Below are 230686 nucleotides of genomic sequence, written 5' to 3'. Positions count from 1 at the left end.
GTGTCCGATTTTGAAACAGATGAAACCATATTCCTGCAACAACTTTTCAGATTTACCGACTCTATTTCTGCCCAGGTTTCCATCTTAAATATTAACAACAGTTCCCACCAAAATGGGGAGGCTAATGAACAAACTCTGCAAAATTTAACTAAAGAACTCTTAAATGTTAACCTCATTCAGGTAAATGAAGCTGATACTGTTACCAGTATTCATAAACTTGTGCAGGATAATCAGGTAAATGTGTTAGCAGTGCCGATTCATAAAAAGGATTTTTTTGAAGTTTTTTTTCAAAGCAGCATTAGTAAAGAACTGGTTTATAATTCTACTTTGCCCCTTCTGGCCTTACCTGAAGGTTAATAAACCTTGTAGGATAGTAAACTGGTAACGTATTTACTAAAAAGTTGAGTTATATAAAGGGTAATTTTCATAGAAAGAAACAAGCCTTAACTAAAAAAGAATTTATTCGAATGAATATTAAAGGATCACTGCCTCTCTGGGCTATTATAGCCCCTATTTTTGCCTGGTTAGCTTATGCCGGAATAGCCCTTGAGTGGGGAGCCATTTATACTGTAATTCTTGCTATAGCTTTAGTGGGAGGCGTATTAGCAGCCGTGTATCATGCAGAAGTAGTGGCGCACCGGGTAGGTGAACCTTTTGGTACCTTAGTACTTGCTATTGCGGTTACCTTTATCGAAGTATCCCTAATTGTTTCTTTAATGCTGGCAGGTGGCCCCGAAACTACCGCTCTTGCCCGAGACACGGTATTTGCTGCTGTTATGATTATTCTGACCGGAATTGTTGGTTTATGCCTGTTATCAGGAGGAGCGCGGTTTAAGGAACAGGTATTTGGCGTGCAGGGGGTAAGTGCCGCGCTGGTTACGTTAATGGCTATTTTAACTCTAACCTTAATTTTGCCTAATTACACTACCAGTATTGCTGGTCCGGTATTCAATTACCTGCAACAAGGATTCATTGCAATAGTTTCTTTGATTCTGTACGGCACTTTTGTGCTTGTGCAAACCGTCAGGCACCGAGATTTCTTTTTGCCGCCGGATGCGGCCAGTGACGAAGACGCTCACGCGGCTCCTCCAACTAATAAAGTTGCTGCTATAAGTTTTACATTTCTAATAGCTTGTTTAGGTGCAGTGGTATTACTCGCAAAAGCATTGGCTCCCACTATCGAAGCAGGGGTTGTTAGTATTGGGGCACCTAATTCTTTGGTGGGTGTTATAATAGCAGGGGTAGTATTATTGCCCGAAGCTTTGGCCGCTTGGCGGGCAGCCAAGAATAATCGTTTGCAAACGAGCCTTAACTTAGCCCTTGGCTCAGCCTTAGCCAGCATTGGACTAACTATTCCGGCGGTAGCGGTTCTATCAGCATTTACGGGCTTAACTATTACCTTGGGCATCGACGTGAAATCAACGGTACTCTTATTTCTCTCCTTATTTACTATTATTATATCGCTTTCTACTGGACGCACTAATATTTTGCATGGTATTGTGCTTTTAGTCATTTTTGCGGTCTACCTGTTTACCACTATTGTTCCTTAAGTAAGGTATGTTGGATTGCCTTTTGGGTTTTCTATTTAAAACCAAATGCCGGGATAAGCTTGATCGACGGGAAAACAGGATGGCAGCTTTGCCGCCACCTTGCTCAACAAAAACAAACAATAGAAAACGAATTCCTATTAACTGCATCTGAGTTTTACTATAGTGCAGGGAGAGGAGTATAACTTATTGGCCTAAAATTTTGTGAGTAAACGGGCCCTGTCTATTAAGAAAATAGTAATATATTTTTCGATAATTTATTTAAGTTGCCCAACAACTCAGGTGAGCAAGCCAGCTGCTTCCGGTTGATACAGTACTTCTTCAATCCGGTAAATAAATTTGCAATAGGGTGCTGTCCATATTACTTCATCGCCTTCCCGACGGCCTAAAATAGCCGTACCTAAGGGAGAAAGAATTGATATTTTACCAGCATTAAAATCAGCCTGCTCCGGATAAACAATGGTTATTGTCATTTCACTGCTACTTTTTAGCTCTATTACCCGCACCCGCGAGTTCATCGTTACAATTTCTGGTGGAATGGTTTCAACTGGCTGAACCAGCGCACGCTTTAATTCTTGTTTTAACCGATTAATAGAGGGTGAAAAATCCTGTTGGTGCTTTTTCACCTGAGTCAGTTTAATTAATTGCCGATAATCTTCTTCTGTTAAATATATAGAATCCATAAGAGCATAGTTTATATGGTGGTTAAGCTTCAAATATTTATATTACTGTTAAAACAGTTATTAATTTAAAAGCTGGCGTGCTAACCTTAATTTAGGCTGCACTTACTTGGAAAAGGATTAATTTCTAAAAATTTATATAGATAAAAGCAAAAGTTTTCAAGATCTTATTCCAACAAAAATGATAACAGGACAAGTTAGAAAAAACCAGGTGCTACTTATTTGCCGGATACTTCCGGCTTATCTATAAAAGTCTTCAGGAACAGAGAATAAAGAAAGACAATTGCCATTATGCGTATCAGTTATAAAATCCTATATTGGTTTTTTAGCAGTGGCTTTATTGTTAAATTCCTTAGTACTGTTGGGTATAAGTTATTCAGGAAAAACATTATAAGTAAATCAATGCAGTAGTAAACAAAGGTTTCCGGATATAAATATCCTCTTTCTTAGATAAGCAACTGCCTAACAAATCAAATAATGCTACCTTACAAAAAGTTGCTGTAGATATAAAAAGTATCCTAAACTATAGGAGGACCACGTAAGTCGCAATTATTGGGAAAAGCATATTTCCAGACGAAGGAACAATTAGTGGCGTAAGCATCAGTAAAAGTAGGAGTTATTACTTTTATAGCAATGGTTTGCGCTGGCGCAAAAGGGGCATTAAAAAGATCATGAATATGGCAGTGTTGGTGTTTTTTTTCAAATTTACAGCCAAGCCCCTGCGAATCTTCGGTATGCTCGTGCGAATGAAACGCCAATACGGTTGTTTCCGGAGCTAATACCCGCACAAACAACAGCAAGAGAAAAAAGGCGATATAGTTTTTAAACCGAAGCACTTAAAATAAAAACGAAGCAAATAGAAAATTATTATTTAATATGCTTCTTGTGGACATAAATTTATAATAATTTAAATGGATAAGTCTTATTATTTAAATTATTATAATATAGTTTTTAAACTAACTATCCATTTCAATGAAAATTTTAATTGACTATAACCGGATAAAAATTCAAGATTTATAGCCATAATCGTATTATACGGACTAGTTCTTAGGAGTGGAATTTCTTTCCTTATTAGAAATTATAGTAATAAAGGATTTAACTCCAGAAAAATATAGGGCAGAATTGTATAACCCTATGGGCTCTAAAATAAAAGCATACATTGTTCCATTTGAGGATTCAAATAAACAAATCTGATTAGCCCAAAAGCAGCTAGATTAAAAAGGTGGAAAATGAAAAATCATCAGGCAACGTTCTTGGCTTCACGGCAGCTAAGCCATCGCAAAGCCAAGAACGTTTCCTGAAAGTGTAAGTACACATCTACCAAATAAATCTTAATAGTTGAGAATTGATGTATTAGGCTTATTTTACTAAATACTTATTGGTATATCTAACTAGAATTAATTGTTAACTTAGAATTAGTAAAAATGAAATACGTATTAATCATCCACGAAGTAAAAAACTATCAAGAATGGAAAAAAATATTTGATGACGCCTCTGTTATCAGAAAAGAGGCAGGTGAAATTTCTTATCAGGTTTTGAAATATGATAATAATGCAGAAAAAATTGTACACTTTTCAGAGTGGAATTCTTTGGATAATGCCAAACAATTTTTTGAATCACCAAAATTGGTGCAAATAAGAATAGACGCAGGCGTGCAATCACCCGATTTTATTTATTTGGAAGAAATTGAAAAAGGGACGTTATAGTAATAAAAACCTTCCTGCAACAAGGTATAAATATCTGGAAGGCTAGAATTCAGGAGAATATAGCAGGAATAATTCTCGGAGGTGGGCACTACTCTGGTAATAATCCAGCAACGAAAAAAGGCCTAACTGTTTCTGCTTCTTAATTGTACAAAACCATAATATAGCCCAAATTTAACATATTACCTTAATTTTAAAAAACTGCTTTTCCAGTCTTTGGAGCGGAACTATTCTAAACGCCTATTCTGGTACATTTATAAGAAACAGAGTAAGCTATTACCTTTCCTTCTGCCCGCTTATGCAAATAAATATTCAATCTATTACTATTTATCAACGTCGGGTGAACTACATTTTACGCATTCTACCCCGAAGCTTGTCGCATCTACCCCACCATTATTTCATTTTTGTTGCCGAGATTTGTACCGTGCATAATCAATTTGAAAAATCTTTTTAGAAACTTTTTAGTTTAATAAACTATTCCGAGATGAAGCAACAGGTACTATTTATTCAAGGTGGCGGGGACGAAGGATATGAAGAAGATGCCCTGTTAGTAGTGTCTTTACAAACAGCATTGGGAGCAACTTACCAGGTGCACTATCCGCGGATGCCCTCCAATAAAGCGTTACCAGATTTTGGTTGGCTACAGCAAATCCATCAGGAAATAATGCTTTTACCGAACCAAATTATTCTGGTGGCGCACTCGCTGGGCGCTTCCATGCTCCTCAAATACTTGTCTGAAAAACAAGCTCCTAAAAACATTGCCGGGATTTTTCTTTTGGCCACTCCTTTTTGGAGCGGAGATGAAAATTGGGTGCAGGGCTTAAAACTACCAGATGATTTTCCCGGTAAACTACCAGATAAAATAACCGCTTTTCTTTACCATTGCCGGGATGACGATGTGGTTCCCTTTGAGCAGCTAGCCCGCTACCAGCAGCTTTTGCCGCAGGCGGCGGCGCGTTCCATTGAAAGTGGCGGGCATCAGTTTAATCATGATTTGTCGCGGGTAGCGGCTGATATTAAATCATTATAAAATAAGATGCTTGTAATAGCTTAATAATAGGCCGAACGGACCGGATAAAGTAAAATATGAGTTACCTTATCAATCTTGATTCCGGCTTACTAATTATGCGGGCTAATTTTTGCGTTTTTTTAATCTGGATCTTTGACGCTTCTCTCCTCCCTATTTTTATTCTTTTTTTAATCGGCTAATAGAGCATCCGCCTGCTTATTTTAAAGAAGCTGCCTACCAGGTTTTATTTCTATTTGTTTCATAAATCTTGGCCTTCCTTTCAGCGGAGAAACCACTAATTTATACTTCCCGTATCCTATTGCTGTAAAATCAAAACTACGCTTGTAATCTATTTCCCTGGTGATCTCCTTGTAAATGGAGTACCTATCCTGGGTGAATACCTGTATAATCACTCTTTTCTGATCAGGGTTCCGAAAATTCAACTCCACTTTATCCGTATTATAAATCTGAAAGGCGTGTACTTTTAAGCTGGCAGCTACATTCAGTGGGGAAGCACTGCTTTCATTTTCCCGCCAGCTTTGTTTTTTGTTATTTTGAAAAGCCAGTTTCCGGAAAGCAGGGGAACTGAGCGGTTCTGATTCCACTTGGGCCAGGACTATCGTTTTACTCGCAATCTGGTCAAATAGCTGATTGATTTTGGCGATGTTCCGATCCGTCAACCGAATGTATTTGCCAGTCATCTTTTCCTGGTATATCTGCTGGTTTTGACCGTCAAAAAATTGAATAACTGTCGTATTTGCAGCAGGATTCGTTTGAATTTGCCAATGTCCCTTTTCTGGTTGGAGGGGGTCGCGGTATTGGCGCTCCTGTCCCAGGACCGGAATACTTAGTATCCAAGTTATTGGCAGCATTGTAAGGATTTTAATTAGGGAAAGTGCACTTTGGATAGCCTTAGCCTTCATGATATTAGGGAGTATAATATAAGTACTGGACTGGTAAAAAGAGAAGCAGAACGGGAACGATGACGTGTAATAAGGTCTTCTTGTCCAGTGTATTCTTTACTGGTATTTTAAAATCAAAGACAATAGAAAGTCTTTCCAGTCTATTTTGCTTAGATGGAGAAGAGAGTTAAAGCACAAAGTAGGTTTACCCGAACAGGCTGAGATTCACTCTTGCCTCCATTAAGGTAAGAGGAGAATAATTAAGGGCGCTTAGCTGGTGGCCATTTTGTAGCGTTCGTAGAAGTACAGTGGTAAAAACCCCAGGTTCAGCAAGGCAATTCCCAGCACCAGCAGGATGGTGGCGCCAGGCCAGTGGTTCAACTTGAACAATAATCCGGTAGTGACTAGAGAAGCGGCAATATATCCGAATACATACATCATCTTTTTCATCATTATTTCTTTTTTAAATAGTAACTGAAGCTTGATCTCCTGTTGGATTTTCTGGATACCTTCTTTTCCAAAGGAGGTTAAGGAGTGGGCATAGGCGGTGGCAAAGTCACTTTCCGGGCCACTCTCAATGGAACAGCAGATATGGTCGAGCAAACTGTCCGCTAGTTTTTCCATAGTTATTCCTCTTTCCCGAATGTCTTGTTCAATGAATAGTATTTGGTCTTTCGTTAATTTCATTGCCCGGTTGTTTTAGGTTTTAAAAGGATATTCATGGTGGCGATAAAGTCAGTGAGTTCTTTTACTTTATGAGCCACAACCGAATCACCTTTCTGGGTTAAGGAATAATATTTACGCAATCTTTTGCCAATATATTCTTCCTCGGTCTGCAATATTCCATCGGCCTCTAGTTTGTGCAGGCTGGGATACAAAGCTCCTTCCGTGATCTCTATCTTTCCCTGGGTCAGTTCTTTGACTTTCTGGGTAATTTCATAGCCGTACATTCTTCTATTTTCTTCCAATAGTTTGAGAATAATAGGTTGCAGGGTGCCTTTCACTAAATCTTTTGAATACATAACTTAAATATGCATAAACATATTATGTATTCAAAAAAATATTTCATTTATTTTTAGGTAAGCTTTAAAGGTTGGATAAAAGTCGAGTGAAAAGATAAGGGGAATGGTAACCACAAATCTCTAAATGGATAAATCTCTAAATGAGTCTAATAATCAGTTTTATGATAAATTTACTGATCCTTACCATATATTTATAGTAGTGTGATATCGGAAATTCTATGATAATATGTGCTCTTACAGAATGATTAATCCTTTTAACTAACGAGTTGTCATTTCGACAATACCTAAATATTACGTCTAAAAGGAGTATAATATAAACTAATTGGGGTCCTAAATATATCCGAATAAAATAAAAAAGCCCCTTAGCTCATTGCTAAGAGGTTTTTCAGTGCTCCCGAAGGGATTCGAACCCCTATCATTGGTACCGGAAACCAACATTCTATCCATTGAACTACGGAAGCAGGTGAATTGGTGGCACGAAATTAGAAAATATCTTGAAAGAACAAAAATGAAATTGCCGCTTACTGGTTATTTCCTTTAAAAATATTGCTTAATTATTTTCAGGCCGTTAAAATTAGGGTAATGCCATCTTTGTCCTGCACCTGAATGCTATTTTCTGTTATTAGTTGGGGGTGAAAGGAAGCTTGCTGCATATGGGTAGTGAGTTCGGTAAGAACCGAAGCATCGGGTACTTTTATAACAAAAGAAGCTAAGCCAGTAGCTGCCGGGTTGCGGGAAGCGGCATTGCGGCTACGCCAGGTATTTAAACCAATATGGTGGTGATAGCCGCCAGCCGCTACAAATAAAGCTCCCGGGTACGACTCCTGCATGATAGCAAATCCTAATAATTGGTGGTAAAATTGCCGCGCCTGATTTAAATTACTCACCTGCAAATGAATGTGACCAATACCCGTTTCTGCCGCTATACCCGACCAGGGTTTATCCGGTACAGGTATTTCCCGTAACAAACCTTCTATATCTACTGGCTCCGTGGTCATTTGTACTTGCCCGTTTTGGATAGGCCAGGTTGACCGCGGCCGATCGGCGTAAATTTCGATGCCATTGCCATCGGGGTCGGCGAGGTAAATGGCTTCACTTACCCGATGATCGCCGAAACCTTGCACCGGCCAACCAGTTTGCGAAAAATGCTGCCACCATCGAGCCAGCTCTAGGCGGCTCGATACCAAGTAAGCCACGTGAAATAAACCTGGCTGTTGCGGATTTTGACGGGGTGCCGTATCGTCTTGTTCCAGTACCAGCAAAGCCGGATGTTGACCATTGGCTGATAAATGAATCTTATTAGACTCTTGTTCAATAACCTGCAACCCCATAACCTGCTCGTAAAAACTGGTAAGTACCGGTAACTGTTGGGTGCGCAAAGTTACCTGAGCAATGTACGTTGCAGCAGGAAGCAGGTAAGGAGTCATATTAGTAAGTTAGTTAAATGTAAAACTAAGGAATAAAAAGTAGCTTTTTCAAGCTATTAGTCGTTCACCGGAAGCCCACCTAACGAACTCAGGTATTTTACGAGCGAGCGTTTAGCAATAGGCAAAATAGAATGCTCAAACGGAAACCGTGCACGGGCCACCACGGCAAAAGTAGCTGGATTAGGAAAATTCCGGTTTTCGCGGGCTAACTGCAGTTTCAAACTCTCGTGGGTAAGAGCCAGGCCGCGTCGAACCGTATCCAGGTGTTGGGTGTGGATGCCCCGGTATTGTTCGTACGTATTCTTAAAGATAGTTATTTTATAAAAATAAATTTTGGTTTCCTGGCTCCAGAATTCTTCTAAAAATAAATAACCCTCGTTAAAATAGATTGGCGTAATACCTACCGGAGTTATGTCCAGATGGCGTTCTACTGTGTTGTATATTTCTTTGCCGGTATCTACGGCATGACTAAATAACGGAGCCGCAAATTGAATAATATCTTCCAGCTCTTTCATGGTTTCGTCGTCGTCTACTATTTTTTGGTAAACTAATTCCAGTTTCTCAAAATCAGCCCGACTAATACGCTCCGGGAATTGTTCGTATACTAATTTTTTATGCTCTTTTATCTGCATCAGGTTCTGGTAGTGCATAATTAGCTCCGAGAAAACAGGATATAAACGTTGCGCCCCAAATTCAGTTTTTACTCCCTGTAAATAATCAAGTAATAAGTATTTTTTGTATTCAAAATCAATCAAACCATCACTCAGCCAATTTACATGCAGCTTTTTCATAGTCTAGTGTTCAAAAAAATAGTAAATTAAAATACAAGGTTCCAGAAAAGTAAAGGCTAGTTTCCTTTTGTAGCAAAACGAACCCAACAACTTCAAATTTTAATGAGTAAAAAATACGAAAAATATAGCAGAAAGTACAATATAGTTGGAAAACGATTTACATAAAAAATCCTGTTCCAGGACTTGAAACAGGATTTTTTATGTACTAAAATAATTGAGGAAGTATTTAAAAATTAAAGCGCATCGGTTTTAGATTTTATCATTACTACTTGTTCGCGATGCGTATGGAGTGCGTCCAAAGTTTTGGCAGCGAAATTTTTAAGGTCAGGGTCCTGCAATTCGCGGGAAGCTTGCTCGTACAAACTTATAGCTTCGTCGTGGGCTATTATTTGGGTGTTCACAAAATCTTTATCGAAGGCAGCACCTGTTTGACTGGCCAGGCGGATCCGGTGTACGCGTTTATCTTCACTCAACGAATCGGGTATAGTAATTTTCTTTAACTCGGCTAAATTTTTAAGTTGCGTGCTGGAGTTTGTATGCTCCATTACCAGATATTGTCCTAATTCCCGTACTTCGGTTAGGTTGCTCTTAATAGAGGCCAGCCGCCCGGTTTGAATCTCAAATAAATCGCTATTGGCCGCTTTTACCACAAAGTCCGTTTCTGTCAGGCGTTGGTTATTTTCATCTAAATCATTTGTATCGCAGCTTACAACGGCAAAGGCAGAGCCTAGCAGCATAAAGAACAACCATATATTTACTTGTGCCTTTTTCATTTTTTTTACTAAATAAGATGCTGGATTTTACTAATAAACTATTAATCTTGTTTTTAAATTTTTGGAGTATTTCTATCAACGGAATACAATTAGCAAGAGTTAGGGTAAAGCGCTTCTTTTCCGTATTTCAGGCAAAGAAATACGCACTAATTCAGATAAATTAAGTTTATTAAGTAAAACTGAAAGCTTTTTAAAACCAAGTAAGGTAGGAATTGTACCAAAACTGAAGGGTTAATGTAAATAGGATTGTTTTCAAGTAAAAAGGCTAAAAAATTAACGGCTTTTACTTGGGCCCCGTTCCAGGCTATAGTTGGCGGTTCTATTTTTTCTTTAGCATTTCGAGGAAGTAACCAGGCTGGCTTGGTGTAACAGAATCTATTTTAGTAAATAAGTTAAAGAGAAGTAAACGAATGTAATGGGTAGATAAATAACAAGCGGCTTGTTTATTTTAGCCGCTTGTTATTTATCTACCCAGATGAACTACCTAATTAATCTAAAAAGTAAATTTTTATTTTATAAAAGCAATGTAGCATTACCGGATCGCATCAAGTGGTGGCGAGAGTAGTTTTTAAACCGGCAAAGTTACCTTCTTCATCTTGCCCAATAAGGTACGTTTCTGCGTTTACTTGATGAATGGTATACACCTGAATATTGTCTAGTGTTTGCTGAAGGATGCTTTTCAACTTCGTTAACAGAGGCAGGTTATTTTTAAATGGCGCTAAGATGGAAAGTTTAATAATAAAATCAGATAGTTCCTGTTGTTCTACTAGGGCTTGAGGGTTGTTGCCTGTCCAGGTGAGTAGTTCCGTTATCTTTAGATTGTTCTCCGGAGCAGTTGGATTTACGTGGTAAAATACTTCAAAAGGTGGCGCTTCGTCTGGTTGTGCTGCTAAACCAGAGATAGCGGCTTTAAGTGTTTGAATAATATCCGTCATGGTGTTGGTATAGTGTATAGAAGTGGATGTTCCCGTATTTTACTAAAAAAATAGTCTCTGGTTGAGTAAGCCAGAGACTATTTTTTTGTAAAAGAATTTCGAACCTGTATGATTACAATTCTCTCATACTTTATCCTAAGTACAGACTATAATTTAATGACGAATCAGTTATTTTTGCCAGTGTATAGTTCTTATTGCCAAATTTTATTCGACGAAAAAATAATAACCAGAATTTTACCGGTACAAAAAATCAAAGAGTAATCCTCAAATTACTGGCTTTAAAAGAACTACTCACGTTTGATTTTTTAGATTTAACCACTTTTAGCGGTTAGTATTTTGATTTCTTTTCTTTAGCTAATTCCTTTATTGTTTAAATACTGCATGGCCTCGTTTTCCGAAATTAGTATAAAAGTATCCAGTACTTTATCGGAGGTGCCGGTGTTGTAACCTTTAATATAAAAACATTGATTAGCTTTGTATACCGCAAAATTATGGGCGCCGTAAGGAGCATTTAAATTACGGGCGAATGGAAAAGCCCGCGATAAATCAAAGCGTTTGCCGCAATTAGTTTGGATGATGTTTGTTAGCTGTTGTTCCATTTCGCAAGAATAATTAAAACGGGTTAAAAGAAAGTAATGCTTTTGTTAAGTTGTGTTAAGATACTATTATTTTTTTGGATAAAAAAAATATTCAAACATTAATATAGTTTTTTAAGGCATTATTTTGAAATTTTTTTAATTTTTGAGTTTACCGCGGAGCTTTAATTAGATTTTTTTCAACTCGCAAATAGAAATTAGGTTAAATGCGCTAAATTCAGATAAGTAATCAGGTAGCTGTTGGCAAATAAATATTCAATTCGGGAACGTTCCACTACAAGGAAACCAATTAAGAAAAGACGACCATTTTACTGGCTAGGATTACTGGTACTACTTGCTATTGCATTCGTAGTATTTAAATACCCACCAGCCGGTCTGCTAAAGTATTGGCGCATAAAATCGGTGGAACGTTTGGCCAAAGAAGAAGAAAAATATTATTACGGCTTACCCGGTGAGCCGGTAAATTGGCCAACTGGTCAGGTATTGCGGGGGGTAGATGTATCAAGATACCAAACGCACGTGAAATGGCCGGAGGTAAAGAGAAATCAAATCTCTTTCGTATTTATCAAAGCAACTGAAGGCTTTTATGGCCGCGACCGCTTATTCCCGAAACATTGGAATAGAACCGGCCAGGCGGGTTTAATTAGAGGAGCCTACCACTTTTACCGGGCCAATCAACCCGCCTGGTTGCAAGCGCTCAACTTTATAACAATGGTAGAGATGGTTCCCGGCGATTTACCCCCTGTGCTGGACGTGGAGCAAATAGGTTACGCAACCGACGAAGAACTGCGCGAACGGATAAGCACCTGGTTGCACTGGGTAGAGTGGCGCTACAGCGTTAAACCTATTATCTACACCAATTATAACTTTTACAAAGATTACTTAGAAGGCTTTTTTGAAGAATATCCGTTCTGGATTGCGCATTATAAAGTTGACAAATTAAAACTATCTGATTACAGCCGCAAACAGGTAAAATTCTGGCAACACACCGACCGTGGGGCAGTTCCCGGAATAGAAGGACGCGTTGATTGTAATGTGTTCTACGGCAACAAAACCGCACTCGAGCAGCTTTGTCTGGAGTAAAATAAAAAGCAGGTTGGTCATTAAACCTGCTTTGAACACCTTGAGAAGTACGCACAACCTACAACTTAAAAACCTATTACCTATTCAACTCTGCCCAACTTTTTCGGAATATTTTGGCAAAGCAATAAACATCTTCGAAAGTGTTATACAGCGGTACCGGGGCTACCCGGATAACGTTAGGTTCGCGCCAATCCAGGATTACGCCGGCAGCTGTTAATTTCTCGAACAGTGCTCGCCCGTTTTGATGAATTAATAAGGATAACTGGCATCCCCGTGCTGCTGACTCGGATGGAGTAATAATTTGCAGGATGTTTTCCGGAATACGTAACTCCTGTATTAAAAATTCTAAATAACTGGTAAGTTGTTCGCTTTTGCGGCGTAAAGCTGGCATACCGGCCTCATCGAAAATATCTAGAGCTGCCTTATGGGCTGCCATCGTTAAAATGGCGCCATTACTAAGTTGCCAACCGGCTGCACCAATCATGGGTATAAAACCTTTCTTCATCTGAAAACGCTCTTCCTGACTGTGGCCCCACCAGCCGGCAAAACGTGGCAAGTCCGGATTACTAGCGTGCTTTTCGTGGACGAAAGCGGCTCCTACGCCACCTGGCCCTGAATTTAAATATTTATACGTGCACCATACCGCAAAATCAACGTCCCAGTCGTGCAATTGTAGTATTACATTACCGGCGGCATGCGCTAAATCAAAGCCTACCAAAGCCCCGACCGTGTGACCGGCTTTGGTGATGGCTGCTAAGTCAAACACCTGACCAGTGTAATAGTTAATTCCGCCTAATAATACCAGCGCTAATGAACCGGCATTGTCTGCAATAACAGCTTCTATGTCAGAGGTGCGCAAATTGCACTCGCCCGCTCGCGGCTTTAATTCAATAATTACATCTTCCGGGGAATAACCGTGAAATTTAACCTGGGTTTCCAAGGCATATTGATCCGATGGAAAGGCGCCGGATTCTGTAATAATGCGGTAACGTTGGGGAGTTGGCTGGTAAAAAGATACGAGCATCAAATGCAGGTTAGTTGTGAGGTTGTTCATTACTACAACTTCGCCGGGTTGCGCCCCCACAATGCGGGATTCTTTTTCACTGAATAATTCGTGGTATTTAAACCAGGGGTTTTTGCCGTGAAAATGTCCTTCAACGCCTAAATTTTGCCAATCGAGCAATTCCTGTTCCAGAGCTGCCCGCACCGTTTTTGGTTGTAAGCCTAAAGAGTTTCCGCACAAATAAATTGAATCTTTGCCGTTTACCTGCGGAATATAAAACCGATCGCGAAAAGAATGTAGGGTGTCGTTTTGGTCGCAAGTCCGGGCAAAAGTCAAAGAATTCTCGTACGTCATACAAATAAATTTAGTAAAGCAGTTATTTAGAAAGAACGGGAACAGCCGTTAACCGGTAAAATTCTCCATTTAGTAAATAAAGGTATACATTTACTTTCGTTGGTACTGCAAACAAGCAAATGGAGTTACCCAAGTTTACTTTATTTTACGGTTAGATATTATTAAATAACGGCACGTTAGAATTGTGGGTGCATAGATAAGATGGGTTAAGCTACTGTTAGCTTTTAAATAAATAAAGGTTAGAATTTAGGAATTATAAATTGTAATCTTTGTAGAATTAGAAACGTTTACCCCACTCACCTGGTTTAACACTACAAAATTTAAACATATTACCGGAAAATGTAGTAAGGGAGAATTTACTAATGCTACCGACCGGTACTTGCGTTATTGTTTAAAAATATATTTGAATTACTTTATCAACAACCGCAATGAATCAATTCATGTTTGCTACCGGGATAGAGAACTCCTATCCGAATATTATTTTACCAGATGGCAAAGTAAAACGTGTGGACGAAATGGAAAAATCTTTCCATTATGATTATTGGGAAGAAGATTTCAGACTAGTTAAAGAAACGGGTATTGATTACCTGCGCTACGGGCCGCCATTGTTCTCCACGCACGTAGGCCCCGGGCAATATCATTGGGATTTTACTGACGTTACCTTCCGCAAAATGGAGGAAATGGGTATTATTCCTTTGGTAGATTTGTGCCACTTTGGGGTGCCCGATTGGTTAGGTAATTTTCAAAATCCGGATTTCCCGCATTATTTTGCTGAGTACGCGCGGGCCTTTGCTGAGCGATTTCCAAATTTGCAGTATTATACACCCGTTAACGAAATATTTATTGCTGCTACTTTTTCGGCCCAGTACGGCTGGTGGAACGAATGTTTGAGCAGCGATAAAGCTTTTGTAACTGCCCTTAAAAACATCTGCAAAGCCAACGTTATGGCCATGCATGAAATTCTGAAAGTACGCCCCGATGCGGTGTTTATTCAAAGCGAATCGTCGGAGTATTTTCACGCCGAAGACCCGAGTTGTACGTCACTTGCTAATTTCTTAAATCAGAAGCGGTTTTTGTCGCTGGATTTAACGTACGGTTATCCAATCCGGGCGGTGATGTACGAATACTTGCTTGATAACGGCATGACCCGCGAGGAATACCATTGGTTTTTGCAGAATCAGGTAAAAGCCCACTGTATTATGGGTAACGATTATTATTTTACCAACGAGCACATGGTACACCCTAACGGCAGCACCAGTGCCTCCGGCGAAATTTTTGGTTATTACGTTATCACAACCCAGTATTACCGACGGTACCGGCTACCGGTAATGCACACCGAGACTAACATGATTGAGCCCAATTCGGTAAACTGGCTGCGGAAAGAATGGGCCAACGCCAAGCGCTTGCGCCGCGATGGTATTCCGTTAATGGGCTTTACCTGGTACAGTCTCATCGACCAGGTAGACTGGGATTCGGCGTTGCGCTTTGATGATGGCCGGGTAAATGCACTGGGGTTATACGACATGAACCGTCAAATTCGCCCGGTAGGAGAAGCCTACAAAGAGCTTATCAAGCAATGGAAAGGTGTAATGGAAGAAGAAAAATTCGGCTTACACTTTAATTATTATTAGAAAGATTTCAGGTTGTAGGTTTTACATTTATCAGTTTTCTATTATAATTAAATGCATGCACTATTGGCATAAACGAACAACCTAAGACGTACAACCTGCTACTTTGATAAAGTTTACTACCTTCGCATTCCATGGTATAACTATGTGCCGCTACTAACCCTATGATGACAGACGATAATAGTAATAATGGAGTAACTATTATGGGAGCCGGCCTCGTCGGCTCTCTTTTGTCATTGTATCTGGCTAAACATAATTATAAAGTAGATATTTACGAACGGCGCAACGACCTGCGGCAAAATTACAGGGAATACGGCCGTTCTATTAATCTGGCTTTAAGCGACCGCGGTTGGAAAGCTTTAGAAGGCGTAGGGATTGCCGACGAAATCCGGAAAGTAGCTATTCCAATGTATGGCCGCATGATGCACGATTTACAGGGGCAGCTTTCTTATCAGCCTTACGGAAAAGACAACCAGGCCATTTATTCTGTGTCGCGAGGTGGCTTAAATGTAACCCTGATGGATTTAGTAGATCAGAACCCTAACATTAATCTGCATTTTAACCAGCAATGTCTGCAAGCAGATTTAGTTGCCGGTGAACTGGAAATGCTGGATACCCAAAACCAAGAAAAGCATACAATCAAAACCCAACGTTTGTTCGGCGCCGACGGAGCTTACTCCATGGTACGTTATGCGTTGCAAAAAACAGAACGCTACGAATATTCGCAAAGCTACCTCGAGTACGGCTACAAAGAGCTGCGCATTGCACCCGGTCCAAATGGCGAATGGGCTTTAGAAAAAAACGCTTTACACATCTGGCCGCGGGGTTCTTACATGATGATTGCCCTGCCTAATTTAGATGGCTCTTTTACGGGTACTTTGTTTTTTCCTTACGAAGGCGATGTATCCTTTAACAGCTTGCAAACAGAGGCAGATTTAAAAGATTTTTTCGGTAAGATTTTCCCGGATGCTTTACCGCTCATGCCCGATTTAGTTGCTGATTTTTTTGAAAACCCGACAGGTTCGCTGGTAACAATTAAATGTTTTCCGTGGTCGCTGGGAGACAAAGCAGTGCTACTGGGGGATGCCGCCCACGCTATAGTGCCTTTTTATGGGCAAGGCATGAACGCCGGCTTCGAAGATTGCACAGTTTTAAATCAATTGATAGACGAACACCCTGACGACTGGCAAACTATATTCCGGATGTTTCAGGAACTACGCAAGCCCAATACCGATGCTATGGCTGAGTTAGCGGTTCAGAATTTTATCGAAATGCGCGATTTAGTGGCCAATCCTCGTTTTCTGCTGCGGAAGAAAATAGAAGGAAAAATAAACGCCCAATTTCCCGATAAATGGTTACCGCTTTACACCATGGTTACCTACACGCATCTACCGTATTCGGTGGCACTCGAAACCGGCCAGCATCAAGATAAAATCATGAAAAAGCTCATGAAACACATTAAGCAGGAAAGCGACTACGACAAACCGGAAGTACAGCAACTAGTGCAAAAATTGTTAGCGTAATAAAGCTAGAGTCTTACTTGTTTTAAAGTTTACTCGTTTTTAACAATTCTTCGGACGGTATACCGGCTACCTGCTTGCGAAATTTTTATTAAATACACCCCAATTGGCAAAGAGGCAAGATTTACCTGAGTTCGTTGGCGAAAAATACTTTTTAAAAGAACCCGCCCCAAATGATCGATTACTTCGTAGTTGAAGGAAGCCGGTGTTCCAGTTTCCAGTAATAAATAATTACTCGCCGGGTTGGGGTAAACGCGTACCGCTAGGGTATTTAAATTTTTTTTACTTCCTGTTATAGTTCCCGATTGCCGCACTTTTGCCGTATCCTGGTCGGTGAGGTAAAGGTTATCGAACCAGAGTTGGTTGTTGTTAAAGGCGCCGTGTTCACTGGTAATTTCCAAGCGGTCGATCTGTTGCCAATCAAATTTTCCTTCCGGATTATACCATTGGTTATTGTCCCAGGCGCCTTGCTCTATAAAATCGGTTAGCGGAATGTGGATATGCTGCCAGCTTCCGTTAAAATCTATTTTTTGATCATCAATCGTTACAGTGGCTCGCCAGGGGTGGTCATCGGGCTCAGTAGTTTTGGAGTCAATAAAACGAATATCAAATTTGACTCCGGGCCCGGTACCCCGCACGAAAAAATCGAGTGCGTAGGCTTTGTCCCGCAATTGCGATAAATCTTTATTGGGTTTAAAATCTAAACTTATGCTATTGTACTGTTTAGCATCTTTCCAGGAAATGCAATATTGTCCGTTATTAGGTTGATCAGGAACATAAAAATTTAAATTGCCGGCGCCATAACTTGCGTTGGTGAGGCCGTTGCCCAGAAAATCGTCGTAAATTAAAAAGCCAGCGGTATCGGGTTTAAGAACATAATTGGTTTGTGGGGGCAAATTAAAACCAAGAGCGGTTAACAACGGAAGATTTAAATTGTGTTCAAATAAATCATTCCCATCTGGCTCGAATAAACCAAAACTGCCGTGGTAATCCCAGGTTGTCCAGGCAATGTTTTTTTCTTCTAAATAGCTCCGTACGGTTTGGTACCAATTTACCCGGTCAGCAGGCAGACTGTTGGTTGCCAGCACGCCAAATTCTCCGCAATAAACGGGTACGCCGTGGGTGTTTTTAAAATTGGCCGCAATATCAATCAGTTCTTTTACTTTGGCTTCGGTACCTTCCGTGGAGTAGTTGTTATAGGCACTTTCTAGCCAGGTGTTTTTTAAATTAGCGGGTAAAGCGGGCATGGCATTCGAACGGTACGGAAAAGGCATTTGCTTTAAATCTACCATCGATGGTTCTATCCAACTGGCGCCTTGATGCGTAAACAAGAAAGGATCGTAAAAATGAAAGGTGTAAATCAAATTTTTATCAGCGTAAATAGGCATTTCGGCCATACTCTGGTAACTATTAAAATTAGTCGCTCCCACAATAAGCGTATGTTTAGTATCTACAGCCCGAATGGCGTTAATTATATTTTGTTGAATCGTATTCCATTGTGTAGCACTAATGCCGTGTGGCTCGTTCAGGATTTCGTAGTAAAGTAAATTAGAGCGGCTTTGATAATGCTGGGCTACTTGCGGCCATACTTTCTTCAGCGTATTTTCAATATCGGGTGGTGTATTGGCTACCGGATCAAAGGTATGATTATCTAAAATCAGGTGCAGGTTTAGTTCTTCGGCCCATTGAACCGGCAGGTCTAAGAATTGAAAAAAGAGCGGATCTACCGTATAATCGGGGGCACCGTTGGTCATGTAATGCAAATTAATCGGCAGCCGGATCACATCGATGCCCAAGCTTTTAATCTGCTCAAAATCTTTGCGGGTATATTTATTTATCTGGATTTCCCGAACATTATTGGCTTGAAACCAATTAGTAAGGTTAATGCCTTTTTTAAAAGGAACTTCCTGGGCAAAAAGCTTATCTGAACTGGCTAATAACAAAAAAGCGGTTATTAAAAATGTTTTTATTATTACACTTGATTTTTGAAAAAAGTAAATTACATGCATATTTTCACCCTGATTGTATTCCTGCAAACGAACAATTTAGTTGTAAGTTAAAAACGAAAGTTGTCTTCAAGTCAAATTCTTTTTATAATTTTTCTGGGCTTACTTAAAGGACTGACATTAGGCTAAAGGGTTCCTTTTGTAGAGACTTGAAAAGACTTTACGAATAAACAACCAGTCATTAGTAGTCTTTATAAATCAAAACTTCAAAAAAGACTTTCTTTTAAGACACCTGAATGCTTTCAGGAAGCAAATTATTTACTAAATCCGTTAGATCTTTCACTTCTCCTACAGCTAAATCATCTAAATTAATATTTCCAATCCGAACCCGGATAAGCCTTAAGGTAGGAAAACCAACAGCAGCCGTCATTTTCCGGACCTGGCGGTTTTTGCCTTCGGTGAGGGTAATGGATACCCAACTGGTAGGACCATGCCGGTCGTCGCGTACTTTGCGGGAGCGTTCGCTAAAATTGGGACTAGGATCTAACTTTCGGGCTTGGCAGGGTTTGGTTTGATACTTGGCATTCCGGATACCAATTTCTACACCTTGTTGTAGTTTTTCAATGGCTTGGGGTGTAATCAGGCCATCTACCTGGGCATAATATTCTTTTTCCATTTTACTGCTAGTAAAAAAGGTACTTACTTTCCCATCAGTAGTAAGTAAGAGTAAGCCTTCGCTGTCCTCATCTAAACGACCAATAGCCATTGTACCAACCGGAAAAGGATACAACTCGCCGAGGCGTTTTTTCTTTTGGGCTTCTCCTACAAACTGACTTAAATAGCCATAAGGTTTATGCAGAATAAAATGGTGATGCGGCATGCAGATAAAGGTAAATTATTTGTGTAAGGCAACTTGCCCCGGTAGTTTATTCCCTTGGGTAAATATAAGCAGTAGGTAGTTGCCTTTCTATTTGTTAAAAATTACTAATTACCACTTTCAGAAGCGCTGGTTATAGTTATTGCAAAAAGTTAAACGGAGCAACAAATCCTTATAGCCAAAATAAACAATAGCACGAAGAAAAATCCCCACGACGTTCGATTCATTGCCGCGGGGATTTTAGTAATTGGTATTGAAATGATGCTAAGCGTAAGGTTCGGGTACAACCATTCGGGAGTTAATCCAGGCGGTACCCAGAATGGCTCCGACTAGAAACAAAGTGGTAAAACCCGTAATAGTATTAAAGGAGTAGCTTTTTTCTTTTTTGGTCTTCTGTTTTTAGGCAGCCAACTGCCGCTTATCTGGTTATTGTGGGTTCTGGGTTCATACAAATTGCCTTGGTAAGAATCGGAATTTTCGTTGTCATAATGTTTTTACGAATCATTACTCCGTTTCGGGCAACCTCCAGGGCCGTTGCTCGTCCGATACCGCTAAATGCTCCTGTTATAATGGCTACCATAATTTATTTATTTTCCTTCTTTTTAGAGAATTTAGTTCTAAGGCTAAAGTTATGACCTAAATAGAGCGATTTGGTAAGTTTTTGTTCTTCTTCAAACTTTCCGGAAAGCCAAAGACCCGGAATTTTCCGGGTCTTTTAAGGCTTAATAAACTGTTTACTTACAAGTACTACCTAAGCTTAATCCTGGTCGCTTTGTTCGCTGCCAGATGAGCCTTCGTTGTTTTTATATCCTTTTAAAGTACTAGCATTGGGTTGGTTATTCCGGAATTCTTTATCGGTGCTGTCGGAACCGCGGGTATCCGAAGGATTGGCGTGTGAACCTTGCGGACTATTATGTTCCGGTGTATCCTTGCCTTTTTTAGCGCCGGCGCTGTGGCCTTCGTGGCTGGGTTTATTTTCACCGCGGGTATTATCGGCACCTCCGGCTACTGGTCCTTCGTGCTGGCCGGGTTGCTGGCCGCTTACACCTACTCCTTTACCAGTACTGTCGTGTTTGGCCTGGCTATTTCCTTCCTGGTTATTTACTTTATCTGACATAGCTTTCTGTTTTATGATTTGTTAAAAAATACGCATTACTCCGGCGCCTGAGCCGGGGAATACGTTGTACGAACAAACCCAGCCTTTAGGTTAAAAAAATCAGCATTCTGATGCAGATCCCTGAGTTGGGCGAAGCAAAATTTACTTTTTTCCTTCCCTGAACTTAATAAAAGGAAGAAATTATAATAAAGTAAATCCGCGTTTCCAACCTTGCCTTTTGAAAGAAACTATTTTACTAAGTAGCCAAAAAATCATGGGGAAGGACAAAATCGTTTCAATTATTTGGTTCAGTTACTTTCTTTCTTTTAGCCTTCAGGAATTAAGCATTTAGCCGGAGTTTACCTGCTCTTTTTGTCTGGGCAGGCAGAATAAAATAATTGAATAAATACTAAAAATAAACTTGGTAAAAATTGTACCGGGGAATGATAAGGCGCGTTTAATTGTTAAGATAATAAAGAAAAATAAGCCTACAGAGTAGATTAATATAGGATTATATGAATAATAGAAAACTTAGAAATGTAAAATATTTTTTGCCGGCTTTACTTCTGGTAATGCTGGGTTTTGTCAGTCCGCCGGCGGATTGGGTGCAAAAATTAAAATCAAATTTAGATACCTTCCGGACCCAATATGCCGCCGAGAAAGTGTATGTAACTTTAGACAAACCGTACTATGCTCCGGGCCAAACAATCTGGCTGAAAGGCTTTGTATTGGATGCGGCCAGTTTACACCCTTCTGCTAAAAGCAACGTGTTGTACGTGGATTTACTAAATGCCGATAACAAACCGGTAGAACAACTTACTTTAAAAGCCGAAAGAGGTAAAACCGCTGGCGATATTCAATTATCTACCGGGCTTCCCGCCGGAAATTACCGTTTGGTCGCGTATACCCAATGGATGCGTAATTTTGGCGAAGAGAATTTCTTTAACAAAGAAATTCAAATTTTAGGCGCAAATAACTCGACTACTAATGCCACGGGAGTTGCCAAAAAGTTAGAGGTTCAGTTTTTCCCGGAAGGAGGCGATTTAGTAGAAGGCCTGAGCAGCCGGGTAGCTTTTAAAGCCATAGGTGCTAACGGTACCGGAGTTGCCATTGCTGGTTCCGTTTACGACGACAGAGGCCAGAAAGTAGTAGATTTTGCCGATGCGCATTTGGGTATGGGAGCGGTTGAAATTCAACCACTGGCCGGCCAAAAGTACGTGGCAAAGATTACTGCAAAAGACGGAAAAACCACAGAATATGCGCTTCCAGCCGCAAAGCCAACTGGCTACACGATGCGAGTCGACGAAACGACCGAAGGTATTTACTGGCAAGTTTCGGTAGCTGGTAAAATAACGCAACCCGAATCTTTAGTAATAACCGGCATTAGCCGCGATGCTTTGCAATATTCCGAAGCCATTAAAATTCAACCGGGTAAAACTTTCCGGTTTACGGTAGCCAAAGCTAAATTCCCGACGGGTATTGTCCGGTTTAATTTAGCCCGCGCCAACGGAGAGCCAATAGCTGAACGTTTGCTATTTGCCGATAATCAGGACGACTTAAACGTAACTCTCACTGCCGATAAAAAAGGCTATAATGGCCGCGATAAGGTAACCATGCAGCTAGTAGCGCAAGATAAAAAAGGCAAACCGGTAGCTACTGATTTTGCTTTAGCGGTAACTGATGCTGAATTAGTAAAACAAGCTAAAAACGGATTGAACCTGAAAGCGCATTTACTGCTTACTTCTGATTTACGCGGCTACGTAGAACAGCCCGGTTATTATTTTGAACAAAGTAATCTCAACCGCAAACAAGCCTTGGATTACTTACTTTTAACCCAGGGGTGGCGCCGTTTTAACTGGCAGGAAACAGCAACGGGTAAATTCCCGGTTATTAAATACCCGAACGAAACTGACTTGTTCGTATCCGGAAAACTGGTTACGAATAAAAACAAACCCGTAGAAGGCGGTGAAGCCTTGCTGTACTTGCAAGGCCAGCACCAAGCCTTTATTACCACCGAAACCGATAAGCAAGGGGCTTTTGCCTTTAATGGTTTTGATTTTACCGGTACTATTGATGTAGTAGTACAAGGTACCGACGCCGATGGCCGTAGAGAGCGTTTACGGGTAAAAATGGATGAGTATAATTTTATTCCGCAGGCCCCGGCTTTTTCGGCTCCTTCCTGGACGGATGGATTATTGGCGAGCACCAGTAAAGATTTCTTGCTGGCGAGTAATCAGCAATTAGCAACCATAAATCAAGATCTTAACAACTATACCTTGCGCGGTATTTTGCTTTCTGCGGTAGAAGTAAAAGGCGAGAAAGACATGGTACAACCGTTTAAGCTGCACGATAAAGCCGATGTAGTTATTAACCGGAACGAGTTAACCATTGCGCCTTCGGGTAATATTATTGAAAGTTTACAGGGGCGGGTAGCGGGCTTGCAGGTGTATCGTACGGGTCAAAATCAATTCCGGGCTCGGATTCGTGGGCAGATGAGTGCGCCGTTGTACCTGCTGGATGGTATGCCGATATCTGAAAGTACTCTTTCCAGCATTAGCCAGTTTGATGTCAGCCGGGTTGAAATCTTAAAAAGTGCCGCTAACTCGGCTATTTACGGTGGTCGTGCTTCGGGGGGCGTAATTGCCTTATTCACTGACCGCAACAATGAGGAGCAGGGCGAGGTAAAACCGGGTACGTACATTATTATTCACCACGCCAAAGGTTACAGCAAAGTGCGGGAGTTTTACAGCCCGACTTACGATGGTGCCACCCCGGCCAGCAACGAGCCCGACTTACGTACCACCCTTTACTGGAACCCAAGCGTAAAAACCGATGCGCAGGGTAAGGCAACCGTTACCTTCTACACCGCTGACCGTACCACCACTTACCAGGTATTAGCCGAAGGTATTTCGGATAATGGTCAACCCGGTAGTGGCGTAACTACTTTCGGGGTGAATAGTAAAAAAGGTAATTCTTAATTCTTTAAATCCGATAAGTAAAAGCCAGTTGCTTAAGAAGCAGCTGGCTTTTTTGTTAAAATCTTTTTTGTGTTCTAAACTTTTAGTAAGTGAATAATTCTTGATGTACAAGTTACTTTACTTCTTAAAAAGTTTCTATCCTGAGCATCCATGCTCGTGATGCTTATCATCCGGCTTCTGGCCGGTTAGAATTTAACCTTAATGCTATCTAAAGAAATGTTTATCAGTTCTCCCGGACAGAGGCCTGCCAGATAAGTAACCACGAGCGAAGACGTTCGCGGCAGTAAAAAAAATTTGACAGAAGTAATTTATCATATCTGCCTACCTTAGTTTTCTCCATTTCATACAATCTAATTTAGATTTCTCAACAAGCCAAAGTAGCACGTTTTTATCAGTAGCAGCAATCACTTTTTCTTCTCATTTGCAACAAACCGCCAGAAAATGCCTATACCGGAAAAACAATGTTTATGTCTGGTAAAATAATTGTTGGTCCAATACTAGGTTTTCGCGGTTTAAAAGAAGGGCGCTGGTATACCTCGGCTTTACTGGTACTACGGGGAGAAGCTACGCCTCCTAAGCTTACAATTTCTATTAACCCTACAAATCAGTTTGAAGCAGAGGCCTTTTTACTTAAAACCTACGCCGATTATTTTGTGTGGAGATTGGATTGGTGGATAGTTCAAACAGATAAAGAGCAAAAGATAAATTATATCGTTAACAACGACCAGAATTACTATTATGTGGTTCCGGCTCAAAATTCTAATCCGCGTATTTGCTATGGTTCTTGTTTCGGGGTGTACAACCTGAAAGATTTGAATAAAGTCCGGAAAAAGAATGCCCTATGGAAAATACTGCATCGCGTACACCAGGAAAAGCCTTACCATTTATTCTTTCTCGGCGGCGATCAAATTTATTCCGATCAGGTTTGGGATGCTATTAAACCGCTGCGCGAATGGTTAAGCAAATCGTTAAAAAAGCGCCTGCAAGCTCCTTTTACCAACGACATGCAGCAACAAGTAGAGCAATTTTATTTTAAGTTGTATCTGCACATGTGGGGCCAGAAACAACCTGCGGCCATGCTCAGCCAAATTCCAACCTTAATGATGTGGGACGACCACGATATTTTTGACGGTTGGGGTTCGTATACGCCCGAACAGCAGGCTTGCGCCGTGTTTCAGGGTATTTATGCGCAAGCGCGGGAGCACTTCCGGCTTTTTCAGCTGCAAGCCAAAGACAACTACGATTTAGGCAGCGCTGCTTTATTTGGCAAAGAAGGATATACCTATGCCCACCATTTAGGCGATTTAGCTCTGGTGGCCCTGGATTTACGCTCAGAGCGAACCCAAAACCAGGTAATGAGCCCCGAAACCTGGTACCAATTGCAACTCTGGCTAAATAATTTACAGAATCCATCGGAAAGTACTCCTTGCAAGCATTTGCTGGTAATGTCAGGAATTTCAATTGTGAATGCCGATTTAACTTTGCTGGAAGCCGCTATAAATTTGGAGCCAGGGCAACAACGCATGGAAGACGATTTAAAAGACCAATGGCTCAGCCTGGCCCACCACGAAGAACGGCTCCGGTTAATTCAAAGCTTGTTTCAGTTTTCGCGGGAAGCAGGCTGCCGGGTTACCATTGTATCCGGCGATGCGCACGTGGCTTTTACGGGCTATTTAGAATCTAAGAGCAATAGCACTACCAACGAAGAAGCGAACATTATTAATCAACTTACTTCTTCGGCCATGGTAAACCTGCCACCACCTACATTGGTGCTGTACATGATGGAGAAGCTTTTAGCCGGTAAAACAGAAAAAGTAAACGCCACTATTACCGCCCGTTTGTCATATTTTCCGGGTACTAACCGACGATTACTAGGTTCCCGCAATTGGCTTTCGCTTACGATTGATGAACAATCGAGTATTAGCGCTGAGTGGTACGTGGAAGGGGAGATAAAGCCTCATGCGAAGGTTATTCCTCCATTTAAAAGCTGATACAGTTAAGTTACTGTTACTATTTTATGTCGGTAGTTTTACGTGTAAATGCTGCAAGGTAATCTTTCTGTAATTTAGTAAATGTTCTTTCCGCAAAGTGAAGTCTTAATCTCAGTTAATACTTTTTACCATTCATCAGCTCGGAAGATCTTACTAAAATTATCTGTTAATGCCTCTTTAATAACTCATTGCTCTTTATCCTTAGATATAGATCGCAAAGTATAATAGTACGTTAATGGAGATAAGTCCTTGGCGGAGAGTTCGGGAATATTAGTATGGTAAACAGTATCACAAAATTGATAAAATTGTCTTTTGTTGCCTTCGGTTGGGTAAAAAGTGAAAGAATGATTGGGGTGAAACTGAACCATTCCCTTTTTATAAATAAACGTTTTTTCCTGACCGCCATTAAAATTATTTACCGAAACCTGGTAAAATTCGCACGTGCCCTCTGGTTTAAAAGTAAAGGGCATTCCCAAATTCAAGTTTTTATTAACTTTTTTACTAATTGCTTAGTGTAGTAATGGGCGTTAATAATACTTTTCGGAATTCTACTTCGGCGCCTTCGGCCTGTAGCGCAATTTGTCCTTGGCGGGCGGTCGCATTAAAGCCATAATTTACTAAATCCTGATTTACCCACACTTTTACGGAATTGTCCAGGCATTCAATTGTTAAAGCATTCCATTGACCTAATGGTTTTTCGGAGCCATCGGTTAAGTTAGGGATGCGACGCAGCTTATCGCCATTTACGCCCCAATTTTCCTTGGGCCCACGTCGCTTTTCCATGTCGGGTACGGTTATATCTTCTTCAATGCACCAAAAGTCGCCGGCATTCTGGTGCATCATCTGCACTTCTATAGATTTCGGAAACATTTCGTAAAGTGCCCGGGGAGTAGAAACATGCACCAAAGCACCGCAATTGCCGGATTTAGCGGCAAACCGGTATTCCAGCTCAAGCCGATAGTTCTGGAAACTGGCATCCGTAATCAGGTGCCCTTCGGGCTTCCCCAAACTTACCAACAAACCATTTCGAACAATAAACGGGTTTTTAACCTTAGAATTGTTGTCCATTTGGGGCACATCAACGTGCCAGCCGGTTAAATCTTTGCCGTTGAAGAGGCTTTTAGACTGGGCTTGTAAAGAAGAAGCAATAAAAAGATTCTCCCATTGGGCGAGTCCAGTAAATGAAAGAAATCCTGCCGCCAGTATCACGAGTAAGCTAAGTTTATTCATAAATAATACAAATGTTTTAAGTTGAAACCTTAACGCAAAAGCGCCCGCTGTTTTAATTACATAAAAAACAATAGCCCCAATTTTATTGAAGCAGGAAAGCTACTAAAAACAAAAAAAAGCAGTATTAGACCAAATTATAAAGCTGATTTTATGAGTATTAAACAGGTAACTTAATTTGTAAAGGAACTTTAGGCTTATTGTAAAAGATATGTTTTCCTAAAAGTAAAATATTTAAATTAAAAAGCAATTCTGGTACAGTAAGGCAGCACGCCTTACTGTACCAGAATTGCTTTTTTCTATTTTAATTATGAATTAGAAATGCTTGGTATGGTAAGTTTATCTAAAGGCAAATTTATTACCAATTAACCACCCAGAAAGTAGTTGTGGAGGTACTATTGGGCTCCATCCGGATAATCATTTGGTCCTGGCCATTGCTGCCCTGCTCTAAAGTGTAGTAATAGGTTTCAGGTTTTAAATCCTTCTTTTCGGTTTTCTGGTCGTAGTTCCGGTAAGTAGAAGCACAGCCCCGGTAAAATCCCCGGCTGTTGCCTTCGGTGGGGTAAAAAGTAAATGATTGGTTGTCAGAATTAAACTCTACTGTACCTTTCTTGTACACAAAAGTTTCGGTGTGGCACCCGTAAGTAGTGCCACCCGCAACCAGGTAAAACGCGCATTCTCCGTCGGGTTTAAAGTCGAAAGCCAGACCAGCCTGAAAGGCGTTGCCGGAGTAGGTACCATCATAATCCCAGAATTCGGTCATGGAGAATTGGCCGGCCATCCATTTTTTAGCAAAATCGGTGGGCACTTCGGCGCGAGGGGTTGGCTTTGGATCGTCGTCATCTTCCCCAAACAAAGTACAGGAAGGCAATATAAAATTAACTACTAGCAATAAGGTAAATAATACAATTTTGTTTAATGCATTGGCAAAAAGTATTTTTTTCATGGTTTTATAAATTTTTTACTAGAGAAGTAAGTTTGCTAATTTTTATTAATATGATTTTAGAGGTATTTAGTAGCATTTAAAACACTACAAAAGTAAGAGGTACGCGAGCGGAAAGGAATAAGAGCTATTACTCATATTCATAGGTAATAGTACTCAATTTTAACAGAGAATTGTTTTTGAGAATCAGTGTTTTGCCGGTTTGCGAACGTAGTACAACGCTGTTTTGAAAGCACCAACTATTTAAGGTAAATAGCTGAATTTAAAACCTTTGTTAGTTTTTATGATAATGTAAATAGAATAAGCTTATGCAAACTGCCGCCAAGCTTTTGCAAAACAATATTCTAAATATTTCGGAAGTGGCCGATTTCGTGGGATATAGTCACATTAGCCATTTCTCTACGGCATTTAAAAAGTAATTCGGGTACTCGCCTAGTATGGGTAAAAAAGCTCCAGCTAATTGTATATGAGGTTTTAACCTAAGAGATTATCTTAATTAACAATTTCTGTAATCCTATAATTTGGTGGCTTTAAACTAGCCCAGTTATTTAATTTTTCGGATAAACTATAATCAGGGTTAATTCTGTATTCTTATCGGGGGTTAAACCGTGAGAGCTACCGGGTCGGGTAAGAATGGCATCGCCGGATTTTACCGGGAAAGTTTTGCCGTTCATTTTCATCTCGCCGGTTCCGCTAAGAATATAGTAAATTTCATCTTCCTGTTGCAGGTGGTAACCAATAGAAGAGCCTGGTTTTAAGGTTCTTTTCTTAAAAGCAGTTTTATAAGCTTTTACCCCATCAAAAAAGCTATAGCCAATGCTTTGTCCACCGCCGTCGTGCGGACCCGGTTGTTCTTTGGCTACCTGGGCATCGTGCTCTAAAATATATTTACCCGGTTCTGATGTCTGGGCTTGCGTGGTAAGGGTCACTACCAGTACAAAGAAAAAAGTAATGCAGAAGTAAAGCGTAAGATTATTTTTCATGGTATAAATCGGATCGTAAAATTCTTGAAAATATAAGTAAAAAAGTATTATATCATCAATAGCTGTTTCTTCAGATCTAATTAATATAAAAAGTCTCTATTGCTTAAGTAGGGTGAAATATTAAATTATAGATTTAGTAATCAGGTATCTAAGTAGTGGTAAATACGTATAAATGGTAAGTAAAACCACTAACAATAATCTGCGTTTCTTTTCTCAGGTTTTTACTTTATTGCTTAGCACCATTATTCCTGAAGATATACTTGCTTTCAATCGGATCGCTTAAATTTCTTTAAATATTAATTCTATGACAAAGCACTTTCCACTTCAATTTACGCTTGAAAACGGCAGTCATGTTTCGGTAAACAAAACCGGTTCTAATGCTTATGATTTTACTATTAAACCCGAGGAGGGATCCGCACGACAGTTTACGTATGTAGAAGATGGAAAAACCCGGACGGAAGCAGAAGAATCTTTAAACTTTGAGGAAGTAGATGCACTACGCCGGTTCTGGCTGGAAACGCAGGATATTGTATAACAATGTTTATATAATCAACGAGAAACAGGAAAGAAAATTTAAAATTCTAACCTTAATTGCCGGTTTTTAAGATCCTTTTCAACCACGGATTTCTAATCTCGTAAGGAGAGTAATATGTCTTCGCATTAAAACAAAATAGCAAACACACAACAGAAACTATGGCAGAAAATAAAGAAGAGAATTCCGGTCAGGGTAAGCAAAGTACCGCTGAAACCGATGTAACCTATAACCGCGACGATGAATCGCTACGTAACAGTGCTACTACCTCTATGGGGGCGGCGTCTGACCCGGAAAGCGACCAGGTTGCCGGCGGTGATAGATCAGATGATTTAGTAAGTGGAATAACAGACGATAACGAAACGGATACTGATACGAACAGCTAAAAAAATCTGTGGAGACCGGCCTTCATCAAGCTGGTCTCCGCAGGTAGGTTGTACTTAAGAATAAATAAAAATTAACCGCATTATTCTGTTTTTAAGCTTTTTACCGGATTCATGATGGCGGCTTTTATACTCTGAAAACTTACCGTAAGCAGAGCCAGTACCATGGCAACCAATCCTACTCCTACAAATACCCAAGCGCTAATTTCAATCCGGTACGAATAATTATTCAGCCATTGGTGCATCAGGAACCAGGCCAGCGGAATAGCAATTACTAAAGCTACTACCACTAATTTTACAAAATCACGCGATAGGATATAAATAATATCCGTTACGCTGGCGCCCAGTACTTTGCGAATGCCTATTTCTTTGGTGCGTTGCTCCATTACCAGCAAGGCTACCGCAAATAAACCCGAGCAAGATAAAATAATGGCAATAGCAGAAGCCAAGCTGCATATCTGAGCTAATTTTTCTTCGTTCTGATACCAGGCAGCAATATTCTCGTCCAGGAACGAGCCGGTATACTCCGAGCCCGGCGCTACTTCGCGCCATAAAGCTTTCATCTTGTCCATTGAGTATTTTAAGCTTTGTGGCGCTACCCGAATAAATATATAATTGATGGGCTCGGAATGGGAAAAGTGCATCATAACCGGTCTTTTTTCATCGGCAGCCGAGTACAAATGAAAATCCGGTACTACCCCAATAACTTCCATTTTGCTGTTAGTCGTGTCGGCATCATCTTTAATAAAAGTACCCACTGCTTGCTTTTCGCCTAGCATTTCGGCCATACTCTGGGTAATAATTACCCGGTCCACGGAATCGGAGGGATAGGATTTACTAAATTCCCGGCCGGCTAAAAGCGGAATCTGTAAAGTTTTTAAGTAATCATAATCTACCAGAAGCAAGTCAGAAGCAACTTCTTTGCCCTTGTACGTAAGGCCAATGGTGGAGCGGGAACTAACATGATCTTTGCCTTTGCCCAGATTTACGCTGGTGCCCGTTACCGCCAACACGGTTGGGTCGTTAGCCAATTTGTTTCGTAGGCGTTGTAATACTTGCCGGCCGTTGGCCTGCGTTCCTACGGGTATGCTAATTACCTGTTCTTTCTCAAAGCCAAGCGGCTTTTGCCTTAAGTGTTCTACTTGTTGCAAGGCAATAATGGTGCAGCAGGTTAATAAACATGACATTACAAACTGCGAAACCAGGAGTGAGTTACGTAAGAACCCCGGCTTTTTAAGCGATATTTTTCCTTTTAAAACCGCTACTGCATTAAATCGGGCCATTAACCAGGCCGGATACCCGCCCGCAATTAAAGTAACTAAAATAAATACGCCCAGGAGCAAGGCTAAAAAGCCGGGTTGGTGCAAATGCGCGTACTGCAGCCGGGTGTCGAAGGTGGCGTTAAATTCAGGTAAAAGTAAATGGGCCAGAATAGCACCCAAAGCTAAACCTATAAAACAGATTAAAGCCGATTCGCTCCAGATTTGTACAAAAAGCTGACTTTTTAAGGCTCCCAGGTATTTGCGTACCCCTACTTCTTTGGCCCGGGTAAAAGAGCGGGCAATGCTTAAATTAATAAAGTTGATGCAGGCAATAAATAAAATAAAACAAGCTATACCCAAGAGCGCGTAAATAATGGCAATAGGAGGGCCTTTAGAGATTTCCGTATCAAAATGAACTTTGGAAAGTTGTTGTAAACGTACCGTAAAAATGTCTCCCCGACTATCCGGTTTGGCTCCATTTTTCTGCAAATTCTGCAGGCTTTCTGCTAAGTATTTCCGGGCAAATAATTTTAGCCGTTTTTCAAAGGTTGCCTGGTTTACCTGAGGATTTAATTTTATGAATACCTGGTGAGAGTTAGATGTCCAGTTCTTTTGGTCAGGGAGATAATTGGGATAATTTTCGATGCGGACAAGAGCATCGTACCGGATAGAGGAATTAAAGGGAGCATCGGGTAGGATGCCGGTTACCATATAGCCTTTTTGTTTTCCCCCGTTGGTTATTTGCAGGACTTTCCCCATGGGATCGTCGTTGCCGAAGATTGCCTGGGCCAAATTCTGACTAATTAAAATACTGTTTTTATTCGTTAAGGCGGTTTCACGATTGCCTTGAAGCAGCTGGAAAGAGAATATTTTTAGAAAATCCGGATCAGTAAAAACAACGTCTTTGTCTAGATTCTTATCCTGGTAAGTTACTAAACTTTTCCAGCTCATTAAAACGCGGGCAGCGGCTTCTACTTCTTCGTATTCTAATTTTAAAGCCGGAGCTAGTGGCAAAGGCATGTTACCACTGCGTGTAGTTTTATCGGGATTATTTGCGAAAAAATACGTTTGAAATATCCGCTCTTTATCCTGGTGAAAAGAATCGAAGGTTAGTTGCAAATAAACCGTTAGAAACAAAAAAACGCAGATACAAAAGGCAACGGAGAGGCCGGCTACGTTAATGGTGGCGTAACCTTTGTTCCGCCAAAGGTTACGCCAGGCAAGGGTAAAGTAGTTTTTAAGCATGTTTAGTTGAAGGAAAGAGGTGGACGAATAATATAAAGATGCAGATGAATTAGCCTGGCGTTTAATTGCAAACGGACGAACAAAGCCCAGTACTTCCCGAACGTATAACCAGCGGGCTCGTCTTAATCCAATGCGGTCTACTTGGTAGTAAAATTCCTCGTGTAAATCGCCTTGCAACTCTTCTAATAAGTGCGGAGCACAAAACCATTGGAGTAATGTATCGGCCCAGCGCGGAGGTTGCGGTGGGGTAGGAGTTGTACTTTTTTTCATAGCGAAATACTGGGTTTAAGGGCACGGGGCAGTAAGCTTAATAATTGGGTGCGAACCGCCTGAATATCGAGTAAAGTTTGTTCGCCGTAGGCCGTAATAGTAAACAAGCGCTTGCGTCGGCCACCTCGTTCAGCGGTAGCCTCGCCCATTTTAGAAGCAACCATGCCTTTTTCTTCCAAGCGATGCAAAGCGGCATGTACCTGGTTCAGCCGGACCGAACGCCCGGTTTGTTCAATAATCTGGTGGGTAATGGCTACGCCGTAAGCTTGCCCTTCGAGCAGCACTACGGTTAACAGAACAATTTCTTCAAACTCGCCTAAGTACGTTCGTTTCATGCTGGAAAAATTGGGCTTTAAATAAAATCTATTTTTGCTGAGCAAATACTTTACCACTTGCCAAAAACAGCTATTCTGATTAATAGAGGCTGTTTTCTTATAAAATAGTCTTTAAAAGGTGTGCGCTACCGTACACTTTTTTGTTCGGTTTTGAGATAGGATAAAGTAGATTTCCGGCTGCTTCCCATAACGTACTGTAAAAAAAATAGCACAAGCTTTTGCTTGTGCTATCCGAAATAACGGGAGTAGGTACATCTGAATTAGTAAGTATCTTTCAAGTTAATCTAAGAAATAGATGAAAAGAGAGATACCCGCAAAATTCAAATATTGTGTTCTTACATTACTTTTAACTTAGCTTTTTTTAACGTTTAGCAACTTTGTCATCATCGTCGTCATCATCATTGCTTTTTTTTCTGGTTATATAGCCAAATACTCCGTTTGCTTCATTATCCGGACCAGCGGCATAATAAAGGCGGGTTAGGTCCACATTGGCTGCGGCAGTGCGGGGCGGAAAGCTTATCTCCCATAAACCGTCAATAGAAATTACTTTTTTATCGTCGTCCATTAATTGACCTACGTACGTACCATCGGCGGTATATACATTAATGTAGCCATCACCGAAGTTGCCGATTAAAATAGCATCTTTTAAATTACTGTATTCCGGATCGTCGTCGAAAAAGCCTTTCGGAACGCGCGCAATACCCCAGGGTGCATTTAAAGTTCCGCCGGAAGCAAAACGCTTAATTAAAGTACCATTGGGTTCATAAACACTAACGTAGCCTTTGCCCTTGCCTTTTTCGGCGCGGCCATCTTCTCCTACTTTGGCGTAGAGCACGTATAATTTATTACCTAAGTTGCGAATGTTAAAAGGAGCGTAGCCTTTAGGAAGATCGGGATCTTTAAAATTCCGGGTTTTTCCTTGTTTAAACGCGGCATCAAAAATATCAATTTTGTTAATGCTGAAGTTAGCCGCGTACAGGTAATTTTTTCCTCCGGCTACCGCTTTGCCTATACCAGTGTAAACGGCACCCTTGTAACCGTTACTCTTAGAACGATCAATTACTTCCACGGATCCTCCCTGGTTCCAGCCAGAAATAAGTCCATCTAAACCGCAGAAAATAAAACGGGCCGGGTCCCCATTTGGTAGCTTAAAGTCGGTAGTACCATTAAATACAATGCCGGTAGGCAAACCACCAGTCGATTTTGTAGGAGATGGAACATCTACGGGATCTCTTAATTCTTCGCCTTCACTGTTGAATATAAAACTTAAGCCGGTATTGGTGGCATTTACCCAGGGTACACCCCCAGCACTAAAGGCTATGCCCCAGGCATTTTGAAGTTTGGGTTCTACCCGTTTAGCATCATATTCATCGTTGTCGGTGTTAGCAACTAGGTTTACTAATTCAAAATCTTTTAGGCCTTCCGATTCATCGGCCAATTGTTTGTCTGAGCCCTGACCTTGTTTTTTAACCTGGCTATCTAACTCGTCCAGGGTGCGGTCGCAACCAGAAAAAACTAAAAAAAATGCCAGCGCCAAAGTAGCAATAGCAGTAAAAGGAGTACTTTTTAACTTTTGAATGAACTTGTTCATAAAGCCTTTAATTTTAGAAAAACTAAAAAATGCATTTTCAGAAAAGCGGCAATGCGCTGCCTGTGTTTCTCCTATATGGAAAACTGCTCTACCAGGTAAGTTCCCTCCATACCGGGGGTTTGAGCCGCCAGATGCAAATGCAACGGGTAACTTAAAACCTGAGATATAGATAAATAAGAAACTTTACCGAACAGCATATGCCTTACTGCACCAGGCAGAAACGGGAAGAAGTTTAGTAAAAAAGGGCGGAATGGTATGTAAGCCAGAGCTGCTCTGGTAACTTACAAATAGCTGAATTTGGTCTAACAGGTAACAGCTTAGGCGCACCCGGTAAAGCTAAAACTTAGCAGAATTAAGTCTTCTGTTTACGGGATAAGCTGTTGAAATAAGTATTTATTTTACGTCATGCTTTAAGTAAATAAATGTTAATGGTTAACAGTGTAATACTAAAAAAGCTGGTAAAATCTTATTGCCTGTTGCTCAATAAGCTAATAAACTACACAGAACTACGCAGTATTAGAACTATGCAGGTAATTTGTTTGGGTAAAACTAAGATATAACTAATTATTTATGAATACAAGTTAAATTTTTACTTCTATAATGCAATAAAAAACCTTATCAAATGCAGTGCTATTTTAAATTTATTTATTGCGGAGTTGGTTAATACGTTTGCAAAGCGGCGGTTTCGCCCAGGTTTTTTAATATTTGTTTTAAACCAATCAGGTTACCTTCTAATACTTGTTTTACGTCTTCGTTTTCGGTGTGGCCAATAATTCCCAACGAGCCGGTAAACCCGGAGGCTTTTAAATCTTTTAGCATTTGCTCTTCTAAGTCGCCTTTGCCCAGTGGTAAAATTTTGGGGCCGCCCGAGCGCATGCCGTTAATATTTACGGTTGTTAAATAAGGTTTCATTTGCCGAAGCAAGGCCGGAAAATTTTTTACTTGTTCGTGCGCGTGATGAAAATTATACACCATGCCTAGGTTTTTAGCGCCTATTGCTTTAATTATTTTAATTTGATTCTCCGGCTCGCCAAACCAGTCGCCGTGGTTATACAGCATTAACGTACAATTAATGGCTTGCGCTCTTTTATTAATGTAATCAACCGCAGTTACCGCCTTTTTAAGCTTTTCCTGATCCGTTAAACCAGCAAAGTATTTTTCATTAAAAGAAAGCCAGAGTTCGGTATGTGCCTTTTGTTGTTTGAGGGTTTCCAGAATAAATTCATTGGTTTTGTCAAGCACCTGGTCGGAACCGCCGTTTACCCAAAACCAAACGGATTTTAACTGAATACCTGCCTGGCGCATGGTAGTAATTTCTTGGGCCATAGTAGGTAAATGCTGGTCGCGCCAATCGTAGGCAAACTTTTTAATCCCGAGTTCCTGTAGCATTTGGGCCCGTTGTTCGGGCGTGCGTTTAACGCTATCGTATGGTACAATGCACCAGGCTACCAGGTTTTGTTTAGCAAAAAGCGGAACAGGATTTTTCTGTGCCCAGGAGGAACGAGTTACCCAACTAAGCAAAAACAAAGTACCCAGCAAACAACATGTTAATTTTTTCATATAAGGCGTTTTACCATTTGCATTTACCATTTACCATTTACCAGTTACCAGTTACCATTTACCAGAGAATCTTTAGTAGTTACTAAATGGTTTATAAGTTTAAATATAGTTAAGAGTACCGTACAAATAAAGGTAAGAAACAGAACTACTTTTTACCTGCTAATTATTTCTTAGTAAATGGTAAATGATAAAAGCAAAAGCCCTTGCCTGAATATAACAGTGCAAGGGCTTTAAAAGAAAAACAGGAAATATTTTAAGGATTCATTAATTGGCCGATAAAAAGAATGGCGTTAGAAGATTTTTCGCGAATCATAAAAATAAACGGTCGGTGAACCTGAATAATGGAAGGCATCGAAGTTAATACCACCCCGACAGAAGTAGCCGCAGACGCTTCGGTACCTTCTTCGTTTACCTCTACAAAGGCTTTATGCATTACCTCGCTTATGGCCAAACCTTGATTGGAATTACTCAGCATTCGGCTAAAATTGGCCTGCTTGGTAAAAGCTTCGCCCATACCTAATTGCGTTAGCGTTTCGCTGAGTTCTTTTTTGTATTCCAGCTTAAATTTAGGCATTTGCAATTCCAAACTACTGCTGTCGGCGCTGCTTAACCAGTTAGCTAATTGCGAGCTGCTTAAACTGCCGGCAATATCCTGCACGGTGTTTTGCGCTTTAGGTACAATTATAGTCATGCTGAACTGACGATTGCCGTAGGGAAGGTCAATTACTTGTTGCTTTGCGTCTTGGTAAAGCAGGTACCGCCCTTTTTTCATAGTCATAAAATCTACGTTAACGGTAGTGCCATCTTCTTTCTGGAAAGGACCGGGTTTAGTTAAATTTTTAGTAAAAGGGTACGTCCAGGTGCCTTTAAAGTAGATGGCATTTACCAGAAATAACACGTGTTCCGGCCGGATACTCTCCACAATACCTTCAATTTTACCCTGCGTTTTGTCTTTTACCCAATTGTTAATGGTGTTTTTTGCGGTAGTCGAAGCAAAGTCTAATCCCTGCACCGTGGCATTAAAGTAGTCTTGATTATTTTGAATGAAGGGAGCTAGCAGTTGATATTGTTGCGCGTACCAGATAGAGTTAGCCGCGTTAAAGGTTACTTTCTTATCCATGTTTACCAAGAGTTCTGATAAACTTTTATAAGCCAGATTTATTTCGGCATCGGATTGGGGTTCGAACCCGAGCGTCTGGCGCATGGCTTCTTTCGTAGAACCATCGGCCCCGTTATAAGTCATGGTAAGCGCCGAAGAAATGCTCAGAGGAGATATAAATAAATTGTTTCCGTTTTCTTCGGTACGGAGTGCGGTGAATGCCCGGAAGGCAAAATCGTTGGAACTGCTAACGGTTTTTACTTCCTGGTTGGCCAGCGGACGGAGTTTAGGCGGATTATTTTGGTCGGGGGCTACCATTTCTTTTTGGCAGGAACTTAACAGCCATCCGGCAGCTATTCCCAAAATTAAGGTATTAAAGGCAGGTAGGTTCATCGCTTATTAATTTAAATCTATCCAGAGTAAAAAAGTGTGTAAAGCAGCTTTTCTTTCTTACCTATGACCCCACCGCTTATGAAATGGTTGCAAGCTATTTGCTAATACTGATGTAGTATTTTAAAAGTAGATACTTCGTTGATGGTAGACTTTTGCCAGTTTAATAAATCATCAATTTATAAACTGGCAAAAGTCTACTATTAAATATTTAGGTACGGGTGGCTCTTTACTTAAAGATGGTAGAACGGATAGAGTAAAGTTATCACTTAAAATAGTAGATTTAAATTTAACCATCAGAGAGTTCTTGTTTGAAAAATACTTGAAATTGAGAGCCTTTGTTTACTTCACTTTCTACCACTATGCGGTCGTCGGAGTTATCCAGAATTTTTTTCACTAAGTATAAACCCAGGCCGGAGCCTTCTACGTGGGTATGAGCCCGTTTGTAAATAGCAAATATCTTATCCCGCTGGGTTTCAGAAATGCCTAATCCATTGTCGGCTACGGAAAGCACGTAATCGCCGGCGTTAGAAAAGTAAGTATTAATAATAACTTCCGGAGCTCTTTCCGGATGGGCGTATTTAATGGCATTAGATACCAGGTTGTACAAAATGCTGCGCAGGTTCTTACGGGAATACCTTAAGTTCTCGAAAGCTAAAGCCTCTATTTTTATTTCAGCTTTATGGGTGTTTATTAACTCGCGCAGGCTTTCTTTTATTTCGTCTACCAACTCTACCAGGTTTACACTTTCAGGGGGACCTTTTTCTTGCTGCAGATTTGTAATTTCAGCTAAATCTGCTATTATATTTCTTAAGGTGGTAATTGCGCCTTGTATTAAAGTTAAAATAGCCTGATGGTTATCTTTTTGGGGACCTAAATCTTCGATTAAGGCATCTAATAACCCTTCCAGGTTGCTAATGGGGGCTTTTAAATCGTGAGAGGCCGTATAAACAAAATTGTCCAGGTCATTATTAATCCGGGCTAACTCTTTGTTTTTCTGCATTAAATCTTCATTTCGGCGGCGTTCGGTTAAGTCGCGGGTAATTTTAGCAAAGCCTAGCAGCCGGTTGGTAGCATTGTAAATGGGCGTAACTAATACATTTGCCCAAAACGCCGTGCCGTCTTTCCGAATGCGCCAGCCTTCGTCTTCAAAATGACCGTGTTCTAAGGCTTTGTTTAACTCAAATTTAGGAAAGCCTGCTTTGATGAGTTCCTGCGGATAAAAAATGGAAAAATGCCGGCCAATTACTTCCTGCGCTTTGTAGCCTTTTAATCGTTCGGCCCCCGCATTCCAGCTAATAATTATACCTTCCGGGTTTAGCATTAAAATAGCGTAGTCTTTTACGCTATTAATTAACAAGCGGCTTTTTTCTTCACTTTCTTTTAATTCTTCGTTCATCCGAAATAACTGCTGTTCCAGTTTCTTCTTTTCGGTTAAATCGCGGGTAATTTTTGAAAATCCAATGAGTTCCTGTCTCGAATTGTAAATGGCCGTTAATATAGTATTGGCCCAAAAAGCCGAGCCGTCTTTCCGGTAGCGCCAGCCTTCGTCTTCAAAACGCCCTTCAGCTTTAGCGCGGCTTAGCTCGTACTCCGGATAACCTTGCTGCACCGCTTCCTGGCTGTAAAATTTAGAAAAAAACTTGCCTATAATTTCCGCCGCCTCATACCCTTTCATGCGGCGGGCGCCTTCGTTCCAGGTGGCTACGTTACCGGCCGGGTCGAGCATAAATATGGCATAATCCGTAACGCCTTCTATTAATAGCCGGAATCGCTCTTCGCTTTCTTTTAGTTCTGAGTAAGCTTTAAATAAATCGTCTTCGGCTTTTTTCCTTTCCGATAAATTGCGGGTAATTTTAGAATAACCAGTTAAGGTTTTTTGCTCATCGTAAATAGGCGTGATAATAACGTTGGCCCAAAATACCGAACCGTCTTTTCGTACGCGCCAGCCTTCGTCTTCAAATTTACCTAAACGCTGGGCTTCCCGCAGTTCCATGGCCGGGTAACCACTGGCTTTTGCTTCGGATGTATAAAAGGTGGAGAAGTGCTTGCCGATAATTTCTTCGGGTTGATATTGTTTAATTTGTTGAGCGCCGGGGTTCCAGGTAACTACATGCCCCCCGGAATCCAATAAAAAAATAGCATAATCGGTAATACTATCCACCAGCATCCGGTACTGGTCGTGCGCAATGCTTTTAGGATTTAAATAGGTAGTATGGTCTGATTCTGCATTCATGATACTCACGTAAAATATCTGATAGTATAATTTTCCTGTTTCAAATTTAAGGAAGAAAGATAAGCGCCTGGCTTGAAATAGTCAGAAATCTGATGTCAGCTAAGTTGTGCCAGCTCAGCATTAGACCATTTGCTTACTATTTTTCCTGTTTAGGCAGTAAAAAGCGTAATTCTAATTTAAAAAGTTGAGAATTCCTGCACTATGCCTCAGAAAAGCAAGAAAGAAGGATAAAAGTAAGAGTACGCTAGTAATGTTTAAACAGCAAAAATTTTTAGAACATAAATCAAATTTGGGCTTAAACCTCAACCAAGAATAGAACGATAAAAGAAAATAAAGTAAATTCTTTAAGTACGTTCCTAATTAGTGAATAGGCCTCCGATAGCCTGGTTCGCAAATTTTTATTTCTAGCGTTAAGTTTTTCATAACAATCCGATGGAATTCTGCCAGAAAATGAATAGTATTCAGGTACGAATTCTGAAACGCGTCTTCCCTACAAACTTTATTCACTTAAAACAAATTCTATGAAACACTTTATACCCTGCCGGAGTGCTTTAGTAAAATGTTTGTCTGTTACTTACTTTTTGTTACTGGCTTTAACTTTAGCGGCGCAGCCTAAAAAGGAAATTGTTAAAGTAATAGTAGCGCCCGATCACATAAACTGGGAATATAAAACCGGGGAGCCCGTAAAATTTACTATTACAGTGTTGCAGTACGACAATCCGTTGCCGAACGCCAAAATAAAGTACGAGATAATGCCCGAAAAAATGACGCCTACCAAAAAGGAAACGCTCTCTTTACCCGATGGCCGAAAAGTGGTGGAAGGGGGCACTTTAAACAAACCCGGATTTTTACGGTGTATTGCCACGGCAATGGTAGATGGCAAAGAATATGTAGGTTTAGCTACCGCCGGTATTGAACCTTTAAAAATTGATCCTACTACCAACGTACCCGCCGATTTTCAGGCATTTTGGGACAAAGCTAAAGCCGAGGCCGCTAAAATTCCGCTGGATGCCCGTATGACTTTGTTGCCCGAGCGTTGCACCGAAACCGTGAATGTATACCACGTTAACTTACAGAATTCTACTGAGAATACCCGGTTATACGGTATTTTATGCGTGCCCAAAAAAGAAGGCAAGTACCCGGCTATTTTAAAAGTGCCGGGTGCTGGTGCCCGCCCGTATTACGGCGATGTAGAAGGAGCTGAAAAAGGCTTTATCACTTTTGAAATTGGAATTCACGGGGTTCCGGTTACCATGGATGTAAGTGTATACAATAATTTAATGGCCGGCGCTTTGCGGGGTTACTGGACCAACGGTTTAGATGATAAAGATAAATATTATTACAAACGCGTGTATTTAGGGTGTGTGCGGGCAAACGATTTTATCTTTAGTTTACCGCAGTTCGATGGGCAAAATCTGGGCGTAACCGGAGGCAGTCAAGGCGGTGCTTTAAGCATAATTACTGCTGCTTTAGATAACCGGGTAAAGTTTCTGGCCGCTTTTTATCCGGCTCTGAGCGATTTAACCGGTTACTTACACGATCGGGCCGGCGGCTGGCCGCATTTGTTTAATAAAGATAATTATGCCTTTAACGCCAAAAAAGATAAAATAGAAACGTCTAAGTATTACGACGTGGTAAACTTTGCCCGTTTACTAAAAATACCGGGTTACTATTCCTGGGGCTTTAACGACGAAACCTGTCCGCCTACTTCTATGTACGCTGCCTACAACGTAATTAAAGCTCCCAAAGAATTATTTTTAGCTTTAGATACTGGCCACTGGACTTACCCGGAGCAAGGCCAAAAAGCCAACTCCTGGCTTTATTCTAAACTTCAAAAAAGTAAATAGGGAAAGATTTCAGGTGCTTAATAGGGATGTTGGCAACAACATTCCTTTTTTATTATGCTTTTGTTTTCAGAAAATTAAACCAAAGGATTTTATGGAAATAATAAGTTTATCTGGCTTTTTTAGTAGAGATTACTTGTCCGTCTTTCAGTACCATTTTCAAATCTACAATGGATTGAGGGAAGGCTTTTTCTAAATCGCCGTTGAATATAGCAATATCGGCTTTCATTCCTTTTTTTATGGTACCTACAAGGTTATGTATGCCCATAACCGTAGCAGCATTTATGGTAGCGGTCTGGAGTACGTTGGCTGAAGATAAGCCAGCTTCGTAATACGCGATTATAACATCACGGGAACCATCGCCCCGGGTAACGGTGGGCATATCGTTGTAAAAATCGGAACCGGCTACTATTATTACTCCTTTTTGCCTGGCTCTTTTCAAGCGATCGTGGGTGGCGTTTAAAAAGCTGTTCGCGTTATCTTCGGCTTCTTTTCCTTTCATGCCCATACCGGTTACCATCAGCATGGCTTTTTCGCGGGAAACATCTGTGGGAACCAGGTATACTTTTCGTTGCGCCATAATGGAAAGAGTACTATCCGATAAACTATACCCGTGTTCAATGCCGTTTACTCCCGCTAAAACCGCTAAGCGGGCGCCCTTATCAGACCCGGCGTGCGCCGTAACCGGAAGCTTTTTTTCGCGGGCAGTTTCTACAATAGCCTTTATTTCAGCGGCATTTAAATATCTGCCTTCACAATCCATGCACACTTTAATTACGTTTACGCCTTTGGCGGCATGTTCCTGTACAGCTTGCTTAGCCTGCTCCGAACCTTTTATTACCCGGTACTCCTGTTTAATAACAAAAGTATCGGCCGGAGCTAATTTACTAAACTGACCACCGGGCGGGCTAATTATAGGACCAGAAACGTACAAGCGGGGAGCGGGCGTTTTTGCTTGCTGTAAATTATTTTGTAATTGCAGATCTAGGTAAGGGCCAGAATTACCTAAATCCCGCAAGGTAGTAAAGCCTACTTGTAACAATTCTTCGGCGAACTGCTGCCCCTCCTCTAAACGTTCGGCGGCCGGAATTTTAGAACCAACTTCCATGCCGTCGGTTTGTTTTTGTTTGAATAATAAATGTGTGTGCGCATCAATTAAACCCGGTACTACGGTAGCATTACGGGCATCCAGAATTTGCGTATTTTTAGGTGTTTTTAAACGAGTACCTACTGCCTGAATAGTACTGCCAGAAATTAATATTTCCTGGTCAGTTAAAAATTGATTTTTTTCTGCGTCGTAAAATTTACCTGCTTTAATCAGATAAGAAGTAGATTGTTTTTGAGCGAAGACCGGTAAAACAGAGGTAAAAAGTAAAAGTAAGAAGGCCAGTATTTTCATGTTAGGATTTAGAAATTTTGCGGGATAAAAATAGTAAAGCGGGTGCCCAAACCAACTTTGCTGCTTACCTGAATACGCCCACCGGAATTTTCGAGCATTCGTTTTACCAGGTACAAACCAATGCCGCTTCCTTCTACGTGGTTATGAAAGCGTTTAAAAATTGTAAATAATTTGGCTTGTTGGTTTTCGGTAAGGCCTAATCCGTTATCCGTTACCTGTATTTGCACCCCTTCAGGCATTGGTTCTACGCGAATGCTTATTTCCGGTACCCGCTCGGGCGAGCGGTATTTAAGGGCATTCGAAAGTAAATTAAACAAAATGCTGCGCAAATGAATCCGGGAAAATAAAATTTCATTCGTGTACAATTGCCACTTTATCTGAGCTTCGGTAGTTGTAATTTCGCGGCTAAGTTCAACTTGAATTTCCTGAAGGAGCGGACCTATTTGAATTGGTTCCGGCATGTCGGTTTGCATTTGCTGCGACCGGATTATCTGGGTTAAATCTTCGATGGTGCGTTTTAAACGGTTTACAGATTCTTCGCCTAAAAAAAGTAATTGTTGATCGTCAGAAGATAAGGATTCCTGGGTAATTAAACGCAACTCCTGAAAAATAGCCTGTAAGTTATTAATGGGGGTTTTCAGGTCGTGGCTGGTCATGTAAACCATATCATCCAGGCCCTGATTAACAGAGATTAATTCTTGATTCCGTTTCTCCAGGGCCAAACTTTTTACTTTAATTTCCTGGGCCAAAGTGGCTAGTTCCCGGTTACCCGCTTGTACTTCTTTTAAGGCCTGGTTTAAATCGGTGTTACGGCTGGCTAAATGGGTATTCGTTTGTTTCAGGTCTTGGTTGGCTTGCTGTAATGCTGCATCTAAATTATTTAAGCGGTTCAGAAAAAAGTAAGCAATCGGAATAGTAATAGCACAAATTACTATAAAAGAACTTATAATGCCGAAAGCGGGGGTAAATTGCCATTGTTTTAACCCGTATAGGTAAACACCCATAAATACCGGCACCGTGAGCATAAAATAGCTAAAGGAAAGTCGGGCTAGTTTTCCGCCCATAAACGGGCTCGAGAAAGTTTTCATCCAGCCTGCATCCGAACGGTACAGTAACAGACTCAGGTTAATTAAAATTAAAGTAAAAGCAGTATGACCCGCAATGGTAGAGAACCTGCCAAATTGATAAAATTTAGAAATATCAAATAAATGCCCCAGAAAAGAAGCATAAGCTACAATAAACCAAAAGGTGGTAAGCAGTTGGGCCAAACTAAATTGCCGGTACGATAAAGCCGAAAGGGCCAGCCCAAGGGCAAATATATTAACTGCCGTTAAAAGAGACATGCGGCCCGGTGTTTCCAGGTTAGGATCACTGACCAGATCTAAGAAAAAGAATTGATCTACTACTAAATTTTTATTAAATACATATTCCAGTACCGTAAGTGCAGAAACCAGGAGAATACCTGTAGCCAGCAGGCGGGCAAATAAAATTTTTCTAAACCGAAGGCAGATTGAGGCCGAACCAGCCAGTAAAAGGCAAAGTCCGGTATTGAATTTCATGGTTCCGGAAGTGCCAAAACCACTGCGCAAGGCAGGTGAATGAAAGAGCCAACCCGCCAGGCCCAAACAGGCCACGCCCATGGCTACCAATGCCACAATAAATGAAAAACGCTGCCACCGATTTTGCAGAACAATATTTGACTCTTCCATGCAACGCGAACTACTTTACAAGGATTAAGATAAGGAAAATTCAACGGCTACGGTATTATTTATTTACTAAGGATAGAGTTTTAGCTATTCTAGTAGATATATGAGGAATTGTTTGTAGAACGAAAGGTTTGTGCTTAAATTCTTATAACAATATAGAATGTGGTGAAGTAGCTTAACAGATTTATCTTTATTTAATAGAGGTTGTTTACCTTTTAGCCAGCTTTTATTAAAAAAGTAAATTTATTTCTAAATTCTGCGACTTTCCCGCCACTCCCGTCTCTAATTTCAAGATACTAATGGACAACGCCTGATTTTAACGAAGTTAACCGAAAAGCCCAATAAAGATTACGGTTTTGATTTGAACGTGAAAGATAGCCCGCGCCAAACGCGCATAGAAGAGCGGATAGAACACTGCACCGAAGCCAATGGCCAAAACTTACCGGATTTTAATTCTATGACGGATGAGCAGATAAAATACTTTATTATCCAGGATCATCCGGATGTGCCGCTTACCCCGGCAGATATCAAAATTACCCGTAATGGTGGCGAAATAAACATCTCCATTATTAACCAAGCCGGCATTAAAATGAAAATGCGGGTGAAGTAGAGAATACGATAGGGCTGTTTCGGTACTGTCAACAAAGCTTTTAAGCCTCTGTAGCAACACCGAAACAGCCCTGGTTTGTAATTCTTTTGCCCCTAAAAAATACTACTACACGCCCTTTACCAGCATGGGTAATTTATACACTCCTTCAGAAGCCGTGATAAATAACATTTTGCGGTCTTTACCGCCAAAAGTAACATTGGCCGTCCAGCCGGCAGGTACGGGAATATTAGTTATTTTTTCGCCGGCAGGAGAGTATACAGTTACTCCTTTGCCCGTGAGGTAGACATTGCCCTGGCTATCTATCGTCATGCCGTCGGAGCCTTGCTCTACAAATAATTGCCGGTTGGTTAATTTACCGTCGGCGGCAATCTCGTATTTATAAGTTTTATTCGCTTTTATGTCGGCTACGTATAAAGTTTTACCATCACCGGAGCCAATAATACCATTGGGTTGCTCCAGGTTTTCATCGGCTATAATGGGCTCTGATTTTCCTTTTGGCAGGTAGTAAACTTTTTGGCCGGTTATTTCGGGCGTTTTGCGGGCCCAGTAATCGCGGGGGTAAAAAGGATCGGTAAAGTAAATAGCACCGCTTTTCGGATGCGCCCACAAATCGTTCGGGCCGTTTAGTTTCTGGCCTTTAAAATCTTTTATCAGTACTGTTACCTTACCTTTGGGACTAATCGACCATAATTGGTTATTTTCGTCGGCGCAGGAAAGTAAGTTGCCTTGTTTATCAAAGTACAAACCGTTGGAGCGCCCCGTTTTTTCCATAAACACCGACAGTTTACCATCGGTAGAGTATTTCCAGATTTTATCGTTGGGTTGGTCGGTAAAATACACGTTGCCTTGCTTATCTGCTGCTGGTCCTTCGGTAAATTTAAATTGTTTAGCAATTAGTTCTGGCTGCGCACCCTCCTCAAAAAGGTCACCTGTTTGATTCGAAATTAAATCAGGTAGTGGGTGTACGGCATTGCTCACGCTGCTAATTTTAAAGCTTAATTTCGTGGGAAAAGGTTTTATTAGTTTATCAGGAGAAGCAAAAATAAAAGAACTGATAGTAAGGGAAGTAAATAGGATGCTAACGCTTGTTTTAAGGCTATGTTTCATGTTTTAAGGCTAGTAGGCGTAATTATTAACTCTTAAGTTAGATGGCAGTTTTTACCAATGTGTTTTGATAAGAAAGCTATTGGTTTATCCCTTAATAAAAAAGCCATTAAACAATTTTCTCTTATTTCTTTCTGTTTTTTCTAGAACGGGCCTACTTATTTCCTTTCCATTTAATTTCCTCTTCAAGCTGGCTTTTAGTAGAGCGTGCAACATATCTGTCTTATTTATCCTCTATTTTGACTGGAGCAAGCTCCAGACTATCCATTTTGCTTATAAAATAAGGTAAATCGTATAAAAAATACTGAAAAATGAGTATTGCGAATGCTCTATGAGCAGTGTATTTTAGAATCAGTTATTGATCACGTAAATAGCTATTTGCCAATCAATTATTAATTAAACTGTTAGCGTTTACTATTCAAAGTTAAATTTAATACATTACTAAATGTCTGCTGGTAGGAGCCAGGCAAAGCCACTTTATATTCTTCCTTTCGCACCCTGTATTACCTGTTTTTACTGGTAAATATTTACTAAATAAAATTTAAGCGGCATGCACGATCAATATTTACAATAATATAAAAGTTTAGTTATGCCCGCTATTAGCCGACAAACGCGCCACTTTACGGTATTACTGCTTACCAGCTTGGGTATAATTGCCTTTACTTTAATTTATGTATTTGGCTATGTACCGGAAAATGAAAAGCGCATAAATGCCCGCAGCTACCGGGTACTTCAGCGAATAGGCGAAAATATGAGTACTTCGGTCAGAAACTACAATTTATACGTGGGCAGTAGTTTTGTATCAAATGCTATTTTAAAAACAGTATCTGATATGAACCTGTTTGAAGAAGCAGATAGCCTTAGTAATGAAACACTATTGACTGCTCTAAGAACAGCCGACCGAAGGGATTCTTTAACCGGAAAATTTGGTTTGCGGTTTCACTTTAAAGACTCCGGGCAAAAAGCCGAAGAACCAAATACAACCAAAAAAATCGATTACCAGGAAGAAAATGGCCAGCTCTATTTGCATTTTAAAACCAAAATAAGCGGGCGGGCCTTTCGCTTATTAGAGGATGAAATTTCAAGAAAAGGAAAGTTAAGCGGGAAGATCAGGAATAATGAATATTATATTAAAGTACCGGTAGATTCTTTGCTGAACTCGCTGATGCGCGGAGATGCATTTGATTACCTGATTGTATTAAGGCAATCCGGAACCAAAGAAGATGAAAAAAAACGGATGGTTCCTCCTTATACCCTTGTTTATAATTCCGGGCACAGTGCTGATTTAATACCATTAGATACTCTGGGGGTTTTAGCTAATAAATCCACGGAAAATGGTCCGGCGCAGGCCAGTATTGCCGGGGTGCCTTATAAGTTATTTACTCTTACGCAACGGGTAGGTTTTGACGAAAAATGGATTTTGTATGGCGCCATGCCAGCCGAAAAGTACGAAGCAGAAAGCCGGGCTATTCCTATTCACATCGTAAGCCTGGCAGCTTTAATGGTAGTGCTGGTTTTTATGGGTTTCCCATTTCTGAAATTGGCCCTCATGAACAAACAAGAGCGTTTGTACCGGCAAGATGTTCTCCTGTCTTTCCTCTCGCTGGTGCTCGGAGTGGCTCTTGTTGTATTGTTGATTTTTGATTGCTATTCTTATTATGGAGTAGACCGGTTTACCGAAAAAGAACGGTTAGAACAATTTTCGAAAGAATTACAACACAATCTTAAGAAAGAGATAAAATTCCTTTTAGCGCAAATTAAGGTTTTTGAAGAGGCTGCCTCTGCTAAAGATTCCAGGTTTAAACCTAACCCATTTTGGTTATCCGTTGACCAGAATAACCGAATAAAAAAAACATCAGAAAATTATTTTCCGGCATTTTACCGCGTGTTCTGGTCTGACAGAAATGGGATGATGACTAATTCCTGGGCACCCCTAAATCAAAATAATACCCGCGCTTATGTGGGTTACCGCCCTTATTTTAGAGTAATTCAGGCAAATGGGGGTTGGGCTTTAGGTACGGAAACGCCTAAATTTGTTTTAGAATCTATTACCTCTACCACCGATGGAGAGAAATACGCCGTCCTGAGCACAAAAAGTAATCTCACTACCGATACAGAAAATCAAATCCGGGTAGTAGCGCTCGCTACCAAGTTATCCTCGCTATATAAAACTTTATTGCCGCCGGGTTATGGCTTTTGCCTGATAGATAAATCCGGGAAAGTATTATTCCACCAAAATCAGAATCTTAATTTAAATGAAAATCTGCTGGAAGAAACCGGCAATAATCCTTACTTAAAAGCGGCACTTTACGGGCAGATTCCCGTTCATTTTGCGAGTAATTACCAAGGCAACCAGCAGCAGTTATTTGTGTCGCCTATTAAGGATCTGCCTTTTTTTCTGGTAACATTTGTGAATGATGCGTACCACCGCGCTTTTAACTTGAATTTGGTGGTACTCACGGCCATGTTTCTTTCGCTGTACCTGGTTTCTATTGCTATTTTAACGGCCTTTATTATTTATCTGAACGAAGGTTTATTTGATATTTCGTTTAAATGGTTATGGCCCAAACGAGATATTAGTTTCTATTATTTTAAAATAACAGTTGCGCTGGTTTTTATAATTTCCCTGATATTGTTAATTGCGAATATCCGTTATCAGATAAGCGTTTACTTTATTCATGTTTATGCCGCTCTTTATACTTTTGTTTTTATTTACAGTACTTTAAACTGCACTTCTTTCCGGGTAACCTTACGTAAGTCGTGGCTCATTTTAGTTGGCTTTAATGTTATTGGACTGCTGGTTAGTTTTAGTGTATTCCTTCTGGCAGGACTATTTCAGATTCTGGTAATTTTACTTTTTTTAACTATTGATCAAAATCCCAAAATAAACAAACTACTTCATTCCTGTTGTCAGTTAAAAGTAATTAAATATATTTTACCGGAAGCTCAAAAGTACTGCCGCATTTATGTGGCCATGCTGGTTTTTTGGTCTATCCTAATAAGTGGGTTACCTGCTTTTATGCTGTTTCGGGTAGCCTACAATTACGAGGCCGAGTTAGCGGTAAGATACAATCAAGCCTACTTAGCGCAAGATTTAGAAAACGTAAAAAATTACAATTACGGATATACAGCCATTACCGAGATTTTAGGCTATATTCCTCCGGCAGTAGTTTTTCGAAAACAAACAAAACCTTATTGCCCCGAATACATGAAGGTATTTTACTCATTGCGGGGAAATAAAGCTACTGTGCTAGATTCTTTGCGTAAATCGGTAGTGCCCGATTCTGTTAAAATTCTAACCAAAATGGGTTATCCTTATACTCGTTTTTTTAACCAAACTACTTATTCTACTAATTCGGTTGTATCTAAACGCATTTACTATCCGATCGCTTATATTTTTACTAAATCAAACAAGTTTACGCCAATTATTGCTTTAACGCCTGAACCTCCACAACCGCCTAATCAAAAAGTACAAGTAAGTAATATAGTAGGGCTCGCATGGCCACAGTTAAACGGAGAAACGGATTTATTAAATAATTTTATTCCTGTTTTGCAACCTATTTTTCAGAATGTGTTAGCCAATGGCTATTTTCTGAAAACCAGCTATACTGACCGTTGGGAACCAATCAATCGCCATTATTTGCAGTTCAGTTATCAGAATCAGGAGAACCATATCTGGCTTTCTTCTTATATGCCTAAGTACAAGGTTCCTTCCTTATTTAGTAAATCGGGTTGGATTTTTTGGATAGATATAAGCGTTTTACTGGTTTTGTTTTATACGTTAATTTCTTTTGTAATTAAGCGGTTGTTTAATATAGATTTGGTCGCCAATGCGCAAACAAAGCACTGGGATTTAAGTTTGTTGCAGGTAACTGATAAAAACAAAATTTTCCTGATTTCCTTGCCGCATTCGCCGGACATAAAAGAGATAATTTCTGAAGAAAATAAAGGTTATAATTGCCTGTTTAAAGAATTTAATCTGGATACAAGCGGCAATGCCGATGACCTAATTACAGCTAAAAATAAGTTTAACACTACTCTAAAAGTACTTACTTCTCTGTTAAAGAAAGAGAGAATTTACTATTCCTTAAAGTTCAAGAAGCGGCCTCCGGTTGTATTTCTGTTAATTCAGAACTTTGATTACGAATTGTTTTCTAAAACTTCGCTGGAGCTTAAAATTTATATATTACGGGCATTGCTTACATTTCCGGATGCTAAAATAATTCTGCAATCTACGCTGCATCCATCCGTTTGGGAGGATAGCTTAAAAGAGAAACAACTGGAAAGCGGCCGTGTTTTGGTTGATACGGAGTACACGCATTTGCTGCAACAATTGCTGGTGCTCCTGAATACGTACACCAAAATGTACCAACCGCTGCAACACCCTGTATCATTCCTTCCGGCTGAGCATAAATTGTTGTGGAATTATAAAATTGCCCCGGAATATTTAGTAAATTCTAAAGCTGATTTGTTAGGGTTGATAGAAAAGGAATGCGCCGCCGCGGAATACTTAGAGAAGCATTATATAAAAGTAATGCAAAATTTCGTGCACGAAAATTACTCAACCATTACTCTGCAAAGAGCCGACGTTGTTTCAAGATTGCAAAATTTAGCTCAGTTTTATTACTGGAGTTTATGGCATTCCTGTACGGCCGAAGAGCAATATTTTTTGTTTGATATGGCCCAGGATGGTTTAGTAAATTCGAAGAATGTACAGGTATTATCGTCGTTACTAGGCAAAGGATTATTAATAGTTGATAAAGATGGGTTATTAAAAATTATGAACGAGAGCTTTAAAAACTTTATACTGGTAGCCGTGAATCCGGAGGATGCTTTGCGCCTTGAGAAGAATTCAACGCAGGGTAGTAGTTGGGCGGTATACAAAACACCGCTTCTTTTAGTATTGATTGGCGCTATATTATTTTTCTTTTTTACCCAGAAAACCAGTTGGGCAAATATTATTGCTGTACTTACGGCAGTTTCTACCTTCCTGAGTATATTACCCCGCTTTAGTTTACTAATTCCCTCATTTCTGGCGAATAAAGAGAGTAAAAGTGAGTAATTGCGGTAGCATTAAATGAGCAAAGCTTCTTAGCCGGTTGAAAGTACCAGCCAGGAAGCTTTGCTTTATAATCATAAATTATTTTATCCCCGGTTATACAACCAGGTCCATTCTTTTAGTAAACTTTCGGCTTCGGGAGTTACCTGGTCGGGTAAGAGGCGCCAGCCCCAATTGCCTTCTCCCTGGCCGGGCGTGTTCATGCGGCCTTGTTCATCAATGCCGAGCACATCTTGCATAGGTAATATGGCGGTTTTTGCTACCGACGCATAAGCCAGGCGGCTCATAACCCAATACATATCTTCTTCAGTTAAGTCGCGGCCTACGTAGTGTTCTATCTGATCGTGGTATTTATGACCTTCCTGGCGGTACCAACCTAAAACGGTATTGTTGTCGTGGGTGCCGGTGTAGGCAATAAAGTTGCGGGCGTAGTTATGCGGAATGTAATCGTTCTGCGGCATTTCGTCGCCGAAAGCGAACTGCAGAATTTTCATGCCCGGCAAGTTAAAATCGTCGCGTAGTTTTAATACTAAGTCGTTTATCTCGCCTAAATCTTCGGCAACAAATGGCAGACTGCCCAGTTCTTTTTCCATGAAGGTATAGAAATCAGCGCCGGGGCCGGTTTTCCATTCCCCGTTACGGGCCGTAGTATCGCCAGCAGGAACTTCCCAGTAATCGGCGAAAGCCCTAAAGTGGTCTAAACGCACAATATCGTACAACTCTATGTTCTTCCGCAAACGACCTACCCACCAATCGTAGTCGCGTTCTTTCAATGCATCCCATTTAAACACAGGCATGCCCCACAACTGGCCATCATCGCTGAAAGCATCGGGTGGCACTCCGGCTACTCCCGTCATATTACCTTCTTCGTCAATAGCAAAAATCTCAGGATTACTCCACACATCCACCGAGTCGTAGGAAATGTAAAACGGCATGTCGCCGAAAAGCTGGATACCCCGGTTATTGCAATAGGTACGCAGGCGTTTCCATTGTTTTGCAAACATAAACTGCACCCATTTTATTTTATCCAGTGTTTCCTGATTTTGTTCGGTTAAGTCGGCTAAGGCTTGTAATTCGCGTTGTTTAAATTCTTCGGGCCACTGGAACCAGGCCGAACCACCATTTTGGCTTTTGAGTACCATGTATAAGGCAAAATCGTCGAGCCAGGCCGCTTCGGTGAGGCAATAATCCAGAAACTGCTGCTGCACCGTAATAAAGTCGCCGGCTTTAAAATTTTGCCAGGCTAGTTCTAAAATTTCGTCTTTTACCCGTTGGGCTTCCTGGAAATCCACCGAACCAGTTTGCGGTAAATAGTATGGTTGCAGATCCACATTGGGCAATAAACCATCCTTTACCAGCAACTCAGGACTAATAAGCAGAGGATTGCCGGCCCGGCTGGAAATAGATGAATAAGGCGAGTAGCCCTGCCCTTGCTCGATGGGGTTAAGCGGTAGCAATTGCCAGTATTTTTGATTGCTGCGGTGTAAAAATTTGGCAAAGTTCCGTGCTTCCGGACCTAAATCGCCAATGCCAAACGGCGAAGGTAAGGAGGTAATATGCATTAAAATACCGGCGCCTCTTTCGTTTACGGCCTGCAGCTTTAACAAAGCCACCGGTAGTACACTAAATAAATCTTTAGCAGAAAGCTCGTGCGCATATTTACCCGATGTCCGGAGGAACATGTTCTGCCAATCGGCCGGGGCGTCTTTTGGTAAAACTATTTTCGTGTCTTTCCAATCAATATCAGAAACTTCAACTCCTTGTTCCTGACAAAGTACTCCAACATGCAGCGGCACAGCCACCACGTACCAGGTACGCAAGTGCTTGCGGGCAAAGGCAAAAACATTATCTTTATAGGTGCCCTCTACTTCTAACAGTATATACTTACCCTTCGCAAAAAGATCGGCATTATTCCGGCGTTCGAGTAATAAATTACGGGTAAGCCAGAGTTTTATGCGGGCATCGTTTCGGTTTTGCCATAAATCGGCCCAAAGGGCTTCCTGCTTATTTAAATCATAGGCATCTAATTCTTCGAGGTAGCTTTGGCGCTGTTCGTAATTTACCGCCCTACGGTTATCCGGGTCTACCAGGCTTAAATCCCATAATTCGGTGCCTTGGTAAGTATCTGGTACACCAGGACAAGTGAATTTTAATACTACCTGGGCTAAAGAATTAACAATTCCTAAATCAACTACTTTCTTATAAAAGGGTTCGAAGCTTTGCCAGAACGGCGTACTTTTATCTAACAAATTAGTCGCGAAAGTCTTGGCCGCTTGTTCGTATTCTTCGTTCGGGGTGGTCCAGTTGGAGTTTATTTTGGCTTCGCGTAAGGCTTTCTGTAAATATTCTTCTAAACGGGAGCCAAAACCAGCTTCGTCTTCGCCGGGAAACGGATAAGCTCCTACTAAGGTCTGATAGATAAAATATTCGTCGTTACTATCGGGTTTATTTACTTTTTTTGATTCGGCGGTGAGTTGCTGCCATTCCTGTACTTTTTCCAGCCATTCTTCCGGCAAATCGGTGAGCACGTTTAAGCGCGCCCGTACATCTTCGCCCCGTTTGGTATCGTGGGTAGAAGTAGCGTTAATACTTAAAGGCCATTTTTTCTGGCGATCTAACATGCGGTCGTGGAATTCTGCCGGCGAATGACCAAAAGCCTCCGGCGAGTCGCCAACTTCGTTGTGGCCCGCAAAACGGTTGTAGGTGTACATAAGCGTATCTTCCACGCCTTTGGCCATTAATGGGCCGCTAAACTGCATCCAGCGCTGGTAGAACTTTTGCACCCGCAGGTTATATTCTCCGTCGGCTTCTAAAGGTTTTTTCAGAAATATTTCATCCAACATATCGGCTGCCGCAGCCAAATCAGGTTTACTATTCCGGATGCGGTCCAAAACTTCTGTTACTTCTGCGGTTTCAGTCTCGGTTAACGGAAACTGATTGCCGTAGAACCGGTAAATGGGGCATTGTACCAGGAACTCACCAATGGTCTCTTTTAAAACGTTTGGCTCCAGCGAATGAAGCTGATTTTCTTCCAGTAAGTTTAAATCCAGGAAAAGCTGGTATAAATTCTCCAGTTCGCCGCCCAAGTGTTCTTTCAGGATATAGGCTTTCTTTTCGTGAATTTGTTCCTGCACTTCGGCGCCTTCGCCTACTAATTGGTGGTAAAAATGGGTAAAAGCTTGTTCGCTGCTTTTTTGAGTAAACAGGTTATTTACCAACGATAGAAAGTCGTAACCGGTATTTCCCTGAATAGGCCAATTCTCCGGAATGTCTTCGCCGGGCTCGAGTATTTTTTCAACAATCAGGTAGGTTTCTTCCCCGGTAGATTTCCGGAGTTGTTCTAAATAGCCGGTAGGATCGTATAAGCCGTCGATGTGGTCGATGCGTAAGCCCTGGAAAATGCCTTCTTCGCGCAATGCCTGAATGTACTGATGATAAGTATCAAAAACTTCGGAGTCCTGAATATTTAAACAAATAAGGCCGTTAACGGTAAAAAAGCGCCGGTAGTTAATTTGTTGGTCGGTTTCCTGCCAATGGCACAAACGATAAGCCTGCTCATCGGTAATTTGGGTAAGCTTTTCCGGGCTGTTATTTATTTCCGCCAACGATTTTTCTACGGAAGAACGTACTGCTTCATTTTTCATTAAACCAGCCAACTGTTGCTGAAAATCGGTAAATGCAGCGGTATAAGAAGTTGCTTCTTCGGTTTGATGCAATTGCTCCAGGGTAGCCAATATTTGCTGAATGGCTTGCGAAGGCTCTCCCAATCCCAGAATAGTTTCGTAGGAATGGAAGCCCAACGGGTAAGCGCTATCGTAGTATTGTAAAACCAGGCGTTGCTGCTCTTCGTGGTAGGCAACTTTTAATTCTTTGTTTTTTATAACATCTTCCAGCGGGGAACCTAAAAAAGGCACCATTATCCGACCTTTCATAGTGTCGCTGGTTTGCGTTACGTCAAAAAACTTGGCGTAGGCCGACTGGGGACCTTTTTCCAGTACATCCATCAACCAAGTGTTATGCGGGTGAAAAGCCATGTGGTTGGGTACAATATCCTGCAACCAGCCAATGCCTTGTTCTTTTAATTTTTTACTTAAATCTTTCAGTTGATCTTCGTTCCCGATTTCAGGATTAACCCGGTGGGGGTTAACGCCGTCGTACCCGTGGGTACTTCCGGGAGTGGCTTCTAAAATTGGCGAAGCGTAAATAGTGCTTACTCCCAGTTTTTGCAGGTACGGAATAATAGTTGCAAAATCCTCGAAAGTAAATTCTTTATGAAATTGTAGGCGGTAAGTTGCTACAGGGTTATACATAGTTTTATTAAAAATAATTGAAAAGGCTTTTAGAGGTACTAGTACGTAAATCTAAAATCAGGGCTGATTTTTACAGGAAATATTACCCGTACTCCAGATAAAAACTGAAAGTACGGGTATTTAGTTTTAGAGTTGTTCTTTAAACTACGCCGGATTAGCTGATAGTGGGCTGAGTAGTACTATAAATAACCAGGGATTCGGGTTGCAGCGAAATACTTATTCCGCTGGTAATAGTATTAGGTGAGCCGATCGGACCGCTCCATTGCAGGTCGGCGGAATCGAAAAGCTTTTGCCAGCTTTCAGCGTAAGTAGGGAGCGTAATGGTTTGCGTTGTATTGGAAAAATTCATCAGGCAAAGTACGTGTTGGTTCTCGTGCCAACGGTGTAGGAGCAAGGTGTTGGTTGCTTCGTTACTCACTACATCCAGTTGTTGCCGGTTAAGTTGGCGCAAAGCCGGATGCGTTTTCCGGAGGCTAATAAGTGCCTGGTAGTAGCGAAATAGAACCTGGTGTTGCCCTTCCGGAATTAAATTCCATTGCAGCTTGGAGCGGTTATACGTGTCTTCGGATTGCGGATCGGGTGCTTCGCCTAACGCGTGAAAAGCGGCAAATTCAGCTTTGCGGCCTTTCCGTACGGCTTCTACCAGGTCCGTATCGGTGTGGCTTACGAAGTACAAAAACGGGTTCGATTCGCCGTATTCTTCTCCCATAAACAACATGGGTACGTACGGACTTACTAATACGGCACCCGCCATTAACTTTTGCATTTCGAAACTAACCAGTTGGCTGGTGCGCTCGCCCAGCATGCGGTTACCTACCTGGTCGTGATTTTGTGAAAATACAATGAATTGCTGCCCCGGGTTGTTTTCGGCTTTTAAACCAAATTTTTTAAACCGATGCGGTGAATATTGCCCATCGTACACGTAAGCATCCTGGTAGGTTTTGGCTAAATGGCTAATTCCGGTAAAATCAGAATAATAACCGGTTTGTTCGCCGGTAGCGGATACGCGTAAGGCATGATGGAATTCATCAATCCATTGGGCATCCATGCCGAAGCCTTGCTCCTCTAAGGGGTTAATAAACTTCGGATCATTCAGGTCTAATTCTACAATTAAGTGGTGGGTGCGGCCGGTTTCTTTCGTTAATTGATTTACGTGCAGCTTAATTTCCCGCAGGATATGCACCGCACTAAAATCCTTAATGGCATGAACGGCATCTAAGCGCAAAGCATCCACGTGAAAATCGCGGAACCACATTAATACATTCTGCACAAAAAACTCGCGCACGCCATCGCACCAGGCATCGTCAAAATTAATAGCGTTGCCCCACGGTGTATTGTACTTATCGGTGAAGTAATGCCCGTAGGTGCCCAGGTAATTTCCTTCAGGGCCCATGTGATTATACACCACATCCAGTACCACGGCTATTCCTTTTTGGTGGCAGATATTTACTAATTGTTGCAAGCCGCGAGCGCCACCGTAGGAATGTTGCACCGCGTACGGAAATACGCCATCGTAGCCCCAGTTGCGGGAACCCGGAAATTGCGCCACCGGCATAATTTCAATGGCATTTACTCCTAAATCTTTTAAGTAATCCAGCTTTTCGGCCAGACTCGCAAAAGTACCATCCGGAGTAAATGTACCGGTATGAAGTTCGTAAAGTATATAATCGGCGAGCGGAATGTTGTTCCATTGCGCATCCGTCCAGGTAAAATTAGTAATATCTATGGCTTCCGAATTACCGTGTACACCTTCCGGTTGGGCCAAAGAAGCCGGATCGGGGAACTCGTTTTCGCCGTCTAATACAAATTTGTACCGGTCGCCAGGCTGAATTTGGTTAGTAGTTAATTCCCAATATCCGTATTCTTGTTGTTGAAGTGGTAGCTTTTCTTTTCCCACAACATTAATCGCCACATTTTTTAAAAGCGGTGCCCATAAAATTACGGAAGCCTCGCCGGCAGGCGTAAAATTAACTCCCACCGTGCGTTTGCTGGTATCTATTAAATTCATTTTAGTGTTGTTATTGGCTGATAGTCGATAGACCATAGTCTTTGGTTCATAGTCCATAGACTATAGTCCGTTAAACATCGACTATGGTCTTTCGGCTATATAATTGGATGTTGCAAGAGTACAATGGAACGGGAGTCTACCCGAATGGATTCTTCGTCTTTGAAAACACCTATTGGTTCGTCTACAACATTTTCGCTGGTATCCAATATTTTCGTCCACTTGTCGCCGTATTTTTTAGAAGGCAGCGTAAAGTCCAGCGGAATATCCGAAGCGTTAAAAATAATATAAAACGAATCGTCGAATACGTGTTCGCCTTTCGGGCCTTTGGAATGGAGGCCAACCCCGCTCAAATACACTGCCAAAGATTTAGCGTAATCCTGGTTCCAATGTTCTTCGCTCATTTCGGAGCCATCAGGTAAAAACCAGGCAATATCTTCTACCCCGATTCCTTTAATGGGTTGCCCTTGGAACCAACGGCGGCGCCGGAAAATAGGATGATTTTTACGCAAGTGGATCAGTTTACGGGTAAAGTTTAGCAATCCGGTATCTGCTTTATCCCAGTTTAACCACGAAATTTCGTTATCCTGGCAATAAGCATTATTGTTACCGTTCTGCGTCCGGCTAATTTCGTCGCCGGCTACCAACATGGGCACTCCCTGCGACAGAAATAAGGTAGTTAATAAATTGCGCTTTTGCCGGTTCCGGATAGTATTAACCCATTCATCATCAGTCGGGCCTTCTACGCCGCAATTCCAGGAACGGTTATGATCTTCGCCGTCGTTGTTTTCTTCGCCGTTGTCCCAGTTATGTTTTTCGTTGTAGGATACTAAATCGTTTAGGGTAAAACCATCGTGCGCGGTAATAAAGTTAACGCTGGCCGTAGGACGGCGGTAATCGTCGAAATACAGATCGGAGCTGCCGGTTAAACGGTTGGCAAATTCGGGCAGCATGGCGTGTTCGCCGCGCCAGAAATCGCGCATGCAGTCGCGGTATTTTCCGTTCCATTCGGTCCAGCCCGGCGGAAACTTTCCTACCTGGTAACCGCCTTCTCCAATATCCCAAGGCTCCGCAATTAATTTTACCTGCGAAATAACCGGGTCCTGGTGAATAATATCAAAGAAAGAACCCAGCCGGTCTACATCGTGCAATTCGCGGGCTAAAGCCGAGGCCAAATCAAACCGGAAACCATCTACGTGCATTTCTAAAATCCAGTAACGGAGGCTATCCATAATCAGGCGCAAGGTACTGGGTAGCATGGCATTCAAGGTATTACCCGTGCCGGTATAGTCCATGTAATACCGTTTATCTTCCGGGACCAGCCGGTAATAAGAAGCATTATCAATACCCCGGAAAGAAAGCGTGGGACCCATGTGATTGCCTTCGCCGGTATGGTTATACACCACATCCAGAATTACCTCAATGCCCGCTTTGTGGAACTCTTTCACCATATTTTTAAATTCGGCTACTTGTTCTCCCATAACCCCACTGCTGGAGTAGCGAACATCCGGGGCAAAGAAACCAATAGTATTATACCCCCAATAATTGGAAAGACCTTTGTCCTGTAAAATACTATCGTTTATAAAATGATGCACCGGCATTAATTCTATGGCCGTAATTCCCAGAGAAGTAAGGTATTGAATGGTTACCGGGTTCGCTAAGGCGGCATACGTACCTCTAATTTCTTCCGGAATAGCCGGGTGCAATTTGGTAAAGCCTTTTACATGCGTTTCATAGATAATGGATTTATGATAAGGGGTACGCGGAGCTTTATCGCCGTCCCAGTCAAAGTAAGGATCAATAACTACGGATTTAGGAATGTAAGGCGCATTGTCTTTATCATTAAAGGTTAAATCTTTTTCGGGGTGATCCATTTCGTAGCCGAACATGGATTCGTGCCATTGAATAGTACCTGAAATAGCTTTCGCGTAAGGGTCGATTAGTACTTTGTTGGGATTAAACCGATGGCCATTTAAGGGATCAAAAGGGCCGTGAACCCGATAGCCATATAATTGTCCGGGCTTTGCCCAAGGCAAATAGACGTGCCACACCTGGTGCGTACGTTCCGAAATTAAAATTATATGGCTTTCTCTTTGACTTTCTTCCGAATCAAATAAGCAAAGTTCTACTCCAGTGGCATTCTCGGCGTAAAGAGCAAAGTTAACTCCTTCTCCGTCCCAGGTTGCTCCTAAAGGATATGGTTTTCCGGGATATATAGCAGGACTTCTAGTCATTACAGGTTCGTACGAATAAAGTGTCGAGTCGTTTTCATTCATAATGTTAAACAAATTAATTTGGATTGCATGTACGTTGAAGGCATAAAATAGTATAACCAGCGGGGGAGTAAAGCCGGTTTAGCCGAATGGTTCCTGCTAAAAATCAGCAGCATAAAAAATGAAAAATTTATTAATAAATAAGTTCCTGAGGGAAAGTTCAAGGACATCCTACGAAAAACCGGACATCCTTAACGTTAAAATGAGAGTAAAAAGGGGAAAATCAGTATAAGTTCTGCTTCTTTCCGTAGTGCTAAAATTTTATACGGAGGTAGTTTAAAAGCCTGATCCGTTTTTATACGAGAACCAAGCCGGGCAGTTAAGTGAGTGGTAAAGCAGCTCACCGGTTTTAAAAGTACCTGTTTAGGTCTAATAACCTTTGCGAGCCGGAAGAAGTAAAGCAAGATAGAATTTTGGCCTGGGTAGGACAGCCATTGAGCAACCAAGGCCATTACAGCATAATACAAAAACCAAGGATTGCGGCTATCTATATGTCAAAAAACGCCAAAATAGCAGAAACCGGGAAACCTCGGGTAATCATTATTGGAGGAGGCTTTGCCGGCCTGGAATTAATAAAAGCCTTGCGGCACGCCGATGTGCAAGTAGTTTTAATCGATAAGCAAAATTTTCATACGTTTCAGCCATTGTTGTACCAAGTGGGTACCGCCGCCGTAGAAGCCGATTCGATTGTTTATCCCTTCCGGAAAATTTTTGACGAGCAGCAAAATTTTTATTTCCGGCTAGCCGAAGTGCAGTCCATTGATACCTCCAGGCAATTAGTCGAAACTTCTATTGGGTTGCTTCGCTACGATTATTTAGTAATTGCTACCGGTGCTACTACCAATTTTTACGGCGATGAGCAAATTCAAAAAACGGCTATCTCAATCAAAAACATACCGGATGCTCTAGCTCTACGTAATACCATCCTGAGCAATTTTGAAAAAGCCTTGCAAATTGACGATGAAGAGCAGTTAAATAGTTTAATGGATTACGTAATTGTGGGCGGCGGTCCAACGGGCGTGGAGTTAGCCGGTGCCTTGAGCGAGTTGCGCAAACACGTTTTTCCGAGAGATTACAAAGAGCTGGATTTTATTAAAATGGACATCCACTTAATTCAGAGCGGCGATTTATTATTAAAAGGCATGTCGGCGGAAGCGTCGCAGAAAGCGCGGGAATACCTGGAAAATTTTGGCGTGAAAATTTGGTTTAACCGGCGGGTAAAAGCCTACGATGGCTACACGGTATTATTAGATTCCGGAGAAAAACTGATTAGCCGGACTTTAATCTGGGCGGCGGGTGTTACCGGTGCACCGGTGGCCGGAATCCGGAAAGAAAGCTTACTTAAAGGCAACCGCTTGCAGGTAGATGAATATAACCGGGTAACGGGTTACCAGAATATTTTTGCCATTGGCGATATTGCCGCTATGGTTACTCCCGAAAATCCTGAAGGTCATCCTATGTTGGCTCAACCCGCTATTCAACAAGGGCATCTTTTAGGTGAAAATTTAAGAAGTTTAATTTCGGGTAAATCTCTAAAGCAGTTCCAATATAACGATAGAGGTACCATGGCTACTATTGGCCGTAACCAGGCCGTTGCCGATTTAAAGATTTTCTCAAAAGAAATTAAAACGCAAGGATTTCTGGCTTGGTTTATCTGGGCGTTTATTCACCTGATTTCCATTATTGGTTTCCGGAACCGGCTGTTCGTGCTGGTAAACTGGATGGGGAGTTACTTTACATTCGATAAAGGTATCCGGTTAATTATGGGCAAGCCTAAAGAAAATATTCCGGTAGAAGCTGTAACGGAAAAAGCAGTAGGGTAGGAGTGGATCTACTGGCTCCTTACTCAGAAACCTTACATTTTGGAGCGAAACAAGGTTTTTAGTTCAGATTTTAATTATAGTCTAAACTCTGGCAGGTTTATTTAAAACTGTCTTGTTATTTCTGATTCGAATAAAAAAGAATGATCCAACTAGAGTTAGGTAACGGATCAAAATTAGTTTTAAATTCTTGTTACCGAAATTAATAAAATAGTAAATTGATAATCTGTTACTTACTTATACAATGGGCTAGAGTCTACTATCTGGATACTTTTGCCGCTTTACTTTTAATGAATCCGGAAATTTGAAATCAGATTTACTTTTTGAAAATAATGCCTAACATTGTGCCTCGTTCCGGCGACCTTATTGGCCACGTATGGTTAAGGTTTTACTAAAATCGTCGGAGTTCATTTTTAAACCTTTATTTATGAAAGCATATATCTTCCCTGGTCAGGGTTCGCAGTTTTCTGGCATGGGCCGTGATTTATACGAGCAATATCCGGCCACTAAAGCCTTATTTGATCAAGCCAATGCGTTATTAGGATTCTCTATTACCCAAATAATGTTTTCCGGCACCGACGAGGAACTAAAGCAAACCAATGTAACGCAGCCCGCCATTTTCTTACATTCCGTAGCCATGTCTGCTGTAGCCCCTGATTTTAAGCCCGAAATGGTAGCAGGGCATTCCTTAGGTGAATTTTCGGCGTTGGTAGCTAATAAAGTGCTGGCTTTTGAAGATGCTTTGTTGTTGGTAGCTAAACGGGCGCAAGCTATGCAGAAAGCCTGCGAAGCGAACCCTTCGGCCATGGCGGCTATCCTGGGTCTGGATGATAGAACCGTAGAAGAAGTATGCGCCCAAATTGACGAGATTGTGGTGGCCGCTAATTACAATTGTCCGGGGCAGTTAGTAATTTCGGGTAGCAACCAGGGCGTTGCGTTAGCCTGCGAAAAGTTAAAAGCAGCCGGAGCAAAACGGGCTTTACCGTTACCCGTAGGCGGCGCTTTTCATTCGCCGTTAATGCAACCCGCCGAAGCGGAATTGGCCGAAGCTATTAAAAACACTCAATTTAACGAAGCTATTTGCCCGGTTTACCAAAACGTAGACGCCAAACCCTACACCGACCCGGAGCAAATCAAGCAAAATTTAATTAAGCAATTAACCGCACCTGTGCGCTGGACCCAAACCGTGCAAAACATGATTACCGATGGCGCAACTTTATTCGTGGAGTGTGGACCCGGCAAAGTTTTGCAAGGTTTAGTAAAAAAAATAAACAAAGACGCAGAAGTAGCCTCGGCACTTTAAAGTTTTTGGTGGTAGGTTTTATGTCGTAAGTTATAGGTTCTAAGTTTTAAGTAGCAGAACAGTAATGTTTTAATTTAATCTTGTTCTGGTACTTAGGTTTACTTGATAAACTTGAAAAACGTAGAACCTATCACTTATAACATACTACTTATTTAAATTTTTTAACTTCTAATAAATCCGGACATTGCTTTAGTAATTGCTGATTAGTCAGTGCTAAGACAGGATGAGTAAAATCGGGAGCAATTTCGGTGAGTGGTACCAGGGTAAACCGGCGATTTTGCAGTTCCGGATGCGGAATGGTGAGACGTTGCGTTTGCAGGACTAAATCTGCGTAATACAAAATATCAATATCAATAACCCGGGCACCCCAGCGTTCGCGTCGTACCCGGCCCAACTCGGCCTCCAGAAAGTTTATTTCCTGTAACAATTCTTCCGGTATTAGGTCGGTTTCTACGGCCAACACTTGGTTCAGAAAAGCTTGTTGATTTTCTACTCCCCACGCCGCTGTTTCATATATACCGGATTGCTGTTTAATTTCTCCTAAGTGTGCTTTAATTAAATTACGCGCTTGTAACAGGTAATCTTCGCGGTTGCCCAAGTTACTCCCCAATAATAAATAAACAGTAGGCATTTTTTAGTTAAGATTACAAGGTAAATAGATCACAGTGAAAGAGATTTTTTAAATTTTTTAATTTTGCATCAACTCTTCAAACCTGTTAGACCGAAAGACTCTTTTTAGCAGCTAACTAATAGTAATAAAATTGGTTTATCAATCTTCTGCCCGGATAATTAGGTTATTTTAAAACAATCTAATCAGTGGGTGATTGATTAGATTCTTTCAGAATGACGGAGTTGAAGTAAAATAGCTTTGATTTTGATACATCTTTTTATTAGCTCGCACTCTCATTTCAAATTAAAATTTCCGAAAGAAAGAAATGGTTTGGTCAGCTATAAATTGAGCAACTGGTGGCAAAGAAGTTTCGGGGTAGGGGTGCTTGCCCCCGAAAGTGTGCCCGCCTTCCGGCAAAATAATTACTTCGGCGTTGGGTTGATTGGCTTTTAATTCGTGTGCCATGCTTATTGGTAAAGTTTCATCGTCTTCAGCGTGAAATATTAACAAAGGCTGTTGTAAACGAGCTACTACCGAAGGAATATCTAAACGCGCATGGTTCGCCCGAAAATCTTCGACCAACTGGTAGTAAAGCGGCATGTTTTGGTTAATGCGGGCATTGTAGATATAATGAACGCCATTTTTTTGCCAATCGCTTAGTACTTGCTCGGGCCAGCGCATGGCCATATCGCTAACCGGTGCCCAACCCGCTACAGCCTTAATCCGTGGTTCTTCGGCTGTTTTTAAAATTACTAAGCCACCGCCCCGGCTATGACCAATTAAATACAGTTTATTCAGGTCCGTTTCCTCCTGCGGCAACTCGGCAGGTGAATGAAATAAATAATCGATTAAGGTTCCTAAATCGTCTAACTCAATCGAAAAGTTATTCCGGCCAAAGGCTTCCATATCTGTTAAATCGTCGCCGTTAAGGGTAGTGCCGTTGTGCGACAAATTAAGCTTGATAAAAACAAAACCTTGTCCTGCAAAATAATCGGCCAGTAAATTAAAATGCCCCCAATCTTTAAATCCTTTAAAACCATGCACAAAAATAATTATTGGCTTTGCTTGCTGATCAGGAATAAAACGGGCATCAACGCCAAAAGCCCGGCCGTGCGCTGGGGTTAAAAAAAAATCTATTTTCTTGATTGAAGCCATTTTTCGAAACTACTTGTAAAATTTAAAAATGAATGGGGTTGATGCTTTTATTTTTAAAAAACATACCCGATTAAGTACCAATAAGTTTTTATTCGCCTTAGAAGTTTAGCAAAATTGGGTAGTACTAACCCTGCTCTAGGGCGTTGCCGTCGTTGGTTACTTCACAAACAACTTATACCCCATCATACTTAACGGTTGCCTATTAAAATAAAAGTTAAATTATAGCGGTATAAAACCGGCAGTTTTTAAAACCTGCCGGGTTTGAACTTTTAAAAGTGCTTTTTACTATTAAGTATAAATTGATTTTCTTGAAAGTTCTACTCATAAAAAATCCCGGTTACGTGTACATAACCGGGATTTTACTTTTAACCTTTGTGAAAAGTTGAATTTTAAAATTTTTAATTCTTAGCCGTTGCCCTTTTAAGAGAACTTAAATATTCTACCAGGTTCACGAGTTCTTTCTCCGAAATACCTTGTTGCAAATTAGCTGGCATCAGTGATTTATCCATTTGCTTTTTAGAAACAATATCTTTCATGGCGTAGCTCATAACAGCTCCACCAGGTAAGCGAACGTCTACTTTATCTTCGGTTTGGCTGGAAATAATACCTACTACCTGACTGCCATCTTTCAGCTTAATGGTATATCCTTCATAACCAAAACTAATACCCGCATCCGGATGTAAAATAGCGGTGTACAAAGCTTGCTTCGGTAATTTGCTGCCTATCTCGGATAATTCCGGACCAAACCAGGCTCCTTCGTTATTTACTTTGTGACAAACGCTGCAGGTTTGGGCAAAAATTGCTTTCCCATTGGTTGGGTCGCCGGTTAGGGTAGCTAACTGCGCAACAGGAGGTAAGGGTTTGCCTTCGCGACTAGGTTTTTTAAAGTAAATGGCGGCTACTTCTTTAATGTCTGGCCGCCAGGCGCGTAAGAGAACCGTACCAGCTGTTTCTTCTAATTCAGCCGGAATTTGTTTGTTTTTAACGAGTTCTACCAGGCGGTCTTCGCCGCTGCCACCCGTTCCTAGTTTGCGTAAAGCCAATTGCCTGATTTCTAATGGGCGTTTAGTATCCAGCATGACGCTTTGCAGTAAATCTTTTACTTTGCCGCTTTCATAATTGCCTACGGCGGTTAGCATGCCTGTGGCAACTTGCGCATCTTTACTGTTAAGCGCTTTGGCAACGGCATCAATTCCACCCGGAGCTTTTACCAGCGCACGAGCGGCATCCCGGGCTATTTCGCTTTCGGGGTTAGTAAGTGCCAGAGCTTGTAAATCCTGATTAAATTCGGGCAAACCATATTGGTCTAACAACATTACAAATTGTTTGGTACCCCGCGACGCTTCAATGGTCCGACGTAAGGCGGCCTGGAACTTGGCATCTTTTTGCGCTGATTGGTCGCTGGCTTGTAGGGCCAAAGTGGTTATTTGATTTTGTACCGGTCCATTGCCATCGAGTAAACTAGCTAAAGCTTGTTGTTTCTCCGGTGAATTCGCATGAAAGTCAAAAGCCCTAAAGTAATGCGGTAGCTCTGCGGCGTTGTTGATATTTTGAATAATCTGAGCCAGTTTAGGTAAAGCTTCTGTAGAGCGAGAGCGCCAGATAATATCCTGGTCGCTAGCTTTGCTTACATCAGCGCCGCCTTTGCTTGCCCAGGCAGTAAAGAAAGCATCGGCTTGTAAATCCGAACTAATGCCTAAGGTTTCTAAATACCAGCGATCTTTCCCGTCGTATTGGCTGGCCAGGTCGGCCCAAATGGCAGGAGCTTCCGGCGATTTGCTGTAACGTAAAGCCAAAGCTACTTCCCGCCGAACCTGCGGATTAGCCTCTTTTGCCCAGCCTTTTAAAACCGGCATAACATCTAACTTTAATTCTTGCGCCGCGCGTAAGCCAGTAATCCGGATATTATCATCTTTATCCTGGTAGGCTTGTTTTAAGTATTTTTCGCCACGGTCATTAATTTTGCTGAGTAACCACAGAGCCCGGGCCCGTTGGCGCGATTCGCCGGTTTTCCATAGTTTAACTAATGCTTTCTCGCCTTTTTTACCCATTTGCTGCAAGGCAGTATAGGCCTGGTAACGGGTATCGAGGTTAGGGCTTTGCAAAGCTTTAACGGCTCCGGCCGCATTACTTAAGTCCATTTTAGGCACGGTGTACGGGGTGCTTGGCGGAGCTACCCGGAATACGCGTCCTTTTTGCGTTTCGCCTTGCTGGTGACCGCCTACTCCCGGATCGTACCAATCCGCAATAAACAAAGAACCATCGGGCGCTACGGTAACATCAGATGGGCGGAACCATTGGTCTTTCACGCCTTTCACAATATTTACTATTTCGGCTTTATAACCGGCTCCATCCGGAGTAACCGGGTAAGCCCGCACTATGTTCGGACCGGCATCCGAATGAATCATTTGGTTTTGGAATGGCGTTGGTAATAGTTTGCCTTCGTAAATGAGCATACCGGTAGGAGAGCCGGCGCCGGTTTGCAATAAATTAGGCACCGAGCCTGGATCGTTTAAATGCCAGTGGCGCAACGGTATTTCGGTTTCCATACCGGTGCGGTAAGCGCTCCAGCCGGCCCCGGTTTTCTCGTCCTGGTAGCCGTAATTGCCGTAAGGCAGCACGTAATTAATGCGTACGCCGCGGTTGCCATCATCGTCGTTATCGGATTGCCACAGTGTTCCATAAGAATCTACGGCTACTTCATAGTTATTCCGGAAATTATGGGCTAATACTTCAAACTCGCTGCCATCGGGGTTGCACCGAAATACCATGCCCTGGCGGTAAGGCTTGCCGTTATCAGCTACTACATTACCAGCCTGGTCTACAATAGGTGTACCGTTTTTGTCTTTGATTTGCTTGCCTTCGTTACCAAAGTTGAAATACAATTTACCATCGGGGCCAAACGTGAACGAGTGCATGCCGTGGTCGTGTTGCACGCCACCAATGCCGGTAAATAGTAAATCTTTTTTATCGGGTTTATCGTCGCCGTCGGTATCCGTAAATACAAACACATTCGGCGAAGCCGATACAATTACTTTGTTGCCCATTACCGCAATTCCCAGCGCGGCATCTACGTCTTTGCCCTGGTAAAATACTTTTTGCTTATCGGCTTTGCCATCGCCGTCTACATCTTCCAGAATTAAAATCCGGTCGCCTTCGGGGCGGCCTTTATTTTCGGGATTATGCTGGAGCCGGTAGTTAATGGCTTCGGTAACCCAAACCCTACCTTTGGCGTCAATGTCCATATTGGTTAAGTTTAAGGTCATGGGAGCCGTGGCAAACGTTTTAGTCTCCAAACCAGCCGCCGTTTCCAGGCCATCCGTTTCAGGATCGGCCACGAATAAATGTGCCTTATTCAGGTTAAATGCCAGGCTGGCAGAGAGTAAGGTAGCCAAAGCCAGGCCGGCACCCGGCTTAAATAAGCGGTGCTGTATAACTGGCTGTAGCGTATGGGGTAAATTTTTAAATATCATCTTTTGCTGTTTTCCGGATGCTTGATAATAAATTATTTTAAAAATTTAGGCTACATCACAAATCTGAACTCCTTGTTTTAAGGAAGCCAGCTTGTCTTCGCGTTTCGGAATAAATTCCTGGGCGACATAGCCTTTATAACCGGTTTCCAGAATTGCTTTCATAATGGCCGGGTAATACAATTCCTGCGTTTCGTCGATTTCGTTGCGGCCGGGTACGCCACCGGTATGGTAATGCGAAATATACTGTTGGTATTTTTTAATGGTGGCAATCACGTCGCCTTCCATAATTTGCATGTGGTAAATGTCGTATAATAATTTAAAACGGTCCGAGCCTACTTTGTCGGCCAGGGCTGCCCCCCAATGCGTGCGGTCGCACATGTAATCTTTGTGGTTAACTTTGCTGTTAAGTAGCTCCATTACCATGGTTACTTTGTATTTTTCGGCGGTAGACATAAGGCGTTTTAAACCAACGGCACAATTCTCCATGCCTTTTTCATCGTCCATGCCGCGGCGGTTACCCGAAAAGCAAATGATTTGGTTAAAGCCCGCAGCGGCAGCTTTTGGAATAACTTCTTCATAGCTTTTTATCAAGGCATCGTGGTACTGCGGATCGTTAAAGCCTTTATCGATGCCCATACCGGCCCCCCAGGGCAAAGCCGACGTTAAGCCGTATTTTTTAAGAGTAGGCCATTCTTCGGGGCCAACTAATTCAATAGATGTTAAACCAATTTTAGTGGCGGCCTTACACAAATCGTCTAATGAAATTTTATCGTAGCACCACCGGCAAACTGAATGGTTTACTTTGCCTTTTAATTTATCGCCCATTTGCGCATCGGCAGCAGCAAGTCGGTTTGTAAGAGAAGTACCTAGAGTAACGGCAGCGACAGAGCCGGCCATTTTTTGGAGCGCCTTCCGGCGGGAATTATTTTCAGACACGAATTAATAATTTAAAATTTTTAAAATTAATGCTTAATGCTAGAGGAAAAGTGAGCCTCCAAACCTTTTGGTCCGGAGGCGTTTACTTAAAAAAAGAGAATTAATATTACGCACATTTCTGCTGGATTCAAACAAAAATGTGGTTTAATATAGGGGGTTCTGAATTAATTTATTGTTCCGGTTAATTTCGTCGAGTTTAATCGGCAGAAAATAAAACCGTGGGTTCCAGGCTCTGTCCTGAATTTTAACCACAGAAAAGGCCCGGTTCGAGATAGTGCCATCTGCGGCCATATTACCCGTAACACTAACGCCTTCGGCATTTACATACGCCTGGTCGGCAATCATCCAGCGGCGCACATCAAAGTAGCGGTGTTCTTCGTAGCCTAATTCTACGCTACGTTCGTTGCGGTAGCGATCTACTAAAGCCTGACCAGTTTCAGTAACTGGCGGCATGCCCGCGCGGGCTCTTACTTTATTAATATACGTTTTAGCTTCTTCTTCCTGGCCCAGTTCTATACAAGCTTCGGCATAATTTAGTAAAATTTCGGCGTACCGGAAACGGCGGAAAGGATAGGTTTGCTTCACGTATTGGTGATCAATAGTTGGGTCGATAAATTTACGCAGGTAATAGCCGGTGTACGAACCATTCCAATCTTCGATGGGGCCTTTACGGGTATCTAAACCTGGAACTACCGAGCCGTCGGGCTTTTTATAATTACCTACCTGTACAATGCCTAGCGGATCGGCGGCTCTAACATCGGCTGGGCGGGGGCGCCACTGCGCACCTTCGAACAACACACTCGCATAAAGCCGGGGATCGCGGTTTTGGTAAGGATTAACTTTGTGGGCCGGATTATTCCAGTCGAACTTACTGCCATCTTTCATCTCGAACCGGTCTACAAATTGCCCGATCGGAGAACTTTCACCCCAAGTGTGCCAGCCGTTTGGTCCCGTAAAAAGGCCCGGGTTGGGTGCATCCCAGTTAGCATTGCGCAAGTTATCGTTAAACTGCATGAAGATATCTTCGGCATTGCCATTATTTAAAAATATATTGCTGTAGTTAGTGGTAGCTTCTTCGGCTGTGGCCGGATTTTCACTACCAAAAAGATTGTACACATTTAAATCCATTACGGCTTTGGCGGCATCTTTGGCGGCTTGCCAACGCGCTTGTTGATCGCCGCCTACGAAGCTTACCAGTTCTTTATTGCCGTAACCACCAGCCCAATCGGCATTGCTGTTGTATAAGTCGCTGGCTGCGTACAATAATACTCGGGATTTTAGAGCCAGTGCCGCGCCTTTGGTGGCCCGGGCTTTATCGCCGGTGGCTGGTAACAAAGCGGCCGCTTTATCGCATTCTTCGGTAATAAATTTAATGCAGTTCTCGTAAGAATCCCGGGTAATGGTATAATCCTCGTTCAGGCCGTAAGCTTTTGTAATTAAAGGCACGCCGCCGTAAAGCGATAACAACTGGTGGTAAAAGTAAGCCCGTAAGAATAACACCTCACCAGTAAGCTTGTCTTTAGCCGCCGGATCGTCGAAAGGAACGGCGTCAATTTTTTCTAAATAAACATTACAGGCCCGGATATTTTTGTACGAATAATCCCAGCTCATGTACCGTTCGTGGCCGTTAGAGGCGGCATTATCGAATAATAGTAAATTGCTGGGAGTGATTAAGCTTTTCGTTACGTTTTCGGTGTCCCAGTTCGCGTTAAACTGCGCCTCATCTACCAGGTTAGATAACATAATAGTTTGGAAAGCAGTAGGAATGCCCACGTAAATATTGTTGACAAAAGTTTGCACCAAAGCGGCATCATTCCAAACGGCAGTTTCCGAAAACTTATCTACGGGAGCCTGGTCTAAAAAATCCTTATCGCAGGAAAAAGTGGTGCCAGTTAAGGCTATTGCTAAAAGTAATTTATGTCTTATTTTCATGATAACAGATTCACTAATTAAAAGGTAACGGAGATACCGCCATTCACAATTTTTTGTAAAGGATAACCCTGACCGGAGCCGGTGCTTAATTCCGGATCGAAATCTTTGTAATCCGGGCTATAGGTTAACAGGTTGTAAGCATTTACATAAACTCTGAGTTTCTGAATGCCCCACTTCTGGGTAAACTGCGGCAGGCTGTAGCCTAATTCAACGTTCTTTAAGCGTACATAATCGGTTTTGTGCAACCAGTACGTGTTGCGGTTGCCTACCCAATATTCGTTGCTGCGGTTAAAAGTGCGCGGGCCGGAAGCATTAATATTATTTGGAGTCCAGCGGTCTTCATAGAAGCTTTGCAAAAAGTTGCCAATTTCTCCGGATTCGGTATTGATATAATTTACGGCACCAGTGGCACTCTGAATTAAGAGCGAGAAATCGAAACCTTTGTAGCCTAAACGAGCTGTTAAACCGGTGGTAAGTCTTGGGATGTTGCTCTTACTATTTCTTACCCGGTCGTTCGCATCAATTTTGCCGTCTTCGTTTACATCTTTAAAGATGATATCACCCGGTCGGGCACCTGACCAATGTGGATACGCATCTACGGCTGCCTGATCTTTAAAAATACCAATGGATTGGTAATATAAATCATTATCCGGGGCGTAAGGATCACTTGGGATTGGGCGACCAGTGGTTAATTGATATTCCGGACGGCCAGGCGTTTCGTCCCAGAAAATAATTCGGTTTTTGGCATAACCAGCGTTTAAACCTACTTCATAAGTAAAATCGCTGCTGGTTCTGTTTCTATAAGTTAAGCTAAAGTCGAACCCGCGGTTACCTGATTTACCAATGTTTTCGGGCGGTAACGACATACCCGTTGAAGTGGGAATAGAAGCGCTTCTTCTCCATAAAATATCGGAACGAAGGTTATCAAAATAATCAGCGGTTAAAACCAGGTGATTGTTCAGGAACTCTGCATCGATACCCACATTGCGCTGAATTGCTTTTTCCCAAGTAGTATTGGCATTCGGCACCCCGGTTTCGTACAAGGTTGGGCTAAGCGTAGCGCCGCCATTATTTACAAAAGCGTTGCCTGCCGCACCTAAACTATACGTAGAGAGAAAGGCGTATTCCTGCAATACGTTGTTGAAGTAAACTTCATCCCAACCGGTTTTACCCCACGATGCCCGTAGTTTAAAATAGTTAATGAAGCTCAGGCTATTTTTCCAGAAATCTTCTTCGGAGATATTATACCCCAACGACACACCCGGGAAGAAACCAAAGCGGGTGGCTTTTTCGAAAATGTAAGAGCCTTGGTACCGCCATACAAACTCAGCCAGGTACTTATTTTTATATCCGTAATTTACCCGGCCAAAGTAATTTAAACGGGCGCTGGCACTACCCGAGCCGCCGTTGGTTAAATACTGGTCGGTAGCACCCACAAACATTTGGTCAAGGGCGGTAGAAACAAAATTGCGACGGTAAGCATCAAATCTGTCTAAACCGCCGGTAATTTTTTCGATACCTGCCAGAAAGTTTACATTATGATCGTCGGCGAAAGTACGGTCGTATTTTATCAAACCGTTTAATAGTATCCGGTAATCATCTTCCATTCTTTCGGTTAAAGCCGGGCTCTCAAACCCTTTTTTACCTTTAACTAACACCGGTTGTCCGTTAGCATCGCGGGTTTGTCCATCCCAGGAATATAAATACCAGGGAGTTTGCCAGGTTTTCTGAAAGCGGAAGTTTTTATCGATAGCGGCATTACCTGAAACAGAAAGTCCTTTTATTTGAGGTATGTCTATATTTAATTTAAAGTTGGTATTAGCGACATAGCGTTTGTCCCGGTCGTAACCAGTTGCTTTAGTGCTCACTACTACTGGGTTATCCCCGTATTCAATGTCCGGACCAGGTGTACCATCGGGCCAGTAAGCCGGCAAGTTGGGCTTGCCCCGCATAACCATTCTAAAAATGCTACCGGCGCTCCGGGTGGGGTAATTACGGTCTTCCATCCGGCCCGATAAGTCTACCCCAAAGCTGATATTTTTGGTAATGTTGCCATCCAGGTTAGACCGCAAGTCGTATTGATTGTACTTAGCACCGCTGTTATAATAATAGCCTTGCTGATTGCGGGAAGTTAATGAAACAAAATACTTCATGGTTTCGCTACCCCCCGATACCGACACGTTCGCCTGGTTCTGACCAGACCAAGGCTTTAGTACTTCTTTAAACCAATCGGTATTCGGGTGCCCCCACGGGTCAGAGCCATCCCGGAATTTCTGAATATCATCGGGTGAAAAACGCGGTGCATTACCGGCGTATTGGTCAATTTCCGTTAACATGGTAGCATACCCGGCGGCATCTACCATTTCCGGAAGGCGGGTAGGGCGGCCAAAACCCTGGTTAAAAGAGGCGGTAATAGTAGGCTTACCCACTTTCCCGCGTTTAGTAGTTACCAGAATAACGCCGTTAGCAGCCTGGGCGCCGTAAATGGCCGCCGAAGCATCTTTTAAAACCGAAATATTTTCGATGGTATTCGGGTCTAATCTTTCTAAAGAACGACCGGGTACGCCATCTACCACAATTAAGGGATCGGATTTACCAAAAGAGTTTAAACCCCGAATTCGGAGCCGGGAAGCATCGTTGCCTGGTTCGCCGCTGGAGGCAACCGCTGTTAAACCAGGCAAGCGGCCAGCTAAGTTATTCGTTACATTCAGCGAAGGGCTTTTGGTAACTTCTTCGCCTTTCACCGCTGATACGGAACCAGTTAAAGTTTCCTTTTTTTGCGTACCGTAACCCACCACTACTACTTCTTCCAAAGCTTTGGTATCCGAAGCCAGCGCTACATTAATCACGGCCTGGTTGTTAATGGCCACTTCTTTGTTCTGATACCCGATAAAAGATACAATTAAAGTACCCGTACCACTGGGAACTGCCAACTGGTAATTGCCTTCTACATCGGTAACCGTACCGGTAGTGGTTCCTTTTAACAGGATGGTTACTCCCGGTAAAGATTCACCGGTGTCGCCGGTAACTTTACCCTTAATAGTTAGCCCTTGGGCTTGCAGTCCTAAAACTGAGAAAAGTACTAGTTGAAGAGTAAGGATAAACTTCAACCTTTTAAGTATAAAAATTTGCATAAAGTGGTAAAATTTGTTGAAAAAAGGTTTAGTAATATAAAGGCGTAGGAGTACAATATATACTTTTAATATATTGTAACTAATACAATAACTATTACCTAAATTAAAATTGATGTTTAAAGAATACTACAGGAGATGTGAAATTTAGAAATTATTAACCAATAAGGGGTTGGTAATTGTATGAATTACAATCAATACTTTAATATATTAATCATTTTTTAAACCTTTATGCCGCCTAGAAGTTAGAGTTGAATTGAAAATAGGATATCCACCACCTGAATAGTGGTGAAAGTAGATTGGTTAAATAATCTGAGAGAAGTAAATAAGAGGTAAAAATTAACTTTAAGATTTGTATTAAGGTATGTAATGGATTTCTGCCTTCCAGAAACAACTCTATCTTTTAAAATTCCAAAATTAAAACAAGTTTAAAGGTAAAAAACTTGGTTTTGATTAGAAGCAATGACTTCTCCTTTGAAGTGGATGAACGAGCGGATTTAGTAAATTTTTGTAAGGTTAACGCCAATATAAATTTTAAATCCAGGTACAACCAGGGCGGCAAGTTCCGGAATTAACCAACTTACTAAAAAACCGGGAAGTATGAGGAAAAGAACCAGGTTCCGGAGCTATTCCCATCTTTTTAGGTATAAGTTGGTTATTGGGTTTGCTTTGGACCAAAAACGTATCAACGAACAATAACACCTCATTATTCCACTAATACATTTGTAGCTTGCCGCAGGGTAAGCGCGACATCCCTTAGCATAGCAGATAAAAAAATTATACTAACATGTAGTTTTTTAAAGCCCTCCTCGACTTATAGAGTAAATCAACAGTAAAATTTAAGCAATGACCATGCAATTAGATGCGCAATTCATTGAAGAGATTAACCAACACATTGGCATTGCCCATAAAGTATGCCGGATGTATATCCCGGCTTTGGATGAGCGAGAAGATTTATTGCAGGAAATGATGTATCAGCTTTGGCGTTCCTACCCTGCTTTTCAGCATCATGCCCGATTTTCTACCTGGATGTACCGGGTTTGTCTTAACACCGCCATTACTTACCTGAGAAAAAATACGAAAGACAAAGAAAAGTCCCTTACGGGCAAGCACCTGCAGATACCAGACCAAAGCCATACCCAACCGGATGATAACCTGGATATTCTTTACCTGGCAATTGGGAAATTAACGGATGTGAATAAAGCCTTGATTCTCCTGTACCTGGAAGATTTAAGTTACGAAGAAATGGCTCAGATTACAGGGTTAACTGTTTCTAATGTAAGTGTACGCTTGGTTAGAATAAAAATAGAACTGGAAAAACAACTTAACCATTTAAACAAAACAGAAAATGTCAGACATGAAAGAACTAAAAGATAAGTGGGCCAATAGCAACACGGCGTTTACGGCAGCCGGAGCTTATGACCAAGCTTCATTACAAAAAATACTAGTAGCTAGAACTCACAAACAACAGAATATCAGTATGAAATATTTTTGGGCGTCACTCACCTTACAAATTATTGTGTATGCAATGCTAACAAACGTAGCTATTAAATACTGGTCCGATACGGCTATACTTGGGGTAGCCGCTTTCTGTGCGCTGCTCTATGTTCCCTTTACCGTTATGCTCCTCAGAAAGTTTAAACAGATAGCCTTACTTAAAATGGGCGAAAGACACACGGCGGACCTTACCATTTATGAATATGTTACCCAACAACATTCTCTCCTTTCAAGCTTTTACAAATTCAAAAAAGCGTATGAACTTTTTCTCATCCCGCTCAGCTCTGCTATCCTCATCTGGATTTTCTTCCGAATTTATCTGCCGGGTGGAGTTATGGCTCATCCCGTTGGGGCAATTATTTGTTTTCTTCTCTCATTAGGCTCTTGCCTCGCTGCCATTGTAGCAGAAAACAATAAAAGATTTAAACAGCCTATTACTCATCTGGAGGCAATTCTCGACGAACTGAAGCAATAATTAAAGAGATACAAGTAACAAGCTGTTATAGGTTAAGTTTTAGCAGGTATAGAGGGAATATTAGCGGCATAAAACTAGCATTCATCGGGCTCTTCTGTTGCATTTACTACAGCTGTTTGCACAATGCTAGCAAACCGCCACTGGTCAGGTCTATACTATTTCTATTGCGGATAATAGTTTCGGAAATAAGAAAAGAGAAGTAACCTTATTAAGATAAGAACCGGAGCCTAGCTCACCACCTGGCCCGTTAAACTTTGCCGGATACTGGCTCAAAAAGGCTATAAAGTAATTTGGTTCGGCAATCGGGGTGTGGGCTGATCTTTTAAACTGAGTATATTTTTAATTCTGGTCTACTTTATCTATATCCTTATTAAAATAGCTAGTATCTTCGTTCGTTTGGTTGCGTATAATTATCAGTTTTTATCACCTGGTTCTAGTTGGTTACCGACTAAATACGCCTTGTGCTCCAACTGTTACTTACTAGTAGGTTAATAGTAGGTTCGACAAAAGCATTTGAATAGCACCCATTCAAAACTTTTAAGTTAAATCTTTATTCCTGTTTTACTAAAAATAGATTCTGGACCTAAAAACATGCAATTAGTAAATTCCCCGTTTCCTGCTTTCCTAAAAAACTTTGAGCAAACTCTAAAACATTTGTTCCATACCAAAGAAGATATTAACCAATTGAGCCTGGAGAGAGGTTTGCCGCCCGCAGTTATGAGCGAAATCATGGCTCAGCTACCCTTATCCGTAGCCATTCCCCAACAGTACGGTGGCCGGGGAAGTAATGTAAAAGAATGTTTAGGAATTCTAGCTGCCGCATCTTACGAGTCACTTCCTCTTTCCCTCATATTCGGAATTAATATAGCCCTTTTCTTAGAACCGGTTTCTAAATACGCCGATGAAAAGGTGAAAAAAGAAATCTTTGATCGTTTTCTGAAAGCTCAGAATATGGGTGGCCTCATGATTACCGAACCTAACTACGGCAGTGATGCCTTAAATATGAAAACGGTGAATATTCCCTACGAGGATGGATATAAAATTAAGGGCCTTAAGCATTGGCAGGGCCTCACCGGAATGGCTAATTATTGGTTAATTGCTTGCCGCAAAGAAAGTGGCGGGGGAGAACTCAGCCGGGATATTGATTTTTTTATTTGTGATGTAGCGCAGGAGAAACAACGGGTAGTAGTAGAAGAGTATTATGATAATTTAGGGCTTTACATGATCCCCTACGGCCTGAATTATTTAGATTTAGAAGTTCCGGCCCGCTTTAAATTACAACCCGAGAGCACCGGTATTAAAATGATGCTGGATATCCTGCATCGCAGCCGGATGCAGTTTCCGGGCATGGGCATGGGCTTTATTCAACGCATGATGGATGAAGCCATTAACCATTGCCAAAACCGGATGGTGGGAGCGGCTAACTTATTAGCCCTGGACCAGGTGCAGTTTCAAATAACCCGGATTCAAGCAGCTTTTACTATTTGTTCGGCTATGTGCGCCCGCAGTAGTGAAATAAGCGGCATTGACCATAATTTAGCGGCCGAGGGCTTGGAAGCCAACAGTATGAAAGCGGTAGTAACCGACTTAATGCAGGAATCAGCCCAGATTTTAGTTCAGCTGTCAGGAGCGAATGGTTACCGGATAAAAAATGTTGGCGGGCGGGGAATCGTAGATAGCCGGCCTTTTCAGATTTTTGAAGGCTCTAACGAAATGCTTTACGCCCAGATAGCCGAGATGATTACCCGGATGATGAAAAAGGAAAAACAAAGACAGGTTTTTACTTTTTTAAAAGATTTTAAACTTACGGCGGAGGCATGTGAGCCTTTTAAAGAGGAACTCAGTTTTATGCTCCCTGAAACTATGCCGCAACGTAAAATGGTAGACCTGGGTAAAATCCTGGGCCGAGTTGTTGCCGTGGGCTACGTACTAAAACTGGCGGAAAAAGGTTTTCAAAAAGATTTAATCGATAATTGTATCATTTCGGTCAGACAAGAAATAGCCGGGTTAGTTTCCGGGTTTAACTCAGATAATTCAATTAAAGTAATTACTGATTTTGCCGAAAATAGTTCCTGGTTAAATTTGACCGACTAAAAAGGGGAAAGACTTTAGACAATCGTTAGGTACTCTTCTTGTTTTATTCGATCTAACAGGAGGTAATCTACAGGTATTATAAGCCCATCACTTAAATGAACTGCAATATGACTATGGCTAAAACCCGGTAGGTATTACAACCTACCGGGTTTGCTATAAAAATCAGATACAGGTTTTTTTAATTAACTCAGGCCAGCCAAGTCATTGGCCGCAAGAAGTTGTTGCTACTGATCTTTGAAAATTTTCCGGGGATTAATAAAGGCTAATCCGTGGAATGAAGTGGAATAAATACCAGCAATATTTCTTTACTTCTTCTAAAGGTAGAGGTAAGATTTACTTTTTAAAGTCAAACAATTACTTGTATTGGTTGCTAATCACGACTTCGTCGCCAACCAGTAATTTTTTAAATTCATCTACTTCTACTAAATTTCCACCTTTATGTTTTTAACTTTTCAATAATTAATAGAACCTGTACGTATTACCTGATTTTAAAGTAAGTACTTGTTCTATTTTGGCTAAGGTAAAATTATCTTTAAGTTAAAGAACACTTACAGTTTGGTTTTCCGTAAGAACTTAAAAAGTAATTTATACAACCTGGTAGGTGCTATAATTAAATGCCTGAGACCCTAGCAAACACCATTTATTACGGTAAAGGGTTAACTAAAATTTTAGTATTATAGCATGTCTGACAACGGTAAGGCATTGCTATAATTAAATACGAGAAAAAATATTCTTTTTGTTTAAACGCTTACGCGCTAATGTGGACAGAAGTGGAGTAGAATTGTTGATTGTAAAATGCAATCTGGAATTTAATTATGTAAAATAGAAGTAGATAGTAAACTGGTGAAGGCTCCACTTTCCGGGTTTGCATCTCTAAAATAAGAGATTTTTAATTATGCGTAAACTAAAAGGTATTTTGTTAATTGATGATAATGAAACCAGTAATTTCTTGAACCATCGTCTACTAAACCGGATGGAAGTCACCGAAAATATTCGGGTATTTACCAATGGCCAAAATGCTTTAGAATATCTTCAGAAAATAGAGAAAGGCGACTTTAATCCGGCTGACCCAAATTATTTTAAGCCAGAGTTAATCTTCCTGGACGTAAATATGCCTATACTGGATGGATTTGAATTTTTACAAAATTATCATGATTTAGCTGATAATGTGAAGCAGAATACCGTTATCGCAATGTTATCTACTTCTTCTCACCCGCAAGATACGGTTCGAGCTAATGAATACGCAGCTCCTTATATCTTAAAACCCTTAACCGTAGAAAAAGTAAAGCACCTGCTCACTGAAAATTTTACTAATTTATAAGTTATTCTGTGTCCTAATTCTTAAGGCTGCTTTTACAAAAGCAGAAGCTAGGCTGTTGAGAATTAAAATTATAATAGAAAATTTAAAGCAAACAAAAAGGAACACCTATCTATAAGGTGTTCCTTTTTGTTTTATTAGAAATAAGCAATTAGAAAAACTATTTTTTAACAAATCGGTAGATTTGTTCGCCGGTAGGAGTTTGAACGTGCAACTGATACAAGCCCGCCTTTAACGGCGCTACTTCTACTTGTAGCTTGTTCGTATCTACCAGTTGATCAATTGTTTTTACCACCGTGCCTTGGTCGTTGGTAATTTTTGCCTGCACTCTCTCTCCGGTGGTCTGTAGCGTAACCATAAGGAAATCTTCGGCCGGGTTTGGATAAAGGCTCGTAATCAGGTTGGTATTGGCTTCACTGCTTTCTGCAGCGCTGGCGGGCAGCACTTCAATAGCGGCTACACAAGCTTTATCTACCACCGAAGAAAAGAGTAAGGTTAAACTACCATCGGCCACTTTAATGTTTTTAGTAGCAACTACCGCTACTTTCGTTCCTCCGGCAGCAGCAACAATGTCGTAATTGCTTAACCAACTCGCTCCTTCGGCACTTACATTAAATTTACGCTGGCCAGCGGCAGTGTAAAAAGTTTCGGCAAAGTGCAGTTTTACGGTATAGCTGCCATTGCTCACTGGAATGTTGTAAGTAAAGCTGCCACCCACGTCGGTAGCCCGGCGGTTGTTCTGATACAAAATATCATCGGTAGTGTTCGCAATCGGGGAAGTGGTAGCCGAAATGCTGGTGGCTCCGCTAAAGTAGTTATCGGCACTAAAGCTGCCCAAAGAAGAAGTAGCAGCTTCGCCGCCGGTATTCAGGCGAACGGTGCTGCTAGTAGAGTTAAGAACCGTAACCGAAACGGCTTCCTGGTCGGAGAGAGCGGGCGAACCATTATCAGTTACCTTCACGGTAAAGTTGTAGCTACCTGCAATAGATGGTTTCCAGCTGAAAGCACCGGAAGTAGCGTTGATCGTAGCACCCGAAGGAGCGCCTACTAAAGAAAAGGTTTTAGTTTGACCAGCATCCGGGTCGGTAGCAGTGGCCGTAAAGCTTAAGGTAGATCCTTTTACTACTGTTTTCTTGCCAATACTAGCTAGTACCGGCGCATCGTTTACCGGACTTACTGTAATAGTAACTGTAGCAGGGGCTGAAACCTGGCAACCTACACTCACGGTAAAAGTAAATGTATCTTTACCGGTAAAATTAGGTTTAGGAGTATACGTGCGATTAGCGCCGGTTCCGCTTAAAGTACCGTTTTTAGGGTTAGAGCGGATGCTATAAGTAAGGGGCGACCCACCAGAGCCAGTTAAAACAATAGCTTTTGCTTTGTCTTCTGCGGTAGTAGTGCTTTGGGCGTTAGCCACCAGTGGATTAGGTTTCTGAACAATTAAACTTCCTGAAGGCTCCCCTCCATCGGTTGTTAAATTAAAATGCCGTAAAACCGTGTAAGAGCCCGAAGGTGTAATCCGGAACAAGGTACCAGCATTGTTCTTGCCACCTGCGCTGGTCATACCATAAAAATTGCCATCGCTAGCCTGTACCAGATTGCCTTTAGGAGCTTCACCTTCGGTAGGGCCAGATAAACGTTTTAAGACTTTGTAATCACCTGCCGGAGTGATCCGGAAAATAACACCATCGTAAGAAGTGCTGCCTCCAGAACTGGTTGTGCCATAGAAATTACCATCTTTCCCTAATGCCAAACTTCCTAAAGGATAATTTCCGTCAGGTAATGAATTAAAGTGTTTCATAACTTTAAAGTTGGTACCCGTTGGAGAAATCTTAAAAATAGTACCATTATTGTTAGTGCCTCCGCTAGAAGCGATGCCGTATAAGTTACCATCGGCTCCTTGCACTAAATTACCATCCGGCGCACTTCCATCCGAAGACGAGGTTAAGCTCCATAAAACTTTAAAGGCCCCAGCAGCCGTTATTTTAAAAATAGTACCGCCTCTGTTTGGTCCGCCATATTTTGCAGTACCGTAAAAGCTACCATCTTTGCCCTGAATTAAACTACCTGCCGGACCGCTACCCTCTACAGAGCTGTTGAAATGATATAATACTTTAAAAGAGCCGCCAGCCGTAATTCTGTATATGGTACCACTATTATAATTTCCACCTTCCGAGGTTAAACCGTAGAAGCTGCCATCAGTACCTTGAACTAAACCATCGTAAGGAAAACCGCCATCGGTGTTTTTGTTAAAAGAACGAAGAACAGTAGTAACACCACCGCAAATTTTAAAGATAGTACCATGTTGATTAGCGCCGCCATTATTAGTAGTGCCGTAATAAGCGCCATCTTTAGCCAGAATAATGCTGCCACTAGGCGAATTGCCCTGAGAAGCACCGTTAAAGGTATTAAGCACAGTGTAAGTGCCCGAAGGAGTTATTTTAAAGATTGTACCGTAAAAGGCTTTTCCACCATCGGAGTTTAGACCGTAGAAGTTACCGTCGCTGTTGCGGTACAAAGCACCCATGGGAGTACCGCCGTCTGTTTTAACTTCTAAATGGTGCAAAACCGTTAATGTGCCTTTAGTGGTAATTTTAAAGATAGTACCGTAGCCATTAGTACCGCCCTGCGAGGTAGTTCCATATAGTGCTCCATCGGCACCTTGAACCAGACTGCTGGTCGGGCGACCGCCATCATTGCGGTAATCTAAATGTCTGATTACATTGAATGCGCCAGCGGTAGTTAATTTAAAAATAGTACCAGTACCATTATTTCCACCGGTGCGAATCATTCCGTAAAGATTTCCATCAGAAGCAGACACTAAGTTGTTGCGATCAGGGTAAGTTCCATCCAGGGTTTGTAAATGGTGGACTACTTTAAAAGTACCGGTTGAACTAATTCTAAAAATAGTACCGTAGTTAAAAGTACCTCCCGAATACGTCATGCCATAAAAGTTGCCGTCTTTACCTTGGGTTAAACTGCCGTATGAATTTCCACCATCCGTAGGTTTGTTGAAATGATGCAAAACGGAATAAGTACCGCCGGGTGTAAGTTTAAAAATTACGCCTGTGCCGTTAGTGCCCCCATTATATGTCATGCCGTAAAAGTTGCCGTCTTTTCCTACAGTTAAGTGCCCATTCGGTTTAGCCCCGGTGCTGTATTCAAAGTTTTTGATTACGGTAAAGGTGCCTGAAGGAGTAATTTTAAAAATAGTACCATAGGTGTTTGAGCCTCCAGCGCTAGTAAGGCCATAAAAATTTCCATCGGCTCCTTTTACCAAACTACCATGCGGATAGCCGCCATCTGTAGTATAATTAAATTGGTGTAATACCGTAATGTCGCCAGATGAGGTAACTTTAAATACTGTACCGTAACCATTAAAGGTGCCTCCAGCGGAAGTAAGCCCGTAAAAGTTGCCATCATCGCCTTTTACTAAATTTCCTTCGGGCTGTTTACCCCAGTCCGCAAAGCCTTTTAAAACGGAATAGCCAGTGCCATTGGTTTTAACAGAAAATAAAGTTCCTTTTCCTTCCGGGCCACCATTGGAAGTGAAGCCTACCAGAGATTCCTGCGCCTGAGCAACGGAAATAAAAGCAGAGAATAGTACCAAAATAGAAAATGACCAGGAGGCTGTTTTATAAACAGAACGCATTAGAATTGGCCACCGGAAAAAATAGCTCCGGTTCAGAAGAGCATAAATGGATTTGATTAAAGGTAGATTCATGGATGATTAAATTGTAGTTAGTTAGAGGATTAGTTTAAATGGTTGGTAGTTGTTCTTAGTTGAGTATAAAAATTAATTGTTGGTTTGTAGCATCTAAAAGTATTTATAATGAATATAATTTTTCAACGGCATAAGGCTTGCCTTTACCCAGTAAAAGTAATTAGCTCAAAAAAGTAAAAATTGTATAAATACGACATCGTACAAGCCTTATAAATAGATGTTTGTTAAGGAATGATGGTGCTTTGCTAATAAGTAGTAAAGGTAAATAGGTAAAGGTTAGAGCATCTTAAATTAGTATATTATTTAATAAGGAATGAAGAAGTTATCAACCTGATCGATTATAGCAGATAGCACTACTTGCCATAACATTGAAGTAGTAGAGTTTCATTATGCAGTAAAATTGTTAGTAGACATTGTTACCAGAGCAGAATACCCAGATAGTACAGTAAGTCAGTTGTTTATTCTCAGTATTGAGGAACAAAGATATTACAAATTACGAAATTTGTATGTTAATATATAAACATTTTTCCTGAGTTTAATTCAAGAACTCGCCGTGAATTTGTAGCATATTCTTAATTAATTGTTTTATTACTAGTTATTCCGTTGTTTTATTATGCAAATATTAAAATTTTACATATTTAATTAGAATTATGCTAATAAATGTTTCCTTTTTGTAAATTGTACAATAAAGGGGTATGGTATTTACTTTTTACCGGTTCTAAATCTTATTTGGAAAATAATCAGGTATACCCTATTATTACTCGTGCTACTTAATTTATAAAGTAGTTTTGCTCAATAGGTCAGTACAGTGGATAAAAAGCTTAGTTTAAATTTTTAGCAGATACCTGGTTTATAATACTAGCATGCAGTTAAATAAGCTGGTTCCTGCAGTACTATTTTTTTATTTTAAGAATTTAGCAGGTATTTCCTTTAGAAGAAGCATTTACTTAAATATATAACTAAACCGTGCGCTACACCTATTATACTTTACTACTGGTGCTGGGCAGCTGGCTAGCCGGATCATGCCAAAAAAGTCAGAAAGAACCTAGCGATTCAACCGCCACAAACAGCACTGCTACTACCGACACTGTTATGACGCAAACGCCTATTACTACCACCGGGTCAATTGTGAAGTTAGATGATCGCCTGGATAAAATTATTAAACCCGGAGCTACAATTGAAGTTCTAGCGAAAGGTTTTACGTGGTCGGAGGGGCCGCTTTGGTTGCCGCAGGATAATAAATTACTTTTTTGCGATATTCCGCCAAATAAAATTTATCAATGGACGGAAGAGTCCGGTTTAGAATTATATTTGTCTCCTTCGGGCTATACCAGCACCCAGCCGCGCGGAGGCGAAGTAGGGTCTAATGGTTTAATTCTGGATAAAGAAGGCCGGTTGGTACTTTGCCAGCACGGCGACCGCCGGATGGCCCGGATGGATGCTCCTTTACGGGCACCTAAACCTACTTTTGTTATTTTAGCCGACAACTACGAAGGAAAAAAACTGAATAGCCCGAACGATGCCGTGTATAAAAGTAACGGCGACCTGTATTTTACGGATCCGCCCTATGGATTAGAAAAAAATATAGACGATCCGGCCAAAGAATTACCCTATCAGGGAGTTTACCGGGTTACTCCAGATGGAACCGTACAGTTATTAACCAAAGAATTAAGCCGGCCTAATGGTATTGCCTTTTCGCCGGATGAGAAAACTCTCTATGTAGCTAATTCTGATCCGGAGCGAGCCATTTGGATGGTCTACGACGTACAACCCGACGGAAACATTGCCGATGGCAGAGTATTTTTTGATGCTACCGAAATGTTAAAAAAAGAACCCGGCAACCCCGATGGTTTAAAAATAAATAAAGAAGGAATTTTATTTGCCACTGGTCCGGGCGGGGTACTCATCTTTTCGCCGGAGGGCAAACATTTAGGAACTATAAAAACTGGTCAGGCGACGGCCAATTGCGCCTTTACTCCCGACGAAAGCACTTTGTATATTACGGCGCACATGTACTTGATGCGGGTAAAGCTTAAGTGATTTTCAAATTTGCTTGAATAGTTGAATTACTTCGTAGCTTTCTTACAATGGCGCGGATTTACTTCCGTGACTTTCTTGTTAAGCTAGCCGGTTGGTGAGCTAACAACTAACAAAGGGCTTTGCACAGCAGCGATAGTAGTTGTAAAGCAAGACACGGAAGTAAATCCGCGCCATAGTAGTGGTTAAGTCTAATCTTTCCGCTTATCTAGCCATCCGAAGGCATTAGAATCTTAGAAGGCCTTTCATAGTTAAATTGCTGTTGTTTGTTATTGCCAAGCTTGATCTAACAAATAAATCTTCTTTCTGATAAAAAATAAAAAGGAACTGCATTACTAACAGTTCCTTTTATAAATTCTCAATTTCAAATGGTGATTTTACTTTGCTGCTTCAGCGCCGGATGCCGCAAAAGTGTATATTTTGCCATCATTGTAGGAGCAGAGATACAGTTCGTTATTGGCATCTTCACCGAACGACGAAATAGTACCGTCTAATTTCATTAACGAAGCATTGGCATATTTTCCGTTTCCTTGGGGTGTTAAAGTCCAGATATTACCCGTAACATAATCGCCGTACACGTATTTGCCCCTTAATGCCGCCAGCTTTTTACCACGGTACACATGTCCACCGGTAATAGATTTACCTGTTTCCATGCTTTGCTGGTAAGAGTGAACCGGTAAAGCATAACCTTTTTTGTTGCAATCTTCGGGGTTAAAACATTCATCGGCTTCCATCACGCGCCAACCGTAGTTTTGCCCATTTTTTACAATGTCTACTTCTTCAATTTTATTTTGTCCTACATCGCCAACCCACAAATCGCCAGTGGTTTTATCAAAACTAAAACGCCAAGGGTTACGCAAACCATAAGCGTAAATTTCTTCGCGGTAGCCTTCTTTATTGCCTTTAAACGGATTATCGGCCGGAATAGAATATTTTAAATTACCAGAAGATTTATTAACGTCGATGCGCAAAATTTTACCTAACAGACTGGTTTTGTTCTGCCCATTGTTATGCGGATCACCACCGCTACCACCATCACCGGCCGCAATGTACAGGTAACCATCTTTACCAAAAGCTACTTTACCGCCGTTGTGGTTACTAAATGGTTGATCGTAGGTAAGCAGAACTACTTCTGATTTCGGATCGGCCTGGTTAGGGTTAGTTTTACTTACCTGAAACCGGGAGATGGCAGTTTCCAGGTCTTTGCCGCGGGTATAATTTACGTAAAAATAGCCGTTGGTTTTAAAATCCGGATGAAAAGCTATGCCCAGCAAGCCCCGTTCGCCGCCGCTTACTACTTTACTGGTTATATCTAAAAACTTTTGCGTGGTTTTAACACCTGGGTTATTCGGAAAAACGTGAATAACGCCTTCCTGCGCAATCACGAAATTGCGGTTTGTGCCATCGTTGGGGCTCACGAACTCCACCGGCATATTAAAAGTAAGATTCGGAAAAGCTACTTTTAGTTGCACCCCAGCAGCGGCTTTATCTTTAGGGGTAGCAGGAGCATAATGCTTTAAGTTTTCTAAAGCTAGGTTAGAACCCTTCTTGTTTTGGCGGGCTTGCAAAATAGCTAAAACACCAAAGGTAAGAAGGAAACTAACTAGTAAAAGCTTATTTATTTTTTTCATGTTTTGTTTAAAGATTAGAACGTTGCACTATTAAGTAATATTCTCTTTCCTTTAACTTATCCGGTTGCGCAAGGTTTTCTTTTTTAAGCTGGATTTTGTAGAATCCCAATTTTAATATTAATTATAGAAGGTACTTCTTTATTTATTTCAGAAGCTACTCATTCAATTATTCAAATTTAGCAATTTAATTTGCTATTATAACGGAGTTGGAGTTACCACTTGGGCTGCTTACTTTTATGCCAAAAGTTTCTTTATTAATTATTTATTGGCTACCAGCCTGCCATGAAAGCACCCGTTATTCCGAAGCAATCAGCGTCTAAAGTAAAATTTGACAGCAAGCAGTTAGTGGGTGCGCTGATTGTTTTATTTGCGGCGGTGTGTTTTTCTTCGAAGGCGGTAATTGTAAAGTTAGCTTACCGCTATCATATTGATTCAGTTTCTTTACTTGCCTTACGCATGGTGTTTTCGCTGCCCTTTTTTATTCTGATCGGAGCTTTAACCCGCAAAAAAGAAGTGCCGGATGTTCCGGTAAAGTTACAGGATTACGCCTTGCTTGTTTTTTACGGTTTAATGGGGTACTACCTGGCCAGTTTATTTGATTTTTTGGGGCTGCAATACATTACTGCCGGCTTAGAGCGCTTAATTTTGTTTATCTATCCCACGTTGGTAGTAGTATTTTCCTGGATATTTTTGGGTAAAAAAATTACTAAATATCAATACATCGCCTTGGGTTTAACGTATTCGGGCGTGCTGCTGGTGTTACTCGGCGACGTGGAGGTACAAACAAGTAAGCATTTGGTAAAAGGGGGTTTGCTTATTTTTGCTAGTGCCGTTACTTACGCGCTTTACTTAATGGGCAGTGGTGTGCTCATTCCTAAATTTGGCTCGGTGCGGTTTAATTCTTATGCCATGTCGGTAGCGGCTTTAGGGGTGTTTACGCATTATTTAATTAATCATGGTACAGCAGCACTTTTAAATTACGTGCCGGCCGTTTACGGCTATAGCTTGTTAATGGCCATTCTGGCTACGGTAGTTCCTTCTTACCTTATCGCCGAAGGTATCCGGTTAGTGGGGGCCGGTAATGCGGCTATTATTGGCAGCGTAGGTCCTATTTCTACTATTTTACTGGCTTATTTATTTCTCGACGAAACGGTTTCCGGTATTCAATTAGTGGGAACAGCCATTGTGCTAACGGGTATTTTACTCATTACAATTAAAAAAGAGAAGCGGCTGTGAGAATTTAATAAACCAGAGGTAATTTTACCAAAGCCAAATACACCTTTAAAGAAAAGTAAATAATTTCTGCATTCAAAATACTTAAAAAGTACAGAATTAATCTATGCCGGAAAAACGACTTTTTCCAGATCGCTATTACCCCGATATACTTTTATTTCTGATTTTGATTCCGTTTATCAGTGCCATTAACTATTATCTTACCTACTCCCGTATCCAATTGAACTGGTTTTTGGCGCTCACCTTTACTATTGATACGGTACAAGGTTATTTTGCCTGGTTAGGGGTGCGCTACTTTATCTTGTACTTAGATAAAAAATTGCCTTACCAAAAAGGAGCCTTACGGCGAATTATCTGGCAACAGGTTGGGGTTTTATTTATTGGGTTACTCATTATTAGTTTACTTACCGAATGGGTAAGCTGGCTAGCTAAAGGAGAACCAGCGCCACTGGATTTTTATACTCTCGATCTTTTTATTATCGGCATCTGGTTTTTTGTGGTGAACGGCGTTTACGTTGGGTTGCATTACTACCACCAATGGCAAAAGGCAGAAAGCAGGCAACAGCAAGAAAACTACCCACCAGAAAATCACTCCGACGAAACTTCCTCCAAAATAAGAGGGCTAGTAGTAAGAACCGGAAAACAAGATATCCGGCTGAGTTATGAGGAGCTTGCCGGATTTTACGTGGATGATGTGTATGTAGTCGCCTGTCATTTTGGGGGAAAGAAATATTATCTGGACCAATCTTTAGATAAAATTGAAAAAAGTCTTCCTGCGGGTGTTTTCTTTCGGATGAACCGGAAATTTATTTTGCACCAGCAAATGGTCTCCGGATTTAAACGAGCTGAGAACGGAAAGTTATTGGTATTACTGCAAACTCATGAATGTTTCCCGTCCGAAGTACCGGTAAGCCGGACCAAAGCGCCGGCATTTAAGAGCTGGTTTCAGCCGGAATGATAGCAGTTCGCCTACCATTTTGCTACATTTTACCAAAAAAGGACTTGTTTTCATTATGCAAAGGCTTTTCCTGCTCTAATATTGCCGGAAAAAAATCTAGTCAAAATGAAAAACAAAATTGCCGCGCTACTACTAAGTTGTTGCCTTACCGGGCAGGTACAAGCGCAAACTGATTCGAATCCAATCAGAACTTACCGTAATTTTCCTATTATTCTCACCGCTCAATTTCACTCTTTAACTCTTCCTTTCAAGGATCTTAAATCCAACTTCGCCAATGTTGGCTTAGGAATAGGTACCGAGGTAAGTTTAAATAAAAAGCACAATTGGGTACAACAAGTAAATGGTGTTTGGTACCGCAACCGGACCGTAGGGAATGGTTTATTATTTTATACCCAAACTGCCTGGCGGCCGAAACTTTCCTCTGTTTTTTATGCCGAAGTAAAAGCGGGCGCCGGTTATATGCTCGCCTACCGGCCGGTTGAATCTTACAAACCGGAAAATGGAGACTGGGTATCGGTGGGTAATAAAGGAAAAGGGTTGGTTACTGTTCCGGTAGGTATTTCGGTGGGCTATAATAAATATTCTGCGCATACCTATCTTTCTCCCTTTGTGAGCTACCAACTTTTAGTACTACCTAATTACAACAAAAGCATTCCCATTATACCGGAAACCTTACTCCAGGCCGGCGTCCGAATCCATTATAAATAATCTGATTAATCCTATGAAAAATTTATTGTTCCTTTTGTGTTTTTTAATAGTAAGTAGTTGCTCCGATTACATGCAGGATTTACAAGTAAATTCCTGCACCGACAAAACCATTATAAATTCTAATTATTCCAAAGCCGGTGACGTTCAAAGCGCCATGCAAAGGTTTAGTCTGGCGGGAGCTCCGGGTAGCGTAGTGGCTATTTATTCCGAAGAAGGCTGGTGGGCTAATACAACCGGTTACGCCAAAATCGAAGATAAAACCCCTATGCAATTATGCCATTTACAGTACCTGCAAAGTATTTCTAAAACGTATATGGCCGTGGCTATTTTAAAATTGTACGAAGAAGGCATAGTTGATTTGGATGCACCCATTACCCGTTACCTACCCGAAAAATATAGTAAGTACATTACCAGTGCCGAAACAATTACCGTGCGCATGCTGCTTAATCATACCTCGGGCGTTCCGGAGTATAACTTTGACCCGGCTTATGTATCGTATTTATTACAACACCCCAACCATACGTTTTCTTCGGAAGATTACTTAAAATATGTGGAAGGGAAAAAGCTGGATTTTACTCCGGGCAGCAAGCATTCGTACCGAAACACTAATTATTTACTGTTGGCATTAATGGCCGATGCTATTACCGGAGATCATGCTAAGTTTATTTCGGAAACAATATTAAAACCTTTAGACTTAGATAATACCTTTTACAGAAATGACCCGGGCTACTTAAAATATTCTAATCTGGTAAATTCTTATTGGGATAGGTATAGTAACGGTATTGTCGAAAATGTTTCTCAAATGCAGCAAACTAATGTTGCTTCTTTAATTGGCGACGATGGCATTGTAACTACGCCAACTGATGCCGTAAAATTTCTGAAAGGGTTAGTGGAAGGAAAATTATTGGCTGCGGCAACTTTGCAGCAAATGCAAACCTGGACAACCGATGAAAATAATAAACCGAAATACGGGCTTGGATTAGAGTATACTACTATTAGAAATCAAATTGCTTTCGGGCATACTGGGGGTGGCTTGGGGGCCGGATGCGAACTTTACTATTTTCCGCAAAAAAAGATGTATGTTTTTCTGGGAGTCAATCTGGGCACCGTAACCGATAGTCCTTTGCATAAAGGAATAGAAGCAGCAAGAGATACCTTGTACCAAGTATTACTCAAATAAATCTAAAGCTGGCGGAATTACCTGAAACAACCTGGTACTATATGGTCAGCATTGCGCTGTTTTTTAGTAGTTCTAAAAACAAAAGGTCTGGTTTTAAACCAGACCTTTTGTTTAGCTTAAAAAGGATGAAGTGTTGTAGCTAATGTGGTTCCTGATTGTGTAATAAGTAACTGGACAAAATTAATTTTATATACTTAATGTCGGGATTATAATAAGTAGCATTTATAATCAATAATTTAGGCACGAAAAGTCTAACATCTACTATCTTAATATTTGTGTCTCTTTTATTTATAAGCTATTATTTGCTTCTGAGTATAATGCCGTCGGCATAAGATTCGGACATTACTGCTGCATTGTTCCGAACCTGTACTTTTACCCACTTAGAACCATCGCCTTTCGATAAAGTCCAGGATTTGATAGAAGTAGCTGGTTCCCAATCTGTCCATTCACTATCACTATCGTCGTAGAAGCGCATTTCGGCAGCATTAACGGCTTTTATTCTTAAGATAGCCCGGCGCGAATCCGTTAAAGTTTCGTCGTTATTAATAACCATTGTTACTTTAGGTGTACCCGAACCATCGGTAGAGAGGTTTACTACTTCAAACTTGATAGTTACCGGCGTACCGGCAGTTCCTTCGCCGTTGGCGCCGGAGTAAGGAGTGGCAATAAGCGTATACTCACCTTCAGCCGGAATCCACGATTGAAAATCACCGTTTTCATCGCCAAACAAAGTATAAGGTGCCTGCGATTCGATTACAGTTTTATTTTCCCGACCGGTTAATTTGAAAACAACACTACCAATATTCTCGGAAGTAGTAGCCGAAATATTTAAATTTTTAGTGGGTAAACTGGCTAAATCCAGAATGGAATTTTTCGTTAACCTTTGGATGAATAAGTCCGAATTAGCATTGATCAGGTTTAATTTTAATTTTTTAGAATTATCGTTACTTTCTAACTCTTCTTGTGCTACTAAGGTTGAGCCGCTGGGAGCTACATCATAATATTTAGCGTTTTTATTTCCTACTCTTACCTCATCTACATACACTACCCGTTTAGTAACATCGTACCATCTGCGCTTATAGATACCCGCTTTAAAATAAGGCAAGCTTTTATCATTATAACAATTAGGTCCGTTGTAGTTAATTACTTTTTCGCCATTTTTCCATACCTCCAATACCCCATCCGATTCGTGCGAGAAATTAATGTGGTACACCATATCCAGCCACTTATCTTTTTCCAGAGTACCTAAATCAAATACTTTCTTGCCGCTTACCGTAGAGTTGGTATTGTCGGCCTGAGTTGCCCAATACACCACCAAGCTTAACCGGCCTTTACTTACTACTAAAGCAATGGGTGGGAACCGGGCGTCTTCTCCTTTATCTTCCCGGGCGTGCCATTGAGTAATAATATCCCAGCCATCCGGGTTTAGATCCGAATCCCAATCATTGGCAGGTAAATAAAGGCTGTTGCCGTACCATCTTTCACTTTGGGTTTCTCCGGCCAGCGAAATTTCGGAACGAATTTGATTTGCTTCGTTTCTTATCTCAAACCGGGCGGCGTTAGAACCGTTCCGGGAGCGGTTACTGCTTACATCAAAACCATAAGAAGTACCCGTTTGCACTAGGAAAGGATCGGCAGTGGGTTCAAATCTACCTTCGACTAATAAATTAGAACGATAACTATCTACTGAATTAATAATTTGAGCGTTGGCAATACCAATTGCTGACTCATTAACTTGTTGGGGTTGGACTAAATCTTCTTCACAAGAAAACAGTAAACAGGAAAGACTCATTAAGAGAAAAAGAAATTTGAGTTTCATGCGACTAGCTTATAGTGATGATTGAAATAATGCTTTTAAAATTTAAATTCCACTTAGAAGGATAACTCTCTGTGGATTAAAAAATGCAAACAGTAGAATTCTAATCATACTAATTTAATAAGTGAGCTGGATTGATTCTTATAACATATTTAACTTAGTAAAGTTCAGTTTTAAGTTAGTTTATAGGAGGATTCTGATATAATTTACTAAATAAATGTAGAAGCGGGGAAATGAATAAATGGAATAGGAATTCAACTTTTTTAGTGGATTATAGATATATTACAAATTTGGGCTTGTTATGTAAACACTAGCTAGAAGTATTGTTATCAATGTTTATTTACTATTTTACTACGCTACAGGCTGAATTTGTATGCGCAGGAAAGCTGTATTCTGCCTTTAAGTTGCACAATGAACCACTTCGGAAAAAAGAAAACAGAGTGTTTAAGTAAGGTTGATTTTATAAGCTGCCTTACTTTTATTTTGTTCTTAAGATAATACCGTCGGCATAAGACTCGGACATGACGCCGGCTGCATTACGCACTTGTATTTTTACCCACTTAGAACCATCGCCCTTCGATAAATTCCAGGATTTATCAGAAGCAATTGGCTGCCAACTCGTCCACTTGCTGTTACTATTGTCGTAGAAACGCATTTTAGTAGCATTTACCGATTTAATGCTTAAAGTTGCTTTTCGGGAGTTAGTAATAGGTTTATTTTTATTAATCACCATGGTTACGCTAGGAGTGCCGGAGCCATCTTTAGCCAGATTAACCACCTTAAATCGAATGGTTACCGGATTGCCCGCTTTGCCATGCCCTTTCGCCTCGGAGTAGGGAGTAACAGTGAGCGAATAACTACCTGCTTTGGGTGTCCAGGAAGGGTAATCGCCATTATTATCCTTGATTAAAGAAAAAGGTGCTTTTGACTCTACTACCCTCTTGTTTTCCGGACCAATTAGTTTAAAGGCAATACTGCCCACTTTTGCCGAAGTAGTAGCACTGATATTTAAATTACTGGTTGGCAAAGTGGCCAGATCCAAAATAGCGCCGTTGGTAATTGGTTTAATCAGTAGATCTGAATTTGCATTCATTAGGTTTAAGCTTAATTTTTTGTTTTTACCAGGTTTATCTGACATTGGATTAATCAGGGTAGAGCCGGAAGGAGCCACATCTTTATAAGTAGCTTTTTTAGTACCTACTCTTACTTCATCTACGTAAACTACCCGTTTCTCAATTTTATACCACCGTCTTTTATAAATACCCGCCTTAAAATAAGGCAACCTTTTATCGTTATAACTATTAGGGCCTTTGTAGTTAATTACTTTTATCCCGTTTTTCCATACTTCCAATACCCCATCCGATTCGTGCGAAAAGTTAATGTGGTACACCATGTCTAACCACTTATTTTTTCTAATTGCCCTAAATCAAATATTTTTTTTCCGCTGATAGTTGCATTCGTGTTTTTTTGCCTGTTTGCCCAGTACACCACCATACCTAAACGGCCTTTACTTACTACTAAAGCAATGGGAGGTAACCGACCCGCTTCGCCTTTATCCTCTCGGGCGTGCCATTGCGTAATTATATCCCAGCCATCCTCGTGTAAATCCGAGTCCCAGTCATTTGCAGGTAAATAAAGGCTATTGCCGTACCATCTTTCGCTCTGGGTTTCACCGGCCAATAAAATTTCCGAACGAACCTGGCGTGAATTGCTTCTTAACTCCAGCCGGACGGCGTTTGAGCCTTTTCTGGCTTGTTTGCTACTAACAGCAAACCCATACGGAGTGTAATTATGAATATTAAAAATAGATTCAATGGTGGGTTCAAATCTACCTTCTACTAATAAATTAGAACGATAGCCATCTGCGGAGGAAATAATTTTTACGTCAGAGAGGCTTTCTTCGGCTTCCGTAACTTCTTCTTTAGGCTGAATAAATGCATCTTGTTCACAGGAAATTAAAAGTAAGGATAGGATAGGTAAAAAAAAGTAAATTCTAAATTTCATGTGACAAGATTATAAAAGCAGATTAAATAATGTCTTCTTAAATGGCAATTTATCGGAAAGTTATAAGAATGTTGCAAAATGATCTATCCTTAATATAAGTGAGATTGCTTAGAGTAGCAACTAAAACTTCAAAAATTTCGCGGGTGCTTTCATCAATAAAGGAATGCTAATGTCGGCTGTAACGCAGGATAAAATGGAGGGAAAGAAATGCTATCTTATACGTTTTTACTTTTTTATTAAATTAAGTATTATATAAGGGCAAAAGTCCAGAGTAAACTTTAGAGCAATCTTATTTGCGGACTTTGCCTTCTTAGAAGCCGACTTTTAGTTTATCTCTTACAATTAATTAGAGCAGGTTAAAACAAATTTATTATGGCCATTTATAATACGCTGATGAAATAGACCTAATTTAACTTTTGATTTAACTCTCTAATCCGGAGAAATTCGTTAAGTAGGTTATGATACAACCCGCTCCTTTGATTCTAACGCTGCAAATAGATGAGCAAGCCTTTAACTATTTTAATGATTTAAGAAAGCAGCACTTTCCTCCCCAAATAAATTACTTAAGTACACATGTTACTCTTTTTCATCATTTACCGGCCCATTCAACGGTAACCGACCTACTAGAAGAGGCAACTGCCCAACAAAAAAACTTTCCTGTAAAAGTCTCCGAAGTCATAAAGCTAGGCCGGGGAGTAGGCTTTAAATTGCAAAGTGAAGAACTAGCGCAACTTCATGCCTATTTAAAAAAGCAATGGTCCGAGTGGCTCACTCCCCAAGACCGGCAGGGATTCCGGCCGCACATTACCGTACAAAACAAAGTAACGCCAGAAGTGGCCCAAACTTTATTTAATCAGTTAGCTTTCTCGTTTCAACCTTTTTATCTGCAAGGGATTGGGTTAAGTTTATGGGAGTACCTTGGTGGCCCCTGGCAGAAAGTGAAAGATTACTCCTTTAAAGTCGGTACTTACTAATTACATCCTGTTGAAGTAAGAATTAATCTATAAGAGCGATAAAGTCTAAAGTATCCAATTAAATAATAACCCGCATTTTGTGTGGCAGGCCCTTATAATTATTCTAAAATAATAACATAAAATACCATAAAATTCAGTATATTAACATTTAGTTAAATAATTTAAAATATTTACTTTTCCCTGATTGTTCTTACTTAAAGTGTGCTTTTAAATTGTTGTAAAAGAAGTAGTTAATTTATAAAGTAAATAAAAAGAAATTCCGGTATTTAAAAATTCTACCTGTCTGGTTTATACTATGTTTTAGCCAATTACACAAATTTAGTTGAAACCATATTTTACTCTATTAAACCTTTCTGGTATTTAAGAAAGCTTTAATTATAAATCTAAACTAATTAACGGTTTAGCTTTCTATGGTATACTCCTCCCCAAAGTATACTGCCAACTAGTATGCTTTCTATCGCCAAATCTTAATTATTTTATCAGAGGTAATTAAGATTAACCCTTCTGTATTTTTTGCAGCTATCTAAAACTAACCCCTTTGCTAAAATGAAGAAAGAATTTACCCTCCCGCTTCCTGTTGTTCCTGCCTTAAACATTAAACAATTAATGCTTCTGCTGATGAGCTTTGTTTTAAGCTCGTCTGTTATTTCAACTCCTTTGTGTGCTGCGTCGGTAAAATCTTCTGCTGTTAAAACCCTGGCGGGAGAGGTAGTATCGAGTTTCACTTTAATGAATGCGGATAACGAAACAGTGATCCAAACGATCAATACCGGTAGCACCATCAACTTAAACACCTTACCAACTAAAAATTTAAATATTCGGGTAAATACTACTCCTGCTACTGTAGGTAGCGTAAAAATAGTTTTAAGCGGCGCTCAATCCGCCACCAGAACCGAAACCGGTGCGCCTTACGCTGTATTCGGCGATACAAATGGCAACTATGCCGCCTGGGTACCGACACTCGGAAAGTACTCGTTAACAGCAACGCCTTACTCAGCCGCTAGTGGGGGAGGAACCGCAGGTACTGCCAAAACAATTACTTTTACTTTTACTAATTCTGTTATCCAACCCACTATTCAAGTTAATTTTCAGGATCCGGCTACCGTACCAACCTCTGGTTGGGTGCGGGATTACGGTCAGCCATACGGGTTACGCACGGGTGCTAATCAGGGCAGTAATTTAACCTACGGCTGGAGAAACCGCGCAAATAACAGCTTACTGGATCTTTCGGTGGGTGGTACTACTCCTGGAAACGGCCGCAATCGCAATTCAATTCTCAACCCGGATATTAATGTGCTGCAAGCTACTTTAATTCACATGCAAGCCGATGATATTCCGGGTACTTTTGACGGTACTAAAGTCGAAGGCTACTGGGAGGCAAAAGTTGCCAATGGTATTTACGACGTAACCGTTTCGGCGGGAGATGGTGGCGTTTATTCTATTCCGGAAAAGCACGCGTTAAATGTAGAAAATCGCCAGGCAATAAATGGCTTTGTGCCTTCGGGGGCTGCCGGGGCCAGTACCCGGTTTAAATCGGCTACGGTGCGGGTAACCGTAAGCGATGGTAACTTAACCATTGATGCCGATGGTGGTTTTAATACGAAAATGAACTCTGCCCGGATAGTGCCGGTTAATAGTGGGCCGTATACGTTTTGGTCGGTAAATGAGCAATTATTAACCATTGAAAAAGGTGCCTCTACCGCGAACAAAACGTTTTCTTTAGATTTAAGTAATTCGAGCAACCGCACCGATGTGCAATATAACGTATCGGCAGTCTACAGCCCCGCCGTTAGTAACTGGTTAAGCTTTAACTCCAGCCATACCGGAGCGGAGCCTAATGTATCTTTTAACTATGCCGCGGCTGCCAACTTAGCCGTTGGTACTTACCAGGCCACCATACAAGCGTCGGCGGCTGGTTTTACGGCGGGTAGCGTTAATATCCGGTTAGAAGTAACCGCTCCTCGCCCTTATGTAATATCTTCCACGCCCGCCAATGGGGCTACTAATGTAAGCGTAAATACTTCTAGCATTGCGGCCAATAACCTGTTTGTACCCATCGTGACCGGGTATCCGGGCGGCGTAGATAACAGTACCATCACCAGCAGCACCGTAAAATTGTTAAAAGTGGTAGGTACTTCTACCACCCAGGTAGCAGGAGTAGTACAAGGTACCGGCGGCGGAGATGCCATTAGTTTTTCGCCTACTTTTGCTTTAGGAGGAAATACTACGTATAAATTTATGGTTACGGAGGGCGTTAAATCTTATAGTGGGGCTGCTTTTATTCCGTATACGGCTACTTTTACTACCGGTGCTGCCATTGAGCCAACCGAACCATTGTTGGTAGAATTTACTAAAGTGCCCATTGCCGGAACCCAAGGTAAAAAGTATTCTTCTTTAGTAATCGGTCCCGATGATAAGTTTTATGCCTTACGGCTGGACGGCAATATCGAACGCTTTGCAATTAACCACCTGAATGGCAGCCTTACCTTCCAAACAACTATTGGTACTTTACCGGGGAGATACGGAAACCGGTCGGCAATCGGGTTGGTTTTTGATCCGAAATCTACCGCCAGCAATTTAATTGCTTATGTTTCGCATTGTTCATCTGGCTTGTCGGGTGCACCTGAATTTGACGGTAAAATTTCTAAATTAACCGGCACCAACCTGGCTACGGAACAATTACTGGTAACCAACCTGCCTCGCTCGGCTAAAGATCATTTAGTAAATAGTTTGGCCTTTGGCCCGGATGGTGCGCTTTATTTTTGCCAAGGAAGTAACAGTTCCATGGGGGCTTATGATGGTACCTGGCAACGGTCTGAAAGTTTATTGTCGGGAGCAGTGCTGCGCTTAGATTTAGTAAAATTGGGCAGTACTACTTTAGATGCTAAAACTACTGCTAACCAAAGTTTAATTAATGCCGCTACCACCAGCCAGCTCCGGTTTTCTGATAACACTTATAATCCGTATGCCAGCAATGCGCCCTTAATCATTTATGCTTCCGGTATCCGGAACGCCTACGATCTGGTGTGGCACAGCAACGGCCAACTTTACGCCGCTGCCAATGGCTCAGCTGCCGGGGGCAACACGCCGCTATCAGTGGCGGGTACCCGGCGGCCAAACGGTACTTTCTACAATGGTCCGGTCGTGGCAGCTACCTCCGGGGTGCAAGTGCAAAACGACTGGTTGTTCCGCATCAATCCATTAAAAGGAGTTGGTTATTTCGGACACCCCAATCCTTTGCGCGGTGAGTACGTTGCTAACCGGGGCTTTGCCGACAATGCCAAATACCCTAGTACTTTAGGAGCCGATGCTAACTACCGCGTACCTGCCTTTAACTTTGACCTGAACCGGTCACCCAATGGTTCTTTGGAGTACAAGAGCAATGCTTTTAACGGGGCTTTAAAAGGTAAACTACTAGTTTGCCGTTTTAGTGGCGGGGGCGATATTATTGTATTAGAACCGGGCTCACTCGTTAAAGGAAACAGCGAAACTCTTTATGATATAACTAACTCTTACACAGGAGCCGGTACTGCAGGATTAGTGGGTATGTCCGGCTTTATTAATCCCTTGGACATTGTGGAAGACGTGCAAACTGGTAACCTGTACGTAATTGAGTTCAACTGGAACAACATTCCGGACCGAACAGCTCAAATTACCTTATTGCGCGTGAGCAGTATTTCGGATGAGGAAGGGTTTGCTACTGCTTTTCCTGAACAAATTACAGCTACCGAAGTTGTGGGAGTAACCGAAACGGCTTTACCTTCATCCGCCGCATCCCAAACAAATAGTACGAAGGCGAAAAAAGCAAAAAAAGACAAGGATAAAGATAAGGACAAAGACAAAGATGATGACCTACCGGATTATTCCAGATTAACACCGCATGCAGTAACAATTTCTAATACCGGCCATGGTAATCTTAAATTAAAAAACTTAGGCATTACTGGCGAAAATGCCGGGGAGTTCCGGATGCTGGGCCAACCTGATGCTAAGCCAAACAAACCGGTAAAAATCCGCAAGAACAGTTCGGTTACGTTTAATGTGGTATTTATACCAGCCTCCCAGGGCCGGAAAACTGCCAAGCTGGAAGCAGCAAGCACGAAGAAGAAGAAGAATGATCAGACAGTTTCAGTAGATTTAATAGGCTTTGGTATTCAGTACGAAGGTAGCGATACAACCAATGTGGATTCTTTAGCAACGGCTATACAAGATAAAGTTAGTAAGGTTAACAAGAAATTTACCGATAAAGAACCTGTGCTTACTGTTTACCCTAACCCGAAATCGGCGGGATCAAAGATTTACCTGAACCTGGCTGATTTTGCGCCTCAGGAACCGGTAACTCTCAGCTTGTTTGATACTTATGGGCAGTTGTATCAGGCTATAACCGTAAGGATGGATGAAAAAGGCAGTAATTCTGCTGAAATATTTTTAAACAAGGTAATGAAACCGGGCATTTACATAATTAAAGCTAACGGTGCTTCTAACCAAAAACAAACAAAAATAGTAGTAGAATAATTAAAATTTAAAGTTATTGTTCAAAAGGGAGCGAGAACATCGTTCCCTTTTTTATAAATCAATCTTAATGGAAGATTTCGAAGAAATTAATTTTCTTAATACCTTGAACGTTTCTGTTTTAATTTCAGTGATTAGATAATTTGTATTTAAATAAGAGATTTTAGTAAATGTTTTTACTGGTTCTGCTTTAATGCCGAAAACAGATTTTCTTATCCTATATCAAAGTCAAATAAGGCGCTCTACCATCTCCACCTTTAGAAGCTTCAAAATAGTAAAACTACTATCTGGCCTTATTTCATCAATTCTGATTTTCTAATAATAAAAGCCCTCCTTTCAATAAATTAAAAAGCGTGAGTTACCTACACCCACTACAGTTTAGAAAAAGTTTGGTGTTAAACAATTTATAAAATAATATTTAAAGAAAGCTTACCGCGGAAATAAGGTAACCTGTAAATGGAATTATAAAATATAACTTATATAAAATGGATATATAATTTAACTAAGTATACAGAACTAATTTTAGGTATATGTCGTTAATATTAACTTAATAAACTGTATTATTTTAATTTTATATAGTATTAAATAATAATGTTCTCAGAATACATTAACGTTTTAACTGCTATTTTAAAAAATCAGAGAAGAAGTAGGAAGTCTTATTTAAGTCTTATTAAATGAAGCTCTCCGTGCGCCACTCCTTTCTGCTAGTATGTCCCCCTCTTTTATGCTTAGTAAATCTTTCTACTACATTTGGCTGAAGTCAAGAAAGGCATCTTTATCTTTTGTACAAGTAAAAAATCTTATTAAATTTTTAAAATGAAAAAAAATTACACTCCTCTGCTTCTGGTTGTTCGCTCCTTTAAACAAGTATTGCTACTAATTGGAATAGTCATTGGTCTACCCGGCTTTGCTCAAACTATTCAGGTTAACTTCCAAAACCCATCAACGGTACCGCCAAGTGGTTGGGTCCGGGATTATGGTCAAGCTTATGGTCTTCGGACGGGGTCCAATCAGGGCAGTAAATTGACCTATGGCTGGAAGAAAAGTTCGGATAACAGCTTGTTGAATATTTCCGTTGGTGGTACTACTCCGGGTAACGGACGTGATCGGAATAAACCTTCTAATGTACTACAAGCTACCTTGGTGCACATGCAATCAAATGATATTGTGGGTCCTTTTGATGGTACTAAAGCCGAAGGTTACTGGGAAGTAAAAGTGCCGAAAGGAATTTATGATGTAACTGTTTCGGCGGGAGATGCCGGTGTTTATTCTTTCCCGGAAAGACATAGTTTAAATGTAGAAGGGGCTACGGCCATTGATAAATTTGTGCCTACCGGAGCAGTTGGCGCCAGTACCCGCTTTAAATCTGGCACGGTACGGGTAAGCGTTACCGATGGCAACTTAACCATTGATGCCGATGGCGGAACCAACACCAAAATTAACTCGGCCCGGATTGTGCCGGTTACTACTGGACCTATTACTTATTGGTCGGCCAATGAACAAATAGTTACCATTGAAAAAGGTAGTTCTACGGCGAATAAAACGTTTTCTTTAGACTTAAGCAACACCGGTAATAAAAGCGTTCAGTATACACTATCGGCCGTATACAGCGCAAATGGCAACAACTGGTTAACATTTAATAAAACGCATACGGGCACCGAACCGAATGTAACTTTTAATTATGCTAATGCTCAAAATCTGGTGGTGGGTACGTATAAGGCAACCGTTAAAGCAGTGGCTACTGGTTATACTGCTGGTACTTTTACTGTTCAGGTTAAGGTAAGTGCCCCTCGTCCTTACGTAATTTCTTCTACTCCGGCAAAAGGTGCTACCAATGTAAGCGTAAACACCTCCAGTATTGCGGCCAATAACTTGTTTGTGCCAACTGTAACTAATTATAAAGGCGGGGTAAATAATAGTACCATTACCAGCAGCACCGTAAAACTATTAAAAGTGGTAGGTACTTCTACCACCCAGGTAGCAGGAGTTGTACAAGGTACCGGTGGCGGAGATGCTATTAGTTTTTCGCCTACTTTTGCTTTAGAAGGAAATACTACATATAAGTTTATGGTTACGGAGGGCGTTAAATCTTATAGTGGAGCTGCCTTTATTCCGTATACGGCTACTTTTACTACCGGTGCTGCCATTGAACCAACGGATCGTTTATCAGTGGAGTTTACTAAAGTACCCATTCCTGGAACCCAAGGTAAAAAGTATTCTTCTTTAGTAATCGGGCCAGATGATAAGTTTTATGCCTTACGCCTGGATGGAAAAATTGAGCGTTTTACGATTAATCATACGAATGGTACCTTAAGTAATTTAACTACTATAAATACTTTAGTAGGCAAGTACGGGAACCGGACCGCTGTAGGATTAGTGTTTGATCCGGCTTCTACGGCTAGTAACCTGATTGCCTATGTTTCGCATTGTTCTTCCGGGTTAGAAGGCGCACCCATTTTTGATGGTAAAATTTCTAAATTAACAGGTTCTACTCTTTCTACCGAACGCTTACTAGTAAAGAACTTGCCCCGCTCGGCTAAAGATCATTTAGTAAATAGTTTGGTTTTTGGTCCGGATAAAGCCTTGTATATAGCGCAGGGAAGTAATAGCTCGATGGGTGCTTTAGATGGATCCTGGCAACGGAACGAAAGTTTATTATCGGGAACGGTGTTGCGCTTGGATTTAGTAAAATTAGGCAGCTCTACTTTAGACGCTAAAACTACTTCTAACCAAAGTTTAATTAATAAAGCTACCTCAACGCAGTTGCGGTTTTCGGATGGTACTTATAATCCGTACGCTGCAAATGCACCACTGACTATTTATGCTTCTGGTGTCCGGAATGCTTACGATTTGGTGTGGCATAGCAACGGCCAACTTTACGCACCAGCTAACGGCTCGGCGGCGGGTGGCAGCACGCCACCTTCGGTAGCCGGAACCCGTCGGCCGGATGGTACCTTTTACAGCGGACCAACTATACCCGCTACTTCAGGTGTGCAGGTGCAAAACGATTGGCTATTCCGCATTAAACCAAAAGGCTATTACGGTCATCCTAATCCATTACGGGGAGAATACGTAGCCAACCGGGGGTACAAAGACAATCCTAAATACCCTAGCACTATTGGGTCAGATAAAAACTACCGGGGAGCAGCCTTTAACTTTGAATTGAACCGCTCCCCGAATGGCGCCATTGAATACAAGAGTAATGCCTTTAATGGGGCTCTGAAAGGTAAAATACTGGTATGTCGCTTTAGTGGTGGGGGCGATATAATTGTTTTAGAGCCAGGTTCGGTGGTAAAAGGCAGTGCCGACAGTGAATACAATATTGATGATTCTTATACCGGTGCAGGCACCAGTGGCTTGGTGGGGATGTCGGGCTTTATTAACCCCCTAGATGTTGTGGAAGATGTAAAAACAGGTAACTTATACGTGATTGAATTCAACTGGAACAACATACCCGATAGAACTTCTCAAATTACCTTATTACGTGTGAGCAGCATTTCCGATGACGAAGGATTTGCATCTGCTTTTCCCGAAAAAATTACGGCTACCGAAGTGGTGGGAGTAACGCAAACAGCTGTATCCCAGATTACAACTTCTTTGAACCAAGCTACTATGGCTAAGAAAGACAAGGACAAAGACAAAGACAAGGACAAAGATAAGGATAAGGACAAAGACAAAGACAAAGACGAAGATAAGGGCAAGGATAAAGATAAAGACAAGGACAAGGACAAAGACGATGACTCTGATTTACCGGATTTGTCGAAAGTAACCTTACACGCCGTAACTATTTCCAACACCGGACGGGGAAACCTAAAGTTGAAAGGCTTAGGCATTACTGGCGAAAATGCGGGTGAGTTCCGGATGATTGGTGAGCCGGATGCAAAACCAAATAAACCAATAAAAATTCGCAAGAACAGCTCGGTAACCTTTAATGTGGCGTTTTATCCAACCTCAAAAGGCTTTAAAAAGGCAAAGTTAGAAGCGGTAAGTAACAAGAAAAAGAAAGATCAAACGGTTTCGGTAGAGTTGTACGGCTTAGGTATTGTGTACGAAGGCAGTGATACTACTTCCATTGGTTCTTTGGTTGATTCTGTATCTTCTACCATAAGCAAAGTGGTAAATAATGTTAATCAAACTCTTAAAGTTTATCCAAATCCTAACCCAATAGGATCAAAAATTTACGCGGATTTAACGGGATTTAGTAAACAAGAATCTGTTACCCTAAGTTTGTACGATACTTTTGGCCAATTATACCAGGCCAAAACGGTAACTATGGATGCGCAGGGAAGTACTTCGGCGGAATTGTTGGTTACTAAAACCATAAAACCAGGTATTTACATTCTGAAAGCCCAAGGTTCTTCCGGCCAAAAGCAAACCAGAATTGTACTGGAATAGATTTGATGCTGAATTTATTATAAAAAAGGGACGGCTCAATGGCCGTCCCTTTTTATTTATTTTCCGGTATACTTATCGTTTCTGTTCCAATTTGTTATTGGCAACTTGAGACCGGCGTTGCATGAGTTCCCGCCAGGTGGTAAGTACAATTTTTTCGTCCTGAAGCGATTTCCGTAAACTTGGGTCTAGCATAGCCAGCAGATCGCCGTGGCGAGTCGGTCCCGAATTAGTAATATGCTAGAATACTTCGGTAGGAGCCGTGCAATGCATAATCATCATGGTAACGCCCGGTTTTAAAGCCTTTAAGCCAGCTATATATTGTTGTACTTTAAATTGCCGCAGGTTCTCGGGTGTAACGGGAGTAGTAGCGGGTAGTTGCCAGCCATAACTGGTATTGTGTAAATCGTCGAGTACGGGTAAGCCCGCTTGCCATACTTTTTCGCCTAGGGCTTTTGCCTGCATGGCAATAGCAGGAGTTGGCACCGACATTCCTCCTTGATATTTACCCTGGCTTTTTAATTCGGCAATGGCTTCGTTTTTAAGTTGTTGTACTAATAAAGTATTATGGCCACCGGGCAGCATAACTGGAATTTTATTTTCGACTCCAACTTTGATGTAACGTTCTAAAAAAGCAGGCGAAGCAAACAGGGTTCCCATGTGCGAATCCAGGTGAGTAGGCTGAAAGCCCATGCTCCGGGCCCGGGCAAGCTGGGCTCGGATTTCGATTTCTACTTCCTCGGCTTTAGCGTGCTGTACCACATCGCCTACGCTCGGCCATAAAGCGCCTTCGGTGTCTATTAAGGTAGGGGTGCCAACCGTACCGGCAAGGGGAGGCCAGCGGTAGTTTTTCCATTCTGAAGTTAAAGTTAAATGCAAGCCGGCATCTACCTGGGGGTGTTGCTTCAGGTAATTTACAAAACCAGGTACCCAAGGGCAAGGCATCATCACACTAACCGAATTAGCTACCCCTTTTTCCAAAGCCTGAATAGCCCCCTCGTTAGAGTCGTACGACATACCAGCATCGTCGACGTGTAGGATCAGTACTCGTTCGCCTTTTTTATAACCTAATTTTTCGGCGTAAGTCGTTTGGCTAAAGACCGGCATTGTCATTTTAACTGTAATTACCAGAATCAGAAATAACTTTCTCAATAGAGCAGCTAGCATAGAAGTAAGTAGGATTTATAAATTTTAGATTCATATCCTTTAAATACCAGTAAGTTAATTGAATAATCAATCAACTGTTCTTCTTCTTTTACTTTATTTCAAACAGATTTTAGAATAATAACAAGAGAAGAAAACCAAGCAAAATACAAGCTCTAAATTGGCGGATATATCAATCCAGAAAATAGGCCGCTACTCCTTGCCAATTATTTAGGCGGGTATAACCGGTAACGTGTGCGTTATGCGGAGCCGTAAAAAGTAGTCCTGTACCCGTAAAAGTTTTTAAGTTACGTTCCAGGTCGTCGAGCAGGTAATCGGCGCGGATAATACTTTTATCGCCACAAAAAACAATATTTTTCCAGGTAATAAAAGGTAAATGTGTTTTTAACCAATTGTACTTAGGCGTAAACGAATGCTCAAACTCTAAAGCAGCCGTAGTAATAAAAACTTCGTAGCGCTGATGCAGTTGCTCCACTACTTTCAAACTATCGGCGATCGGGTCTAAATCTTTAAAAAAATCGGGTTGGTGGGGGTACTGTTTTACAATATCTAAACGTTCGGGCGGTACTGTGTTAGTTAAATTACGACCTGGTAAACGAAGACTGGAAAGGTCTTCCCTAAATTCTTTTTGATAAAGTTCTATAAAGCGGCCAATAGAATCGGTAATAACTTCGTCCATATCAATGGCGATACGTTTTTTGTTCATAAGGTATAAGTATAGATAAAATTCGGATAACCCATTCCGGTCTATAAAAGTACGTAAAGGAACAAAACATCCGAAATTAAAGGTAAAATTCCACCGGTTTACGCCATTTCAAACGTAGCGGGTATTTATTTTAATTTTTCCGGGAAACAGGCTACAACAAATCTTTCAGAAATAAGTAAATGTACTACTTTACTTTATTTTGAAGTGAGGTATTGTGTACAGAGAAACTTTATAAGTGTTTTTTCTTGCTTGGTAAAGGCGAGCTTTCAATAAAATATATGATACAAGAAGACGAATTACAAACGGTTGCGCATAACTTTTTTGCGGAGGCATTACGATTACTCTCCGAAAGCGAAATTCCTTTTTTAGTAGGAGGGGGACTCGCCTTACGCCAATATACCGGTATTATCCGCGATTTAAAAGATTTGGATTTATTCTGTAAAGCCGGTGACTATGCCCGTATTTTAAAGTTTTTTGCCGAGCATGGCTTTGCAACTGAATTAACGGATGTACGCTGGTTAGCCAAAGTTTTTAAAAATAATTATTACATCGATATAATTTTTAATACGGTAAATAATATTTGCACTGTAGATGATACCTGGTTTGACCATGCCGTAACCGGCGAAGCGTACGGCGTACCGGTAAAATTTATTCCGGCCGAAGAATTGTTGTGGTGTAAAGTTTACGTTCAAAACCGCGAGCGCTACGATGGTGCCGATGTAAACCATATTATTGTAAAACACGGGCATTTACTCGATTGGAACCGCATCTGGACCCGGCTGGAACAGCATTGGCATTTATTGTTGGCTCAAGTTTTACTTTTCCAGTTTGTATATCCAACGGAACGCGATATTATTCCCAAATGGCTGTTCGATACCTTAATAGAAAAAGCTAAAGGCCAGTTTGATTTGCCGTTACCCGTCGAAAAAGTTTGTCTCGGACCTATTATCGACCAGACCCAATACCGAACCGATATTGTGGATGCCGAGTATAAAGTAATTACCATCAAAACTGTTTAAGCAACATGGAACAAAATAAGCAGCAAAATCCTGTCCGGATTGCCGCCGTGGGCGATATTCATGTAAAAGAAACTGACCAGGGCAAATGGGTAGAATATTTCCAGACGGTTTCGGCGCAAGCCGATATTTTATTGCTCTGCGGCGACCTCACCGATACCGGGCACCTAGCCGAAGCCGAAGTATTAGCGCAAGAGTTAAAAGCCTGTACTATTCCCATTATTGCGGTATTGGGTAATCACGATTACGAGCGCGACCAGCAGAAAACCATCAAAAAAATGTTGGAAAACGATAACGTGCATATTTTGGATGGTCAGTCGATAGTACTGCACGGGATTGGTTTTGCAGGCATAAAGGGCTTTGGCGGTGGTTTTGATAAGCACATGCTGTCGATGTTCGGCGAACCCATGATTAAAAGTTTCGTGCAGGAAGCTGTAGATGATGCGTTAAAACTTGATCGGGCTTTAGCGCACTTAGATGTAGATTACGTAGATATACCTAAAATTGTAGTATTACATTATGCGCCTATTAAAGAAACCGTAGTAGGAGAACCGCCCGAAATTTTCCCGTACCTGGGCTGCTCCCGTTTGGTAGAGCCCATTAACCGGCGCCAAGTATTGGTTGCTTTTCATGGCCACGCACACGTAGGTACATTAGAAGGCCAAACTTCGGCGGGAGTAAAAGTATTTAACGTAGCCAAACCAATATTGCAACGCGAAGGGTATGAGGTGCCCTATTACCTGTACGAAGTAGAACTTAAACCAGAACCAGCCGTTCAGGAAGTAGCCAATCAGCAAGAATAATAAAGTAACAAGGGCAAGTAATTAAGCTTGCCCTTATTAACTTAAAGCAATTGTTATCTTGCTTGTGTATAAGGAGTACAGTCAAACGGAAAAATTTGGGTTATACGCAGATTTTAAAGTTTATTGTAGGGTAAGTTTTAAACTAGATAAACCTGTCTTTTAGGCTATTCAAGTAAAACTAAATGCCTATTTGTAGTAAATTATTTCCTATTTGCGCGTAAATCTTTCGTTAATGGCTTATATTAGCTATTATTTGCATGAAAGAGATACAAGATATTGTCCGGGCTTATGGAATAGCCCGCCAATTAAATAAGAAAACCGCCTTAGCAACAGTAGTACAGGTAGAAGGGTCGGCGTACCGGCGAGCTGGTGCCCGTATGCTGGTTACCGAAGAAGGGGAATTAACAGGTGCCATTAGCGGTGGCTGCCTGGAAGGCGATGCCTTGCGCAGAGCCCGCCTCGTAATGACTCAGCAAAAAGCCTTATTGGTAACCTACGATACTACCGACGATGACGACTCGCGTTTAGGTGTAGGATTAGGTTGTAACGGCATTATTCAAATTTTAATTGAGCCCATTGTTGACGAAGATCCGGATAACCCCATTGCTTTACTTTCGGCGGTTATTAGTCAGCGGCAGCAAGCTGTAATTGTTACTTTGTTCTCGCTGCAAAACCGTTTAGGTTTACAGCCAGGTACTTGTTTGTTACTGCCCGAAAAAGGCGATAAACGTGGTGATAAATATCCAAGGGAGCTAGGTGAACTGCTGGAGAAAGAAGGAAGCCAAGTATTGCATAGTAAAAAGTCCATTATCCGCAATTATCAATTACAGGATAAGGTATTTAGTGCCTTTGTAGAATACCTGCATCCACCTGTTTCGGTAATTGTTTTAGGGGCGGGCAACGATGTGCAGCCGCTCGTACAAATGGCTAGTATTTTAGGTTGGCAGGTAACAGTAATAGATGGCCGCACTAATTACGCGGTTAAAGCCCGTTTTCCTACCGCCGAAAAAGTATTGTTAGCCAAACCCCAACAGGTACTGGAAAATATATCGGTAGATGGGCAAACCGTTTTCCTGCTCATGACCCACAACTATAATTACGATTTGGCTATGCTCCGGCAATTATTGCCTTTGCCAATAGAATATGTGGGAGTTTTAGGACCCAAAAAGAAACTAAACCAGATGCTCGAGGAACTGGAATCTGAAGGCGTGGAAATTTCTTCGGAACAAATGCAGAAAATTTACGGTCCGCTTGGTTTAGATATTGGGGCCGAAACTCCCGAAGAAATTGCTTTATCTGCTATTTCTGAAATTAAAACGGTACTTGCCGGCAAAGAAGGTACTTTTCTGCGCCAAAAACCGCAAGCTATTCATGAACGGTCCGTGGTAGATGCGCCCATCGCAATTGCAGACTCGCAGCCGGTATCGGAAAAAGTAATTTAAGTATTATTATGGGAGCAACCGGGGTGGTTTTATTGGCGGCAGGCGCATCCGTTCGCTTAGGGAGTCCGAAACAAAATTTAAATTTTCAGGGCCAAACTTTAATGCAGCACGCAGTGCAGGTAGCGCAACAATCGGGTAGCAGCCCTATTGTAGTGGTGCTGGGTGCGCAAGCCGATTCTCTAAGAGCGCAATTAAATTTTCCGGAGATGTATATTGTGGAGAATAAAGAATGGAAGGAAGGAATGAGCGCTTCTATCCGGCACGGTTTAGCGGCTTTATTAAAAGTAGCTCCTCTCGTAGAAAATGTAATTATAATGCTCTGCGACCAGCCTTTTGTCTCTGGCGAACTCCTGCAAGAATTAATCAAACACAAAGAAACCAGCTCTCAAAAAATAATTGCCTGTTCTTACCAGGATACAGTAGGTACACCAGTATTGTTTGATAAGCAATATTTTCAGGAGTTACTTGCCCTACACGGTAACAATGGTGCTAAAAAATTACTTTACCAGTACCCGGAGTTTGTAGCTACTATCCCGTTTGAGTTAGGTTCTTTTGATATTGATACCGTATCGGATTACACGGCTTTGCAGCAGTACCTGTCCGGTAATAGCAAAAATCCGGCAACCCTTTTAGAAGATAATCCGGAATAAAATCAACTTTTTAGCGCTGGACTAATTGCTCTTCGCGCCGTAAGCTTTTATCAAAAATAAAGGTTCCGAAGGGTATCAGCGAAGCTAAAAAAGCCAATAATGCCCGCCCAAAACTCCAGCGCCGGTTAACCCATACGTGCAGTAATGCTAATCCAAATAAAACAAATAATACGCCGTGCGCCCAACCTACTATTTTAACTACTTCCGGGATACCCGCCCAATACTTTAAAGGCATGGCTATGCCCAATAAAATTAAATACGAGATACCCTCTATAATTCCTACAACCCTAAACCGTCTGATTGGTGTTTGCATTTCTTTATTTTATATTTCTCCGGCAAAGGTAGGTACCATTTGCTAAAGCAAAAAATTAAGAAGAAGTTCTTACTTTTAAATTCACTTTAAACTTATGAAACTAAGGGACGCTCTTCTTACGATATTATTTACTTTTATTATTTCTTTTGGGGCAATAGCTCAATCTAAATCTAGTTCAGCTAAGCAATCTGCTAAAAATAAAAAAGATACTGGTTGGCAGTTAGTGTGGGCCGATGAATTTAATATTCTTGGTCGACCAGACCCGAAGAACTGGATTTTTGAAAAAGGATTTGTCCGGAACCAGGAAGCCCAATTATACCAACCAGAAAATGCCTGGTGCGAAAAGGGTTACCTGATTATTGAAGGCCGGCGGGAACAAAAAACTAATCCTGCTTATCAAGCAAATAGTTCTGATTGGCGCACCAATCGCGAGTTTGCGGCTTATACAGCGGCCAGCTTAACTACTCAGGGAAAACAGCAATGGCAATATGGCCGATGGGAAAAGCGCGGAAAAATAGACATAAGGCCGGGAATGTGGCCGGCTTTCTGGACATTAGGAGTTTCCGGCGAATGGCCCCGCAACGGGGAAGTTGATATTATGGAATATTACCGCGACTCCTTATTAGCCAATGCAGCGTGGGGCACGGCCAAGCAATACCAGGCAAAATGGAGCACCACTAAAAAAGCCATTACCTCTTTTAACAACCCTAATTGGGCGCAAAAATTTCATGTTTGGCGCATGGATTGGGACGAAAAATACATCCGGCTGTACGTAGATGGTTTGCTCCTGAATGAGGTAGATTTAACTAAAACTATTAACCAAGATGGCTCGGGTAAAAATCCTTTTCACCAACCGCATTACTTGCTCTTGAACCTGGCTATTGGTGGTACCAACGGTGGCGATGTTTCTAAAACTACTTTCCCCGCCCGGTTCGAAGTAGATTACGTACGCGTTTACCAGAAAAGAAAAACGCAGTAATAGCTTTAAGTAATAACTTAAAAAAAGTTGAAGCAAATAGTCAGAATAAAATAAAAAAGGTGACCCCATCCTGGATTCACCTTTTTTATTTGTTGTGCATCAAACAACGAACAACTAAAAACCAGCAACTAAAAAATTCTATTCTTCTTTCTTCTCGTAACGTTTGCGGTCGTTTTCGTCGAGGTAGATTTTACGCATCCGGATGTTTTTCGGCGTTACTTCCAGGTATTCGTCTTTCTGGATGTATTCCATTGCTTCTTCCAGGGAGAACTGAATTTTAGGTACAATCCGCACGTTGTTATCGGAACCGGAAGCCCGCATGTTGGTCAGCTGCTTACCTTTTTGAATGTTCACGGTTAAGTCGTTGCCACGGCTGTGCTCGCCAATTACCTGACCCATGTACACATCTTCGCCGGGTTCTACGAAAAATACGCCGCGATCTTGTAATTTATCAATAGAATAAGCCGTACCCGGACCATTTTCCATGGCAATTAAAGAACCATTAATCCGACCCGGAATGGTGCCTTTATAAGGTTCGTAACTCTGAAAACGGTGGTTCATAATAGCCTCACCAGCCGTTGCAGTTAATACGTTATTACGTAAGCCAATTAAACCCCGCGCCGGAATGTTAAACTCCAGGTGTTGCAAGTCGCCTTTGGGCTCCATAATGGTTAACTCGCCTTTGCGCTGGGTTACCAACTCAATTACTTTACCCGAAGTTTCTTCCGGTACGTCTACTACTAAATGTTCAATAGGTTCGTGGCGTTGACCATCGATGTCTTTAAATAACACCTGTGGCTGACCTACCTGTAATTCATAGCCTTCGCGGCGCATGGTTTCAATTAAAACGGACAAGTGCAGAATACCCCGGCCATAAACCAGGAAAGTATCTTCTTTGTCGGTTTCTTCTACCCGTAAAGCTAAGTTCTTTTCCGTTTCTTTAAATAAACGATCGCGTAAGTGGCGGGAAGTAACAAATTTACCTTCTTTACCAAAGAACGGCGAGTTGTTAATAGTAAACAACATGTTCATGGTTGGCTCATCAATAGAAATCCGCTCTAATGGTTCCGGATTTTCAAAATCGGCTAAAGTATCGCCAATATCAAAACCTTCGATACCGGTAATAGCACAAATTTCGCCGGAAGAAACCGATTCCACTTTTACTTTACCTAAGCCTTCAAAAATGTGTAGTTCTTTAATTTTTACTTTTTTAATGCTGCCATCGCGCTTGCACAAGCTCATGTTAGCACCTTCTTGCAAAGTGCCGCGGTGTACCCGGCCAATAGCAATCCGGCCTACAAACGAAGAGTAATCTAAGGAAGTAATCTGCATTTGCGGTGTGCCTTCGCGGGTTGGTGCCGGTGGAATTACTTCGATAATGGCATCGAACAACGGAATAATGTTGTCGGTTTGTTCGCGCCAATCCCGGCTCATCCAGCCTTGTTTCGAAGAACCATATAAGGTTACAAAGTCTAACTGGTCTTCAGAAGCATCCAGGTTAAACATCAAATCAAATACCTGTTCGTGTACTTCATCGGGGCGGCAGTTTTCTTTATCTACCTTGTTTACTACCACAATAGGTTTTAATCCTAACTGAATGGCCTTACTCAATACAAAACGGGTTTGGGGCATGGCGCCTTCAAAGGCATCTACCAGCAGCAATACACCATCTGCCATTTTTAATACCCGTTCTACCTCTCCGCCAAAGTCGGCGTGGCCCGGAGTATCAATAATGTTAATTTTTACGTCTTTATAACGCACAGAAACGTTTTTGGAAACAATGGTAATACCACGTTCGCGTTCCAGATCGTTATTATCCAGAATCAGGTCATCGAAGTGCTGGTGCGCGTCAAATATTTTAGAAGCGTGAATAATTTTATCAACCAGCGTCGTTTTGCCGTGGTCAACGTGAGCGATAATCGCAATGTTTCGGATACTTTGCATCAGTAATTTAATTGAAGCCGCAAAGGTACGGATTTTTATATAATTTTAGTAAGTCGCTTTATTTTAAGTTTCTAAATAACAAAAGGATAATTTTTCAGGTTCCGTTTTCACCTCTTGAAAAGCAATCCAATCGCTTCTTTATTTGCGTATAATAGAAAGAGTAAAAACAAAATAAGTTTCAGAAAAATAAAACTTGCCTATTTCGACAAGTTTTAAAACCAATTAAATTCATTCAGATGAAAGCAATAGTATATGGCATGGCAGCCCTCTTATTATCGGTAACTGCCTGTGCCCAATCCAGTAAAAAAGCCCCGGCCGGCGAAACTACCGCGGAAGCTGGCCGTGAACAAGTGCCAATTAGTAAAGTAAATAAATTAAATAAAGCCGGCCAGTCCGCTAAAATTGTGAAATCTAATGCCGAATGGAAAGCTATTTTGACGCCCGAACAATACTACGTATTACGCGAAAAAGGCACCGAAAGGGCTTTTAGCGGTAAATACAACCATAACGTAGATAAGGGAATATATAAATGTGCCGCCTGCGGTTTGGAATTATTTTCTTCCGATACAAAATTTGACTCTGGTACAGGATGGCCAAGTTTTTATAAACCCTTAAATAATAAAAATGTAAAAGAAGATCGCGACATGAGCTTAGGCATGGCTCGCACAGAAGTACTATGTAACCGGTGCGGGGGCCACTTAGGTCACGTATTCGACGATGGGCCCAAACCCACCGGATTGCGGTACTGCCTGAACTCGGTATCGTTGGCTTTTGAGAAGAAGTAAATTAGTCCACAGATGTTTATTGTTAAATGGCTGAATTGTGCAATTGGTTGACTATGCTTTTGAAAACGCTGGATAGTTAAGCGCGCGAAATGCTAACAATTTATTTGAAAAGCACCTGCTTTAGTGGGTGTTTTTTATTTAATGTGCTGTACGTAAAAAAAGTAAATTTATTCTATTCTTCCTACCTTAACTATCATCATTTAGTACGCGTGGTTTTTTCTATAAACTATGGACCATCGTCTAAGGACTATAAAATAACTAATACCCTTTAAGGCGCGTACATTCTTATCAGAACAAATCAGATTTTTACTATAATGGAAAATTTAACTTCCCCCACCAATAACATCGAAAATACCACTAATTTAATCATGCAGGCATTCCGGCATTTTAATATACAGGCCAACGACGTGTTAACTTACGAGCAGTTAACTCCTTATTTAGAAGAACACGACGAGCACAACCATTTTAAAGATGTGCAAAGAGATGCGGAGTACCATTTAATGAAAGAAGCTTACGCTACTCCCGATGCATCTGGATTACGGCTAACGCCGCTGGGTTACAATACTCTGCAAGAGAATAAAGAAGTAAAATAAATATCGCCAGCCAACCATGAACCGCCTGAAATTAGAGCGTAGAGGTAAAAGAACTGCGTACTATTGGGTACTACTAACAGCCCTAACGGGCGGAATGGTGAGCTGCAGTTCGGCGCGCAAAACAAGCGAAACCGCAGAAGATCCAATTGAGGTAACTACTACCCCCGCTACTATTGAAACCGATGAACAGCGGCAACAAATTTATAATAATGGGGTCGGCAGCAATCCGGAGCAATTACCTAAACCAAACTTAAACGATCGGGCCAGTGAAGTTAACCGCAAAAGAAATATTGAAGATAACAGCACCGATAGACCTGCTTTAACGCCGAACGAAGCACGACCGCAGGAAATAAGAACGCGTACCGACACGGTTCCGGGCATCCGATAATACAAATTGCTAAAATAAAAAAGTCTTACCGGAAGAATAGCATGTCTTTCATGTATTCTTCCGGTAAGACTTTTAACTTAAAATTTAAATAATTTATTTCTTAATGAGGAGCCTCCACCGTTGATTCTTGTTGGGCAGGTTCAGCGGGGGTTAAGGTTACTTTGCGGGTACGGCTAGTAGCTGGTTTTTTTACCACAGCAGGTTCCTTTGTTTTCTCTTGATCAGTGGAGTCGGAGTTTACGGAACTGGTAGGTTCAGGAGCAGCTACTGTTGTTGGTTCGTTATTTTCGTTGGTTTCAGTATTATCACTAGAAAGGTTATCCGGTTTAGATTTAGTCTTTCCTTTTGCTTTCTTACTGCTTTTTGGTTCTTTTTTACCAATAATTGCTTCTTCGGCATCTTCCACGGTAGTTACAATGGAATTCAATACGTCGTTCATCACAAATTCCGAACCTTCGTGCAGTTTGCGTTTAGCCTCTTTCAGCGCGTTTTTAATGGTGGTTTGTGTTTCTTTTTTAATATCGCGTACAAGTATTTTCATTTTTTTGTTAAAATCCCGTTGCAATTCTTTTGATCCCAGCTTATTTGTAGTGCTAGCCGAACCTTTCTTCTTGCCTGTTTTTTTCTTTTCCGATTTTTTCATGATAGTTAATGTGCTTTGACAAACTTTATGCATTAATTGGCCTGAATCTAAAGCAGGCCATGAAATATCGGATTAATTTAACTTATTGTATATTAAATTTTTGTTAAATTTAATTTAATCTTCTACTCGCCTATTGCTAATATTTCGGGAACTCACTATTGTTTACGTGCTGTAAGCGCTTCGGCAAAATCACGAAGCAATTTTCTATCTTTGCACCCCAACTTGTAAAAAATGGATTCAAAATATAAACGTTATACTGTTACGGCCGCTTTACCCTACGCAAATGGTCCGGTACACATTGGCCACTTAGCCGGGGTATATATACCCGCCGATATTTACGCACGGTATTTGCGCTCCAAAGGCGCTGATGTAAAATTTGTTTGCGGCTCCGACGAGCACGGCGTTCCTATTACGATTCGGGCGCAGAAAGAAGCTAGCACGCCGCAGGAAATAGTAGATAAATACCACAAACAAATAAAAGATTCCTTCGCCGAGTTTAATATTTCTTTTGATATTTATTCGCGCACGTCTAATGAAACGCACCATCAAACTGCTTCGGAGTTTTTTACTAATTTGTACGAAAAAGGAGTATTTGAAGAAAAAACCTCTCAGCAGTATTTCGACGAAAAAAGCCAGCAGTTTCTGGCCGACCGGTACATTGTAGGAACGTGCCCGCGGTGCGGCAACGAAAATGCGTACGGTGACCAGTGCGAAAAATGCGGTTCCTCTCTTAGCCCTACCGAGTTAATTAATCCGAAGAGTATGCTGAGCGGTGAAAAGCCGGTATTAAAAGAAACTAAACATTGGTATTTGCCGCTGGATAAATACGAAGATTGGCTGCGCGAATGGATTGTGGAAGGGCATAAAAACGATTGGAAAACCAACGTGTACGGCCAGTGTAAATCCTGGATTGATGGTGGCTTGCAGCCCCGCGCTGTTACCCGCGACTTAGATTGGGGCGTACCTGTGCCGCTCGAAGAAGCTAAAGGCAAAGTACTGTACGTGTGGTTCGACGCGCCTATTGGCTATATTTCGGCCACGAAAGATTTAACTCCAGATTGGAAAACTTATTGGCAAGATCCGGAAACTAAACTGGTGCATTTTATCGGGAAAGATAATATTGTATTCCATTGTATTATTTTCCCGGTAATGCTTAAAGCCCACGGTGATTATATTTTACCGGATAACGTACCAGCCAATGAGTTTTTAAACCTGGAAGGGGATAAAATTTCCACGTCGCGGAATTGGGCCGTGTGGTTGCACGAGTACCTGCAGGATTTTCCGGGTAAAGGCGATGTGCTGCGCTACGTATTGTGCGCCAATGCTCCCGAAGCCAAAGACAATGATTTTACCTGGAAAGATTTTCAGGCCCGCAACAACAACGAACTGCTGGCTATATTTGGTAATTTCGTGAACCGGGCGTTGGTGCTCACGCATAAATATTTTAATGGCCTGGTGCCGGATAAAGGTGATTTAACCAATTTAGACCGTGAGGTTTTAAGCCAGTTCGAAACTTACCCGAACAAAGTTGCGGCAGCCCTGGAACAATACCGGTTTAAAGAAGCCCTGCAAGAAGTAATGAACCTGGCTCGCTTGGGCAATAAATATTTGGCAGATACTGAACCCTGGAAATTAATTAAAACCGACGAAGCCCGGGTAAAAACAATTTTAAATATTGCCCTGCAAATTGCCGGTTCTTTAAGTATTCTAATAGAGCCATTTTTACCCGCTTCGGCGCAAAAGCTCGCCGATATGCTCAATATTCATTTGGGTAAATGGTACGAAGCCGGCATGTCGGAATTTATTATTCCGGCTCATCCGCTAGGCGAAGCGAAACTATTATTCGAGAAAATTGAGGATGCCACTGTAGAGGCGCAGGTACAAAAATTACACGACACCAAACAAGCTAACTTACTCGCTAACTCGGTAGCGGAGCCTGCCAAAGAAAATATTACTTTCGACGATTTCTCTAAAATGGATATCCGGATCGGTACTATTCTGGAAGCTGAAAAAGTAGCGAAAACTAAAAAGCTGCTGAAGTTAAAAATTGATACCGGCCTTGACCAACGTACCATTGTGAGCGGTATTGCCGAATATTTTATACCGGAAGCTATTATTGGCCAGCAAGTAGCCGTTTTAGTAAATTTGGCACCCCGTGAAATTAAAGGTATCCAAAGCCAGGGTATGATTCTAATGGCCGAAAACGCTGATGGTTCTCTAGCCTTTGTACAACCTTCCACGGTAGTGAAGAACGGCGGAACGGTGTCGTAATTTAGATTTAGTAAATTTTTTAAAGCTGCGCTGGCATAAGAGCTAGCGTAGCTTTTATGTTTTAAAGTTTTTCAAGAATGCTCCACTTTATTTAAAGTTTAAGAGTGTTAAATCCTGTTAGGCGGAGAGTTGGCGTAAGCAGTTTCTCCGTATTGCTTGGAAAGCCAATCTCCTAATTGGCTTTCCGAAAGTAGGGAGAGCGCTTGGCTAACTCTCCCTATTATTATGAGAATATTTTATTTAAATCCTCAAATCTGTACCTGTAACAATTCTCCCCAGTGCGTGGAATAACGCGGACTCATCCGGCTAAGATTCATGCGCCAGTCTTTTTTAGTACCGGTAGTAGCATAACCTATCATATTCATAGCCCATTCGTTCTTGCCCATTTTGGTGTTAAGTTTATCTAGCGCTTGCATGAGTTTTTTACTTTTATCTCGGTCGGTTGTGTCGAATAAATTGGTTTGTACCTGTTGTTCTGGAATAATATCGGACAGAATAACACCGGCTTTTTTATAAGCATACCCAATTTGAAAAATTTGCCTTAAACCTTGTAACACGTAGCGGATAAGCTCACCTGTATCAGCAGAGGCCATGGGCAACGCAATAGTTGTAGCCCGGTGGAATTGCGGTGCCTGCACCGAGAATTTATTTGTCCGGATAAAAACAGAAACAGCTTTGGCTACACTACCTTGTAACCGTAGTTTCTCAGCTGCGCGAGAAGTGTAGGTTGCTACCGCCTCCTGCAGTTCATCGAGTTTAGTGATATATTGCGAAAAAGAACGGGTACAAGCAATATTTTTTCGAGTTTGCTCTTCGGTTACATCTAATTCCTGGCACGGAATACCGAGTAACTCTTGCCGTAACCGCACGCCAACAACGCCGCCCATGTATTTGTATACCCAGCCAGGACTATGGTTTACCAGGTCGGCAGCGGTGTAAACCTGGTGCTGGTGCAATTTAATAGCATAACGTCGGCCTATACCCCAAATATTTTCTACCGGTAAATGCTGCCGGGCAGTTGCTTGTTTTTCGGGTGTGTCGAGTAAGGCTACGCCGTTATAATTTAAATTCTTTTTAGCTAAATGGTTGGCTACTTTTGCCAGAGTTTTGGTGGGGGCTATACCTACACATACGGGTATGTTTAAGTACTGCCCAATGGTTTGCCGGATGATAGCAGCATATGCTTCGAGATGTGCCGGCGGAATATGCTATAAATCAATAAAAGCTTCATCAATAGAATAAACTTCCACTGCACCAAAGGTTTTTAAAATTTGCATTACCCGCCGCGACATATCGCCGTAAAGCATAAAGTTGGATGAAAATACCCGTACCCCTTCCCGATCAATAAGCGGACGCGCTTTAAATAAAGGTTCCCCCATTTTAATTCCTAAATCTTTTGCTTCTTGCGACCGGGAAATAATGCAGCCATCGTTATTAGACAACACTACAACGGGTTTTCCATTAAGCCACGGCTCAAATACCCGCTCGCACGATACAAAAAAGTTATTGCAATCAATCAGTGCGATCATGGCCGTATAGTTTATGTAATACATGAATAACTACACCCCACACCACAAAATCCATTTCGTGGGTTATTTCTAAAGGCTGGTATTTTTCGTTTTCGGGACTTAAGAAAATTCTTGTTCCAAGGTAATGTAGCCGCTTAACCGTGAACTCGCCGTGAACGAGAGCCAGTACAATATTGCCGTGTACTGCCTTTAATGATTTATCTACCACAATAACATCGCGGTCGTAAATGCCGGCATTTTGCATAGAATCGCCACTTACTGTTACAAAAAAAGTAGAAGCCGGGTGCTTTACAATAAACTCATTTAAATCTAAGGTTCGTTCGGTAAAATCGGCTGCGGGCGAGGGAAATCCGGCCGGTACATTATGCTCGTAAAGTCGTACCCGCACCTGACTGGGCTGACTAATAGGGAAAGAAGCAGAAAGAATTTCCATAGTGTATTTAGCGAATAGAGGATATATATTGCTAAATATACTAGCAAAAACTAAAATATGTTCTTTTAATTACTAAATATTTTAGTTTTAAATATACAATGTTTTTATAGGTTACACGCGGGAAGCAAGTAAATACAAAACTGCCATCCGGATGGCAACTCCGTTCTCTACCTGGTTAAGGATTATAGCTTGTTGAGAATCAGCGGCATCGCTGCTTAATTCTACCCCCCGGTTTATAGGACCAGGGTGCATAATTACAATTTCCTTATTTAAGCTATCTAGTAATTTTTTATCGATGCCGTAATAAAGCGTGTATTCGCGTAAAGACGGAAAATACTTCATTTGTTGCCGTTCTAACTGAATGCGTAATACGTTGGCTACATCGCACCATTCTAAAGCTTTGCGTACATTTAACTCAACTTTTACGCCTAAAGCACTAATGTAACGAGGTAGTAAGGTTACCGGACCGCAAACCATAACTTCGGCGCCCAGCTTTTGTAAAGCAAAAATATTAGAGAGCGCTACCCGCGAGTGCAGAATATCGCCAATAATGGCAATCTTTTTACCGGCCACTTCGCCTAGTTTTTCCCGGATAGAGAAAGCATCTAACAAGGCCTGGGTAGGATGCTCATGGGTGCCGTCGCCGGCATTTACTACATTGGCTTTTATATGTTTCGACAAAAAATGCGGGGCACCGGCACTGGCGTGGCGCATTACAATCATGTCTACTTTCATGGCCAGAATGTTATTAACTGTATCGAGCAGGGTTTCGCCTTTTTTTACGGAGCTACCGCTGGCCGAAAAATTAACAATATCGGCGGATAAGCGTTTTTGGGCCAGTTCGAACGAAAGCCGGGTGCGGGTAGAATTTTCGAAGAAAACGTTGGCAATGGTAATGTCGCGGAGCGAAGGTACTTTTTTAATCGGGCGGTTCAGAACTTCTTTAAAATTATCGGCTGTTTCAAAAATTAATTGAATATCGGCGGGGGTAATTTCTTTAATTCCTAAAAGATGCCTAACGCTGAGTTCTTGCATGGATTACTTTTCTTCGGTTTTGGTAATAAGCCAAATATTATCTTCGGAGGTTTCGGGGGTGCGCCATTCTACCAGTACCCGCTGCGACGACAGCGAATTTACCTGCTGCCCAATATATGTAGCCTCAATGGGCAGGTCGCGGCTGTACCGACGGTCAATTAATACCAGTAATTCTACTTTTTGCGGCCGGCCGTAAGCAATCATAGCATCGAGAGCGGCTCGTACGGAACGACCGGTGTACAACACATCGTCTACCAAAATTACCTGTTGGTTTTCAATAATAAAATCAATCTGAGTAGCATTGGCCATAAGCGGATTTTCGCGGCGGCGGAAATCATCGCGGTGAAAGGTTATATCCAGCCGACCGGTTCGAATAGGTGAGCCTACTATTCTTTGCAAAATTTTCTGCAAACGCTCGGCTACAAATATGCCGCGTGGCTGTAAACCTAAGATTACCGAATTAGAAAAGTCGTGGTGATTTTCGATCAATTGCTGCGCTAAGCGTTCCAGCATTATTTGAAGCAACTGATTACTTACAATGAGTCTTTTCTGCATACCGACCAAAGATATCGGGCAAAGATAGGTAATTAGTCGATAGTCCACAGTCCATAGTCCACAGAAATTTTCTTAGCCCATATAGATGGTTCATAGACCACAGATTAAAGATTAGTTATTGCATTTTAGCCGAAAAGTGTGGTTAGTAAATTATAAGCATAACTTACAACCTGCTATAGTATTAAATAAACAAAATAATTAAACTTCCGAGTAAAGCAAAAACAACTATCATTACAGTTATCCCACCAAAAAACCGCTTCTAATATGCTTATTTCCGTTTGCTAAATTTTTAAAGAAAAAATAAATATTAAAAGCTGTTACACTGAAGACTACCCAGGCAAACAACGTTAAAGTAGATTTATCATAACTACCAACCCAAGCAAAACCAAAGATTGTTTCTGCTAAAATCAAAGAGTTAATACTTAGAAATATGTAAGTCCAATTGGTGCGTTTACTATAGAACTCGTTCATTTAACTTTAAACTACCATTAATTTGGAAGATCAAACCATTCAACTTTTTAACCAAAAACCTCTATGGTCTGTCGTCCGTGGTCTATCGACCAAAACTCTACTCAAACACCACTTTGTTCAGGTAAAAAACATTACGCGCCGGACCGCCTGGTGGCCGTACCCGCTGGTAGCCATAAGCAATAAATACATTATTGTACCACGACAATAAGCCAGTTCTTTCGGCTTCAGTTACTTTTTCGTTTGGCTCGTTTGCTAGCACAGCTACTTTACTGTTGTCTTTGGTAACACTGTCTTGTTGTATAATCTTATAGCGAATGTTTTTCTCGTCGCTGTAGGCCATAATAATTTTATCGCCGGTTCGGATTAGCTGGGTGTTTTCAATTAAATTTTCCTGCAGTGCATCTCTTAACGTAAAGCTATTATCCCAGATTAGTTTACCTTCTTTATCAAAAGCGCAGGCAATAGTATGGGTGTACCGGTAACCATCAAAAACGCGGGCCAATGGCGCTAATCCGTAATTATACGTGCTGGAACTGCTGTATTGCGGATAATACGCCTCGGCTACCAGCAACATGCCTTTTTCGTAGTAAATAATGTCGTGCAATAAAATACGATAGCGGAGCCGAAAATCTTTGTCTTTGGCTTTAAAGCGAGCCGCTTTCCGGTAAAGCCTTTCCCGCCGACCTTTGCGCATGTAATCGAAGAAATGCCGGAAGCTTTTAAAATCGTAATAAATAATATCGCTTTGCTCGTTAAATAACTGACTGGTAAACAAACCTTGAGCGTACCGCATATCGCGTAGCGAATACGTGCCTACCATTATTTTCTGGCTGCTATCGCCGGGGCTCAACTGGCTCGTAATTAAACTACGGTTAAGCTTTGATTGCAAGATTTTAATGCTGCGTAAATTGCCAATTTCATCAAATCGTTTCACCTGCAAGCGACCTATGCGACCGTTCGATTCCGATAAAACAAACTCAGCCCGTTGCGTAGCCGTGTCGGCGTTAAAAGTAGCTAAAGCATCGGCTTTGTCGTATAAAGCCGGTATGGTTTTGATTTGGTCGGTTTGTAAATCTAAGTTTAATACGATTAAATGGCGTAAGTCATAGGCAATTAAATAAGCATTATTATTCAGTACTTTAAAGCTTTCAATTCGTAAATCGGCGGGCAAATCATAATCACGTAAATCGTAAGTAACTTCTGAATAAGCGGCGTTAAAACTATTTATTCTTAAAAGAACAAACTCCCAGGGTTTATAGGTGAGAAACAGAATATAAATAAAGTTGTGATCGGCAAAAATATGTTGCAGGCGGTAATCTTCCTGAATAGGTATTTGGCCCGACCAGATTTTATTTAGCTCTTGGTCGAATTTTGAAAAAGTAAAAGTTTCTTTTGTACTTAAATCTGAGTAATCGTGGGCGTACACAAATAAAGTACTGTCTTGTAGAGGGTACACTTCAAAGTGCGAATCAGAAGTAGTAGCTTCAAACTCCACCCGATTAGGTTGTACAGGTTCCTGGCTGTATGCAATATATGATTGAAAAATCCAGAAAGTAAATAATAAAAACCAGGTAGCTTTCGACATCAAGAACCCTATTTCTTGGCTTAGTTAGATGAGAATAACATTTAATTTAAGACTTATACGGTACTTATGCAAAGGATGCAAAGTAGTTTAGTAAAATATTTTAGGAAAGTAATGATAAAGAGGACGAAATCGATAGTATAGTTTAGTAATAAATGAACGGTGGCGGCAAATTGTCAAACCTTAATAACAAATAAAACATTTCTTTTTAATCTTAAATTGCCTCTGGCTTCGGCCTGGGGTTATACAACAGGCTCTCTCTAGCTAAGGCCAGAGGCAATTCAAGTAGTAGCATAAAATCAATTCTGCCGGATATATCTGAATCTGCGTAATCCGTAAAATCCGCGGTCCGAATCTAGTTGCCTAAACCTAAAATAGTATCGTATTCTTCGGGTTTTAGGGGCATTACGGATAAACGCGATTGCCGCAACAAAGCGATATTCTCAAGCCGGTTGTCTTTTTTTATTTGATCCAGGGTTACGGGTTCCTTAAAATCGCGGGTGGGTACCAGGTCAACGGTTTGCCAGCGGGCATCGTCGGAGGTAGGATCTTGGTAAGCTTCCCGATCTACTTTAGCTATACCTACAATTGCTTTTTCTGATACGCTGTGGTAAAATAATACCGGATCACCGGTTTTCATTTGCACTATATTATTTCGAGCCTGAAAATTACGGACACCCGTCCAGGAAGTTTTACCGTCTTTTACTAAATCGGCCCAGGAATAAGCTTCCGGTTCTGATTTTACGAGCCAGTACTGCATGTGTTTGTTAAGAAATTAAGTTGAATAATAGACAAGTTGTTAGAGTGCATTTAAAATATTTAATGCCGATTTTTACCGCCAAAGATAGATGATAATTGCCTAAAATAGACACGAAGCCTGCTTTATTCAACTCCTGAAATGGTATGCCAGGTACTAAGTTTATGGATTGATCCGCACCCGCAGCTAACAGAAATGTGTATCTTTGCAAAAATTAAATTGCCTTGAAAAACAAAGAGATAATCCGGACGTTCCGGCTAGCTGTTTCGTTATTGGAACTGCACGACGAAAATCCTTTTAAAATACGAACCTATAGCAATGCCGTTGCAAACCTGGAACGGGTAGATGTGGCTTTAGAAAGTTTGCAAACAAGCGATTTAGAACACCTGGAAGGCATTGGTAAATCGATTGCGAGTAAAATTTTTGAACTGAACCAAACCGGCAGTTTTCCGGAATTAGATGCCTTACTAGCGGCCACTCCACCGGGCGTAGTAGATATGCTGCGGATAAAAGGGATTGGACCGAAGAAAATACGGGTAATCTGGAAAGAATTAGGCGTAGAAACCGCGGAAGATTTACTGCAAGCCTGTGAAAATAACCAAATAGCCGCTCTAAAAGGTTTTGGAGCTAAAACCCAGGAAACAATTAAAAACGGATTGCTTTATTCGGAGTCTAGTAAAGGCAAAGTACATTACGCTACCATTGAAAAATATGCTAATGAGTTCGTTTCTTTTCTGCAAACCAACTTGCACACGAACTTGGTAGCTGTAGCAGGAGAAGTACGGCGACGTTTAGAGATAATTGAAACTATGTTGTTTATTGCTGCTCCGCAAGATCCTTTGCAGGTACCCATTCTACTGCAGCAACGACCAGAACTGCAATTCGACGAAGTAAAGTCCGGACCTTTTGTTTGGCGCGGACAGGAAACACAAACCGGCGTACGGGTAGAAATAAAAATAGTACCTGCTGATTCTTTTTACAATGCTTTATTTCAATATACAGGCGCTACGGCGCACTTAAGCTCTCTGTACAACGATACGGATTGTTTACTGCAATTAGTAAATCAACACAAATTTACTTCCGAAGAAGAAATTTATCAAAAAGCAGGTTTGGCGTATATCGAACCAGAACTACGCGAAGGCGCTCAGGAAATTGCTTTGGCCCGCGAGAACCGGTTGCCAAAGCTAATTGCTGATGAAGACTTGCAAGGTATTTTGCATAATCATACTACTTACTCCGATGGGGCTCATACTTTAGCTACCATGGCTACTTACTGCCGCGACCAAGGGTATCATTATCTAGGTATCTGCGATCATTCCAAAGCAGCTTTTTACGCCAATGGTTTGGTAGAGCACCGGGTAAAGGAACAACACCGCGAAATAGATCAGTTAAACGGACAAATGAAGCCGTTTAGAATATTTAAAGGCATTGAAGCCGATATTCTGGCGGATGGTTCACTGGATTATAACCATGAAGTGCTAAGTACTTTTGATTTTGTAGTGGCTTCTATTCATAGTAACTTAAAAATGGAGGAGAAAAAAGCTACTGAGCGTTTGTTAGGGGCCATTCAAAATCCATTTACTACTATTTTAGGTCATCCAACGGGCCGTTTACTGTTGCAGCGCGAAGGATATCCCATTGATTATAAAACTGTTATTGATGCTTGTGCTTTTTACAAGGTAATTATTGAAATTAATGCCAATCCCTGGCGCCTGGATTTAGATTGGCGCTGGGTAGATTATGCTTTGTCGCAGGGCGTGTTGCTGAGTATAAATCCGGATGCCCATAGCACCAGCGGTTACCACGACATGCATTATGGCGTGCAGGTAGCTCGTAAAGGCGGCCTAACCAAAGAAATGACCTTTAATGCCTGGCCTTTGGAAAAGGTAGCCCACTATTTCGAAGAACGCCGGATAAAAGCGCTTGCGGAGGTTAAATGACGAAAATATTAGTACTGCGCTTTTCTTCTATTGGTGATATTGTGCTTACCACGCCGGTAGTGCGGGCCTTAAAGCAGCAATTACCAGCAGCACGTATTCATTACGCTACCAAGTTGAATTTTAGAAGCGTTGTAGAGCATAATCCGTACATTGATCAGGTGCATTATTTGCGCGAAAACGTAAGTGATTTAATTGCCGAACTAAAAGCCGAGAAGTTTGATTACGTGGTGGATCTGCACCATAATTTACGAACTAGCTTCATTAAGTTTAAATTAGGCGTACCAAGTAAAAGCTTCGATAAATTAAATGTAAAGAAATGGTTACTGGTACGTTTTAAAGTAAATAAACTGCCAGCTGTACACATTGTAGACCGCTACCTGGCAGCAGCTTCGGAGCTGGGAGTGAAAACGGATGACCAAGGTTTAGATTATTTTATTCCGGCTGCCGATGAAGTAAAGCTCGCTGACCTGCCCCATACGCACCAGAATGGATATTATGCTTTTGCCATAGGAGCGCAGCATGCTACCAAACGACTACCCACCGAACGAATAATCGAAGTTTGTACTAAAATAAATGCTCCGGTTATTTTATTAGGCGGCAAAGAAGATGCCGCTACCGCCGAAGAAATTACTAAATTCTTTCATAGCCGAGCAACGAACCACGAACAAGAAACAATTATCTACAACGCCTGCGGTAAGTATAATTTAAATCAATCTGCTTCGCTGGTAAAACAAGCCATTGCCGTTTTTAGTCACGATACCGGGTTAATGCACATTGCCTCAGCTTGTAAAAAAAAAATTTATTCGATTTGGGGTAATACCGTGCCGGAATTTGGTATGTATCCGTACAAAACCGATTTTTTAGTTTTCGAGCGACCTAATCTGTATTGCCGGCCCTGCTCTAAAATTGGGTACAGCAAATGTCCGCAAGGCCATTTCAAGTGCATGCGCGAAATAAACTTCGATTTTGAGCTAAATCACTAGCAGTCGCTTTTATGTTGAATTTCAAGTTTTATAAACAAGCTATTCCCGCCAAAGTAAAATAGTGCCAGACTTAAGGAGTGTATTGTCTTTAATATTCCTGGCCTGTTTTTGATTCTTATCTAAATTAATACCCAATCGCATTTAGAGCTTCCCTATCAAGATTTGGGTTAAATTATATGGTATTGACCCGGTAGATTTTATAAACAGGAATGTTGGAAACCTGCCGGAACAATAGATTGATGATAGCTACTTCTTCCACATTAGTAATCCTGCCAGGACCTAACCGGCAGAAAAGAAGAACGAATTGTTGGTAGTAAAGGAGATTACCTACTATAACTTTCCAGACTACCCTGCCGCAGTCACTCTTAATTGGTTAGATCATTCCAGGATGACAGAGGTAACTAGAAAAAACTGTTTTAATCTGCTATTTCCGACAATCCTGTTTTAAAAACCTGGCGGGTTTGAACGAAGGAAGTTGCTTTTTGCTATTGGGCCTAAATAGTGCTCTTTTGTGGCCAATAAATCAAGAATGATTATTGGTGCATTGCCTTTATTGTGGCGGGTACTTCAAATAAAATAAATGCTGTTTTCTCCTCCTCCAATAATTGCAATCCCTGCTTTTTTTAAGCAGCATATTCCTCTGGAGTTCTTTTAATTTTAGATAATTTAATCTATAAATAACTAATTTTTTACAAACCTTGCTCCAGCTCAAACGTTTAGGAAATCATTATTCTATTCTCATTTTTAACTTGTTAACTCAGAAATTATGATTTTAAGAATGGACCGGCTGCCCATAGAGCTGCCTACCCCTAACAATCCGTCGCCGAATGATGCGGCAGCGATACAAGAATTATTGGGTGGTAAATTCGGGGAAATGTCTACCCTGATGAACTACACTTTTCAGTCGTTTAACTTTCGGGGCCGGAAGCGCCTGCGGCCATTCTATGATTTAATATGCAGTATTGCCGGGGAAGAATACAGCCACATTGAGGTAGTTTCTTATGCCATTAATTTGCTATTAACTGGTACTACAAAACGCGGTTTCGATCCGGAGCCTGGTCCGCTTAAAGATGCTACCGATGCTCGTAATACTTACCATTTTATTGCCAGCGGCCAATCTGCCTTGCCTTTGGACTCGATGGGTAATTTCTGGACCGGCCAAAATGTTTTTAACAGCGGTAACTTAAAATTAGATTTGTTGCACAACTTCTTTTTAGAATGCGGTGCGCGAGCCAATAAAATGCGGGTTTACGAAATGGTAACCGACCCAACTGCCCGGGAAATGGTAGGCTTTTTACTAGTTCGGGGTGGCTTGCACGTGGTGGCCTATGCCCGGGCTCTGGAGCATTTAACTGGGGCCGATGTAACTAAATTAATTCCAACGCCCGACCTGAGCAATAAAGCTTTTCCGGAAACGCGTAAATACGAAGAAAACGGTATTCACCGGATATTGTATACTTTTAGCCAAGACGATTACCAAAAAGCTGGTTTAGTATTTAACGGACCACATCCGGAAGACGGACAACCTTTAGAAGTTAGATTCGGAGCGCCTGAAGGTACCCCAATGCCAGACATGGACGAAGAACCACAACTTAATGCACCCGGAGCGCTAGATTTTGACCCGGATATGTTTAAAGATATCGCCAAAAAAATGGGTATTAAGTATTAATCCTTCTTTTTAATTAGCTTAACCTTTTCAAAGTTACTATTCGGCTAAGGGTAGTAACTTTTTTATTTTACTCTTTTCTGTGGTCTAATACCAAATAGTATAAACCCCAGACTATATAAAGTTAAATAAAAGGCTTTTCCGTGAAGCCTTTTCAAGGCTCCCAAAAAAAACCAAACTCCGCTAAGTATTTCAAAGAATTTAAACCAATACTTTCCTTGGCTATCTATGGAATAATGATTAAACAATCGGGTATTAACTACCCTTAATAGAGGTATTTAACAGAATGCTAAACCTGTAAGTATACTTTTTTCGAGCGTGGCTTGATCAATGTTATTATAATTTAAAGGAAGTTATAACTTCTATAAACGACCATGACCGAAAACAAAGGTCCGGTCATGGTTATGCTAAAGTCGTAAGAAAATTTTGAAAACCCTTAAGGAGGGATAAATAAAAGGTACAGAGATTCCATTAGCTAGTTTGAAATTATAAATGGGTTTGTGACAAAAAAGTAAGTAGCATTATTAAATAGTTTTACTAAATCAGCTAGTAAGACTATTAAGTAAGTTAATAAATATTATACGATTATAAATTCAGAAAACTTAATATACAAATATTTATGACTTTTACTTTTAAAATAATTTATGTACTTATTAGTTACCTAAAAGAGAATAGAGGTAAAATGCAAGTTGTAAATGACTTGCCTGCTTGGAGCAAGATAAATGAAGCCTGTTCTGGCCTATAGTAGAGCTTTTTTATTCTAAACCCAATTAATATTTTAGGATTTAAACAAAAAATATTATAAATCCTCCGGAATGTTAAATTTATATTTTGCTTTATTTTACCCTGTTGATTGAAGCAGAGATGTTAAAAAATAGATATAAGTTTTTATTAAAAATTTAGCAAAATCTAAAATATTTAGCTAAGCATTATATTTATTGTAGAGGAAAATTTTTTAGAAGTAAGAAATTAATTTGGCTAAGCCTTAAATGTTAACTACTCTCTTCTTTTTTGCTTCAAATTGTAAGTTCATCCGCGTTATTGTTTAGCGGTGCTGTTCATAAAGGAGAGGATGGAGGGATTGCTGCAAAAAATTAAGATTGTTATTTGATAGCGCTTCCGCGTTCGGGATATATAAGGCTTCTTGCAATTGGGTTTGAGTTCGAATACCTAAAACAGTAGAAGCTACCGCCGGATGATGCAACACGTATTGAACGGCCACATCAGCCATTGATAGATTGTCTGTAACCAGGTTTTGTATAGCTTCAATTACTTTTTTTACTTCTTGTTCCGAATAGCCGAGGTAAGTTTTAGGCGGTTTACCCGCTAATAATCCTTGAGCCAGACTACCCCGGGTAACAACTCCAATTTGATTTTCCTGTAATAAATCTAATACAGTTTCTTCGGGGCGACGGTCCAGTAAACTATACTGCATCATTACGCTCACAATATTCGACCGTTTTATGTATTCCCGGATAACATTTGGTCGGATAGAAGATATACCATAATTCCGGATTTTACCTTGTTGTTTCAGTAACTCAAATGTCTCAATGGTTTCATCAATGGGGTCGTCGAGGGTGCCACCGTGCAGTTGGTATAAATCAAGGTAATCGGTTTGTAGTCGTTGCAGGCTGCCTTCTACGGCTTTTAAAATATATTCTTTGCGGGGGTTCCAATCCCAACCACTGCCATCCGTACGCCATTGGTTTCCTACTTTAGTAGCAATAATTACTTGATGGCGATTTTCCCGAAAGGCTTGTCCAACTAATTTTTCATTTTCTCCTTTATCGTACAAGTCAGCGGTATCAAAGTAATTAATTCCGTTGGTAAAGGCTTGTTGCAGTAATTGAATGCTTTCTTCCGGATTAGTTGCCGGTAAAGACTTACAACCAAAACTGGTGGTACTTACTTTTAAGTCTGATTTACCTAATACTTTATAGTGCATATTTCTGACGAATTAAAGCTGAAATTATTTCTGAAGGGGTACTGGTTGCGTGGTTTCCTGCAACTCCGTTTCTTCTAAACCAGGTATGGGAGGCTGCAAGTTAATTTGTTTTTTGCCGATGAATAAAATAATGGCGGCTATAAAAGCGCACAAAGCCATTACCACCACCATAGGTAAAACTGTTTGATTATGTAATATACTCACCGCCGCCGAAGCCACAGCGCCAATTCCCATCCGGAAACAGCCTAATAAAGCCGAAGCGCTACCTGCTTGTCGGGCAAAAGGAGCCAGCGAAAGAGCCGACGAGTTAGGCACATTTAACCCTTGCCCGGCCAGGAAAAGAAATATTAAAATAATCAGGCTAAATTTATCGTACCAGCCCAAAACCGTACCCGCTACCAACAAAAAACCAATGCCCGTTTGCCAAAATAAAGCAAAAGTGAGGAGTTGTTCACTGGAAAAACGTTTTAATAAAGGCGTATTTAATTGGGTAGAGCCAATCATAGCCGCCGCTAAAAAGGCAAAAATCCACCCGTACTCTTGTTCGCTTACCTTATAAATATTCATGAACACATCCGGCGAACCGGATATATAAGCAAACGGCGCTGCGGCTCCTATTCCTCCGGCGAGCAAATAAGTAAGGAATTGAGGATTTTTTAAGACCGAATAAAAATTGCTTAATACCGGGCCCGGCAATAAAGACATAGTACTATCTGGTGGTCGGCCGGCTGGTAAAAAAAAGTAAATTCCCAGAACAATTAAACCCACAATGGCGGCCAATACCATAAAAATAGATTGCCAACCAAATGCAGCCGTAACATAGCCGCCAACGGTAGGAGCAATCATAGGCGATACACTAATTACTAGCGTTTGCAGCGAAAGTACTTTGGCAATTTCACTTACCGGAAATAAGTCGCGCACCAGAGCCAAAGCTGCCACCATACCGGCACAACCCCCAATTGCCTGAATAAACCGCATAATCATTAAATTATTGGCAGAGTGCGTAAAGGCACAACCAATTGAAGCCAGCATGTAAACAGTTAAACCAATATAAAGCGGTTTCTTCCGACCAAATCTATCTAATAAAGGGCCATATAATAACTGACCAATAGCAATACCAATTAAGTAACTGGTTAAGGATAATTGAATCTGGTCGATAGTAGTGTTTAAATCCTGGGCAATGGCCGGAAAACCCGGTAAGTACATATCAATCGAGAAAGGACTGATCGTAGCAAGAGCTCCTAAAATAAGAATAATGCTTGTTCGCTGTTTGGGGGTCATGGTAATTTAAAACATGCCAGTATATAAAAGCCCGCAACAACTAGTTTTTACTTTTATTTTCGCTGGTAATGCAGGATAACGTAAAAGTAATTTTATACTGATTACTCTAGCGATAAGTTGATTAAGAATATAAAACTTTCTAAAATATTCTTTTTAAAGAAAAGCGGTTATGCTTTGAAGGTGACTTAATGATTAAAAAAAGTTATTCAAATACTAGAATAGAGCTAAGGCTATTTTTTAAATTGAATATTAGAGCCTACTCGTTTAAACGAGCTTTTTTTAGTAAGTAGAATAGTGTTTTAGGAACTAGAAAGTGAGGACAAATATGAAAACAATGATTTCTATATAATCTTTCCTAGGATAATATAGGTTTTAGAGAAAGCCTGCTATTACTCTTTTGAGCAGAATAGTATAAAAAACCTTCTAATCAATAGTACGGGCTTTATTTTTATGAAATGGTCTGAAAACAGAAAGAGAAAACCTGCTTGGTTTTCTCTTTCTGTTTTCTAATTAAAAGAAATAAAGTAAATATTATAAATCAGAAAGAAAGGATTTGCGCTTGGTTAATATTCCAAAAACTAAAGCTGCTTTTTCTTTATAATGCTTAATGGAAGCGCTAATTTGAGCGGCAACGGTCCAGTTATAACTTACTTGCTCAGCTACTGCTTCTTTAACTTGTATTTTAACCGAAGAGCCAGCTGTTTGAGCAGCAACATTGCTTAACCAATCCATAGCACCTTCAGGAGTGGTACAGATTTCTAATTTAACGTTTTTATCAGTAACTACTTTGCTCTTCAGATAATCAGTAATCTGATCAATTATCATTAATTCAGGGAGCGCATAATGGGCTAAATGCACCAATTTGGTAATACCAGCTTCCAGAATTTGCGGGCAAAAATCTTTGGTTAAACATCTTTGTAAATTTATATCTACATAGTTTACATTTCGAAGGTCGTGCAAGAAATAAAGTAAATTGTTTCCTTTTATTAACTCACTAACTAAATGAGCGCACTCGATTAATTCGTCAGGAGCAGGCGACTTTACCCAACTTAGTTGAATAAGCGATTCTTCGGCTTTCACTAACAGAACAGCATTAGCTGAAACCGAGGAATGATTAAGATTAGAAACTTCTTTAATTGTGCTATAGTTGGTGGCCATAGGTGTTGTTGGTTTTTAGCAGTTAATAAGATTGATTAATGTTTGTATTGCTCTTGCATTACGGTAGTAAATATATAGTAGTTTTGTTATTTTAACATTTCTAAGAGAACGCGATTATGAAATATTGTTAATTCTCTATGTAAAGTACTATACTTTTCTTGTTTAAGGCCACATTTAAAATTAAAGCAATTTCTTAAAGCCTAAACCTCCAATAGACTTCATGATGCAGGCAAATAAGTTTAAAATATTAAACGTACCTCTTCTAGTTAAACCGACCTGATTTTTATTGATAAGTACCTGTTAAAATATCTTTCTTGAGTAAAGAATATTGTGGGCCGGCCCATTGAATTATACAAGTTTGCGATTAATGTAAAACGCCCAATGAAATTCTTGCTATTCATCCGCAACCTACTATTGGAATTTGGTTTTATCCCGGAGAAATACGTATTTCCGCCCAAGATAACTGTAGCCTCAGCTAAAGGTATCCAAGGGGAACGGAGCGTAATTTTTAGAAAGTAGGTTACCTGTTCAGGTTTTTAGCTAATTAAGGCTAAGTTGCCGGAAGAAGATTATTTAAAGAAATATAACTTTATCAATTAAGTTGATTATTCCTTTTACTATGCTCGAAAACAAAAATGTAAAACAGCAAGTGGCTATTGTAACCGGGGCAGGCCAAGGTATAGGATTTGCTATTTGCCGGGAGCTAGCTCGCCAAGGTGTAGCAATTGTTTTGAACGATGCCGATCCGGCCCTAACCGAAAAGGCTATGAACCAATTAAATAATGAATTTACAGATTGCTGTTTAGGAGTAGCGGGTAACGCGGCTGATGTTTCTTTTATAAGAGAATTAGTGCGCAAAGCAGTAGAACACTTTGGTAGGGTTACTATAGCCATAGCTAATGCGGGTATTACGCTTTTTGGTGATTTTCTAACTTATACTCCCGAAGCTTTGCAGCAGGTAATGGAATTAAACTTGCGCGGGTCCTTCTTTTTAGCTCAGGCAGTTGCCCAGCAAATTATTAAACAGCAAACGGGTGGTAGTATCTTATTTATGTCGTCGGTTACCGGGCATCAGGCGCACAAAAACCTGGCCGCCTATGGCATGACCAAAGCCGCCCTGGAAATGTTGGCCAAGAACCTGGTGGTAGAATTATCGGCTTATGGCATTACCGTGAATGCAGTTGCACCGGGCGCCACCCTTACCGAAAGAACCGCCGAAGATTTAAACTACGAAAATACCTGGTCAACTATTACTCCCATGGGGCGGCCGGCATCTCCCGCTGATATTGCCCACGCGGCAGTTTTCCTGGTGTCGGAAAAAGCCCGTCATATTACCGGACAAACCCTGATTATTGATGGTGGCTGGACGTCAGTTAGTCCATCGCCTTATGAGTAATCAATCTTAAATAACTATTTCAGTACCAGAACTGCTGATTTGTTCAACATTAGTTTTAAGTTTACAACTATTTTACTGCTAACGGGTAAGAAACCTTAAGATAAGTAGGAGTAATACTTTTACTTAAATCGGTAATTATTGGTTAACAGCAAAATAACTTGATATTTCATCCGAAAGCATTTGCTTAACGTTAAAACGTATTTTTTGACTTTATATTATTTTTCTATTTAACATGGCTGAACAAAATTCCACCGAAACAATAACCCAGCTCGATGAGCTCAGCATTAACACCATCCGTTTTCTTTCTGCCGATATGGTACAGAAAGCAAACTCAGGACACCCTGGTTTACCTTTAGGAGCCGCCCCAATGGCTTATGTACTCTGGTCGCGTTTTCTCCGGTTTAACCCGCAGGATCCGCATTGGCAAAATCGCGACCGCTTTATTCTTTCAGCTGGGCATGGTTCTGCGTTGTTGTATAGCTTATTGCATTTGTATGGGTATGATTTGCCTTTAGAAGAAATTAAAAACTTCCGGCAAATTGGTTCTAAAACACCGGGTCACCCCGAGTCTTTTCAAACTCCCGGGATAGAAGTAACTACTGGTCCGTTGGGCCAGGGATTTGGTAATGGCGTTGGTATAGCAATGGCCGAAGCCTTTTTAGCCACCAAATATAATCGTCCCGATTTCCCGTTAATCGATCATTTTACTTATTGTATTGTAAGCGACGGCGATTTAATGGAAGGAGTAGCTGCTGAAGCTGCTTCGTTGGCCGGTCACCTGAAGCTGGGTAAGCTTATTTACCTGTACGACGATAACGATATTTCGCTGGATGGCCCAACCAGTCTGGCTTTTACCGAAAATGTAATGGCCCGTTTCGAGGCGTATGGCTGGCACGTGCAGCAAGTAAAAGATGGCAACGATGTTGAAGCCATTGACCAAGCCATCCGCGCAGCGCAGGAAGAAACCGAACGTCCTTCTATAATATCTGTAAAAACCATAATTGGCTACGGTAGCCCTCAGCAAGGCACCAGTAAAGTGCACGGCAATCCGTTAGGTGACGAAAACCTGAAAAAAGCCAAAGAAAATTTAGGTTTCGATCCGAACCAAAGTTTCTTTGTTCCGGGCGAAGTAAAAGAGCAATTTCTGGAGCCTGGCCAAAGAGGAGCCAAATTACAAGCCGAATGGCAACGTAAGTTTGAAGAATATCAAAAGCAATATGCCACCGAGGGCGAGCAATTAAAACTAACTTATCAAGGAGAGCTACCTGCTAACTGGGATGCCAACTTACCGGTTTTTGCTCCCAGCGAAGCACTGGCAACCCGGCAGGCGTCTGGTAAAACTTTAGAAGCCTTAAAGCAAACAGTGCCTTGGTTAATTGGTGGTTCTGCGGATTTAGCAAGTTCCAACGAAATGCCTACCAAAGGCGATGTTAGCTTCCAGCCGGGTAGCTATGATCACACCAACATTTGGTTTGGGGTACGGGAACACGGAATGGGCGCTATCCTAAACGGTATGGCTTCGCACCGCGGTGTGCGGGTTTACGGTGGTACGTTCCTGACCTTCTCCGATTACATGCGCGGTTCTATCCGGTTAGCGGCTCTCACCGAAGCACCGGTTACCTACGTTTTCACGCACGATAGTATTGCCGTAGGTGAAGATGGACCTACGCACCAGCCTATTGAGCACGTAACTGCTTTACGCACTATTCCTAATTTAACCGTTATTCGCCCGGCAGATGCCAATGAAACGGTAGAAGCCTGGCGGATTGCCATGAACCGCATGAAAGGTCCGGTAGCCTTAATTCTTACCCGCCAGAAATTACCTACTATTGATCGGGAGCGTTATGCACCGGCACGTAATGTAGAGAAAGGCGCGTATATTTTAAGTGATTCTGAAGGAACGCCGGATATTATTTTAATTGGAACTGGTTCAGAAGTACAATTAGTAATGGGCGCTCAGGCCGAACTGCAAAAAGAAGGTATTAAAGCTCGGGTAGTGAGCATGCCTTCCTGGGAATTATTCGAAAAACAAGATCAAGCTTACCGCGACGAAGTATTACCTCCATCCGTTAAAAAGAGAGTAGCTGCTGAGGCGGGCATTACCATGGCCTGGTACAAATACGTTACCTCTGAAGGTGCTGTAGTAGGCATCGACCGTTATGGCGAATCTGGTCCGGGTGATAAAGTGTTGGAAGCATTTGGTTTTACTGTAGCCAATGTAGTAGAAAAAGCGCGCGCGGTTTTAAATAATTAAAATAATTATGAAAATAGGGCTTGCCGCCGATCACGCTGGTTTCGAACAAAAGCAAAAAATAATACAACAATTGCGCGATGCCGGCTACGATGTTACTGATTACGGGGCACATGTATATGATGCCCATGACGATTACCCGGATATTATTATTCCTTTGGCGCAAGCTGTTGCCAGGCAGGAAGTAGAACGGGGAATTGCCATTTGCGGGAGCGGAGTAGGCGTATCGGTGGCAGCCAATAAATTCCCGGGTGTTAGAGCCGCTTTAATTACGGAGAGCTACTCGGCCCACCAGGGAGTAGAACACGACGACCTGAATTTACTTTGCATAGGCGGACGGGTAATCGGCCCCATGCTCATCTGGGAAATTGTGCAGTCTTTTTTGAAAGCGCAGTTTTTAAAAGAAGAGCGCTTTCAACGGCGTTTAGATAAAGTAATAGCCTTAGAAAAAAAGAATAAATCATGAAAAGTTCTCTTGCTCAAATCTCATCGTTTGGTCAGAGTATCTGGCTAGACTATATCCGTCGGAAATTTATTGCATCCGGCGAATTAAAAAAACTCATTGACGATGACGACCTACGGGGCGTTACTTCTAACCCGGCTATTTTTGAAGAAGCTATTGCCCGCAGCGACGATTATTGGGAGGCGATTAAAACTCTAGCGCAATCAGGCAAATCTACCGAAGAAATTTTTTTGGCTGTAGCAATTGAAGATGTGCAAAATGCGGCTGATACTTTTAAAGGAGTTTACGAACAAACCCATGGCTTAGATGGCTATGTAAGCCTGGAAGTTTCGCCCACTCTGGCGATGGATACAGCCGGTACTATAAAAGAAGCTCAGTCTTCTTGGCAAACCCTAAACCGGCCAAATGTAATGATTAAAGTACCCGGTACTTCCGAAGGATTACCGGCAATTACCCAGTTAATCAGCGAAGGCATTAATGTAAACGTAACGCTTTTATTTAGCCTGGAACGATACCGGCAAGTTGCCGAAGCCTACGTTGCTGGTCTGGAACAACGGGCTAAAAAAGGTGAACCAATTGATAAAGTAGCTTCCGTAGCCAGTTTCTTTTTGAGCCGGATTGATGCTCTGGTAGACCCTAAACTGGAAAAATTAGCAAACAAAAGCACCGATAAAGCCGAAACAGCAAAGCAACTGCTCGGAAAAACAGCCATTGCTAGCGCGAAAATGGCATACCAGATTTATAAAGAAGTATTCCAATCTGCCCGATTTAAGGCCTTGGCCGAAAAAGGAGCGAAACCGCAGCGTTTACTTTGGGCCAGCACCAGTACTAAAAATCCAGCTTACCGGGATGTACTTTACGTGGAATCTTTAATTGGGCCCGATACCGTAAATACTGTACCAATGGAAACGCTTAATGCTTTCCGTGACCATGGTCAGCCAGCTGCTCGCCTGGAAGAAGGTACCGATGACGCCCGTAATTCTTTAGCCCAATTAGCGGAGTTAGGAATTGATTTAGCCGCGGTAACCCAACAATTAGAAGAAGAAGGTATCCAGAAATTTATTAAACCATTTACTAGTTTAATGGGGGTTCTGGAAGAAAAACGTAAAGAAGCAGCCACACTATAATGAGTGACAACTTTTCTATTAAAGCCCTTTTTCTGGATATAGGCGGGGTGTTCTTAACCAACGGCTGGGACCGCGCAGCCCGGAAAAGAGCTGCGGAAAATTTTAACTTAGATTACGAACAACTCAACGAGCGTCACCACCTTACTTTTGATACTTACGAATCTGGTAAATTAAGCCTCGACGAATACCTGGACCGGATAGTTTTTTACGAAGACCGGCCTTATTCGCGACAGGAATTTACTAAATTTATAATGGATCAAACCGGTCCGTTCCCCGATATGATAGCCCTGGTTACGGAAGTAAAACAGCGCTATGGCTTAAAAACCATTGCCGTAAACAACGAAGGCCGCGAAATTAATGCCTACCGTATCCAGCAATTCGGGCTAAATAAATTCATTGATACTTTTGTCTCGTCGTGCTTTGTGCATTTCCGGAAACCCGACCACGATATTTTCCGGTTGGCTTTAGATGTGGCCCAGGTAGCCCCGGAAAACAGCATTTATATCGATGACCGGGCTATGTTTGTGCGGGAGGCAAGTAGTTTAGGCATGCACTGCATTCACCATACCAGTTTTGCTACTACCCGGCAAGCTTTGGCAAACTTTGGTTTAGTTTAACGGTTATCCTTTTACATTTATACCAAAAGCTTCTAACATAGAGCTATATATGAACGACACACAATACGATTTTGGCATGGTGGGTTTGGGCGTAATGGGCCGAAACTTACTTTTAAATATGGCCGATCATGGTTTCGCTGTGGCCGGTTTGGACCTGGACGCGGCTAAAGCTTTAGCTCTGGAAAATGAGGCGGACAAAGGTAAACCGGTAAAAGGAACTACAATCGCCGAAGAATTTATTCAATCGCTGCGGAAGCCCCGGGCCTTAATGTTGCTGGTTCCGGCCGGTAAGGCGGTAGATGCTGCTATTGCCAGTTTGTTACCTTTTCTGGAGCCCGGTGATATTGTAATTGATGGGGGTAACTCTTACTTCCCAGACACTGATCGGCGGGATGCAGCTTTAGGCGAAAAAGGAATTCATTTTTTCGGAATGGGTATTTCAGGAGGCGAAAAAGGTGCCCGCTTTGGTCCAAGTATGATGCCGGGAGGGGATAAACAAGCTTACGAAAGATTACGCCCCATTTTTGAAGCCGTAGCGGCGAAAGTAAACGGGGAACCTTGTGTAACTTATTTAGGAAATGGCTCGGCGGGGAATTACGTTAAAATGGTGCATAACGGCATTGAGTACGGCATTATGCAGTTAATCGCCGAAACTTATGATTTCCTGAAACGTGGCTTGGGTTTAAACGATGATGCTTTACAACAAGTATTTTCCAGTTGGAACCAAACCGAAATTCAATCTTTCCTGATTGAGATTACCGGTGAAATTTTACAAAAAAACGACGAAGTTACCGGCCAACGATTAGTAAATATGATTTCGGATCGTGCCCGTCAGAAAGGTACCGGTAAATGGACTTCGCAGAATGCCATGGATTTACAAGTTCCCCTTCCTACCGTGGATATGGCCGTAACCATGCGCGACTTATCAGCTTATAAAGACGAAAGAGTTCAAGCTGCTCAGCAATTAGGGGGAATAGACGTAGCTTCTAATTCAGATACCGACAATTCGCAGCTTATTGATCAGCTTCGGCAGGCATTTTATTTTTCAATGTTAATTACGTATGCTCAAGGTCTGGTGCAGTTACGGGTAGCATCGCAAGCTTATAATTACGGTTTGCAGTTGCAGGAAGTAGCTAAAATCTGGCGGGGAGGCTGCATTATCCGGGCAGCTTGTTTAGAAGATATCCGGCAAGCTTTTGCCACTAATCCAGATTTACCCAACCTGTTGCTCGATCCTAAAATCGGACAAAGCTTATTGCAACGCCAAACTGATGTACGCGCTGTAGTTAAAACAGCAGTAGATAAAGGTATTCCGATGCCGGCTTTATTGGCCTCGCTTAGTTATTTTGATGCGTACCGTAGTGCAACTTTACCTACCAACTTAATTCAAGCCCAGCGCGATTACTTTGGGGCCCATACCTACGAACGTATCGATCAGCCTGGAATTTTTCATACGCAATGGAGTTAAGCCATTTAGTAAAAATAGTCAGGAATAAGCGTTAAGGTTAAGCAAAGTTTAACATTTTATGCAGTTTCAGGTTAGTAGTTCGAGGAGTTACTTTCCGGGAAATAAATTTTATTACTTTTAAATTAAACGGAGTAATAAATACAAGAGGTGGGTCTGGTTGTATGGATTTTATTAAAGAATAAACTCTTTGCCCTTATTTAGCTTTAATCTGATGGTACTACCTCATTAATTATTAAAATTTATGATAACAGGCAAAAAAACACCGCCGACTGTGGTGGTTATCTTTGGCGGTACCGGCGATTTAACTAAACGAAAACTGTTACCGGCTTTTTACAATTTATTTCTGGATGGCTGGTTGCCCGAAAATTTTGCTGTAATTGGCTTAGGTCGTACGCCGCTAAACGATAAGGATTACCGCTCACGTTTGTACGAAGGCTTAAATGAGTTTTCGCGCAGCGGTAAACCTTCCGATGAAAAGTGGGATACTTTCAATCAATATATATATTATCTACCTTCTGAAATTAACGATAAGGAAGCTTATAAAAAACTGGCCGATAAAATTGCGGAATTTGATAAGGCTTGGGGTACCCGGGCGAACCGTTTGTTTTACCTGTCTATTGCGCCGCAGTTTATTGAAGCAGTTACAGTAAATATTCACTCGGCCGGATTAGCTAATGAAGCTTCTCAGGATCGCATTATTGTAGAAAAACCATTCGGCAAGGATTTAGAAACAGCGCGCGATTTAAACCAGTTACTCACCCGTACTTTTCAGGAAAGTCAGATTTACCGCATTGATCATTACTTAGGGAAAGAAACAGTGCAAAATATTCTGGCATTTCGGTTTGCCAATGCCTTGTTTGAACCTCTCTGGAATCGAAATTACATTGATTATGTGCAAGTTACTGTAGCCGAGCAAGTAGGAGTGGAAGATAGAGGAGGTTATTACGAGGGCTCCGGTGCTTTACGCGACATGATCCAGAACCACCTGTTGCAAATTATGTGCATGGTAGCCATGGAACCACCTATTTCGTTCGAAGCCGAAGAAATACGTAATCGCAAGGTAGATGTGCTGCGCGCTATTCGGCGGCTTACGCCGGACCAGGTAAACAAACACGCCGTTCGGGGACAATACGGACCTGGGTGGGTAGAAGGTAAAAGAGTACCGGGTTACCGCGAAGAGTCTAGTGTAGACCCGCAATCAAACACTGAGACTTATGCCGCGGTTAAATTTTACTTAGATAACTGGCGTTGGCAAGGCGTACCTTTTTATTTGCGTACAGGCAAACGTTTGCAGGAAAAAACTTCTTCTATTACCGTTCAGTTCCGGCCGGTTCCGCATTCTACCTTTTCTACGGCTTTATCCGAAAACTTATTGCCCAATCGGTTAACCATAAATATTCAGCCTCAAATGGATATCCGGCTGCGGTTTACTGCTAAACGGCCCGGATTGGAAATGCAATTAACCCCAGCCGAATTTGTTTTTGATTACGATAATTGTTCTACCCAATCCCCGGAAGCGTACGAAACTTTACTTCTCGATGCTTTACAAGGCGACGCTACCTTATTTATGCGCTCGGACCAGGTAGAAACCGCTTGGGAAGTAATTACGCCAATTCTGGAAACTTGGGAATCAAGACCTTCATTAGAGTTTCCGAATTATACAGCCGGAATGTGGGGGCCAGAAAATGCCGAAGCTTTAATTGCGCGCGAAGGCCATACATGGGCCGTAAATGTTTCACGGAATGGTCATTCTAAAGAAGCAAAAGAAAAAGAGAAAGTATGATCCGAATATTTAGGAACACGGACGAGCTCAGCCAAACTGCGGCCGAAATTTTCCGGCAAACCGCCCAGGAAGCGGTGCAAGCCAGAAATAAATTTACCGTGGCGCTAACCGGAGGTTCTTCGCCCGATAAATTGTATCGTTTACTGGCTCAATCGCCGTTGCGCGAAGAAATTCCTTGGGAACAAACGTATATATTTTGGGGCGATGAACGGTGGGTTCCTCTTTCCGACGAACGCAGCAATGCTAAAATGGCTTTTGAAACTTTGCTGAATCATGTTCCGATTCCGCCCAATCAAATTTACCCCATGTGGAGCGATGTGCCGCCCGAAGAATATGCGCAACAATACGAAGATCTGTTACGAGATCACTTTAATGAAACAAATGCTGGGTTTGATTTAATTTTACTTGGAATGGGCGATGATGGACATACTGCATCGCTTTTTCCGGGTACAACCGTTTTGCACGAAAAAGAGCGTTGGGTGCAGGCTTATTATTTAGAACCGCAGCAAATGTACCGTATTACCCTTACGGCTCCTTTTATAAACCAAGCCAACAAAATTGTTTTTTTAACTTACGGCGAAAAGAAAACCAACGCCTTATACGAGGTTTTAGAAGGAGAGCCTAATCCGGAAAAATACCCGGCCCAATTAATTCAGCCACCAAATGGTGAAATTATTTGGTTAGTTGATGAAGCAGCAGCCAATCGTTTAAAAACTGGTATTTAAAGTTTAACCACTAATTTTTAATTTTACTTAATTAAAGATTAGTGGTTTTTATTTTTACCGTACAAAGCAGTACTCCCCGAACTGTTAAAATTAGTTGATAAAATCCCCTCGCTTTTCTTCCAATTGTAAAAATCTATCTTTTCGGTGTATAATTCATTAGTTATAGTAAATTATACAATATTATTTCTGGTAAATTTTTAATTGTTTAGTAAATTAGCTTTTAAACTAATATCCGTAAACCAATGGCCCAGTATAAATTACAAATTAATGGCCGGAGCTATCAGGCCGATGTAGAGCCGGATACCCCGCTCTTGTGGGTGCTACGCGACCACTTGGGGTTGGTCGGCACTAAATATGGTTGTGGCATAGCACAATGCGGTGCCTGTACCGTACACGTTAACGGCGAAGCCACCCGTTCTTGTGTTTACCCTGTATCCGCGGTAGGTAAATCAAAAGTTATTACCATCGAAGGGTTATCGGCCAAAGGAGATCATCCGGTACAAGCAGCCTGGAACGAAATTGACGTATCGCAGTGTGGTTATTGCCAGGCTGGTCAGATAATGACGGCTGCTGCTTTGTTAAAGAAAAATCCCAAGCCCACTACCGCTGAAATCGACGCTACTATGACTGGCAATATTTGCCGTTGTGGAACATATCACCGGATTCGCGAAGCCGTGCAATTAGCCGCTAACAAAACCACGAAATAGCCATGTCAACGCAAGTACAAACGAGCCGGCGTAATTTCTTAAAATTATCTGCTGCTGCCGGCGGCGGACTTTTTCTGGGCTTTAATTGGCTCAGCTCCGAAGCAGCAACTACTTCGGTAGTGGGTCAAGCAGCATTGGCTGCCGGAGATATTGATTTCAACAGCTATCTTAAAATTTCTACCGATGGCTTGATTACTATTTTCTCTCCAAATCCGGAGTTAGGCCAAAATATTAAAACTTCGTTCCCAATGATTGTGGCCGAAGAACTGGACGCCGACTGGACTAAGGTGAAAGTAGAGCAGGCCATGTTAGATAAAAAATTTGAGCGCCAGGTAACCGGTGGCAGTGGGGCAGTGCCTCATTCCTGGCAAAGATTGCGGAAAGCAGGTGCTACTGCTCGCCAAATGCTAATGGAAGCAGCGGCCAAGCGCTGGAACGTACCCGTATCTGAATTAACTACCGATAAAGGAGTAGTATGGCATAAATCCAGCAATCGCAAATTAACTTACGGCGAACTGGCTACCGAAGCATCCCAAATACCCGTACCAACCGAAGTAAAACTAAAAGACCGGAAAGATTTTAAACTGATCGGGAAAGCGATAAAAAATGTGGAACACCCTGCTATTGTAACAGGTAAACCACTTTTTGGTCTGGATTTTTACCGCGAAGGAATGTTGTTTGCCATGGTGCAGCGGCCGGCGTTCGGAATGAAAATTAAATCATTGGATTCGGCGGCAGCTAAAGCTATGCCGGGAATTGTAGATGTAGTTACGTTTAAAAATAACGTAGCGGTAGTAGGTAAATCTACCTGGCAGGTTAAAAAAGCGCGCGAAGCTTTAAAAATAGAGTACGAGAAAGATGGTAACATTGAAAGTACTCAGGATCACGACCGGATTTTTCAGGAGTTGTTGAACAGTACCGAAGCTACGGTGCGTCGGAAAGATGGCGATGTTGATACTGCTTTTAAAAATGCGGCTAAAGTAGTTAAGAGTGAGTACCAGTGTCCATTCTTGTCGCACAGCCCAATGGAGCCGATGAATTTCTTTGCGCACGTTCGGCCAGATGGTGTAGAATTAATAGGGCCTACTCAAACTCCGGATTTGGCACGTAACGAAACAGCTAAGTTGCTGAACATTCCGCCGGAAAAAATAACGGTACAAATTACTCGTTTGGGTGGTGGATTTGGTCGCCGCTTAAAAGCCGATTACGCTTTAGAAGCAGCCGAAGTATCCAGTTTGGTAAAAGCTCCAGTAAAAGTAATCTGGACCCGCGAAGATGATATGACAGGTGGTTCTTACCGGCCAGCTGTTCGGTATCGCTTTGAAGCTGCTCTGGATGCCCAGGGCAATTTAATTGGCTATAAATTAAGGGGTGCTGGTATTAATGCCGGTAACTCCACCCGCGAACATAACTTTCCATCTGGTGCGGTTGATAACCTGCTGATTGACTCGGTAGAGCATCAATCACCGATTACAACTGGTCCGTGGCGGGCTCCTATAACAAACTTTTTAGCTTTTGCCGAGCAATCTTTTATTGATGAAGTAGCGCTGGCTGCTGGTAAAGACCCGGTTCAGTTCCGCCTCGATTTACTGGATAAAGCAAAGAGAACGCCGGTGGGAGAAATTAAATACGATATTGACCGGATGAAAGGCGTAATCCAGTTGGCAGCTGAAAAAGCCCAATGGGGCAAGAAAAAAGGTGTTTTCCAAGGCTTTAGCGTTTACTTCTCGCATGCATCGTACGTAGCCCAAGTAGGTGAAGTAGTGGTACAGAAAGGAAAACCAGTTTTGAAAAAGATTTACGCTGCCGGCGACTGTGGAATAGTAGTGAACCTGAGTGGTGCCCGTCAGCAAATGATGGGAGGAATTGTGGATGGTATTGGCCACGCCATGTATGGCAAATTAACTTTTAAAGACGGTCTGCCTACGCAAAAGAACTTTGATACGTACCGGCTGATTCGCTTAAAAGAAATTCCGGAGATAGATGTGCATTTTGTAGATAACGGCATAGACCCAACTGGTTTAGGTGAGCCTGCCTTACCGCCAACCGGAGGAGCTGTTGCTAATGCCATTTTTAAAGCTACTGGTAAACGTTTGCGAAATCAACCTTTCGTAGATCAGCAAGAATTAAAAGATATAATTTAATTTCTAAATTTATTAAAACTGAAAAGCCCGGGATTTCTGTTCCGGGCTTTTTCGCTTTTTAGTAATTTCCTCCCTTATTCTTTTAAAGCTTTTCTAAATTTATCATCAAGTTTCTTTTCTTACTAATTATCGGACTAAGACTATTTGAATTTTATTAAGTAAAACAAGTTGGAAGATGCTTGTTTTTGGAAAATAATTAATTTAAAAATATAAGGTATCTTGTTGATTTACAGTTAGTAAATATTAATTATTAGGTAATAAAAGCTGAATTATATAGTGGGTAAAGGTGTTTAAATAATAACAGATTGCTCAACAGTTTGAGCTGCTAAAACAATTTGCATTAATACCCTTTACGCACTAAGAATAAGCAAATGATAGCCACCCAGGAAATAGAAGAAATTAAACCCATTGTTCGTAAAACCAAATTATGGATTCCCAAACAAGTGTTATTTACGCCCGCCGCTTTGCAGGAACCTCGGGGGCAGCAGATTTACGAGCGGGTGAAGGATTTAGGCTTACCCATTGAAGAATTAAAACAAAACCGTTTAGTTGGCTTGCGCGGTGCTGACGAGCGCGAAACCTACCGGAAAGCGAAAAGTACCTTAGCTGTGGTAACTGCTCCGGCTAGTGCCTTTAAGTTACAGCCTATTCCCCCTTCGGCCGATTACCAGTTTCATTTAGCCGAAGGTTGTCCGGCGCATTGCCAGTATTGCTATTTAGCTGGTAGCTTGCAAGGTCCGCCCGTAATCCGGGCTTTTGCCAACTTGCCCGCTATTCTGGAAAATTTAAAAAATTACCAGAAACCTAATCAGGTTACTACTTTCGAGGCTAGTTGTTATACCGATCCATTGGGTATTGAACACGTTACCGGTAGTCTTTCTGAAACTATTCGGTTTTTTGGCGAGCAGGAGAACATGAATTTGCGTTGGGTTTCCAAGTTCGACCAGGTAGATGGCTTATTGCAATTGCCTCACAATGGGCATACGCATCCCCGGCTAAGTTTAAACACTGAATTGGTTGCTTCTCGAATGGAGGCTGGCACGGCTTCGATGGAAGCTCGTTTAGTTGCCATCCGGAAATTAGCTTTACCCAAAGCGCAAGGTGGCGGTGGTTATAAAGTAGGTATTGTATTGGCTCCAATTATGCCTTTACCCGATTGGGAAGAGCAGTATACCCATTTACTCAATCGTTTAGAGCAAACCTTAGATTTTCCCTGTGAGATTACTTTTGAACTAATTACGCATCGGTTTACTCCCGGCTCCAAAGCTTTATTGCAGGAATGGTACCCTAATACTTCTATCGACTTCGACGAAACCAACCGCTCGCTTAAGTTTAATAAGTTTGGCGGAAAGAAGTATGTATACAATACCGTTACCATGAACATGTTACGCAGCTTCTTTCAATCGGAAATAAAACGACGCTTTCCGGATGCTCCCATTTTATACTGGACTTAATAGGCAAAGGCAGGTTATTACCTGCCTTTTTTGTTTTTACCTGATGCAAATTCCTTGATTTTACTTGTTAAATATTCGATTTTTAGAGCCTAATAAAATTAGAAGAAATGTTGTAAATAATTGATTATCAATTTGTTTATTATGTGCCGGGTTGAACCATGCCAGTGGTTGACCTGTTATAAATACGTATGCAGACATTTCAACCATCTACCATTTTTTACACGCCCGACGCGCTAAATGAGCGTGGTCAGAAGGCGCTTCTCTCGCATCCTGCGGCTAATCATCAGGCAATTCAGCAGCATAATCGGTTGCCGGCGCTGGAAAGTAATCATTTTCAGGTGAAGTCGGAAGTACTGGTATTAGGTCGTTTAAAAACCTTAGTTTGCAAAGAAAGTGGCCGTAGCTCCGATTTTATTTCGCCGAGCTTAGCTAATGGTTGTATGGGCGCGTGTGCCTATTGCTACGTTGACCGCAACAAACCCGTAAACCCTATTACCTTATTCACCAACACCGAAGAAATTCTGGCCGCTGTAGACAAGCACGTCCGAAAGCAAGTTTGGCCGAAAGTGCCCAACCAAACGCATAGCTTGTATTATACTTACGACATTGGTTGTAACTCCGATATTTCGGTGGATGCCGCTATTTCCGATAACGTGAAGGTTGCCGTTGATTTTTACCGGCACCACCCTAAAGCATTTGCCACTTTTGCAACCAAATTTGTGAATCCGGAATTACTTACTTACGATCCGCAGCAGAAAGTGCGTATTCGGTTTAGCTTGTTGCCTCATAAAGTAAGCAAATTAGTAGACGTACGCACCGATTCAATAGAAAAGCGTATTTACGCCATTAACGATTTTTACCAAGCTGGTTACGAAGTGCACGTTAACTTTTCGCCGGTAATTGTTTACGAAGGTTGGCAAGAAGATTATCGGGAGTTGTTTGAACAGTTAAACCATACAGTTCACCCGAAAGTAAAAGAACAAATGAGCAGCGAGGTTATTTTCCTGACGCATAATTTCTGGCAGCACCAGGCTAATTTAGCAATTAACCCTAAAGCCGAAGCCTTAATCTGGACCCCGGAAACGCAAGAAACCAAACGCAGCCAGTTTGGTGGCATTAATGTGCGGTACCAGCATCAGTTAAAAGCCCAACTCATTGCTGAGTTCAAGCAATTGCAGCAGGAAATTATTCCTTGGTGTGCTATCCGCTATATCTTCTAATTTATTTTTTACTTTTTGTAAAATAAAAGCAGCCGATATACTTACCGGCTGCTTTTATTTTATCTTATTTCCTAAGTTTAAATTCGGCTATAATCCGAATCGGTTTCTTCGGGCTTGGTTTCAGTAGCGCCAAAAGGCTGATCATTCGCTCTGATTCCGTTAGTTTGACCGTCCATTTCATCGTAACTTCCCTCAAACTCGAACCCAGGTCCTTGAGCAAATGCTTCTTTGTTATCTGGGTCGTTGGCGCCATAACCAGTAACTTCGTTACCGCCGATATGTAGGTTTTCTAAAGAATCTTTTTGATCGTTGCGTTCGGTTTCACCACCTGGGCCTACGTTCCGTTTAGCACTCGGATCGGGTTGGTTTCCATTGGCCTGGTCCTGGTGATAGTCCGAATTTACACTTTTGGGTTTATTCGGAGTAGTTTGTTTATCTTCTTCTGCTAGTGCCATCTTAATTAGTGCTTAGTGAATTAAACTGTACGCACCAATTAGAAGCGAGGTTCTTTTCTAGCTAAAAATAATATAGCAAATGGAAGAGAGAATAAAAAGCAATTATTTACTTATAATAAATAACCGGTAAGCAGTTTAACTAGCCAAAACGGTAGCTAACTTGTTCCAGTTGTTGTTTAATAAAGCTAAACTTTTCCGGATTTCTAACTTCGTGCTCCCGGTTGCCTTCCAAAACGGCTTTTATATATCTGATTTCTTCTTTCGCATTTTTATCTCTTTGATACTCCCGGGAAGGGGTTTGAGTAGTAAAAATCCGGTCTTCAAACTTTCTAATTAAAGTCTGTAACTTTTGGGTAACAATTGCTAACATTTGGTCTTTGGATTCGGCATCTTTCAGCTTTTCGATCATATTAATAGTAATTTCTTCCATTTGATTTTCGATTAACTGTGGTTTCATATATTATAAATGATTGGTAAGCCTATATTTAGAGAAATAAATTGTGAATTTTTAAAACTCGGTAAATCATTAACAGAGTACTTAAGTGATATGAGTCTGTAGAATGTGATGTTTTTAAAGAAATTAGGTTTGTATATTATATGTTACTTATTTTTATAGGTTGCAAAAATAAGCGACTATTTATAAATTTCGTGTAATTTAAAATTTTCATGTTAAAATTTAATGCTAATATACATCAGATATGTATATTAAAATGATATTGACCTAAATTGTAAGGTATTTGCTTAAAAAAATATATTTTTAATTATTTTGAATGTAAATTTGTTTGGCTGATTTTTAATGCATATTTCATCTATTACCTTCTGCATTTAACACCTCGCGAAACCGAAGAATTATTACTGTTCTTGGCCGGTGAATTAGCTGAAAAGCGAAAAGCTCGTGGATTATAATTAAATTATCCCGAAGCTATTGCTCTAATTAGCAGTCGGGTAGAGGAAGCAGCCCGTGATGGCCGGACTATTGCCGATTTAATGCAATACTGAGCTACTATTCTAGGTCGCGATGAGGTTACGGAAGGTATTCCGGAAATGATTGAAGAAATTCAGGTAAAGGCTACCTTTCCGGATGGCACCAAACTAGTTACCGTACATCATCCTATTCACTAAAATATTTTAAAATTATGATTCCAGGTGAATATTTTATCCCGAAGGGAGAAGTGGAAGCGAACTTTGGGCGCCGGACCGAAACTTTGATTGTAGTAAATACCGGTGACCGGCCAGTCCATATTGACTCCCATTTCCATTTCTTTGAAGTAAATCCTTTAATGGCTTTCGATCGGGACAAAGCTTTTGGGATGCGCTTAAATATTCCGGCGGGTACAGCCGTGCGGTTCGAGCCGGGTAAGGAGAAAAAAATTACCTTGGTAGAACTAGCTGGAAACAAACAGGCTTTTGGCATGAACAATTTAGTAAATGGTTCTACCGCTGGACCCGAACAAAAGCAGCAAAGACTTACTAAAGCCCACCAAGGTAATTTTAAAACCAAAGGATTATGAGTCTGAAGATTAACAAAATTAAATACGCCAACATGTATGGCCTTACTACCTTACCAAATCGAAATTGATTTAAAAGAAAATTGCCGGCTGCACCTGCAAACTCAATCTTATCAACGCTTGTTCCGGATGGAAAAGGGTGGTACTCAAACAATAGTTGGAAACCTACCAATAGCCATTTGCACTATATTCCTCATCCCATGGTTCCCCACGAAAATTCGTTTTTTAGTAACTGCAATCGTATTTATATGGCTGATAGAGCCAGCCTTGTTTTGGGAGTAATAATTACCTGCGGTCGCAAATTGTCGGGTGAGTTATTTAAATTTACTTTTTTACATACCTTTACCGAGATTTTTCGCAATGATCGCTTAATTTTTAAAGACCAGTTGCTTCTTACTCCGAATCAAAACCCTTTGCAAATGCTTGGGCAATGGGAGCAATTTACGCATGAAGGCACCCTCCTCTACCTGCCTGGCTTTACAATAGAGTATTCTCTATAAGATTTGATTTACGAGTATTTAGCTGATAAAACTTATTTAACGGGTGGAGTATCGCAGATAGCGGCTAATGGTTTATTAATCAGAATACTGGGTACTAGCGGCGAGCAGCTTGTTCAATGTTTACAAGAAATAAGTGCTTTACTTCAAACAGTTGAAGCCGTAAAAGCAGAGACTGTAGTTTTTTAAATTTTAATTTATGAATGCAGATTTTCAATTACTATTATTTACGGCAGTTGCAATCAGCTTTATTCATACTATTACTGGTCCGGATCATTACATTCCGTTTATAGCCTTATCTAAAGCCAGAAATTGGTCGGTACCTAAAACCATTTTTTGTACAGTTGCCTGTGGGCTGGGGCATGTTGGTAGTTCCATTCTGCTAGGGCTGATGGGTATTGCATTAGGCTGGTCTCTTTCTAAACTTAACTGGTTAGAGCAGGTTAGGGGTGGATTGGCTGGCTGGGGTTTGCTAACTTTCGGAATTATTTATACTCTTTGGGGAATTCGACAAGCCTATCTTAACCGGCCTCATAAACATTTCGATGCGTACGACGGTGGTTCCGTTTACGTGTATGAGCATCGTTCCGGCGAAATTTTGTATCCACAAGATCGGAAAAAAGTTACTCCCTGGGTATTATTTATTATCTTTATCTTAGGCCCTCGCGAACCACTTATTCCGTTACTTTCGTATCCGGTCGCACAAAATTCCACATCGGGAATTATTTGATTGGTAAGTATTTTTACTTTTTTTACTTTAGTAACTATGGTGGCTATGGTATTGTTGGGTTACTATGGCGTATCTTTTTTAATACTGCCAAGCTGGAAAATTATATTCACGCTATTGTCGGTTTTGCCATACTATCTTGCGGAGTGGGTATGTTATTTTTAGGATGGTAGTGCCACAAATAATTTACTAATCCTGTTTATCAGATTAATGAAAGACTTTAAGAAATATTATATTTTATCAGCTGCTCCCGAAGAAGTATATGCAGCTTTAACCAATCCGGCAACTTTACAACTCTGGACCGGCGATAAAGCCGAGATGTCTACTGAACCCGATTCGGAGTTTTCGTTATGGGACGGCAGTATTGTTGGCCGCAATATATCTTTTGAAGAAGGCCGAAAAATAGAACAAGAATGGTACTTTGGGGAACAAGCAGAATCATCTATTGTTACTATTAAGCTGCATCCCCATAAACAAGGAACCTCGGTAGAAGTACGACATACCAATATTCCGGATGAAGATTATGACGATATTGTTGAGGGCTGGGATAGTAGTTATTTTGGCGCCCTTCAGGATTTTTATGAAGATTAAATAGGTATGTTTTCTTATACTAACCTACCTTTGTTTACAAATAAGCTGAATTAATCGGCAAAGCCATTTTTATACATTTTATGTCTTTATTTATTACCTCTTTAAACTCCGGAAGTAATGGTAACTGCTACTATGTGGGTAATGACCAGGATGCCATTTTAGTAGATGCAGGTATTTCATGCCGTGAAACCGAAAAGCGGATGTGCCGTTTGGGCTTGTCCATGAGTAAAGTAAAAGCCATTTTTATCTCTCACGAGCATTCCGATCATATCCGGGGTTTATCGGTCCTGGCCCGAAAATATCATTTACCCGTTTTTATTACCCCTGCTACTTTACTTAATTCTAGGTTAGGGACCGAACAGTTTTACACTATCCCGTTAAAAGGGTATGATTCTATTTCAATAGGCGAACTTTCAATTACCGCTTTCCCAAAATCACATGATGCCTCTGATCCGCATAGCTTTTTAATTACCTTTCAGGATATTAAAGTAGGGGTATTTACGGATATTGGTTTTGCCTGCGAACACGTTATTCATCATTTTAAGCAATGCCACGCTGCTTTTCTGGAGGCCAACTACGATGATGAACTTCTGGATAATGGTTATTATCCTTATTATTTAAAAAACAGAATTCGTAGCCCCAAAGGCCATTTGTCTAACAAACAAGCTTTAGATTTATTCGCCGGATACAAGCCTCCCTTTATGAGCCATGTATTGTTGTCCCATCTTTCTAAAAATAATAACTGTCCTAAGTTAGTAAAAGAATTATTTGATCGTAATGCCGATGGCACCGAAGTAGTGGTGGCCTCCCGTTATGAAGAAACGCCGGTTTATACTATTATGTCTTCTAAACATGTTCAAGCAAGCGCTTAGATTGAATAGTTAATCCTATAAAGTAATTTTATTTTTACTAAATAATTCTAGAATAAAGGTCGAAGCTACTACAGTAATTTTAGTCGCGATAACCAAACGATATAAACTATAGCTTTAAAGTGGTAGAGTGTTGCTTTGGTTACTTCCTTTAGCAAATGTATCTTTGTGTAAAATTATTTTTTACGCAAATAAGTCACTTCATGGCACTTATTCTGGCGCTCGAAACATCTTCTACAATTTGTTCCGTTGCTTTATATCAAAATCAGGAGTTTTTAGCTCTTACTGAATTACAGTTAGAAAAATCTCATTCTTCGCATACAACCGTTATAATAAGTCAATTACTAGAAAACTGTGGTCTTACTCTTCAGGATTTATCCGCCGTTGCGGTATCGGGAGGGCCAGGTTCTTATACCGGTTTACGCATTGGCAGTGCTATGGCAAAAGGTTTGTGTTATTCCTTAGATATTCCTTTAATAGAAATATCCACTTTGCATGCATTAGCTTACAGTCTAATACAAGTAACTCCAAATCCTGAGAATTACTTGTATTGTCCTATGCTGGATGCCCGAAGAATGGAAGTTTATAGTTGCGTACTTAACAGTGATCTGCAAGAATTGCTTCCGGTTAGTCCAATAATCTTAACAAATAAGTCTTTCGAAGATTTTACGTCTCAAAATCCGGTAATTTTTCTTGGTAGCGGCGCTGATAAGTTTCAAAAATTAATAGAGAATTCGTCGCAAGCTCTGTTTAACTCAAAAGTGTCTCTATCTGCTAAACCCGTTGGGGCACTTGCTTACCACAAATATATAAACCAGCAGTTTGAAGATGTGGCCTATTACGAACCATTTTACTTAAAAGAGGTTTATATTACAGCAAGTAATAAAAGTTAATTTGATTTGAAAGTAGAATGGATGCTATAATTAATAAGGTTGCCGAGAGCTCGCTTATAACCTTAAACTTAGAAGAGTTTATCCATCCGGGCGAACGGGTGGTATACGATATAAAAGAAAATCTTTTTATGGAGCTCATTTTAAAGGAAAAAGATTTTCGCGCCTTTATCAAAGAAAACGATTGGTCGGTTTATAATGGAACAAATGTAGCTATTATTAACTCCGCTGATGCAATTGTTCCAACCTGGGCTTATATGTTATTAGCCGGTAAACTAGAAAAGTTTGCTCACCGGTACGTTTTTGGAAGTTTAGAAGATTTAGAGCAAACTCTTTTTCAGGAAGCAATAAGCAAAATAAATCCCGAAGATTATCGAAATGCTAAATTGGTGATAAAAGGCTGTGGCGATAAACAAGTTTCAACCTTTGCTTATGTAGAAATCATGCATAGATTACTGCCGGTAGCGAGTAGTATCATGTACGGGGAGGCGTGTAGCACGGTACCCCTCTATAAAAAGCCGAAAGCGTAAACGTTTGTTGAAAATAGTTGAACTCTTACTAAGGCAGGTACGCCGTTCGTGATTAGGAACGAGTTAGAGGTTTAGGAGAAATTTTTTCTTAGGGGGAATCAGGGAGTTAGGCCGGGGGCGAGGGAAAATGGGGGTTGGTATTAGGAAAAGCGGCGGGGGAAGTGTTACCTTTGTGCACCGCAACGAAAAAGGGGGAGATAAGTTTCCTTTTTTTCTTCGGCCAAAAGCATGGGCGGGAGGCGAGCCCGAAAAGAAAAAGAAGAGTCTGGTAGCCGGCTGGACCGGGGTTCTACTCCGATAAAAAGTAGGGACCCATAAGGGGGGTAAAATAAAGTGAGCAGAAAGTTTGCGCAAGCGGGGAAAGGCTCGTACTTTTGTCTTCTGTTTCGGCGAAAAGCGCCGATTAAAGCCCGGTAAATTTCGAAAAAAAAGTTTCCTTAAAGTTTGGAGGTTTGAGAAAAGATTCGGACTTTTGCCCTCCCAAATCGACAGCAGGTTGAGGCAAGAAAAGCAGGCAGGAAAGCCTTTTCGTTTGAAGGAGCGAAGAGGTAGTTTTCGGAGAGAGGGAGGAGGAAATAGGGGAGTGAAAAAAAAAGATTAAAATTTTTACTTTCAGATTTGGAAAGAAGGAAAAAGATGTTGACCTTTGCACTCCCAAAACGAAACAAGGTTTTTTCAAAAGAGAAAAGACGGGAAAAAGAGAGAAAATAATCTTGCTTAATGAGCAGTTAAGAAGGTTGCCTAAGTAAACGACAGGTTTACAAAAGTTCTTTGAATGAGTGAGAAAAGAGAATAGCAAACCGCATAAGTGCTACATCTCATCTTGATGGTGAGAGGGTCTTATGTTAAAAGAGCAGGTAACCATCCAGCGAGACAAATTTGAGTAGTGATACTCACAAATTATATTCTACAATGGAGAGTTTGATCCTGGCTCAGGATGAACGCTAGCGGCAGGCCTAATACATGCAAGTCGAACGGGCTGGAGTAGCAATACTCCAGTTAGTGGCGCACGGGTGCGTAACGCGTATGCAACCTACCTTTTATTGGGGGATAGCCCGAAGAAATTCGGATTAATACCGCATAATATCATTTGAGGGCATCTGAGGATGATTAAAGCTACGGCGATAAAAGATGGGCATGCGTGTCATTAGCTAGTTGGTGGAGGTAACGGCTCACCAAGGCAACGATGACTAGGGGTTCTGAGAGGATGATCCCCCACACTGGTACTGAGATACGGACCAGACTCCTACGGGAGGCAGCAGTAGGGAATATTGGGCAATGGAGGAAACTCTGACCCAGCCATGCCGCGTGCCGGATGAAGGCCTTCTGGGTTGTAAACGGCTTTTACCAGGGAAGAAAATACCTTTGCGAAGGGAACTGACGGTACCTGGTGAATAAGCACCGGCTAACTCCGTGCCAGCAGCCGCGGTAATACGGAGGGTGCAAGCGTTGTCCGGATTTATTGGGTTTAAAGGGTGCGTAGGCGGCTTGATAAGTCCGTGGTGAAAGCCAACAGCTCAACTGTTGAACTGCCATGGATACTGTCAGGCTTGAGTACAGACGAGGTAGGCGGAATGGATAGTGTAGCGGTGAAATGCATAGATACTATCCAGAACACCGATTGCGAAGGCAGCTTACTAGACTGTAACTGACGCTGAGGCACGAAAGCGTGGGGAGCGAACAGGATTAGATACCCTGGTAGTCCACGCCGTAAACGATGATAACTCGATGTTGGCGATACACGGCCAGCGTCTTAGCGAAAGCGTTAAGTTATCCACCTGGGGAGTACGCCCGCAAGGGTGAAACTCAAAGGAATTGACGGGGGCCCGCACAAGCGGTGGAGCATGTGGTTTAATTCGATGATACGCGAGGAACCTTACCTAGGCTAGAATGCGCGTGACCGCCTCAGAGATGAGGCTTCCCTTCGGGGCACAAAGCAAGGTGCTGCATGGCTGTCGTCAGCTCGTGCCGTGAGGTGTTGGGTTAAGTCCCGCAACGAGCGCAACCCCTATCTTTAGTTGCCAGCGGGTAATGCCGGGGACTCTAGAGAGACTGCCTGCGCAAGCAGTGAGGAAGGTGGGGACGACGTCAAGTCATCATGGCCCTTACGCCTAGGGCTACACACGTGCTACAATGGGCGGTACAGAGGGTCGCTACTTAGTAATAAGATGCCAATCTCAAAAAACCGTTCTCAGTTCGGATTGAGGTCTGCAACTCGACCTCATGAAGCTGGAATCGCTAGTAATCGCGTATCAGCAATGACGCGGTGAATACGTTCCCGGGCCTTGTACACACCGCCCGTCAAGCCATGGAAGTCAGGGAGACCTGAAGATCGTAACCGTCTAGGAGCGATTTAGGGTAAAACTGGTAACTGGGGCTAAGTCGTAACAAGGTAGCCGTACCGGAAGGTGCGGCTGGATCACCTCCTTTCTGGAGCTGATGGTTACTCTAACCGGTTAGCTATTCTCTCTCTCTTATTCAAACCTTATTGCTACTAACGACTGGTTAGTAGTCAGGAAAAAAAGAAGTGGCATCATAGCTGCGTGTAAGCTTGAGAAGCAAACGAGAGCGGGCAAGGACAAGAAAGAAGGACTTCAAGCTTAAGAAAGCCGGAGCATGCAACTCAACTGAAGAATGAGGGCTTGTAGCTCAGGTGGTTAGAGCGCTACACTGATAATGTAGAGGTCCCTGGTTCGAGTCCAGGCAGGCCCACCAGCACATGGGGGATTAGCTCAGCTGGCTAGAGCGCCTGCTTTGCACGCAGGAGGTCAACGGTTCGACTCCGTTATTCTCCACACTTAAATAGTACCTCAGTAAAGGCAACAGGTCTTTACTACTAAACTTAGGATTTTTTGTTTGGCTGGCCGATGTATCCCATCGACCCACAAGCGAGCAACTAACGCCTAAGATAAAGTTCTTTGACATAATGGCAAGAGAAAAACTAGAGTAGACTGTAAATACGAGTAAAGAGTAAATTTTTTAAGAAAGTTACTAAGGGCGTATGGGGGATGCCTAGGCTCTCAAAGGCGAGGAAGGACGTGATAAGCTGCGATAAGCTCGGGGGATTGGCACATACGAAGTGATCCCGAGATTTCCGAATGGGGCAACCCGGCTAGTTGAAGACTAGTCACACCGCAAGGTGAGCAAACCCGGAGAACTGAAACATCTAAGTACCCGGAGGAAGAGAAAATAAAAATGATTCCCTGAGTAGTGGCGAGCGAAAAGGGAAGAGCCCAAACCAGTATTGTTACGGCAATACTGGGGTTGTAGGACCACGAGATGGGACTGAAAAGTAAAGCTAAATTACCTGGAAAGGTAAGCCAGAGAAGGTGATAGCCCTGTCAGCGTAAGCTTTTCAGCCTTAGTGGGATCCTGAGTAGGGCGGGACCAGCGAAATCCCGTCTGAATCTACCGGTACCATCCGGTAAGGCTAAATACTTTTGAGAGACCGATAGTGAACCAGTACCGTGAGGGAAAGGTGAAAAGAACCTTGAATAAAGGAGTGAAATAGAACCTGAAACCATACGCTTACAAGCGGTCAGAGCCTCTTCGTGGGGTGATGGCGTGCCTTTTGCATAATGAGCCTACGAGTTACTCCTCTCTGGCAAGGTTAAATGTTTGAAAACATGGAGCCGCAGCGAAAGCGAGTCTGAATAGGGCGCATAGTCAGAGGGGGTAGACGCGAAACTTTGTGATCTACCCTTGACCAGGTTGAAGTGTGGGTAACACCACATGGAGGACCGAACCAGTTTCCGTTGAAAAGGATTTGGATGAGTTGAGGGTAGGGGTGAAAGGCCAATCAAACTGAGAAATAGCTCGTACTCCCCGAAATGTTTTTAGGAACAGCGTCGTGGTTAGAGTTTTAGAGAGGTAGAGCTACCGATTGGACTAGGGGGAGTCACATCCTACCGAATCCAGACGAACTCCGAATGCTCTAAAATATACGCGGCAGTGAGGCGTGGGGTGCTAAGGTCCCACGCCGAGAGGGAAACAACCCAGACCATCAGCTAAGGTCCCTAAATCTATACTAAGTTGAACAAAGGAGGTCCAGTTGCTTTAACAGCCAGGATGTTGGCTTGGAAGCAGCCATTCATTTAAAGAGTGCGTAACAGCTCACTGGTCGAGCGACAGGGCATCGATAATAATCGGGCATCAAGTATAGTACCGAAGCTATGGATATGTAGTAATACATGTGGTAGGGGAGCATTCTCATCGGCGTTGAAGGTGCCTGGTAATGGGTGCTGGAGCGATGAGAAAAGCAAATGTAGGCATAAGTAACGATAATGCAGGTGAGAAACCTGCACGCCGTAAGACTAAGGTTTCCTGAACAACGCTAATCGGTTCAGGGTTAGTCGGGTCCTAAGGCAATACCGAAAGGTTAAGTCGATGGACAACGGGTTAATATTCCCGTACTAGCTTCATAGAGTGATGTGGTGACGGAGGAGTGAAAGGTCTGCGTACTGACGGAATAGTACGTTGAAGGTGGTAGGTAGTAGTTTGGTAGGCAAATCCGCCGAACTAGCTGAAAGCCGATAGTACACCAACCCTTCGGGGGCGGTGATATGACCCTAATCCGACTTCCAAGAAAACCCGCTAAGCGTTTACTATGAAGCTACCCGTACCGTAAACCGACACAGGTAGTCGAGGAGAGCATCCTCAGGCGCTCGAGTGAATCACGGCCAAGGAACTCGGCAAAATGGCCCTGTAACTTCGGGAGAAGGGGCGCTTCCTTGCAGCAATGCAAGAAGCCGCAGTGAAAAGGCCCAGGCGACTGTTTAACAAAAACACATGGCTTTGCGAAATCGAAAGATGAAGTATAAGGCCTGACACCTGCCCGGTGCTGGAAGGTTAAGAGGGGGGGTTAGTCCGCAAGGGCGAAGCTCTGAATCGAAGCCCCAGTAAACGGCGGCCGTAACTATAACGGTCCTAAGGTAGCGAAATTCCTTGTCGGGTAAGTTCCGACCTGCACGAATGGTGTAACGATCTGGGCGCTGTCTCAGCCGTGAGCTCGGTGAAATTGTAGTCTCGGTGAAGATGCCGAGTACCCGCAACGGGACGGAAAGACCCCGTGCACCTTTACTATAGCTTAACATTGACTCTGGATAATTCATGTGTAGGATAGGTGGGAGTCTATGAAGCGGTGTCGCTAGGCATCGTGGAGACAACGTTGAAATACCACCCTTGAATTATTTGGAGCCTAATCTCGCAAGGGAAACAGTGTTTGGTGGGTAGTTTGACTGGGGTGGTCGCCTCCAAAAGAGTAACGGAGGCTTTCAAAGGTACCCTCAGCACGCTTGGTAACCGTGCGTAGAGTGCAATAGCAAAAGGGTGCTTGACTGTGAGGCCGACAAGCCGAGCAGGTACGAAAGTAGGATATAGTGATCCGGTGGTTCCGCATGGAAGGGCCATCGCTCAAAGGATAAAAGGTACGCCGGGGATAACAGGCTGATCTCCCCCAAGAGCTCATATCGACGGGGAGGTTTGGCACCTCGATGTCGGCTCGTCACGTCCTGGGGCTGGAGAAGGTCCCAAGGGTTCGGCTGTTCGCCGATTAAAGTGGCACGCGAGCTGGGTTCAGAACGTCGTGAGACAGTTCGGTCCCTATCTGTTGTGGGCGTAAGAAATTTGAGAGGACCTGACCTTAGTACGAGAGGACCGGGTTGGACAAGCCGCTAGTGCACCGGTTGTGACGCCAGTTGCAGCGCCGGGTAGCTACGCTTGGATGAGATAAGCGCTGAAAGCATCTAAGTGCGAAACTCACCTCAAGATGAGATTTCTTTTAAGGGTCGTGAGAGATGATCACGTTGATAGGCGGCAGGTGTAAAGCAAGAAACTGCAAAGCTGAGCCGTACTAATTACCCGTAAACTTTCTTAAAAACCCTGTTTACTTCCAGTCCACGGTAGCGTTTTCTCTTGCCCATTTATGTTACGCTAGCACGTGGTGCTAGTGAATAAGACTTTAGCCATTATCAAAGCTGCCCAGGCAGCTTCGCTTACTTAACCAGTAAGCCGAACAATAATGGTGGTTATAGCGCGGGTGTTCACCTCTTCCCTTTCCGAACAGAGCAGTTAAGCCCCGTAGCGCCAATGGTACTGCAATCACATGCGGGAGAGTAGGTAGCCGCCAACCCCTTTTTTCCTCTGAACGCCCCCACCTTCCTTGAAGATGCGGGCGTTCTGCTTTTTAGTGAAATGGGTAGCGGATTAAGCTGTCATATGAAATACCTAATGTAGAATTTCCTCTTAATAAAGGGTTTCATTGATATTATGAAAAGTTGTAATGTTAAGAAGAAAGAACATTTAGTCCAAAGCATCAGTCCAAAGCATCCTCTTTTTACTCCCGCTATAGAAATGGAGATATAATATTTGAGGGTGGAGTACCTTGCCTTTTATTCAAGCATTTAGCAATTTGCATAACATTCACTAACTCGAATAATTCTGGAAGGCTGGGTAGGTAGCAGCGTCGATCAGGGTGTGGTAATTGTTAGTATTATTTAAATAATTGTTCCTGCTGTTGCGAACCAAAATCTTATTTTCCTAATTCCTCAACTTTTTTGCTTGATCCTTAAAACCTTTTTTGGAAGCATAAGGTCGCTTAAGATCTGTTATAGTGTCTATTAAAATTTAGGGTTCTTGCTGTGGAAATACAATTACTGTATTAAACTTTCCACTCAACTCCGCTCTTGATCTTGGTATATTGAGAGTAGCAACTAACATACAGCAAAAAGATAGAGAGCGGATTATCTAATAAAATTTGGAATAAACTATAGAGCTTTCTCTAGGAACCATTAAATGCTTTATTAATCTAAGAAACTGTTTTAAAATAGATTAAAATCGTTTAAGCATGAGGGCTAGCATCGCTAAGTAGACCATCCTCTGACTATTACGACGGTTCTTTTCATAATCTTTATTCAGTCGTCTGGCAAACAGCAGCCAAGCAAAAGTTCTTTCTACGACCCATCGACGGGGCAAGGCTTTAAAGCCTTTCGTATTATCTGTTCGAAGCACTACTTGCCAGCACCAGCCCCATAGCTTTTTTACATAGGCCATTAAATCCTCTCCCCGGTAACCACCATCCACCCAAACCAATTTAATACGCCGACAGAGATGAGCTAGATAAGGCACTCGCTTCCTATAGCGAAGCAATGGCATGGCTCCTTTCTTTTCCGAAACACTGGCAGCGCATACCCATACGGCTAACAGCAAGCCTTGGGTATCGGTAAGAACAAACCGTTTGCGGCCCTTGATTTGCTTACCCGCATCAAAGCCCCGGTGAGAACCCCCACAAGCCGTTGTTTTGATGCTTTGGGAATCTATATTGCCCGCCGAGGGACAAGCTTGGCGCTGGGATTGGCACCGCAGCTTTTTTACAAAAACGCTATGAACCCACTCCCAGGTGCCATTCTGACTCCAGCCATTAAAGTAACCATACGCCGTTTGCCAGCACAGTAAGTCATGGGGCATGCTCCGCCAACTACAACCCGTTTTTACTACATAAAAAATAGCGTTTATGACCTCTCTTAAATCGGCGGCTGGGCGACCTGCTTTCCTGATGGCTGAATCCGGTCCTTCCAATAACTTCTTTAACTTCTGCCAGCCATTCTGACTGATATCACTTGGATATCTCCGCCGTTTTTGCTTCTTTTGACTAGTACTCATTTCGGTTTTGATAAGTTGGTGGTTCAACTATTCTTAACCCTTTTGAGTACTTTTTTATTCCCCTATTTTCCCCTAAGTACTTTTTAAAACACCTTCTAAGATTTTGCTTGTTAGTAAAATAGTTTACTGCATCCATTGGGGACAAATAACTTTACCTTTATTAAATAATTTAATTCCTAGCACAATCTCATGTGAACCAGAATTAGCAATATCTAAGGCAGAGTTGTTATAGTCGTAAGAATAACCAATATCCATGAGATAGCTGATGTTTAAGCCAATTAATCCGGCGAAAGAATCTTGGTTCCGGTAAGAAACACCCGCCCAAACCCGGTCACCGTAAATAGCACGCAAATTAACATCAACTGAAAAGGGGCTAGGGCCTGCCATTTTCATCATAACAGATGGAACAAGTGCTAAATCGTTCCCGAAACGAAATTTGTAACCGGCAGTTGCGTAAAAGTGGCGCTGTACAATTCCTGGTGTTTTTTGATCCGGTGAATTATTTAAATCGCGACTACCTCGTGCCAATTGTGCACCTGCAAATCCTACAAAAAAATCTTGTGAGTAAATCCAGGTTCCTAAGTTTAAGTCTAAATAAGTTCGGTTAACATAATCACTGGTAATAGATGGATCTGCAGGATTTATATAAGTGGCTTCGGATGTATTTAAACTATTCCGTATCATTCCCGCGGAAACACCCACTGAAACGTTAATCTTTTGACTAACCGGTAAATGAAAGGCGTAACTACCTGTTAAGTTGGTACGGCGAAGAACTCCGGTTTTATCAACGTGTGCCATAACTCCTACACCATGGTGAGGACGGGCTCGTTGAAAACGGTTGCGTTTAACTGTATGAGTCCGGTTGTTATAGCGGTTGCGGACACTAGTAGCTTCTTTATTAAGAGGAGTATGCGCACTTACATAATAGGTAACCGGAGCACCATCTAAGCCCACCCATTGGTAACGCGTTCCCATTCGTACATCAGTATAATCCTCAATTCCGGAAAGAGCTGGGTTAAATAAATACTGGTTCAGCATGTATTGACTAAACTGAGGACGCTGCTGAGCCTGTACTTTAATAATAAAACAAACCAATAAAGTAGTAATTACTAGAACTCTTTTCATAAGATAAATAATACGCTTACCGGATTAATGTTACGTTACCTGAAATAGGTTTGGATATTTTATCCAGGCGAATAATGTAATAATAAGTAGCTAATGGCAAATCCTGGCCATTGTAGGTGCCATCCCATGCTTTTTTATACCCTATATCCGAGGTAAACACCTTAGTTCCCCAGCGATTAAAAATTTCAACAGTGGCTTCCGGATAATTTTCAATTCGCTGAATTTCCCACGTTTCATTTATACCATCGTGATTCGGACTAAAGGTATTTACAATAAGTACCCGAGGAATAACGGTAATAGTAACTTCGTCGGTAGCTGCGCAGCCTTCTTCGGAGAAAGCAGTTACTTTATAGGTGGTAGTTTTAGTTGGGCTAGCTACCGGCCGTTCTACATTCGGGTCGTTTAACCCGGTAGCTGGTTCCCATTTGTAACGAACGCCACCACGTCCGATTAATTCCATGGTATTACCTTCAATAATGGTAGTATCACGTCCGGCACTAGCTGTAATGCTGGTTACATTGACGGTAACCGGAGTACGGGCAGGGCTCACACATTGATTTTGATTAACTGCCTGAACATAAAAAGTGGTAGATTGGGCAATACGATTCGTAACAAACGTAGCACCCTCGAATAAAATATTACCACCAGTAGGGGTTTCGAACCACTGGTAAGTTAATCCTGTACCTGTTGCTACCAAAGTGGCGGTACTATCCAGGCAGGTGGTAACACTGTTGGCGGCTACTACTGGTACTGGTGGTAGTGGATTAACTTTAATTTCTATAGTTTGAGAAATACTAGTGCAATTATCAGAAATCACGGTACGCCGGTACCAGGTTGTACGGCTGATTACTGGTGGCGTATAGTTTTGAGTATTATTGGTACCAGCAGCCGGAGCAAAAGCAGCAGTGGCGCTGGTAATACTGCTTTCCCAAAGATAGGTATAGGTACCATTACCACCCGATGGAGCAGAACCAGTTATGGTTTTAGGAGCCGTATTTTCGCAAACGGCCGGCTCAGTACCATTAATAGAATTGTTCGTGATTAAAGGTAGAACAGTAATTTGAGCCACATTGCTGTAATTGGGGTCGCAGGTGCCAGAAATAACGCCACGACGGAACCAGGTAGTAACAGTTAATACTGCTGGATTATAGTTAGCTGTATTATTGGTGCCAACTGCAGGAGCGAAACCGGTGGTAGCACCAGTAGTGCTGCTTTCCCAAATATAGCGGAGCGGTAGGGTGCCACCTTGTGGACCAGAGCCCGTTAAAGGGGCAGGTTGTTCTCCGCCGCAAAGCGATTGATCTGCTAGAATAGTATTATTGGTTACTGGTTGATCTACCGTTACTATTACCACATTGGACGAATCGACACAACCACCCGAAATAATGTAACGGCGAAACCAGGTGGATTGATTAAGGATTCCCGGTTCATAATTTACTTCATTGTTGATGTTGGTAGCCGGAGTAAAGCCAGCAGTAGCGCTTACTGTGCTGCTACGCCACTGAATTGTACCTCCGGCTAACGGGCTACCAATTAAAGGCAATACCGGTTCATTAGCACAAACCTGCTGATCGCCAGTTATGTTACCTCCTGCAATACGGGGAGTTACAGTAATAGCTACAACGTTACTGGTATCGCCGGAGCAGGATGCGGATGATATTAAACGCCGTAACCAGGCATTTTGCTGTAAAACCGGTGGGGTGTAATCGCGGCTATTATTTACTCCCGGAGCAGTAGCAAAAGTACCATTAGGCCCCGTAGTACTAAGCTGCCACTGATATCGATAGCCATTAGTATCCCCACCGGTTGGTTGAGTGCCAGATAAAAGCTTAGGTGCCGAACCTTGGCATACTTCCTGGTCTTGAGAAATAGTATTGTTGGCAATAGGAGGTAACACAGTTACCGCAAAAGGGGTACGGGCACCGGTACTTTCGCAACCATTAGGGCTAAGAGTAGTGATATAAAAAGTAGTACTTACGGATAGTGGTCCGGTTGTGTAAGTTGCTGCAGTATCCAGGGGAGTACCACCGGTGGGCGATCCATAGAAAATAAAAGTATTACCAGCTGGTCCGGTTGGTTTTATATCTGTGCTTTCGCCGGAGCAAATTGATACTCCCGTAGTAGTAATAATTGGTGCGTTCGGAACTTCATTAACGGTAATAGTAATTTCGCCGGCTCCCTGCTGCGCTACATCGGCGGAGTTACCGCATTCATTGGCAAAACTTACCGAAACTTTATACTCCCCTACATTTGGAAAACTAATTTCCGGATATTTAGAATTGGCCGAAGTTCCGTTTATGAAAGTTGCTCCACTAGTACCTGATATAATCCAACGGAATGAAGTAGGTACTTCAGTACCTAAGTTGGCATCATAAAATACATTTTGATCCGAAAACTTAATGGTGGTAGGCCCGCAAAATGGTCCATCAGCATTTAGCTGTACCTCCGGATAAGCAATTAACACGCTTTGCGAAGTAGTATCGCTGCCGCATTGGTTCGTAACAATTTGCTGAACCTGGAACCGGCCCATTTCATTAAATTGAAAAACAGGTGCAGCTGAAGTATCAGAAGTATTATTAATATAAGCGAAGCCACCCGCCGGCTGACCTTGGTTATTTAGTACTGCCCATTTATAGGTGAGATTACCCCCTTTCGCACTATCAGTAGGGGTAACAATCACTGGAACACATTGATTGGGATCTAACCGTTTTTTCCCATCTGGTGGAGATACTTGAAAACCAGCAGTAGGTTTTTGGCTGACTTCGTATTGTAAGGTAATAGTGGTATTACAAGTGGCGCCAATCGCAGTTATACTAATTGGATGTGTGCCAATGGTGGTAAACGGAGTAGGGTTACGAATAGGAGAGTCAGCATCGAACTGTTCAGGTGTGTAACTTACTTCATTTACATCATCAGGATTCCAGCGAACCCGGTAGCCGGTAATTCCGGCTGCACTAGCTGCTACTATGTTGTTAAATAACTTGGCCTTTACGCTTATTGCAGAATCTTTTGGAATACATACTTCAAAATCAGCGCTATCGGTTACATCTGCTTCGGTAAAATTAGGGCCTCCATTAACAGTTACTGTTTGAGCGATGGAAGTTTGGGAACGGCAACCACGGGAAGCCGTAACAACCGTTACCGAAAAAGATTTTGTTCCGGTACCGAAGTAATTAAAGGCATGGTTTACTTCGTAGCCGCGGCCGATGGTTCCATCACCAAAGTCCCAGAGATATTCAACATTTGGATCATTAGGGCCAACAATTGTAAAAGTATAAGGTATTCCGGAGCATTGCACCCCAGTAGGAGAAATAGTAAAATCTGGTCTTGTAAGCGTTGGGCCAAGTTCTACTCTGGTACCAGGATCAGTAGTATTCGGATTACAGGTATTAGAAATACTGCTAACTTCTACGGCGTAGGTGCCTATACCTGTGGCGTTATAAGTTTGATTGGTAGCTCCCGGTATTGGCTGCCCATCTTTAAACCACCTAAATTTTAAATCATTATTTACAACTCCCTCATTGGCAGTAAGAATTAAGGGGGTACCGTTACAAATGTAAGCCGTTCCGGAAGGAGAAATAGTAGCAGTACATAAATTTTGCGCGTAAGTAGTAACAGAAAAAAATACAATAACAAGGAATAAGTATAAAAAGCGGATGGTATGCTGCATCGAGGGTAAAGTTATAACTCGCCTTAATCTAGTTGTAAATTTGATAAATTTAATCAAAACATTGAGAAAAATTAAAAATGCAATATTAAAATTTTTATAACGTTATTCATTATCAATTACCATTTTTAAAATCGGTTAATGCCGCTTTATAAGTGTTTATAGCCCGTTTTCGGGCAAAATCATGGTCTATAAGTGGTTGGTTGTAATTGGAACTTTCCCATTCGGGTACCCATTTTTTAACGTATAAATTCCCCGGGTCAAACTTCTTTAACTGAGCTGCCGGGTTAAATACCCGAAAATAAGGCCCTGCATCGCAGCCGGAACCTGCTGCCCATTGCCAACCTCCGTTATTAGCTGCCAAGTCGTAATCAAGCAATTTAGTTGCAAAGTAAGCTTCGCCCCAGCGCCAATCAATAAGCAAGTGTTTGCAAAGAAAACTGGCAACCACCATACGTACCCGGTTGTGCATAAAGCCAGTGGCATTCAGTTCCCGCATACCTGCATCTACTAACGGATAACCGGTAGTGCCGGTACACCATTGCGCAAAATATTTTTCATTATTTTCCCAAGGAATGTGATCGTAAGCGGGCTTAAATGCTTGCGAAACTACCCGCGGAAAATGAAACAGGATCATGTGGTAAAAGTCGCGCCAGATAAGTTCGTTTAACCAGGTAGCGTTTAACCTTTGGGCGAGCTGCACCACTTGCCGAATACTAATGGTACCAAACCGCAAATGCACGCTTAACCTAGAAGTGCCCGCTTGAGCAGGATAATCGCGGGTTTTGTGGTAATGCGTAATAATTTCTTCGGCTACCCTTATATTCGGAGTTACTAAATCTGTATGCTGAAACCCTAAGTCTGTTAAAGTAGGAAGAGGCACCGAATTTATGGATGCAAATTGATGAAAGTATTTTTCAGTAGGATAAGCTTTAACGAAAAAGCTGTTTATAGTATTTAGCCAGCGTTTTTTGTATGGGGTAAAAACTGTGTAAGGTTCTCTATCGGCTTTCGTAATCTCGTTCTTTTCGAAAATTACCTGGTCTTTAAAAGTATAAAAAGGAATTCCCCTGGTTTTTAAATACTCTTCAACTGCTGCATCGCGCTGTTGGGCATAAGGCTCGTAATCATGATTGGCGTAAACGGCAGTAATAGTTTTTTCCTGTACTAATTTAGTAAAAATATCGAGAGGTTTACCCTGTTTTAGCCGTAAGAAAGAGCCCAACTTTTCTAAATTTTCGGCTAAGCTTTTGATTGCTTCCTGAATAAATTGAACCCGACGATCTTGCTTATCCGGAAGTTTCTCCAGAATGTCGGTGTCGTATATAAATACAGGTATTACCAATGTACCCGATTTTAATGCGTGGTACAAACCAGCATTATCGGTTAAGCGTAAGTCGCGCCGGAACCAAAAAAAAGAAACAGGTGGCGTAAGCATTTTTAAATTTTATATTAACGTAGTGCCGATAAACCACCGTCGATGGTGAACACCTGACCCGTTAACCAACTGGCTTGATCGGTGAGTAAAAATATAGCTAAGGCCGCTACCTCTTCGGGAGTGCCGGTTCGTGCCAGCGGATGCCGCTTATTAGCAGCTTCGCGTTTTTCGGGGGTGGCCAGTAAGTTTCCGGCTAAGGGAGTGTTGGTCAGGGAAGGAGCTATTACATTTACCCGAATCCTGGAGCCTGCCCATTCTGCGGCTAACGATTTTCCTAATCCTTCTACGGCGGCTTTGGCCGAAGCAGTGGATGCATGAAAACTCATTCCGGTTTGAGCGGCTACTGAACTGAAAAGTACTACTGCTGCGGCGCCAGCTTTTTTCAAGTGGGGCAAAAAAGTTTGTAGCATGGTTACGGCACCTAAAACGTTTATCTCCCACTCTTCCCGAAAATCATTAGCGGTAAGCCGATGAAAAGGTTTCAAATTTATTGTACCCGGGCAGTAAACCAGACCGTGCAAGGTATCTGGAATTTGTTCTAGAAGCTCAGCAGTAGGAGTTTGACGAACATCCCAGGAGACATAAATTAAATTATTGGTAGCAGAAAAGCTAGGTGGGCGCCGACTGATAGCAAAAACCTGATACTTCTGATTAAGTAATTGCTGAACCATGGCGGCACCAATGCCAGAGCTGGCCCCAATTACAAGAAAATTTTTATCGGCCATACGTTATTAGTAAAATGAATGCGTGTTTTGCTTTACAGGGAAAAGAATAAACTCACAATAAAATTGTACAAGGTTTTAACTCGCCAATGGAAGCAAAACTGATAAATGGCTTTTTTGTTTTAGAAGGAAGTAAATGGGGGCATTCGCTTTAAAAATAAATCTAGGTCTTTTCAGTAAGCTAAATAACTTTAGCTTTCATAAACCAGCAGCAAGTTAAGGTAGAGGCTATTAATTTAATAATGAACATCTATTTAGTTCAGCTTCCATATTTTAATAAATAGACTTTGATCACTTTGTGTGACATCTGTTCATCAGACCAAATTTTTAAATATATTGCGGCTCCTACTTTATTCCATAAACTATGAATTTTCGCATTAAATATTTTATTCTGATAAGTGCTTTCTCTTATTTTTTGCCCGGAAAATTAAACGCTCAAACCAATATTAACCCAGATGAAGTTAGCCGTATAGTAAAAACTTTATCGGCCGATAACATGCGGGGCCGGAAAGCTTTAACACCGGACATTGATAAAGCAGCAACATTTATTAGTGCAGAGTTTAAAAAAGCCGGCTTGCAAACCTGGCCAGGATTAAAGTCATTTGAGCAATCGTTTCCTGTTTATGAAATAAATTCCTTTAGTAGTTCTGTAGTACTAGATGGTACTACCTTAACCGAGCCAGCCGTATTAATTAAAACCGGAGCTAAAAAAGTAGAATGGAATCAAAAAAGTAATTCCGTCAAAATCTTAACCCGGATTGAGGCGTCTGATAATCTGATTGAGAAATTCCAGGAAACATTAACTAGCAAAGAAAGTGGTTTAGTTTTAATCGATACTGCCCACGCAGAATTATTTAAACGTTATAAAAACTATTTGAGCCGCAATAATTTACAATTAAATTTAGATAGTACCACCCTGGTTTTTGCGCTTACGTCTGTTAAAAATCCGCAGTCAGTTCAGGTAAGTGCCCAAAATGCAGTTACTAAAAAAACATTGAAAAATATAGTTGGGTATTTGCCCGGAACCACCCGCAAAAATGAATACGTTATTTTTTCGGCCCATTACGATCATATTGGAATTTTAAATCCGGTAAACGGCGATTCTATTGCCAATGGTGCCGACGATGATGCAACAGGAACTACCGCAGTAATTACCTTGGCTAATTATTTTAAAAAACAAAAGAAAAATGCCCGTAGCTTGATATTTGTAGCTTTTACCGCCGAAGAAATAGGCGGCTACGGCGCTCAGTACTTCTCAAAACAGTTGGACCCGCAACAAGTAACAGCCATGTTTAACATTGAAATGATCGGGAAAGAATCGCAGTTCGGGAAAAATGCCGGCTTTATTACAGGTTATGATAAATCCAATTTCGGGCAGATAATACAGAAAAACTTAGTGGGTTCAAGCTATTCTTTTCAACCCGATCCTTACCTAAAAGAAAACTTATTTTACCGTTCGGATAATGCCACTCTGGCACGTTTAGGTGTACCTGCCCATACTTTATCCACTGATAAAATTGATACCGATAAGTTATACCATTCGGTAGACGATGAATTTGCCAGCCTGGACATTGCCAATATGACCAATATAATAAAAGCCATTGCCCAAGCCGCGCGTAGCATTATTGCTGGACAGGACACTCCAACCCGCATTAAGCCGGAAGACGTAAAATAAAGCCGGAAAGTCTTAAATTCTAAAACCTTTATGTAACCAACTGCTGATAAAAAAGGCGTATTATTTACTAATTTGGGGCGTATTAATTTTAGATTAACTCATGCATATTTTACTCGTAGAAGATGAACCTAATGTGGCCGCATTTATAAAAAAAGGTTTGCTGGAACAAGCTTACGAAGTAGAAGTGGCTTACGATGGAATTACGGGGAAAAGCTTAGCTACCCAAAACTCCTACGACTTAATAATATTAGACGTAATTTTGCCTAACCTGAACGGGATAGAAGTATGTAAACAGATTCGCGTACAGGATAAAAAAACACCTGTGTTGATGCTTACGGCCTTAGGTACCACCAGCGATGTGGTAACCGGCCTAGATGCCGGGGCAGATGATTATTTAACTAAGCCTTTTAAATTTAGGGAATTGCTGGCCCGCGTGCGGGCACTGCATCGCCGACGGCATGTAGCCGAAGAAACCGAAGTACTCACCATTGCCGATTTACAGCTTAATCTGGAAACAAAAACTGTTATCCGAGGCGACAAACCTATTATGCTTACCGCCCGCGAATTTACATTATTAGAACATTTTTTGCGGAATAAAGGCAAGGTATTGTCGCGGTTGAGTTTACTCGAAAACGTATGGGAAGTTAATTTTGATTTAAATTCTAACGTAGTAGATGTGTACGTAAATTACCTGCGTAACAAAATTGATAAAGACTTTTCGCCCAAGCTTATTCATACAGTAATTGGGATGGGGTATATACTCAAAGACGCCGGCGATTTATGAGTATCCGTTCCCGCCTTACCTTAACTTTTACCTTATTAATTGCCGGAATTCTATTCGTTTCTTTCCTGATAATTTACTACTCTTCGGAGCAGTACCGCAAAGTAGAGTTTTATGACCGGCTACATGAACGCGGGTATATTATTGCGCAACTCTATCTGGAACAAGATGAAATAAGTAATAATTCTTTCGAAAAAATACGCCGCAAATTTTTTCAGAATTTACATCAGGAGTCCATTGATATTTTTGATCAAGATAAAAAACCACGTTTTATCCAGGATCAATATCCTTTTATTGCTCCATTAAGAGCTTTTGATCAAATTGCTAAACGTAAATATATTCAATTTGCGCGCGGTACCAGGCAAGGGATTGGGTTTTTGTATCAGGATAACCAAGGCCAGTTTTACATTTTTGTTTCGGCGGTAGATGTAACTGGCCACCGTAAAATAAATAATTTGCGCCAGGTGCTTATTATAAGTTTTTTGGCTGGTAGTCTGGTTGTATTTCTGATTGGTAGGTTTTTTACCTTTTTGGTATTAAACCCGGTTTCGGAAATGGTAGCCGAAGTAAACGATATCCGGATAACTAATTTGCACCGCCGGCTCAAAGAAGGTAACGGCCAGGATGAATTCGGACGATTGGCTAAAACCTTTAACCAGATGCTGGACCGCTTAGAGACTGCTTTTGAAATGCAGCAAAATTTTATATCCAACGCTTCCCACGAGCTTCGTAATCCGCTCACAGCCATTAGCGGCGAAATTGAAGTAACTCTAAGTCGCGAACGGGCACCAGCTGAATACAAAGAATCGTTATTAACGCTGCAAAACGAGGCCGACCGTTTAGAGAAGCTTACCAAAGATTTACTTAATCTGGCCCAAACAGACTACGAAAATAGCAGTCAGAGATCAGAAAAATTTCTTCTGGATGATTTAGTACTGGAATTAAAAGCTGAAATGGATCGCTTATACCCGCATAATAATATAAAGGTATCTTTCAAAAATATGCCCGAACAGGCAACTGTTTTAGAGGTAACCGGCAATCGCGATTTACTAAAAGCCGCCTTATTAAATGTGCTCGAAAATGCCCATAAATTCTCTAACGGAAAAGCGGTGCAATTGCAGCTATTCTATCAGAATAACCTGCTACATGTGCAAGTGCAGGACCAGGGTATAGGAATTCCACCGGCGGATTTAGATAAAATATTCGATCCTTTTTACCGGGCGGCTAATGCCCGCGGTATTAAAGGTACAGGGGTGGGTTTAGCCCTTAGCCAAAAGATTATTCTCCGCCATCACGGGCAAATTCAAATAGCTTCCGAATTAAACCACGGTACTTTGGTACAAATTACTTTACCAGCCGGTAGCTAAATAAGGAGATACAAGTATCAAGATAGTAGATGTTAGACTTTTGTGTAATTAAACAATTGAAACGTAGTTTGTTATTACAATGCCACCCAAAAATTTACTAAATTAATCTTGACCAGTTACCTGCAACTATTTAAATAATATAAGTAACTAGACAAAATTAATTTTCTATACTGGATGTCGAAGTTGTGGTGGTGATATATTAATAATCAAACATTTAACCTCGTAGAAGTCTAACATCTACTATCTTGATACTTGTGTCTTTTTACTTAATTCCAGCCAAAGTTTTTAGTAAATAAAAAAGGAAGCCAGTAGCTTCCTCCTTTATCCTTATAAACCAAATCAAAATAAAAAGTTAATCATTAAGCGGTGACTAACCGTCGCTGTTTTTTCTCCAAACGTTGTTGCTTGCGATTGTAAACTATATCAAAAATTAGCGGGAAAATGAGCAACGTTAAAATGGTACCACTGATTAAGCCGCCAATTACCACAATAGCCAAAGGTTTTTGCGTTTCGGAACCAATACCTGTAGATATAGCTGCCGGCATTAAACCAATCATAGCCATAAGAGCCGTCATTACAACGGGTCGGGTGCGGGCCCGAACTCCTTCGTAAATGGCCTGCCCAAGCGGAAGTTTATCTTTTATATTTTTCTTGAATACCGAAATTAAGATCACCCCATTCTGCACGCACAAGCCAAAGAGCGCAATAAAACCGATCCCGGCCGAAATACTAAATACCGTACCTGTTACATGCAGTGCCAATATGCCGCCAATAAGGGCAAAAGGCACATTTAAAAGCACCAGGGCGGCATCCAGCATATTGCTAAACATGATAAACAGAATCAGAAAAATAATGAGCAAACTTACGGGTACTACCTGCGTCAGCCGGTGCGTGGCGCGCACCTGGTTTTCAAACTCACCGCTCCATTGGATGTGGTAACCTTTCGATAATTTCACCACGTTTTGTACTTTTTGCTGCGCTTCTTTAATTGTACTACCTAAATCGCGTTCCCGGATAGAAAATTTAATGGCCACGAAGCGCTGGTTGTTGTCGCGGTAAATAAAGGCAGCGCCGGTATTACTTTTTATATCGGCAATTTCGCGTAAGGGAATTTTACTGCCGTGAATGGTAGGTACTTTTAAATCGCCAATGTCAGTTTCGTCGGTGCGGTATTGTTTGGGATAGCGAATGCGGACATCAAATTTCTTCTCGTTCTCGAAAAGCTGGGTGGCTGCCTTACCGCCAATCGCCATTTCTATTACGGCCTGCGCATCGGCTTTTTGCACGCCGTAAGTAGCCATTTTTTCTTCGTTTAAAACAATGGCGAGTTCCGGTTGCCCAATGTTGCGCAAAACACCTAAGTCTTTTACTCCTGGTACCTTCTGTAATACTTTTAGTACTTCATCGGCTTTATGGTCTAATTCTTCTAAATCGGAGCCAAATATTTTTACCGCTAAAGAAGCATTTATACCGGCAACGGCTTCAGCCACGTTATCGATAATAGGTTGCGAATAATTATACACAATGCCGGGGTATTGCCGCAGTTGCGCATCTATTTGCTCAATTAACTGGTCTTGGGTTATGTGGCGCTTCCATGCTTTTTTCGGATACAGATTTACCTGGCATTGCACGTAATAAAACCCAGAAGGATCGGTGCCATCGTTGGAGCGGCCGGTTTGCGAAAGCACATCTTGTACTTCCGGGAACTGCCGGATTTTATGCCGGATTTTACTAACCATGGCCACTGTTTCGGGTAGAGAGTTACTCATGGGCAGTTTGGCTTCTACCCACAAGGAGCCTTCGTTGAGTTGCGGTAAAAACTCCGAGCCTAAAAATTTAAAAGAAAACATAGAAAGCGCTAAAATTACCAAGGCAACTCCAATGCTAGCTTTTTTAAAGCGGTAGGTAAAGTTAAAGCATTTGGTTACCCCCCGTTCCAGATATAAAACTATAGGGTTGTGTTTTTCGCGCACATTTTTGTTCAACAAAATACTGGCTAAAACCGGTACCAAGGTTAAAGTAAATAATAAGGCTCCCAGTAAGGCAAAACCAAGGGTAAATGCTAACGGCGAGAACATTTTACCTTCTACCTTTTCAAAGGAAAATATAGGAAGCAGGGCCGTAATAATAATTAATTTGGAGAAGAAGATGGCCTTTGCCATTTCAGATCCGGTTTTTTTAATCAACCCAAGCTTAGATAAACGATTAAATTTATCCATTCCTACTTCGCGCGCCTTACGGTCGAGTACCACAAATAAGCCTTCTACCATTACTACCGCACCATCTATAATTATCCCGAAATCTACTGCCCCCAGTGATAGTAAATTGGCCGACATGCCCTTAATGCGCATGCATATAAAAGCAAATAGCAGTGCTAAAGGAATAATAATGGATACAATAAGCGTAGTGCGCCAATCGGCCATGAAAATGAATACAACTACGGTTACCAGAATAATACCTTCGGCCAAATTGTGCATTACGGTTTCGGTGCAAAAGGCCATTAGGTTATCGCGGTCGTAGAAAGTTGCTATTTTTACATCGGCCGGTAACACATCGGAGTTGAGTTCTTTAATTTTATCTTTAACCCGGGCTAAAACCTCGGTGGGGTTTTCACCTTTCCGCATTACTACAATTCCTTCCACAACGTCGTCGTTGGTACCTTTGCCCGCCTGGCCCACCCGGGGCGCAGCGGCTTCCCGCACATCGGCTACGTTCCTAACCATAATGGGCGTGCCATTAATATTATCGACGATAATTGTTTCAATGTCGGTCATGCTGTTGAGCAAACCTACTCCGCGCACTACGTATGCCTGACCGTTTTTTTCAATTACATCGCCCCCCACGTTTATATTACTTTTAGAAACAGCGTTAAATACTTCCAGGGGAGTAATGTTGTATTTAGCCAGTAAAGAAGGATTAACGCTTACCTCGTAGGTTTTTTCTTCGCCACCAAAAGTTACTATATCGGCTACCCCGGGCAAGCTGCGCAACTGGCGGTCTACTACCCAATTCTGGTAGGTTAGTAAATCGCGCGAATTACGTTGTTTGCTTTCTAGGGTATACCGGAAAATTTCACCGGTAGGTCCGTAAGGCGGCTGTACCACGGGATCAACTCCATCTGGCAGTGATACGTTGGCTAATAAATTGTTTACCTGTTGCCGGGCGAAAAAATCATCTACATCGTCGTCGAAAATAATTTTCATTACCGATAATCCAAACATGGAAATAGAGCGCACATTAGTTTTGCGCTGCACCGAGTTCATGGCAATTTCGATGGGAGTGGTAACAAAACGCTCTATTTCTTCGGCGCTGCGGCCATTCCATTCGGTAACTACAATAATTTGCGTGTTGGTTACATCCGGAAAGGCTTCAATGGGAGTTTTCTGAAAAGAGTAAAAACCTGCTATCGCTAAAACAGCGGTAGCAAAGAAAATAAAAGGCCGGTTTTTTAAAGAAAAGGCCACCAGCCCGGAGATAAATTTATTCATAAGGTTAATCGTTCAAAGCGTCGTAAACGAGTAATTGGTAATCGGAAATAACTGTTTCGCCGGGTTTAAGGCCGGTCTGCACGTAAGCGGTCTGGTTTACGGTTTTGTACAATTCTACTGGGCGGGTATCAATGTCGCAACGCTTGCGGTACACCATGATAAAATTGCGGTTTTTATCAAAAATGACGGATCTAGCCGGTACTGCCACCATGTGCTTATCTTCGGGGTAGTGAATGGTAACATTGGCAAACATTTCTGGTTTTAAAGCAAAATCAGAATTGTCTAATTTAATCCGCACTTTCATAACCCGGGTTTCCGGATCGAGCACATTATAAATTTTGTCTACCTTTCCGGTAAATACTTTGTCGGGGTAACTTAAAACCGAAATGGTAGCTTTGTAGCCTTCTTTTATTTTAGCAATATCGGTTTCGTATACATTAGCCAAAACCCAGATATCGTTCAGGTTAGAAATAGTAAAAATATTATCAGTATTATCGGGCCGGATTTGCATATCGCGGTTAATCTTTTTTTCTACCAGAAATCCCGAGGCCGGCGCTTTTACCACATAATCCGAAGCCTTACCAATGTTATAAATTTTAAAAATTTCGTTTATCCGCTTTACCTCGGCCTGAGCTTTACTTTTTTCTTTCTGGGCAATTACATAATCCCGCTCCGAGGTTAAGCCGGATTTATACATGTCTTCGGCGGTGCTCAAATTTTTATCGGCAAGCAGCAGATTCGATTGGGCATTGGTAAGTTGCTGTTCAAAATCGGCTATTTCGCTACTGTGAATTACTGCCAGCACCTGGCCTTGCTTTACCTGGTCGCCAAGTTCTGCTTTAACGTCTATCACGTTACCGCCTACCAAAGGGTATATTTTAAAAACTTTTTGCTCGTCGAAGGTAACTTTGCCCGAAAGCTTTAATTCGTTTTGTACTTCCTGTACCCGGGCAGTATCGAGTTTAATCATACTGCTGATGGTGTCGGAGAGGCAAAATCCCAAATCGCTTTTTTCAATTTCTCCGTGGCTTTGTTGGCAACCTCCGGAAAAAAAGGCAGTCGCCATTATCAGGCAACTGCCCATTAAAATGTTTTTCATGATTAATTTGGTTTATCTAATTTTAAGATGGGAGTACCTACCGCAAAATTTACTTCTTCTAAGGCGCGGGCCCGGTTGGTTTGCAATTGCAGCATTTGGCTAATGCTTTCGGTGTAGGTTTCGTAATAGTCGATAAATTCTATCAGACTAATATTTCGTTTACTAAAACTGGAAGTAATACCAGTCATTAATTTGTCGAAATCCTGCGAGAATTTAGCATCAAAATTTGAGTAAAGTTTATTCGTCGTTACAGCGTGGTTGTAAGCCGTCACCACATCTTGTTCTACCTGGTTTTGGTACTGTTCGTAGTCGAGTTTGCTTTTTTGAAGCAGTTGGTCGGCGATTTTAATGCCTCCTTGGTTCCGGTTAAAAACAGGTAAACTTATGGCCGCCTGCAAACCGGTATAATCGCGCACAAAAGAACCTTGCCGGTCGTACACGCCACCCAAAGTTAAATCCGGAACAGCTAAGGATTTTTGGTAAACTACATTTGCTTCCTGTTGGGCAATGCCGGTTTCATAAATTTTTAAATCGAAGCGGTTTTGAGTAGCCGTTTGCAACAATTCGGGTAAGTTTAACTGAGTGCTGGCCTGGTCTAGTTGCTTTTGGTTAATTACCGGCAATACAAATACATTGGGTTGTACGTGTAGCAGAATACCTAAATCAGCCTGGTGTTGGTTAATTTGGGTAAGCAAATCAAGTCGTTGATTTTCGAGCGAAAATATCAGGGCTTTTAAGCGCGTAACTTCTTTTAAAGCTACATTACCTTTGTTGTATTGGGTTTCGAAGGCGTTAACCAGTTTACGTACCGGTTCAATCCGGTCGGAGTAAATTTTTGAATTTTGCAGCAAAAACGATAACTCCAGCATGGAGGTACGCAATTCAAAGCGCAAGCTGCGTAATAAATCAAAATATTGGTATTCGGTTAAGCGGGCGTTTAATTGTTCTACCGCAATCCGTTTATTACGCTTACCGGCCAACTGAAATAATTGCTGCACCTGAACAATCAATTGTCCGGATTTACTCACATCAAATTCCCGGTTATTTTGGGGATTGTAAATATTTTGCTCTACGCTGATGGTGGGATTATTAAATAAACGTGCCTGAATTATAGCTGCTTCGGCGGCATTTACCTGTATTTTTTGGGATAGCAGGGAAAGGTTATTTTGTGTAAACAATTTTTCGGCCTCGCTGATAGTTACCCGCAGGGTATCGGTGCGGGCTGCGGATAAAGGAGCCGTTTGGGCCATTAATCGGCCTCCGCAGGTTACGATAAATAATAAAAATAGGAAAAGCCTTTGCATACGTTGTTTGTAAACCACGCAGCAAAAGTATACCGGCCACATTAGAGCCGGATTAGAAGCACATTAGAATAGGATTAGAATTGATAAATATTTGAGAAATGTACTTGTAGTTGAAAACGGAGCAAAAATTTAATCGAATTAACAAGTAGTAAATTATAGTAAAGAATGCCACTGCTCTCGTTTCTTTAGCAATTAAAGCTGGTTACTAATCAAATAAGAGCAGGTTAAAATCTTTTAGCTAGTAATTTAAAAAATTATTAAGTGCTTGTTATGAATGAGTTAATAGAAATTACATATTATATATTAACTTTTTGTTAACATTTTACGTAAGGCCAAAATTAGTACTTATGAGTAGAGGGTAAAAAGTACTTAGCCTCTAATAGTAGCTAATACTTTTTAGTAAACAGGGAAATACGCACTAACCATAATTTTTTGAAAATGAGAAACAGTTTACCCAAGGGAGAATTGGTTTTATTATGTAATAATGGCTATTTCGTAGAAAAGATATTATATACCAATTTACGATTTGAGCCGCGCGAAATATTACATCGATCTCTTATTTCGGTAGCCGATGTGCAATCGTTCGATGCGGTACTACAATTAGTAAGTCAATTGCGGGCGCAAGGCAGCACTGCCGATTGGCCGATTAGCCTGGTTTTAGGGGATTATACTTTAAATTTTACTTTTTCTGGCACGTGCATGCACGAACACATTGTGTTAACCGCCTCCGCCGAAGGAGTAAATTTGGATCTGATTGAACCTGCTCCCAAAAGCCAGAAAAATAACTTAGGTGCACCCGATTCCCTCGCAAGTTTAGCCTCTGAAGATTTAATCCTGATTGAGCAAATTAATCGTATTAATAGCAGTATATTAATGTTTAACTCTAAACCGAATTAAATTTATTTCTATACTGGTCATTCAGGTTTTCTTTCTTAGAATTACTTAAGTTTACTACTTAACCAGAAAGCCTATCTAATTACATAGCTGTGTTTCGGATGGTTTTTCTTTGCTTTGTCCTGAGCAAAGTATTAAAAGATACGTCCTTTATACAGATATAAGTAAAGCTACTTTTGAGGAGTAGCTTTAAAGTTTATTCATCGTCTTCGTAATCCAATCCCATTAGCCGGTTATAAGCTTGTTGCAATTCTGAATAGGCGTGCCGGTTACCTTCCTGCTGACTTTTGCGCATTCCTTTTTTGTAAATTTGCTCGGCCTGTTCTTTTTCCCCGAAAGATTCGTGTAACCTCCCGGCATGATAATACGTGCCTATATAGTTTTCGTGGTCCTGCAAAAGTTTTTGATAATATTCCATGGCTTTATGCGGATCAATTTTTAGGTATTCCGTAGCAATAGCATAAAGCGTAAATGCATCGTTGGGATCTTCGCGGTAAAACTCGAAAAGTTGGTCTAATCTGGTTTGGTTCCTTTCCATTCTAGCTTATTTTTATAACTTTGCGCAAATTTAATTTTTCTACGTAAACAATTCGTCGATGAAGATTTTAGTTTGTATAAGTAACGTTCCCGATACCACTACTAAAATTTCTTTCACTCCTGATAATAAAGAACTTAACACTGCTGGCGTACAATTCGTAATAAATCCATACGACGAATATGCCTTAACCCGGGCTATTGAACTAAAAGAAAGCCAGGGCGGTACCGTAACTGTGCTAAATGTAGGATTAGCTGATACAGAAGCAAATATTCGGAAAGCCTTAGCCATTGGCGCCGACGATGCCATTCGGGTAAATGCTAAACCTACGGATGCGTTTTTTGTTGCGCAGCAAATTGCCCAATACGCAAAAGAAGGTGGTTATGATTTAATTTTAATGGGAAAAGAATCGGTAGATTATAACGGGTTTCAGGTGCACGGAATGGTAGCCGAACTATTAGGCTGGCCAGCCATTGTTCCAGCCATTAAGCTGGACGTAACCGGAACAACAGCTACCCTGGAGCGGGAAATTGAAGGCGGAAAAGAAATTATGCAGGTAAATTTACCCTTGGTAGCCAGTGCGCAACAACCCATGAGCGAACCTCGCATTCCGAACATGCGCGGCATTATGACGGCCCGGACGAAACCTTTAAACGTTGTAGAGCCTATAAGCAGTGATGTGAAAACTAAAACCGAAGCGTACACGCTGCCGGAGAAAAAATCAGGAGTAAAGTTAATCGATCCGGCCAATGCCGGCGAACTAATTACGTTGTTAAGAAACGAAGCAAAAGTAATTTAATATGTCGGTTTTAGTATTTATAGAATGTGCGGATGGTAAAGTAAAAAAATCTTCGTTCGAAGCAGCTTGTTATGGCCAGCAAGTGGCCGCTAGCTTAGGTACGGAGATTGTAGCAATTGCCATTGGGGAAGTAGCTACCGAAGAGTTAAAAAGCCTGGGTAAATACGGTGCAGCAAAAGTATTGGTAGATGAGGAACCCCGTTTAAAAGATTATGTGAGTCAGGCATATACCAAAGTAGTTGCCGCCGCCGCCGAAAAAGAAAATGCCTCGGTAATTATACTGTCTAATACCAATATTGGATCCGGAATTGGTGCCCGGCTAGCTGCGCGTTTGCAAGCCTGCTACGCGGCTAATGTAGTGGCCTTGCCCGAGATTTCAGGCGATACCTTAAAAGTAAAAAAAAGCGTTTTTTCCGGAAAAGCGTTTGCCGAAGAAAACTTAAGTGCTTCTACCAAGATAATCGCAATTAAAAAAAATAGCATTGAAGTAAAAGAAACTGGTTCCGGAGAAGCAGCAATAGAAACTTTTACTACTGCCTTAACCGATGCAGATTTAAATGGAGTTCCCCAGGAAACCGTGCGGGCTACCGGAGATGTATTGCTGACCGAGGCCGATATTGTAGTTTCGGGTGGGCGCGGCATGCGAGGTCCGGAAAACTGGCACTTAATTGAAGATTTGGCCAAAGCCTTGGGAGCAGCTACCGCCTGTTCTAAACCAGTAGCCGATGTGGGTTGGCGCCCACACCACGAGCACGTTGGCCAAACGGGTATTACTATTAGCCCTAATTTGTATATTGCGGTTGGTATTTCTGGTGCCATTCAGCATCTGGCGGGTGTAAACTCTTCTAAAGTAATTGTCGTTATTAACAAAGATCCGGAAGCCCCTTTTTTTAAAGCCGCTGATTACGGAATAGTAGGAGATATATTTGAGGTTGTACCCAAACTTATTGAGGAGGCGAAAGCTCTGGCAAAATAATTAGCAGAACACACCACACTAGACGAAAAACTGTGAAAAAAATTCAGTTAGAAATATTAGGATTATCATCCAGCCAGTCACAATCCGGATCATTTGCGCTGGTTTTAGGAGAAAAAGATGGTAACCGCCGGTTACCAATTATTATTGGAATGTTCGAGGCTCAATCTATTGCGATCCAGATTGAAAAAATTAATCCAAACCGGCCTTTAACGCACGATTTATTTAAGTCTTTTGCCCAGCAAGTAAGAATTATAGTAAAAGAAGTCTTGATTTCTGACTTAAAAGAAGGCGTCTTTTATTCTAAAATTATATGTTCCGATGGCGCACGCGAGTTTGAGTTGGATTCACGTCCTTCCGATGCTATTGCCATTGGTTTACGTTTTGGGGTAAATATTTATACCGTAGAAAGTGTTTTATCGGAAGCGGGCATTATTCTGAGCGACTTAGAAGAAGAGGAGGAAGAAGAGGATACCGACCTGACAAGTAGCAGCAGTAAAGCTGAACCGGTTTACGAAAGCAGTAAGGAAAATATTAAGGAGGTATCCGTAGAAGAATTAAACAAAATGTTAATTGAAGCTCTGGATAAAGAAGATTACGAGCGGGCTGCTAAAATTCGCGATGAGTTAAATAAAAGGAGTTAAATTTATACAAGTACCTTATTAAAAGCCTCTTTAACAAATATAAGTTAAAGAGGCTTTTTTTGTTTGCTGGGCTTTCTTAACTTAAAGCATTGTAAGTCAGTTCTTCTGTTTCACTTTAAACGATTTTTTAATGGCCACCCTTTCGCTAACAATCAATAATAAGTTCCATACCGTTGAAGCGGATCCGGAAATGCCGCTGCTATGGGTTATTCGGGATATTGTGGGTTTAACGGGTACTAAGTTTGGGTGCGGTATGGCACAATGCGGTGCCTGCACCATTCACCTGGACGGCAATGCCACCCGTTCCTGCGTATTACCCGTTTCGGCGGTAGTTGGTAAAAAAATTACTACCATCGAAGGAATTTCTACGAACCGTACCCACCCGGTACAACAAGCCTGGATTGAGAGCCAGGTTCCGCAGTGCGGTTATTGCCAATCCGGACAAATTATGTCGGCCGTTGCTCTGCTAAACAAAAACGTAAAACCCACCAACGCCGATATTGACGCTGCCATGCAGGGAAATATTTGCCGGTGCGGTACCTATCCGCGTATTCGTCAGGCTATTCAGGCCGCCGCTAAAAAAATGGTAGCTTCTAACACAACCTTAAAAACTCTGAAGGATGGATAATGTAGAAAATACCGTTTCGCGCCGAAAATTTTTAAAATCGGCTGGTTTATCCGGAGCTTTCCTGGCGCTTGGGTTCTCCTTACCCAATGTAGGCAATGCTGCTACACTTAAAAAGTTAGCTTCTCCCGCTGTTCTGGATTTAGAGTTCAGCCCCTTTATATTAATCGATACAGCCGGTAAAATTACTTTATTTAACGCCCGACCCGAAATGGGGCAGGGTACTTTTCAGGCTATGCCGGCATTACTAGCCGAAGAATTGGAAGTAAGTCTGGACCAGGTTTCTATTTTACCCACCGATGGCCGGAAAAAGTATGGTTTTCAATTAAGTGGGGGTAGCAGTAGTGTACGCACATCCTGGGAGCCTTTACGGAAAGCCGGAGCAGCCGTGAGGGAAATGTTGGTAAAAGCCGCTGCTCAGCACTGGCAAGTAAACGAAGCCGATTGTTACGCTGAAAATGCTGCTGTTTACCACAAATCAAGCGGTAAGAAACTTACTTACGCCGAATTGGTAGAGGAAGCTTCTAAACTAGAAGTACCCAAAGAACCAAAGCTGAAAGATCCGAAAGATTTTAAAATACTTGGTAAGTCAGCTCTCCGACCGGATATTCCGGCTAAAGTAGATGGTTCTGCTCAGTTTGGCATGGATGTAAAAGTGCCCGGTATGTTATATGCTTCCATAGAAAGGGCACCTTTTATTTTTGGGAAAGTTACTAATTTGGAGGATGCGAATGCTAAAGCAATAGCCGGGGTGAAACACGTTGTAGTATCAGAAAGAAAAATGCCGCACCGTTCTACCCAGGGAGTAGCTGTAATCGCCGATACCTATTTTGCTGCCCTGAAAGGACGTAAAGCTTTAAAGGTTTCGTGGGAGCCTGAAACGGCTTCGGAACTCAGTACTACGGAATATTTTAACCGTTTGCGCCAGCTTTCTAAAAACGAAGGAGCAGAGTTTTTGCAAAAAGGTAACGTAAACGAAGGGCTTACTGCGGCCTTTAAAAAAATAGAAGCACACTACGAAACGCCATTTCTGGCCCATGCTCCCATGGAACCGGAAAATGCAACCGCTCACGTTACTGAGGGCGCTTGTGAAATATGGGCACCGGTGCAAGCTCCGGATTTAGCGGCGGCACAAGTGGCCGAATATTTAAATATTTCTCCCGAAAACGTAAAAGTACACGTTCCTTTTCTCGGCGGAGCGTTTGGCCGTAAAGCTTACTTTGACTATTTGCTCGAAGCGGTTAACTTATCGAAACAGGTAAAAGCCCCGGTAAAACTTATCTGGACCCGCGAAGACGATACTATACAAGGACCTTTCCGGCCGGGTATGCTGAGTGCCATGCGAGGGGGCATAGATAAAAACGGCCAGGTAATAGCTTTTGAACATAAAGTGGTAGGGTCTTCTATTGTGCATCAAACGCAGGCATTCGGGGGTAAAAAGTTAAAGGAAAACGAGGCCGATGAATGGACCATGGAGTCTATTAACCCAACGGATAGTCCGTATAAATTTACTAATGCTGGCTATCGGTTCGTGTTAGCCGAAACGGAAATTCCAATTGTTTGGTGGCGTTCTGTGTATAGCTCTACCAGCGCTTTCGGGCAAGAGAGTTTTGTAGATGAATTAGCCCACGCGGCTGGTAAAGACCCGTTAACTTTCCGGTTAAATTTACTAAATGAATCTCCGCGTTTTGCCAATGTGCTAAAACTACTCGGAGAAAAAGCTAAATGGAACGAGAAGCTTCCGGCTGGTAAAGCCCGGGGGATAGCCATTGCCCGATCTTTTGGTAGTATTTGTGCGCATGCTGTAACAGTAGCCAAAGATAAAAACGGCGTAAAAATAGAGAAAGTAGTTTCAGTGATAGATTGCGGCCAGGTGGTTAACCCAAATACGGTAAAAGCGCAAACCGAGGGCAACGTAATTATGGGTTTAACTGCAGCCATTAAAGATGGCATAACTTTGGAAAACGGTCGGGTACAACAAAGTAACTTTCACCAGTACCGGGTAATGCGCATCAACGAAACGCCTGTTATTGAAGTCCATATTATGCCTAGTACTGAAGCGCCAGGTGGAGTAGGAGAGCCGGGCTTGCCGCCGGTAGCACCAGCATTATGCAATGCTGTTTTTGCACTTACCGGTAAAAGAGTACGTAAGCTTCCGTTTGATTTAACTAATCTCTCAAAAGTTTGATTTTTGATTGTACGTAAATTGCGTTTCTGTAAGAAAGAGCCGCTTTTCTGTAGAGAAGAACGGCTCTTTAATTTTTATTTCTTTAGAACTTATACCCAATAGTAAGCAGTAGTTGTTATAATAGACTTTAATGTTGTCCTTTGAAGTCTGTTCCAACCTCCATGCTACAGTGCTACCTAATTTGACAGGTACCCAGTTTGCCTCATGGCCGGCGAGCCTCGTTTGGCTCTCTCGCACTCGCTAGTCTTCCTTTCCTCGGCTCCGTCTGCGGAATACTGCTGCGCAGTACCGGAATCCTAGCAGGTGCTCCACAGCCAAACTGGTATCAGTGCTTGTAACTACTGTTATTACTATTTAGTAGTACTATACTGTATGAAGCCGAATTTATCAGGATCTGCGTAGAGGTATAGCAGAACAGGAAGTTTCATTCCGTTAATTCTTGTCATTAGTAGCCGCCTATAAAAACCATTTTCTTCTTCTTAATATTAACAAAGTTAATTATACAAGCTGTGGAAGAAAAGTAGTAGCTACCAGCAACTAACACCAGTTTGGCTGTAGAGGGCCTTTTAGCGTTCCGGTGCTGCAAAGCAGCATGGCACAACGGAGTGAGCCAAGGTTCGCTAAACCGCCCGAAAGAGCCAAACGAGGCCCGCCGGCCAGGAGGCAAACTCAGCCGGTTCAAACAAGTTAGCACCGCTACCTGGAGTATTGAAAAGGCTCCAAACAAAACACTTCCTAACAAGCAAAATCTATGTTAGCTTTTTAGATACGATTTGATATTAATTCCTGTTATTTACAATTTATTAGTAAGCTCTTCATTTAACTAGCAGCAGAAAGCATTTCAGGTTCGATGAATATTTGCTTAATCGATGGAAAACGTTCCTGAATATTTTGCCGGATAGTAATGATAGCCTTAGTAACTTCCGCACTGGTAACTTCTTCCCGAAAAGCTACAATTAGAATCAAAATAATTTCTTCCGGAGCCAGGTACATAGAAAGCGGGCGCAGCACTTTCTGAACGGTTGGGTGTGCTTCCGTTAATTGGGTTATTTCATCTAAAACTTCGGGGTCGGCGCTTTCTCCCATTAACAAACTCCGACTTTCTTTCGCTAACAAACCCGAAATAGCTGTCAGAATCAAACCAATAACAATGGAGGCAAGGCCATCAAATAAAGGATTGTTGTAATTATGCCCTAAAAATACTCCCAGGAAAGCTACGGTTAAACCTAATAAATCGGCTGTATCTTCAAACAATACTACAAAGGTAGAAGGGTCTTTGCTGTGCCGAACAGCTTTCCAAAACCGGGTGCTGCCACGTTGCCGGTTAAATTCTTTTAGGGCAGTAATAAAAGAAATACCATCAAAAACAAAGGCGGCTCCTAACACGATATAATTCCATTTAGGATCTTCTATGGGTACTGGGTGGAGTAAATGCTGAACCCCTTCGTAAAAAGAAATACCTCCGCCAATCCCAAATATTAAAATAGAAACAATAAATGCCCAAAAATAGAGTTCCTTGCCGTAACCAAAAGGTCGTTTGTCGTTCGCTGGTTTTTTACTTTTCGCAATGCCAAATAGCAGTAATACCTCGTTCGTGGTATCCACTACCGAGTGTATGCCTTCCGAAACCATCGCCGAACTACCTGTAACGCTCGCAGCAATAAATTTAGTAATAGCAATGGCTAAGTTTGCCACTAAGGCACTATACAAAGGTACTTTTGAGGCTGGCATTTCCGAAGCTACGTTTTATTAACCTGCATACGTGTACTATTTTGCGGTTTATTTGTTTACCCGTTGTAATACTTTATAAGTAAGTATAAGATTACTTGAACAAGTGTGTTTTAGATTAAGAATAAGAGAATTCTGAAGAAGCCTTATTCTTTGTAATGAATAGTGTAAGTAACCGAACAAAAATGAGTGAATTGATTCTATTTTTTCGAAGGAACCTATTTGGCTAGGTAGTAGAATAGTTTCCTTTGGAAGGATAATTATAGAATCCCGCGGATTTACTTTATTGCGCTTTTGTTTCTTGACTTAATTGTAAATAACTAATTCCAAATCTTGCTCGATACGCAGCGGATAGTTTGGTGATTTTAAGGTAAAGTCTTTTTTAGAACTTTGCTTTTTTGTTGTCTTATTTCGCTACAGCAAATAAAAATAATCCTGAGGCCTGCTAACAGCCAGTAATTTCCAATTTTCAGCTTAGTATTCATTTTTTACCTGCTTGGGCACTTACAGTTTGTACTTTTTAGGGCGGCTTAGTTGCTGAATTTTCACGGTTTAAAGATTTTAGTGTATGCTTATCTGTTTCAGTAAGATTGTTATTTTTAAAAATTTTACCCGTAAACGGTGTAGCCTGAAACAAGATTTTTATTGTCTTAAATCAGCGTTTAACTTTTTAAATAGTCCTATTTTATTCTATCTCTAGCTAAACCTTTAACCAGGTAATTAAGTAATCAAGAAGGTTGTTCCGGAGTAGGAACTATTTAAAGTGCTAATAAAACGTGCTTTAAATCTAAACAAATTTCTCATTCTAACTAATAAGGAAGATTTCTATGCTAGCAATGGATTATCGAGGGCCGAAGCGGATTCGCGTCACTCAGAAACCAATGCCCGAAATTAAGCACCCAGAGGATGCTATTGTTCGGGTTACTCGCTCTTGTATTTGCGGGTCCGATTTGCATTTATATAATGGCAACGTGCCCGATACTCGTGTGGGTACCACCTTTGGCCACGAGTTTATTGGGGTAGTAGAAGAAATTGGTGCCGAAGTAACTAAATTAAAAGTGGGGGACCATGTATTGGTGCCCTTTAATATAGCCTGCGGCAAGTGTCATTTTTGTAAACAAGGATTATTTGGAAACTGCCACGAATCTAACCCCATGGCAACAGCTGTAGGCGGTATTTTTGGCTATTCGCATACTGCCGGCGGGTTTCACGGCGGCCAGGCGGAATACGTGCGGGTACCTTATGCCAACGTGGGCCCAACTGTAATACCCGAAGGCATGGACCCGGAAGATGCCGTTTTACTCACCGACGTAGTGCCAACCGGTTATCAGGCTGCCGAAATGGGTGGTATTCAACCGGGCGATACTGTGGTAGTATTTGGGGCCGGACCAGTAGGAATTATGGCAGCTAAATGTTCCTGGTTATTTGGAGCAGGGCGCGTTATTGTTATCGACCACGTAGATTATCGGTTGGAGTTTGTGCGTAATTATGCGCAGTGCGAGGCCTATAATTTCCGGGAAATGGAAGACCCGGTGGTATTTATTAAAAAAACTACCGATTGGATGGGCGCCGATGTAGTAATTGATGCGGTTGGAGCAGAAGCTGCTGGTAATGCCATGCAAACCATAACCGGTCGAAAAACTTTAATGCAGGCAGGTTCTGCTACGGCTTTGCACTGGGCGATTAACTCCGTGAAAAAAGGCGGTATTGTTTCCGTGGTGGGGGTTTATGGTCCAACTGATAACCTGGTGCCTATTGGTAACGTGCTGAACAAAGGTTTAACCATCCGGGCTAATCAGGCTTCGGTAAAACGGTTATTACCGCGCTTGATCGAACACGTGCAAAACGGAATCTTAAACCCGAAAGCCATGATTACCCACCGTATTCCTTTAGAAGACGTGGCCGATGGTTACCGTTTGTTTTCGGCCAAGCTGGATAATTGTATTAAACCTGTATTAATTCCCCCATCAGCCAGAATGTAAAGTTGAACAACTATGGAAAATTTAAGAAAAGATTATTCGCATATAAAAGGATGGGGCATTGATGCCGATCCGGAAAACGATCCAACTTACCCCATGAAACCCCACCGTACCGATGCGGAGCAATCGGGTTATAGCTGGGAACGACCTACTCAACAGCCTGTAGATGTAGAAGTGCTGCATTCTATTGAACGGCCTAATGTTTCGGCAGTTTTTGGTACGGCAGTTCCTCCCTCTGGTTTAAGCGGTGTAATTCGTCGGTTTGCTTTTAAATACAGCGAAAACAGTTACCTGCATTGGCTACCTTTAATTTTAGCCGACCGGGTGAACGTGGTAGAAGGTATTATAGATGATTTTAAAACGGGCCACGTACCTAATATTTTCGCCGAAAAGGGGTACAATGCCGAATGGAAGCACGACAAAATAGGTTTAATAACCAAATTTGCCGTAGCCGCCGCGTTAGTAGCCGGAGTGGTAGTTTTACTAAATAAAAAAGATAAAGATGATTATGACGGGGATGATGATTAACCTGGCTGATTTTCTTTAATAATTTTACAATGTATAAGCAATGAGCCATGGTTTAATTCCATGGCTCTTTTTCGTTTATCTTTCTAACCTAATCTGTTCAAAGTGATGGCAAATCGTATCAAAAAGCTATTATAGATTTTACTTGCTAGTAAGCGTTTTCTTTGGAGCCTTTCCAAGGCTCCATGTACTGGTGCTAACTTATTTGACAAGCCTAAGTTTGCCTCGTGGCCGGCGGGCCTCGTTTAACTGTGGAGGGCGGTTTAGCGAACCTTGGCTCACTGCGTTGCGCCATGCTGCTTTGCAGCACCGGAACGCTAAAAGGCCCTCTACAGCCAAACTGGTGTTAGTTGCTGGTAGCTACTACTTTTCTTCCACAGCTTGTATAATTAACTTTGTTAATATTAAGAAGAAGAAAATGGTTTTTATAGGCGGCTACTAATGACAAGAATTAACGGAATGAAACTTCCTGTTCTGCTATACCTCTACGCAAATCCTGATAAATTCGGCTTAATACAGTATAGTACTACTAAATAGTAAAAACAGTAGCTACAAGCACTGATACCAGTTTGGCTGTGGAGCACCTGCTAGGATTCCGGTACTGCGCAGCAGTATTCCGCCGACGGAGTCGAGGAAAGGAAGGCTAGCGAGTGCGGAAGAGCCAAACGAGGCCCGCCGGCCACGAGGCAAACTTAGGCTTGTCAAACACGTTAGCACCGCAACCTGGAGACCGGAACCGGCTCCAAAGAACAACATTAAAGTCTGCTATAGCAACTACTGCTTACTATTGGGTAACAAAGGTGTGGGGAAAGTGAAAATTCCTAAAGCTAACTACTTAAACTAAACATTTAGTAAATAAATAGGTGGATTAAAAGAAAGATTACCCGTCAAATTATTCAGCCCAATAATCTACAACCATAACTTCGGCCAAAAGTGGATCTACCGATTGGCTAAAGGCTTTATGAATGGGGTGTTCGCCATAAGTATTTAAATCTTCCTGGTTTTTAACGGTTACCACAAAACAATGCGTAAACTTGCCGTTTTTATTCTGAATGGCTACATCCGGGCCACCTTCTAATTCCATTATCTGCGGAATTCGCGTTTTTAGTTGAAGAAAGTCTTTTGTTGCTTTTTGCATTTGCTCAGGGGTAATGCCGGGTTTAAACTTAAAAGCAACTACGTGGCGCAGTTTCTTTGTTTCCGATGAATTTGCCTGCAAAAATAAATTGGTACATACGCTAAAAAGCACTATTAGTAAAATTATATAGGGTAGTTTTCTCATGGTGAAAGAATAGAAAAATAAAACAAATAAGTAAACTTAATTCCTGGAGAATTAGATAAAACAAAAAGCAAGATGATAGTTTTCCCTCTAAATAGAAAATCCCTGCTTCAATTTAAAACTGTGTTTCTCTGGGTATGATGAAAAATAAAGAGATTAAGTAACTAAATAAAAAAAGGACTCAATATTAAAACAGATAGGAGTTAATTTTTCTTGTTTTCCTTTCTTAAAATTAGTTTATTATAAACCTGAAATAGTAAAAACTTTATTCATGAGACATTTACTTTTTAATCGGGTTCTGCGATTAAGCTGCCTTGCTTTGGCTTGTTTAAGCTTTTTAATTTTTAGTAAGGAACAAGTTTACGCCCAGACAAAAAAAGCCAGTACTACCCAATTTAATATTAAGCGGGGTACTAATATTAGCCATTGGCTTTCGCAGAGTACTCGCTTGGGAGCCGAACGAAAAGCTTTTTTCACGGAGAAAGATGTAGCCAATATTGCGAGTTTAGGTTTTGACCACATCCGGCTACCGATTGACGAAATGCAAATGTGGAACGAAGCCGGACAGAAAGAGCCCGAAGCTTTTGCCTTGTTGCACGATGCCTTACAGTGGTGTCAGAAATACAAATTAAAGACCATAGTAGACTTGCACATTTTGCGTTCCCATTATTTTAATGCTGCCGAAAAACCTCTTTTTACCCAAGCCGCCGCGCAGGAGCGTTTTTATCAGTGTTGGCGCGATCTTTCTGCGGAAATGAATAAATACCCGGTTAACCAGGTAGCTTATGAGTTAATGAACGAACCCGTCGCCGATAATCCGGAAGACTGGAACAAAATTGTTGAAAAAGCCATTGCGGTAATCCGCGAAAAAGAATTAAACCGGGTAATTGTAGTGGGTTCGAACCGTTGGCAATCGCACGACGAATTTGATAAACTACGCATACCCACCAACGACAAAAATATTCTGTTAAGTTTTCATTATTACTTGCCTTTCCTGCTCACGCATTATCAGGCCAGTTGGACCAAAACTGCTAAATACAATGGTCCGGTTCATTATCCGGGGCGCACCGTAACCGACGAAGAATTGGCAGCCTTACCCGCCGATATTGCCAGCCTGGTATCAGATTACGAAAAGAGCCACGTGAAAACGGTGTATAACGCCCAGAAACTACAACAAGATTTTCAGAAGCCTTTAGACTTTGCCCGTAAGCACGGCCTAAAATTATATTGTGGCGAGTGGGGAGCCCTAAATACCGCACCCAAAGCCGACCGCTTGCGCTGGTACCAGGACATGGTGACGACGCTGGAAAAAAATAATATAGCCTGGGCCAACTGGGATTATAAAGGCGGGGGATTTGGTTTCACCAACAACCAAGGCGAAAACCATCAAACCGAAATGATTAAAATACTAACAGGTAAACAATTATAGATAGAAAAAGGGGCGAAAGCCCCTTTTTTTATGCTTGTTCGTATGCTTGAGCAAAGGTGGGTGCAAAATCTTCTAATTTGGTTTTAGATAAAGGAACTGGTTTTTGCTGGTAGTAATCGGCTGCCATTTCGCCATTCCGAAGGGCCACTCCCATTTCGGTATAATTTTTAGCTATTTCTTCGGGTAAACCATTTTGTACCATTGCTCCTAAAGTATCCTGGTCGGAGAAATCAATCCATTGTAAATCGGGTTTACCTATGGCTTCACCAAAAACGGCGGCTATCTCTTTCGTAGTACGTTCGTCGGATACAATATACCGGATGTTCTTCCCGGCAAAATTTAAATTTAATAATGCTTCGGCTGCTACCTCGGCAATATCGTTGGTGTCGGCTAATACCATTTTGGTGTTTGGTCCGTAATTGCCGCCAATTATACCCATGTGCTTCACCATGCCGGCATTCGCCAGAAAGTTGTAGTAAAAATAGCCAGGCCGTAAGTGTAAAACATTAACATTCTGCAGGTTATTTAAGGCTTGCTCCGCGAAATGCAAACCACTTACCGGGCCGCAGCCTTCGGACATATGCGCACCAATACTGCTTAAGTTTACTACGTGTTTCACTCCGGACGCCTGAATGGCCTCAGCGTAAATTTTACCTACATTGGCAATGTACTGCTTCCAGTCGGGGGCCGTGATAGTAGGTGGTATCATGGTATAAACTGCATCGGCCCCGGTAAAAGTCTGTTTTAGAAAAGCTGTATCTTCTATGGAGCCGATAGCAGCAGTAGCTCCCAATTTCTCAATTTCGGCAGCTCTATCCGCAGAACTGCTAATAATGGTTACCTGATGGCCAGCTTGTATTAATTTCTCGGCTAAGGGTTTACTAATGTGCCCTAAAGAACCAGTTACAACGTATTTCATGGTTTCTGTTTTGTTTATCGATGCAACAAAAGTATATTTGTACTTACTTTTTTACAAGTACTTACCCTAAAGTAGGTATCAACTGCTATGACCAAAGTAAAAGAAGCTTCTACCAATCATAACAACAAAACCACGGCCTTGTTTGCCTGCCCGGTAACTTATACTTTAGGTAAGATTGGTGGCCGATGGAAACCATTAATCATTTATAATTTGCTTCCCGGACCCCGGCGTTACAGCGAATTGAAAAAACTGATTCCGGCTATAACCGAAAAAATGCTGATTCAGCATTTAAAAGAACTCGAAGCCGATCAACTGGTATGTCGCAAAGCTCTGGCTGTAGTACCTCCACACGTAGAATACAGTTTAACTTCTTCCGGATTAGAACTAGGTCCGGTATTTAATGAAATGGCCGGTTGGGGATTGAAGTATCGGGAAACGGAAGGTATTCTACAATAAATTTATTCAAAATATTAATTGCGGTTGCATTTAACAACTTACTATTAAATTAAAGGTATTCGTTTAAATACTTTTAGTAAAGTTTTGTGCTTAATTCTTAATGAGTTTATGAAAGATTAAGGTAGAACAGCAGGTAAAGTATTTAACTGCCTGCAACTTTACTTTATTCCTATTCTGCTTTTTATATTTCATTCCAGCTTCCACTCTCTTCTACGCTATCTTATTTACTATTAATAAATAGATTTTTACCATATTCAGGCTGCTCCTTGCCCTTACTTTTGAATTCTATTACTGCTTAGCTTCAGAAGCCAATAGTTTGACGTTCAATCCAATGGATTCAACGTTTTCTAGAAATTGGCTAGAGAAATTTTTCACCTTTAATTAGAATTTATATGAAAAGTAAGAACGGGTTATTACTGGTCCTGCTCGTGGGTGCCTTGGCCGGACTAAGTGCTTTTTATCCCAAAAACGATTGGGAAAATTTGCTCGACAAAGATTTAAGTAAATGGGAAATGTATCTGAGCTACCAGCACAAAGTTGGTTATAAAGGTGAAGTTCCGGTAGATGCAGATGGTACGCCCATTCAGCCAATTGGCTACAACAAAAATACCAGCAACGTTTTTTCAATAGTAGAAGAAAACGGCGAACCGATATTGCGGGTCAGCGGCGAGATTTATGGCTGCGTTTTTACGAAACAAGAATTTCAAAACTATCATTTAAAACTGAAAGTAAAGTGGGGCGATAAAAAGTGGGAGCCTCGTACCAACTTGCTTAAGGATTCCGGCGTTTTATACCATTCTATTGGCGAAAGCGGGAAGGATTACTGGCGCGCCTGGATGTTAGGACAAGAATTTCAGATTATGGAAGGTCACATGGGCGATTACTGGACCATTGCTTCTTCGGCTATCGACATTCGGGCCTACTTGCCCGAAGGAAACATGAACACGGTGGCGAGCGCCAATCAGCCCTTTTTACCTTTGGGAAAAGGAACCGAACGCAGCGGTTATTGTTTGCGCAGCGAAGATCGGGAAAAGCCGCATGGTGAGTGGAACGAAATTGAACTGATTTGCTTCGGAGATAAAAGTTTACATATCGTGAACGGGCAAGTAGTAATGGTACTGCAAAATTCCCGTTACGTAGAAAATGGCCAAACTATTCCGCTTACCAAGGGTAAACTGCAACTGCAAAGCGAGGCCGCTGAGGTTTTTTACAAAGACGTTAAAATTAAAAATCTGCCCGAACTTCCGAAACAGTACGCCGCCTATTTTACTAAATAGAACCTCAGAACTGAAATTCAGGGAAAATCGAAAAAGTACTTACAAAACTTTTTCAAGTTTTTATGTTGAGTGAATACCTGAATTGCAAATATTATGTTAAGCCAGGAACAAAGCCAGAATACAAAAAGCATCGATTACAAGCAAAGATGCGCTGATGTCGGCACGGTTGCCTGTAGCTAATTTTAGAGCAGTCCAAGACAAAAAGCCCCAGATAATACCTTGGGTAATGGAATAAGTAAACGGAATGAGCACCATCGCCAAAAAGGCCGGAATAGCTTCGTGCAGCAATCCCCAATTAATTTTAGTAACCGGCCGGATCATAAAAACGCCTACCAGTACCAAAGCCGGAGCAGTAGCAATAGCCGGAATTACCGATAAAAGGGGAGCTAGAAACAGAAAGGGTAAAAACAGAATAGCCCCTACAACGGCGGTCAAACCGGTTCGCCCGCCTGCCTCAATGCCCACCGCTGATTCAATGTAAGCAGTGCCCGGGCTGGAACCTACCAGTCCGGCCAGTGTGGTTGCTACGGCATCGGTGAGTAAGGCCCGTTTTACGTGACGAGGTTCGCCGTTTTCGTCGAGCAAGTTGGCGGCTTCTGCTAAACCTACCAAGGTGGATAAGCTATCGAACAAATCGGTAAAAACAAAGGCAAATATTACCGGCACCACTGACCATTGTAAGGAATGCTGCAGATCCAGGCGCAGGAATAAACTAAAATCGGGCGCGGCAAAAATACCATTTAAACTAACTAAAGGTGGGGAAGAAAGAGCCCACCAACGGCCAAGCGGGTAAGCAACTAAAGTAGTGAATAAAATGCCAAGCAAAATTGCTCCGGGCACTTGCCGGGTTACGAGTAATGCCGTTAGAAGCAAACCGGCTAAAAAAGTAAGCAGCGCTGGATTTAAAGGGCTTACGCCAATTATGGTGGCTGGATTAGAAATAATAAATTTAGCGTTGGAAAACCCGATAAGCGTAATAAATAAACCAATTCCGGCGGCAATGGCGTAACGCAAAGGCCGGGGAATGGCCCGCACAATAAAAGTGCGGATGTTAAAAACAGATAATAGTAAAAAAATAATACCTGACCAAAACACCGCTCCTAAGGCAACCGGCCACGGTACTTTCATGCCCAGCACCGCCGAAAACGTGAAAAAAGCATTTAATCCCATTCCCGGAGCTACTAATATGGGGTTACGGGCATACAATCCCATCATCAGGCTACTGCAAAAGCAAACCAATACGGTAGCTGTGAGTACGCCGGCAAAGGGCATTCCGGTTTGGCTAAGAATACTAGGATTCACTACAATAATGTACGAGGTAGCCAGAAATGATGAAATACCCGCAATAATTTCGGTAGATAACCTGGTTTTGTTTTGAGCAAGGTGGAAGGAGTAAGGCATTCCGGAACGGCTTTTTGTTTAACCAATTGTACTAACAGAACCGAATAAAGATAAGTTATCGGGAACAGTTTACCCAATTTATTTTGCCAGGCTGCTTATTAAACAGTATAGTTTCGGAAATTGGAAATAGTGAAAAAAGAGATGTTAGGTATTAGTTATTAGCAGTTAGATTTAGGAATTTTTACTAATTAGTAAATTTTACAAGTTGCAGTAGATTATATTAATGGGGACTTATTAAATAATATAATAAATAAGCCTCTTTAAGGGAGGCGTTTACCGGTTTTAAGTTAGAAATTGAAAATTATTTTTTCTTGTTTTTAACAGGCTTGCCTGCTTTAACCACCATCACAGTTCTTTGACTTTGCTTTTTCTGTTGTCCGGGTGCAAAGGCTCTGGCGGATTGGTGCCCATATACTTTTTTGGCTTGCCCAGGAGGTAGTGATCGTGCCACCGCCGGACCAGGATGAGAGGTGCGAACTATAGTAGTTTTACAGCAAACTACTACTGCGCTTATTACAACTAAAATAAAGGTTTTAAACCAGATTTTTAATTTCATAAAAGAATAAGTTTAGCATTATCAAGTACTCCTTTCTATTAAGGCTATCTTTAAGGTAAAATGGCCAAAATACTTTTTAACAGTTTTAATGTGCTTTTAACAAAATTTTGCAATTCTAATGCCAATAAATAGAAGAGTGAATATATTTTGGAGGTTCTATTTAATGCTTCCAGCTTGATTAGAAAAGTTAAAATTACTCTACTGGTTAAATTATATTTATCTACTGGTTAAATTATATTTACTAATAGTGTCAATTCTCTTTAGAGAATCGGCGTGATTCAAAAGTATAGTTCCCAACTACCGTTTAAAACTAGGATGAAGCGCCGACATAACAGTTGAAGGATTCACCAGTAGTTTTCTTGTAATCTATTTTTAATCCAATGGAATTTATTGTTTGTGTCTTAGGTAAAATTGTTAATGCAATTTTCTTTTCATTATTATACTTTAAATTTAGTGGTAATAAAAACAGCCGGTCTTTTGTACTAGAACCGACTGAGTTATTATACTTTTAGCAATTTTATCTGGCAAGCAGTACTTTCTGGTAATAAACTTTATCATAAGTCTGCACGCGCAGAAAATATAAACCGGGTTGCACGAAGGTTGGGGGCTGCCATTGCCACGCATACGTTTTATTTGCTTGTACTTCCCCTTCAAAAAGAGTAGCTAATAGTAAGCCTTTACCATCGTAGATTTGGGCCGTAATTGTTTGTGGGCGCGGTACTTTAAAGTGTACCTTAAGTTGGGTCGAAAATGGATTAGGATACGCTATAAAATTTAGGGTGGTAGCTAGGGCAGGGGGGGTGAGAGGAGGGGTTAAATTAGTGGGTGGAGTATCTAGATTTACATAGCCAACGCCGGTGGCAGATAATCTTACTAACCAATAATCGGTATTACCCCAATTTGGCTGCGTTTTATCGCCGCCAATTCCGGAGTTAGTTCGTCCTCCAATAATTAATCCTCCTTCTCTGGTTTCTTGTACCATCCGGAGTTCATCGTCGCCGTTGCCCCCAAAACGATAATCCCAAAGCTGGGCACCGGAGCTATCGGTTTTCACGAGCCAGTAATCGCCGCCGCCCCGGGTATTCTGGGTTCTATTGCCGTTACGCCCCGAAAAAGAAGTTCCTCCTAACACGTATCCGCCTTCGCGGGTAATCACTAAAGAGCGCAGTTCTTCTTTACCTTTGCCCCCAAAAGCTTTATCCCAAATTTTATTACCGTTATTATTTATTTTTACTAACCAAAAATCCTGGTTGCCTTGGCTGGGCTGCGATTTATCCCCCGTATCTTCCGAAAGACTTTGGCCGGCCAGTAAGTATTCTCCAGTGGGTGAACTGGCTATAGCAAAAAGGTTATCCTGTTCCGAGCCACCAAAACGTTTATCCCACAGCAATTGCCCGGTGCTATCTGTTTTAACAACCCAATAATCGGAGCCGCCCCGGCTGGCTTGAGTCTTGTTGCCGTTAACCCGCGAATTGGAAGTGCCGCCCAATAAAATACTGCCGTCTGGGCTAACGAGTAAATCAGCTAAATTATCGTTGGAATTACCGCCGTAACGTTGGTCCCAAAGTTTCTGACCTTGGTTATCAATGCGAAGTAACCAATAATCCTGTAATCCCTGGCTAGGTTGGCTTTTATCGCCGCTAACCGGCGAATTACTGCTGCCGGCTACTAAATAACCGTTGCGAGGCAAAGGTCGAATCTTGCGTAATTCTTCGGTGCCGGTTCCGCCGTAAGTATGGTCCCAAATTAAATCGCCTTTATAGTCCAGGCGGATAACCCAGAAATCCCGGCTGCCTCGGTTCGTTTCCGTTTTATCGCCGCCAATACCGGACTCGGAACTTCCACCGAGTAAAAAGCCGCCTTCGGGTAATTCCAGGATACTGTTGAGGTAATCGTTACCCGTACCACCATAAGTTTTGTCCCAGATTTTGTTCCCCTTATCGTCGGTTTTTACTACCCAAAAATCATAACCGCCTTGCTTAACCTGTGATTTGTCGCCGGTACTATCCGAAAGAGAATAGCCGCCCAGTAAATAGCCGCCATCTACCGTTTGAATTACCTGGGTAAAATTATCTTGTAAAGTGCCGCCGTAACGTAAATTCCAGGAGATTAAATCGGGTTTTTGCTCTTCTTTTACTTTTACTACCCAATAATCAAATTCACCTTTTATGCCATTAGTTTTATCGAAGCCGTCGCTTAAAGAAGTAAAACCGCCTAACAGGTAATTTCCGTTGTTGGTTAGAATAACATCCGTAAGAAAATCAAACCCATTGCCGCCATAAGAGCCCTCCCACAAGTAAATGCCATTTGCATCGAGCTTCACTAGCCGGAAATCTTCGTTACGGTTATTCTCCTGATTATTGTTGGTGTAGAGGCCGTTGGTACCCAGTAAATACCCGCCATCGGGAGTAGCTAAAACCGATTCTAATTCTTTATTGGCCTGAAGGAACCGGGAAAGATTTCTTTCTAAAAGCTGAATACCGTTTTCATTAACTTTTAGTAAATAGTTGCTGCCTACTAATAAGTAATTACCGTCGGGAGTAGATACAAAATCTTTGAGCGGGGTATTGTAAGGTTTGTAATAAGTTTTATTCCACAGTTCGGTACCGTTAGTATCTATTTTTATTACGTTAAAGTTCCTGGTTCTTACTGTAAATCGGGTGCTGTCTTTTTCGTACGTTACCGAATCGGTTTCGCCGGCCAACAGAAAGCCCCCGTCGGCGGTAGCTTTCACGTTTACCAGGTAATCCAGATTCCGGCCACCCAAAGTCTTATCCCACTGCACGGCACCGCTGCTATCTATTTTAACAATCCAATAATCATTGTTTCCATTACCAGATTCCGTTTTATTTCCGCCCGTTCTGGAATTAGAGCTGCCCGCCAATAAATAGCCCCCGTCCGGGATAGCAGCTAAGGCTCTTAACTGATCGTAATTAGTACTGCCCAAAGTTTTGTCCCATTGTTTAGTGCCCGTACTATCCAGTTTTACAATCCAATAATCAGAACCGCCTTTGCTTGCCTCGCTTTTATCATCTCCTATCGGGGAGTCGGAAGTGCCCCCCACTAAGTAACCGCCATCTGGCGTGGAAATAACGGCGCCAAATTCTTCCTGGCCGCGGCCACCCAAAACTTTATCCCACTGCTTCTGCCCATTTTTATTTGTTTTTACCAGCCAGTAATCAAATCTGCCCAGTCGGGGTTGTGTCTTATCAAAACCTACTTCCGCATCCGATTTTCCACCAATTAACTGACCGCCATCCGGAGTGTTAATAATGGAACCTAACTGCGAGCGGCCGTTATTTACATTATCTTGATCGTCTTGGGAAACGCGACCGCCAAAGGTGCTTTCCCAGACAATACTTTGCGCCGAAACAGAATTACAAAAACAGATAAATGGGAGCAGTAGAAAGAGCCGCTGCAGCCAGCCACAGAAGCCCACAGACAACACAAAGGGGTATACTACTTGGAAATAGACATTTTTCATAATTTGAGTTTAGCGGTTGGTTATATAAAGCAAGAAATATCCAATCTTCCAGCGTAGCCTTCGCCATACTATTAACCACAGACAATTGCATAGCAAATGCCAGAAGTAACCTGAGTTGGAAGGTAGGAGGAATACAGACTGAAATTTATAAAGTGCAATCTAATATAGCTATCAAAAAACAGAAGAAATTTTATTTTGAACCATGATATAATTCATAACTGCTTAATATTTAGTAATTTATGAAATAGGCAAGAATGAAATACGAGTATTTACGGAATAATGAAATATTCGGATTAATAATAAGCTGCGAAACAGGAAGTTTTTTATATCCTTAAATAAAACAATATTTAATTCTGAAATATACAGAGTAGTAATTGAAGAAAAGAAAGGGCGCAATATGGTTTTGGAAAGAACCAAATTTTACACGGAAAATGAAGCAGGCTTAGTTTAATTAAATTATTACTATATGGCTTTATTCTGAGCGGAAAGCCTTTTTTGGATTGTTTGAACAGTATTGAGGAAGAATTTTGCGTTAATCAGTTATTTAAAAAAACAAAGCCCCGGCATTTACCGAGGCTTTGTTTTTTAAGTTTTTACAATTTATAATATAAAATTTAATTTTAGTCTTGGACTGCAAAAGCAGTCTTTGACTAAAGATGTAAACTTATTGCATCGGCCTTATTCTTTATTCGGTTTTAAATAATTTACCAGTTCTTAACTGACCATTCACGACGGTGCGATACAGGTAAAGCCCGGGCTTTACGAATTGGTTTTGGTTGTCTTTGCCATTCCAAGGCAATTGTTGTTTACCCGCTGGTAACACGCCAAAATCTATTTGCCGAAGCTGTTGCCCGGTTGGCGTATATATTTGTAAACTTATGGCAGCTGGTTGCGCCAGAGTTAAAGAAATTGTTACCAGATCGGTAAAGGGATTAGGATAGACTTGTACCTGATTAGTAAAAACATCTGGTTCAATTAAAGTAGTACTTTGCCTTAGGGAAATAGTAAAAACACTAGCAGCAGGAGCCACTTTCATGAGCCAATAATCGGTACCTCCCTGACTGGGTTGCGTTCTATCGCCGCTGACATCTGAATTGGACCGGCCGCCGAGTACGAAGCCATCTTCACTAGTGCGTTGCAGGTAGCGGAGTTCTTCGTTGCCGCTGCCCCCGTAAGTCTGATCATAGAGTTTGTTTCCGAAAGCATCTATCTTTACCAACCAATAATCGCTGCCTCCTTTACTCGCTTGCGTTTTATCTCCACTCTGACCCGAAAAAGAAGTACCAGCCAGCACATAATCGCCGGCTTGGGTTTGTATAGCAGCCCGTAACTCGTCGTTAGCGCTGCCGCCATAACTCAAATCCCGAACCAGGTTGCCGTTGCTATGCAGTTGCACCAGCCAGAAATCTTTACCGCCTTGGTTCGCTTGGGTTTTATCGCCTCCCTTACCCGAAGTACTGGCGCCACCTACAAAATAATCGCCAGCCGAGTAAGATTGTTCGCTTAATAAACGATTAAAGCCCATAGAGAAAAGTTCGTCGTCGCCGGGACCGCCAAAGCGTTTGTCCCAGGTTTTAGCACCCGTACTATCGAGTTGCACCAGCCAGAAATCTTTCCCGCCGCGGCTAGTCTGCGTTTTATCGCCGTTAGCCCCGGATAGAGAAGTGCCTCCTAATAAAATGCTATTATTACTGGTCAGGCTAAAGCTGCCTAAGGTTTCATCTAAATTACCACCAAAGCGTTTATCCCAAATTTTATCGCCAGTAGCGTTAATTTTCACTATCCAGTAATCTGTACCGCCTTGGCTGTCCTGGCTTTTGTCGCCACTTGCCGGGGAATTGCTGGAGCCCGCCATTATGTAATTTCCGTTAGAGAGCTGCACTACTTTTTTCAGTTCGTCGTAGCCTGAGCCGCCGAAGCTTTTATCCCATTCTTTAGTGCCTTGCTTATCAATTTTTACGAGCCAAAAATCGCGGTTGCCTTTACTCGCCTCCGATTTATCGCCGCTCTTACCCGATAGCGAAGAGCCCGCCAATAAGTAACCACCATCCATAGTTTGAATGATGCGGTTCAGAAAATCATCCTCATTACCGCCGTAACGCTTGTCCCAGAGTTTTTTGCCGTTCTTATCGCTTTTTACAATCCAGTAATCGTTTTTCCCCTGGCTGTTTTGGCTTTTGTCGCCGTTGTTACCCGAGTTGGTATATCCGCCCGATAAATAACCTCCGTCCGGGGTTTGAATGAGAGAAGTAAAATTATCCGTACCTGAGCCCCCATAGCGCATATTCCAGGCAGTTTCTAGTAGCTGATTGTCTTTGATTTCTAAATTCACGATCCAGTAATCTCCGGATTCATTTAGGCCAGCATACGTCTTATCCAAAGTGGGTTCACTTTTGTCGGCACCAATGTCGGACCAAGAATAGCCACCCAGAACGTAATTACCCAAAACACCTATTACGGCAGTAGTAAGGTTATCGCCATTTGAACCGCCAATAGTTTTATCCCAGTCTTTTTCCCCGTTTTCATTTATTTTTACTATCCAGTAATCAGTACTATTTCGGAATTGCCCCTCCATTTTTCTGGTGTCCTCACTTTTTTCGGCACCTTTATCAGAAAAGGAAGAACCGGCTAAAATGTAACCACTCCCTGCATGCGGTAGCAACGTTGTTAAATTATCATCCTGGTTTCCTCCGTACGTTTTATCCCAGAGTTTAATACCCTCTTTATCAATTTTAACTACCCAATAATCATTAGAACCTCTGCTATTTTCACTTTTATCTGCTCCAGCATTGGAACTTGAGGAACCGCCTAACAGGTAACCCCCGTCTGGTGTCTGGATAAGGGATTTTAAATTGTCATCACTTTCTCCTCCGTAGGTTTTATCCCAGAGCTTTTTGCCGGTACCATCAATTTTTACCAGCCAGTAGTCGGGAGTATAGAAAAAGCCTTTATTCGCTTCGGATTTATCGCCGCTTTTATTAGAACCAGAAGAACCACCCAATAGGTATCCTCCGTCGGGAGTAGGTAGCAGGGAGTTTATATCATCTATATAGTCGCCGCCGTACGTTTTATCCCAAATTTTATTACCCGTCGCATCTATTTTAATTACCCAATAATCTGAGTAGCCTTTTACTACACCGTTGGGATCTTCGGAAGTTCTAGAGTTGGAAGACCCGCCAAGCAGATAACCTCCATCCAAGGTAAGAACCATTGCCGATAATTTGTCGGTATAAATTCCACCAAAAGTTTTATCCCAAAGCTTATTACCCAAGGAATCAATCTTAATCACCCAGTAATCTTCTACTCCCCCTCCGTTTTCACTTTTATCGCGGGTTCGGCCGGAACGGGAGTAACCCCCTAACAAATAACCGCCATCGGGGGCAGCCAACAAAGCGGTGAGATGATCGGCGTTAGTGCCGCCAAAACGTTTATCCCACAATTTGCTGCCGGTAGCATTGGTTTTAATAATCCAATAATCCTCATACCCTTGGCTATTCTGGCTTTTATCGCCGGAGTTTTCCGAAGATGAAAAACCGCCTAGTAAATATCCCCCATCCGTAGTAGCTACTATTGCGTTGAGGTTATCAGATTTATTACCGCCAAAGCTTTTATCCCATATTTTCTTTGCTGAGCCGGGTGCCTGAACAAGAAAGGTTTGGGTGGCGGTGATAGGTTTATAATGGGTATTGCCGGCTTGGGTAGCTTTAACTGTAACTTGTCCTATTCCGGTTAAAGAGAGTGTAGTTTCCTTAATAGTAGCAGGGCCAGATTCTACTGTAAATGAAACCGGTAAGCCGGAACTAGCTGTTGCCGATAAAGTAAAAGGAGCATCACCGAAGGTTTTATAAATAATGGGTTTAAATTGGATGGATTGAATTAAATCAACTTCCTGGTTACCTAATTTTACTACCCAAAAATCTGAGCCACCCTGATTTTCCGGATCTCGGTTGGGCTCGGTTTTATCGCCACTTACTCCCGAAGGAGACGTACCGCCAATAATATAACCGCCATCACTGGTTGGATGTACTGTTCGGCAATAATCATTTTTATTACCCCCAATGGTTTTATCCCAAACGAAAGTACCAGTAGCATTCAGCTTTACAATCCAATAATCGTTGCTATTAAAATTATTTTCATCATTATAGGACTTCTGGGATTTATCTCCACTAATATCCGAATCAGAATAACCTCCCAGAATATAGCCACCATCCTTAGTCTGTTGCAAGGCACTTAAGTAATCCCTTCTATTACCGCCTACGGTTTTGTCCCAAATTTTGCCGCCACTGGCATCTAGTTTCACCACCCAATAATCAAAGCTTCGGTTACTGTTCTCACTTTTGTCGCTGCCGCGGTCAGAATCGGAGGAACCACCGAGAATATAGCCGCCATCCTGAGTTTGCTGCAGTGCACCTAAATAATCGAAATCACTGCCACCTATGGTTTTATCCCATTCTTTGTTGCCATCCGATTTTAACTTTACTATCCATAAATCATCGGCGTATTTGTAACCTCCTTTTTGGCCTTGCGATTTATCCCCGCCTTTGCCAGCATAAGAGTTACCCCCCAGAATATAACAGTTATCTATTGTTTGTTGCAAAGTAATAAACGTATCAGACTCATTCGAACCTATGGTTTTATCCCATTCTTTGTCGCCGGTAGCATTTAGTTTTACCACCCAATAATTACTGTTACCGCGCCCTCCCTTATTGGGCTCTGTTTTGTCGCCGGTGTTATCGGAGGTAGAACTGCCCCCTAGAATGTAGCCGCCATCATTAGTTTGTTGTACCGTACGTAAATTATCTGAATTACTTCCACCGTACGTTTTATCCCAAGCTTTCGTGCCATCGGCCTTTAGTTTAACCACCCAATAATCCGATTCTCCTTTTTTACGTTGAGATTTTTCACCACCAATTCCCGACTCCGAAGTACCACCTAGAATATAGCCGCCATCCTGGGTTTGGTGAAGAGATGTCAGATTATCATTGTCCTGACCGCCAAAGGTTTTATCCCAGGCTTTCGTACCATCTGCTTTTAATTTTATAATCCAATAATCCGAACCCCCTCTCGTTGATTGAGATTTATCACCTGAAGCCCGGCCGTCAGAAGTACCACCCACAATATAGCCCCCATCCTTGGTTTGTTCTATAAAAGCTAAACCATCGCTCTGATTACTCCCAATAGTTTTATCCCAAACTTTATTTTGCCCCGAAGCCAGAAAACTGTAACTAACCAGTACGAGCACGAGGGCACTCCACCAGAACCAATAAGCAATCAGGTTCGAATAATTAGCATTCCCATTGAAGCCAGGTAGATGTGTTTTCATAATAAAAGTAAAATGTAAGAAGGCGTTATTAGCTTTAACTGGTTCTACCGGAGAGTACAAAATTTCGATAAAACCTTCATATTAAAACAGTTAAATATAGAAAGAGGATAAGCCTTTTCCTATACCTAAAATTGGGTATTTTTTACCTGTAATAGTAGATTTTAACCTGGTTAATGGTTGATTGCGAAAAGTTTATTTTTATTAAAAACGGATAATATAAAAGCTACTTAGCTTTAAGTGGATAGAAATAAGCCGGATAGTATCTTCTATCCGGCTTATTTGACTTATAGACTTATATGTTTACTTTTTTACTTAGTGAGCAGCAGTTTCTGTTGCTGGTGCAGACTAGGGGTTTGCAGTTGGATAAAATACAAACCAGCGGGTTTCTGATTCGCTTGCCATTCTACTTGGTAGGTTTGGTTGGCTTTCGCTTGGCCCTGGAACAAAGTTCCCACTTCCTGGCCCTGACTATCGTAGATTTTTACGGCAACTGTTTGAGTTTCAGGTAAGCTAAACTTTACGGTTATTTGACCCTGAAAAGGATTGGGGTAAGCGGTTAAGGGGTTCGTTAAACTAACTGGTTCTTCTGTTTGAGTAGCTTCTCTGGCAGCTACTAGGGAAGAGGTTTCGGGGGCGAGTTTTACTAGCCAGTAATCCGAGAAGCCTTGGCTGGGTTGGGTTTTATCCCCGCTCACTGGAGAATTTGAACTGCCTCCTAAAAGTAAGCCCTCATCGTTGGTTTGTAAAACGGTGCGTAAATCATCTCTCTCTGTACCCCCAATAGTTTTGTCCCATTGTATTGTACCATTAGCATCTAGCTTTACGACCCAGTAATCCCGGTTACCTTTTCCATTTTCAGTTTTATCGCCACCCTTATCAGAAGAGGAAATACCCGCTAGTACGTATCCGCCATCATTGGTGCGGGTGCTGGCTTGCAGGCCAGCACCTTGTTTACTGCCAAAGGTTTTATCCCAAACTTTATTGCCTTGAGCATCTATTTTAATAATCCAATAGCTTGAAGTTACATTACCTAGTTCATCTAGATAGCCCGGTTGGCTTTTCTCGCCACTTTTAGGTGAACTACTTGTGCCGGCCAAAAAGAAGTCACCTCCATTGCCCCGGCCAAGAGACGCAAGATTATCTTCTCCGTTGCCACCAAAAGTTTTATCCCAGAGCTTGTTACCATCCTTATCCGTGCGGACAATCCAATAATCACTTTTACCCCGACTTATCTCCGATTTATCCAGATTTCTACCGGAGGATGAAGTACCCCCCAGTAAAAAGCCACCGTCCTGAGTTTGGGTAAAGCTACCTAAAGTTTCGTTACCCGTGCCCCCGTAACGCTTGTCCCAGATTTTACTACCGGTAGCACTTATTTTTACCAGCCAATAATCATAACCACCCTGAGTACCCTGACTTTTATCGCCACTAACGGGAGAATTGCTATGACCAGCCAACACGTACTCCCCGGATGAAAGTTGAATTACTTTCTGTAGTTCATCCAAACCACTTCCCCCTAAAGTTTTATCCCATTGCTTATTACCTAAAGCATCTACCTTTACCAACCAAAAGTCGCGCTTTTTAAAATAATCATATCCGGTATCGCGGCTAATCTCGCTCTTGTCGCCATTTTTGTCGGACCGGGAAGAGCCCGCGAGCAAATACCCGCCATCTTTGGTTTGAATTACCCGGTTCAGAAAGTCGTCGAAGGTACCGCCGTAGCGTTTGTCCCAGAGTTTTTTACCGTTCTTATCGCTTTTTACAATCCAGTAGTCAATCTTACCTTGAGTGTCTTGGGTTTTATTGCCACTACTCCCTGAATAAGTATATCCTCCAGAAAGGTAGCCCCCATCGGAAGTTTGGATAACCGAAGTTAATTGGTCATAACTTGCTCCTCCATAGCGCATATCCCAGGCGAGTGCTTCCGGAGCAGATTCTTCTTTAATTTTAACTACCCAATAATCCCGATATCCTTTTAGGGGTTCACTCTTATCGCCGTTAATTCCTACCAGAGAAGAACCGCCTACTAAATAACTGTTATCGGGAGTGGCTAACAAAACAGAAGGATGATCAACGTAATCATAATTTGAATTATACGTTCCTATGGTTCGGTCCCAAAGTTTTTTGCCACTTGCATCCAGCTTTATTAACCAATGATCGTCTTCTCCTTTAAAGGCTTCGCTTTTATCTCCACTTATTCCAGAAAGAGAATTGCCGCTTAGTAAAATGCCGCCATCCGGTGTGTTTATCATTGCCGAAAGTCTATCCTCCTTATTGCCACCGAAGGTTTTATCCCACAGTTTATTCCCGTTGGCATCAATCTTAACGAGCCAATAATCGTCCAGACCTTTGCTTTCTTCCGTTTTGTCGCCGGTTTTACCGGAAGTGGAATAGCCACCCAGTAAATAGCCACCATCCTGGCTGGGAAGCATTACTTTCAGGAAATCATAATTATCGCCGCCAAAAACTTTATCCCACAATTTATTACCTGCAGCATCAATTTTTACTACCCAGTAATCGTAAAATCCTTGCCCGCCCGGCCGTGGATTGGAAGAACCGCCCAGAATAAAGCTGCCGTCTGATAAAGCTAGCATGGAAGTAAGAATGCTGCTATCTGTGCCGGCACTGTCAAAAATTTTATCCCATACTTTATTGCCGTTGCTATCAATTTTAATAATCCAGAATTCTTCCGAGCCAGTTCCTCCCTGGGTCTTATCACCACTTATTGGAGAACGGCTATATCCACCTACTAAATAACCGCCATCCGGAGTGGCCACCAGAGAGGTTAAATTATCCCCATTATTACCACCAAAAGTTTTATCCCATTGCTTCTTGCCGGTAGCATCCGTTTTTACAATCCAATAATCTTCGTAACCTCGGCTAGCTTCTGTTTTATTACCATTGCCATCGGATCGGGAAGAACCGCCAAGTAAATAGCCGCCATCCGGGGTAGTTATTAAAGCGCTCAATTCATCCCGGTCGTTTCCGCCAAAAGTTTTGTCCCACAGCTTTTTGCCATTACTATCCGTTTTTACAATCCAATAATCGCTTATCGTTTGCTGATCACGATAGCATTGTGCAGACGAAATACTGCCCCGATGATCTTCACTTTTATCGTTACCTTTTTTTGATTCGGAAGTACCTCCCAGCAAGTAACCTCCCCCCGGAGTGTTAACCATAGCAGCAATAGTAGAGGCACCAAATATTTTATCACAATCACCGAATTGGGTAGGGTATTCAGTAATAATACCGCCGTAAGCTTTATCCCAGATTCGGGTAACAGGTGGTACATTTACTAAAATGCGGGCAAAAACCTCCTGAGCCGGAAAGAAGTTATTGTTCCCGGACTGGGCAGCCTTTACCGTTACTATACCGCTGCCGCCGGTAAGCGTAAGCTTATTATTTTTTAAAGTGGCAGGCCCTGAAACCAAGGTGTAACTTACAGGCAAACCGGAACTGGCATTTGCCTGGAGGTTAACAATTTTTTGAGTAGCATAATTAATGGTGGGTACGGATTCAAAAGTAATAATTTGTTTTTGCCGCTCTGTATTATCCAGCTTTACTACCCAGTAATCATAACCTCCTTTACTGGCTTCTGTTTTGTTACCAGATTTTTCTGATATAGAATAGCCAGATACAAAATAACTCCCATTTTGGGATTGAAGAACGGAGGTTAGATAATCGGCATTACCACCGCCTAAAGTTAGGTCCCAAATTTTCTGCCCTTTTTCATTTACTTTTACTACCCAATAATCAAATGCGCCCAGTTTATTTTGCGTTTTATCGCCGGTGCTGTTAGAACTTGAATTACCGCCTAATAAGTAGCCGCCGTCTTTGGTCGGATAAATATCATTTAATTCGTCGTTGCCACTACCTCCCAACGTTTTATTCCATTCCTGGGTACCATCATTGCGCAGCTTTATTAACCAAAAATCCTGACCTCCCCGGCTGGGTTCGCTTTTGTATGGTCCTGGCCCTACGTGCGCATAACCGGCTAGCACTAATCCACCATCCTTGGTGGGTTGAAGGGAAGGTAAACCATCATTGACTGCTACCGGAATAGATCTTTCCCATTGCTTGGTTAAATCGGCTTTGAACCTGACTAACCAAACCCTGAATGGTTTAAAACCATTTAAAGGAGGGTTGGTATAGCCGCCCACTACATATCCTCCATCAGGCATTAAAGTAAACCATAGGTTAGCATTGGAAGAATCTTGCGGCGTAGTTCTTTTGTAAATTATTTTTCTGGAGATCTCAGAGCCAGCCGCGCTTAACTTTACTAACCAATATTCATTTTCGCGGTAAGTAGGCCCTGTGGTGGTATAGCCATTTATAAGATACCCGCCATCGCTGGTCTGCTGCAGTATCTTCCATAAGCCATCCGGAAAAGCTTTGTCCCAGGCAATGGTACCATCGGGATTTAATTTTACTAGCCATCTTTCTCCTTCCTGGGTTTTGTCCCCTGAGATTCCAGAATTTGAATAGCCTAACACAAGGTAACCACCATCTTTGGTTTGCAACAGGGATAATACCCCCTCGTTTTTATCTCCGCCTAAAGTTCTATCCCAGGCAATAGAGCCATTAGGGTTTAACTTTACTAACCAAATATCAAAGGTGTTGGCTGGTCCTCGGTTAATTTGCGATTTGTCGCCGTTTTTGCGCGTATTTGAACTTCCTCCTAAAATAAAGCCTCCATCCTCAGTTGGCAAGGTTATGCTTAAATTCTCTTTTAAATTTCCGCCAAGGGTTTTGTCCCATTGAATGTTTTGAGCCGATGCAGCTACGGGAAAAGCCAATAAAATAAAAAGACTATAGCGTTGCTTCCAATAAGTCTTTGTTCGTACCCGAAATAGCAAGTAGAAGTGGTGTAAAAGTATTCTCATAAGAGTAGTAAAAGTTAAAATAATTAGAAGAAAATTCTTGTATAAATTCCATGTACCGGAACAGTTATTTCCGATACATGGAATTGTGGCATTATTTACTTAAAAGCAGTTTGTACTGTTGCCATTTGGTGGCCGTTTGCAGTTGTATAAAATATAAATTGGCGGGTTTGTTGCCAGCTTTCCATTCTACTTCATAATTACGGTCGGCTTCAGTTTCGCCCTGGAACAAAGTAGCTACTTCATTGCCTTGGCCGTCGTAAATTTTTATTGTTGCTGTTTCTGGTTGAGATAAAGTAAAACCCGACCCGGATGTACCTCCCAGAATATAACCGCCATCGCGGGTAGATTGCACCGATTTTAATTCATTTCTGCCAGTTCCACCCAAAACTTTTTCCCATACTTTAGATTGGGCTGGGGAATAATGGGAGATGCCAAAAAAAACCAATATGAGTGCGGCTAAACGCTGGCCATTAAAAAGAAGAGGTTGCCAAGACAACCCGCGGAAAAAAGGTAAACGTGTTTTCATTAAATTCTAATTTAGCTAAATAAGGCCTGAGAAATAGCACCAAGTAGAATGCGTGTTAGTATTTGTGGGATACTAGAGTAAAATCAGGTTAAATTAAAGGTTTTCTGAAGTTCGTACAATACCTAAAATTAGGTATTTTGTTATATAGCAATATTTATTTTAAAGAAATTAGGAAGAAGTGTTGATGGAACTATCTAGTAATTAGAAGACAGACTTCAGGTATTTAGAATTATTTGATGAATTAGAAAGCTCAGGTATTAAGTAGCATTGATTAAATAATTCTAAATTATTCAGGTAAGATGGAGGCAAACAGCAAAGTGAGAAAAGAAGCTGCGTTTACGGTTTATTTTAAAAAGACTTTAATAAAAAGAATTACGTATAAGCCAGTACTACTAGGTAGTTTTTAGATATATAAAGCAAATAGATTACTAAAATTGAACGTAACTGTACCGATTTATTCTTTTTACAAGTAGGCTTACTAAAATCTAATTCGATTAAATGGAAAAATTAAAGAAAATTTTGCTGGTAGATGATGATCCTACTAATAATTATTTAAACGAAAGATTATTAAAAAGTTTACAAATAGCCGAAGAAGTAAAAGTACTCACGGACGGCAAACTAGCTTTAGATTATATTTTAGAAAATTGTTTTACGGAAAACCACTATTGCCCCGGCTTGGTTATTTTGGATCATCACATGCCCGTAATGGATGGTCTGGAATTAATGGAAGCTTTAAATAAAAATGGAATAATAAAAAGTCTGGAAATAGTTTTTTTACTACTAGCCGTGCATACCAAGCCTGAGGAACAAGAAGCCTTCCGAAAATTGGGAGTACAAGAATTTACCCCTAAACCTTTAAGTAAGCGAACCATTAGGGAGGCTCATTTGAAATACTGGGAAGGAGACACCGCCAAAAACCATGCAAAAGGTTCTGCTAAATAAGAGCCTCAATCAGCTAAGAATGTTTCAATAAATAGTCCTGACTCAGGATTTACTTAATTAATAATAAGTCTGAAGTTTAGGATTAGCACGGCATGCAAGCAAAATTCTTCTCCAAAAAGCAAATAGTAATTGCAGTATTTACTTATTGGAGAAGAAAAGCTGTTTGGTTATAAAATTATTTACTAAATAGTAATTTTTGTTGTTCCTGTAGGGTAGGGGTTTGCAATTGAATAAAATACAAACCCGCTGGTTTAATGCCTGCTTGCCATTCAAGTTGGTAAGTCTGCCTGGCTTTTGCCTCTTCCTGGAACAAAGTAATTACTTCCCGGCCCTGGCTATCAAAGATCTTTACCGTTGTGACTTGGGTTTGCGGTAAGCTAAACTTCACAGTTACTTTGCCCTGGAAAGGATTAGGGTAAGCAGTTAATGAATTAGTTATAGTAACAAGTTCTTCTATCGGAGTAACTTCTCGGGTAGCAATTGAAGAAGTGGTTTCCGGGGCCAGTTTCACCAGCCAGTAATCATTTCCACCTTTATTAAGGTAACTATGCTCCCCATTAATGTTCGAGTCGGAACGGCCACCTAGCAATAAACCACCATCAGAAGTTTGGAAAACGGTGCGAAGTTCTTCTTTGCCCTTGCCCCCGAAACGTTTATCGTACATCTGTTTGCCATTGGCATCTACTTCTACGATCCAAAAATCACTCTTACCCCGGCTAGCCTGGGTTTTTGTACCGCTAATACTGGAGTAAGAACTACCTCCCAAAACTATATGGCCACTGTTTAAGCGGGTGCTAGCCTGGAGTTCATCATCCTGGTTGCCGCCAAAAGTTTTATCCCAGAGTTTGTTACCCTGGCTATCTATTTTTATTAACCAGTAATCTTTACCCCCTTGGCTAACCTGGCTTTTCTCGCCATTCTTACCGGATGTACTCGTACCCGAAATAAAATACTCAATCCCATTTCGAGCAATAGAGTAGGCTTCATCTGCTCCGCTGCCGCCGTAAGTTTTTTCCCAGAGCAGGTTGCCGTCTTTATCTGTTTTTACTACCCAGTAATCGCGGTTACCGCGACTAGGTTCGCTTTTGTCGCCGCCGTTGCCGGATAAAGAAGTACCGGCCAGTAAAAAACCACCCTCCGGGGTTAAGGTAAAACTGCCTAATGTTTCGTCTAAAGAGCCACCATAACGCTTGTCCCAAATTTTGTTACCAGTAGTACTAATTTTTACTAACCAGTAATCGGTGCCGCCCTGTCTGCCTTGGGTTTTATCGTTGCTGATGGGGGAGTTGCTGCTGCCGGCTAAAATATATTCGCCGGAAGCTAGTTGAATTACTTTTTTAAGTTCATCGTAGCCCGAGCCGCCTAAAGTTTTATCCCATTGTTTATTACCTTGCGCATCCATTTTAATTATCCAATAATCGCGATCACCCCGGCTGTTCTCACTCTTATCTACCCCTGCATTAGAGAGGGAAGAGCCAGCCAGCAAGTAGCCGCCATCTTGCGTTTGGATAATTCGATTCAGGTAATCATCAGCAGTGCCGCCATAAACTTTATTCCAGATGGGTCTTCCGTTTTTATCCGTTTTAAATATCCAATAGTTTTTACCCGCTTGACCATTGGAGTAATTTTGAGAGATACCCCCACTTAGATAGCCACCATCACTTGTTTTAATTACATCCGTTAAATCATCATCTTTAAGCCAACCAAAGTTAGCATCCCAGGCGCTAAAAGGTGGTTCTTCTGTTCTATTGGTACTTACCTTTAAAATCCAATAATCTGCTTCTCCTTTACTGATTGTAGTTTTATCTGCCCCAATGCCTGAAAAAGAAGTTCCTCCCACTAATAAGTTGCCCTCTTTTGTTGGCAGGACCGCAGCCAGTAGATCATTCCGGGTACCGCCAATAGTACGATCTTCTACTACCTGGCCTTTTTCATCTATTTTAACCAGCCAGTAATCGTTCCATACTGTAATTTCTAAGTTGGGGTCATAATCTCTTTTTCCCTGGTCTACTGGAATATCGCTGCGGTTATTCTCTGTTTTATCCCGGCCGTTATCAGCATTTGATGTTCCGGCCAATAAATATCCACCCCCCTGTAATTGAATTATTGTTTTTAGCTGAGAATCTCCGGTTTGAGAAGATAAGTCATGTTTTGTTTCGCCCACGTTTGAGTTACTAGCGCCTCCGTAGGTTTTATCCCAAAGCTTTTTACCATTTTGGTCGATCTTTACTAACCAATAATCTGCTATGTCCGCGTAAAAAACTGGGCTATCTGAGCTTTTTTCTTCTCCTTTAAAGGCACTGGAAGAGCCCGCCAGCAAGTAGCCGCCATCGGGTGTAGCTAGTATAGATCTTAAGTGAGAAGAGCCTGCTTCAAAAAAACTATCGCCGGTACCATATCCGGAAATACCCCCGTACGTTTTATCCCAGACTTTATTACCTTGCTCCGTTATTTGAATAATCCAGTAATCTCTTAATCCACGAATGGATTGCGTTTTATCGCCGGAAATACCTGAGCTAGAACTACCACCCAGCACGTAGCCTCCTCCAGGCTTAAGGATCATAGCAGTCAGATTATCCCGGACCTGTCCCCCATAGGTTTTATCCCATTCCTTATTTCCGTTAGCATCTAACTTTATAACCCAATAATCGCCCCGAAAGTAAGCTTCTGTGTAATTATCCCGGGAAGCCTGACTTTTATCCCCGCTTTTATCGGAAGCCGAAGTTCCGCCTACCAGAAAGCCACCTTCTGGGCTAGCCAATAATACCGCTAACCGATCATTCGCATTGCCTCCGAAACTTTTATCCCAAACTTTGTTGCCGTTCTCATCTATTTTAACTAACCAATAATCAGCGCCTCCTTTACTATTTTGGGACTTATCGCCTGATTTATTCGAGCTGGAAGAACCACCTAATATATACCCCTCTCCTGGAACAGCAATAAGGCTTGAAAGTCGGTCTGGGTTGGAGCCCCCGTAGGTCTTATCCCAAACTTTCTGACCGGTAGCATTCATTTTTACTACCCAGAAGTCGGTATTGCCTTTGCCAGTATCACTTTTATCGCCACTAACCGGCGAAGCAGAGGTTCCAGCCAGTAAATAACCACCATCGGGCGTATTTACCATAGATTGCAGCGTATCGCCTTTGCTGCCACCGTAAGTTATTTGCCATTGCTTACCTGTAAGGGTAACCACAATGCTTTGAGTGGTGTCGGCAGGCGCGTATTCAGCGTTGCCTGCACGCGAACAATGCCCGGTGCGGTTACTTTAATTAAATTATCTTTAAGTGTGGCCGAACCAGATAAAACTTCAAAAGTAATTGGCAACCCGGAACTGGCTTTTGCCAGAAGCGTAAATGCCTGATCGCCCACTTCTTTGGTTAAAAGAATAGGTTCAAAATCAATGGTTTGAATGCGGCGGAAGTTATTTTCCAGTTTTACCAACCAAAAATCTTTACCGCCTTTACTTTTTTCAGATTTCTCACCGCCTTTTCGGGAGTTGGAAGTGCCACTTAAGAAATAGTTGCCATCGCTGGTTTGTAGCACATCAGTTAATTCATCTAGTTGGGTGCTGCCAATCGTTTTTTCGTACAATAAGGCGCCATTTAAGTTTAATTTTACGAGCCAATAATCATAGGTGCCACTCATTTCCCCTCTCCGGTCTTCGGATTTTTCGCCGCTTATCCTGGAAGCAGAGGAACCGCCAAGCAAATAACCACCATCGGGGGTTTGCTGAACAGAATTTAAAAAGTCCTGTAAATTACCCCCAATCGTTTTATCCCAAACTTTACTACCATCTGCATCTAGTTTTACTACCCAGTAATCGTTTAAAATACTATCTCTCCCAGGCTCTGATTTATCGCCACCTTTGTCGGAACTGGAAGTGCCGGCCAGAATATAACCCTGGTCGGTTGTTTGTTGCAATGAACTTAAATTATCAAAATCATTCCCGCCAATGGTTTTGTCCCAAACTTTCTTACCATTGGCATTTAATTTTACGATCCAGTAATCTCTGCCCCCTTTATTTCCTCCAGATTTGTCGCCTGATTTATGGGAACTAGAGAATCCTCCTAAAACATAGCCTCCATCAGTTGTCTGCTGAACAGTAGCCAGTTTGTCTTCTCCATTGCCACCCAGGGTTTTCTCCCATAAGATAGTACCCTTCGCATTAATTTTAATTATCCAAAAGTCGTTTAGCGTAAGTGGATAGGTACTTTTACTAGATTCGCTTTTTTCCCCGCTTTTATCGGATTTAGAATATCCTCCCAAAATATAACCACCATCGTTGGTTTGCTGCAGAGAGCTTAGTTGATCGTTTCGGTTACCACCGTAAGTTTTATCCCAGGCCTTGCTTCCGTTTTTGTTTAGTTTTAGGATCCAGAAATCCTGGGCCCCTCTACTATTTTCGGTTTTATCTTTACCGGCGGTTGAATTAGAGTAACCAGCTAAAATATACCCGCCATCTTTGGTTTGCTGCAAGGCGGTTAAAACTTCTTCGCCGGTTCCGCCAAAAGTTTTATCCCAAGCTATGCTACCATTAGAATTTACTTTTATTACCCAGTAGTCGGTGCTGCCTTTACTTTCCTCCGTTTTGTCGCTGGTTTTACCAGAGTTGGAGGTACCACCGAGAATATAGCCTCCGTCAGACGTTATTTGCGTGGCGGTTAACAAATCGTCTTTATCGCCCCCCAGCGTTTTATCCCAGAGAACTTTTTGAGAAAAGCTTAAATAGGGCAAAGCCAAACAAAAAAATAGCAATAACCCAATCTTATATTTTCCGGATTTAATTGCTACTAATTGGTGATAAAAGAAATTAAAAGTAGGAGGGGAGTTCAGGTTAAATGTCATATTATCCGTTTTAATATCAAATGCAAAAAGTATTAAATCACTTAAGGGTATTTGCCTGTTTATCTTATTGTTTGACTAGGAGTGCTATAATCTTAATTTGCTAATAGCAGCTTCAAATCCTGACGGGTAGTTGGGGTTTGCAATCCCATAAAATACAAACCCGCTGGTTTATTACCGGCTTGCCATTCTAGTTGGTAAGTCTGCCTAGCTTTTGCCTTTCCCTGGAACAAAGTTTTTACTTCCTGCCCTTGGCTATTGTAGATTTTTACTGTTACTGCTTGGGTTTCGGGTAAGGTAAAGTTGATGGTTACTTTATCTGTAAAAGGATTGGGATAAGCTGTTAAGTAATTTACATTGGTTTGTACGGATGGTAAAGCAGTAGCAGAGCGGCTCACCAAAGTAGGAGAGGAAGTAGAAGTAACGGGCGGTATTTTTACGAGCCAGAAATCTGGACCGCTAAAGCCAATGGCGGGTTGGCTCTTGTCGCCGGTTTCGCCCGAATCGGAGCGGCCGCCTAGTAAAAAGCCGCCATCTATGGTTTGAATAACACTGCGGAGTTCATCGGTGCGGCTACCGCCAAATCGTTTGTCCCAGATTTTATTCCCGTCCTGGTCTAAGGTGAGCAGCCAGTAATCGCTGCCTCCTTGATTGCTTTGGGTTTTATCCCCACTAGCGCCGGAGAACGAACTGCCCGCCAGAACGTAATTACCTTCTTTGGTAAAGGTACCGGCCCGGAGCTCGTCGTTTTGCTGCCCCCCAAAAGTTTTATCCCAGATTTTATTACCTAAAAGATCAAATTTAATTACCCAATAATCGGTGCCGCCCTGGTTAGCTTGCGATTTATCACCGCTCTTACCCGAAGCACTGGTGCCGGCAATAAAGTAAATATCTCCCTGAAAACGCCCCACGGTAGCCGCTTGGTCGTTGGCGCTGCCGCCAAAAGTTTTATTCCATTGTACAATGCCTTTTTCGTCAGTTTTAACAATCCAGTAATCTTTATTTCCCCGACTAATTTCTCCTTTGTCGCCGTTAAAACCCGATAAAGAACTACCTACTAATAAAAACCCTTTGTCGCGGGTAATGATAATACTAGCCAGGTCTTCGCCTAAGCTGCCACCGTAACGTTTATCCCAGAGTTTCTCTCCCTTGCTGCTAATTTTTACGAGCCAGTAATCTGAACCACCCTGGCTGTTCTGGGACTTATCGCCACCTGCCGAGGAGTTACTGTTTCCGGCTAAAATGTATTCGCCCGTAGCGAGTTGAATAACTTTTAAGAGTTCATCGGAGCCGGAGCCGCCGTAGCGTTTATCCCATTGCTTCGTGCCTTGCGCACTAATTTTAACAATCCAAAAATCCCGGTTGCCGCGGCTGGGTTGGGTTTTGTAGCCGCTTTTTCCGGAAAAAGAAGAGCCCGTTAATAAATACCCTCCATCTTGCGTTTGAATAACCCGATTCAGGAAATCGTCTTCGGAGCCGCCATAGGTTTTGTCCCAGATTTTCTCGCCGTATTGGTCTGTTTTTACGAGCCAGAAATCGTTTTTACCCTGGCTGTTTTGGCTTTTAGAAAAGCCACTGTTCGAAGCCGAATAGCCACCGGCCAGATAACCCCCATCTGTTGTTTGGATAGCGGTCGTGAAATTATCAAAATCGGTGCCGCCGTAGCGCTGGTTCCAGGCAGTGGCATTGTATACTTTATCCTCTAATTTTATTACCCAGTAATCAAAACCCCCTCTACTAGGCTCGGTTTTATCTTCGCTAATGTCGGCGTAATTAGAACCGCCTAAAATGTAGTTCCCGTCATTGGTTTGCTGGATAGTGGCAAAATAATCATCTTCTGGCGTGCCAAAAGTTTTATCCCATTGTTTGGTGCCATCGGCCCGTAGTTTTACAATCCAGAAATCGCTGTAATAAACATCAGTGTCTTCCGACTTATCCCCGCTCATGTTCGATGATGAATTCCCTCCCAAAATATAACCTCCATCTGGGGTTAGTTCAATTGAATAAAGATAATCTAACCAATCCCCTCCTATGGTTTTATCCCACTCTTTACTACCATCCGACCTTAATTTTACAACCCAATAATCGGTGCTGCCCTTAGAAGCTTCCGTTTTACTTCCGGTTATATCCGATTCAGAAAATCCTCCTAAAATATAGCCACCGTCGTTGGTTTGCCTTAAAGTTTCTAAATAATCTATGTTATTGCCACCAATGGTTTTGTCCCACTCTTTGCTGCCATCCGATCTTAATTTTACTATCCAGAAATCGATTACGCCTTGGCTAGCTTCTGTTTTATCAAATGAAATGGGTGAAAAAGAAGATCCTCCCAGAATGTAACCACCGTCGCTAGTCAGTTGCAGGGAGGCTAAACCGTCTTCTCCTTTACCGCCAATGGTTCTATCCCATTCTTTGGTTCCGTCTGGTTGTAGTTTAACAACCCAATAATCAGTGCTGCCTTTATTAATTTCTGTTTTATTGCCGATTTTACCCGATTTGGAAGTGCCTCCTAAAAGATAACCTCCATCGGTAGATTGTACAATGGTGGTTAAATTATCTGATTTGTTGCCGCCAATGGTTTTGTCCCACACTTTTGTTCCATCGGCATTTACTTTTATTACCCAAAAGTCAGTCTCGCCTTTATTGGCTTCGGTTTTATCGCCACTTTTTCCAGAGGAGGAAGAACCACCTAAAATGTAGCCGCCATCTTTAGTGGGCATCACTATACTCAAGTTATCGTCCACATTTCCGCCAAAAGTTTTATCCCACTGTTTAGTGCCGTTGGTATTTAATTTTACAATCCAGTAATCGTTGGTATTCAGACCATATTGATCTTTATTATTGTCTTGAGTCTTTTCTCCACTTTTACCGGAGGAGGAAGTACCTCCTAAAACGAAACCGCTATCCGGAGTATTTTGAATAGAGGTGAGGAAATCACTACTTTCTCCCCCAATGGTTTTATCCCATTTAATTTTTTGAGCGGACGATGTAAAAGAAAGCCCCATTCCCAGGATTACTAAAATTTTAGATAAATAATTAGAAGTAAATAAACCAGCATGAGAATATGGGAAAAGATAGGAGTAAGCTTTTTTCATAAGTCTTAACAGGTTAATAAAAAGATTTAGTAAATTCTGATTAGGCGAACATTTTTTTACACTTAAAACCAGAATATGCAAATGCGGTAAGAGTAACTTTTAAATAGGATAAAACTGTGTTTTAGAAAGAGACTTTTAATTACCGCACTCAGGTAAATGTACCTATATTGGCTTTGGAGCACAATACCCATAATTAGGTATTTTAGTATGCTTACTATTAATTTTTTGTTACTAAATCCTACTGGATTAAGAGAATTTTGATCTCGCCCGAAGATATTTAATTTGAAAAATTTACTTTTTAGATGGCTATGTATTTTTAAAGTAGAATTTGACTTTTCCTTTACCTCTATTAGTAGGATATCTCTTGCCTGCCCTTTCCATTAATTTAAGTAAAGGTACCTGGCTGAAATAATTTACTTTTTGGCTAAGTACTTTCTAAGGGAGTATAACAAGCTTATTTGGTTAATAGTAACTTGGATTGGATCATCGTTGTTGGCGTTTGCAGTTGCAGGTAATATAATCCTGCCGGATTATTGTCGGATTCCCATTTTAACTGATACGTTTGGTTCGCCTGCACTTCGTCCTGAAACAAATTTTTTACTTCCCGGCCCTGACTATCATAGATTTTTACCGTAACTGGTTGCGTTTGCGGCAAGGTGAACTGAACAGTTACTTTGCTGTGGAAAGGATTCGGGTAAAACTGGAGTACCTTTACGGGAGAGGTAGTTGGTAACTCCTGCATTGTGGTTCGGCTGGCTAAGTTATCTGCAGTATTTAAACTATCTAGTGAAATTTTTAGAAGCCAATAATCACTGCGGCCTTGTTCCGGTTGAGTAACATCACCGCTTATCTCCGAATCGGAATGACCTCCGACCAGCAGGCCGCCATCGGTTGTTTGAAATACGGTACTTACTTCTTCTTCCCTCATTCCGCCAAATGTTTTATCCCATTGTTTATTCCCGTTAGCATCTATTTTTACCACCCAGTAGTCACTGCGGCCGCGATTTTCCTCGCTTTTATCAGCAGTGGCTCCGGAGTAGGAGGTACCTGCTATTACGTAGCTTCCCTCGAAGGTATAAGTACCGGCTTCCAGAAAGTCGATATTATCTCCGCCAAAGCCTTTATCCCAAATTTTATTACCCTTGGCATCTATTTTTACGATCCAGAAATCCGATGCACCTATATTTCCTCGTAAATCCTGGGATTTATCGTTGCTCTTGCCAGAGGTACTGGAACCGGCAATAAAAAAGTTCTCGCCGTGGCTGCGCCCAACGGTAATAGCTTTCTCGCCGCCTTTGCCGCCAAAGGTTTTATCCCAAAGTTTATTACCGTCTTTGTCTACCCGTACTACCCAAAAGTCATTGGAACCACGATTGGCTTGCGTTTTATCGCCGCTTATTTCTGAAAAAGAATCGCCGCCCAGTAAAAATCCTCCGTCGCGGGTTTCGGTGAAGCTACCTAAAGTTTCGTCTTGGGAGCCACCGTACCGTTTATCCCAGATTTTAGTACCGGTAGCCCTGATTTTTACCAGCCAGAAATCATTTTCGCCCCAACTATTTTGACTTTTATCGCCGCTGGCCGGAGAGTTACTGTAGCCACCTAACATGTATTCGCCGGTTTTAAGCTGAACCACTTTTATTAATCTATCGGCACCCGTTCCTCCATAACGCTTGTCCCATTGTTTATTGCCGGCTGCATCTATTTTTATAATCCAATAATCGTGGCCGTGTTGGCTAGTTTGGGTTTTATCGCCATTTTTGCCTGATAAAGAAGAACCTGCCAATAAATAGCCGCCATCTAAGGTTTGAATAACGCGGCTCAGATAATCCGGACCGGTACCGCCAAAACGCTTATCCCAAAGTTTTTTACCGTAACGGTTTGTTTTCACAATCCAGTAATCGGCGCTGCCCTGGCTATTTTGGGTTTTATCCCCATTTTTGCCCGATAAAGAATACCCGCCAGCCAGATAGCCACCATCAGAGGTTTTGATAACCGATGTTAGGGGATCCCCATCTGAACTGCCGAAGCGCACGCTCCAGGTTTGACTATTATTCAGCATAAAGCTATGGTTCACTTCAGTGGCTGGGTAAAAATCAGCATTGCCTGCCTGGGTAGCTTTTACAATTACTAAACCGCCTTGGCCGGTAAATGTTAAGGTATTGCCCTTAACCGTCGCTGGTCCTTGAACCACACTAAAGCTGACGGGCAAACCGGAGGTAGCAGTAGCTTTTAAGGATAAAGTTTTTTGCTGTACATAATTAATATCCGGAATAGAATCGAAGAAGATTTTTTGAGTTTGTTTCTCGTGGTTATCTAATTTTAATACCCAGTAATCACTACCGCCTCTACTAACTTCAGTTTTGTCGCCGCTAATACCCGACGAGGAATACCCTCCCAGAATATAACCCCCATTAGAGGTTTGTTGTAAGGAGGTTAATAAATCAAATTCGCTTGTTCCTAATGTTTTGTCCCATAATTCGGTGCCGTCTGCTTTAATTTTTACCAGCCAGAAATCGGTGCTATGCTCCCCATAATCGTCGAAAGTAGGGTCGCGGTTATCTTCGGATTTATCGATGCTTTTATCTGATTTAGAATCGCCGGCTAAAATGAAGCCGCCATCGCGGGTGGGTTGCATCGTTTTTAATTCATCTACCCCTTTGCCGCCGTACGTTTTATCCCACTGGATCGTACCCTTGGCATTGAGTTTTACTACCCAATAATCAGAATCACCTTTCTTTGAGGCTGTTTTATCACCGGCAGGTTCAGAATTAGACCAACCGCCCAGGATATAACCGCCGTCTAAGGTTTGTAGAATAGCGTATAGTATTTCATTTCCTTCGCCGCCAATGGTTTTGTCCCAGGCTTTGCTGCCATCGGCGTTTAATTTTACTACCCAGAAATCATTATAGCCTTTGCTGTTCTCTGACTTTTCTCCTCCAATGTCGGCCGAAGGTGAGCCCCCTAAAATAAAGCCCCCATCGCTGGTCTGGTAAAAGGCGCTTAGATGATCTATAGCTCTTGAACCTATGGTTTTATCCCAGAGCTTATTGCCGTAGGTATCTATCTTTAAAAACCAAAAATCTGCGCCTCCCCGGGAAGATTCGGTTTTATCGCCGTTAATACCGGAAGTGGAAGAACCGCCTAGAATATACCCGCCTTCTTTAGTTGGCTGGATTAAAGTTAAAATTTCACCCGCATTGCCGCCGTAAGATTTATCCCAAACTTTATTGCCTTGAGCATCTATTTTTACAATCCAATAATCTGCACCTCCTTTGCTGGGGGCGGATTTATTACCGTTATTTTCAGAAGTAGAGTAGCCGCCCAATAGGTAACCGCCATCAGGGGTAGGTTGTACGGCAATTAATTGATCGTCTTTGGTTCCACCAAAGGTTTTATCCCAGGATTTGCTGCCATCCGCATTTAATTTTACTACCCAATAATCGGCACCGGAGGTTTTGCTTTTCCGGCTTTGCGTTTTATCTCCGCTGATACCCGATTCAGAACTCCCGCCCAAAATGTAACCGCCATCTTTAGTTTGCTGAACGGAATACAAATAGTCCATTTGATCCCCACCAATGGTTTTATCCCATTGTATGTTTTGAGCCGGGGTGGAAAAGGAAAAACTAAGAAAAATGAGAAAGGTAATACTAAAATCGCGTATTAAATTGCGTGTGTGCCAGTGCCGCCAGAAAGAATAAAAAACCACCATTATTTAAGCTTTAAAGTTTTATAGTTACTGGAAGAAATAAAATTTAATATTTAGCCTTCTCCGAAACAGTTTTAAATGCTACGGGGAAGGCTTTTGCACTTACTTGGTTAAAAGTAGTTTTTGCTGTTGCTGCTTGGTTGGGGTTTGTAACTGCAAGAAATACAGGCCGGCCGGTTTATTGCCAGCTTGCCATTCCAGCTGGTAAGTTTGGTTTGCCTGCGCTTCTCCCTGGAACAAAGTTTTTACCTCCTGCCCTTGGCTGTCGTAAATTTTTACGCTAACTGCCTGAGTTTGTGGCAAGCTAAACTGAACCGTTACTTTTTCCCGGACTGGGTTAGGAAAAGCGTTTAACAAACTAATCTGCGGAGTTACTTCCGGTGCAAATGCCTGACGAGCAACAACGGCGGCGCTCGAGGTTATACTTTCCGGAGCTACTTTCACCAACCAGTAATCACTACGGCCCCAACTGGTTTGGCTATGCTCACCACTAACGTTTGAGTCGGAACGGCCACCCAGCAATAAACCACCATCGGAAGTTTGGAAAATGGTACGGAGTTCTTCGGTACCGCTGCCACCAAAGCGTTTATCGTACATGGGGTTACCCTCGGCATCTACTTCTACGATCCAGAAATCGCTGTTGCCCCGACTAGTCTGGGTTTTGGTGCCACTTACTTCGGAGAAGGAAGTGCCGCCTAAAACAATATGGCCATTCGCTAAACGGGTGCTGGCCCGCAGTTCATCGTCCTGGCTGCCGCCAAAAGTTCTGTCCCAAAGCTTGGTACCGTTGGTATCTATTTTAATTAACCAATAATCTTTTCCGCCTTGGTTATTTCCGCTTTTCTCGCCACTAGAGTTGGAAGAACTGGTACCCGAAATATAGTACTCATTCCCGTTACGAACAATCGAATTTGCTTCGTCTGTGGCGCTGCCTCCAAAAGTTTTCTCCCAGAGTAAGTTGCCATTCTGATCCGTTTTTACGGCCCAATAGTCGCTGCTGCCCTGGCTGGGTTCACTTTTGTCGCCGCTGGTATTAGATAAGGAAGTACCTACGAGTAAAAAGCCACCCTCGGGGGTTTGCGTGAAGCTGCCTAGTGCTTCTTCCTTGTTGCCACCGTAACGTTTATCCCAAATTTTACTACCCGTACTGCTGATTTTCATTAACCAGTAATCGGTACCACCCTGACTGCTCTGCGTTTTATCCGCGCTAATAGGGGAGTTGCTGTGGCCTGCTACTATATACTCTCCGGTAGATAGTTGAATTACTTTTTTGAGTTCATCGTCGCCGGAACCGCCGAAGGTTTTATCCCATTGTTTCGTGCCGGTAGCATCCACTTTTATGAGCCAAAAATCGCGCTTACCCAGGGAGGCCTCCGATTTATCGCCTGCCTTGCCTGAGAGAGAACTACCCGCTAATAAATAACCCCCATCAGCCGTTTGAATAACTCGGTTAAGGAAATCATCATCTGAACCTCCGTAGGTTTTATCCCAGAGTTTTTTGCCATTCCGGTCAGTTTTTACAATCCAGTAATCGTATTTACCTAAATTATTTTGGGTTTTATCGCCGCCAGGGTATGAGTCGGAAAAGCCGGCAGTTAAGTAGCCGCCGTCGGCAGTTTTAATAACATCGGTTAAGCCTTCGTTGCGGTAACTACCAAACAGATTGTCCCAGGCAGCGGCTAAGGGCTCGGGTGTTTTATCTGGTTGTACCTGTACTACCCAGAAGTCGGCATCACCCACGTTCCCCGTATTTTTATCGGCTCCAATGTCCGAATAAGTGGTGCCGCCCAAAAGAATATTGCCTCCGGAGGTTCGGATAGCAGATGCCAGCATATCGTTGCGTTGACCCCCAATGGTGCGGTCTACTATAAATTGGCCTTGCTCATCTATTTTTACCAGCCAGTAATCGTTCCATACCGAAGTTTTTACCTCGGTAAAGCCTTCTTTTTGTCTTTCGTCTTCTATTTTACTAATGTTACTGCGGTTGTCTTCGCTTTTATTCCGGCCGGTATCGCCGTTAGAAGTACCCGCCAGTAAATATCCGCCTTCGGGCAATGGAATAATGGTACTTAAATTGGAAGTTCCGGTATACGTCCAGAATTCGCCCACTCCAATTTGTCCGGGATAAACTACTAATCCGCCGTAACTTTTATCCCAAACTTTTTTGCCGCTGTTATTAATTTTAACGACCCAGTAATCATATATTTCATCATGCATGCCGGCCGTTTGACTAGTTTTTTCTCCCCCGGTGGTAGCGCTGGAAGAACCTCCCAGTAAAAAGCCGCCATCAGGAGTGGGCACTATACTGCTCAGGAGGGAAGCACCCGCTTCATAGTAACCTTTTCCGTTATAATAACTAATTACTCCGCCGTAGGTATTATCCCATACTTTTTTACCTTGTTCATCAATCCGGAGTACCCAGTAATCTGCCAGGCCACGGGGGGGCTGCGTTTTATCCCCGCTTATGCCCGAAGAGGAATAACCGCCTACTAAATAACCACCTTTGGGGTTAAGGGTAATGGCCGTAAGCTTATCAAATTTATCGCCGCCGTAAGTTTTATCCCATATTTTATTGCCGTTAGCATCTAGTTTCAATAGCCAATAATCCCGGCGGCTGCTGGGCTCTTGGTTAGTATCCCAGGATGGCTGGCTTTTATCTCCACTTTTATCCGATGCCGATGTTCCGCCCAGTAAATAGCCGCCATCCAGGCTGGTAACCATTGTGGCTAGCCAATCAGACTGGCTTCCGCCAAAAGTTTTGTCCCAGAGTTTTGTACCATTAGCGCCTATTTTAACTAACCAATAATCTTCCAGACCATTGCTTGCCTGACTTTTATCGCCGGATGAGTTAGAAGCAGAAGTACCACCGAGTAAGTAATTCCCGTCGGGGGTAGCCACCAAAGCAGTAAGCTGATCGGCTTGGTTGCCGCCGTAGGTTTTGTCCCATACTTTTTGACCGGAGGCATTTATCTTTGCAACCCAAAAATCGGTGTTTCCTTTTGAGTTCTGGCTTTTATCGGCACTAGCATCGGAGTTAGAAGTACCTCCTATAATGTAGCCGCCATCGGGCGTAGGAAGCATAGTACTCAACATATCGGTTTTGTTACCGCCATAGTTTTTTTGCCATTGTTTACCGGTAAGGGTTACTAAAAAGCTTTGGGTGGTATCTACTACCCGTTCATACTCGGTGTTGCCTTCCTGAGTAGCGACCAACCGTACCCAACCGGCTCCTTTTATGGTTAGTTTATTATTCTTGATAATGGCGGGACCGGATAATACTTCAAAGGTGACGGGTAAGCCGGAGGTAGCTTTCGCGACCAGGGGAAAGGCCGGATCGCCGACTTCTTTGTTTAGAATAGGCTCAAAGGTAATCTGGTTTTTAAGTTTAATGGAATTATCCAGCTTCACTACCCAATAATCAGTAGAACCTTTACCTTCTTCGGATTTATCACCCGTTTTCCTGGAAGGTGATCTGCCGCCCAATACATAACCGCTGTCCTGCGTTTGTTGCAAATCTGTTAAATAATCATCTCCCTCGCTGCCTATTGTTTTGTCCCATAAAACTTTTTGACCGTTCGCGCTAACTTTGGCAACCCAAAAGTCCCAATCATAAGAGCCGTGATTGGGTTCGGATTTATCTGCCCCAATACCAGATCTAGATGTTCCTCCTAAAAGGATACCTCCGTCTTTGGTAAGCTTCATGGAGGCCAACTCGTCAATATGTTTTCCGCCGACAGTTTTATCCCATCCTTTACTTCCATCGGGGTTTAACTTTACGATCCAATAATCAGAAAAGCCTTTGTGGTCTTCGGTTTTTTCATGGCTTTTATCGGAGCTGGAATGGCCACCCAAAAGATACCCGCCATCTGGTAATTGCAGAAGAGAAAATAAGTAATCACTAAGGTTGCCGCCAATAGTTTTATCCCAAATTTTTTGGCCGCCTGCATTTAATTTTACTACCCAGTAATCGGAATATCTATCATGTCGTTCTTCCGTTTTATCGCCGCTTATAACCCCGCTAGAGGAGCCGCCTAAAAGGTAACCACCATCGCGGGTTTGCAGGATAGCCTGTAAATTTTCGCTGCTTTTACTGCCAATCGTTTTATCCCAAACTTTGGTACCATCGGCCTGTAATTTTACTACCCAGTAATCCGTGCCCCCTCGGGAGGGTTCTGTTTTACTTCCGCTTACTCCGGAACTGGAATGACCACCTAAAATATAGCCACCATCCTGGGTTTGCTGCAGTTCAACTAATCGTTCGTCTTTATCTCCGCCGTAGGTTTTATCCCATTGTTTGTTTCCCTGAGCATCTACTTTTATTACCCAAAAATCATAATTACCAAAAGCGCCTTCAGTTTTGTCGCCACTGATCCCTGACTTAGAATGGCCACCTAAAATGTAGCCCCCATCTGTGGTTTGTTGAACAAACTGTAAAATTTCATCCTGGTTACCGCCGAATGATTTGTCCCATTCTTTGCTGCCATTTGCTCTTAGCTTTACTATCCAATAATCTCTGACTCCTTTGTTTGGCTGGGTTTTATCGCCGTTGGGTCCGGAAGCCGATAATCCTCCTAAGATATAACCGCCATCCTGGGTTTGCTGCAACGAGTATAATTGATCAATGGCATTACCGCCCAAAGATCTATCCCATTCTATTTTTTGAGCCGAAGTTAGAAAAGAGAAACCTAGGTTTAAAAAGAAAAAAATAAATAGGAAGCGCCACCTGCAGGTAAAGAATACATTTGGGTAAGGCAGAAGTGAAAATTTTAAATGTTTTTTCATGCAATTAAATGAAAATGAATGGGTTTACTTACCTGGGAGTAATTGCCCAAGTTTATATTGGGCAATTACCATAATTCTATTTCGTTAAAAGCAGTTTGTGTTGTTGCCGTAGAGTAGGGGTTTGCAATTGAATAAAATACAAACCTGCGGGTTTGTTACCGGCCTGCCATTCTAGTTGGTAAGTTTGGATAGCTTTCACTTCGCCTTGAAACAAAGTACTTACTTCTTTACCTTGGCCATCAAAGATTTTTACTGTGGCTGCCTGAGTTTGGGGTAAGCTGAACTTCACATTTACTTTCCCTTGGAAAGGATTGGGGTAAGCGGTTAAATTGTTAGTGAAGGCTACTGGTGCTTCCGTAACTGTGGCTTCCCGGGTTGTTAGCATTGAGGAAGTATCCGGGGCCGGGGCTAGTTTTACTAGCCAGTAATCACTGCTACCCTGGTTGGGTTGGGTAACATCTCCACTCACTTGGGAAGCCGACCAACCTGCCAACATTAAACCTCCATCAGAAGTGGAGAAAATAGTTCGCAGTTCATCCCTCTCACTACCGCCAACTGTTTTATCGTACACCTTATTGCCATTGGCGTCTACTCGAACAATCCAGTAATCATAAGATCCCTGACTGGGTTGCGACTTACTACCACTTACTTCTGAATAAGAACTTCCTCCTAACACAATACCCCCATCTGGTAAACTTGTGCTGGCCTGGAGAACATCGGTTTGCTTGCCGCCAAAGGTTTTTTCCCACAATAAGTTGCCGTTTGTATCTATTTTTACTAACCAGTAATCTTTATCCGAAAAACCTTCGGGGCTTTGTTCGGGATTATAGTAGGTGGTATTGGTACCGGCAATATAGAAGTCTGATCCACTCCGGGCTACGGATGCCGGTACATCGTCCCGACGGCTACCAAAGGTTTTATCCCAGATTTTATTCCCTTCTTTATCCAGTTTTACTACCCAGTAATCGGTTAAGCCGTTACTG

164 protein-coding genes, 3 tRNA genes, 3 rRNA genes and 2 pseudogenes (2 of these 172 cut by a window edge) are annotated in these 230686 nt (G+C 41.8%); 87 read left to right on the top strand and 85 right to left on the bottom strand.

Features of this window, described 5'->3' with window-relative positions:
* Both HUW48_RS17285 and HUW48_RS17280 read left to right on the top strand, forming a co-directional pair.
* Positions 1–357, top strand: partial view of a universal stress protein gene (locus HUW48_RS17285; protein ID WP_182412133.1) — the 3' end only. Its footprint begins 468 nt before the window's first position; 357 of the gene's 825 nt are visible here — the last part of the coding sequence; the start codon falls outside the window, past its left edge; the stop codon is at positions 355–357.
* Positions 358–467: 110 nt separating this feature from the next.
* Positions 468–1550 carry a calcium:proton antiporter gene (locus HUW48_RS17280; RefSeq protein ID WP_182412132.1) on the top strand — a complete coding sequence of 361 codons (1083 nt, stop codon included), beginning with the start codon at positions 468–470 and terminating at the stop codon, positions 1548–1550.
* Positions 1551–1825: 275 nt separating this feature from the next.
* Here the strand turns inward: HUW48_RS17280 and HUW48_RS17275 are convergent, their stop codons facing one another.
* The gene (locus HUW48_RS17275) at positions 1826–2230 is read right to left on the bottom strand and encodes a GreA/GreB family elongation factor (RefSeq protein WP_182412131.1); all 405 of its coding nucleotides are present in this window, start codon (positions 2228–2230) and stop codon (positions 1826–1828) included.
* 515 nt (positions 2231–2745) lie between these two features.
* Positions 2746–3063: a hypothetical protein gene (locus HUW48_RS17270; RefSeq protein ID WP_182412130.1), complete on the bottom strand. Its 318-nt coding sequence runs from the start codon at positions 3061–3063 to the stop codon at positions 2746–2748.
* A gap of 588 nt (positions 3064–3651) precedes the next feature.
* Here HUW48_RS17270 and HUW48_RS17265 point away from each other — a divergent pair.
* From HUW48_RS17265 to HUW48_RS17255, 3 genes are all read left to right on the top strand, one after another.
* On the top strand, positions 3652–3933 hold the full coding sequence (locus HUW48_RS17265) for an antibiotic biosynthesis monooxygenase (protein WP_182412129.1): 282 nt from the start codon (positions 3652–3654) through the stop codon (positions 3931–3933).
* 295 nt (positions 3934–4228) lie between these two features.
* Positions 4229–4384, top strand: coding sequence for a hypothetical protein (locus HUW48_RS17260; protein WP_182412128.1), 156 nt, complete (start codon positions 4229–4231; stop codon positions 4382–4384).
* A gap of 30 nt (positions 4385–4414) precedes the next feature.
* Positions 4415–4960, top strand: coding sequence for an alpha/beta hydrolase (locus HUW48_RS17255; protein WP_182412127.1), 546 nt, complete (start codon positions 4415–4417; stop codon positions 4958–4960).
* Between the two features lie 200 nt (positions 4961–5160).
* On the opposite strand, the gene HUW48_RS17250 is transcribed toward HUW48_RS17255, so the two are convergent.
* The 9 genes from HUW48_RS17250 to HUW48_RS17210 form a co-directional block, all read right to left on the bottom strand.
* Positions 5161–5811, bottom strand: a complete 651-nt coding sequence (locus HUW48_RS17250; protein WP_182412126.1) for a hypothetical protein — start codon at positions 5809–5811, stop codon at positions 5161–5163.
* Positions 5812–6111: 300 nt separating this feature from the next.
* Positions 6112–6528 carry a GldL-related protein gene (locus tag HUW48_RS26850; protein WP_220463943.1) on the bottom strand — a complete coding sequence of 139 codons (417 nt, stop codon included), beginning with the start codon at positions 6526–6528 and terminating at the stop codon, positions 6112–6114.
* On the bottom strand, positions 6525–6863 hold the full coding sequence (locus HUW48_RS17240; RefSeq protein WP_182412125.1) for a PadR family transcriptional regulator: 339 nt from the start codon (positions 6861–6863) through the stop codon (positions 6525–6527). The genes HUW48_RS26850 and HUW48_RS17240 overlap by 4 nt, the downstream gene beginning before the upstream one ends.
* A gap of 389 nt (positions 6864–7252) precedes the next feature.
* A tRNA-Arg gene (locus HUW48_RS17235) sits at positions 7253–7324 on the bottom strand.
* Between the two features lie 99 nt (positions 7325–7423).
* Entirely contained in the window at positions 7424–8290 is an 867-nt protein-coding gene (locus tag HUW48_RS17230) for a VOC family protein (RefSeq protein ID WP_182412124.1), read from the bottom strand.
* A 56-nt stretch (positions 8291–8346) separates the two neighbouring features.
* Entirely contained in the window at positions 8347–9081 is a 735-nt protein-coding gene (locus HUW48_RS17225) for a hypothetical protein (RefSeq protein ID WP_182412123.1), read from the bottom strand.
* Between the two features lie 233 nt (positions 9082–9314).
* Complete coding sequence (locus tag HUW48_RS17220) at positions 9315–9854, bottom strand: DUF4142 domain-containing protein (RefSeq protein WP_182412122.1); 540 nt, start codon at positions 9852–9854, stop codon at positions 9315–9317.
* A gap of 545 nt (positions 9855–10399) precedes the next feature.
* A complete protein-coding gene (locus HUW48_RS17215) occupies positions 10400–10789 on the bottom strand; it encodes a nuclease A inhibitor family protein (protein WP_182412121.1) in 390 nt (129 codons plus the stop codon).
* Positions 10790–11139: 350 nt separating this feature from the next.
* Complete coding sequence (locus HUW48_RS17210; protein WP_182412120.1) at positions 11140–11388, bottom strand: hypothetical protein; 249 nt, start codon at positions 11386–11388, stop codon at positions 11140–11142.
* A 237-nt stretch (positions 11389–11625) separates the two neighbouring features.
* On the opposite strand from HUW48_RS17210, the gene HUW48_RS17205 reads away from it, so the two are divergent.
* Complete coding sequence (locus tag HUW48_RS17205; RefSeq protein WP_182412119.1) at positions 11626–12468, top strand: glycoside hydrolase family 25 protein; 843 nt, start codon at positions 11626–11628, stop codon at positions 12466–12468.
* A gap of 76 nt (positions 12469–12544) precedes the next feature.
* Here HUW48_RS17205 and kynU read toward each other — a convergent pair whose 3' ends face one another.
* Entirely contained in the window at positions 12545–13825 is a 1281-nt protein-coding gene (gene kynU / locus HUW48_RS17200) for a kynureninase (RefSeq protein ID WP_182412118.1), read from the bottom strand.
* Between the two features lie 428 nt (positions 13826–14253).
* On the opposite strand from kynU, the gene HUW48_RS17195 reads away from it, so the two are divergent.
* Both HUW48_RS17195 and HUW48_RS17190 read left to right on the top strand, forming a co-directional pair.
* Positions 14254–15456 (top strand): family 1 glycosylhydrolase, encoded by a 1203-nt coding sequence (locus HUW48_RS17195; protein ID WP_182412117.1) that lies wholly within the window; start codon positions 14254–14256, stop codon positions 15454–15456.
* 161 nt (positions 15457–15617) lie between these two features.
* Entirely contained in the window at positions 15618–16976 is a 1359-nt protein-coding gene (locus HUW48_RS17190; RefSeq protein ID WP_246343527.1) for an FAD-dependent oxidoreductase, read from the top strand.
* A 29-nt stretch (positions 16977–17005) separates the two neighbouring features.
* Here the strand turns inward: HUW48_RS17190 and HUW48_RS17185 are convergent, their stop codons facing one another.
* The 3 genes from HUW48_RS17185 to HUW48_RS17175 all read right to left on the bottom strand — a co-directional run bounded on the left by HUW48_RS17185 (position 17006) and on the right by HUW48_RS17175 (position 20913).
* Positions 17006–18916: a cellulase family glycosylhydrolase gene (locus tag HUW48_RS17185; RefSeq protein ID WP_182412116.1), complete on the bottom strand. Its 1911-nt coding sequence runs from the start codon at positions 18914–18916 to the stop codon at positions 17006–17008.
* Positions 18917–19202: 286 nt separating this feature from the next.
* Positions 19203–19799 (bottom strand): pseudouridine synthase, encoded by a 597-nt coding sequence (locus HUW48_RS17180; protein WP_182412115.1) that lies wholly within the window; start codon positions 19797–19799, stop codon positions 19203–19205.
* A 754-nt stretch (positions 19800–20553) separates the two neighbouring features.
* Positions 20554–20913, bottom strand: coding sequence for a hypothetical protein (locus HUW48_RS17175; protein ID WP_182412114.1), 360 nt, complete (start codon positions 20911–20913; stop codon positions 20554–20556).
* A gap of 494 nt (positions 20914–21407) precedes the next feature.
* Here HUW48_RS17175 and HUW48_RS17170 point away from each other — a divergent pair, with 494 nt between their 5' ends.
* Together HUW48_RS17170 and HUW48_RS17165 are read left to right on the top strand one after the other, a co-directional pair.
* Positions 21408–23870, top strand: coding sequence for a TonB-dependent receptor plug domain-containing protein (locus HUW48_RS17170; protein WP_182412113.1), 2463 nt, complete (start codon positions 21408–21410; stop codon positions 23868–23870).
* A 467-nt stretch (positions 23871–24337) separates the two neighbouring features.
* Positions 24338–25861, top strand: coding sequence for an alkaline phosphatase family protein (locus HUW48_RS17165; protein WP_182412112.1), 1524 nt, complete (start codon positions 24338–24340; stop codon positions 25859–25861).
* A 185-nt stretch (positions 25862–26046) separates the two neighbouring features.
* Here the strand turns inward: HUW48_RS17165 and HUW48_RS17160 are convergent, their stop codons facing one another.
* From HUW48_RS17160 to HUW48_RS17150, 3 genes are all read right to left on the bottom strand, one after another.
* Positions 26047–26331, bottom strand: a complete 285-nt coding sequence (locus tag HUW48_RS17160; RefSeq protein WP_182412111.1) for a hypothetical protein — start codon at positions 26329–26331, stop codon at positions 26047–26049.
* Positions 26332–26362: 31 nt separating this feature from the next.
* Positions 26363–27091 carry a 3-keto-disaccharide hydrolase gene (locus tag HUW48_RS17155; protein ID WP_182412110.1) on the bottom strand — a complete coding sequence of 243 codons (729 nt, stop codon included), beginning with the start codon at positions 27089–27091 and terminating at the stop codon, positions 26363–26365.
* A gap of 355 nt (positions 27092–27446) precedes the next feature.
* Positions 27447–28034 carry a hypothetical protein gene (locus HUW48_RS17150; protein WP_182412109.1) on the bottom strand — a complete coding sequence of 196 codons (588 nt, stop codon included), beginning with the start codon at positions 28032–28034 and terminating at the stop codon, positions 27447–27449.
* A 305-nt stretch (positions 28035–28339) separates the two neighbouring features.
* On the opposite strand from HUW48_RS17150, the gene HUW48_RS17145 reads away from it, so the two are divergent.
* Positions 28340–28450 carry a helix-turn-helix transcriptional regulator gene (locus tag HUW48_RS17145; protein ID WP_182412108.1) on the top strand — a complete coding sequence of 37 codons (111 nt, stop codon included), beginning with the start codon at positions 28340–28342 and terminating at the stop codon, positions 28448–28450.
* 129 nt (positions 28451–28579) lie between these two features.
* Here HUW48_RS17145 and HUW48_RS17140 read toward each other — a convergent pair whose 3' ends face one another.
* On the bottom strand, positions 28580–29014 hold the full coding sequence (locus HUW48_RS17140) for a cupin domain-containing protein (RefSeq protein ID WP_182412107.1): 435 nt from the start codon (positions 29012–29014) through the stop codon (positions 28580–28582).
* 304 nt (positions 29015–29318) lie between these two features.
* Here HUW48_RS17140 and HUW48_RS17135 point away from each other — a divergent pair, with 304 nt between their 5' ends.
* A complete protein-coding gene (locus tag HUW48_RS17135) occupies positions 29319–29549 on the top strand; it encodes a hypothetical protein (RefSeq protein WP_182412106.1) in 231 nt (76 codons plus the stop codon).
* Positions 29550–29707: 158 nt separating this feature from the next.
* Positions 29708–29932 (top strand): hypothetical protein, encoded by a 225-nt coding sequence (locus tag HUW48_RS17130; RefSeq protein ID WP_182412105.1) that lies wholly within the window; start codon positions 29708–29710, stop codon positions 29930–29932.
* 80 nt (positions 29933–30012) lie between these two features.
* Here the strand turns inward: HUW48_RS17130 and HUW48_RS17125 are convergent, their stop codons facing one another.
* The 3 genes from HUW48_RS17125 to HUW48_RS17115 all read right to left on the bottom strand — a co-directional run bounded on the left by HUW48_RS17125 (position 30013) and on the right by HUW48_RS17115 (position 34632).
* Positions 30013–32706 carry a permease prefix domain 2-containing transporter gene (locus tag HUW48_RS17125; protein ID WP_220463942.1) on the bottom strand — a complete coding sequence of 898 codons (2694 nt, stop codon included), beginning with the start codon at positions 32704–32706 and terminating at the stop codon, positions 30013–30015.
* Entirely contained in the window at positions 32703–33041 is a 339-nt protein-coding gene (locus tag HUW48_RS17120) for a PadR family transcriptional regulator (protein ID WP_182412104.1), read from the bottom strand. The genes HUW48_RS17125 and HUW48_RS17120 overlap by 4 nt, the downstream gene beginning before the upstream one ends.
* 361 nt (positions 33042–33402) lie before the next feature.
* Entirely contained in the window at positions 33403–34632 is a 1230-nt protein-coding gene (locus HUW48_RS17115; RefSeq protein ID WP_182412103.1) for a TIGR03118 family protein, read from the bottom strand.
* Positions 34633–34661: 29 nt separating this feature from the next.
* Between HUW48_RS17115 and HUW48_RS27335 the strand changes: the two genes are divergently transcribed.
* The gene (locus HUW48_RS27335; RefSeq protein WP_262891450.1) at positions 34662–34787 is read left to right on the top strand and encodes a hypothetical protein; all 126 of its coding nucleotides are present in this window, start codon (positions 34662–34664) and stop codon (positions 34785–34787) included.
* Positions 34788–35292: 505 nt separating this feature from the next.
* Here the strand turns inward: HUW48_RS27335 and HUW48_RS17110 are convergent.
* From HUW48_RS17110 to HUW48_RS17100, 3 genes are all read right to left on the bottom strand, one after another.
* On the bottom strand, positions 35293–36192 hold the full coding sequence (locus HUW48_RS17110; RefSeq protein WP_182412102.1) for a sugar phosphate isomerase/epimerase family protein: 900 nt from the start codon (positions 36190–36192) through the stop codon (positions 35293–35295).
* A 253-nt stretch (positions 36193–36445) separates the two neighbouring features.
* Positions 36446–37684: a serpin family protein gene (locus HUW48_RS17105; protein ID WP_182412101.1), complete on the bottom strand. Its 1239-nt coding sequence runs from the start codon at positions 37682–37684 to the stop codon at positions 36446–36448.
* Positions 37685–37970: 286 nt separating this feature from the next.
* Positions 37971–39917, bottom strand: coding sequence for a PAS domain-containing sensor histidine kinase (locus tag HUW48_RS17100; RefSeq protein WP_246343526.1), 1947 nt, complete (start codon positions 39915–39917; stop codon positions 37971–37973).
* Positions 39918–40438: 521 nt separating this feature from the next.
* Here HUW48_RS17100 and HUW48_RS17095 point away from each other — a divergent pair.
* Positions 40439–41764 (top strand): acetylxylan esterase, encoded by a 1326-nt coding sequence (locus HUW48_RS17095; RefSeq protein WP_182412100.1) that lies wholly within the window; start codon positions 40439–40441, stop codon positions 41762–41764.
* Between the two features lie 106 nt (positions 41765–41870).
* Here HUW48_RS17095 and HUW48_RS17090 read toward each other — a convergent pair whose 3' ends face one another.
* Together HUW48_RS17090 and HUW48_RS17085 are read right to left on the bottom strand one after the other, a co-directional pair.
* Entirely contained in the window at positions 41871–43160 is a 1290-nt protein-coding gene (locus HUW48_RS17090) for an amidohydrolase family protein (protein WP_182412099.1), read from the bottom strand.
* Positions 43161–43168: 8 nt separating this feature from the next.
* Positions 43169–44869: a sensor histidine kinase gene (locus HUW48_RS17085; protein ID WP_182412098.1), complete on the bottom strand. Its 1701-nt coding sequence runs from the start codon at positions 44867–44869 to the stop codon at positions 43169–43171.
* 364 nt (positions 44870–45233) lie between these two features.
* On the opposite strand from HUW48_RS17085, the gene HUW48_RS17080 reads away from it, so the two are divergent.
* Positions 45234–45476 (top strand): hypothetical protein, encoded by a 243-nt coding sequence (locus tag HUW48_RS17080; protein WP_182412097.1) that lies wholly within the window; start codon positions 45234–45236, stop codon positions 45474–45476.
* Between the two features lie 105 nt (positions 45477–45581).
* Here HUW48_RS17080 and HUW48_RS17075 read toward each other — a convergent pair whose 3' ends face one another.
* Positions 45582–46583: an SMP-30/gluconolactonase/LRE family protein gene (locus tag HUW48_RS17075; RefSeq protein WP_182412096.1), complete on the bottom strand. Its 1002-nt coding sequence runs from the start codon at positions 46581–46583 to the stop codon at positions 45582–45584.
* A gap of 586 nt (positions 46584–47169) precedes the next feature.
* Here HUW48_RS17075 and HUW48_RS17070 point away from each other — a divergent pair.
* Positions 47170–51642 carry a cache domain-containing protein gene (locus HUW48_RS17070; protein ID WP_182412095.1) on the top strand — a complete coding sequence of 1491 codons (4473 nt, stop codon included), beginning with the start codon at positions 47170–47172 and terminating at the stop codon, positions 51640–51642.
* 83 nt (positions 51643–51725) lie between these two features.
* Here the strand turns inward: HUW48_RS17070 and treY are convergent, their stop codons facing one another.
* The 3 genes from treY to glgX form a co-directional block, all read right to left on the bottom strand.
* Positions 51726–55949, bottom strand: coding sequence for a malto-oligosyltrehalose synthase (treY, locus tag HUW48_RS17065; protein ID WP_182412094.1), 4224 nt, complete (start codon positions 55947–55949; stop codon positions 51726–51728).
* A gap of 154 nt (positions 55950–56103) precedes the next feature.
* Entirely contained in the window at positions 56104–57957 is a 1854-nt protein-coding gene (gene treZ / locus HUW48_RS17060; RefSeq protein ID WP_182412093.1) for a malto-oligosyltrehalose trehalohydrolase, read from the bottom strand.
* Positions 57958–58052: 95 nt separating this feature from the next.
* The gene (gene glgX / locus HUW48_RS17055) at positions 58053–60230 is read right to left on the bottom strand and encodes a glycogen debranching protein GlgX (protein ID WP_246343525.1); all 2178 of its coding nucleotides are present in this window, start codon (positions 60228–60230) and stop codon (positions 58053–58055) included.
* 488 nt (positions 60231–60718) lie between these two features.
* Here glgX and HUW48_RS17050 point away from each other — a divergent pair, with 488 nt between their 5' ends.
* Complete coding sequence (locus tag HUW48_RS17050; RefSeq protein ID WP_182412092.1) at positions 60719–62050, top strand: NAD(P)/FAD-dependent oxidoreductase; 1332 nt, start codon at positions 60719–60721, stop codon at positions 62048–62050.
* Positions 62051–62474: 424 nt separating this feature from the next.
* The gene (gene fabD / locus HUW48_RS17045) at positions 62475–63350 is read left to right on the top strand and encodes an ACP S-malonyltransferase (protein ID WP_182412091.1); all 876 of its coding nucleotides are present in this window, start codon (positions 62475–62477) and stop codon (positions 63348–63350) included.
* Between the two features lie 148 nt (positions 63351–63498).
* Here fabD and folK read toward each other — a convergent pair whose 3' ends face one another.
* The 6 genes from folK to HUW48_RS17015 form a co-directional block, all read right to left on the bottom strand.
* The gene (gene folK / locus HUW48_RS17040) at positions 63499–63981 is read right to left on the bottom strand and encodes a 2-amino-4-hydroxy-6-hydroxymethyldihydropteridine diphosphokinase (RefSeq protein WP_182412090.1); all 483 of its coding nucleotides are present in this window, start codon (positions 63979–63981) and stop codon (positions 63499–63501) included.
* Positions 63982–64263: 282 nt separating this feature from the next.
* Entirely contained in the window at positions 64264–65115 is an 852-nt protein-coding gene (locus HUW48_RS17035) for an alpha/beta hydrolase family protein (protein ID WP_182412089.1), read from the bottom strand.
* Positions 65116–65513: 398 nt separating this feature from the next.
* On the bottom strand, positions 65514–68588 hold the full coding sequence (locus HUW48_RS17030; RefSeq protein WP_182412088.1) for a PVC-type heme-binding CxxCH protein: 3075 nt from the start codon (positions 68586–68588) through the stop codon (positions 65514–65516).
* Positions 68589–68633: 45 nt separating this feature from the next.
* Positions 68634–69485 (bottom strand): hydroxypyruvate isomerase family protein, encoded by an 852-nt coding sequence (locus HUW48_RS17025; RefSeq protein WP_182416416.1) that lies wholly within the window; start codon positions 69483–69485, stop codon positions 68634–68636.
* Positions 69486–69668: 183 nt separating this feature from the next.
* Complete coding sequence (locus HUW48_RS17020; RefSeq protein WP_182412087.1) at positions 69669–71456, bottom strand: RagB/SusD family nutrient uptake outer membrane protein; 1788 nt, start codon at positions 71454–71456, stop codon at positions 69669–69671.
* 17 nt (positions 71457–71473) lie between these two features.
* Complete coding sequence (locus tag HUW48_RS17015) at positions 71474–74566, bottom strand: SusC/RagA family TonB-linked outer membrane protein (RefSeq protein WP_246343523.1); 3093 nt, start codon at positions 74564–74566, stop codon at positions 71474–71476.
* Between the two features lie 867 nt (positions 74567–75433).
* Between HUW48_RS17015 and HUW48_RS17010 the strand changes: the two genes are divergently transcribed.
* From HUW48_RS17010 to HUW48_RS16995, 4 genes are all read left to right on the top strand, one after another.
* A complete protein-coding gene (locus HUW48_RS17010; RefSeq protein ID WP_182412085.1) occupies positions 75434–75964 on the top strand; it encodes an RNA polymerase sigma factor in 531 nt (176 codons plus the stop codon).
* The gene (locus tag HUW48_RS17005; RefSeq protein ID WP_182412084.1) at positions 75945–76559 is read left to right on the top strand and encodes a hypothetical protein; all 615 of its coding nucleotides are present in this window, start codon (positions 75945–75947) and stop codon (positions 76557–76559) included. The genes HUW48_RS17010 and HUW48_RS17005 overlap by 20 nt, the downstream gene beginning before the upstream one ends.
* Positions 76560–77150: 591 nt before the next feature.
* On the top strand, positions 77151–78653 hold the full coding sequence (locus HUW48_RS17000) for an acyl-CoA dehydrogenase family protein (protein WP_182412083.1): 1503 nt from the start codon (positions 77151–77153) through the stop codon (positions 78651–78653).
* A gap of 895 nt (positions 78654–79548) precedes the next feature.
* Positions 79549–79974: a response regulator gene (locus tag HUW48_RS16995; RefSeq protein ID WP_182412082.1), complete on the top strand. Its 426-nt coding sequence runs from the start codon at positions 79549–79551 to the stop codon at positions 79972–79974.
* Between the two features lie 157 nt (positions 79975–80131).
* Here the strand turns inward: HUW48_RS16995 and HUW48_RS16990 are convergent, their stop codons facing one another.
* Positions 80132–83695, bottom strand: coding sequence for a choice-of-anchor tandem repeat GloVer-containing protein (locus HUW48_RS16990; RefSeq protein ID WP_182412081.1), 3564 nt, complete (start codon positions 83693–83695; stop codon positions 80132–80134).
* A 966-nt stretch (positions 83696–84661) separates the two neighbouring features.
* On the opposite strand from HUW48_RS16990, the gene HUW48_RS16985 reads away from it, so the two are divergent.
* Positions 84662–85735: an SMP-30/gluconolactonase/LRE family protein gene (locus tag HUW48_RS16985; RefSeq protein ID WP_246343522.1), complete on the top strand. Its 1074-nt coding sequence runs from the start codon at positions 84662–84664 to the stop codon at positions 85733–85735.
* A 374-nt stretch (positions 85736–86109) separates the two neighbouring features.
* On the opposite strand, the gene HUW48_RS16980 is transcribed toward HUW48_RS16985, so the two are convergent.
* Complete coding sequence (locus tag HUW48_RS16980; RefSeq protein ID WP_182412080.1) at positions 86110–87363, bottom strand: PQQ-dependent sugar dehydrogenase; 1254 nt, start codon at positions 87361–87363, stop codon at positions 86110–86112.
* Between the two features lie 282 nt (positions 87364–87645).
* Here HUW48_RS16980 and HUW48_RS16975 point away from each other — a divergent pair, with 282 nt between their 5' ends.
* The 4 genes from HUW48_RS16975 (at position 87646) to HUW48_RS16960 (ending at position 91442) form a co-directional block, all read left to right on the top strand.
* Positions 87646–88599: a DMT family transporter gene (locus HUW48_RS16975; RefSeq protein WP_182412079.1), complete on the top strand. Its 954-nt coding sequence runs from the start codon at positions 87646–87648 to the stop codon at positions 88597–88599.
* 103 nt (positions 88600–88702) lie between these two features.
* Positions 88703–89554, top strand: coding sequence for a LytR/AlgR family response regulator transcription factor (locus tag HUW48_RS16970; protein ID WP_182412078.1), 852 nt, complete (start codon positions 88703–88705; stop codon positions 89552–89554).
* Between the two features lie 105 nt (positions 89555–89659).
* On the top strand, positions 89660–90262 hold the full coding sequence (locus HUW48_RS16965) for a hypothetical protein (protein WP_182412077.1): 603 nt from the start codon (positions 89660–89662) through the stop codon (positions 90260–90262).
* Positions 90263–90275: 13 nt separating this feature from the next.
* Positions 90276–91442, top strand: coding sequence for a serine hydrolase domain-containing protein (locus HUW48_RS16960; protein WP_246343520.1), 1167 nt, complete (start codon positions 90276–90278; stop codon positions 91440–91442).
* Positions 91443–91740: 298 nt separating this feature from the next.
* On the opposite strand, the gene HUW48_RS16955 is transcribed toward HUW48_RS16960, so the two are convergent.
* From HUW48_RS16955 to HUW48_RS27325, 3 genes are all read right to left on the bottom strand, one after another.
* On the bottom strand, positions 91741–93261 hold the full coding sequence (locus tag HUW48_RS16955; RefSeq protein WP_182412076.1) for a polysaccharide lyase: 1521 nt from the start codon (positions 93259–93261) through the stop codon (positions 91741–91743).
* Between the two features lie 475 nt (positions 93262–93736).
* A complete protein-coding gene (locus tag HUW48_RS27330; protein ID WP_182412075.1) occupies positions 93737–94651 on the bottom strand; it encodes a heparin lyase I family protein in 915 nt (304 codons plus the stop codon).
* Positions 94652–94653: 2 nt separating this feature from the next.
* Positions 94654–95262: a heparin lyase I family protein gene (locus HUW48_RS27325; protein WP_182412074.1), complete on the bottom strand. Its 609-nt coding sequence runs from the start codon at positions 95260–95262 to the stop codon at positions 94654–94656.
* Between the two features lie 458 nt (positions 95263–95720).
* On the opposite strand from HUW48_RS27325, the gene HUW48_RS16940 reads away from it, so the two are divergent.
* The 3 genes from HUW48_RS16940 to HUW48_RS16930 all read left to right on the top strand — a co-directional run bounded on the left by HUW48_RS16940 (position 95721) and on the right by HUW48_RS16930 (position 105140).
* Complete coding sequence (locus HUW48_RS16940) at positions 95721–96236, top strand: 2'-5' RNA ligase family protein (protein WP_182412073.1); 516 nt, start codon at positions 95721–95723, stop codon at positions 96234–96236.
* Between the two features lie 546 nt (positions 96237–96782).
* Complete coding sequence (locus HUW48_RS16935) at positions 96783–100748, top strand: Ig-like domain-containing protein (RefSeq protein ID WP_182412072.1); 3966 nt, start codon at positions 96783–96785, stop codon at positions 100746–100748.
* Between the two features lie 813 nt (positions 100749–101561).
* Positions 101562–105140: an Ig-like domain-containing protein gene (locus HUW48_RS16930; protein ID WP_182412071.1), complete on the top strand. Its 3579-nt coding sequence runs from the start codon at positions 101562–101564 to the stop codon at positions 105138–105140.
* Between the two features lie 72 nt (positions 105141–105212).
* On the opposite strand, the pseudogene HUW48_RS16925 reads toward HUW48_RS16930, so the two are convergent.
* Positions 105213–106250: pseudogene (locus tag HUW48_RS16925) on the bottom strand (polysaccharide deacetylase family protein).
* A 223-nt stretch (positions 106251–106473) separates the two neighbouring features.
* Positions 106474–107007, bottom strand: a complete 534-nt coding sequence (locus HUW48_RS16920) for a 5' nucleotidase, NT5C type (protein ID WP_182412070.1) — start codon at positions 107005–107007, stop codon at positions 106474–106476.
* Positions 107008–107285: 278 nt separating this feature from the next.
* Between HUW48_RS16920 and HUW48_RS16915 the strand changes: the two genes are divergently transcribed.
* The 4 genes from HUW48_RS16915 to HUW48_RS16900 all read left to right on the top strand — a co-directional run bounded on the left by HUW48_RS16915 (position 107286) and on the right by HUW48_RS16900 (position 110918).
* Positions 107286–108026, top strand: coding sequence for a nucleotidyltransferase (locus HUW48_RS16915; protein ID WP_182412069.1), 741 nt, complete (start codon positions 107286–107288; stop codon positions 108024–108026).
* Between the two features lie 5 nt (positions 108027–108031).
* Positions 108032–108826 (top strand): metallophosphoesterase family protein, encoded by a 795-nt coding sequence (locus HUW48_RS16910; protein WP_182412068.1) that lies wholly within the window; start codon positions 108032–108034, stop codon positions 108824–108826.
* Between the two features lie 257 nt (positions 108827–109083).
* Positions 109084–110268, top strand: coding sequence for an XdhC family protein (locus HUW48_RS16905; RefSeq protein ID WP_182412067.1), 1185 nt, complete (start codon positions 109084–109086; stop codon positions 110266–110268).
* 8 nt (positions 110269–110276) lie between these two features.
* Positions 110277–110918, top strand: coding sequence for a nucleotidyltransferase family protein (locus tag HUW48_RS16900; RefSeq protein ID WP_182412066.1), 642 nt, complete (start codon positions 110277–110279; stop codon positions 110916–110918).
* Positions 110919–110928: 10 nt separating this feature from the next.
* Here the strand turns inward: HUW48_RS16900 and HUW48_RS16895 are convergent, their stop codons facing one another.
* Positions 110929–111231: a DUF3817 domain-containing protein gene (locus HUW48_RS16895; protein WP_182412065.1), complete on the bottom strand. Its 303-nt coding sequence runs from the start codon at positions 111229–111231 to the stop codon at positions 110929–110931.
* Between the two features lie 94 nt (positions 111232–111325).
* On the opposite strand from HUW48_RS16895, the gene HUW48_RS16890 reads away from it, so the two are divergent.
* On the top strand, positions 111326–112210 hold the full coding sequence (locus HUW48_RS16890; RefSeq protein ID WP_182412064.1) for a glycoside hydrolase family 16 protein: 885 nt from the start codon (positions 111326–111328) through the stop codon (positions 112208–112210).
* A 138-nt stretch (positions 112211–112348) separates the two neighbouring features.
* On the opposite strand, the gene typA is transcribed toward HUW48_RS16890, so the two are convergent.
* Entirely contained in the window at positions 112349–114154 is a 1806-nt protein-coding gene (typA, locus tag HUW48_RS16885) for a translational GTPase TypA (protein WP_182412063.1), read from the bottom strand.
* A 236-nt stretch (positions 114155–114390) separates the two neighbouring features.
* Here typA and msrB point away from each other — a divergent pair, with 236 nt between their 5' ends.
* The 3 genes from msrB (at position 114391) to HUW48_RS16870 (ending at position 115920) form a co-directional block, all read left to right on the top strand.
* On the top strand, positions 114391–114939 hold the full coding sequence (gene msrB / locus HUW48_RS16880; RefSeq protein WP_220463941.1) for a peptide-methionine (R)-S-oxide reductase MsrB: 549 nt from the start codon (positions 114391–114393) through the stop codon (positions 114937–114939).
* Between the two features lie 314 nt (positions 114940–115253).
* Entirely contained in the window at positions 115254–115532 is a 279-nt protein-coding gene (locus tag HUW48_RS16875; protein ID WP_182412062.1) for a hypothetical protein, read from the top strand.
* A gap of 16 nt (positions 115533–115548) precedes the next feature.
* Entirely contained in the window at positions 115549–115920 is a 372-nt protein-coding gene (locus HUW48_RS16870) for a hypothetical protein (protein WP_182412061.1), read from the top strand.
* A gap of 100 nt (positions 115921–116020) precedes the next feature.
* On the opposite strand, the gene HUW48_RS16865 is transcribed toward HUW48_RS16870, so the two are convergent.
* Entirely contained in the window at positions 116021–116563 is a 543-nt protein-coding gene (locus HUW48_RS16865) for a hypothetical protein (protein WP_182412060.1), read from the bottom strand.
* Between the two features lie 231 nt (positions 116564–116794).
* Here HUW48_RS16865 and metG point away from each other — a divergent pair, with 231 nt between their 5' ends.
* Positions 116795–118834: a methionine--tRNA ligase gene (gene metG / locus HUW48_RS16860; protein WP_182412059.1), complete on the top strand. Its 2040-nt coding sequence runs from the start codon at positions 116795–116797 to the stop codon at positions 118832–118834.
* A gap of 248 nt (positions 118835–119082) precedes the next feature.
* Here the strand turns inward: metG and HUW48_RS16855 are convergent, their stop codons facing one another.
* The 8 genes from HUW48_RS16855 to HUW48_RS16820 all read right to left on the bottom strand — a co-directional run bounded on the left by HUW48_RS16855 (position 119083) and on the right by HUW48_RS16820 (position 125199).
* The gene (locus HUW48_RS16855; RefSeq protein WP_182412058.1) at positions 119083–119790 is read right to left on the bottom strand and encodes a DinB/UmuC family translesion DNA polymerase; all 708 of its coding nucleotides are present in this window, start codon (positions 119788–119790) and stop codon (positions 119083–119085) included.
* Between the two features lie 252 nt (positions 119791–120042).
* Positions 120043–120363, bottom strand: coding sequence for a Y-family DNA polymerase (locus HUW48_RS16850; RefSeq protein WP_182412057.1), 321 nt, complete (start codon positions 120361–120363; stop codon positions 120043–120045).
* Complete coding sequence (locus HUW48_RS16845; protein WP_182412056.1) at positions 120347–120796, bottom strand: LexA family protein; 450 nt, start codon at positions 120794–120796, stop codon at positions 120347–120349. Before HUW48_RS16845 ends, HUW48_RS16850 begins: the two co-directional genes overlap by 17 nt.
* A gap of 111 nt (positions 120797–120907) precedes the next feature.
* On the bottom strand, positions 120908–121831 hold the full coding sequence (locus tag HUW48_RS16840; RefSeq protein WP_182412055.1) for an aspartate carbamoyltransferase catalytic subunit: 924 nt from the start codon (positions 121829–121831) through the stop codon (positions 120908–120910).
* Positions 121832–121834: 3 nt separating this feature from the next.
* Positions 121835–122386, bottom strand: coding sequence for a bifunctional pyr operon transcriptional regulator/uracil phosphoribosyltransferase PyrR (gene pyrR, locus HUW48_RS16835; RefSeq protein WP_182412054.1), 552 nt, complete (start codon positions 122384–122386; stop codon positions 121835–121837).
* Positions 122387–122623: 237 nt separating this feature from the next.
* Positions 122624–122797 carry a hypothetical protein gene (locus HUW48_RS16830; protein ID WP_182412053.1) on the bottom strand — a complete coding sequence of 58 codons (174 nt, stop codon included), beginning with the start codon at positions 122795–122797 and terminating at the stop codon, positions 122624–122626.
* Between the two features lie 157 nt (positions 122798–122954).
* Positions 122955–124442, bottom strand: coding sequence for a hypothetical protein (locus HUW48_RS16825; protein WP_182412052.1), 1488 nt, complete (start codon positions 124440–124442; stop codon positions 122955–122957).
* Between the two features lie 352 nt (positions 124443–124794).
* Positions 124795–125199 (bottom strand): EVE domain-containing protein, encoded by a 405-nt coding sequence (locus HUW48_RS16820; RefSeq protein ID WP_182412051.1) that lies wholly within the window; start codon positions 125197–125199, stop codon positions 124795–124797.
* 221 nt (positions 125200–125420) lie between these two features.
* On the opposite strand from HUW48_RS16820, the gene polX reads away from it, so the two are divergent.
* The 3 genes from polX (at position 125421) to HUW48_RS16805 (ending at position 129788) form a co-directional block, all read left to right on the top strand.
* On the top strand, positions 125421–127136 hold the full coding sequence (gene polX, locus HUW48_RS16815) for a DNA polymerase/3'-5' exonuclease PolX (protein ID WP_182412050.1): 1716 nt from the start codon (positions 125421–125423) through the stop codon (positions 127134–127136).
* Positions 127133–128119, top strand: a complete 987-nt coding sequence (locus tag HUW48_RS16810; protein ID WP_182412049.1) for a glycosyltransferase family 9 protein — start codon at positions 127133–127135, stop codon at positions 128117–128119. Before polX ends, HUW48_RS16810 begins: the two co-directional genes overlap by 4 nt.
* Before the next feature lie 766 nt (positions 128120–128885).
* Complete coding sequence (locus tag HUW48_RS16805) at positions 128886–129788, top strand: manganese catalase family protein (RefSeq protein ID WP_182412048.1); 903 nt, start codon at positions 128886–128888, stop codon at positions 129786–129788.
* A 1042-nt stretch (positions 129789–130830) separates the two neighbouring features.
* Here the strand turns inward: HUW48_RS16805 and HUW48_RS16800 are convergent.
* The 3 genes from HUW48_RS16800 to HUW48_RS16790 all read right to left on the bottom strand — a co-directional run bounded on the left by HUW48_RS16800 (position 130831) and on the right by HUW48_RS16790 (position 134169).
* Complete coding sequence (locus tag HUW48_RS16800; protein ID WP_182412047.1) at positions 130831–131730, bottom strand: aldo/keto reductase; 900 nt, start codon at positions 131728–131730, stop codon at positions 130831–130833.
* A gap of 24 nt (positions 131731–131754) precedes the next feature.
* Positions 131755–133011 (bottom strand): multidrug effflux MFS transporter, encoded by a 1257-nt coding sequence (locus HUW48_RS16795; protein WP_182412046.1) that lies wholly within the window; start codon positions 133009–133011, stop codon positions 131755–131757.
* 531 nt (positions 133012–133542) lie between these two features.
* A complete protein-coding gene (locus tag HUW48_RS16790) occupies positions 133543–134169 on the bottom strand; it encodes a hypothetical protein (protein WP_182412045.1) in 627 nt (208 codons plus the stop codon).
* Between the two features lie 619 nt (positions 134170–134788).
* Between HUW48_RS16790 and HUW48_RS16785 the strand changes: the two genes are divergently transcribed.
* The 12 genes from HUW48_RS16785 (at position 134789) to HUW48_RS16730 (ending at position 149524) form a co-directional block, all read left to right on the top strand.
* Positions 134789–135565: an SDR family NAD(P)-dependent oxidoreductase gene (locus tag HUW48_RS16785; RefSeq protein WP_182412044.1), complete on the top strand. Its 777-nt coding sequence runs from the start codon at positions 134789–134791 to the stop codon at positions 135563–135565.
* A 232-nt stretch (positions 135566–135797) separates the two neighbouring features.
* Positions 135798–137819: a transketolase gene (gene tkt / locus HUW48_RS16780; protein ID WP_182412043.1), complete on the top strand. Its 2022-nt coding sequence runs from the start codon at positions 135798–135800 to the stop codon at positions 137817–137819.
* 7 nt (positions 137820–137826) lie between these two features.
* The gene (locus HUW48_RS16775) at positions 137827–138282 is read left to right on the top strand and encodes an RpiB/LacA/LacB family sugar-phosphate isomerase (RefSeq protein ID WP_182412042.1); all 456 of its coding nucleotides are present in this window, start codon (positions 137827–137829) and stop codon (positions 138280–138282) included.
* Positions 138279–139406, top strand: coding sequence for a transaldolase (tal, locus tag HUW48_RS16770; protein ID WP_182412041.1), 1128 nt, complete (start codon positions 138279–138281; stop codon positions 139404–139406). The genes HUW48_RS16775 and tal overlap by 4 nt, the downstream gene beginning before the upstream one ends.
* The gene (locus HUW48_RS16765) at positions 139406–140023 is read left to right on the top strand and encodes an HAD-IA family hydrolase (RefSeq protein ID WP_182412040.1); all 618 of its coding nucleotides are present in this window, start codon (positions 139406–139408) and stop codon (positions 140021–140023) included. The genes tal and HUW48_RS16765 overlap by 1 nt, the downstream gene beginning before the upstream one ends.
* A gap of 49 nt (positions 140024–140072) precedes the next feature.
* Positions 140073–141491, top strand: coding sequence for an NADP-dependent phosphogluconate dehydrogenase (gene gndA, locus HUW48_RS16760; RefSeq protein WP_182412039.1), 1419 nt, complete (start codon positions 140073–140075; stop codon positions 141489–141491).
* A 241-nt stretch (positions 141492–141732) separates the two neighbouring features.
* Positions 141733–143274, top strand: coding sequence for a glucose-6-phosphate dehydrogenase (zwf, locus tag HUW48_RS16755; RefSeq protein WP_182412038.1), 1542 nt, complete (start codon positions 141733–141735; stop codon positions 143272–143274).
* The gene (gene pgl / locus HUW48_RS16750; RefSeq protein ID WP_182412037.1) at positions 143271–143999 is read left to right on the top strand and encodes a 6-phosphogluconolactonase; all 729 of its coding nucleotides are present in this window, start codon (positions 143271–143273) and stop codon (positions 143997–143999) included. Before zwf ends, pgl begins: the two co-directional genes overlap by 4 nt.
* A 242-nt stretch (positions 144000–144241) precedes the next feature.
* Positions 144242–144706 (top strand): (2Fe-2S)-binding protein, encoded by a 465-nt coding sequence (locus HUW48_RS16745; protein WP_182412036.1) that lies wholly within the window; start codon positions 144242–144244, stop codon positions 144704–144706.
* A gap of 2 nt (positions 144707–144708) precedes the next feature.
* Positions 144709–146850 (top strand): molybdopterin cofactor-binding domain-containing protein, encoded by a 2142-nt coding sequence (locus HUW48_RS16740; protein ID WP_182412035.1) that lies wholly within the window; start codon positions 144709–144711, stop codon positions 146848–146850.
* Positions 146851–147221: 371 nt separating this feature from the next.
* Positions 147222–148304: a spore photoproduct lyase family protein gene (locus HUW48_RS16735; protein ID WP_182412034.1), complete on the top strand. Its 1083-nt coding sequence runs from the start codon at positions 147222–147224 to the stop codon at positions 148302–148304.
* Positions 148305–148492: 188 nt separating this feature from the next.
* Complete coding sequence (locus HUW48_RS16730; RefSeq protein ID WP_182412033.1) at positions 148493–149524, top strand: spore photoproduct lyase family protein; 1032 nt, start codon at positions 148493–148495, stop codon at positions 149522–149524.
* Positions 149525–149601: 77 nt separating this feature from the next.
* Here the strand turns inward: HUW48_RS16730 and HUW48_RS16725 are convergent, their stop codons facing one another.
* Positions 149602–149979 (bottom strand): hypothetical protein, encoded by a 378-nt coding sequence (locus HUW48_RS16725; protein WP_182412032.1) that lies wholly within the window; start codon positions 149977–149979, stop codon positions 149602–149604.
* Positions 149980–150118: 139 nt separating this feature from the next.
* The gene (locus HUW48_RS16720; protein WP_182412031.1) at positions 150119–150436 is read right to left on the bottom strand and encodes a hypothetical protein; all 318 of its coding nucleotides are present in this window, start codon (positions 150434–150436) and stop codon (positions 150119–150121) included.
* Positions 150437–150714: 278 nt separating this feature from the next.
* Here HUW48_RS16720 and ureA point away from each other — a divergent pair.
* The 16 genes and pseudogenes from ureA (at position 150715) to rrf (ending at position 161721) form a co-directional block, all read left to right on the top strand.
* Positions 150715–151101 (top strand): annotated as a pseudogene (gene ureA / locus HUW48_RS16715) (urease subunit gamma).
* Positions 151102–151115: 14 nt separating this feature from the next.
* The gene (locus HUW48_RS16710; RefSeq protein ID WP_182412030.1) at positions 151116–151490 is read left to right on the top strand and encodes an urease subunit beta; all 375 of its coding nucleotides are present in this window, start codon (positions 151116–151118) and stop codon (positions 151488–151490) included.
* A 36-nt stretch (positions 151491–151526) separates the two neighbouring features.
* On the top strand, positions 151527–151769 hold the full coding sequence (locus HUW48_RS16705; protein WP_182416539.1) for an urease accessory UreD/UreH family protein: 243 nt from the start codon (positions 151527–151529) through the stop codon (positions 151767–151769).
* Positions 151688–151987: an urease accessory protein UreD gene (locus tag HUW48_RS16700; protein ID WP_246343907.1), complete on the top strand. Its 300-nt coding sequence runs from the start codon at positions 151688–151690 to the stop codon at positions 151985–151987. The genes HUW48_RS16705 and HUW48_RS16700 overlap by 82 nt, the downstream gene beginning before the upstream one ends.
* Before the next feature lie 3 nt (positions 151988–151990).
* Positions 151991–152173, top strand: coding sequence for a hypothetical protein (locus HUW48_RS16695; protein ID WP_182412028.1), 183 nt, complete (start codon positions 151991–151993; stop codon positions 152171–152173).
* Between the two features lie 10 nt (positions 152174–152183).
* Positions 152184–152714, top strand: coding sequence for a hypothetical protein (locus HUW48_RS16690; protein WP_220463940.1), 531 nt, complete (start codon positions 152184–152186; stop codon positions 152712–152714).
* A gap of 207 nt (positions 152715–152921) precedes the next feature.
* Positions 152922–153302, top strand: coding sequence for an SRPBCC domain-containing protein (locus HUW48_RS16685; RefSeq protein ID WP_182412027.1), 381 nt, complete (start codon positions 152922–152924; stop codon positions 153300–153302).
* Between the two features lie 80 nt (positions 153303–153382).
* The gene (locus HUW48_RS16680; RefSeq protein ID WP_182412026.1) at positions 153383–154174 is read left to right on the top strand and encodes an MBL fold metallo-hydrolase; all 792 of its coding nucleotides are present in this window, start codon (positions 153383–153385) and stop codon (positions 154172–154174) included.
* A gap of 200 nt (positions 154175–154374) precedes the next feature.
* On the top strand, positions 154375–155064 hold the full coding sequence (gene tsaB, locus HUW48_RS16675; protein ID WP_182412025.1) for a tRNA (adenosine(37)-N6)-threonylcarbamoyltransferase complex dimerization subunit type 1 TsaB: 690 nt from the start codon (positions 154375–154377) through the stop codon (positions 155062–155064).
* A 17-nt stretch (positions 155065–155081) separates the two neighbouring features.
* Positions 155082–155591, top strand: a complete 510-nt coding sequence (locus tag HUW48_RS16670) for a DUF2480 family protein (RefSeq protein WP_182412024.1) — start codon at positions 155082–155084, stop codon at positions 155589–155591.
* A 127-nt stretch (positions 155592–155718) separates the two neighbouring features.
* Positions 155719–155892 (top strand): hypothetical protein, encoded by a 174-nt coding sequence (locus HUW48_RS16665; protein WP_182412023.1) that lies wholly within the window; start codon positions 155719–155721, stop codon positions 155890–155892.
* A gap of 608 nt (positions 155893–156500) precedes the next feature.
* Positions 156501–158021 (top strand): 16S ribosomal RNA (locus HUW48_RS16660).
* A gap of 208 nt (positions 158022–158229) precedes the next feature.
* Positions 158230–158306: transfer RNA gene (locus tag HUW48_RS16655), tRNA-Ile, on the top strand.
* A 6-nt stretch (positions 158307–158312) separates the two neighbouring features.
* Positions 158313–158386, top strand: a tRNA-Ala gene (locus HUW48_RS16650).
* A 186-nt stretch (positions 158387–158572) separates the two neighbouring features.
* Positions 158573–161466 (top strand): 23S ribosomal RNA (locus HUW48_RS16645).
* 143 nt (positions 161467–161609) lie between these two features.
* Positions 161610–161721: ribosomal RNA gene (rrf, locus tag HUW48_RS16640) — 5S ribosomal RNA — on the top strand.
* The 16S, 23S and 5S rRNA genes sit together here with 2 tRNA genes alongside, the layout of an rRNA operon.
* 698 nt (positions 161722–162419) lie before the next feature.
* Here the strand turns inward: rrf and HUW48_RS16635 are convergent.
* From HUW48_RS16635 to HUW48_RS16615, 5 genes are all read right to left on the bottom strand, one after another.
* Positions 162420–163250 (bottom strand): IS5 family transposase, encoded by an 831-nt coding sequence (locus HUW48_RS16635; protein WP_182412022.1) that lies wholly within the window; start codon positions 163248–163250, stop codon positions 162420–162422.
* Between the two features lie 123 nt (positions 163251–163373).
* Positions 163374–164375: a PorP/SprF family type IX secretion system membrane protein gene (locus tag HUW48_RS16630; protein ID WP_182412021.1), complete on the bottom strand. Its 1002-nt coding sequence runs from the start codon at positions 164373–164375 to the stop codon at positions 163374–163376.
* 16 nt (positions 164376–164391) lie between these two features.
* Positions 164392–168045 (bottom strand): gliding motility-associated C-terminal domain-containing protein, encoded by a 3654-nt coding sequence (locus tag HUW48_RS16625; protein ID WP_182412020.1) that lies wholly within the window; start codon positions 168043–168045, stop codon positions 164392–164394.
* A 112-nt stretch (positions 168046–168157) separates the two neighbouring features.
* Positions 168158–169480, bottom strand: coding sequence for a cryptochrome/photolyase family protein (locus HUW48_RS16620; protein WP_182412019.1), 1323 nt, complete (start codon positions 169478–169480; stop codon positions 168158–168160).
* A 14-nt stretch (positions 169481–169494) separates the two neighbouring features.
* Positions 169495–170205: an SDR family NAD(P)-dependent oxidoreductase gene (locus HUW48_RS16615; RefSeq protein WP_182412018.1), complete on the bottom strand. Its 711-nt coding sequence runs from the start codon at positions 170203–170205 to the stop codon at positions 169495–169497.
* A 361-nt stretch (positions 170206–170566) separates the two neighbouring features.
* Between HUW48_RS16615 and HUW48_RS16610 the strand changes: the two genes are divergently transcribed.
* The 3 genes from HUW48_RS16610 to HUW48_RS16600 all read left to right on the top strand — a co-directional run bounded on the left by HUW48_RS16610 (position 170567) and on the right by HUW48_RS16600 (position 174025).
* Positions 170567–171877, top strand: a complete 1311-nt coding sequence (locus tag HUW48_RS16610; protein ID WP_182412017.1) for a M20/M25/M40 family metallo-hydrolase — start codon at positions 170567–170569, stop codon at positions 171875–171877.
* Between the two features lie 100 nt (positions 171878–171977).
* Entirely contained in the window at positions 171978–172661 is a 684-nt protein-coding gene (locus tag HUW48_RS16605; protein WP_182412016.1) for a response regulator, read from the top strand.
* Complete coding sequence (locus tag HUW48_RS16600; protein WP_182412015.1) at positions 172658–174025, top strand: sensor histidine kinase; 1368 nt, start codon at positions 172658–172660, stop codon at positions 174023–174025. Before HUW48_RS16605 ends, HUW48_RS16600 begins: the two co-directional genes overlap by 4 nt.
* A gap of 359 nt (positions 174026–174384) precedes the next feature.
* Here the strand turns inward: HUW48_RS16600 and HUW48_RS16595 are convergent, their stop codons facing one another.
* From HUW48_RS16595 to HUW48_RS16585, 3 genes are read right to left on the bottom strand one after another with little or no spacing between them, the layout of a single operon-like run.
* The gene (locus tag HUW48_RS16595; protein WP_182412014.1) at positions 174385–177513 is read right to left on the bottom strand and encodes an efflux RND transporter permease subunit; all 3129 of its coding nucleotides are present in this window, start codon (positions 177511–177513) and stop codon (positions 174385–174387) included.
* Positions 177514–177517: 4 nt separating this feature from the next.
* The gene (locus HUW48_RS16590) at positions 177518–178612 is read right to left on the bottom strand and encodes an efflux RND transporter periplasmic adaptor subunit (protein WP_182412013.1); all 1095 of its coding nucleotides are present in this window, start codon (positions 178610–178612) and stop codon (positions 177518–177520) included.
* A 2-nt stretch (positions 178613–178614) separates the two neighbouring features.
* The gene (locus HUW48_RS16585) at positions 178615–179916 is read right to left on the bottom strand and encodes a TolC family protein (RefSeq protein ID WP_182412012.1); all 1302 of its coding nucleotides are present in this window, start codon (positions 179914–179916) and stop codon (positions 178615–178617) included.
* A 438-nt stretch (positions 179917–180354) separates the two neighbouring features.
* On the opposite strand from HUW48_RS16585, the gene HUW48_RS16580 reads away from it, so the two are divergent.
* Positions 180355–180813: a hypothetical protein gene (locus tag HUW48_RS16580; protein WP_182412011.1), complete on the top strand. Its 459-nt coding sequence runs from the start codon at positions 180355–180357 to the stop codon at positions 180811–180813.
* 193 nt (positions 180814–181006) lie between these two features.
* On the opposite strand, the gene HUW48_RS16575 is transcribed toward HUW48_RS16580, so the two are convergent.
* Complete coding sequence (locus tag HUW48_RS16575) at positions 181007–181348, bottom strand: tetratricopeptide repeat protein (protein WP_182412010.1); 342 nt, start codon at positions 181346–181348, stop codon at positions 181007–181009.
* 58 nt (positions 181349–181406) lie between these two features.
* On the opposite strand from HUW48_RS16575, the gene HUW48_RS16570 reads away from it, so the two are divergent.
* From HUW48_RS16570 to HUW48_RS16550, 5 genes are all read left to right on the top strand, one after another.
* Entirely contained in the window at positions 181407–182144 is a 738-nt protein-coding gene (locus tag HUW48_RS16570; RefSeq protein WP_182412009.1) for an electron transfer flavoprotein subunit beta/FixA family protein, read from the top strand.
* A gap of 1 nt (position 182145) precedes the next feature.
* On the top strand, positions 182146–183120 hold the full coding sequence (locus HUW48_RS16565) for an electron transfer flavoprotein subunit alpha/FixB family protein (protein WP_182412008.1): 975 nt from the start codon (positions 182146–182148) through the stop codon (positions 183118–183120).
* A 32-nt stretch (positions 183121–183152) separates the two neighbouring features.
* Entirely contained in the window at positions 183153–183761 is a 609-nt protein-coding gene (locus HUW48_RS16560) for a bifunctional nuclease family protein (protein WP_182412007.1), read from the top strand.
* A 130-nt stretch (positions 183762–183891) separates the two neighbouring features.
* The gene (locus tag HUW48_RS16555; protein ID WP_182412006.1) at positions 183892–184389 is read left to right on the top strand and encodes a (2Fe-2S)-binding protein; all 498 of its coding nucleotides are present in this window, start codon (positions 183892–183894) and stop codon (positions 184387–184389) included.
* Positions 184382–186574 carry a xanthine dehydrogenase family protein molybdopterin-binding subunit gene (locus HUW48_RS16550; protein ID WP_182412005.1) on the top strand — a complete coding sequence of 731 codons (2193 nt, stop codon included), beginning with the start codon at positions 184382–184384 and terminating at the stop codon, positions 186572–186574. Before HUW48_RS16555 ends, HUW48_RS16550 begins: the two co-directional genes overlap by 8 nt.
* Positions 186575–187019: 445 nt before the next feature.
* On the opposite strand, the gene HUW48_RS16545 is transcribed toward HUW48_RS16550, so the two are convergent.
* Positions 187020–187256 (bottom strand): hypothetical protein, encoded by a 237-nt coding sequence (locus tag HUW48_RS16545; protein ID WP_182412004.1) that lies wholly within the window; start codon positions 187254–187256, stop codon positions 187020–187022.
* 137 nt (positions 187257–187393) lie between these two features.
* The gene (locus HUW48_RS16540) at positions 187394–188305 is read right to left on the bottom strand and encodes a cation diffusion facilitator family transporter (protein ID WP_182412003.1); all 912 of its coding nucleotides are present in this window, start codon (positions 188303–188305) and stop codon (positions 187394–187396) included.
* An 824-nt stretch (positions 188306–189129) separates the two neighbouring features.
* On the opposite strand from HUW48_RS16540, the gene HUW48_RS16535 reads away from it, so the two are divergent.
* From HUW48_RS16535 to HUW48_RS27320, 3 genes are all read left to right on the top strand, one after another.
* A complete protein-coding gene (locus HUW48_RS16535) occupies positions 189130–190284 on the top strand; it encodes a zinc-dependent alcohol dehydrogenase (protein ID WP_182412002.1) in 1155 nt (384 codons plus the stop codon).
* Between the two features lie 12 nt (positions 190285–190296).
* On the top strand, positions 190297–190809 hold the full coding sequence (locus HUW48_RS16530) for a hypothetical protein (protein ID WP_182412001.1): 513 nt from the start codon (positions 190297–190299) through the stop codon (positions 190807–190809).
* Positions 190810–191033: 224 nt separating this feature from the next.
* Complete coding sequence (locus HUW48_RS27320) at positions 191034–191156, top strand: hypothetical protein (RefSeq protein WP_262891449.1); 123 nt, start codon at positions 191034–191036, stop codon at positions 191154–191156.
* Between the two features lie 542 nt (positions 191157–191698).
* On the opposite strand, the gene HUW48_RS16525 is transcribed toward HUW48_RS27320, so the two are convergent.
* Positions 191699–192088, bottom strand: coding sequence for a Dabb family protein (locus HUW48_RS16525; protein ID WP_182412000.1), 390 nt, complete (start codon positions 192086–192088; stop codon positions 191699–191701).
* Positions 192089–192356: 268 nt separating this feature from the next.
* Here HUW48_RS16525 and HUW48_RS16520 point away from each other — a divergent pair, with 268 nt between their 5' ends.
* Positions 192357–193514, top strand: a complete 1158-nt coding sequence (locus HUW48_RS16520; RefSeq protein ID WP_182411999.1) for a glycoside hydrolase family 5 protein — start codon at positions 192357–192359, stop codon at positions 193512–193514.
* A gap of 28 nt (positions 193515–193542) precedes the next feature.
* On the opposite strand, the gene HUW48_RS16515 is transcribed toward HUW48_RS16520, so the two are convergent.
* Complete coding sequence (locus HUW48_RS16515; protein WP_182411998.1) at positions 193543–194433, bottom strand: NmrA family NAD(P)-binding protein; 891 nt, start codon at positions 194431–194433, stop codon at positions 193543–193545.
* 87 nt (positions 194434–194520) lie between these two features.
* On the opposite strand from HUW48_RS16515, the gene HUW48_RS16510 reads away from it, so the two are divergent.
* Both HUW48_RS16510 and HUW48_RS16505 read left to right on the top strand, forming a co-directional pair.
* On the top strand, positions 194521–194889 hold the full coding sequence (locus tag HUW48_RS16510) for a winged helix-turn-helix transcriptional regulator (protein WP_182411997.1): 369 nt from the start codon (positions 194521–194523) through the stop codon (positions 194887–194889).
* A 392-nt stretch (positions 194890–195281) separates the two neighbouring features.
* Complete coding sequence (locus tag HUW48_RS16505; RefSeq protein WP_182411996.1) at positions 195282–196166, top strand: 3-keto-disaccharide hydrolase; 885 nt, start codon at positions 195282–195284, stop codon at positions 196164–196166.
* Positions 196167–196262: 96 nt separating this feature from the next.
* Here the strand turns inward: HUW48_RS16505 and HUW48_RS16500 are convergent, their stop codons facing one another.
* The 6 genes from HUW48_RS16500 to HUW48_RS16475 form a co-directional block, all read right to left on the bottom strand.
* Positions 196263–197567: an NCS2 family permease gene (locus HUW48_RS16500; RefSeq protein WP_182411995.1), complete on the bottom strand. Its 1305-nt coding sequence runs from the start codon at positions 197565–197567 to the stop codon at positions 196263–196265.
* A gap of 301 nt (positions 197568–197868) precedes the next feature.
* Positions 197869–198123 (bottom strand): quinol oxidase subunit 4, encoded by a 255-nt coding sequence (locus HUW48_RS16495; protein ID WP_182416538.1) that lies wholly within the window; start codon positions 198121–198123, stop codon positions 197869–197871.
* Positions 198124–198640: 517 nt separating this feature from the next.
* On the bottom strand, positions 198641–201607 hold the full coding sequence (locus HUW48_RS16490; protein WP_182411994.1) for a T9SS type A sorting domain-containing protein: 2967 nt from the start codon (positions 201605–201607) through the stop codon (positions 198641–198643).
* A gap of 685 nt (positions 201608–202292) precedes the next feature.
* Positions 202293–206930, bottom strand: a complete 4638-nt coding sequence (locus tag HUW48_RS16485; RefSeq protein ID WP_182411993.1) for a FlgD immunoglobulin-like domain containing protein — start codon at positions 206928–206930, stop codon at positions 202293–202295.
* Positions 206931–207238: 308 nt separating this feature from the next.
* On the bottom strand, positions 207239–211813 hold the full coding sequence (locus HUW48_RS16480) for a T9SS type A sorting domain-containing protein (protein WP_182411992.1): 4575 nt from the start codon (positions 211811–211813) through the stop codon (positions 207239–207241).
* 91 nt (positions 211814–211904) lie between these two features.
* A complete protein-coding gene (locus HUW48_RS16475) occupies positions 211905–212339 on the bottom strand; it encodes a hypothetical protein (protein WP_182411991.1) in 435 nt (144 codons plus the stop codon).
* Between the two features lie 498 nt (positions 212340–212837).
* On the opposite strand from HUW48_RS16475, the gene HUW48_RS16470 reads away from it, so the two are divergent.
* Complete coding sequence (locus HUW48_RS16470) at positions 212838–213281, top strand: response regulator (RefSeq protein ID WP_182411990.1); 444 nt, start codon at positions 212838–212840, stop codon at positions 213279–213281.
* 175 nt (positions 213282–213456) lie between these two features.
* On the opposite strand, the gene HUW48_RS16465 is transcribed toward HUW48_RS16470, so the two are convergent.
* The 6 genes from HUW48_RS16465 to HUW48_RS16440 form a co-directional block, all read right to left on the bottom strand.
* Positions 213457–216474: a T9SS type A sorting domain-containing protein gene (locus HUW48_RS16465; protein WP_182411989.1), complete on the bottom strand. Its 3018-nt coding sequence runs from the start codon at positions 216472–216474 to the stop codon at positions 213457–213459.
* Positions 216441–218126, bottom strand: coding sequence for a T9SS C-terminal target domain-containing protein (locus tag HUW48_RS16460; protein ID WP_182411988.1), 1686 nt, complete (start codon positions 218124–218126; stop codon positions 216441–216443). The genes HUW48_RS16465 and HUW48_RS16460 overlap by 34 nt, the downstream gene beginning before the upstream one ends.
* 92 nt (positions 218127–218218) lie before the next feature.
* Positions 218219–221215, bottom strand: a complete 2997-nt coding sequence (locus HUW48_RS16455; RefSeq protein ID WP_182411987.1) for a T9SS type A sorting domain-containing protein — start codon at positions 221213–221215, stop codon at positions 218219–218221.
* A gap of 454 nt (positions 221216–221669) precedes the next feature.
* Positions 221670–224924: a T9SS type A sorting domain-containing protein gene (locus HUW48_RS16450; protein ID WP_182411986.1), complete on the bottom strand. Its 3255-nt coding sequence runs from the start codon at positions 224922–224924 to the stop codon at positions 221670–221672.
* 99 nt (positions 224925–225023) lie between these two features.
* Entirely contained in the window at positions 225024–229703 is a 4680-nt protein-coding gene (locus HUW48_RS16445; protein ID WP_182411985.1) for a T9SS type A sorting domain-containing protein, read from the bottom strand.
* A gap of 76 nt (positions 229704–229779) precedes the next feature.
* Positions 229780–230686: the final stretch of a T9SS type A sorting domain-containing protein gene (locus HUW48_RS16440; RefSeq protein ID WP_182411984.1), read on the bottom strand. 3641 nt of this gene lie beyond the right edge of the window; 907 of the gene's 4548 nt are visible here — the last part of the coding sequence; its start codon lies beyond the right edge, outside the window; its stop codon occupies positions 229780–229782.

Source organism: Adhaeribacter radiodurans (genome assembly GCF_014075995.1).
Classification (GTDB): Bacteria; Bacteroidota; Bacteroidia; order Cytophagales; family Hymenobacteraceae; genus Adhaeribacter; species Adhaeribacter radiodurans.
The sequence above is the reverse complement of the archived record's forward strand: the minus strand, read 5'-3'. Positions and strand labels throughout refer to the sequence as shown.

What these genes read in the sequence shown, in the direction of transcription:
- metG (WP_182412059.1), top strand. Translation starts at nt 116,795, where the DNA reads ATGGATTCAAAATATAAACGTTATACTGTTACGGCCGCTTTACCCTAC.
- HUW48_RS16805 (WP_182412048.1), top strand. Translation starts at nt 128,886, where the DNA reads ATGATTTTAAGAATGGACCGGCTGCCCATAGAGCTGCCTACCCCTAAC.
- HUW48_RS17145 (WP_182412108.1), top strand. Translation starts at nt 28,340, where the DNA reads ATGCAAACTGCCGCCAAGCTTTTGCAAAACAATATTCTAAATATTTCG.
- HUW48_RS16565 (WP_182412008.1), top strand. Translation starts at nt 182,146, where the DNA reads ATGTCGGTTTTAGTATTTATAGAATGTGCGGATGGTAAAGTAAAAAAA.
- HUW48_RS16710 (WP_182412030.1), top strand. Translation starts at nt 151,116, where the DNA reads ATGATTCCAGGTGAATATTTTATCCCGAAGGGAGAAGTGGAAGCGAAC.
- fabD (WP_182412091.1), top strand. Translation starts at nt 62,475, where the DNA reads ATGAAAGCATATATCTTCCCTGGTCAGGGTTCGCAGTTTTCTGGCATG.
- HUW48_RS16585 (WP_182412012.1), bottom strand. Translation starts at nt 179,916, where the DNA reads ATGCAAAGGCTTTTCCTATTTTTATTATTTATCGTAACCTGCGGAGGC.
- HUW48_RS16620 (WP_182412019.1), bottom strand. Translation starts at nt 169,480, where the DNA reads ATGCTTACGCCACCTGTTTCTTTTTTTTGGTTCCGGCGCGACTTACGC.
- tal (WP_182412041.1), top strand. Translation starts at nt 138,279, where the DNA reads ATGAAAAGTTCTCTTGCTCAAATCTCATCGTTTGGTCAGAGTATCTGG.
- HUW48_RS17025 (WP_182416416.1), bottom strand. Translation starts at nt 69,485, where the DNA reads ATGGCCGGCTCTGTCGCTGCCGTTACTCTAGGTACTTCTCTTACAAAC.
- HUW48_RS17265 (WP_182412129.1), top strand. Translation starts at nt 3,652, where the DNA reads ATGAAATACGTATTAATCATCCACGAAGTAAAAAACTATCAAGAATGG.
- HUW48_RS16795 (WP_182412046.1), bottom strand. Translation starts at nt 133,011, where the DNA reads ATGACCCCCAAACAGCGAACAAGCATTATTCTTATTTTAGGAGCTCTT.
- HUW48_RS17150 (WP_182412109.1), bottom strand. Translation starts at nt 28,034, where the DNA reads ATGAAAAAAATACTTTTTGCCAATGCATTAAACAAAATTGTATTATTT.
- HUW48_RS16475 (WP_182411991.1), bottom strand. Translation starts at nt 212,339, where the DNA reads ATGAAAACACGTTTACCTTTTTTCCGCGGGTTGTCTTGGCAACCTCTT.
- HUW48_RS16970 (WP_182412078.1), top strand. Translation starts at nt 88,703, where the DNA reads ATGCCGGAAAAACGACTTTTTCCAGATCGCTATTACCCCGATATACTT.
- glgX (WP_246343525.1), bottom strand. Translation starts at nt 60,230, where the DNA reads ATGAATGAAAACGACTCGACACTTTATTCGTACGAACCTGTAATGACT.
- HUW48_RS16485 (WP_182411993.1), bottom strand. Translation starts at nt 206,930, where the DNA reads ATGAAAACACATCTACCTGGCTTCAATGGGAATGCTAATTATTCGAAC.
- HUW48_RS17125 (WP_220463942.1), bottom strand. Translation starts at nt 32,706, where the DNA reads ATGAAAAAAAGTACAACTCCTACCCCACCGCAACCTCCGCGCTGGGCC.
- HUW48_RS16605 (WP_182412016.1), top strand. Translation starts at nt 171,978, where the DNA reads ATGCATATTTTACTCGTAGAAGATGAACCTAATGTGGCCGCATTTATA.
- HUW48_RS17135 (WP_182412106.1), top strand. Translation starts at nt 29,319, where the DNA reads ATGACAAAGCACTTTCCACTTCAATTTACGCTTGAAAACGGCAGTCAT.
- tkt (WP_182412043.1), top strand. Translation starts at nt 135,798, where the DNA reads ATGGCTGAACAAAATTCCACCGAAACAATAACCCAGCTCGATGAGCTC.
- HUW48_RS16580 (WP_182412011.1), top strand. Translation starts at nt 180,355, where the DNA reads ATGAGAAACAGTTTACCCAAGGGAGAATTGGTTTTATTATGTAATAAT.
- gndA (WP_182412039.1), top strand. Translation starts at nt 140,073, where the DNA reads ATGAACGACACACAATACGATTTTGGCATGGTGGGTTTGGGCGTAATG.
- HUW48_RS16595 (WP_182412014.1), bottom strand. Translation starts at nt 177,513, where the DNA reads ATGAATAAATTTATCTCCGGGCTGGTGGCCTTTTCTTTAAAAAACCGG.
- HUW48_RS16615 (WP_182412018.1), bottom strand. Translation starts at nt 170,205, where the DNA reads ATGGCCGATAAAAATTTTCTTGTAATTGGGGCCAGCTCTGGCATTGGT.
- tsaB (WP_182412025.1), top strand. Translation starts at nt 154,375, where the DNA reads ATGGCACTTATTCTGGCGCTCGAAACATCTTCTACAATTTGTTCCGTT.
- HUW48_RS17190 (WP_246343527.1), top strand. Translation starts at nt 15,618, where the DNA reads ATGATGACAGACGATAATAGTAATAATGGAGTAACTATTATGGGAGCC.
- HUW48_RS17220 (WP_182412122.1), bottom strand. Translation starts at nt 9,854, where the DNA reads ATGAAAAAGGCACAAGTAAATATATGGTTGTTCTTTATGCTGCTAGGC.
- HUW48_RS17115 (WP_182412103.1), bottom strand. Translation starts at nt 34,632, where the DNA reads ATGAACAAGTTCATTCAAAAGTTAAAAAGTACTCCTTTTACTGCTATT.
- HUW48_RS16890 (WP_182412064.1), top strand. Translation starts at nt 111,326, where the DNA reads ATGAAACTAAGGGACGCTCTTCTTACGATATTATTTACTTTTATTATT.
- HUW48_RS17225 (WP_182412123.1), bottom strand. Translation starts at nt 9,081, where the DNA reads ATGAAAAAGCTGCATGTAAATTGGCTGAGTGATGGTTTGATTGATTTT.
- HUW48_RS16445 (WP_182411985.1), bottom strand. Translation starts at nt 229,703, where the DNA reads ATGAAAAAACATTTAAAATTTTCACTTCTGCCTTACCCAAATGTATTC.
- HUW48_RS17160 (WP_182412111.1), bottom strand. Translation starts at nt 26,331, where the DNA reads ATGCCCTTTACTTTTAAACCAGAGGGCACGTGCGAATTTTACCAGGTT.
- HUW48_RS16920 (WP_182412070.1), bottom strand. Translation starts at nt 107,007, where the DNA reads ATGAACAAAAAACGTATCGCCATTGATATGGACGAAGTTATTACCGAT.
- HUW48_RS17085 (WP_182412098.1), bottom strand. Translation starts at nt 44,869, where the DNA reads ATGGAAGAGTCAAATATTGTTCTGCAAAATCGGTGGCAGCGTTTTTCA.
- HUW48_RS16530 (WP_182412001.1), top strand. Translation starts at nt 190,297, where the DNA reads ATGGAAAATTTAAGAAAAGATTATTCGCATATAAAAGGATGGGGCATT.
- HUW48_RS16915 (WP_182412069.1), top strand. Translation starts at nt 107,286, where the DNA reads ATGATACAAGAAGACGAATTACAAACGGTTGCGCATAACTTTTTTGCG.
- HUW48_RS16600 (WP_182412015.1), top strand. Translation starts at nt 172,658, where the DNA reads ATGAGTATCCGTTCCCGCCTTACCTTAACTTTTACCTTATTAATTGCC.
- HUW48_RS16955 (WP_182412076.1), bottom strand. Translation starts at nt 93,261, where the DNA reads ATGAAACTCAAATTTCTTTTTCTCTTAATGAGTCTTTCCTGTTTACTG.
- HUW48_RS16935 (WP_182412072.1), top strand. Translation starts at nt 96,783, where the DNA reads ATGAAGAAAGAATTTACCCTCCCGCTTCCTGTTGTTCCTGCCTTAAAC.
- HUW48_RS17035 (WP_182412089.1), bottom strand. Translation starts at nt 65,115, where the DNA reads ATGGCTTCAATCAAGAAAATAGATTTTTTTTTAACCCCAGCGCACGGC.
- HUW48_RS16535 (WP_182412002.1), top strand. Translation starts at nt 189,130, where the DNA reads ATGCTAGCAATGGATTATCGAGGGCCGAAGCGGATTCGCGTCACTCAG.
- HUW48_RS16540 (WP_182412003.1), bottom strand. Translation starts at nt 188,305, where the DNA reads ATGCCAGCCTCAAAAGTACCTTTGTATAGTGCCTTAGTGGCAAACTTA.
- HUW48_RS16745 (WP_182412036.1), top strand. Translation starts at nt 144,242, where the DNA reads ATGGCCCAGTATAAATTACAAATTAATGGCCGGAGCTATCAGGCCGAT.
- HUW48_RS16705 (WP_182416539.1), top strand. Translation starts at nt 151,527, where the DNA reads ATGGCCTTACTACCTTACCAAATCGAAATTGATTTAAAAGAAAATTGC.
- HUW48_RS16870 (WP_182412061.1), top strand. Translation starts at nt 115,549, where the DNA reads ATGAACCGCCTGAAATTAGAGCGTAGAGGTAAAAGAACTGCGTACTAT.
- HUW48_RS16610 (WP_182412017.1), top strand. Translation starts at nt 170,567, where the DNA reads ATGAATTTTCGCATTAAATATTTTATTCTGATAAGTGCTTTCTCTTAT.
- HUW48_RS17140 (WP_182412107.1), bottom strand. Translation starts at nt 29,014, where the DNA reads ATGAAAAATAATCTTACGCTTTACTTCTGCATTACTTTTTTCTTTGTA.
- HUW48_RS17165 (WP_182412112.1), top strand. Translation starts at nt 24,338, where the DNA reads ATGTCTGGTAAAATAATTGTTGGTCCAATACTAGGTTTTCGCGGTTTA.
- HUW48_RS17240 (WP_182412125.1), bottom strand. Translation starts at nt 6,863, where the DNA reads ATGTATTCAAAAGATTTAGTGAAAGGCACCCTGCAACCTATTATTCTC.
- HUW48_RS17215 (WP_182412121.1), bottom strand. Translation starts at nt 10,789, where the DNA reads ATGACGGATATTATTCAAACACTTAAAGCCGCTATCTCTGGTTTAGCA.
- HUW48_RS16680 (WP_182412026.1), top strand. Translation starts at nt 153,383, where the DNA reads ATGTCTTTATTTATTACCTCTTTAAACTCCGGAAGTAATGGTAACTGC.
- HUW48_RS16875 (WP_182412062.1), top strand. Translation starts at nt 115,254, where the DNA reads ATGGAAAATTTAACTTCCCCCACCAATAACATCGAAAATACCACTAAT.
- HUW48_RS17100 (WP_246343526.1), bottom strand. Translation starts at nt 39,917, where the DNA reads ATGAATGCAGAATCAGACCATACTACCTATTTAAATCCTAAAAGCATT.
- HUW48_RS17250 (WP_182412126.1), bottom strand. Translation starts at nt 5,811, where the DNA reads ATGCTGCCAATAACTTGGATACTAAGTATTCCGGTCCTGGGACAGGAG.
- HUW48_RS16460 (WP_182411988.1), bottom strand. Translation starts at nt 218,126, where the DNA reads ATGACATTTAACCTGAACTCCCCTCCTACTTTTAATTTCTTTTATCAC.
- HUW48_RS17230 (WP_182412124.1), bottom strand. Translation starts at nt 8,290, where the DNA reads ATGACTCCTTACCTGCTTCCTGCTGCAACGTACATTGCTCAGGTAACT.
- zwf (WP_182412038.1), top strand. Translation starts at nt 141,733, where the DNA reads ATGATAACAGGCAAAAAAACACCGCCGACTGTGGTGGTTATCTTTGGC.
- HUW48_RS16930 (WP_182412071.1), top strand. Translation starts at nt 101,562, where the DNA reads ATGAAAAAAAATTACACTCCTCTGCTTCTGGTTGTTCGCTCCTTTAAA.
- HUW48_RS16960 (WP_246343520.1), top strand. Translation starts at nt 90,276, where the DNA reads ATGAAAAATTTATTGTTCCTTTTGTGTTTTTTAATAGTAAGTAGTTGC.
- pgl (WP_182412037.1), top strand. Translation starts at nt 143,271, where the DNA reads ATGATCCGAATATTTAGGAACACGGACGAGCTCAGCCAAACTGCGGCC.
- HUW48_RS16790 (WP_182412045.1), bottom strand. Translation starts at nt 134,169, where the DNA reads ATGGCCACCAACTATAGCACAATTAAAGAAGTTTCTAATCTTAATCAT.
- HUW48_RS16895 (WP_182412065.1), bottom strand. Translation starts at nt 111,231, where the DNA reads ATGCAAACACCAATCAGACGGTTTAGGGTTGTAGGAATTATAGAGGGT.
- HUW48_RS17260 (WP_182412128.1), top strand. Translation starts at nt 4,229, where the DNA reads ATGCAAATAAATATTCAATCTATTACTATTTATCAACGTCGGGTGAAC.
- HUW48_RS16865 (WP_182412060.1), bottom strand. Translation starts at nt 116,563, where the DNA reads ATGAAAAAATCGGAAAAGAAAAAAACAGGCAAGAAGAAAGGTTCGGCT.
- HUW48_RS16995 (WP_182412082.1), top strand. Translation starts at nt 79,549, where the DNA reads ATGCGTAAACTAAAAGGTATTTTGTTAATTGATGATAATGAAACCAGT.
- HUW48_RS17075 (WP_182412096.1), bottom strand. Translation starts at nt 46,583, where the DNA reads ATGAAACATAGCCTTAAAACAAGCGTTAGCATCCTATTTACTTCCCTT.
- HUW48_RS16480 (WP_182411992.1), bottom strand. Translation starts at nt 211,813, where the DNA reads ATGAGAATACTTTTACACCACTTCTACTTGCTATTTCGGGTACGAACA.
- HUW48_RS16975 (WP_182412079.1), top strand. Translation starts at nt 87,646, where the DNA reads ATGAAAGCACCCGTTATTCCGAAGCAATCAGCGTCTAAAGTAAAATTT.
- HUW48_RS16765 (WP_182412040.1), top strand. Translation starts at nt 139,406, where the DNA reads ATGAGTGACAACTTTTCTATTAAAGCCCTTTTTCTGGATATAGGCGGG.
- HUW48_RS17010 (WP_182412085.1), top strand. Translation starts at nt 75,434, where the DNA reads ATGACCATGCAATTAGATGCGCAATTCATTGAAGAGATTAACCAACAC.
- HUW48_RS17105 (WP_182412101.1), bottom strand. Translation starts at nt 37,684, where the DNA reads ATGAACCTACCTGCCTTTAATACCTTAATTTTGGGAATAGCTGCCGGA.
- HUW48_RS16845 (WP_182412056.1), bottom strand. Translation starts at nt 120,796, where the DNA reads ATGGAAATTCTTTCTGCTTCTTTCCCTATTAGTCAGCCCAGTCAGGTG.
- HUW48_RS16990 (WP_182412081.1), bottom strand. Translation starts at nt 83,695, where the DNA reads ATGAATCTACCTTTAATCAAATCCATTTATGCTCTTCTGAACCGGAGC.
- HUW48_RS17210 (WP_182412120.1), bottom strand. Translation starts at nt 11,388, where the DNA reads ATGGAACAACAGCTAACAAACATCATCCAAACTAATTGCGGCAAACGC.
- HUW48_RS16700 (WP_246343907.1), top strand. Translation starts at nt 151,688, where the DNA reads ATGGTTCCCCACGAAAATTCGTTTTTTAGTAACTGCAATCGTATTTAT.
- HUW48_RS17280 (WP_182412132.1), top strand. Translation starts at nt 468, where the DNA reads ATGAATATTAAAGGATCACTGCCTCTCTGGGCTATTATAGCCCCTATT.
- HUW48_RS16550 (WP_182412005.1), top strand. Translation starts at nt 184,382, where the DNA reads ATGGATAATGTAGAAAATACCGTTTCGCGCCGAAAATTTTTAAAATCG.
- HUW48_RS17095 (WP_182412100.1), top strand. Translation starts at nt 40,439, where the DNA reads ATGAAACACTTTATACCCTGCCGGAGTGCTTTAGTAAAATGTTTGTCT.
- HUW48_RS16555 (WP_182412006.1), top strand. Translation starts at nt 183,892, where the DNA reads ATGGCCACCCTTTCGCTAACAATCAATAATAAGTTCCATACCGTTGAA.
- HUW48_RS17175 (WP_182412114.1), bottom strand. Translation starts at nt 20,913, where the DNA reads ATGTCAGATAAAGTAAATAACCAGGAAGGAAATAGCCAGGCCAAACAC.
- HUW48_RS16900 (WP_182412066.1), top strand. Translation starts at nt 110,277, where the DNA reads ATGGGAGCAACCGGGGTGGTTTTATTGGCGGCAGGCGCATCCGTTCGC.
- HUW48_RS17170 (WP_182412113.1), top strand. Translation starts at nt 21,408, where the DNA reads ATGAATAATAGAAAACTTAGAAATGTAAAATATTTTTTGCCGGCTTTA.
- HUW48_RS16665 (WP_182412023.1), top strand. Translation starts at nt 155,719, where the DNA reads ATGGGGGTTGGTATTAGGAAAAGCGGCGGGGGAAGTGTTACCTTTGTG.
- HUW48_RS16740 (WP_182412035.1), top strand. Translation starts at nt 144,709, where the DNA reads ATGTCAACGCAAGTACAAACGAGCCGGCGTAATTTCTTAAAATTATCT.
- HUW48_RS16825 (WP_182412052.1), bottom strand. Translation starts at nt 124,442, where the DNA reads ATGTCGAAAGCTACCTGGTTTTTATTATTTACTTTCTGGATTTTTCAA.
- HUW48_RS17130 (WP_182412105.1), top strand. Translation starts at nt 29,708, where the DNA reads ATGGCAGAAAATAAAGAAGAGAATTCCGGTCAGGGTAAGCAAAGTACC.
- HUW48_RS27330 (WP_182412075.1), bottom strand. Translation starts at nt 94,651, where the DNA reads ATGGTGTACCACATTAACTTTTCGCACGAATCGGATGGGGTATTGGAA.
- HUW48_RS16810 (WP_182412049.1), top strand. Translation starts at nt 127,133, where the DNA reads ATGACGAAAATATTAGTACTGCGCTTTTCTTCTATTGGTGATATTGTG.
- HUW48_RS16505 (WP_182411996.1), top strand. Translation starts at nt 195,282, where the DNA reads ATGAAAAGTAAGAACGGGTTATTACTGGTCCTGCTCGTGGGTGCCTTG.
- HUW48_RS17195 (WP_182412117.1), top strand. Translation starts at nt 14,254, where the DNA reads ATGAATCAATTCATGTTTGCTACCGGGATAGAGAACTCCTATCCGAAT.
- HUW48_RS16500 (WP_182411995.1), bottom strand. Translation starts at nt 197,567, where the DNA reads ATGCCTTACTCCTTCCACCTTGCTCAAAACAAAACCAGGTTATCTACC.
- typA (WP_182412063.1), bottom strand. Translation starts at nt 114,154, where the DNA reads ATGCAAAGTATCCGAAACATTGCGATTATCGCTCACGTTGACCACGGC.
- folK (WP_182412090.1), bottom strand. Translation starts at nt 63,981, where the DNA reads ATGCCTACTGTTTATTTATTATTGGGGAGTAACTTGGGCAACCGCGAA.
- treY (WP_182412094.1), bottom strand. Translation starts at nt 55,949, where the DNA reads ATGTATAACCCTGTAGCAACTTACCGCCTACAATTTCATAAAGAATTT.
- kynU (WP_182412118.1), bottom strand. Translation starts at nt 13,825, where the DNA reads ATGACGTACGAGAATTCTTTGACTTTTGCCCGGACTTGCGACCAAAAC.
- HUW48_RS16630 (WP_182412021.1), bottom strand. Translation starts at nt 164,375, where the DNA reads ATGAAAAGAGTTCTAGTAATTACTACTTTATTGGTTTGTTTTATTATT.
- HUW48_RS16730 (WP_182412033.1), top strand. Translation starts at nt 148,493, where the DNA reads ATGCAGACATTTCAACCATCTACCATTTTTTACACGCCCGACGCGCTA.
- HUW48_RS16775 (WP_182412042.1), top strand. Translation starts at nt 137,827, where the DNA reads ATGAAAATAGGGCTTGCCGCCGATCACGCTGGTTTCGAACAAAAGCAA.
- HUW48_RS27325 (WP_182412074.1), bottom strand. Translation starts at nt 95,262, where the DNA reads ATGAAATTTAGAATTTACTTTTTTTTACCTATCCTATCCTTACTTTTA.
- HUW48_RS17000 (WP_182412083.1), top strand. Translation starts at nt 77,151, where the DNA reads ATGCAATTAGTAAATTCCCCGTTTCCTGCTTTCCTAAAAAACTTTGAG.
- HUW48_RS16725 (WP_182412032.1), bottom strand. Translation starts at nt 149,979, where the DNA reads ATGGCACTAGCAGAAGAAGATAAACAAACTACTCCGAATAAACCCAAA.
- HUW48_RS17005 (WP_182412084.1), top strand. Translation starts at nt 75,945, where the DNA reads ATGAAAGAACTAAAAGATAAGTGGGCCAATAGCAACACGGCGTTTACG.
- HUW48_RS17275 (WP_182412131.1), bottom strand. Translation starts at nt 2,230, where the DNA reads ATGGATTCTATATATTTAACAGAAGAAGATTATCGGCAATTAATTAAA.
- HUW48_RS17120 (WP_182412104.1), bottom strand. Translation starts at nt 33,041, where the DNA reads ATGAAACGAACGTACTTAGGCGAGTTTGAAGAAATTGTTCTGTTAACC.
- HUW48_RS16590 (WP_182412013.1), bottom strand. Translation starts at nt 178,612, where the DNA reads ATGAAAAACATTTTAATGGGCAGTTGCCTGATAATGGCGACTGCCTTT.
- HUW48_RS16455 (WP_182411987.1), bottom strand. Translation starts at nt 221,215, where the DNA reads ATGAAAAAAGCTTACTCCTATCTTTTCCCATATTCTCATGCTGGTTTA.
- HUW48_RS16520 (WP_182411999.1), top strand. Translation starts at nt 192,357, where the DNA reads ATGAGACATTTACTTTTTAATCGGGTTCTGCGATTAAGCTGCCTTGCT.
- HUW48_RS16910 (WP_182412068.1), top strand. Translation starts at nt 108,032, where the DNA reads ATGGAACAAAATAAGCAGCAAAATCCTGTCCGGATTGCCGCCGTGGGC.
- HUW48_RS16635 (WP_182412022.1), bottom strand. Translation starts at nt 163,250, where the DNA reads ATGAGTACTAGTCAAAAGAAGCAAAAACGGCGGAGATATCCAAGTGAT.
- HUW48_RS17020 (WP_182412087.1), bottom strand. Translation starts at nt 71,456, where the DNA reads ATGAAAATAAGACATAAATTACTTTTAGCAATAGCCTTAACTGGCACC.
- HUW48_RS16450 (WP_182411986.1), bottom strand. Translation starts at nt 224,924, where the DNA reads ATGGTGGTTTTTTATTCTTTCTGGCGGCACTGGCACACACGCAATTTA.
- HUW48_RS16840 (WP_182412055.1), bottom strand. Translation starts at nt 121,831, where the DNA reads ATGCAAGAACTCAGCGTTAGGCATCTTTTAGGAATTAAAGAAATTACC.
- HUW48_RS16720 (WP_182412031.1), bottom strand. Translation starts at nt 150,436, where the DNA reads ATGAAACCACAGTTAATCGAAAATCAAATGGAAGAAATTACTATTAAT.
- HUW48_RS16515 (WP_182411998.1), bottom strand. Translation starts at nt 194,433, where the DNA reads ATGAAATACGTTGTAACTGGTTCTTTAGGGCACATTAGTAAACCCTTA.
- HUW48_RS17050 (WP_182412092.1), top strand. Translation starts at nt 60,719, where the DNA reads ATGTCAAAAAACGCCAAAATAGCAGAAACCGGGAAACCTCGGGTAATC.
- HUW48_RS16470 (WP_182411990.1), top strand. Translation starts at nt 212,838, where the DNA reads ATGGAAAAATTAAAGAAAATTTTGCTGGTAGATGATGATCCTACTAAT.
- HUW48_RS17030 (WP_182412088.1), bottom strand. Translation starts at nt 68,588, where the DNA reads ATGATATTTAAAAATTTACCCCATACGCTACAGCCAGTTATACAGCAC.
- HUW48_RS16575 (WP_182412010.1), bottom strand. Translation starts at nt 181,348, where the DNA reads ATGGAAAGGAACCAAACCAGATTAGACCAACTTTTCGAGTTTTACCGC.
- HUW48_RS16735 (WP_182412034.1), top strand. Translation starts at nt 147,222, where the DNA reads ATGATAGCCACCCAGGAAATAGAAGAAATTAAACCCATTGTTCGTAAA.
- HUW48_RS16820 (WP_182412051.1), bottom strand. Translation starts at nt 125,199, where the DNA reads ATGCAGTACTGGCTCGTAAAATCAGAACCGGAAGCTTATTCCTGGGCC.
- HUW48_RS17070 (WP_182412095.1), top strand. Translation starts at nt 47,170, where the DNA reads ATGCCCGCTATTAGCCGACAAACGCGCCACTTTACGGTATTACTGCTT.
- treZ (WP_182412093.1), bottom strand. Translation starts at nt 57,957, where the DNA reads ATGAATTTAATAGATACCAGCAAACGCACGGTGGGAGTTAATTTTACG.
- HUW48_RS16965 (WP_182412077.1), top strand. Translation starts at nt 89,660, where the DNA reads ATGAAAAACAAAATTGCCGCGCTACTACTAAGTTGTTGCCTTACCGGG.
- HUW48_RS16850 (WP_182412057.1), bottom strand. Translation starts at nt 120,363, where the DNA reads ATGATCGCACTGATTGATTGCAATAACTTTTTTGTATCGTGCGAGCGG.
- HUW48_RS16785 (WP_182412044.1), top strand. Translation starts at nt 134,789, where the DNA reads ATGCTCGAAAACAAAAATGTAAAACAGCAAGTGGCTATTGTAACCGGG.
- HUW48_RS16625 (WP_182412020.1), bottom strand. Translation starts at nt 168,045, where the DNA reads ATGCAGCATACCATCCGCTTTTTATACTTATTCCTTGTTATTGTATTT.
- pyrR (WP_182412054.1), bottom strand. Translation starts at nt 122,386, where the DNA reads ATGCAGAAAAGACTCATTGTAAGTAATCAGTTGCTTCAAATAATGCTG.
- HUW48_RS16525 (WP_182412000.1), bottom strand. Translation starts at nt 192,088, where the DNA reads ATGAGAAAACTACCCTATATAATTTTACTAATAGTGCTTTTTAGCGTA.
- HUW48_RS16510 (WP_182411997.1), top strand. Translation starts at nt 194,521, where the DNA reads ATGACCAAAGTAAAAGAAGCTTCTACCAATCATAACAACAAAACCACG.
- HUW48_RS17090 (WP_182412099.1), bottom strand. Translation starts at nt 43,160, where the DNA reads ATGAAAATACTGGCCTTCTTACTTTTACTTTTTACCTCTGTTTTACCG.
- HUW48_RS16495 (WP_182416538.1), bottom strand. Translation starts at nt 198,123, where the DNA reads ATGAAATTAAAAATCTGGTTTAAAACCTTTATTTTAGTTGTAATAAGC.
- HUW48_RS16800 (WP_182412047.1), bottom strand. Translation starts at nt 131,730, where the DNA reads ATGCACTATAAAGTATTAGGTAAATCAGACTTAAAAGTAAGTACCACC.
- HUW48_RS16980 (WP_182412080.1), bottom strand. Translation starts at nt 87,363, where the DNA reads ATGAAAAAAATAAATAAGCTTTTACTAGTTAGTTTCCTTCTTACCTTT.
- HUW48_RS16490 (WP_182411994.1), bottom strand. Translation starts at nt 201,607, where the DNA reads ATGAAAAATGTCTATTTCCAAGTAGTATACCCCTTTGTGTTGTCTGTG.
- HUW48_RS17155 (WP_182412110.1), bottom strand. Translation starts at nt 27,091, where the DNA reads ATGAATAAACTTAGCTTACTCGTGATACTGGCGGCAGGATTTCTTTCA.
- HUW48_RS17255 (WP_182412127.1), top strand. Translation starts at nt 4,415, where the DNA reads ATGAAGCAACAGGTACTATTTATTCAAGGTGGCGGGGACGAAGGATAT.
- HUW48_RS27335 (WP_262891450.1), top strand. Translation starts at nt 34,662, where the DNA reads ATGCATTTTCAGAAAAGCGGCAATGCGCTGCCTGTGTTTCTCCTATAT.
- HUW48_RS16940 (WP_182412073.1), top strand. Translation starts at nt 95,721, where the DNA reads ATGATACAACCCGCTCCTTTGATTCTAACGCTGCAAATAGATGAGCAA.
- HUW48_RS16570 (WP_182412009.1), top strand. Translation starts at nt 181,407, where the DNA reads ATGAAGATTTTAGTTTGTATAAGTAACGTTCCCGATACCACTACTAAA.
- HUW48_RS16685 (WP_182412027.1), top strand. Translation starts at nt 152,922, where the DNA reads ATGAAAGACTTTAAGAAATATTATATTTTATCAGCTGCTCCCGAAGAA.
- HUW48_RS16690 (WP_220463940.1), top strand. Translation starts at nt 152,184, where the DNA reads ATGAATGCAGATTTTCAATTACTATTATTTACGGCAGTTGCAATCAGC.
- msrB (WP_220463941.1), top strand. Translation starts at nt 114,391, where the DNA reads ATGAAAGCAATAGTATATGGCATGGCAGCCCTCTTATTATCGGTAACT.
- HUW48_RS17180 (WP_182412115.1), bottom strand. Translation starts at nt 19,799, where the DNA reads ATGCCGCATCACCATTTTATTCTGCATAAACCTTATGGCTATTTAAGT.
- HUW48_RS26850 (WP_220463943.1), bottom strand. Translation starts at nt 6,528, where the DNA reads ATGAAATTAACGAAAGACCAAATACTATTCATTGAACAAGACATTCGG.
- HUW48_RS17110 (WP_182412102.1), bottom strand. Translation starts at nt 36,192, where the DNA reads ATGAAAAAATTAACATGTTGTTTGCTGGGTACTTTGTTTTTGCTTAGT.
- HUW48_RS16670 (WP_182412024.1), top strand. Translation starts at nt 155,082, where the DNA reads ATGGATGCTATAATTAATAAGGTTGCCGAGAGCTCGCTTATAACCTTA.
- HUW48_RS16905 (WP_182412067.1), top strand. Translation starts at nt 109,084, where the DNA reads ATGAAAGAGATACAAGATATTGTCCGGGCTTATGGAATAGCCCGCCAA.